This window comes from Devosia litorisediminis, assembly GCF_018334155.1.
Taxonomy (GTDB): domain Bacteria; phylum Pseudomonadota; class Alphaproteobacteria; order Rhizobiales; family Devosiaceae; genus Devosia; species Devosia litorisediminis.
The window spans coordinates 803,784-1,028,463 of record NZ_JAGXTP010000001.1; the positions used below are offsets into that span (position 1 = coordinate 803,784).

Here is a 224,680-nt window from a genome sequence, read left to right on the forward strand (position 1 = left end):
TGGCCGCACCGGGGGAACGCGAGGCGCTGCTGGCAATCATGCTGGAGGGACATGCGCCCATGCCCGGCTGTCGCAGCTATGTCATCGCCCGCGATCCCAAGAGCGAGGATGGCATCTGGATTACCGAGGTGTGGGACAGCAAGCAGGCGCACACCGACTCGCTGCAATTGCCTCATGTGCAGGCGACCATTGCCAAGGCAAAGCCGATCATTGCCGGCTTCGCCGAATTTATCGAGACCGAGCCATTGGGTGGCAGCGGGCTCTAGAGCTGCACGGCGGTGCCCGAGACCGACACCATCAGCATCGAGCCACCCTGGCCGACCACTTCATAGTCGATATCAACGGCCACCACGGCATCAGCGCCCAGGCGAAGCGCTTCAGCTTCGAGTTCGGCAAAGGCCTGCCGCCGCGCATCGCGCAGGGTGGATTCATAGGCGCCAGCGCGGCCACCGACGATGTCGCGGATATTGGCGAACAGGTCCTTGAAGATATTGGCGCCGACAATGACCTCGCCGGTGACAATGCCAAGATAGTCGCGGATCGGGCGGCCTTCGAGAGTGGGTGTAGTGGAGATGATCATGGCGGGGCTCCTTAGGGCTCGTACAACGTCCAATGCATATAGTGTGAACCCAAGGCGGGCGGCTCACCCCTTGGTAACAAAACTCTCCAAGACCTTCTTGCGGCCGGCTTTTTCGAAGTCGATGGTCAGCTTGTTGCCTTCGATGCCGGCGATGGCGCCGTAGCCGAATTTGAGGTGGAAGACACGCTCGCCAAAGGCGAAGGCGGATTTGTCGTTGCCGATATCGACCGAGCGGGCGACCAGATCGCCGTCAATGGTCATGGGCCCGGCGCTCTTGCGACTGGACTGCTGGGCGCGGGCGCGCTGCCAGCCGGGCGTTTCATAGACGCTCTCGAACGGGTCGGTCTTGTTGAAGCGGCTGGCGGCACCGCCTCCACCGCCATAGCCATAGCCGCCATAGGAGGAACCGGTATCGGTGACCTCCACGGCGTCGGCGGGCAGTTCATCAAGAAAGCGGGACGGAATGGCGGACTGCCAGAGGCCATGGATGCGACGGTTCTGGGCGGCGGAAATGCGCACGCGCTTGCGACCGCGGGTAATGCCGACATAAGCCAGACGGCGTTCTTCTTCGAGCCCGGCACGGCCGGATTCATCCATGGTGCGCTGGCTGGGGAATGTGCCTTCTTCCCAGCCGGGCAGGAAAACCGTGTTGAACTCCAATCCCTTGGCGCCATGCAGAGTCATGATGGTGACGGCATCGGCCGCGTCAGCACTGTCGCGGTCCATGACCAACGAGATGTGTTCGAGGAAGCCGCCCAAGGTTTCAAACTCCTCCATGGCGCGGCTGAGTTCCTTGAGGTTTTCCTTGCGACCTTCGGACTCCACCGATTTGTCGGCGCTGAGCATGTCGGTATAGCCGCTTTCCTCAAGGATCTGCTCGATCATCTCGAAGGGCTTCAGTGTCTGGGCGCGGAAGGCCCAATCGTCGAATTGGCCAATCAGGCTGCGTAGGGTGGTGCGCTGCTTGGGCTTGAGCTCTTCGGTTTCGAGCAGCGACCGCGTGGCGGACAGCAGCGGCAGATCCTGCAGTCTGGCCGTCTCCATGAGCATTTTGAGGGTGGCATCGCCAATGCCGCGCTTGGGCACATTGATGATGCGCTCAAAGGCAAGATCGTCGGCGGGCTGGGCCACAAGGCGCAGATAGGCCAGGGCGTCGCGGATTTCCTTGCGCTCGTAAAAGCGCGGTCCGCCAATCACGCGATAATTGAGGCCGAGGGTGATGAAGCGCTCTTCGAACTCGCGCATCTGGAAGCTGGCGCGCACCAGGATTGCCACAGAGTTGAGCGGCTCACCGGCGCGCTGATATTGCTCGATCTCTTCACCGATCGCGCGGGCTTCCTCTTCGGAATCCCAGACCTGGGTGATGGCGACCGGTTCGCCTTTTTCGGCCACATCGGTCTGCAGCGTCTTGCCCAGACGGCCTTCGTTGAAGGCGATGATGCTGGAGGCGGCCTTGAGGATGTTGGCGGTGGAGCGGTAATTGCGCTCGAGCTTGATCACCTTGGCGCCCGGAAAGTCCTTCTCGAAGCGCAATATGTTGTCGACCTCGGCGCCGCGCCAGCCATAGATGGACTGATCATCGTCACCGACCACGCAGATATTAGCTTCGGGGGCGGGCTTGCCCTGGGCCAGCAGTCGCAGCCAGAGATATTGAGCGACATTGCTGTCCTGGTATTCGTCCACCAGCATGTATTTGAATTTGCGGTGATATTCGGCCAGCACGTCCGGGTTTTCCCGGAACAGGCGAATGCATTCGAGCAGCAGGTCGCCGAAATCGGCGGCGTTGAGGGATTTCAGTCGGGCCTGATAGTCGTAATAGAGCTTGCCGCCCATACCATTGGCATAAGAGCCGCTATCGGCCGAGGATACGTCCTTGGGCAGCAGACCCTTGTTCTTCCAGCCATCCATCATCGAGGCGAAGAGCTTGGCAGGCCAACGCTTCTCGTCGATGCCCTCAACAGCCAGCAATTGCTTGATCAGCCGGATCTGGTCATCGGTATCAAGGATGGTGAAGGAACTGGTCAGGCCCACCAGACCGGCATGGCCTCGCAGGATACGAGCACCGATGGAGTGGAACGTGCCCATCCAGGGCATGGCGTCGAGACGCGGGACCAGCTTTTCGATGCGCTCCTTCATCTCCCGGGCGGCCTTGTTGGTAAAGGTCACCGACAGGATCTGGGAGGGCCAGGCGCGGTTGGTATTGATGATGTGGGCAATGCGGGTGGTCAGTACGCGGGTCTTGCCCGTACCGGCACCGGCCAGCACCAGAAGCGGGCCGTCAATGCTCTCGACGGCGTCACGCTGTTCCTCGTTGAGGCCCTGCAGGTAGTCGACCGGCTGCTGGCTCTTGAACTGGCTGGTAATAGCACCGGCAGCGGGGCGGGCGAGGGGGTGGTCTGCACCAGACATTAATAGCCTTTCCAACACTGCGCGCCGTTGTGGGCGCAGCAGCGCGGCGTTGACGAATCTTGATTTGTTCTCCTGCGAATATAGGGATGGGGGACCACAATGTATAGAACGCGGCGGCGTCACTGATCCGTCATGCGAGCGTCATGGGACTGTAGCGTGTCCTGCTTAAGGCACCCGTTGAACTCAACGGGGGATTATCGATGTCTAGATCCAAAATACTGGTCGGTCTGACGGCCATGCTGCTTGCCACGACGGCCAATGCCGGTGCTGCCGAAACCTTTAACCGCATTGCCAGCTTTGCCGTGGCGCAGAACGCGCCGGATGCTGCGGTAACCTCCTCGGAAATCATCGCGGCCACCGATGACGGCATGATGCTGATCTATTCGGACAGCCCCGCTGGCGGCATTGGCTTTGTCGATATCACCGACGCCAAGGCGCCCAAGCCTGCTGGCTTCATGGCGCTGGATGGCGAGCCCACTTCAGTGACCATTGTCGGCGACAAGGCCTATGTCGGCGTCAATACGTCGGAAAGCTACACCATGCCTTCGGGCAAGCTCGTGGTGGTTGATATCGCCAGCCAGTCGGTCGAGGCCGAATATGATCTGGGCGGACAACCGGATTCCGTGGCGCACAACGCCGCCGGCACGCTGATCGCCGTGGCCATTGAGAATGAGCGTGACGAGGATCTCGGCGATGGCGGTCTGCCGCAGATGCCCGCCGGTTTTGTCGTGATGTTCGATATCGCCGCCAAAACCGTGACCAAGGTAGAGGTTACGGGGTTGGCCGAGATTGGCGGGGAAGACCCCGAGCCAGAATTTGTCGACTTCAACGACAATGACGAAATCGTTCTGACGATGCAGGAAAACAACGCCATCGTCATCATCGACGGCCAGACGGGCGCGGTCACAGCGCATTTCTCCGCTGGCACGGTGAGCCTGGATCGCATCGATACCAAGGCTGACGGCGCATACGCTTTCACTGGCTCGGCGACTGACCTGCCGCGCGAGCCCGACGCGGTGCAGTGGCTTGATAACGACCGGTTCGTGATTGCCAATGAAGGCGACTGGAATGGCGGCAGCCGCGGCTTCTCCATCCTCAATCGTGCCGGCGAGGTACTGTTCGATAGCGGCGCTGACCTTGAACACTATGCGGCGCGCGTCGGCCACTACCCTGACAAGCGCGCCGGTAAGAAGGGCGTTGAGCCAGAAGGACTGGAGGTCGGCCGCTTTGGCGAGAACACCTATATCTTCGTTACCGAAGAACGCTCTTCGCTGATCGCTGTTTATAGGGATACGGGCGCCGCGCCTGAATTCGTGCAGGTGCTGCCATCGGGGATTTCACCCGAGGGGCTGGTGGCCATTCCGCAGCGCAATCTGCTGGCGACCGCCAATGAGGTTGATCTGCGCGAAGAGGGCGGCGTAGGCTCTCATGTGATGGTGTATGAACTGGCCGAAGGCGTAGCCCAGTATCCGCAGTTGATCGCCGATCTGGACGCCGAGGGACTGCCCATTGGCTGGTCGGCTATTTCTGGCGCCGTCGCCGACGCCGAAAAACCGGGCATGCTCTATGCCGTCAGCGACAGCTTTGTCAGTGCTGCGCCGGCGATCTACGCCATCGATGCGACCGCCATGCCGGCCCGCATTACCGGCAAGACCCTTGTGACGCGTGGTGGCGAGACCGCCCAGAAGCTGGATCTTGAAGGTATTGCCTTGGACGGCGAGGGCGGATTTTGGCTGGCTTCGGAAGGGCGCACGGACCGTTTGATCCCACACGCGCTTTATCATGTCGACGCCGATGGCGAGATCAAAGAGGAGGTCGCCTTTCCCGCTGAACTGCTGGCCCAGGAGATCCGCTTTGGCGCCGAAGGCATCACCAGCACTGGTCGCGGCGATGACATGACCCTGTGGATCGCCATGCAGCGCGAATGGCAGGATGATGCCCCAGGCATGGTCAAGCTGGTCAGTTACAAGCCGGCTTCGGGCGAATGGGGTGCCGTTCACTATCCGCTGGAGACCCCGGCTGATGGCAGCTGGAACGGGCTGTCGGAAATCGTGGCGCACGGCGAGTTCGTCTATATCGTCGAGCGCGACAACCAGATCGGCGCCAAGGCCCAGCACAAGGCATTGTATCGCGTATCACTGGCCGAAATGGTCGCGGCGCCACTGGGCGGCGAATTGCCGGTGGTCAGCAAGGAGTTGGTGCGTGACTTCGTGCCGGATCTGAAGGCAGGCAACGGCTACGTGCTGGACAAGGTCGAGAGCTTTGCCATCGACGCGGCCGGCAATGGCTTTGTGATCACCGATAATGACGGCGTGGACGACAGCTCCGGCGAGACTATGTTCTGGTCCATCGGCGCGCTCTAGCACGCATCGCGGATATGTTGCGGTCGGCCAGTCCTGCGGGGCTGGCCGATCGTCGTTTCGGCGCATGCAGGCCATAATTGTTGGCCTGGCATTCAAGAGTGGGGATTCTGGCGTGTATTCAACGCAGTGTCGGGGTTGCGCGGGCGCTTGTCTTGCCTACACTCTGGCGCATTAATTCGGATGACCCACGCGCTGTGCTGAACCGCATCTACATCGTTGTTGGCATGCTGGCGATCATCGTGCTCGGTGGCGCGTTCATCGCGCCATATCTGATCCAGTGGGGAGATTATCGCACCCGCATGGAAGAGCTGGCGACCGGGGTGCTGGGTACGCCCGTGACCATCCGCGGTGATATCGCCTTTGCCCTGCTGCCGCAGCCCCGGCTGAGCTTTACCGATGTGCTGGTGGGTTCGCCCGAGGAGCCTGCAGCCACAGTCGACAGCGTCGAAGCCGAATTCTCGCTGATGGATTTTCTGCGCGACAATTACGATCTGACGCGATTGGTGCTGCGCGGCCCGGTCATTGATTTCAGCATTGATGAAAACGGGCTGTTCGGCAGCGGCGTCAACGTCAATACGGCCGGTGGCGGTGTTGCCCTTGGCCAAGCCAGCATTGTCGATGGCACGATCCGGCTGATGGACCGCCGGGCCGATCAGAACTTTGTCGCCGATGACGTTGACGGGGATCTGCGCCTGTCGAGCTTTTCGGGGCCGTTCCAGTTCCAGGGTAGTGGGGTGTTTCGCAGCGAACGCTACACCTTCCGGCTCAATTCATCGCAGCTCGACGCAGCGGGACACTCGCGGCTTTCGGCCTTCGTGCAGCCCGATAGCGGGCGCTTTTCCTTTGCCAGCGAAGGGTTGCTGACGCCGGGCATCGCACCGCGGTTTGACGGGGCGATGACCTATCGCGAAACCCCGGTGCTGGCCGACCGCGCCGACGATATTCGCGGCGATCTGGTGCTCGAAAGCAAGATGACGGCGTCCACGGACCGGGTCGTGCTGACCGGCTATACGCTGCAGCCCGATGAAAACCGTGCCGGAACGCGCCTGACTGGTGCGGCCAGTATTCAACTGGGCGCGCGGCAGAGTTTTGATGCGGTGGTCTCAGGCGGGGTGTTTTCGTTGCCGCCGCGCGATGCCAAGGAAGACCCCGATACCAAGCCCTATGAAGCTGTGCGGCTGCTTGCCGAACTGCCAGCGCCGCTCATTCCGCCGATGCCCGGACGCATTGGCCTTGACCTGGCGGAGGTCGGATTGCGCGGCTTCGCGCTGCGCAATGTGCGTCTGGATGCGAGCACGGATGGCGAATTGTGGACGGTCGAGCAGTTTGTGGCGCAACTTCCCGGCGATACGGCCGTGCGGGCCAGTGGCGCGTTGCGGCGTGAAACCAGCTATCCCGCGTTTCGCGGGCAGTTCAGCATAAGCAGTGCGCGGCTTGATGGGCTGGCCCATCTCTGGCGCAAGCCGCGCGAAGATAATGCGCTGTTCAATCAGGCGGGCGTGCTGACAGGCAATGTGATGCTGACGGGCGATGCCTTGCGGGTCAGCGAAGGCCAGTTGACGCTCAATGCAGTGTCGCACGCGGTCGAGCTGCGGGTTGGCTTTGGCGAAGAAAAGCGGCTCGATGTGGTGGGGCATTTTGCCGGATTGGGCGTTCAGGGCAGCACGGTTCTGGGGGCTTTGTTGCCGGACGGAATGGCCGAGCCGGGCTTCGGCATCAGCTTTCCCGAGGGCAGTTTTTCACTGACGGCGCAGAAGGCGCGGGTGCTTGGTTATGACGGCAGGGCAATGGTCGCCGAGGGCCAGTGGGACGCGCGCTCGATCAGTTTTGCGCGGCTATCGGCGGACGATTGGGGCGGGCTGGGGCTGGATGTGACCGCCACTGCGGCGGGTAGTCTTGCCCAGCCGACGGTTTCCGGCTCGGGGCGGCTGAGCATTGCGCGTGCCGATGCGCCGGGTCTGGCTGGACTTTATGATCTTTTCTCGGTGCCTGCGGACTGGCGCGCCGCTCTGGCGGCGTCCGCGCCCTTGGAGGTGCTGATTGATCTTGAGGAAGGGGATCGCGACGGCGCCCAGATTCTGACGCTGGGGGGAACGTTGGGGGCTGCCGATCTTGACCTGCGCGCGGAACTGGAGGGTGGCCTTGTCGGGCTGCGCACTGCACCACTGCGGCTGACGGCGACGTTGGAAACCGACGATTCTGTCGCTCTGAGCGCTCAATTGGGGCTGGGTGATGCGCCTCTATTTGAAAATGACGACATGCTGGTCAGCCTTGGGCTGGAAGGGTCGCCGAGCAATAGTCTCGACAGCCGCATCAATCTCAGTTCAGGCGATGAAGCCCTCGGTTTTGCGGGCTATCTTGTGGCGACCGATAGTGGCGAAGTGCAGGGCACCGGCACGCTTGACGTCACGCTGGCTGATGCGGGCGGTCTGGCGCGCATCATTGGCGCGCCGGGCCTGAGCTTGCCGCATGCACAGGCCAGCGCAGCGTTCCATTTTGAGGGTGGTCGATTGGTGCGGCTGGCCGAGATCGAAGGCCGCTCGGGCGATGTGGCTTTTTCCGGCGTGCTGTCGTTCGACCGGGCGCGAGACGCTGCCAATGTCACAGGCGCGGTGGCGATCGATACTGTTTCGGTTGAAGGGCTGGCAGCGACACTTTTTGGTCGGACCGGCATGATCGGTGCCAATGGTGGCTGGCCACAGGGTCCGATCGGTATTGGCGATCAGGCCCGGGCGACGCGCGGCACCATTGCGGTGACGGCCAATGGCCTGGCGGCAGGTGGTGTCGAGCGGTTGGGTGCCACGGGTTTTGATCTGGTGTGGGACGAAACCCGGGTGCGGCTGGCCCGGTTCGAAGCGGCAATTGGGGCGGGCACCGCCAAGCTGGATATTTCGGTATGCTGCGCCGGACCGCTGGCCGAAAAGACCGTGAGTGGGCGCCTTAGCCTGACCGACGCCGCGATCGAAGCGCTGGCGCCGCCCGCCGTGGCGCGGGCGCTGGCGGGGCGTGTTGCTGGTGGTGTGCAGTTCAACGGCACCGGCGCGAGCATTGCCGAGGTGATCGGCACCCTGGCGGGTGAAGGCAATTTCACGCTGGCCGATTTTGCTGTGACGCAATTGTCGCCCGCCGTCTTCGAGACCCTGGCCGGGCTCGATGACGTGCTCAACATGGATGGCGATGCGCTGCGTGCCATTATGGGCCTCGCGCTGGGGCAGGGGCGCTTTGTGGCTCCCAAGGCAGCAGGGGCTTTCAGCATTGCCGGCGGCGTGATGCGGCTGAACAATTTCATCGTTGATGGCGATGGCGCGCGTCTGGCGGGCGACCTCAATCTGGACACCGGCACGTTGGGGCTGGGCGGCGACTTTTCCCTGACCCCGGTAGGCTTTGACGCCGCTGACAGCCTGATTGTGCCCGATACGGCGCGGATTTTCACCCGCCTGGGCGGCACGCTGCTGGCACCAGAGACCCTGCTGGATCTCGATGAGATGGTGGCGGCCATTCAGGTGCGCGCCAATGAGCTGGAAGTGGACCGGCTCGAGGCCCTGCGTGCAGCGGATGCTGCGCGCCAGCGCGAAGCAGCCGAAGCGCGCAATGCGTTGATCGAAGCCCAGCGCCAGCGGGCTGCTGAGGAAGCGGCGCGTGTGGCAGCCGAAGAAGCAGCACGTCAGGCCGAGGAGGAAGCGGCGCAGCAGGCGATAGAGGCCGAAGCGTTGCGGCAGCAGCAGCAGGTGCAGCCGGTGCAACCGGCGCCGAGCGAGACCCAGATATTTGAGGGGCCGCTCAGCCTGGAGCTGCCGCCGGCCGTCAATCAGCGTAATAACTTCAGGGTCAATGAGCCGCTGTTCTAAGACTCAGGACGTGGCATTGCCGACTTTTGCCTGATACCAGCGCAGCACGGCCAGCCGCGCCGCCGAGGACAGATTGTCCGACTGCCGGTCGGCGTCGATGCTGCAAATCAGCGCGGTCATGGTCTGCCCGGATTCCGCCGCCATCTGCTCCAGCGCGGCCCAGAACTGGGGTTCCAGCGCTATCGAGGTGCGGTGGCCGGAGATGGACAGACTACGCTTGTCCATCGCTGGTAATCAGGGCTTTTTGCGGAATGCGTCGAGGCTGACGACTTTTTCGCCGGACTTCTCGCCATCGGCGTCTGTGGTCTCTTCGCCGTCGCCGGCTGCGGTCTCGACGGCCTTGTCATCGTCACCTTCGACTTCATCAGCGCCCGGTGCGGTCTGCGGATCGAACTGCAGGCCGAACTGCACGGATGGGTCAAAGAAGCCTTTGACCGCCGAGAACGGGATTACCAGGGTCTCTGGGATGCCATCAAAGGACAGGCCGACCTCAAAACCGGTCTCGGTGACCTTGAGGTCCCAATACTGGTTCTGGATAACGATGGTCATCTCCTTTTCGTACTGACCGAGCAGCTTTTCGCTCAGGCGCACACCCGGTGCGCGGGTCATGAAGGAGATGAAAAAATGATGCTCGCCTGGCAAGCCGGTCTTGGCGACTTCAGCCAGTACCTTGCGCACGACGCCGCGCAGGGCTTCCTGAGCGAGAATATCGTAGCGCATGTGGTCTTCGGCCATGGTCACCCTTCCGGTGCTGAGAGATAGAATCCCGAACGGCCCATATCAGCCCTACGTTCCATGAGATTTCAAGGATTAAAGGTACTGGGTGCCCAGCAATCGAAAAATGAAAGTGCAGGCTTCTGTTGCCAGGTGCCTGCGAACCCCGCCTGTCACCCGGCTAGGGGTGGAGGACTTAATTTCCCAATGCTAGCACTGCTTACGCAGCGAGAGCGACTGGAGCCTTATTGTTGTCATTTGCAACTATAAGTTTTAGACCGATAACGGCGGTACCCAACCGAGCAAAAGCACACCCTTTACACCCTCGTCGATCCTGTTTCGCCCCCATTGGCTGCCCGCCTGAACGGGTAGATGGTGGAGGCGCCGGGTACTGCCCCCGGGTCCGAATGGTTTATTACGATGACAATTTATCGCCATAGCTCTTGCGAGCAGTTCCTATATAGGCCTGCTGCCGACCGGATGCAAATGGCGCTGGGTCACTTTTCTGTCGGATAGGCGTGTTCCAGACGCAAGCCGCGCGTTGTATTGGGCGCAAAGCCCGGCCAGTCCTGTTCGCCGAATGGCTCGGCGCTCTGGGTGACATCAAGATAGCGACGCTGGGACGGGTCGTCCCTGAGGTGAGTGTCGAGAAACGCCGTGGCGAAATGCTGGGCGATATTGTTCATGCGCTGCGTCGACCAAACGGCATCGGCGTAGTGGCCGAAGGGGCTATCGGGGACGGCGCCAGTCTGGCTCTCGATCGGTGCGGGCATTGGCGCGGCCGCATTGTGTCCGGCATTGTCAAAGGTGAGCAGATAACGCTCGGCGTTGACGGCAGACTGATAAAGAGTGCGCACGCCCGGATCATAACCCGACACCTGATCCAGACTGCCGGCCATGAACAGGGTCGGGATGGTGATGCCGCTCAGCCCCCGTGCGTCCCAGAAGCCGGCATTGAAGCCCCATGGGCCAATGGCAATTATGGCCTTGAGGCGCGGATCGCGTTGCGCATCATAGGCAGGTGTGCCCGCCTGCAGCGCCGCCAGATTGCCGCCAGCCGGGGCGAAGCCCAATTGGGTGCTGGTATCGCTGACACCTGCGCCGGCGCTGATCAGGGCGCCGTAGCCCCCCATGGAATAGCCAATGATCGCCGTGCGGTCGGGATCGACGATGGCGTTTAGAAAGCTGGCAGGATCGGCCGCCTCGTCGGCGATGGCATCGAGCACAAACAGCTGATCCGGTGAGCGGTGCATCAGCGTACTGGCAAAACCCAACTGGTTGTCATAGGTGCTCTCGAAGTGATCGATGGCCGCGACAACATAGCCTTTTGAGGCCAGATGCTCGCCGAAATGGCTGAGCAGGAAACGGTTACCGGGATAGCCGTGCGAGACAATGACCAATGGTGCGGCAGGCCGGCCCTGCAGCGGGGCCGCATCGCGCACCGCCTGTCCTTCCAGCGCTATGCGGGTAACACCGTCCACCAGTGGCACATCGGTATAGGTGGTGCCCGGTTGCTCGCCCTGCAGGTCTGCGGGGTACCAGATTTCAAGCACGAGGGGACGGTCGTAGAGCGGCGCGTCGCTGCCAGCGCCATTGAGCACATCCAGGCGATCCAGGCTGGTCACGGTCAAGGTACGCACGCCGACACTGTGGGGGCCGCGGACGGCCAGTTCGGGGGCATCGGGAAGTACCGTATCGATGCGGTTGGCCTGTGCCATGACAACTCCACCCAGGGCACACCAAACCAGTGCCACGATCAAAACTCTCATCCTGTCCTCCCTAGACCGGCCATGCCGTTCGCGCCAGCCCAGCGGACTTATCGTACTGGCATGACTGATTGTTGACGCGGTTGCAGCGCAGTCTGATGCGCGGGCCAAACTCGGTATAGAGTGCTCCGGCGCAATTCTTGGTGAGGCGGACATGGCGAATATGGGTACGGACCGGCTGGCCCGGGCAGCGGAGCGGTTTCTGGGCAAGGGTGAGACGGCGCTGGATGAGCGGGAGCGGCGCGTCCTGCAAACGGCTATCGGCCGCCGTGCGCTGTCGGAGGATACCAGCGAGGTATTCGACGAAGGCTCCAGTTTTGGCGAAAGACTGGCCGACGGGGTTGCCGCCTTTGGCGGATCCTGGACATTTCTGATCGGCTTCGGACTGGCCATTCTTGGCTGGGTACTGGGCAATCTGCTGCTGCGGGGCGTAGCCCCGGACCCATACCCGTTTATCTTTCTCAACCTGCTGCTGTCCATGCTGGCCGCGGTGCAGGCGCCGGTGATCATGATGAGCCAGAACCGACAGGCCTCCAAGGACCGGTTGGTGACCAGCCATGATTATGAGTGCAACCTCAAAGCGGAAATCGAGATCATGGGACTGCATGAAAAGGTCGACCGCATGCGCGACGACGATCTCAAGCAATTGCTGATCAAGCAGCAGGAACAGATCGATCTGTTGATGCGACTGGTTCAGGCGCGCGCGGGGGACGCGCAGGTGCCCGAATCGCCGTAATAGAAGAGCCATGCAGCCCTATCTCAAGCTACTCGCCCACATTCTCGAAAACGGGGCCGACAAGTCTGATCGGACCGGTACCGGTACGCGCAGCGTGTTCGGCTATCAGATGCGGTTTGATCTGGGGCAGGGGTTTCCGCTGCTCACCACCAAGAAACTGCACCTGAAGTCGATCATCTATGAGCTGCTGTGGTTCATTCGTGGCGAGACCAATGTGCGCTGGCTGCAGGAGCGTGGCGTCAAGATCTGGGACGAATGGGCTGACGAAAATGGCGATCTCGGGCCAGTCTATGGCTCGCAATGGCGCAGCTGGCCAGCACCGGACGGCCGTAAGATCGACCAGCTCGCCCAGGTCGTTGAATCGATCCGGAGCAATCCGAATTCGCGTCGGCATATCGTATCCGCCTGGAACCCGGCAGAGGTCGACAACATGGCGCTGCCGCCATGCCATTGCCTGTTCCAGTTTTATGTCGCCAACGGCAAATTGAGCTGCCAGCTCTATCAGCGTTCGGCCGATACGTTTCTGGGGGTCCCGTTCAATATCGCCTCCTATGCGCTGCTGACCCATATGGTTGCGCAGGTGGCCGGGCTAGAGGTGGGCGATTTTGTGCATACCCTTGGCGATGCGCATCTGTATTCCAACCATTTCGAACAGGCGCAATTGCAGCTGACGCGCGAACCACGGCCGCTGCCGACGCTGGTGATCAATCCCAATGTGACGCGGCTGGAAGACTTCGCGTTCGAGGATTTCGCCTTTGAAGGCTATGATCCGCACCCGAGCATCAAGGCGCCGATCTCCGTCTAGACGCCTCGTGACCAAGGTCATGGCCTAGAGTCCGGTTCTTGGTGCAAGTGTCTGATACATATCGATGTTTGGGAGGACGGTTATGCGATCATTGCGCGTTGTGGGGCTGCTGCTGGCGACGGTGCTTCCGGCATTGGGCAATGATACGTCGGCGGTGCTGACGACCGGCGGTCTGGAATTCGTGACCAACCCTGACATCGTGATGGCCAGTGAAGAGCTGTTCATTTCGGCTGACGAAATTCGGGTGGTCTATCAGTTCCGCAATGATGGGGCCAAAGACCAGAGCGTGCTGGTCGCGTTCCCGATGCCCGATATTGTGCCGTCGGTCTATTCGCCCGTTGCGTTCCCAACCGGGCCCGATGACAATCTGTTTGAATTCTCCACCACGCTGGACGGGCAGCCAGTCGAGGCCACACTGCACGAATATGCCTATGCGCATGGTGTGGACCGTACCAAGCTATTGCGTCAGCTCGGCTTGCCACTGGTGCCGATCAGTGAAGCGGCCAGCGCGACGACCGATGCACTGGGTGAAGAAACACGGGCCACGCTGCTGCATTTCGGACTGTTGATGCCCGATGAATATGACGTCGGTGAGGGCATGAAAATGCACTACTGGCCAGCCTGGACCTACAAAGCAACCTATACGTGGGAGGCCGTGTTTCCGGCAGGAGAGACCGTGGAAGTCGTCCACACCTATACGCCCAGCGTTGGCGGCACTGTGGGCGTGAGCTTTCTGGGTGAAGCCTATGATGATTATGACCCGGCGCGGGAGTATGCCGAGCGCTATTGCACGGATGAGAGTTTTCTCAGCGGGGTGCGCAAGACGCTGCGCGATCCCAATGATCCCTGGTCGGCGCCATTCACCGAAAGCTGGATTTCCTATATTCTGACCACCGGCAGCAATTGGGCCGGCAACGGCATTGAGCGGTTCCGGCTGGTCATCGATAAGGGTGATCCGAACAACCTTGTTTCCTTTTGCGGAGAGGGTGTCACCAAGATCGGGCCGACCACCTTCGAGATGGTCAAGGAGAATTTCTGGCCAGAGCAGGAACTTAACGTGCTCATTCTCAATCGCATGCCGGACAGCCAATGACCCTGACGATACGAACGGCCAAAGCCGATGACGCCGCTCAGATCGTGTCGTTCATCGATGCACTGGCGGCCTATGAAAAACTCAGCCACGAGGCCAAGGCGAGCGAGGTCGATATCGTCCGCGACCTGTTTGGTGCGGATCCCAAGGTGTTCTGCGAGATCGCCGAATGGGGTGGCAAGCCGGTAGGCTTTGCGCTGTGGTTCTATACCTATTCGACATTCCAGGGGCGACACGGCATCTGGCTGGAGGACCTCTATGTCGATCCCGAAATGCGCGGTAACGGCGTCGGCAAGGCATTGCTGCAGCATCTGGCACAGCGTTGCGTCGCTGAGAGTCTCGGACGGTTTGAGTGGTGGGTACTGAACTGGAACACGCCTTCAATCGAGTTCTACAAAGCGCAGGGTGGTGTGATGCAGGATGAGTGGACCAAGGTGCGGGTCGAAGGTGCCGAACTAGCAAAGCTGGGTGCAAGATGAGCGTGCGTATCGCGATGATTGCAGCGGTTGCGGAGAATGGTGTGATCGGCAGCGACCAGACCATTCCCTGGCGCATTCCCTCCGATTTTGCCTGGTTCAAGCGCACCACGCTGGGCAAGCCGATGATCATGGGCCGCAAGCAATATGAAACGGTGGGCAAGCCGCTGCCGGGGCGGACCAATATCGTGGTCACGCGGCAGCAGGGGTACCAGCCTGATGGCGTGGAAGTGGTCGCAAACCTGGATGAAGCGCTCGATCTGGCGCGGCAAATCGTCAAGCGCGACGATGTTGACGAGATTATGATCATTGGGGGCGGCGAGATATATCGGCAGATGATGGAGCGGGCTGACCGGCTCTATATTTCCCATATTGCGCTCGAACCAGCCGGAAACGTGGTGTTTCCGGAGATAGATCCGGCAGTGTGGGTTGTGGTGGACGAGCCCGAAGTAATGCCCAATCCCAAGGATGAAGCCAGCTACCGCGTCAAAGTGTACGAGCGGCGTTTACCCGCTGCGCATTGATCGCGCCGAGGCCTTACCTATATAAGGCTGCAATGAAACGACACAATATCCGAAAGGGACGCGATGCCGTGGGAGAATAACGGAGGCGGGGGTGGCCGCAATACTGGCGGCCCCTGGGGGCAGGCACCTGGTGGTGGCGGTGGCGGTGGTCCACGTCGGCCAGGCGGCGGTAATACGCCCAATCTCGAGGACATTCTCAATCGTGGCCGCGACCAGTTCAAGGGCGGTGTGCCGGGTGGTCGCTGGGCGTTGGTCGGTGGCGTGCTGGCGCTGGTGGCCTTTTGGGGCCTGAATTCGATCTATACGGTCGAAGAAGCCGAGGTCGGCGTGGAATTCCGGTTCGGTGCACCCAAGCAGGAGCTGTCGACCGCTGGGTTGCATTTCCACCTTTGGCCAGTCGAGACGGTTGAGAAGGTCAATACCTCTCAGAACCAGACATCGATCGGATCAGCCACTGGTGCGGGTGCCCGCGCCAATGCCGATGACGGGCTGATGCTTTCTGGTGACCAGAACATCGTGGACGTCCGCTTTGCCGTGCTGTGGTCTGTCGGTAATCCAATCGACTATCTGATCAATGTCCGTGATCCCGAAGAGATGGTGCGCAATGCCGCCGAAAGCGCGATGCGCGAGGTCGTTGGTCGCCGTCCGGCTCAGGACATTTTCCGTGACGACCGCGCCGGTGTTGCGATCGAGGTGCAAGACATCACTCAGGCTATTCTGGACTCATACAGCATGGGTGTCAGCGTCAGTCAGATTTCGATCGAAAACGCCGCGCCGCCTGCTGAAGTGGCCGACGCCTTCAATGAAGTGCAGCGTGCCGAGCAGGATGAAGACCGTCTGCAGGAAGAAGCCCGTTCCTACGCCAACACCCTGCTGGGTGATGCACGTGGTCGTGCTGCCGCTCTTCGCGAAGATGCTGCCGCTTACACCAACCGCGTGGTGCAGGAAGCAACCGGTGAAGCCCAGCGCTTCAATGCCGTCTATGCTGAATACGTCAACGCGCCGGACGTGACGCGCAAGCGTCTGTTCCTTGAGACCATGGAACAGGTTCTGGGCGGTTCGGAAAAGGTGCTGATCGAGAACGGGGCCAATGGTTCGGGCGTCGTGCCCTACCTGCCGCTTCCCGAACTGCGCTCGGGCGCTACCAACACCAGCGCGACGGGGAACTAAGCCATGAGCAATCGTCTAATCATTATTGGCGCGGTTCTTGTTGCTGCGCTCTACGTCCTGTTCTCGTCGGTCTATGTGGTCAACGAGCGTGAGCAGGCCATCGTCATGCGCTTTGGCCAGATCACCGATGTGCGCAGTGAGCCGGGTCTGTACTTCAAGATTCCGACTGACATCGTGGATAGTGTTCAGGTCATCGAAGATCGCCTGCTCCGCCAGGATATCGCCGACATGACCGTGCAGGTTTCCGGTGGTGCGTTCTACGAAGTGGACGCGTTCCTGACCTATCGGATCACTGATCCGGTTCTGTTCCGTCAGCGCGCCCTTGGCCAGCTTTCGGTGGCTCAGGATCGTATCGCAACGCGGTTCGACGCTGCCCTTCGCCAGGTCTACGGTCTGCGCGAATTCAACGCGGCGCTATCTGAACAGCGGTCGCAGATGATGGCTGAGGCCCGTGACCTGATCCGACCAGAAATGGCCGGGCTCGGTATCGAGATCGTTGATGTGCGTATTCTGCGTACCGATCTTGCCGAGGAAGTCAGCGAGCGTACCTATGAGCGCATGCGTGCTGAACGTCTTGCCGAAGCGGCTCTGCTGCGGGCGCGTGGTCAGGAGCAGGCACAGAGCCTGCGGGCTATTGCGGATCGTCAGGCCGTGGAAATCGTGGCAGCTGCCACGCGTGATGCGGAAATCATTCGTGGTACGGGTGACGCCGAGCGCAACCGCATCTTTGCGGCGGCGTATGGTCAGGACGCGGAATTCTTCGAGTTCTACCGTTCGATGGAATCCTATCGGACTGCCCTGACCGGCACTGGCACCACAATGGTGCTGTCGCCTGACAGTGCGTTCTTCCGCTACTTTGGTTCGGACGGCGAAATTCCGGCTGCATCAACCAATCCGGCACGGCCAATCCAGCCGCTGGCGGCGCCGATCACCGCGCCAAATCCGGATGAGCCAGCCCTTGATGGTCTGGGCATTGAAGAGACCGTGGCCCCATCGATCACGCTCGATGATGGCTCGGAACTCTCGCCAACCGTTGGCACCGAGGTGCCGGCAGCGATTGAAGAAGCCCCCGCTCAGTAAGCGCGGATTGCAACCAGACATAGAAAAACCCGGCGCAGGTGACTGTGCCGGGTTTTTGTTTGGGCTTCCCTAGCCTTTGCTAGCGGACGATGTCCTCGTCGGTATAGCCCTGCAAATAGAGCAGGGCGGTCAGATCGCCGTGATCAATGCGGATGCCTGCCTCAGCGGCAACCGCGGGCTTGGCATGCAGGGCCACGCCAAAGCCGGCGATCCTGATCATGTCCAGATCGTTGGCGCCATCACCGACAGCGATAGTGCGGTCGAGCGGCACATTGCGCTCCTGGGACAGGGCGATCAGACGTTCGCGCTTGGTGGATTTATCGACAATGGGTTTGGTGACGGTGCCGGTCAGCCGGTCGCCGTCAAATTCGAGCACGTTGGCCACGGCCTCATCAAAGCCGATACGCTTGGCGAAGAAGTCGGCAAAGAAAGTGAAGCCTCCGGACACTAGAGCGGTATAGGCACCATAGGCCTTCATGGTCTGGATCAGGGCACGGCCGCCAGGGGCCAGAGTGATCTGTTCGCGGCGCACTTCCTCGATCACCTTGCGCTCGAGCCCCTTGAGCAGAGCCACGCGGGTGTCCAGGGCGGCGGCGAAATCGAGTTCGCCGCGCATGGCGCGATCGGTGATTTCGGCGACCTGTTCCTTGAGCCCGAGTGCGGCGGCCAGCTCATCGATGCATTCCTCGTTGATCATGGTGGAGTCCATGTCAGCGATGAGCAACGGCTTGCGGCGCCCCTGGCTGGGCACCAGATTGGCGTCCACCTTGGCGTCACCAATGACCTGACGGGCCAGGGTCAGGGCGTCAGGCGACTTGGGGTCGATGATTTCGCAGGCAATGGCGTGGTCGAGCCAGTTGAGTTCACCGCCGATTTCCTGCACCACTGCGGCGGCCAGAGCCGGGTCTAGTTCTGAATCGGTTGGATTGGCGATGAGGCATAATACTGGCATGAAATTTACTCTGGGAGGAAATGCGTGACGGGCCGCAGACGCGCCGTTCTGATAGCGGGTCCGACTGCCAGCGGCAAGTCGGCGCTGGCGCTTGCCATGGCGCAGGCGCAGGGCGGGGTGATCGTCAATGCGGATTCCATGCAGGTTTATGACACGCTGCGCGTGGTGACGGCGCGGCCGAGCGTCGATGATGAGGCGCAGGCCGACCATCGGCTCTATGGCGTGGTACCTGCGGCAACGCGGTTCTCGACCGGCCAGTGGCTGACAGCGGTGGGTGCGGTGATCGCCGACAGTGGCGAGGCCCCGCTGATTTTTGTCGGTGGCACGGGGCTGTATTTCGATGCCTTGCTCAATGGTTTTGCGGACATTCCCGAGGTTGCGCCGGAGATTACCGCGCAGGTGCAGGACGAGGTGACTGCGCTGGACGGTACACAGCGGCTCGCCTTGTTGCGGCAGGAAGATCCCGAGGCGGCCGCACGGCTCAAGGTGGCTGATCCGCAGCGACTGATCCGTGCGCTGGCCGTCAAACGGGCCACTGGCCGGACATTGTCGAGTTTTCAGGACGACAAGCAGATGGGGGTGCTGGAGGGGTTCGATATCGAGCGCATGGTGCTTGATCCCGACCGCGATGTGCTGCGTCAGCGGATTGCCAGGCGCTTTGCTGCCATGTTCAACGGCGGTGCCGTAGAAGAGGTCAAGGCCTTGCGGGCGCTTGATCTGGACCCCGGTCTGCCGGTGATGAAGGCCATTGGCGTGCGCGAGATCGGCGATTGGCTCGACGGCGCCAGCGAACCCGATGACGCCATTACGCTGGCGACGATTGCAACGCACCAATATGCCAAGCGTCAGCGGACCTGGTTCCGTAACCGGTTCGGCGACTGGCCCCGCCGGGCGCTGGTCTAGCCCAGCCCGGCCATCAGACCGAGCCGCTTACGCATGGCGAAGCGGGCGACCAGCACCACGGCAACAATGCCCAGTCCTGCAGCCAGTCCCAGCCAGATGCCGACGCCACGCCAATCAAGCACAAGCCCGAGCACATAGGCGATGGGCAGGCCAATGAACCAGTAGCCGATAATGGCCATGATCATGGGCACCTTGGTATCGCTGAGCCCGCGCAGGGCATGGGCGGCAACAACCTGGGCGCCATCGACGATCTGGAAGAAGCCGGCAACCACTAGAAAGGTGGCGGCAAGCCCCAGCGCATTGGCGTTGGCGGGCGAGCGTGGATCAAGGAACCACGACACGATCAGCGGCCCTGCCGTCAAAAACAGGATGCAGGTCAGAGTCATGAAACCTGTCCCCAACGCAAAGGCGGTCCAGCCGGCCTTGCGTACGCCTTCGGCGTCCTTGCGGCCATAGGCGACGCCGACCCGCACTGTAGCCGCAGTGCCAAGCCCCAGTGGTACCATGAAGGCCATGGAAGCGCATTGCAGCGCAACGGCGTGCGCGGCAATCTCATCGGTTCCCAGCAGGCCCATCAGCAATGCGGCGGCGGTGAACAGGCCCACTTCGGACAATACGGTCAGACCAATCGGGGTGCCGATGCGGAAGATTTCGCGGAAGCGCGGCCAGTCTGGCTTCCAGAAACGGATCATGATGTTGAAGCGCTTGAAACGGCGATGGCGCAGCACATAGGTCAGCATCAGGCCAAACATCAGCAGATTGGTCAGAACCGTCGCCACTGCAGAGCCCCGCAATTCGAGGCGCGGGAAGCCGAAATTGCCAAAGATCAGGGCATAATTGACGAGGGCATTGAACAGCACGCCACCGATGGTGATCAACAGGATGATGCGTGTGGAATCAAAGGCCGAAAGCAGCGAGCGCAGTGCAATAATTGCCAGCGCCGGGAACAGCATCCACACGCCGATCTGGATGTATTGTTCGGCCATCAGGGTGGTGTCAGGGTTCTGGCCCAATGCTGCAAAGATGGGTTTGATCTGCCAGAGAATGGGCACGAGCAGGGCGGCGATCACGATGGACGCCCACATGCCCTGCCGCACGACACGGCGAACTGCCTTGATGTCGCGCGCGCCACGCGCCTGAGCGACCAGCGGCGCAACGGCGCCGACAATGCCCATCCCCCCCACAAGGAAGGGCATCAGGAAGGTGCTGGCTAGCGTGCCGGCGGCGAGGAATTCAGGGCCAAGCCAGCCGGTCATGATGACATCGGTTGTGGTCAAGGCGTTCTGGGCCAGTTGGGCAATGACCAGTGGCCAGGCAAGTGTGAAGGTTGCGCGCAGTTCCGCCGCCCAGGTCGAGGCCCGTGGCACGGCTGGGGGTGGTGCAATCGGCGTAACCGTAACTTGCTCAATCATAAAGAAATGTCCTACTCGCAATGCCTGCTCTAGCTCAAAGCCGGGGTGGGCGGAAGAGGCGGGCCCACCGCCAGACGGGAGCCGAACGATGGATGCGAAGAACGAGACTGGTGTGCGTGTGTTGCTGATTGCGGCAGGACTGATCGGGATAAGTGGCGTGATGGCGGCCGCTGCTGCCTCCCATGCCGGGGAGTCGCGCAATCTGGCGGCTATCGCCGCGATCTGCCTGTCGCATGGTCCGGCGCTTTTGGCTCTAGGTCTGCTGGGGCAGGGTCGTGTTCTGCAGAGTGCCGGCTGGTTGCTGGCGGGCGGTACACTGGTGTTTGCCGCGGATCTGGGCGTGCGCGAATGGATTGGGCATGGCGTGTTCCCCGGCGCAGCGCCCTTGGGCGGTATGGCAATGATCCTGGGCTGGATATGCATCAGCCTTGCCGGTGCACAGCGCATCCGGTTGGCATCTAAATAAAATCGGACTGGAACCATCCGCTGACCGGCGCATTATGGACTTCGAGATCTTCTGGAGGGTTCCATGCATAAAATTCTGATCCTAGCCGCTACCGTTCTTTCTCTCGCAGCTTGCACGACGACGCAGCAGGGTGCCGCTGTCGGCGCCGGTGCTGGTGCCGTTGTGGGTGCTGTTACGACAGGCAATGTTGTTGGTACGGCCGTTGGTGCCGGTATCGGTGGCGTGGTCGGCGCTGCAGCAGGCAATCTGCTCGGCAAGCGTCAGGGCTACGACAACCAGTGCGTGTACGAACGCGCCAATGGTACACGCTACTATGACGTCTGCCCCAAGGGCTAAATCTAACGGCAGCATCGCCCCATGCTGCTGAGCGCCACACTGGCGCTTTGCACCCGGTCTTGGAGTAAATCCGGGGCCGGGTGTTTTTTGATCAGAGTGAAACGCCTTGAATTTATTGCAGATAGCCGCCATATTTTGGGTCTACGACACTGTCTCGCGCTATCTGATCGACCGGTTTCGGCCGGGAACTTGGCTATCTCCTGATCTGTGAATCGTTAGGCCGGGCCTGACTTTGGGTCCGTTTTCAACCCTTAGCCGCCCCACAGCGGCGACCACTTGTAAGGACTAAGTTCCATGGCTGCCATCACCGGTACCGTAAAATTCTTCAACACAACCAAGGGCTTCGGCTTCATTTCGCCTGAAAATGGCGAAAAAGACGCATTTGTCCACATTTCGGCTGTCCAGCGTTCGGGCCTGCAGGGCCTGTATGAAGGTGACAAGGTCACCTATGAGCTTGAGACCGGCCGTGACGGCAAAGAGTCGGCAACTAACCTGACCCTGCTCAGCTAATTTCGGCTGCAGTGATTTATGGAAGGGCCCTTCACGGGGCCCTTTTTTGTGGGCGCCTGGTGGCAGAAAGCTTGGCCTGCGATAGCGATGTGTTATGTGACAGGAAAAGGCTGCTCAGCCAAAAGGACGTCGATGTTCAAGAATTTCCTGCGCAATTGGAGCCCCAAGGTTGAAACGCCGGCCGAGTACCGTCAGGCGGGCGCCTTGCCCTATGCCCTGATCGATGGACGGCTGAGCGTTTTGCTGATCACCTCGCGCCGTAATGGGCGCTGGATATTTCCAAAGGGGGCGATCGAACCCAATATGTCGCCCAGCGAAAGTGCGGCCATGGAAGCACTCGAAGAAGCTGGGGTTGTCGGCAAGATCGAGGATACCCCGATCGGTAGCTATCGCACCGGATCGGATATCGACGGATCGGCTCTGGTGGATGTCGAGATCTATCCCATGCTGGTCGAGACCCAGCTTGATACCTGGAAAGAACAGGATCAGCGGCTTCGGCACTGGGCCGTGATGTCCGAGGCTCAGCGCCTGCTGGTTGATCCGGCCCTGCGCCGCATCGCCAAGTCGCTCGCCAAACGGGTGGGCTGAGCCTAGCCGATCACCAGATTAAGGCCGAGAAATACCAGCGCGGCCAGCACGGCTGACGCCGGAACCGTAATCACCCAGGCTGCCGCGATGCTCAGCACATGCTGGCGTCGAACCAGACGCCGCCGGGCCTGCTGACGCTCCTTGGCCAGCGCATCTTCGGGCGTGGCATTGAGCATGGCTGGGTCGACGAAACGAGCCTGAGCGGGGACGGCATTGCCCTTCATTTCGCGCTGGGCGATGTATTCGCGCAGGAAGCCGACGCCGAAGATGGCGCCCACGGCGATATGGGTGGACGACACCGGTAGACCCAGGGCCGACGCAGCCAGCACGGTGCAGGCGGCTGACAGTGCCACGCAATAAGCGCGGATCTCGTTGAGCTTGGTGATCTGTTCGCCAACCTTGCGGATAAGGCGTGGTCCGAACAGGGCCAACCCCAGCGCAATGCCCACCGCGCCGATAAACAGCACCCATAGCGGCAGGGCCAGACCGGCGGACTCCATGTGCCCGGTCTGGATCGTGGTGACGATGGCAGCGAAGGGCCCCACTGCGTTGGCGACGTCATTGGCGCCGTGAGCAAAGGAGAGCAGTGCAGCCGCCACGATCAAAGGTACGCGGAACAGCTTGGCGATGTGCTTCTTGCGGTTCTCGATGGTCAGCGACTGGCGGCGCACCATCGGCATGGCGATGATCCAGCCCAAAGCCGCAAAGGACAGACCCAACAACATGACCAGTGGCAGGTCGGGCTTCCAGATGCGCTTGAGACCCTTGGTGGCCAGATACATGGCAAAGATACCCGTCATCAGGGCCACAAGAATAGGCACCCAGACGCGCGCCGCCGAAATCATGTCGATGCGATTGGTGATGGTGACGCGGATAATGGTCAGCAGGATGGCCGCGAAGATGCCGCCCAGCATGGGGGAGATCACCCAGCTGGCCGCGATGGTACCAATGATGGGCCAGGCGATGAAACCGAAGCCTGCCGATGCCACGCCGGCGCCGACCACACCGCCGACTACCGCATGAGTGGTGGAAACGGGCGCGCCGATAATAGTGGCCAGATTGACCCAGAGAGCGGAGGCGAGCAGGGCCGCCATCATCACCAGAACGAAGGTGTCGCCGTCGAGCTGTTCGCCGATCAGCAGGTCGCGGGCCACGGTGTTGACCACGTCGCCACCAGCAAGCAGGGCGCCGGCGGCTTCGAAAGTGCCGGCGATAATCAGGGCGCCCAGCATGGTCAGCGCCTTGGAGCCAACGGCGGGGCCCATATTGTTGGCGACGTCATTGGCACCGACATTGAGCGCCATGTAGCCGGCGATCACCGCGGCGATGACCACCAGATAGCTGGTGGGACCGTCGGCAACCACAAAGCTGGCCCAGACGGCAGCCGCCAGCAGAAATACCAGAGCGATGCCCGGACCGGCCAAAGAGCGGGCAAGGTCGTGGGTGGCGACTTCGAGGCCGGAGACCCGCTTGAGGTCCTTGTCCAGCGCGGGCTTTGCCATTGTCACATATCCGTCACATGAAGCGTTTGGTGGGCAATACCATTGTCAGCGCAAATGGCTACCCCTCTTGTTGCACGCTACCCCAGTTGATTGCGCCGGTGGTCGCGATATCTGCCGCGGTCACAGAAAATCGCACTGCTGGACGCTCTGAACCCTCGAGGTCTTGACAGCTTTGCGGCAATGCTCCTATCAATGCGACCATAATTTTATATGGAGAGGTCCCGTGCGGGCACTCATTCTCGTAGTACGCAGGCGCATCGGCAACGTGGGATAAGATCCCGCGCGATAGCTGGTGCGCCGAAAACAGGTCCCGAACGGGGCCTTTTTTATTGCCCGGTTTTCGCCAACTACGAGACTGGGTCAGGACAATGGACTGAAGGAAGGAACAAGAATTATGGCCGAAAGAATGACCGGCGCGGAAATGGTAATCCAGGCGCTGTGCGATCAGGGGGTCGAACATATCTTCGGTTATCCGGGCGGCGCTGCTTTGCCGATCTATGATGCCATGTTCCAGCAGGACACTATCCAGCACATCCTGGTGCGCCATGAGCAGGGTGCTACCCACATGGCTGAAGGCTATGCGCGTTCCACCGGCAAGCCCGGCGTCGTGCTGGTGACCTCGGGTCCCGGCGCAACCAATGCGGTGACCGGGCTGACCGATGCGCTGATGGATTCCATTCCCATGGTCTGCATCACGGCGCAGGTGCCCACCACGCTGATCGGCACCGACGCCTTTCAGGAGTGCGACACGGTCGGCATCACCCGCAGCTGCACCAAGTATAATTATCTGGTCAAACGCATCGAAGACCTGCCGCGCATCATGCACGAGGCTTTCCTGATCGCCTCGACCGGCCGGCCTGGCCCGGTGGTGATCGACATCCCCAAGGATGTGCAGTTTGCCATGGGCGACTACTACAAGCCCGATCTCGAGACACTGCGCCATCAGAGCTACCGCCCGCAGGTGGATGGCGACGCGGCCGCAATCGAAGCCGCTGTGGACCTGATGCTCAAGGCCGAACGCCCGATCTTTTATACTGGCGGTGGCGTGATCAATGCTGGTCCAGAGGCCTCCGCGCATCTGCGCGAGCTGGCCGAGTTGACCGGCTTCCCGGTGACCTCGACGTTGATGGGTCTGGGCGCCTTTCCTGCCTCCAATCCGCAATGGATGGGCATGCTGGGCATGCACGGCAGCTACGAGGCCAATCTGGCGATGCATGATTGCGACGTCATGATCAATATCGGCGCGCGGTTTGACGACCGCATCACCGGCCGCATTGACGCGTTCTCGCCCAATAGCGCCAAGATCCATGTCGATATCGACCCCTCATCAATCAACAAGGTGGTGCGCGTCGATGTGCCGATCATCGGCGATTGCGAACGCGTTCTGTCCGAGATGGTGCGGGTGTGGCGCAGCAAGACCAATCAGCCGCGTACCGAGGCGATTGCCCCATGGTGGAAGCAGATCGAAGCGTGGCGTGCGGTCAATTCGCTGGGCTACAAGAACTCCGACACGGTGATCAAGCCGCAATACGCCATTGAGCGCCTTTATGAGGCCAGCAAGAAGCAGGGCAAGGAGGTGTTCATCACCACCGAGGTGGGGCAGCACCAGATGTGGGCAGCGCAGCACTTCCACTTCGACAAGCCGAACCACTGGATGACCTCAGGTGGTCTGGGCACGATGGGCTATGGCCTGCCAGCCGCGGTCGGCGTGCAGGTGGCGCATCCTGATGCACTGGTAATCGACATTGCCGGCGAAGCCAGCGTGCAGATGACCATGCAGGAGATTTCGACGGCGGTGCAGTATCGCCTGCCGATCAAGATCTTCATCCTCAACAATGAGCGCATGGGCATGGTTCGCCAGTGGCAGGACCTGCTGCATGGTTCGCGCTATGCGCACTCCTATTCGGAATCGCTGCCCGATTTCGTCAAGCTTGCCGAGGCCTATGGCGGCAAGGGCATTCGCTGCGAGAACCCTGCCGAGCTCGACGCCGCGATTGCCGAAATGTTCGACTATGACGGCCCGGTGCTGTTTGACGTGATCGTGGAGAAGGACGAGAACTGCCTGCCCATGATCCCTTCGGGCAAGCCGCATAATGAGATCATCCTGCCCGATACGGCCAACATTGGGTCCATCATCGACGAGAAGGGACGGCAGCTCGTCTAGGGCGCTGCAGAGGAGAACAATCATGAACGCACATTTGCAGCCCACCGGCTCCGCCTATTTCCTGACCAGCGAAACCCAGGAAATCGAACGCCACACGCTCTCCGTGCTGGTCGACAATGAGCCGGGTATTCTCGCCCGGGTCGTCGGTCTGTTTTCGGCGCGTGGCTACAATATCGAAAGCCTGACCGTCAGTGAGACCGAACACGGCCGGCGACTTAGTCGCATCACCGTTGTTGTCATCGCCACGCCCAAGACGCTGATCCAGATCAAGCTGCAGCTTGAGCGGTTGGTGCCGGTCCACAAGGTGCACGATCTGACGGCTGAAGGCGCATCGCTGGAGCGTGAGCTGGCGCTGATCAAGGTTGCCGGTTCGGGCGATCACCGCGCCGAGACGTTGCGGCTGGCCGATGCCTTCCGCGCGCAGATCGTTGATGCCTCGGTGGAGAGCTTTGTGTTCGAAGTGACGGGCAAGCCGGCCAAGATCGACAGCTTCATCGCACTGATGCAGCCTCTGGGGCTGGTCGAAGTCGTCCGCACCGGCCTGGCTGCAATCTCGCGCGGGCCGCAGAGCATGTAAGACTGCGCCGGATTCAAACTCAGCGCGAGGCGGCGAAATCTGCCTGCGCTGTTGCTGTGCCGAGCGGTGGTGCGGTGCTTGTCGCGACGCCCTGACATCTTCGGTAGGGCAGGGTGGCGCCATATGAATGCCTGATGGGTCTCATCACAAATGCCGGTTGGGCGCGTCGGCGCCAATGGTGTAGTGATTCACCGACTTCAGTTCTGGTGCGCTCATGACCCTGCTTTCCGTCAATCTCAACGCTGTCGCGCAATTGCGCAATCGTCGCGATCTGCCCTGGCCCAGTGTGGTCGGGATTGCGCGCGTGGTGCTTGATGCGGGTGCCAGCGGCATCACCATTCATCCACGCCCTGATGAGCGCCATATCCGGCGCACCGATGTGTTCGAACTGGCCGACATGTTGCGCGCGGAATACCCCGAGGCCGAGTTCAACATCGAGGGCTATCCCAGCCCCGATTTCATCGCACTGATCCAGCAGGTCAACCCGCAGCAGGTCACGCTGGTGCCCGACAGTCCAGAGCAGGCGACCTCGGATCATGGCTGGGACTTTCATGGCAAGGGCAATTACCTGACCTCGATGGTGCAGCAGATCAAGGCGCCGGGGCGGCGGGTTTCGCTGTTTTGTGATCCCGAAGCGGGGATTGACGGGGTGACAGCGGCCAAGGCCACGGGTGCTGATCGGATCGAGCTCTACACCGGCCCGTATGGCGGCTGTTACGCTGACCCTGACAAGGCCGAGTACGAACTGGCCGCACTCTCGGAGACGGCGCGGGCCGCCCATGCAGCAGGAATGGGCGTCAATGCAGGCCACGATCTGACACTGGACAACCTCCCGGCATTTCAGGCCGCGGTGCATGGTGTGGACGAAGTTTCGATCGGGCATGGGCTGACGGCCGATGCCTTGCTGATGGGCTTTGGTCCTGCGGTCAAAGCCTATTGTGCCGTACTGGACGACTGAGTCGGCGGTTTTGCTGGCTGATGCGCACAGGATTGTAGGGTCTTTGGCGAACAGTGCGTCGCCAGAGTCTCGCTATTGCCACGCTGACCGGTCGTTCCAGCGGCTCACTGGGCAATAAACCCATGTTTTCTTATACTTACATGTGTGTGCCCTGGGCAGTTCGCTGTCCCTGAGCGACAGTGCCGTACCTCCTTGTGAGTCATCGTAATAGGCACATATATCGCCTCAGTTACGATTTGTTACCAAGGAGGACGCCATGTCCGATCTCAAGATTGCCGTTATCATTTCCTCCACCCGCGATAGCCGGTTTGGCGAAAAGCCAGCGCAGTGGATCCTCGACAAGGCCAACGCATTTGACGGCATCACTGCCGAACTGGTCGACCTGAAGTCCTTTGACCTGCCGTTCTTCAACGAAATGGCTTCCAATTTGTGGATGCCTTCGAGCGACCCGAAGGCCGTTGCCTGGCAGAACAAGATTGGTGAATTTGACGGCTATATCTTCGTCGTCGCTGAATATAACCGCTCGATCACCGGCGCTCTGAAGAATGCGCTCGATCAGGCTTATGTCGAGTGGAACAACAAGCCATTTGGCATGGTTGCCTATGGTTCGGTCGGTGGCACTCGTGCTGCTGAACACCTGCGCGGTATTGGCGTGGAGTTGCAGATGGTGTCGACCCGTTCGGCCGTTCATATCGGTGGTTCGGACTTCTTTGCGGTGCACCCATTGGGCCAGCAGAACAAGGAAATCTCCGAGATCGAGGGCTCGATCGGTGGCGCTGCCGCCGACATGCTCAAGCAGATCGTTTGGTGGGGCAATGCGACCAAGTCGGCTCGCGAAGCCGACGCCGCTGCCGCGCAGGCCGCCGAATAAAGCTTACCTGGACCTCCAAGTCTGGTTTACCTGCAAGGGCTGCTCCATACGGAGCGGCCCTTGTTGGTTTGAACCATTGTTGTGACAGGGTGTTGTGTGTGACTGTGGCCGGGTGTATAGCCGCCCCGCCTTTGATCAAGAGAGCACAGGGTTCATGACGCAGACGAATTCGGCCGACGACAATGTCGGCGTCGATGCGAGCGACCACAATAGCCACTCACATTCCGACAAAGACCTACCCTTGCTCGTGCTGGGCGCGATCGGTGTCGTGTATGGCGATATTGGTACAAGCCCGATCTATGCATTCCGCCAGGCGATGACAGTGCGGCCGGGTGCGGCCGAGACCAGCACGGAAATTCTGGGGCTGCTGTCTCTGATCGTGTGGGCTCTGACCCTGACGGTCGCGGTCAAGTACGTGTTCTTCGTGACGCGCGCTGACAATAACGGCGAAGGCGGCACGCTTTCGCTAATGGCGCTGGCGCGCAAGACCTTCACCAATCCGCCAATCTGGATCACGGTGCTGGGTGTACTGGGCGCAGCCATGTTTTTTGGCGACGCCATCATTACGCCCGCCATCTCTGTGCTCTCGGCTGTCGAGGGCGTGCAACTGGTGCAGCCGGGCATGGCGCGCTGGGTGGTGCCGATCACGCTGGTGATCATTCTGGGGGTGTTCTTCGTGCAAAGATTTGGCACGGCCAAGGTATCGATCATCTTTGGCCCCATCACGGCGGTCTGGTTCCTCGTGCTGGGCTTTTCGGGCCTGGTGCATATCATCGATTATCCGGCTGTGCTGTGGGCAATCAATCCGCTGCTGGGCCTGGAGTTTATCTACACCCACTATGCGATTGCCTTTGTGGTGTTCGGCGCCATTTTCCTGGCGGTGACCGGCGCTGAAGCGCTCTATGTTGATCTGGGCCATTTTGGTCGCAAGCCGATTGTCATGGCCTGGTTCGGTCTGGTCTTCCCATGCCTGTTGCTGAACTATTTCGGGCAGGGGGCATTCGTGCTCGAAGTGGGCGTCCACAATGTGGAGAGTCCATTCTTTGAAATGCAGCCGGACTGGGCATTGCTGCCCTTCGTTGGTCTGGCGACGATGGCTACCATCATTGCCAGCCAGGCGGTGATTTCAGGCACGTTCAGCCTGGCGCAGCAGGCTATTGCGCTGAACATGTTGCCCCGCATGCAGGTGCTGCACACATCCGAGACCCAGAGTGGTCAGGTCTATATGCCCCAGATCAACACCATGCTGCTGATTGGCGTGCTGATCCTGGTGGTCGCCTTTGGTAGCTCCGAAGCACTGTCGAACGCCTATGGCATCGCCGTGTCGGGGGTGATGATGGTCACCCTGGCGCTGCTAGTGGTGGTGATGTGGCGCAACTGGAAGTGGCACCCCGCGGCTGTCATCGCCTTTGGTCTGGTGTTTGCCGTCGTGGATGGTGCGTTCTTTACTGCCAATGCGGCCAAGCTGTTCCAGGGGGGCTGGGTTCCGGCCGCTGTGGCAGCCGTGGTTGCACTGGTGATGTGGAGCTGGATGGTGGGTCGCCATCGTCTGGCTGAAAAGACCCGTCGCGATGAGGTGCCGCTAGAGTTCCTGGTGGAAAACCTCGCCAAGAAACAGCCAACTCTGGTGCCCGGTACCGCTGTGTTCCTGACCAGCGATATCGAAGGGGCACCAACGGCGCTGCTGCATAGCCTCAAGCACTACAAGGTGCTGCATGAGCAGAACGTGATCCTGACCGTACGCACCTCCGCTTCGCCGCGCGTTGCCGATGACGAGAAGGTCACCATCGACGCCTATAACGAGCTGTTCAGCCGCGTGGTGGTGACGTTTGGCTATATGGAAACGCCGAATATTCCGACGGCACTGGCGCTTGGCCGCAAGCTGGGCTGGAAGTTCGACATCATGTCGACATCGTTCTTCCTGTCACGGCGTTCGCTCAAGCCCGGTCCGAAGCCCGGCAACCCGTTGCGCTTCTGGCAGGATCGACTGTTCACCCGACTGGCGCGCAATGCCAGTGACGCAACGGAGTATTTCCATATTCCGACGGGGCGAGTGGTGGAGATCGGTACCCAGGTGGTGCTGTAGCCCCTGCGGGCTACTTCTCCATATCGGGGCAGACATAGGGCACGTCTGCAGTGATGAAGCGCTGCTCCGTCACGTCGTTACCCAGCTTGAGGCTCAGCACCAGTTCGGACTCGGTCAGGCTGGCGATGTCGGCATTGATGGTCATGCCGTCTTCGTTCCAGCTGATGGCGCTTTCCGAGACCTGTTGCCAGGTCGACAGCCGATAGGTTTCCCAGCAGCTATCGCTGACCAAGGTGCCATCAGCGAGAAATATCTGCATCGGGCCGGGCAGGGAAGGATCGGCGTCCGAGCGTACCCATACCTTGTTGAGCAGAGGATTGCCCCGGTCGCCGTCGTCGTCGGCGGCATCCTCGGTATCTTGCGCGTCCTGCGCGATCGCGGGGACGGTTACGCAGGTGCCAACGCCCCATACGCTGAGCAGAGCTATGATTGCGGCCTTGGTATCCATTGCGCATTCTCCCTTTATGCCTCAACCAGTTGGTGACTGGTTGGGTGCCCGACAAGGGTGGCGATGCAAAACGGCAAGATTGCGTTGCCGATTTGACGCTTTGGCGGTTTTGCCGGGGCGGTTAGGAAAAATGCCCCGCCGATTGGTCGATGGGGCATGGGTAGGACTGATCAGATCAGGCTTTGGCGAAGCTGCGCAGGCCTAGCGAGCGGTCGCGGTCGCGCACCCGATTGGCTTGCTTGGGCCACAGATCATAGTCATCAGCACCCAGATGATGGTTGGCATGCAATGGCCAGTTGGGGTCATCCAGGGCGCCCCGGGCCAGTGCGATATAGTCAGCCTCGCCGTTGGCAATGATGGCTTCGGCCTCGTCGAAGTCGCCGAGCAGGCCCACAGCCATGGTTGGAATGTCGGCGCCATCTCGGACAGCCTGGGCGAAGGGAACCTGATATTTCGGGCCGAGCTGGATCTTGGCTCCGTCAAAGCCTCCACTGGAGCAGTCGATGGCATCGACGCCGCGTGCCTTGAGTTCGCGGGACAGCACAATACTGTCCTCGACCTGCCAGCCATCAGGATGCCAGTCGCTGACTGACAGGCGGACCAGCAAGGGTTTTTCAGCGGGCCAGATGGCGCGCACGGCCTCGGTGACCTCCAGCAGCAGGCGCATGCGGTTCTCGCGGCTGCCGCCATAGTTGTCGGTACGCTTATTGGCGAGCGGGGAGAGGAACTGATCCAGCAGATAGCCATGGGCGGCATGGATTTCGACGGTGTCGAAACCAGCCGCGTCGGCGCGCCTGGCAGCAGCGACGAAGGCGGCGATCAACTCCTTGATGCCATCGGCATCGAGCGCCGTCGGTGTCTGGAACTCAGGATTGTCGGGGGCGTGGGAGAGGGCGCTGGGTGCAACAGGGGTCCAGTGCTCAAAGCCGAACTCGGCCTTTTCCGCCTCGGTTTCATCAAAGCCGCGTCGCCAGGCGATCGGGGTGGAGGCCTTGCGCCCTGCATGGGCCAGCTGAATGCCGGCGGCAGCGCCCTGGCTGTGCAGGAAGTCGACAATGCGGGCCAGGGGCGCGATCTGTTCGTCTTTCCAAATGCCCAGATCGCCATAGGAAATACGTCCCTGTGCGGTGACGCCCGAAGCTTCGAGAATCACCAGTCCGAAGCCGCCCATGGCAAATCGGCCCAAATGGGCAAAATGCCAGTCATTGGCCATGCCGTCCTTGGCCGAATACTGGCACATGGGGGCGACGACGGTACGATTGCGCAGCGTGAGGCCGCGCAGTGTGGCTGGGGAGAAAAGTGCTGACATGAAAGGCTCTATTGCTTGAGGCCGGGAGGATGGCTCCCACAAGATGGACATTCGCGCCTCCATCGGCAAGTGCCGATGATAGAACGGATCGTCAATACAACTGTAAAAATCAGAAGGTATTGCTCCCGCGGGGGACAGGAGCTGCCGCCGCCAGTACTGGCGACGGCAGGAGGCGGCATACGGCTGGTTCAATCCATCAGCGCGACGGCGTCGGCGCCAGCAGCGAGGCGCATCGGGCAGTCGGGATCAGTAGCCGCACGCCATACCGCCTGGGCAACGTCGGCTGATTGCGTCCTGGGCGCGTCCGATTGCTGCATCTGGGCAATGATTGCTTGCGCAAAGCCGGCATAGGCTTGCGGGAAGCCGCCCTGCTCCTGCATGCGCGCCATCGCGGTCTTGCCGAAATTGGTGCCCGGGGCTGCACCGGGCAGCACGATCCGGACCTTGATGTTGAACCGTTCGAGTTCCAGCGCCAAGCATTCGGTGAAGGCGTTCACCGCGGCCTTGCTGGCGGTGTAGGCGGCGAGCAAGGGTAAGGGCTTGAGGGTGACGCTGGAGGTGACGTTGATGATCATTCCGGCCTGACGCGCCCTGAACTGCGGTAATACGGCCTGGGTCACGCGCATGGTCCCCAGCGTGTTGGTTTCGAACATGTCGCGCGCGGTGTCGATCGGGGTGCCCTCAAGCGCATTGAGAAAGCCGATGCCCGCATTGTTGACGAGCAGGTCGATGGGGCCGGCATCGCTCAGTGCCTTGAGCACGCTTTGATCACTGGTGACATCAAGCGGTAAAATGCGCAGGTGATCCGATGCCGGCAGCAGATCTGACTGAGGCGTGCGCATGGTGGCGATGACGTTCCAGTTGCGTTCCAGAAAATATCTGGCGATGTCGAGCCCGAAGCCTGACGAGCAACCGGTAATGAGTACGGTCTGCATGGGAAGTACCTTTCACTGTCTGATGACAGAGATGTGGACGACCGCCGCTGGACTTTCTATCATGTTCAGTCCGCGTTCTGTTAGAGATAGTCCGAAATGACCGATCCGTTTGCCGAAGTGGTGGCGCTGCTGCAGCCCAGCCTGCCGTTTTCCAAAGCGACCAGTGGCGCGGGCGTCTGGCGGGTGGATGGTAGTGGGGGTGGGCAGCCGCTGTTTTGCGTCATCCTCGAAGGCGGCGCCCGGTTGTCCCTGCCGGGACAAGATGACCGCGATCTGGGCGAGAGTGATTTCTTCCTGATCCCGGCCACCCATCAGTTTACCCTGGCCAGCCTTGAGAAGGATGGAGACAATGATGCGTTTGCGGTCACGCAACTGGCAGGCGAAACGCGGCACGGCGATCCCGATGGGGCGCCCAACATGCGGGCGCTGGTGGGACGTCTGGCGTTCGGATCGCCCGATGCGGCGTTGCTGATGGCGCTCCTGCCGGAGTTGGTCCATGTCCGCGGGCAAAAGCGACTGGCCACCATTGTCCAGTTGATCCGGGGCGAAGCGCTGGATGATCGACCAGCGCGCGAGATGATCCTGGAGCGGTTGCTGCAGGTGCTATTGATCGAGGCCTTGCGCTCGGCATCTGACACCGCGGCCTCGCCGGGCCTGCTGCGCGGGATGGCCGATGCGCGGCTGGCCGTCGCGCTGCGCCGCATGCATGAACGCACCGAACGGGACTGGACGGTGGAGCAGCTGGCAAACGAGGCGGCGTTGTCGCGCTCGGTGTTCTTCGCGCGGTTCCGCAAAGCGGTGGGTCTGTCGCCGATGGCGTATCTGATTGCCTGGCGCATGGCGCTGGCGAAAAGCCTGTTACGGCGCCATGAAGGGGGAATCAAGGAGATTGCCGAGAGAGTGGGCTATGCGTCGGCCAGCGCATTCAGTGTCGCCTTTACCCGCTTCGTGGGCATGCCTCCGACGCATTATGCCCGCGCCAACGGGGCATCGATTGATGTGCCCACCGGAACCTGAGGGCCTTGGCACTGCCCTGGGGATGAATGCACGGACGTCGGAACATTTCACTTGCATAGAACCGTACCGTACGGTACGCATCGAACGAAATTGGCCGAAACCGTTCGGCTGTGATGCGAGGAACTGGCTGTGCCCGTGACCATCAAGGTCAACGAAGAGATTTTCACCCCCCGACAGCAGGCTGTGCTGACGGCGGCGCTGGATCTGCTCGTGGAGAACGGGGACGGGCTGACCATGACCGCAGTAGCGCGGCGCGCCTCATGCTCCAAGGAAACGCTCTACAAGTGGTTTGGGGACCGTGATGGGCTGCTCACGGCAACCGTGCAATGGCAGGCCGCCAAAGTGCGCATGCCGCAGGTGGACCGCACGGGTCTGAATGCCAAGGTGCTGCGCGCCAGCATTGAGCAATTTGCCCGTGACCTGTTGACGGTGATCACCGGTGAGGTGTCCATTACGCTCAACCGCACGGCTGTGACCCATGCGGCACAAGAAAAAGATCGTCTGGGCAATATCGTGCTGGAGAATGGGCCCATGGCTATTCGCCGCCGGCTCAAACCCATTCTCGAGGCTGGTCGCGATGCGCGCCTGTTGCGCTTCACCAGCAGCGAAGACGCCTATCGTACATTTTTCGGCCTCGTTGTCCGCGATGTGCAGATCCGCCTGTTGCTTGGCGATAACTCGCTGACCCAGGCCAATGTCGAAGCCAATATCGACGTGGATGTAAAATCCGCGACCGACCAGTTCTTTGCCCTGTACGGGGCAAAAGCCAATAACGCATAACACCGCTTTTCAAGGGAGCAACCCATGCGCGTCTATTACGATCGTGATGCCGATCTCAACATCATCAAATCCCGCAAAGTCGCGATTGTCGGCTATGGCAGCCAGGGCCATGCCCATGTGCTGAACCTGCGTGACTCGGGCATCACCGATGTGGTCGTCGCCCTGCGTCCCGGTTCCCCCTCGGCCAAGAAGGCCGAAGGCGAGGGCCTCAAGGTGATGAGCGTTGCCGACGCTTCCAAGTGGGCTGACGTGATCATGATGCTGGTGCCGGACGAGCTGCAGGCCGACATCTACAAAGAGCACATCGAGCCAAACATCCGCGACGGCGCTGCGCTGGCATTCGCCCACGGTCTGAACGTGCACTTCAACCTGATCGAGCCAAAAGCCACTGTTGACGTGATCATGATCGCGCCAAAGGGTCCAGGGCACACCGTGCGCGGCGAATACCAGAAGGGTGGCGGCGTGCCATGCCTGATCGCTGTGCATCAGGACGCTTCGGGCAACGCCCATGACATCGCACTGGCCTATGCCTCGGGTGTTGGCGGCGGCCGTTCGGGCGTCATCGAAACCAATTTCCGCGAAGAGTGCGAAACCGATCTGTTCGGTGAACAGGCTGTGCTGTGCGGCGGCGTGGTTGAACTGATCCGTGCTGGCTTCGAAACGCTGGTGGAAGCCGGCTATGCGCCAGAAATGGCCTATTTCGAGTGCCTGCATGAAGTGAAGCTGATCGTCGACCTGATCTATCAGGGCGGCATCGCCAACATGAACTACTCGATCTCCAACACCGCTGAGTGGGGCGAGTATGTGACCGGCCCGCGCATCATCACTGCCGAGACCAAGGCCGAGATGAAGCGCGTGCTGCACGACATTCAGTCGGGCAAGTTCACCTCCGAGTGGATGCAGGAAATCAAGGCTGGTGGTTCGCGCTTCAAGGCGACCCGTCGCCTGCACGACGAGCACCAGATTGAGGAAGTCGGCAGCAAGCTGCGCGACATGATGCCCTGGATCAAGGCCGGCGCCCTGGTCGACAAGGAAAAGAACTAAGTCGTTATCAACTGGCTGTTTTTGCAGGGGTCCTTCGGGGCCCCTGTTTTTTTGACAGATTGGGCAGTGTGCGGCAGCCCAGACTTCTGATGGTGGCCAAACTGGGCTAAAAGCCCCCGGGACCTAGAAATAGTCGAGTCGAGGAGGGTGCGATGAGCTTGCCGGAATTTCCAGTTGAGGGTGGCTGCCAGTGTGGGTCGGTGCGCTATCGGCTCAAGGCCAGCCCGATGTCGGTCTATAACTGCCACTGCAAGGACTGCCAGCGCTTTTCGGGTGCGGCATGGTCGATGTCGGTGACCACCAGTCGCGACAATGTCGAGCAGCTCAGCGGCACGCTTGCGACTTACGAAAAGCCATCGCAAAGCGGTCGGATCATTTCAATGCAGTTCTGCGCCCATTGCCACGGCTGGTTGTGGAATTTGCCGCAATCCGCGCCGGGCATGATGGTGTTACGTGCCGGCTCTCTGGACGATCTCGACTGGGCCCAGCCGGTGGGCAATATCTGGACAGACAGCAAGGCGGCATGGGTCAAGCTTGACCCGGACCTGGTCAATATGCCGGGGCAGCCCAGCGACCGCGAACCGCTCAACAAAGCCTGGACCGAACTGACTGGCAAGGATCACTGAACATGACTGTCCAAGACGATATTGCGCTGGTCAAACAGCAGGAACGGGAACTGGTTCTGCCCCAGTTTGATGAGGACGTGGCCTTTGCGCTGGGGTCCGCCCTGCGCGAGCGGGCGCTGGCGGACAGCCTTGGCATCGTGATCGATGTGCGCAGCTGGGACCGGCAGATGTTCTTTGCAGCGACGGCCGGCACCAGTGCTGACAATGCCGAATGGGTACGGCGCAAGATCAATACCGTGCGGCGGTTCCACAAGGCCAGCTATCGCATGGTGCTTGAAAGGGGCGAGGTGCCGTTCTCGCCTCAGTCGGGTGCCGATCCGGCAGACTTCGTCATCGCCGGCGGCGGTTTTCCCATTCGGGCGCTCAATGCCGGCATCATCGGTTGCGTGACAGTTTCGGGGCTGCCTGGACGGCAGGATCATGGCGTGGTCGTGGACATGCTGTGTGACCATCTGGGCAAGAGCCGCGACACCTACCGATTGGCTGCTGAATAGGACGACAGTGATGAAGCTGGATTATCTGCTGCTGGATGTCTTTACCGACAGCCCACTCAAGGGCAATCAGCTGGCCGTGGTCACCAAGGGTGACGGCCTGCTGGATGGCGAGATGCAGGCGATCGCCCGCGAGTTCAACCTTAGCGAGACTGTGTTCGTGCTCAAGCCCAAGGGCGAGCGCAACACAGCCGCGATCCGCATTTTCACCCCTCATGAGGAACTGCCGTTTGCCGGTCACCCCACCATTGGTAGCGCGGTAGTGCTGGGTCTGCACAAGAAGGTCACCGCCGTGCGGATCGAGGAGAAGATCGGTCTTGTGACGGCGCTGTTTGAAAAGAAGGACAAGCGTTCGGGCGAGGCGCGTTTCGGGCTGCCAATGCTGCCCGGTCGGGTCGCCGAGCTCAACAATACGCTGGGCATTGCGCAGGCGCTCGGGCTTGAGGTGGAGGATATCGGCTGTGACGAGTATCGTCCCGCCGTGTTTTCTGCAGGTGTGCCTTACCATCTGGTGCCGGTGCGCAATGCCGATGCGCTCAAGCGCATCACCGTCAACAACGCCATCTGGAACACCGTGTTCAAGCACGAGCACCACTCGGCCTATGTGTTCACGCTGACGCCAAATGAACCCGATAATGATCTGGCGGCGCGCATGTTCGGCATGGGTGTTGGCGAAGATCCGGGCACCGGCTCAGCGGCCGCTTCGCTGATCGGCCTGCTCTCCGAGCACGCCAATCTGGCAACGGGACAGTCGGATTTTGTGCTGCGCCAGGGGCATGAAATGGGGCGGCCATGCCGCATCAGCATCCAGTTGCGCAAGGAGCAGGGCGAGCTGGTGCATGGCGGCATTGGAGGCCATGCGGTGATTGTCGGGGAAGGGGTGCTGGACCTGGGCGACTGACCCGGTTCAGCAAAAAGACACCTTGTCTGTGCCGTTGGGCTTGCACCGGGGCCAGCTTTCGCGCATTGTTACTATAAATCAGGAATTGATCCATGCCGCGCAACCGCGCTCAAGCCATTGCAATCAGCCAGAGCGACGCCCTTCGGGCGCGCCTGATCGTTGCTGCCAGCTTGCTGCTGCTGCCCGCCGCACTGCTACTCCTTCTTATCAGCCCCTGATCACCGGCAGCTCGGATTTTCCGAGCGGGTCGTCAGGGGATTACGCCACATGCCGCACAGCAAATGTCCGGCCCTGTGAGAGCTTTGCTCTGGGCCACCTGATGGGAACTAGACCATGACGACCTCCACCGACACCAACAAAGACCGCGTCTTCATCTTCGACACCACACTGCGTGACGGCGAGCAGTCGCCCGGCGCGACGATGACTCTCGAAGAGAAGCTGCAGGTCGCCGAAGCGCTCGACGATATGGGCGTGGACATCATCGAAGCGGGCTTCCCGATAGCATCCACCGGCGATTTTGAAGCCGTGGTTGCAGTGGCCAAGCAGGTCAAGCGCGCCACGGTTGCCGGCCTCGCCCGCGCCATCACGGCCGATATTGACCGGGCCGGCGAAGCCGTGCGGCACGCCCAGAAGGGGCGCATCCATACCTTCGTATCGACCTCGCCGATCCATCTGGCTCACCAGATGAAAAAGACCGAGGACGAGGTGATCGACATCATCTCGCGTACCGTGGCGCAGGCGCGCAATCTGATCGACGATGTCGAATGGTCGGCCATGGATGCAACCCGCACGCCGATGGAGTTTCTCAAGCGCTGTGTCGATGCAGCCATCAAGGCTGGCGCGACGACCATCAACCTGCCTGACACGGTGGGCTATGCCGTGCCCGACGAGCATTTTGCGATGTTCAAGCAGATCATCGAGAGCGTGCCTGGTGCCGACAAGGCAATCTTCTCGGTGCATTGCCACAATGATCTGGGGCTGGCTGTTGCCAACTCGCTGGCGGGTGTTGCCGGTGGTGCACGCCAGATCGAATGCACGATCAATGGTCTGGGCGAGCGCGCCGGCAATGCGGCACTCGAAGAAGTGGTGATGGCCCTGCGCACGCGCGGCGACGCCATGCCCTATCATACCGAAATCGAGACCACTCATCTGGCACGCGCCAGCCGGATCGTTTCGGCGGCTGCCAATTTCCCGGTGCAGTACAACAAGGCCATCGTGGGCAAGAATGCGTTTGCCCATGAGAGCGGCATCCATCAGGACGGGATGCTCAAGAACGCCGAGACCTATGAAATCATGACCCCCGCCAGCGTTGGCATCAAGGAAACCACCTTGGTCATGGGCAAGCATTCGGGTCGCGCTGCATTCAAGGACAAGCTGCGCGAGATGGGATACGAGTTGGGCGACAACGCGTTCCAGGAGGCCTTTCAGCGCTTCAAGGATCTGGCGGACCGCAAGAAGCATGTCTACGACGCCGATATCGTGGCGCTGGTGGATGACGAAGTCGGCTCGGTCGGTGATCGTATCCGTCTGGTCGATATGCAGGTGGTATCCAAGACCGGTGGTGTGCACAGCTGCGATCTGACGCTGAGCATTGACGGAACCGAAACGTCCGTGACCTTTGAGGGTACCGGGTCGGTCGATGCGATCTTCAACGCCATCAAGGCGGCGGTGGGGCAGGAGCCGCATCTGGTGCTCTACGCCGTGGACGGCGTGACCGGCGGCACCGACGCACAGGCCAGTGCGCATGTCCGTCTGGAACTGAACGGCCGGATCGTTTCGGGCAATGCGGCCGAGCCTGATACGCTGGTGGCGTCAGCGCGGGCCTATCTCAATGCCTATAATCACCTGCTGATTGAACGCGGCGCTTCGGCACAGGGTGCGCTGGCGGGTTAAGCGGTCAGTTGTTTGGTTGGGGTGCAAAGGTGCCCCGCCAAGCGACCTCTTGCACTGACGGTCCGCTTGCGGCACCAGTCTGTCTGGACCGATCCCGGAGCATTTCATGAAATTGCAGGCCGAGTTGCGTGGAATGGCGACCGCTGGGCTCATGGCGTACGCCGCGGTCCTGTTGATGATCAGCTTTCCAGTCGTCGTGCCGGGTATCGAGCTGCTGCAGACACTGCGGTTTCATCTGGTTGCACTGGGCCTGCCGCTCGCTGGCGTCCTGCTGTTTGCGGGGGCGCGCTGGCGGGCCTTGCTGGTGATCCCCATGATGGCGGTCAGTCTCTGGCAGGGCAGTCTGCCGATCATTGAAGGCTATCAGCGTCGCGCAGAAATTGCCGGCGACACCCTGACCACCATCAACGTGCTCAGCTACAACGTGCTGGCGAGCCGCGATGGCAAGGCGGCAGCCGATTATATCATTTCGGCTGCGCCAGACATTGCGGTGATCATGGAAACGCCGGGCATCGCGGGCTATCTCGATCAGATCGCCGAAGTCTTGCCCTATCGCTTTGGCTGTGATGATCGCAAAAGCTGCGATCTGTCGATTTTCTCTCGGACGCCAATCACCGATGCGCGCATGTTCCTGATGCCACCCATCCCCCGGGAGCGGCTGGCGGTGGTCAAGACCGTCATCAATGATGTGCCAGTGACCGTGGCGGGTATGCACCTGTCCAAGCCCTATTTCGACGAGGCCTCATGGTCTGAACTGCAGCGTGCCACCCGGGTGATCAATGCGGTTGAGGGACGGGTGATTGTGGCAGGTGACTACAATGCTGCGGCCTGGTCGGATCAGGTGGCCGATTTCAGCGCGCGAACAGGGTTGGTGCCGCCGCCGTGGCATCCGGCGACCTGGCCGGTGCGCCTGGGACCGCTGGGCGTGCCGATCGACAACATGTTCACACGGGGCGATGTGGTAATCGATGAGATTTCAGCCGTGGCCGACAGCTATGGCTCAAACCACCGGGCCCTGTGGGCCCGGGTCAATCTGCTGGCACCGCCGCAATAGCATTGGGCATGACCTGGGTCAGCAGGTCCAGCTCGAGATCGCTGCCCACGCTGATGCGAATGCAGTGATCGAGCCCAGGCGCCATGGGTTTTCGAATAAAGATGCGCTGCCGGGCCAGGGCATCAAGCAGTCCGCTCGCGAAGGCCGCATCACGGCCGCAATCAATGGTCACGAAATTGGTGGCTGAGGGCAGGGGGCGCAATCCGTTTATGGTTGCAATCTGCGCAATGCGGGTGCGCGCAGCACCGGTGCGTGCCAGTACGTCGGCCAGATGGTCGGGCGCAGCCAGAGCGGCCAGCGCGCCAGCCTGCGCAACGGCGTTGACACCAAAATGATTGCGCACGCGGTTGAAGGCGCCAATGGTCTGGCGGTCACCAATGGCGTAGCCGCAGCGCAGGCCCGCCATGCCATAAGCCTTGGAGAAGGTGCGCAGGCGCAGCACATTGGCGCGGCTTGTGTCGAGCGCGGGCAGGGTGCCCTGCGGCGCGAACTCGCCATAGGCCTCATCGAGCAGGATCAGCGTGTTGGTCGGCACAGCGTCGATGAAGGTCTCAACGGCCTCCGCGGAATGCCAACTGCCCATCGGGTTGTCGGGGTTGGCCAGATAAACAATGGCCGCGGCGTGCTGGCGGGCCATGGCGGCCAGCGCGGTGAGGTCTTCGGCATTGTCGCGATAAGGGACGCTGACCACCCGCGCGCCGAAACCGGCGGCATGATAGTTCAGCGTGGGATAGGCGCCCAAGGAGGTGACCAGAATCGCGCCGGGAGCGGCGTATAGGCGGACCGCGAGACCAAGCAGGCCGTCAATGCCTTCACCCACCATGATATGGTCAGGCTCGACGCCATGATGGCCAGCCAGCGCGTGCCGAAGGTCATGATTCTCGGGGTCGCCATATTTCCAGCCCGCCGACAGGGCTGCTGCCATGGCCGCCTGAGCGGCTGGTGCGGCGCCAAACGGGCTTTCATTGGCACCCAGGCGCGCCAGAAATGGCTGCCCCATCCGGCGTTCAAGGGTTTCGGGACCGGTAAAGGGCACGGTATCGGGCAGGGCGGCGGCGATGGGCGCCAGGCGGGGGCGGGGCAATGGATCAACTCTCGGATTGGTCTGCGGCATGTTAGCGGCAGATTACGGTCTGGCCATCTGGAATTATCGGCCAAGCGGAGCCGATCAGGATTCAGTTTAATTGCCGCAGAAGAACAATCATTTAGAAGTCCAAAGACTGTTGTTTGCTTGTTCTGCAGGCAATTTTGGGTCGCGGTGATGAATTTATGGACGTTAGTGTCAATTGGTCTTGCCCATAGTTTTGCACAGGTACTGAGCGAGTTCATGGTGCTCTAAGCGCCACACAAAGGCGGTCTCTGGGAAGTATTTGATTCATGCCAATTTTATTCAATTGCCACTGGGTCCGGCAAGGTCCGCGTAAGCACACGCGCCCACATTCCCAGCCGCGTCGCCAGTGGGCGATGGCCTTACAGCGATTCTTTGAAGGAGCTTAGTGCAATGTCGCCTACCCATGCCGTGGCGCGGGAGCATCTGCAGCGGGCGGCTGCAGTACTGCAGAGCGCCGATAGTCAGTCGCGCCAGTTACTCCATATCGTCAAACGGACAATCAGCCTGATCGATGATCTGCCCGAGCTGCCGGTCAAGAGAACGAGCAATGTGCTGGATTTCGCGACCTATCGTGATCTCCATGCCGTGTCGAAGTAACCCGCATTGATGTGTCGGCGGCCCCGTGCGCTGCCGGCACATTTTTCCGGCGCTGCCTTGTGCGGCCGATGCCGGCAATACCCCCCCTGCGACATTCTGGCTGCCCTGAGTTGAAGGAAAGTGACAAAGGGCGCTAGACAGCGCGAAATCCCTTTGCTAGAGAGCGCCTACTTTGGAAGCTCCAGTAGGGGCGAGTAGCTCAGCTGGTAGAGCAGACGACTCTTAATCGTCGGGTCCACGGTTCGAACCCGTGCTCGCCCACCAAAGTCCTCATCCGAAATCGACGTGTGTTTTCCCCTCCGGGGCAGGTGCGGCCGATTGGCCGGACTGGTCCCAGGCAACCTAAACACGCACAAATCCTCAGACTTTGGTTGATTGGTGCCGTGATACCCTTTCAACTGGGATACGGTGGGGCTATAGCCCTGACCAGTATTCAGCCCTGCAACGAGGCCTTCCGCATGTTCGGTATTGATCCGAGTTTTCTCAGCTCGCTAGTTCAAGTCATTCTGATCGACCTGGTTCTGGCTGGTGACAATGCAGTGGTCATTGGTCTGGCTGCTGCAGGTCTGGCCACGGATGTGCGCCGCAAGGCCATTCTGATCGGTATTCTGGCGGCCACTGTGCTGCGCATCTTCTTTGCGCTGATCACCACGCAGTTGCTCTCGCTTGGCGGCGGGCTGCTGATCGCTGGTGGTGTGCTGCTGCTCTATGTGTGCTGGAAGATGTATCGCGAACTCGCGACCTCCGATGCCGATGAGAACAATGCACAGGAAGCCCTTTCGGACTCCGACACCAATGCTGACGGCACGGTTTCGGGCAAGCCGCGCAAGACACTGCGTCAGGCGATCATCCAGATCATCATTGCCGACGTTTCGATGTCGCTGGACAATGTGCTGGCAGTTGCCGGCGCGGCGCAGCACCATTTCGAGGCGCTGATCATCGGTCTGGCCCTGTCGGTGGTGATGATGGGCGCGGCGGCAACCTTCATTGCGGGCCTGCTGCATCGCTATCGCTGGATCGCCTGGGTCGGTCTGGTGATCATCCTGTTCGTGGCCATCCGCATGGCTCTTGAGGGCCTTGGAGCGTTCGTCACCCTGCCGGAAATTCCGCTGCTGTACACACCGCACGCGGTTGAGGCGGCGGCTGCTGCGCATTAGGCTTTGGTAACCACGGACCAAGTTTTGCGGCATTTACCCTGTCGTCATAGGGATTTGATCATCTTGGGGGCCTAATTTTCCGCGCAAATACATGCGTGGGAACCCAATATGTCCGTGATCGCTGATCGATTGAGTCATTCACAAGCTGACGCGCCCGAGACGGCGCGCGTCGCTTCGGCCGCTCTGGTGCTCGAGACGAAGCTGATCTCGGGGCAAGAGTGGGATCAGGCGATCGCTGATTTCGACGAGGTCTGTCAGGAACAGCTTTATGCATTCGCTGTGGCGCGCTGGCCTTCGGTCGAGCACGAGCCGGTGCTGTTCCTGCTCAATGGCGAGGTTGTTGGCGGCTCGCTGATGATGGTGCAGCCGCTGCCATTGAGGCTGGGCCATATTGCGGTTTCCAAATGGGGCCCCATGCTCAAGGATCTGTCGCGGCCCGATGCCGATGCCATCCATGCGGGCATGATCGAGGCACTGGTCGCCGATTACGCCGACAAGCGCGGTCAGATGATCTCGGTGCTGGCCTGCGCATCCACGACCCCGGTCAATGGAGCCTATCAGCGGCTCGAAGCGCGCGGCTTCAAGAGCGGCTCGCAACTGCTCTACCCGAGCCGCTATATCGTCAATCTGCGGCTTGATGATGCCACTCAGCGCAAAAGCCTGAACCAGAAGTGGCGCTATCATCTGAACAAGTCTGAAAAGGCCGGGCTGACCTTTGAATGGGCCGGGCCGGAGCGGCTGGCTGAGTTTGATGCGCTCTATACCGCGATGACCGATCGCAAGCAGTTTTCTGATCATTCGGCCTATGACAGCGTCGCGTCGCTGATGGAACTCGACGAGGCCCTGCGGCCCGAACTGTTCTTCGTACGCCATGAGGGCGTCGTCGTTGCTGGCGCGCTGATCTTCAAGGCTGGAGATCGGGCGGTCTATCTCTACGGCGCCACCAATGATCAGGCGCTGCCGCTGCGCGCGGGCTACTTCATGCACTGGCACATCATTCGCTGGCTGCGCGATAATACGCGGGCCCGCTGGTACGATCTGGGCGGCACAGACGGCTTTCAGGGGCTGCATCAGTTCAAAAAAGGCATGGTGGGTGACGCCGGGGTCATTGAGCCGGTTCCACCGGTGGCCAATTACGCCAGCAACCCGCTGGCCTATCTGCTGGGTACGGGCGCTTTTGCAGCACGCGATGCCATCTATCAGATACGCCGCGTTGTCGATGGCTGGCGCAATCCCAAGACCAAGCCCACCCAGGTTCGCGCCGACCGCAATGAGGCGGCGCAATGAGCATTCACCGGCGGCTCGCGTCGCAGTCGACGATCATCTTCGGTGCCCGTCTGGGCGGTGCCGGTCTGATCTTTCTGGTCCAGGCGCTGATTGCCCGCATGTGGGGGCCGGAGCTGCTGGGCGAATATCTGATCGTTATCGCAACGGTCAATCTGATCGCCGTGGTGATGCCGCTGGGTTTCCACACCGTGGGTACCTATTTTGCCGCCGAATACCGGGCGCGGGGCGAGCGCCAGCAGTTCGTGGTGTTCCTTAAACGCTCCTATGCCCATGTCGTGGTGGCGCTGATCCTGCTGCTGATTGCGGGCCGCCCGGTGCTTGATCTGCTGGGGCAGGGTGACTCCGTTCTGGCTACCCATTTCATTCCTGTGGTCCTGCTCGCTTTCGGCACGGCCATGGTCTACGTCAACGGCGCCCTGCTGGTGGGATTGAAGCGCCCGCTGGCCGGATTTTTTGCCGATACCATGTTCCGCCCGATGATCGTGATGGCAGCATTTCTGGCCACCATGGGCTTTGCCTCGGCGCCCGAAGGCTTTGCGACCATGCTGTGGGCCATTGCCATTGGCTATGTCGGGATCGCGCTGGTGCATTTCGGTTTCGTGGTCACCTCGGTGCCCCGGCTGGACGACACCACACCTGTGCGCATGCTGGAGTCACGGCGCTGGTGGCGGTTCGCCTTGCCATGGGTGCTGATCTCGTTGGCTACGGACTTCTTCTTCGATATCGACCTGCTGCTGCTCAGCCATAGCTTGAGCCGTGAAGAACTGGCCATTTTCGGTGTGTGCACGCGTATCTTCTCGCTGATGTCATTTGGGGTGGCCGCCGTTTACGCGGTGACGCTGCCAGACATGTTCGAGAGCGAAGCCAATTCCGATCGCGAAGCGTTCAACCGCAAGGTCGGTGATGCCAACTTTGTCGCCAGTGGTCTGGCAATCGTACTGTTTGTCCTGGTGGCGATTGGTGGCCCGTTCGCGCTGATGCTGTTCGGCCCCAGCTTTGCCGTCGGTGCCATGCCGCTGGCGGTGCTGTCGCTGGCGCTGGTTGTCCGCTCGGTGATGGGGCCAGCCTCCATCGTGCTGTCAATTCATGACCGGCCCTATGCCAGTCTGCCTTCGGTGGCCATGGGCATCGGATCGCTGGTGCTGTTCAACTGGTTGCTGGTCCCCATCTGGGGGCTGATGGGCGCGGCAATCAGCGCCATTATCGCCATTACAGTCTGGTCGGTTGGGCTGTGGTTCATCGCGCTGCGTACAGCCAAGCTCGACGTGTCGATAATGCAATGGTTCCGCAATCGTCGCAACGCCACGGTGCCGGCCGAATAACGACGGGGCTTTGCGCCCTAGCGCTGCATTGTCAGCTTGATGAGACGTCGCAGCTTGTTGCGCAAGCCACCGGCTGTGCCGTGGTCATAGCCGGGCTCGGTCTTGTTGAGCGGGCGTTCATAGAGCAGATAATCTTCGCCGAAAATGTGGTTCTTGAGCGTGGCGATGTGCTCAAAGCCCATCCGCCCCATAATGGCGGCGGCGGCTTCGTTGCCATTCTTGGTATAGGTCGCGATCTTGTGGAAACGCCCGTCATCCCAATGCTTGATGAACGCGCGCATCGCCGAGATGCCCAGCGATGAGCGGCGGTTTTCCGGGAACACATAGGACCAGTAGAGCCACAGCGTGCCCAGTTCCGGCCCCGAGATCATGAAGCCGCCGGGCTTGCCCTCACGCAGCATGACCAGCATGTGGAAGGGGTCGGCATCGATCAGGCTCGCCAGATGTTCTCTGGTCAGCCGGGCCATCTCGTAGGCCTTGAATTCGTCGCTGTAGAAGGGTGAAGTCTCGATGGCTTCGTGCAACTTGGCATGGATCAGCGGGATGTCGGCATAGGTGCCGGCGCGATAGACCGGGGCGCGTGGCGCTGGGGCTGATTCCTGTTCCTGGCTGACAGCGGGTTCGCTCATCGTCGACCTCCCATGTGGCGGTTCTTGATTGTGTCACCGGCAATTGATGACCACGCCAGTTTAGCGACAGGGGGTTAATGGCCGGTGCTGGCAAGCTATTGGTCCTGTTACACACTAAGTCGCACCGTCTAGCCCTTGCCCCTGACGGGGTGGGTCAGTAGAACGGAGGTGGGAGAGATAAGGGAGGATACTATGAGCGAGCAGCTCGTATTCCAGCCAAGTGCGGCTGCGATCGCACGCACCCATACGACCGAGCAGCAGTACAATGAAATGTACCAGCGCTCGATCACCGATCCGGATGGATTTTGGGGCGAACAGGCCAAGCGTCTGGATTGGGTGACGTTTCCCAAAAAGATCAAGAACACCACGTTCGAATATCCGGATGTGTCGATCAAATGGTTTGAAGACGGCGTTCTCAACGTTGCCGCCAATTGCATTGACCGTCATCTGGCCGAACGCGGCGATGATATCGCGATCATCTGGGAACCCGATGATCCAAACGCGCCGTCAGAGCACATAAGCTATCGCACGCTGCACGAAAAGGTCTGCCGTTGCGCCAATGTGTTGAAGTCGCTGGGCGTCCGCAAGGGCGATCGCGTCACCATTTATCTGCCGATGATTCCCCAGGCCGCATACGCCATGTTGGCCTGTGCGCGGATCGGGGCTGTCCATTCGGTGGTGTTTGGCGGGTTTTCGCCTGACGCGCTGGCGGGCCGCATCAATGACTGTGATTCTGCGGTTGTGATCACGGCCGATGAAGGCCGTCGTGGTGGCAAAACCGTGCCGCTCAAGGCCAATGTCGACAAGGCGCTCGAAGACTGCCCCGGCGTGTCAAAGGTGCTTGTCGTGCACAATACCGGTGCCGACGTTGCCATGAAGGGCAGCCGCGACGTGTGGTGGCATGAGGCCGCTGCGGGCGTGGAGCCATTCAACGATCCAGAGCCGATGAACGCCGAAGATCCGCTGTTCATCCTCTATACCTCGGGGTCCACCGGCAAGCCAAAGGGCGTGCTGCACACCACCGGCGGCTATCTGCTCTACACCTCGCTCACTCATGAGCTGAGCTTTGACTACAAGCGCGGCGAGATTTTCTGGTGCACGGCCGATGTGGGCTGGGTCACCGGGCACAGCTACATCGTCTATGGTCCGCTCGCCAATGGCGCGACCACGGTGATGTTTGAGGGTATTCCGACCTATCCCGATGCCAGCCGCATGTGGCAGGTGGTCGAAAAGCACAAGGTCAATATCTTCCACACCGCGCCCACGGCCATTCGCGCCTTGATGGGGGCGGGGTCGCAATATGTCGAAAAGCACGACATGCCGACCTTGCGCCTGCTGGGCACAGTGGGTGAGCCGATCAATCCCGAAGCCTGGCTGTGGTATTACAACCAGGTCGGCAAGGGTCGCTGCGAAGTGGTTGATGCCTGGTGGCAGACCGAGACGGGCGGTCACATGATCGCACCATTCCCCGGCGCAACCGCAAAGAAGCCGGGTTCGGCGACAGTGCCGTTTTTCGGCATTCAGCCTATCGTGCTGTCTCCAGAAGGCAAGCTGCAGGAGCAGACCAAGGCCGAAGGCGTGTTGGCCATCGCAGACAGCTGGCCCAGTCAGGCCCGCACCATCTGGGGTGACCATGGCCGTTTTGTCTCGACCTATTTCGAGACCTACAAAGGCTACTACTTCTCCGGCGATGGCTGCCGGCGTGACGAAGATGGCTATTACTGGATCACCGGGCGCGTCGATGACGTGCTGAACGTATCCGGCCATCGTCTGGGCACTGCCGAAGTTGAAAGTGCGCTAGTGGCGCATCCCAAGGTCTCCGAGGCTGCCGTTGTCGGCTATCCCCATGACGTCAAGGGGCAGGGTATCTACTGCTACGTCACCCTGATGGCTGGTGAAACCGCCAGTGACGAGCTGCGGGCCGAGCTGCGCAACTGGGTCCGCAAGGAAATCGGACCGATTGCGACGCCGGATCTGCTGCAGTGGGCACCAGGTCTGCCCAAGACGCGTTCGGGCAAGATCATGCGTCGCATTCTGCGCAAGGTTGCCGAGAACGACTTCGCTGCATTGGGCGATACCTCGACGCTGGCCGATCCGGGCGTTGTGGATGATCTGATCGAAAACCGGCAGAACCGCTAGCCGGAAAACGTCACGGGCGGAGATCCCAAGATCTCCGCCCGATCAAAGGCAACGGCATCACAGGCCGGAAGGTTGAAAAACGGCCCGCACTCCAAGTTGCCTTTGGTAGAATTGCACCTTTTTCGCGCAATATCAGCCCCCTAAGTGTCTCCAGCTACGATGTTTTTAGTCAGGGCATTGTTTTGACTGGATTTCATGGGCATCGTCGGTTGATGATTCCAGTCAGGATTGCCTTGTGATTGCTGTGGTTTTTCGCGCTTTTTACGTATTCGTCCTGATGGCAATGTCGACCAGCCTTGCGGCCGCCGCGACGCTGGAAGAGATGGCTGGCCAGATGATTGTCGTCGGCTTTCAGGGTGACGATGTGGACGACGCAGCGGTGGTCGCCCTGCGCGATGATCTAGCGGCGAGTCGTCTTGGCGGCGTCATGTTGCTCAAGACCAACATCAAAAGTCTCGACGCTGTGGCGCGCATGAACGCGGCCTTCCGCGCTGCTGCGCCGACGCTGGCGCCCTTCATTACGCTCGATCAGGAGGGTGGGGCGGTCGAACGGCTGACCAAGGATGTCGGCTTCCGTGAAATCCCCAGCGCCCGCGACGTTGCCGCCCGCAATAGCCCCGCCCAGGCCGAAACTATCTACGCGCGCATGGCCGCGTCGATTGCCGAGCTGGGTTTCACTGTCAATTTTGGCCCGGTGGCCGATCTCAATACCAATCCGAAGAACCAGGTGATTGCCCGGTTTGGTCGCGCCTTCAGCGCTGATCCTGCAATTGTCGCCGCCTATGATGCCGCGTTCATTGCCGGGCACCATTCGGCTGGCGTGCTGACTGCGCTCAAGCATTTCCCTGGTCATGGGTCGTCGACCGCGGACAGCCATGAGGGGTTTGTCGACATTACCCAAAGCTGGCAGCCTGCCGAACTTGATCCCTATCGCGCCCTGATTGGCGCAGGTGATGTGGACATGATCATGGCAGGCCATCTCTATCACGCCAAATATGCCGATGCGGGCGCGCAGACGCCGTCATCGCTATCCCCGCAATGGATCACAGGCGTACTGCGCGATGAGCTGGGCTTTGATGGCGTGGTGATCAGCGATGATCTGGAAATGGGCGCCATTCGCGATCATTTCACCACGGCCCAAACCGTGACACAGGCCGTGCGCGCCGGGCTCGATGTGCTGCTGTTTTCCAATACCGCAAAGTACCATGCGGGGCTGGGACCGGAGATTCTGGACATCCTGCTGGCCGAGGCTGCTGCCGATCCGGCGTTTGCCGCCCGGATCGAACAGAGCTATGAGCGCATCGTGGCCCTGAAGGCCCGGATTCGGTGAGCGGGCGCCCGCTGCTGGTTTCCCCACCTTCTGCACTGCAAAGGTTCCCACGCGATCAAACCGCGGATAAAGTCCGCTCCCACGAAGCAGGAGTTGTTGCTTGATGGCGGATGACCGCGAAGTCCGGAAAGTTCGGGCCATGTTCATATCGGACGTGCACCTGGGCATGAAGCCGATCCGGGTTGGGCAGCTCATCGAGTTTTTGCGCGCCCATGATGCCGAGACCATCTATCTGGTCGGCGATATTCTTGACGGCTGGCGGCTGGCCAAGGCCTGGCACTGGCCTGCCGAGTACAATGTGCTGGTGCAGCTGCTGCTCGACAAGGCCAATGCCGGCGCGCGGGTGATCTACCTGCCGGGCAATCACGACGAGTTCCTGCGTGAATATCTGGGCACGTTTTTCGGCGAGATCGAGTTCGTCGATCGCACCGTACACACCACGGCCACCGGCAAGACCTATCTGGTCATTCATGGTGACCAGTTCGACGTGGTGGTGATGAATGCCAAATGGCTCGCCCATGTCGGGGATTGGGCCTACAACGCCGCGCTGCGCATCAATATCGCCATCAACTGGGTACGGCGCCGTCTGGGGCTGCAGTACTGGTCGTTGAGCGCCTGGGCCAAGCAGAAGGTCAAGAACGCCGTTTCGATCATTGGCCGCTTCGAGGAAGCGCTGGTGCACGAGGCCAAGGAATCGGGCGTGGACGGGGTGATCTGCGGTCACATCCATTTTGCCGACATGCATGAACGGTTGGGCATCCACTACATCAATACCGGTGACTGGGTGGAAAGCTGCACGGCGATCGTGGAAACGCCCGAAGGCGCGTTCGAGCTGATCAAGTGGACCGAAATGGCCGCCGACGAACCCCGCAAATTCCGGCTGCGGCGCTCCGCCACCTAAGCTCCGATCGACCACTCGTAGTTGCCTGTGCCAGCTTCTGCTGGCGCCGGGGGCAATCCGCCGCCTTGGGTATCCTGCTGCGCTTTTGGCGCGGCTGGATGGTCGCAACGTTGCAATCGAGGGCTTGCGTTGTCTGGCCAGTCGATGCACCAAGGGTTCCGGGCACTGATTTGCCCGGAGTTTTCATTGCATGTCCCTGATCCTTTCGCGCTTTGCGAGCCCCGAAGCACGCGCCTCGCTTTATCAGTTCACCGTTTATCTGCCGGGTGCGGTCAGTTCGGTGTTTCTGGGCATCTGGCTGAGCGAGCATGGGCTGCCCGCCGATCAGATCGGCATCATCAATTCCATTCCCATGCTGTGCCTGCTGGCGGTCAATATGTTGATTGGGCGCCTGGCGGACCGTGCCAAGGATTGGCGCAGCGTAATCGTCATGCTGTCCGTTGTTGCGGCGGCGGCGGCCTTTGGCCTGTTCTTCGTCAACGAGTTCTGGGGCGTCATGCTGGTCTGGTCGCTGGTGACAATGTTCACCGGCTCCATCCCGCCTATCATTGATGCGGCGTCGGTGCGCATGACCCGGCGCAATGGCACCGATTTTGGTGTGGTGCGCGCCTGGGCGACGGTGGGTTACGTGGTCGGGGCCGGTGGCATCGGCGTGCTGCTCGCAGTGTTTGGGGCCAATGCCTTCGCGCCGCTTTTTGTGGCGACCTCGCTATTGCGCGCCGGGCTGAGCCTGCTCCTGCCGCGCTTTCGTGCGCCAGAACAGGCCGAAACGTTGGCGACCATGGTGCCCACCAAACTGCGCGACTCGCTTAAGCCGTGGTTCGTGCTGCCGCTGATTGCCTTCGCGATGATCAATGCCAGCCACGCCCTGATCGGCGGTTTTGGTGGGCTGCTATGGATCCAGAACGGTGTCCCCAATTATTTCGTTGGCCCCTTGCTCGCCATTGCGGCTGCGGCAGAAGCCGTCATCATGTTCGCATGGCGGCGCTTTGGCGGGCGGATCACTGCCCGCAACATGATCCTGGCCGCCTGCATTGCCTCCCTGCTTCGCTTCACCGTCATGGCGTTCAATCCGCCCGTAGAATTGCTTTTTGTCGTGCAAATGCTGCATGCGGTCAGCTTTGGCGTGGGCTATTTCGGCGTTGTGCACTTCATCGCCAACTGGACCGACGAATCCAATGCTGCCGAGGCGCAGGGCTTTGCCAATATGCTCAATCAGGGCATGGCTGTGCTTGCATTGGCCGGCTTTGGCTGGCTGGTGGTGCGGTTGGGCAGCTATGCCTTCTTTGCCTCATCAGTGGTGGCAGTGCTGGCCACGGCGTGCGTGCTGATCTCCCTGCGCATACGACCGCCCAAGGATGCCCAATAGGGGCAGCAGCCAGCGGACACGCCTAGTCAGGGTAATGCCGTACGAGCGTCTTGCGATGCGTGGCCTGTATAACCCTGGGCTTGGTGGATAAGTCGGCCGGGCTCAGGCCTAGGCAGCACGCCAAGGCCCCAAATGCCTCAAGAAAAAAGGCCCCGGTTTTCCCGGGGCCTTTTTTGCATTTCAATCTGGCTGGTCTCAGGCGAGGCGGCCGCTGGCATGAGCCAGCGTGGTGTAAACCTTGCCGCGATCTGAGAGCAGTTGATCGCGTGTTTCGGCAGCTGGATTGGCGCCCGCAGCGGCGCGTTTCAGCAACTGTTCAAACTCGCTCATATAGGCGTTGGCCGTGCGGGCAAAGTCAGGCTCGCGCTGCATCTTCTTGCGCACGTCATCATATGTGCCCTGGCCGGCCAGGGTGTAGATGCGGCGGGAAAACACATTGGATTCGCCGGCCTGATAGCGGGCCCAGGCATCGGCCAGGGCTGCATCATCAATGGCGTGGGCGATCTCTTCGGTCAAACCGGACAGGCCAGGCTGGCCCTGCTGCGTGCTCTGCTGCTTGGCGGTGGCATTGCGCAATACGTCGCGCAGCCAGCCACCTTCGCCTTGGGACGCGGCTTCTGGCTCGGCCACGGTTGCTGCGGCCTGAGCGGGCTCTGGCTGACGCAGCGGTGCGGGTGCAAGTTCTGGCTGACGCACAGGCTCAGGGGCGCGTTCCAGCGTGCGGATCGGGTCAACCAGTGCCTGGCGTGCCGGTTCGGCGCGATAGGTTTCGCGGGCTGGCTCGGGCTGGCGTGGTGCCTGATAAGCCGGTGCCTCGTTGCGGGGTTCAGGACGGGCAGGGCGCTGCGTCTGACGACGATCATTGATGTCGTGGGTTGCGGGCTGGCTGCGCACGATGGCGTTGAGCTCGCTGAGCGCTTCGATCTGCTCGGCCACCACGCGACGCATGGCAGCGGCGCTGGCGCGGGTTTCCTCAGGCAGCTCGTTGACACCGCGCGCCAGCTCGGCGCGGGTCGCCTCGAGCTCGCCGCCCACTTCGCGGGCAGTTTCGCGCATGGCGTGTGCTGTCTCGTTGAAGCGCTGGGTAGCTTCCTCGATAGCGCGCTGCATTTCAACAACCATCTGCTGCTGGGCTTCCTGCAGCGCCGCATTGGCGCGGCGGCCTTCGGCGTCGGCGACACCGCGGAAGCTACCCAGACGATCATTGACCTGGCTGGCAGTCTCATCCATCGCCTGACGGAACTGGCCCGTATTGGCCGCAATGGCGTTGCGCACCGAGGCGGAGCTGTCATTGATGGTGTCAGCCAGCGTGCCGGTGGTCGAGTTGAGCACATCGGTGACATTGCCGGCCGTCGAGGCCAGCACGTCGCTGATGCGATGGGCATTTTCCTCAAGTGCAGCGTGCACCTGATTGGTCTGCTGGTTGAGCGAGGAGGTAAAGCGCTCATTGGTGGCGTAAAGCGCATCGTTGACATTGTTGGTCGAGGACTGGATTGCCTGCGTGATGGTACCGGTGGTCTGTTCGAGAGTTTCGACGACGGTGCCGGTGGTGGCGCTGAGCGCCTCATCCATGGCGCGGCGGGCGCCGATCAGGCGGCGTTCAGTGTCATTGACCGTGTCGGCAATCGACTGGGCGAACATGCGCATGCGGCCATCGATATCGTCGGCGCGCGAAGCGAAGCTTTCGGCCAACGAGTCCATGGCGCTGCGGCGCTCTTCGAGATTGCCAAGTGCATTGTCGCTGGTGGTGGCCAGAGCCGTGGTGGCCTCGGACATGTTGGCAGTCTCGGCGTCGAGCCGGCCCAGGATCGAGGAGAACTCGTCGACCATGCCACGAATGGTGGCCTGCAGGGCACCCACGTGCTGGCTGACCATGGAACCGGCCTGTTCGGTCTGGCCGATGGCGTCGCGTACGGTGGCCGAATAGGACTGGGTTTGCTGGGCAACACTGGTTTCGAGGTTGGCCAGATTGGCGGTCGAGGCGTCCAAGACCCGCTGCAGCAGCAGGTTGGAGTCGTTGAGTTTGCCCAGTGCCGAGGTGACGTCGGTGAGAATGCGCGAGGTGGAAACCGCCATGATGGCTTCGGCTTCCTTGGCATTCTCGCCCAGGGCGTCACGCAGCAGATTGCCGTGGCTGTTGAGCGAATTCTGCAGCTCTGCCGACTTCTCGGTGACCAGGGCGGCAAAGGTATTGGTGTGCTCTTCGACCGACTGGTTGATGCTGGTGAGGCGAGTTTCGATCTGGTCCACAGCGCCAACAGCCTTGACCGACAACAACTGGTCGACCTCGGTTGCAGCAATGCGGATCTGCTCGAGAGCCGTCCGCACCGCGCCATCCATGTGGTTGGCGGTGTTGCTGATATCGGTGGCGATGTTCTGCGTCGCCGCGGTGATGCGGGTGGCAATGGTTTCCTCGATCCGGTCTGCACCGGCTTCGAGATCGGCCATGGACTGGGTGATCGAGGTATTGATCGAGGAGTTGAGCGCAGCCAGGCGATCGGCCGTGATATCGGCGCGAGCGGTAATGGCCTCGGGCAGGGTGCCCAGACGCGAGTCCACCATATCGGTGATCGCCTTGCGGGCGGAATCGACACCGGCTTCGATGAGGTCGGCAGCCTTGCTGGCGCTTTCGCCAACGGTCAGGGATGCCGATTCAATGCGGGCGCTGACACCATGCTCGGCGTCGGTGATACGGGCTATCGCGCTGTCCAGGCCATCGCCCAGATGCGTGTTCACTTCAGACACCTTGGAGACGATCATCGAGGACATCGAGTTGACGTGCTCGCTCATGGTCTCGGTGGCGCTGCGCAGGGTGTTGTCGATCTTCTGGCTGGCTTCATCGCCCTGCTGGGTGATGGTGTCGGCCAGTTCGGTGGTGCGCATGCCAATGGTTTCGCTGAGCGAGGCGGTGTGCGTTGCCAGCGTGTCGCCCAGCGCCTCGGTGCGCTGGTTGAGCGCTTCGGACAGCTGCTGGGTACGGGTTGTAAGGGCCTGCGCCAGCTGCTGGGTTCCGCCATCAAGGGCTGCACGCAGCTCGGTGCCACGGCTGTCCAGCTCGGTGGTCAGCGTTGCGGTGCCGGTGCCAATTTGCTCGACAATGGTCGCTGTGCGGCTGTCGAGTTCTTCGGCCAGGGTTGTCGTGCTGGTGCCCAGCTTGTCGACCAAGGTGTTGGTGCGCTCATCGAGCTGCTGCGCCAGATCGGTGGTGCGCGTGTCGATCTCAAGCGTCATTGCCGTGGTCTTTTCCGACAGCGTGTCGGCCAGGCGCTGCGTGCGGCCTGCAATGGCCTGATCAAAGGCGCTGGTGCTGCTGGTCAGGGTTTCCCCAAGTTCCTGGCTGCGGACGCGAATGGCTTCGCTCATGTCGCGACCACGGGCGTCGAGCTTTTCGTCGAGCTCCTGCACATGGGTCTCGAATGTGGTGCCCAATGCCGTGGACCGGTTGGCCAGAACATCATCCAGCGCCTTGGTGCGGTCATCAAGGGCCTCGGCAATGACGCCAGCATGGCCTTCGAGCGATTCCGTCAGCTCGCGGCTGCGATTGCTCAGGGTTTCGGTAATTGCCTTGGTGCGGGCGCCGAGCACTTCGCTCATTTCGCGGGTGCGTTCGCTGACCACGTCATTGAATCGGCCGGATTCTTCGTTGAGCGCCATTTCGAGCACGTTGGCACGAGCGGCAAAGCTGGTGCCCTGTTCTTCGAGGCGGGCGATCAGATTGTCGCCCTTGTCGCCGACCACGCCATCAAGGGCATGCAGGCGTGCGTCGAGGATGCTGGTGATTTCGCTCAGGCGGGTATCGAACTGGCTCAGCGTGTCCTGACCCGCGCTCGACAGGGTAATGCGGGCGCGTTCGGAGGTATCGTCGAGCGCGCCATTGATCTCGATGACCGCCGACTGCATGCGGCTGTCCATGGCGTTGAGCTGAATGGAAACCGATTCATCGAGCTGGCGGGTAAGGGCGCTGAGCAGGACTTCGGCTTCACGCGAGCGGGACGAAATGTCCTCGGCAATGCGCTGGCCGATCATGTCGAGACCGCCAGTCACTTCGTGACCACGATCCTGCAACTGGTTGAGCAGGGAGGCGCCGCCATCGGTAAGCAGGCTCGAGAGCGCCGCGGTGCGCTCGTCAAAGGCCGATGAGAAGCGGTCGGTACCCGATTCAATCAAGCCGGCAATGGTCTGGCTGCGATCTTCGAAAGCGGCGCTGAATGTGTTGGTGCGTTCTTCGATGGCGCGGGTGCGCTGATCGATGGCGTCGCCGATCTGGCCGGCGCGGCCGTCCAGTGCTTCGGTCAGTGCATTGATGCGGCTGTCGACGCCGGTCGTCAGATGGTCGGCGCGCTCGTCGAGCGTGCTGGCCATCTTGGCGGTCTGATCTTCAAACGTCAGCGACAGGCGACCAGCGCTTTCGTCAAGCGAAGAGATAAAGTCAGTGGTGCGGTTGTCGACCAGCGACACGAAGCTCTCGGTACGCTCGCCAAACGAATTGGTCAGCGTGTTGCCCGCGGTTTCAAGTGCGCGGGTCAGATTGCCGCCGCTTTCAACAATGGTGCCGGAAATGCGCTGGCTGATCATGTCGAGATCGAACACCAGGCCGGTATGGCTTTCAGTGATCGCTTCGCGGACGCGGTCGGTATTGGTCAGCACGCTTTCGCGCTGGCTCGCCAGTTCGGCGATAAGGGCGCGCATCCGGGATTCATTGTCGGAATAGGTGCGTTCGAGCGCGGTGACTTCATTGTGGATCATCACCTCGAGCTCGCCGGCACGCGACAGGGCGCGTTCAAGGCCATCGCCGAGCGCGTTGACTTCGCGCCGCACGGCCTGACCGACCGAGGCCACCTTGTCGGCGGCGGTCACTTCAGGCTCAGCCAGACGCATGGCGGCCTGGGTGATCGAGGACGCAGCGTTGCGCAGGTCCTGGGCGCGGCGGAACAGCGTGGCAATGCCGAAGAAGGCAAGGACAGGCACGAACATGATGGCGACCAGACCGATGAAGTCGATGGTGCCGACAAAATTGCCGAAATTGTTGATCTGGTTGCCAAAGCGCATCCAGCCGCCGGCGGCGGTTACGGCCAGCCACACCACCGAGAGCGCCAGCGCCACCCAGGTTGGTGTCGAGGAGGAACGGTTCTGCAGGCTATAGAGGATCTTGGAAGGGTAGCGGTCGTCATTGGCGACGGCGCCAGCCTGCTGGGCGATCTTGTCTGCGGCACGCAGACGGTCGCTGCGGCCGGGATCTGCCGGCTTGCGCTCAGGTGCCTGTTGAGGGGCGTTGTCCATATTGAACACCGATTCCTTGAGGGCATCTTCGACGGCTGAGAATGCCAGCGCGGCGGGATCGTTCGTGGGGGTCGGGTTCTTCGCCATACTCTTTACAACTCTCGCGTCGACTTTACAGCGACAAGGCGGACTCTAGGAGTATTCATGCCCAAAGACCCGTTTCCGGGCCCATGGTCAAAAGGAAACAATTCGATGCAAATGCCCCGCATCGTCCCCAACCCTCGCCGCCGCGCGCTGGCTTAAACCCCATTAATACATTCAATTTGATGCAAACCGAACGGAATCTTACCCATAGGTTAATTTTCTGGGGAAGCTCGGGGCTATCAGGAACGGCAAAGAAAGGCAAAGGTGTGGCTTAATCACATGTTCACCTGCGCCACCTAGGCTTGTCCCCACGGCATTGTCCTTGTTGGACGCGTAGCCGTGTAGAATGGAGCGACCAGAATGGTTCAGCGCGCGGCCACTGCCGAACATCTCAGTTTTGTCCCCGTTGATCGGGCAGGACGCCCAATCGATCTGGTCCATCTTGCCAAGCAGTGTCTGGGTGATGCGCATCTCGAATGCGAAATCCTGCGCATGTATGACGCCACGGTCAAAACCTATTTCTCGCGCCTGAAACTGGCGTCCAGCTTTGACGAGCTGGCGATGAACCTGCATTCGATCAAGGGTGCTTCGGGCGGCGTCGGCGCGTTTTCGGTGGCCGATCTGGCCAAGGCGGCCGAGGTCGAACTCCAGGCCGGGCGGCCGCTATCGACCGAGCGGGTCGACGATCTGGGCATGGCAATTGAAGAAGTCAGCGGTTTTATTGCCCGCATGCTGGATAATGAGCCGGCCTGACACGGTCTCGGCATTTGACGAAAAGCACTGGATTGCCCTATAGAGCGGCCAATATTTGACGCGCTCCGCGGCCTGGTTGTGGGTGCGCCCACAGGCCAAAGTTTCCATGAGCATGACCAATCTGGCGCCGGTGCAAGACCGGGCTACTCTTGAACCGTTTCGTACCCGCCGCACGTTTGCGATCATTTCGCACCCCGACGCCGGCAAGACCACGCTGACCGAGCGCCTGCTGGCGGCGGCTGGCGCGATCCAGTCCGCTGGTGCAGTCCGCGGTAAGGCCGGTGCCCGTTCGACCCGTTCGGACTGGATGGAAATGGAGCAAAAGCGCGGCATTTCCATCACCTCCTCGGTGATGACGTTCGACTATGACGGGCTGACGCTGAACCTGCTCGATACCCCGGGTCACTCCGACTTCTCTGAAGACACCTATCGCACGCTGACCGCGGTTGACGCGGCCATCATGGTGATCGACGCGGCCAAGGGCATCGAGGCGCAGACGCTCAAGCTGTTCGAAGTCTGCCGCCTGCGCGATATCCCGATCATTACCTTTATCAACAAGGTGGATCGCGAGGGTCTGTCACCACTCGATCTGATCGATGAGATCCAGGGCAAGCTGGCGCTCGACCTGACACCGGTGCTGTGGCCCATCGGGCAGGGCGTTGATTTCCGGGGTTATCTCGATCTGCTCGAAAAGCGGGTGCTGAACCCGCAGGGTAAGCCGATTGCCGAATATGAGGCCATTGAAGACCTGCTGGACAATGAGACGCTGGTGGAAGATCCGATCTTCATGACGGCGCTGGAAAATCTGGAAATGGCTACGGCCATGCTGCCGGCCTTCGATCTGGAAACCTTCCATGCCGGTCATCTCAGCCCCGTGCTGTTCGGCTCCGCGCTCAAGGGCATTGGTGTGGCGGAGCTGTTGCGTACGCTGGGCGAGTGGGGCCCCGAGCCGCGCCCGCAGCCCGCCATTCCCGAGCCGATTTCGCCCGATGAAAAGAAGGTCACCGGCTTTGTGTTCAAGGTGCAGGCGAACATGGACGCCAATCACCGCGACCGGATCGCCTTCGTCCGCCTCTGCTCGGGCACCTTCACGCGCGGCATGCGCCTGAAGAATGTGCGCTCGGGCAAGGACATGGCCGTCTCCAATCCGATGTTCTTTTTCGGCAATGATCGCGAGCTGGCCGAACAGGCCGTAGCGGGCGACATTGTGGGCATTCCCAATCACGGGACGCTCTCGGTTGGCGATACGCTGACCGAAGGCGCCAGCATCAATGTGACGGGCATTCCCAACTTCGCCCCGGAAATCATCCGCCGCGTGCGCCTGACCGACCACATGAAGACCAAGCAGATGGCCAAGGCGCTTTCGGATCTGTCCGAAGAGGGCGTGACCCAGGTGTTCCGCCGCATGGTGGGTGCAGACTGGATCGTAGGCGTTGTCGGCCAGCTGCAGCTTGAAGTGCTCAGCTCGCGCGTCGACAAGGAATATGGTGTTCCCATCACCTTTGAGAGCCTCAATTACGAGGTGGCCCGCTGGATCGAGAGCGATGAGCCCGAAGAGCTCAAGCGCTTCATTGCGGCCAACAAGATGAACATTGCCGAGGACCGTAACGGGGCGCCGGTATTTCTGGCGCAGAATGCCTGGTGGGCCGATCGTGCCAAGCAGGACTTCCCCAAGCTGCGCTTCCTGAGCACCAAGGAACGGCATTGAGCACTCCTGATCGTATCGAAGAGCTGCTGAGCGCGACGAAGTCCGCCTTCATGAGCGGGGCGCTGGTACGCCTGAAACTGGGCGGCTATCACGGTAGCGAGCCGGACCTGAAGTCCATCGAGGTCAAGAAAATTACGGTCAAGGACGGGGACAAGTTCTCCTTCACCTACCGATACAAGACGCGCGACATCATCAAGAACTTCATTCAGCCAGAAGCCCTGGCGTTGTTGCGCAGCGGGCTCAAGGATGAGTTCCGCAGCGCGCAATTGGCCACGACCGAGTTCGACATGGGTTTTGAGCGCAATGGGGCCAAGATGCGGCTCAAGCGGACCGAGGTGTCCGGTCGCGAAGCGCCATCAACCGATCACAACCGGGCCAAGAACCGTCCGCTGACCGTCACCGACAAGCCCTGGCTCAAAGCCCTGGGTATTGCCGGCAAAGATGGCGTGGTGCGCAATGATGCGCAGGATAAGTTCCGCCAGATCAACAAGATGGTCGAGATTTTTGCTCCGTTGATCCACGCCATCAAGACCGAGCGGCCGCTGATCGTCGACATGGGCGCGGGCAAGGGTTACCTGGATTTTGCGCTCTATGACTACCTCGCCAATGTTGCGAACCGCCCCGCCGGGATCGTCGGCGTTGAGATGCGCGAGCAACTGGTCAGCGATGGTAATTCGACGGCGCAGCAATCGGGCTTTGACGGGCTGAGCTTCCAGGCCGGCACAATCATGGATTTTGATGCCAGTGGTGCTGATGCGGTGATCGCGCTGCATGCCTGCGATACGGCGACTGATGATGCGATCTTCAAGGGTATCAATGCTGGTGCAGCGCTGATTGCGGTGGCGCCGTGCTGCCACAAGCAGATCCGCCGCCAGATGGAAGCGGGCCAGCCGGATGGCCGGCTCGAGGTCATGCTGCGGCACGGCATCTTCCTGGAGCGGCAGGCCGAGATGGTCACCGATACACTGCGCGCCCTGCTGCTCGAACTCAATGGCTACAAGACCAAGGTGTTCGAGTTCGTGTCTGACGCCCATACCCCCAAGAACAATCTGATCGTCGCCGAAAAGGACGGCCGGCTTGGCCGTGATCGTGACGCTGTGCTCAAGCAGATCGCCGAGATCAAAACCATGTTCGGCATTGAGCAGCACTATCTTGAAGGCCTGCTTGGCCTGTGACGATGGGCGCAGTTCATTAACACGCCGCCACACACTATATCGGCAGATAACAGCAAGACCCCGTGAGACCCATGACCAAGATCACTTTTGTCCAGCAGGACGGCGTACGCATCGATACCGAAGCCGAAAATGGCTCCACCGTGATGGAAACGGCCATCATGAATGGCGTGCCCGGCATTGTCGCCGAATGCGGCGGCGCTTGCACCTGCGCGACATGCCACGTTTATGTCGATAATGACTGGACCGAAAAGGTCGGCGGCCCATCGATGATGGAAGAGGACATGCTTGATTTCGCATTTGACGTGAAAGAGGCCAGCCGCCTGAGCTGCCAGATCAAGGTCAAGGACGAGTTCGACGGCCTTGTTGTGCATGTGCCGGGACGTCAGGGCTAGTGTAACGCCCATTTCTGGGCAGGGTCCGGCGAAGCAAAATTTGCTTGTGCTGGCCCTCGCACAGATTCTTTTAGCGGGGGGACAGCTTTCCCACATGCGCTGTTCCAAGCCATGCCCGCTAAGGGAAATATAAAAGCGATTGAATTTCAAAGCCTTGCTGCAAAGCCCCGGATTCGCGTAATTTCACGCACCGTAGCAGCAGGGTTTTCAATGGCACTTCTCAACACCTTCCCGTTGAGCTTCAAGGTTCGCGACAAGCGTATCGCCATTATTGGCGGTGGCGAAGAGGCGCTCAACAAGGTGCGCCTGGTCGCCAAGACCAGTGCGCAGATTGTGATCATCTCCCGTCAGATCGAAGCCGACTTCAGCGGCTTTGCGGTGCAGTGCATCGAGCGCGGCTTCGCGGTCTCGGACCTCGATGGCGTGGCGCTGGTGTTTGTCGCCGAAGAGAGCGCCGATGCTGCCTTGGCCAAGGATGAAGCGCGGGCCCGCAATATCCCGCTCAACGTGGTCGATGTGCCGGCTGAATGTGATTTCTATACCCCTTCGATTGTTGATCGCGCGCCGTTGACGGTCGCGATCTCGACCGAAGGCGATGCGCCAGTGCTGGCGCGACTGGTGCGGGCCCGTATCGAGGCCATGCTGCCGCCGGGCTTTGGCAAAATCGCCAGCCTGGCCGGCGGGTTACGCCAGCGCGTTGAATCTCTGATTCACACGGGCCCTGCGCGCCGCCGCTATTATGAAGCACTGGTCACCTCGCCCCAGGTCGAAGCTGCCGTCGCCCAGAGCCCGATTGCCGGTCGTTTCCGGGCCGAAGTCTTGCTTGAGCAGCATCAGAGCAATAGCGAAGCAACCGGCATTGTTTGGTTGATCGGGGCAGGGCCGGGATCGGAAGATCTGCTCACCCTGCGCGCCCAGCGCCTGCTGCAGGAAGCCGACGTTATCGTTCATGACCAGTTGGTGCCCGATGCCGTGGTGCAGATGGGACGGCGCGATGCCGAACAGATTTCAGTCGGTAAGGCCAAGGGGCATCATTCGTTCAGCCAGGCTCAGATCAATACGCTGATCGTCCGGCTGGCCCGTCAGGGCAAGAAGGTCGCACGGCTCAAGTCGGGCGATCCGATGGTATTCGGCCGTGCCGGCGAAGAGATCGCTGCGCTGCGCAAGGCCGGGCTGACGTACAAGATCGTTCCCGGCGTCAGTGCTGCTTTGGCAGCAGCCGCCGACACGGCGACGCCAGTCACGCTGCGCAAGGTATCGAGCGGCTTTGTCATGGCAACGGCGCATGGCGCCGAGGATAGCGATCTCACGCATTGGGCCGGCCTGGCGCAGTCCGGCCTGACGCTGGCGCTCTACATGGGCAAGTCCATTGCCGCCGAGGTCGCCGGCCGGCTTGTCGCACATGGCGCCAATCCGGAATTGCCGGTGGGCATAGTGGTCAATGCCGGGCGACCCCAGATGACAACATATGCGGCCACCCTGCGGTCCCTCATCGACAGTGATGTGGTGCTGGCAGACGGGCCTGCAATCATTTTCGTTGGTGAAGCCGTGGCGGCAGGTGACTGGTCCAATGCCGCGCAGATCGCCGCGCAGAACTTCAAGGTAGCGTGACAAAATGCAAATTCTGACGGGCAATGAGCTGACTTCGGGCGGGACGGTCTATCTCGACGCCACAGGCCGGTGGGTCGAAGACCTGCAGGCGGCGCATGTATTCGGGGCAGAAGAACTCGCCGAACGTGACGCTGCGATCGCCGCGACCAAGGGCACTGGCCGCATTGTCAGTGTCGAAATTGAAGACGTAACACTTGATGGCGTGGTGCTTGTTCCCAAGCGTCTGCGCGAACGCATCCGGGCAGCGGGTCCCACCGCGCCTTTGACTTTGAACGGCGAGATCTACGACCGCCAGCATCTGGGTGAGGACGGTCATGTATCGATATGACGAATTTGACGCCGCGTTTGTCGCGGGTCGTACGGCGCAGTTCTCCGATCAGGTCCACCGTCGCCTTTCGGGCGAGTTGAGCGAAGACCAGTTCCGCCCGCTGCGGCTGATGAATGGCCTCTATCTTCAACTGCACGCCTATATGCTGCGCGTTGCGGTGCCTTACGGCACGCTGTCGAGCAAGCAGATGCGCAGGCTGGCCCATATTGCGCGCACCTATGATCGTGGCTACGGCCATTTCACCACGCGCCAGAACATCCAGTATAACTGGCCCAAGCTCAAGGATGTGCCGGTTATCCTTGAGGAGTTGGCGAGCGTGGAAATGCACGCCATCCAGACGTCCGGCAATTGCATTCGCAATGTGACGACGGACCAGTTTGCTGGCGCCGCCGCCGACGAGATCATTGATCCGCGTCCGGTTGCCGAGATCATTCGTCAGTGGTCGAGCCTGCACCCCGAGTTCAGCTATCTGCCGCGCAAGTTCAAGATTGCCATGACCGGCTCACCCAATGACCGGGCCGCGATCCGTTTCCACGATATCGGCCTGCAGGCTGCGGTGAACGCTGCAGGCGATATCGGCTGGGAAGTATGGGTTGGCGGTGGTCTGGGCCGGACGCCAATGATCGGCAAGCTGCTCAACAGCTTCGTGCCAAATGAGCATCTGCTCGCCTATCTTGAGAGCATTATGCGCGTCTACAACCGCTATGGTCGGCGCGACAACAAGTACAAGGCGCGCATCAAGATCCTGGTGCACGAAGAGGGCCTTGAGACGATCAAGGGGCAGGTCGAGACCGAATTTGCCGAGGTGCGTGGTGGTGTCCTGACCCTGCCGCAGGCCGAGCTTGATCGCATCACCACCTATTTCGCGCCGCCTGCGTTCTCCGACCAGTCGGGCAATACCGTGAACGTGGCCTATCAGTCGATCATTGATCCCGCCTATGGCCGCTGGCTCGACAACAATTTGAACGCCCATAGCCAGCCCGGCTATGCCTCGGTCACCATTTCGCTCAAGCCCGTTGGTGGCGCCCCGGGCGATGCGACCGATGCACAGATGGACGTCGTGGCCGATCTGGCCGAGCGCTATTCGTTCGATGAGTTGCGCGTGACCCACGAACAGAACCTGGTGCTGCCCCATGTGGCCGTCGCCGACTTGCGCGCTGTCTATGATGCGCTGGTGCAAGCCAAGCTTGCTGACGGCAATACCGGTCTGATCACGGACATGATCTGCTGCCCGGGTCTGGATTTTTGCGCCTTGGCCAATGCCCGTTCGATCCCCATCGCGCAGGAAATCTCGCACAAGTTTGCCGCGCCGGAGCGTCAGGCGGAAATCGGTGATCTCAAGATCAAGATTTCAGGCTGCATCAATGCCTGCGGTCATCACCATGTTGGCCATATCGGCATTCTGGGCGTGGAGAAGAAAGGCGGCGAACTCTATCAGATCACGCTTGGCGGCGACGCAACTGAACAGGCTTCCGTCGGCAAGATCATCGGGCCCGGCTTTGAAGCTGATGCGGTTCCCGGCGCGATCGAGAAGCTGGTCGATACCTATATTGCTCAACGTCAAAGCACTGAAGAGAGCTTTATCGAGGCGTATCGTCGCCTGGGTGAGGCCCCCTTCAAGGAGGCTCTGTATGGCGCAGCCTAAAGCCGCCCACGTGCCTGCTGTCCACGACAAGCTGCGGGCACTGGGCATTCTGGCGCTCAATGGGATGTTCGACGAAATGGATGCGGTTGGCGTTTTGCGCCAGGCCGCAACCGATGTGCTGCCCGGTGATCTGGCGATTGTTTCGTCGTTTGGCGCGGATTCGGCCGTGCTGCTGCATCTGGTGGCCCAGGTCGATCCGAGCCTGCCGGTCTATTTCCTGGAAACCGGCAAGCATTTCGTTGAAACGCTGGACTATGTCGAGACGCTGAAAAAGCATCTGGGACTGATCAATGTCCACGCGATCCATCCCAATTCCGAGGATGTTAAGCGCTTTGATCCGGCGGGCACGCTGTGGGAAACCGATCCAGACAGCTGCTGCCATATTCGCAAGACCGAGCCGCTGGAGCCCATCACCGAGCAATATGCCGGCTGGGTGACAGGTCGGAAGCGCTTTCAGACCAAGGAACGCGGTGTGCTGCCGCATTTCGAGCTGACAAGCGATGACCGCATCAAGGTCAACCCGCTGGCCTATTTCAGCGATGCTGACGTCAATCAATACAAGATCGAGCATGCCTTGCCCGAGCACCCGCTGTTCGCTAAGGGCTACAAATCAATCGGTTGCGCGCCCTGCACCTCGGTGGTTGCCGAGGGTGAGGATCCGCGTGCCGGACGCTGGCGCGGCCTCAACAAGCAAGAGTGCGGTATCCATTTCGATTTCAACGGAGCGATTGCCTCTCCCATGACAGCTTCCAAGCGACATACCCTCTGGAAGGACGGCGCCTTCATGGCTGACCCGTTCCGTGCCTGGAGCGAAGAGAGCGATGCAGCAACGGCCAGCTATACCCATGTGCCGCTGCCCGTGTTTGTTGCCAATCGTGATGCGTTCCTGGCCAACCCGCACCCTCTTGGGCTGCAGGTGTCACCTGGCGATCGGATCGAGGATGTCGAAGCTGATCTGGGGCGCTTTGCCTCGATTGCCATCACGTTCCCTGCCTTCACAGACGGTCGCGGCTATTCAACAGCACGTCTGCTAACTGAACGCTACCAGTACGCTAACGAGATCCGGGCTGTTGGTGACGTGTTGCAGGACCAGATTCCGCTGATGCGCCGCTGCGGGGTCAATGCGCTGGTGGTGACACACGAACCCACACGCGACGCCCTGGTGGAAAACCGGCTTCCCGAAGTTGGCATTTTCTACCAACCTGTTGGCACTGCAGAGGTGCCAGTCGGTACGCGCCCCTTCCTTCGCCGCGTCTCCTGATATAAGCGGAGCTTGGTGGTCAGGGTTTACCACCAGGCATGACGAATTCCCTGTAATTTGAGGGCGGTGGCCCTCCAGATGGACTTGAGATCAATGAGCACTGAAATCACCACTGATGTCGTCGTGATCGGCGCGGGCCCCTGCGGGCTGTTTGCTGCGTTCGAACTCGGACTGCTTGACCTCAAATGCCACTTTATCGACATTCTGGACCGCCCCGGTGGGCAGTGCGCGGAGCTGTATCCGGAAAAACCGATCTACGATATTCCGGGCTTTCCCGTGGTGACCGGCCAGGCACTGACCGACAATCTGATGGCGCAGATCGCGCCGTTCGCGCCGGAATTCCACTTCAATCGGATGGTCAACTCCATCGAGAAGCAGGAAGACGGCTCGTTCAAGCTGGCAACCGATGCTGACGAGATCTTCAATACCAAGGTTGTGGTGATCGCTGCTGGCGGTGGCTCGTTCCAGCCCAAGCGCCCACCTGTCGAAGGCATTGAAGCTTTTGAAAACAAGTCCGTATTCTATTCCGTCCGCAAGATGGATGACTTCCGCGGCCAAGACGTTGTGATCGTTGGCGGCGGTGACTCGGCGCTCGACTGGACGCTGAACCTGCAGCCCATCGTGCGGTCGCTGACGCTTGTGCACCGCCGCGATGCCTTCAAGGCAGCACCCGCCTCGGTCAACAAGATGAAGGATCTGGTTGCCGAAGGTAAGGTGAACTTCCAGCTCGGCCAGATCGCCAAGCTCGATGGCGAGGACGGGCAGATCAACCATGTGCATCTGACCACTGCAGCCGGCGATCTTTCGGTGCCGGCCACGCGCCTGCTGCCCTTCTTCGGCTTGACCATGAAGCTTGGTCCCGTTGCCGATTGGGGCCTTGAACTCAACGACAACACCATCGTGGTGGACACCGAGAAGTTCGAAACCTCGGTTCCCGGTGTCTTTGCGATTGGCGACATCAATTCCTATCCGGGCAAGCTCAAGCTGATCCTGTCGGGTTTCCATGAAGCGGCGCTGATGGCGCAGGCTGCCAAGGCAATCGTCGCACCGGGCGAGCGGGTGGTGTTCCAGTACACGACCAGCTCGACCAAGCTGCAGAAGAAGCTGGGCGTTGCCTGATGAAAATCCACGTCACTGACCAGGCTGGTGAGCAGCACGAGCTCGAAGGGCTCGAGGGCTGGCGGGTGATGGAAGTCATTCGTGACTGGGGCCTAAACATCAAGGCCGAGTGCGGTGGCGCGCTGAGTTGTGCCACCTGTCATGTCTTTGTCGACAAGGACTGGACCGAGATTGTCGGTTCGCCCAGCGACGAGGAAGAGGATATGCTCGACAGTGTCGGTGACGTCCGCGAGAATTCCCGCCTGAGCTGTCAGATCCTGATGAGTGACGCACTTGATGGTCTCAAGCTCACGCTCGCACCGAGCGCGGCCAAGGACTGAGCTAGCGTTCAATTTCTGTTCGTCGGGTTCGAGAAGTTTAACCTCTATCGGCTAGTGTGATCATAGCGTCGCCCTGGTTTTTTAGAGCGTAATTATATGACCGCGAATAGTTGTGCCGGGTGTCGCAATGCCGACGCCAACTCGTTTGAAATTCCCTTCACCATGGCTTTTCAGCCCATAGTGGACGTCTCGGCCAATCGGGTCTGGGGCTATGAGGCGCTCGTGCGCGGCCTTGCGGGCGAGAGCGCTTTCGACGTGCTTGGTCAGGTAACCGAGAAGAACCGCTACGCATTTGATCAGGCCTGCCGGGTCAAGGCGATCGAGCTGGCCGGCACACGCATCGGCGATGTTGACGCCAAGCTGAGCATCAATTTCATGCCCAATGCGGTTTACGAGCCCAAGGCCTGTATTCGCGCAACGCTGGAAGCTGCATCGCGCATGCAGTTTGATACGCGGCGCCTGATGTTCGAATTCACAGAGAATGAACGCATGGATGATGTTGGCCATATCGGGCACATCGTTTCCGAGTATCGCCGCATGGGTTTCACGACCGCGCTGGACGATTTTGGAGCCGGCTATGCCGGGCTGTCACTGCTGGCCAAGTTCCAAACCGATCTGATCAAGATCGATATGGAGCTGCTGCGTGGCGTCGATACCTCCCCGGTCAAGCAAACCATTATTCGCGGACTTGTCGGCATGGCTGGTGAGCTTGGCATCACCCTGCTGGCCGAAGGCGTCGAGACAGAGGCGGAACTGACCATCCTCAGGGCCGCCGGCATCAAGCTGTTTCAGGGATACTATTTTGCCCGGCCACAGGTGGAGGCCTTCCAGACCATGACCGATATGGCGCTGGCAGCTTAGGGCGCCTTGGCGTTGTCGCTGGCAAGCTTGGTCAGTTCGGGGATAAAGTCGCGCACCATGGGTTGCGGCTGGGTCTCAAAGGGCAGGGGGCGGACAACGCGCATGGCGGCAATGCCAACGCGTACCGTCATCAAACCATTGACCACCCCTTCGCCGAGGCGGGCTGACAGCTTTGCCGCCAGACCCTGCCCAACCAATTGCTCGACCAGCCCATCTGTGAGCACCAGCCCGCCTGTGACGGCCAGATGGGTCAGAATGGTGCCCGTTAGCCTCCAGAAGCCAAAGAAGCCGGGACGGGCGCCGTAGAGCGCCGCAATAGCCCCTGCGAGCCGGACGCTCTCATAGATCACGAATGCAATGTCGACCAAGGCTCGTGGTGAGACCGCGGTGACCAGCGCTACTCGTCGTGCCGACGCCGCAGTCAGCGTCTTGGCGCGCGCGTCCAGTGGTGCCATCAGATTGCGCTCGGCCAGCGCCACAATTTCTTGCCCATCGAACAGGTGCGGCAGATGGTCGGCAACATCCTGACGCGCTCTGGCCTGATCAGGGCGAGCGGCGTAAATGCCAAGCAGCTTGTCCACCACAAGCTTGGCGCGGCGCTGGTCGTTATCGGCGGTCGCCCGCGCCGCATCGCGCTTGAGCGCGTCCAGCATATGCAGTCGCCGAAGGGCAAAGACTTCACGGGTAGCCAAGGCGATCACTGCGACAACAAAGGCGGCGAGCACGCTCAGGCCGACCCAGCCCAGCCATGGGTTGGCGGCAAACAGATCCCGGATCAGACGGTCTGCCGCCAGACCCAGACCCGCCGAGACCAGGATGCCACTGCTGGCCCAGGCGAGGCGGCCCCACCAGCTCATGCGTTTGGGTGGTGGCGCGACAAGCGTTTCCTCGGGCTCACTATCAAAAGGCGTATCGGTCCGGTCCACGGCTGTGGGGGCAAAGGCACGCGGCGCGCGGACGATTGGGGTTTCATCGGCCTTGTCTGGCGTTACGGTCGGGCGTGCGATAGGGCGTTTCATGCGAGCCAGTCTCCCACCAGATAGTCGAGGGCGCGGTCAAACCGGATATGGGGCAGAACCACATCGCCACTAGCATTGCGATCCAGTTCTTGCGGCGGGGTAAAGCGCAGGAAATTCAGTGCGACCGGGTTGCCGTCCTCGAACAATGAGTCAGGCCGTTCTGGTAAGTCGCCGGGAAACAGGGCGATTTCGGTTTTTCCGTCATAGGTCATGCCGTCCAGTTTCTCGCCCTCAATGGGCGTGCCAACGATAGCGTTGAGCGTCTGGCCGCCCTCTGAGATCGATCCTTCATGGGTGGCCCGGATACCTGCGAGCGCCATGGACCGGGTGTCCGTACCAGCAAAGCGCGCGCGTTTAGTCGCGTTGGACACAAGGCGATTGAGAATGGCCTGCAGCCGGTCATGGCTGGTGTGGTGCACATGGTCGGCTTTGGTCGCGGCAAACAGGATGCGGTCGATGCGTCGGGCAAAGGGGCGTAGCAGGGGATTGGTTTCGCCTTGCCGGAAGCAGGACAATACGGAGGTCAATGCCGTTTCGAGATCTGCCACGGCGGCTGGGCCGGCGTTGAGCGCGCGCAGGGTGTCTACCAGCACGATCTGGCGATCAAGGCGCGCGAAGTGGTCGCGGAAGAACGGGCGCACCACTTGCGCCTTATAGGCCTCGAAACGATGCTCAAGCATAGCGTAGAGGCTTGTGCTGCGCGGGGTGTGGCTGGGAGCGGGCAGGGGCGCAAAGGTCAGCGCGGGTGATCCCTCAAGATCGCCGGGGAGCAGAAAGCGTCCGGGGGGCAAGGTGGAGAGGGCACCATGTTCGCGACTGCGGCGCAGATAGTCTGTGAAGGCGGTGGCCAGTCGCTCTGCGTCGGGGTCATTGGCTTCTGCCAGCGGGTCAATAGCGGCAAGTTGATCGAGGAACGGGGTGGCCTCTTTGCCCGAACCGGGGCGACGGGCCCGTTCAAGCGCCTCGGCGCTCCACTCAGCGAAGCTGAGCCCGAGCAATGGCAGGTCGAGCAGCCATTCGCCGGGGTAATCGACAATGTCGAGATTGAGCGTGGAGGGACCACGCAGGCTTGAGTACCAGTTTCTGGACTGAAATTTGAGCACGATGCGCAGCTGGGATATTCGCCGGGTCCCTTCGGGCCAGGCCGGGTGCTTGCCGGTCAGGGCGTCCAGATGCTGCTCGTAGGTAAAGCGCGGAATTGTAGCGTCAGGGTATTCGGCCAGTCGCGCTCCGATGAAACGGCCTTCAGCCAACGGCGTGAAGCCAGGCATACGGCCGCCGGTCAGCAGATTATGCACAAGGGCCGTGATGAAAATGGTTTTGCCAGCGCGGCTCAGCCCTGTAACGCCAAGCCGCAATGTGGGGGTAAATGCCCCGGTCGCGGCATCGGCCATATTGGACAGGGCAATGCCCAGTTCGTCGACGATGGTCGTTGGAGTTTGGGGCACGCGCTACTCTTTCAATGCACTGGAAAGATAGGGATTCGTAGCGCACGTTCAAGCGCTGATGGATAGGCACAGAGTGCGTGCGCATCTTGTGAGATTGTTAAATTCCCCTGCGGTATTCTGCGGGCTTGTTTTTGTATCCAGAGCGTAGCAGTGGCGGCGCCAAAGTGTTGTTGTCATGCGTAATTCTGCTCTTGCCCAGATAGATCCCCAAAGTTCGCGTTCCAATGACTCCTCATCGGCTCTGCAACTGGCTGTTGCTGAGCATCTTGTGCAGTTGGGGTGTTTGTCAGTTTTGGATCTGGCAGAAGCGACAAGACAGAGCGCTGAATGGGGGCACGGGCTATCCCACGTACTGATAGCTGGCGGCCATGTCCGTCGCATACAGTACTATCAGGCGCTGGCAGACGTGTCCGGTGTACCGTTCGTCAACCTGCTCGAACTGCCAAGCGATCCGAGCGTGGTCGAGGCCGCAGACAGGTTCGATTACACCGAGCGCAATGTCACGCCCTGGCGCATGAATGGGGGACGGATGCTGGTGGCGACCACTAGCATTACTGATGAAGTACGCGCCTGGGCCTGGTCGCGATACGGCGACGCCTATGACTTTGTGATCACCTCGCCCTACGACATTCTGTGGCAGACACAGACACTGTTTCGTGATCATGACAGCCACAAGGCGCGTGAAGGTCTCTATGAGTGGAAGCCGCAGCATTCGGCCAAATTCACCGTTACCAAGGCACAGAAAGTAACAGTGCTCATCTGCCTGGTCGGGTTGGTTCTGGCGCTTGTCATTGCGCTGCTGCCAACCGCGATCGCGCTGATGTCAGCGGCGACGGCCCTTTACACGCTGACCTTCGTTTTCAAGTTCATTTTGACTTGGGTGGGCGCGAGCCGACGGGCGGATATCGCGATCTCCGACGAGGCAGTGGCCAGTCTGGTGGACCGCGATTTGCCGGTCTACACCGTGCTGGTGCCGATGTATCGCGAAGCGCGGGTCTTGCCGCTGCTCGCTCAGGCGCTCAAGGGGTTAGACTATCCTGCCTCCAAGCTCGAGGTGAAGCTGGTCCTGGAAGAGGACGATGATGAAACCATCAGCGCGGCCAAAGAGCTGGATCTGCCCGGCAATTTCGAAATCATTCGCGTGCCGCCAAGCCAGCCCAAGACCAAGCCGAAGGCCTGCAATTACGCGCTGCAGTTTTGCCGTGGTGAATATCTGACGATCTATGATGCCGAGGATCAGCCGGAGCCGGATCAGCTGAAAAAGGCCGTGCTTGCGTTTCAGACGGCCGAGGACAGTCTGGTCTGCGTGCAGGCGCGCTTGAACTATTTCAACCGCGGTGAGAACTGGCTGACCAAAATGTTCACGCTGGAATATTCCCAGTGGTTCGACTTCCTGCTGCCCGGGCTGGACGCTCTCAACGTTCCGATTCCATTGGGCGGGACATCCAACCACTTCAAGCTGGCAGCACTGCGTCAGGTCAATGGCTGGGACCCCTATAATGTAACCGAGGATGCCGATCTGGGTATTCGTCTGGCTCAGGAAGGGTTCACCGTAGGCGTGATCAACTCCACGACCTATGAAGAGGCCAATGGGGTGATGTCGAGCTGGGTCAAGCAGCGCAGCCGCTGGATCAAGGGCTATATGCAGACCTGGCTGGTGCATATGCGCGATCCGGTTCACCTCTATCGCTCGATCGGCCCGGTGGGGTTTTTCAGCTTCCACTTTTTCATCGGCGCACCGGCATTTACTGTGCTGCTCAATCCGATCCTATGGGCCATTACACTGTTGATGTATGGCGCCAAGCTTGAGCCGTTTGGCTGGCTGTTTGTCGAGCCGTTCGGCACGCTGGCGCTGTTCAATCTCGTCGTCGGTAATCTGTTTCTGGTCTATTTCGGCGTCGTGGCGGCGCTCAAGCGTCGCTATTACGATCTGGTCGTGGTGGGCCTGACGCTACCCTTTTACTGGGTGCTGCACTCAGTCGCCGGCTACAAGGCGCTCAAGCAACTGATCACCAATCCCCATTACTGGGAGAAAACCGAGCACGGTACATCCTCGTTCACGCAGGCCAAGCTGGACGACGCACAGAAGAAGCGTGCCACATGAGTGCGATGTCAGCATCATTGCCGCGTATCGTGCCTAAGAAGACATGGGTCCGTCCCGCTGCGATCGGTCTGCTGACCGCTATGGTCCTGTTGCTGCTGGGTGGCAATCTGGCAGGTAATGGGGCACTCGAGCGTTCGGTTGCCGCCCAGGACATGCTGTTGCGATGGGAGCAGGGGAGCCTGCTGCAGGGACTGATTGACTGGCTGGCAGGCTGGTTTATCGGCGTTGTTGACCAACGGACCGCGCTGGCGCTGATCTACATCACCGTGGCCGCGGTCGGCGCAGCCGCGCTGTTCCGCCAACTGCGTACCAGTGACTGGCCTCTGGTGCCCGCCGTGCTGGCACTCCTGCTGGTGGTGTCGCATCCCATGCTCCTGCAAACCGTCACGACGGCGGGGCCTGAATTTCTGATAGTCATCGCGACGGCGCTGCTTATTCCCGGACGACGGGGACTTGAGGCCGTCGGCGACGCGCAGTCGGTCATCAATTACGGGCTTATCCTGCCGCTTTTGCTGATGGCGGGGCCGTCGCTGGCAGCGCTCATTCCATTTTTACTGCTGGCTGTACCGCTGAGCGATCCAGAAGCGCGTCGCCGGCCCAGAGCCTTTCTGGCCATGTTGCTGGTGGGGATTGTCCCGGTGCTGATCATCGTGTTGGGGGTGATCGTTATTGCAGCGCGGAGCGGTATCGGACCCGGAGCCCTGATCGCGCCATTCATGCGGGCCTTTGAGGCGCAACAGTCGCCGCTCATGGGCCCAGTTGCGCTAATGGCGCTCAGCGCGCCTGTGGGGTTCGCTGTCTTGTTGCATGCGGTTATTCCGGATCGTCGCCGCAAGGTTTTCACAAGCGCCATGGTGGCGGTGGTGCCGCTCTATCTGGCGGTTGGCAACAGCCTTTTTGCCTTCAATCTGTCGCCGTGGCTGCCAGCAGTCGCTCTTATGGCGGCCGCTTTGGGCTGGCTGGCTGCAACGCGTATCCGGTCCTGGATGCACTGGCTCGTGTTGCTGCTGCTGCTGGCGGGGTCGGCGGCAAGCTGGTGGCTTGCACCACACTGGTCGCAGCCGGGCTGGCTGGACGGGCTGATGCCCATCCAGCTGTTCGGGTGGCAGGTCGGCTAAGCGCCAGTCTTGCTGGTTTCGTAGCCGATCTCGGCCATGTCGTACGGCGTGGTCTGGTAGATCTCATTGATCCAGTTCTGGAACAAGAGATGCGCGTGGCTGCGCCAGCGGTTTTCCGGCGTGGCTGTAGTGTCGCCATTGGGAAACAGATTGGCCGGTGGCGGGGTTGTCAGACCTGCCGAAATGTCCCGATCATACTCGTCGGCAAGGGATCGATTGTCATATTCGAGATGGTTCAGGAAATGCACGGCCCGGTGTTTTTCATCGCCCAGCATCGAGATGCCGATATCGGGATTATCGATGAGCACTTCGAGGTCCGGCCCCAGCGTGGTGCGGTCAATGTCGTTGTAGCGCGAGACCGGGATCATCGGGCTGTCGGAAAAACCGCGCAGATAGGGCGAGCGGGTGTTAACGACCTCGTGCCGGAACACGCCAAATGCCTTCTCAGCCATGCGGTAACGCTTGGTGCCGTGGAAGTGGTGCAGTGCTGCCTGAGCGCCCCAGCAGATGAACATGGTATGGTGCACATTGGTCTGTGTCCAATCCATGATATCGAGCATTTCGGGCCAGTAACGCACCTCCTCAAAAGGGATGTTGGCAATGGGTGCACCGGTTACGATGAAGCCGTCGAACTTGCGGTTCCGGACCTCTTCCCAGGTGCTGTAGAAAGAGTTGAGATAGTCCTCGGGCGTGTTCTTGGACTGGTGTTCGGTGACCCGCACCAGAGTTAAATCTACCTGGAGTGGGGTGGAGCCGATTAACCGGGTGAACTGGGTCTCGGTGCGCTCCTTATTGGGCATCAAATTGAGCAGGCCGATTTCGAGCGGGCGAATATCCTGCCGCGCGGCGCGGCTGGAATCCATGACATTGACGCCCTCGTCTTCGAGGGTTTTGCGGGCGGGCAGGTCGTCGGGAATTCGGATAGGCATGGCAGCCTCTTAGCTGGCGATCATCACAATACGATTCAAGCGGGGCGCGCCTCCAAAAATGGAGAACGCGCTAGCGCATTCGCTTGTCGATGGCCGCTGCCATCAGGTCGATGAATTCGTCGCCGTCACGCACCAGAGCGAGATCGGAGGCTTCCACCACATAGCCGAAATTGTCGGCCAGCATCTGGTAGCGAGGCAGGCGGTCATGCAACAGCGCCTCAAATCCCCAGGCGCCGAAGCCAGTGGGGTCGACGTCACTGTCTTCCAGGATGCCGTGGATCAATTTGTACTCGGCCCATTTCTCAACGAGAAACTGCGGCGGGTAGTACATTGGCTTGGGGCTCTTCTTGAACCGACGGATCAACTCGGCGGCGTCCGAGCCAGTGCCGCGGATGTAGAGCAGGGTGGTCGCGCCGGCCAACGTCTTGATCACGGGGTCTTCGGGATCGGCCGGATCGACAACCTCGATCAGCGAGCCGCCCGTGTCGGCGATGAAATTGTCATAGCCATAGAGCGCCTTGGCACGCTCGACGAAGTGGGGCACATCGTGCAGCGCGGCAATCTCGGCAACGCGGTGCTGCTCCTGGCGGCGCTGATATTCGGCCAGCGGCAGGCCATGCTTGTCTGGGTCGCCGGGCGTCCCCAGGTAGCTTGAAAGCGGGTCAAGGTTCTCGAACGTCAGGTTCGAGGAGATGTAAATCGAATCCGACCGCAGCAGGTCCGCGAGAAACGGGACCTTCATTGCTTCGCGCTTGAAATTGTCGACGATGGCTTCGCCCATATAGCGCGTACCGATGCGGTAATCGGCCGAGTAGTGAAACCAGTTCGACGCGCGCAGCATAGCCGAAAGCCGCGTCTTGCCGACGCCGGCCATACCAAACACCGTCACGGCGCGGTTTGGTGACTTGATGAATTCATCGGCAGACTTGAACAGCATAAAACGCCCCGGACTTCAGGCCTTTCCCAATAATGCAAGCGCCCCCGCTTCACAAGCGGGCGGCAATTTCTGCCGGATGCTCGGACTCAATTGCCGGTTATGGCAGGCGCCGTCGCGAGGTTTGCCAAAATTACCCAATGGATTCAACGGACAAAGGAGTTGGCATCGCGCTTGCATTGATAGTGGGGAACGCGTCGCAGGGCGCAAACGAGGTTTACGGAGTATCTCATGGGCATTTATGGCGCTCTTTCCAGTGCGGTGACGGGTCTGCGGGCCCAGGCGCACGCGTTGGAAAACATTTCGGGCAACATCGCGAACTCGCAGACGACGGGTTACAAGCGCATTGAGACCGATTTCCTCGATCTGATCCCTGATGCGCCGCTCAAGCGCCAGGTTCCGGGTGCAGTGCTGGCGCAATCGCGCGGCACCAATGAAGTGCAGGGTGACATCAAGACCGTGTCGAACGAGACCTTCGTGGCGCTCAATTCGAACGGCTTCTTTGTGGTTGAGCCCAAGATCGGGCAGTCAGACGGCAATTCGGTGTTTGCGGGTACCAATTTTTACACCCGTCGCGGCGACTTTGAGATCGACAAGGACGGTATGCTCGTCAATGGCGCCGGCTACTACCTCAAGGGCCTGCCTATCGATACCACTACCGGCAATATTTCGGGTTCCGTGCCTGAAGTCATCAAGCTGTCCAACGCCTTCCTGCCTGCGCAGGAGACCAACCGGATCAATTATCAGTCCAACCTGCCGCAGTTGCCCAAGACGACGGCCTACAACGCGACCGTCTATAACAGTGAACTGCTGGAGCCGAACAAGTATGCCGGCTATGCCGGGGCATCGACTGCCGCAAATATGGCTGGTGGTGCGCTGACCGGCACTGACGGTGCCGCTACAGTCTTCAACGTTGGCGAAACAGTCAGTCTGAACGTGAATGGCACGGCGGTGACGTTTGAGTTTACCAATGGCGGTGCCGCTGCCACCGGCAATCAGGCCATCGACATCACGACTGCTCCGGCGCAGGTCGCGACTGTTCTGGCAACTATGCAGGCCTCGTTGCGCTCCGCAGGTGGTCCCGCAGCTTCCAGTGCCATTGTCGATATCAATGGTGGTAATCTACGGATCAACCTTGGTACCGATTACCACGCCAAGTTCTCGGTAACCGGCGGCACGGCCGCACAGTTGACTGCCCTGGGCCTGACAAATCCGAGTGCATCCACTGTGCCTACACGTCCTGCCGTGACCACGATTGCAGCGAGCGATGACACGCTGTTCAAGTCGAACTCCGTCGCTGGTGGCGCCATCACGGTCTATGCATCGAACGGTGCGCCAGCCAACGTGCAGATGCGCTGGGCCAAGATCGACAGTGCTGCTTCTGGCGGTTCCGATACGTGGAACCTGTTCTACATGTCGGATAGTGCTGCCACCGGCAGTTCGCCGATGTGGACCAATACCGGTCAGACCTACACCTTTGGTGCAGATGGCTCGCTGGTGGCGCCTGGCGTCTCCACGACCACGCTGAACAATCTGACAATCAATGGTGTCGCCATTGGCAATGTCGAACTCAAGCACGACACCAACGGCGTCTCCCAGTTTGCTGACGTGAACGGCACGGTGAATGTGTCGACACTGAACCAGAACGGTTACGGCGCCGGTGAATTCGTCTCGGTGGCCATCAATGATAGCGGTCGTGTGGTCGCTACCTATTCGAATGGTGAGCGTATCGACATGGCGCAGGTGGTGACGGCCGAATTCAACGCCATCAACCAGCTCAAGCGTCTGGACGGCGGCGTGTTCGCTACCACATCTGAATCGGGTGAAGCGATCCTCGATCTGTCCGGTTCGGGCATCATCGGCGGCTCGCTCGAAGCATCCAATACCGACATTTCGGACGAGTTCACCAAGCTGATCGTGACGCAGCAGGCCTATGCCGCTGGCACCCGCATCGTCACCGCAGCGGACAAGATGCTGCAAGAAGCACTCAACATGATCCGCTAGGCGGATCGACCAAAAGTAGGGTCCGGGGCGTGCGCTCCGGGCTTAGTCCCTTCGTGAGGAGCCCGGTCTATGGGTCTGACGACATCACTTACCAACGCTGTGTCTGGTCTGCGGGTCAATCAGGATTCGCTTGGGCTCGTCAGCCGTAACATCGCCAACTCCGGAACGCCTGGCTATCACAAGCAGTCGCTCAACGTTGTCGACTACAACACGCAGACCAGCTCTTATGCGCGCAGTGTTGGCGCCAACCGCGCGTTCAATGCCAGCCTGCAGACCTATTACAACCGGCAGGTGTCGGACACCGCCAACTCATCGATCCAGGCATCCTATCTGGATCGCCTGCAGGGTTTTCTGGGCAAGCCGGGTACGGCTGGTTCGCTCGATACGCTGTTCAGCGATCTGCAAAACTCTCTGCAGAGTGTGGCGACGAGCCCTGACGATTATACAACACGTTCAAATGCGGTTGCATCCGCCCAGAACATGGCCGAGACGCTCAACCGGTTGTCCAACACCATCCAGGGGATGCGGCAGGAGACCGAGGGGCAGATTGCCTCGAACGTTCACAACATGAACGGCATGCTGAACTCGCTCGCCGAGGTCAATAACCGCATGCTGGATCTTGGCATGACCGACAGCGCGCGCTCAGCGCTGCTTGATCAGCGGGACCGCCTGGTCGGCTCTGTTGCCGAACTGATTGACGTACGCGCCGACTATCGCGGTGACGGTACAGTTGCGCTGATGACGCGCTCGGGTGTTGGTCTGCTGGATAATGGTGTTTCCACCTTCTCGTTCGAGAGCGCCGGCAGCCTGTCGGCAAATTCGGTGTTTGACCCCAATTCCAGCGAGAACAAGGTCGGCAAGCTGTCGCTGACAACCCCGTCCGGTCTGACGATCGATCTGGTGACCCAGGGCGTGCTGCAGGGCGGCGAACTGGGCGGTCTGGTGACGCTGCGCGACAAGACACTGGTTGAGGCGCAGGAGCAGCTGGACGAGATCGCCTCTGGGCTGGCGCAGGCCTTCTCAACGGTCAAGAACCCCGGCGTAGCGGCCACTGATGGCGTTGCTAATGGTTTTGACATTGACCTGACAACGCTCAAGCCAGGCAATGACGTGCTGTTCACCTACTCGGAAAATGGGGTGAATAAGCAGGTCCGGGTGGTCAATTCGACCGATCCCGTGGACTATATGGATGCCTCGGGCCAGCGAGTCATCGGTATTGACCTGTCGGGCAATTCCACCGCTGCTGCCGCTGCGCTGAATGCGAAGTTCTCAGGGCTGGCGATCTCCAGCACGGGTGCCGGCAATCTGCGGATCCTGGATGACGGCGCGATTGGCGCTACGGACGTCAAGACCGCAGTGGCACGCTCTACATCGACTGGTCTGCAGGGCGCCGGATTGGCCTTCAACCTGTTCGTCGATCAGGGCAATACCGCTTTTACCAACAATCTGGACAGCGATCCGCCACAGAAGCAGGGCTTTGCGGCCCGCATCTCGGTCAATACAGCGATTGTGGCCAACAACAAGTTGATGGTGCAGCACGAGGTCGGCGGGACGCTGGGTGACGCTGACCGTGCCAATTACATCATCGATCAACTGGCCTCGATGAGCTTTACCTCGGGCGGCAATCCGGCGGCCAATGCCGACAAGTTCCAGCTGACGGGCAATCTGGGCAATCTGATTGGCCAGGTGCTGGGTTTTCAGGGCGGCAATATCAATGCCGCGCTGACCAAATATGATGATCGGCAACTGACGCTGGACACGATTTCGGACCAGATGCAGACCGAATACGGCGTCAATCTGGATGAGGAAATGGCGCGCCTGATGGAATTGCAGAACGCCTATGCGGCCAACGCCCGTGTGGTGTCGGTGGTCAAGGAACTGCTCGATGCCCTGTTGGGCGCGGTGTAACGGAGTAGCGTGAGATGATCGTCAACAAATCCATGTTTCCGCTTCAGACCGGTTTTGGTGTGATCACCAAGATGCAGGAACGCTTCTCCGACCTGCAGATGCAGCTTGGTACGGGCATGAAGGCCTCCACGCTGGCTGATATGGGGCGCGACCTGCCATTGTCGCTCTCTGTTCGCTCGCGCCTTGGCAAGATCGAAGGCTATTCCGCCAATATCGCTACAGTCGACCTTCGCCTGAGCTTTCTCGACAAAACCATGTCGCGCTTTGACTCGATTGAAGGTGAAGCACGCAATTCTGCGGTGCAGGGTCAGTACGGCACCAACAATATCAACATGGCCACCTTGCCCAGCCTATCCAAGGCACGGCTCGATGAGACGGTCACGCTGCTTAATTCAGACGTCAATGGCCGCTACCTGTTTGGTGGTTCCAACACCGATACCGCGCCTTTGCCAACCACCGATGTGCTGCTGGATGGACAATCCGGCAAGGCCGGCTTCAAGACCGTTGTGAGTGAACGCAAGGCTGCGGACGCAGGCATGGATGGTCGTGGCCGTCTGGGCTCGGCGCACACGGTGGGCACCACGGCGGTGACGCTGGCGGAAGACGGCGTGCACCCGTTCGGAATGAAGGTGTCGACTGTGTCGACCACCAGCAGCGCCGTTACTGTTACACAGCCGACGCCGGGCACCTTGCCATTGGGCGATGAGGTATCAATTACCTTTGCCGCGACGCCGGCGCCCCAGATTGATTCCGGTCACACTATTACGATGGGCTTTGAGTTGCCGGACGGCACCAATACCCAGATCACGCTGCGCGCTGTTACAGCTGCAGAGGCATCGGGCGCCATTGACGAGTTCGTCATTGGGGCAGACGCCGAAGCGACTGCAGTGAACTTCAAGGCCACGCTTGATGCCAAGCTGGTCGATGTCGGTTCCAAGGAACTCGCCGGCGCCTCCAATTTCGTCGCGGCGAAGAACTTCTTCAACGGCCCAGGCGAGCCCGTGCTGCGGGTGCAGGGAAATCCTGCCACGGCGACAGCGCTGCGGGTCGCCGACTCTTCGGACACGGTGATGTGGTATCAGGGCCAGTCGCCAGCGGTTGCGGCCGAGGGCCTGGGCCGCATGGACATCAGCTCGGCAACAGACACCGTGACCCTTTCAGAGCGTGCGCCCAGCTCCGCGAGCTATGGTTTCCAGATTACGGGCGTCTCGGCCGACACAGCCAATATCGACACAACATACACGGCGGCCGACCCCAGTTCGGTCAATGTACAGTTCACCGGGGTTCCGGCTGCTGGTGAGGCTGTCAATGTGACGCTGACCGAGCCGGGCGGCAATACGCGCACGCTTACGCTGACGGCCGTGACCGGCAAGGCGGGGCCGGGACAGTTCACCATTGGCGCCGATGCCAATGCCACGGCGACGAATTTTTCCAAGGCGCTCAATATCGTTGCTACCGAAGCTGCCATTGCCGCGGAAGGCAATCCGCGCCAGACCGTCACCTCGCAGATCGATGACTCGACGCGGGTAGCCTATGGCGTTGAGGCCAACGAATCCGGCCTGCTGCGGCTCGTGCGCTCGCTGGCCTCGCTTTCGGTCGAGACCTATCCGGACAGCGATGCCAGCTCCAAGGAACGCTACGACGCCATGGCCCGCCGGCAGCAGCTGGAACTGTCGGAATCGCACAATTCCGAACGCGGTTCGGTCGAAATCATGACCATGGAACTGGCGATCGCGCGCAAATCGCTGCAAAACTCCACGTCGCGTCACACCGATTACAAGGCGCAGCTGGACAACCTGCTCAGCGACGTGGAGACGGTCAGCAAGGAAGACGTGGCCATGGAGATCCTGGCGCTGCAGACCCGGCTGCAGGCGAGCTATCAGGTGACCTCGATGGTGAGCCAGCTCAGCCTCGCCAACTTCATCTAATCGACAGCCAACGGCTAAACAAAAAGCCCCGCAGTGATGCGGGGCTTTTTGTTTAGGCATGTGATGGGCTCAGGAGCCGCGCAGGCCGGTCGCAATCTGGCGGTTGAGGCGCACCAGCACGTCGAGGCGCTGCGCCGCAGGGGCTGGCTCAAGCAGAATTTCGCGGGTTTCGTTCAGAATGAAGAGGCCCAGATTGGCAATATTCTGACGAATTTCGTGGGGCAGGGGGCTGTCTTCCTTGGTCACCGAAGACATGAAGATGGTCCACAGCTTGCGATTGAAGGTCAGTGCCACCTTCAGTTCTTCGCGCGTCCCGGTTTCCCACTCGTCCTTGACACGCTGGATACCTGCAGCGGCCTTCATCAGCAGGGCTGACTCACGCTCGCGGGGGTTCTCAACTGCCTTGGTCGTCTGCTGGTAAGCCTGGGCGCCTTGCTGATACATGGTTCAAGAGATCCTGTTCATATTCGATCAGCCTATGGGCGGCCTTCAGAGCTTTGTAGAGAGCCCCGGTTAATATCTCGTTATTGATTTCGTTGACTATTTCAGCGGCAGAAGGAACTGCGGCGAGAAAGTCGTTGATCAGCGAAAAGTAGGTTTCGCGGCCATTGCTGATGTCGCCCTCGATATACATCAGCTGCACCGAGAGGTAGATGCGCTTGGCCGGGGTATCTGCGGTCTTGGTGGTCAGGATGTCCTTTTCCCGCAGGATCGGAGACTTGCCATCAATGAAGAGCCGGGTGCGTTGATCTGAATTGGTGATGATGCAATTGCCCACCAGCAGTTTCTCGCCGGGCTTGAGTTCCACCTTGAGCGCCATGTGACCAGTCTCCCAGACTCTGTATCTGCGTGACCTCTACCCTGCCATGGCGTCGAAAACAATGAAGGCGGGCCGAGGCCCGCCTTTGTCTGTTGTAAGCCTTGCCTGCGGATTAACGCAGCAGCTGCAGGATCGACTGGTCAGCCTGGCTGGCCAGGGAAAGCGAGTTGGACGACAGCTGCTGGCGGGTCTGCAGTGCCAGCAGGTTGGCCGCTTCTTCGTTCATGTCGGCCAGGGTCAGGTTGCCGGCGCCGGTTTCCAGCGTGTCAATCATGGCCTTGGTAAAGTCCTGACGGTTCTGCACGATCGAGAGGTTCGAACCAAAGGTCGATGCCTGCGAGCGAACGCTATCCAGAGCAGCCTTCATGTCGGTGAGCAGCGAGTCGATGGTGGTATCGCTGTCGAGCTGTTCTTCCTCGAGTGAGGTTGGCACGCCCAGATTTGCGGAGTTAATGGTGCCGCCGTTCTTGGTCTGGATGTCGATCGAGGAGGTGCCCGTCTCGTTAAAGGTGATGGTCAGCTTGTCGCCGCGCATCAGGTTGATACCGTTGAACGAGGCGTCATCGGCGAGCTTGTCGAGCTGATCGCGCAGTTCGTTGAACTGGGACGCAAGGCCAGCGCGGACGGAGTTGCCAGAAATTTGGCTTGTGGAAGTTGAGCCGTCGATCTTGCCGTTGGATGCACCCTCGATATCGAGCTTCTGGGTCGACTGGTTTTCGATGCGTAGCTTGCCGTTGTCGTTCGAAGCGCGAATCTTGCCGGTCAGGTTGGTGTCGGCGTTGATGCTCGCGACCAGTTGATCAACGGTTTTTGCGGCAAACGTGTCGGTGATGGTGGTCACGGTACCAGAGGCGATTGCACCATTGGTCGAGCGTGCGGTGGTGTTGGCACCTATGCCTACCGCAGTACCAAGGGTCGTGTCGCTGGCAGTGACGTCGAAATTGCTGCCGTCGACACGCGAGAATGTGAGGCCTGCAGCGTTTTCGGCGATCGTGAAGCCACTGGCGCCGCCCAAAGCGCTCTTGAGCGCAGCGAGCTGACCGGTAGTGGTAGCATCGAACGTGTAGCTCACAGTCGTGCTGCCGGACGACAGTGTCAGTGTCTTGCCGCTGAGTGCAGAGAGATCCGGGTCGTTGGTGTTGGCTGTGAAGTCCGTTCCACCAGTGGGTGCGAGAGACGCGGTTACAGCGGTGGTAGCAGCGCCAGCAGTCAGGCCCGCATGTTGGGCGGCAGTGCCACCAACTGTAACGGTTTCACCCTTGGTGCTTTCAAGGCTCAACTGACCGTTGACGACAGAGGCTGTCAGCCCTCCAGTGCCACCAGAGGCCGCGCCCAGCGCGGTGTTGATCTTTTCAGCCGCCGTGCTTGCGGTGTCGGTATCGGTCAGAGCGACCGTGATGGCGCTTCCGCCATTGAGCGAAGTTGCCTGCAGCGTCACGTTGCCATTTCGGCCAAGCGTTGCGCCTGGGCCCACAAAACCATTGTTGGCAGGCTTCAGTGTATTCGTAAGAGAAGTCGTTTGGTCAGCTGCGAAAGCGCCGCCGCTGAAGGTCAGTTCCTTTGCAGCCGAAGTGCCGATAGCTGTTGCATCGACGGAAAGTGAAGCCGTCTGGAATGATTTGTCCTGGCGTGCCTGGCGCAGCGTCGACTGCATCGATTCCAAAGTCTTGGTCATTGCCGAGAGGCCGTTATCCGCAGCCTTGAGGGTCTGGATGCCGTTGGCCATGGAGTCCATGAGCGCATTCAGATCGCTGGACCGGTTGGTGAGGCCCTTGGCGGTAAACCAGTTGCTCGGGTTGTCCAGGGCAGAGTTGACCTTATTGCCGGTGGACAGACGAGTCTGCGCCACTGCCATCATGTCGGCCGTGCCCTGAAGTGCGAGTAGATTCGACCGGACGGCCTTTGAGAGTGAAATGTCTGACATTGATGCGATCCTTGCCCTGGGCCCGTCGCGGCCCCGTTGGCAATATGGTTAACAGCAACTTTATTAATGGGGTGTTAATCGTGCTTGTTAAGGTCGCATAAACTTCAATTAACGGGCGCAAAGCAGCCGGTTTTGCTGGGTTTTCGCTGTGTTTGCGCAAAAGGGAAGGGGCGGGCCTTGCGGCCCGCCCCTTCGAATCGGATTCGATAGGTTCGTGTAGAACTTAACGGATCAGCTGGAGAACCGACTGGTCCTGCTGGCTGGCCAGCGAGAGCGAGTTGGAAGCCAGCGACTGACGGGTCTGCAGTGCCAGAAGGTTGGCAGCTTCAGAGTTCATGTCAGCCAGGGTCAGGTTGCCAGCGCCATCCTGCAGTGTGCTGATCATGGACTTGGTGAAGTCCTGACGGCCCTGCACGATCGAGAGGTTCGAGCCAAAGGTCGAAGCCTGCGAACGCACTTCATTGAGAGCCGATTTCAGCTTGCCCAGTTCGGTGTCGATGTTCGTGTCGCTGTCGAGGTCAGCAGCTTCGATGGTGGTTGCAACACCCAGGTTTGCCGAGTTGACCGTTTCACCATTCTCGGTCTGGATGTCGATCGAAGACGTACCAGTTTCGTTGAAGGTGATGGCCAGGTTGTCGCCACGCAGCAGGTTGATACCGTTGAAGGAGGCATCATCTGCCAGCTTGTCGAGCTGATCGCGCAGTTCGTTGAACTGGTCGGCCAGACCGGCGCGGACGGTGTTACCGGCAATGGTGGCGGAGTCGGCTGTCGAGCCGTCGATGGCACCCGAAGAGGTGACGCCGTCAACATTCAGGACCTGAGTGGACTGGTTCTCGATGCGCAGCTTGCCATTGTCGTTCGATGCACGAACATTGCCCTTAAGATCAGTGTTGCCATTGATCTCGGCGACGAGTGCGTCAAGGGTCTTGGCAGCGTAGATTGCAGTAGGAACAGCCTGATCCGCGAGACCAGCCAGTGCAACGTCTCCGCCGACGGCAATTTCGACATCGGCGTTGTCTGCTGTCAGCGTGAACGCACCGGTGTCTGCATCAAGAGACGCGGTAACATCAAGATCAGTTTCGCCGTTAATGCCTGCAATCAGGTCAGCCAAGGTGTCAGAGGTTGCTGTGCCGACAGTAAAGGTATGGGTCTCAGTGCCGTCACTTACGGTGAATTCGTCGCCATCAGCGAAGCCCAAGGTGTCGAGGGTCTCGGTGCCATCGTACCCGACAGCCGTCGTCGCAGTGGAAACAGGAGTCGCGGTGTTGGTCTGCGAAGTCAGGTTGATTTCGACAGCAGTGTCACCGACGGCGCCAGCGTCAAACGAGAGGACGGAAGTGTTGTCCAGGCCTGTAGCTGGCAGGGTGTAGGATGCGGTCTGGAACGACTTGTCCTGACGGGCCTGGCGCAGGGTCGACTGCATCGATTCGAGGGTCTTGGTCATGGCCGAGAGACCATTATCCGCAGCCTTCAGGGTCTGGATACCATTGGCCATGCCGTCGAGCAGGGCGTTCAGATCGCCAGCACGGTTGTTGAGGCCCTTGGCAGTGAACCAGTTGCTTGGGTTGTCGAGAGCCGAGTTCACCTTGTTGCCGGTCGACAGGCGGTTCTGCGTTTCGGCCATCATGTTGGCAGTGGACGAAAGCGAGTTGAGGTTAGCGCGAACGGCTTTCGACAGGGAAATATCAGACATTTGTACTGGTCCTTTTCTAGGAGTACTCAAACAACGATGCCTCTTCCTGAGGCGTGATCACATTCGTCCGGCAGCCTCTAAAGAAGCGTTAAGCGGGGGGTGAAAATTTGGGCAAATTCCAACGGAGAATTTATATCGCCGGAATCCAAAAAGCCCCGGAAATCGGGGCTTTGAAGAGAATGTGATGTGGCGGATTGGTAAGATTCTATTAAGGATCTGGGGCGGCTTGGCGACTAATCAATGGGCTGCGCAGCCGCGTGGCCCGAGCTAGGCGATCAGATCCTTGAGCCTTGCCTGGGACTCCTCAGGGATAGTGCTGGCACCAATCCGGATGATCAACTGTTCCATGGTCTGCGGCGTCGGCGACAGGGCGCCTGCGATCACGGCCGCAGCAAAGGTCGATGTACGATCCTTGCTGGGGGGCGGTTCGGGATTTGGCTGGGCCTGCGCGTCGCGATTGGGGAACTGACCATTATTGCTGGCGCTGGGTGTTTCGGGCGTGGCGGGCGTACTATTGGGCAGCATGGGGCGTTCAGCGGAAATGGGGCGCTGGCGAATGTCTGCTACATTAATGGTACCCGATAAGGCCGCACTGGGCATTACTGGAGTGATCATGACGCTGTCCTTGCATCAACAAAATGCCATTGGACAGCTTTGGGGCCAACCTTCTTGCTTTCGATTACTTTAGTTGATTGAAATTGATTCAAATAAAGTCGAAATTAAAGGGCGCGGTTGACTGCTATGCCGCGTGCTGAACTTGCCGGGTCTGCTGTGATGGTGCCGGCGCGACCATAAGCCTTGGCCTTGTTCTGCTGGCCCACCACTTTGGCGACATCAGTCAGGATATCTTCGGTGACGTTGCGGGCTGTTGCGAGCACGCGCAGGTTCTCGGCCATCTGGGTCGCCAGCGCCTCGTGGCCATGGCGCAAGCGGTCAACTGAATCGGGTGCTTCCTGCTGGAGGCGGGCGGTCTGGCGCTGCACGGAACGAGCGAAGCTGACATAGTCCTGTGCCATCCGGGCCTTTTCGGGCGTGAGTTTGCTGGCGTCGCGCAAATGTCCGGCCCGCAGCAGGGTGGTTTCCTGGTTCATGACATTGACCAAGGCTGCAAGAGCTGACTCGGCCAGTTGGCACAGTTCTCTGGCCGGCATGTTATCGAGGGCGGCGAGACGGGCTGCAGCGGTCATTTGTAGACTCCAGTGGTCGGCATGATCTTGTTCTGATTGTTGGATGCTTCCTGCATGGCGAGCAGGTCGGGCAGGAGTTGTTCGGCAATGCCCAGGCCGCCATTCTGCGACAGGGTGTCGGCCATCTGTTCGGCCTGCATGGACCGCCAGGTCTCTTCGCCGAAGCCGCCGCCCATGGCGCTCTCGTCAGTTTTGAGGCTGGTGAAGAGTTGTTTGGTCAGCGTGTTGAGGAAAACGCCTTCAAATTCCTGGGCCTGCTGCTGCACGCGGGCAATCTGGGCTGGTGTCAGGGTCGAGTGGTCGGATGTGCCGATTGAGTTGATTGTTGGCATCACAGCACCTCAATTTCGGCCTGCAGGGCGCCGGTGGCCTTGATGGCCTGCAGGATGGCGATGAGATCGCGCGGCGAGATGCCCAGCGCATTGAGGCCGTCGACCAATTGCTGCAGCGTCACCGATTCATTGACCACAGCGAGCGCGGTGTCGGAGATGTTGGCGTTCAGCGTTGTGTTGGGTTCCACGGCGGTCTGGCCATTGGCGAAAGGCAGGGGCTGCACCACGTTGGGGTTTTCGGCGATGGTGACTGTCAGGTTGGATTGAGCAACGGCCACGCTGGAGACACGCACATCCTTGCCCATAACGATGATGCCTGAGTTCTCGTCGATGACGATCTTGGCGGTCTGGTCGGTTTCGACCATGAGCTGCTCGATATCGGTCAGCAGGTCGACAATGTTGCCGTTAAAGCCCGGGGGCAGAGTGACGCGCACCGTAGCGGGATCTTCGGGGGTGGCGGTTGGTGCACCAATGAAGTCGTTGACCGCCAGGGCGATGCGGCGTGCGGTGGTCAGGTCTGGATTGCGCAACGCCAGGCGCAGCGAGGTCTGCGAACCAAGATGAAAGTCGATTTCGCGCTCGATCAGGCCGCCATTGGCGATGCGACCTGTGGTCGGGACGCCCGAGACGATGCTGGCCGCGTCACCGCCCGCGCTAAAGCCGTTGATCAGGACCGGACCCTGGGCGATGGCATAGACGTCTCCGTCAGCCGCCAGCAGTGGGGTAACCAGAAGTGTGCCGCCCTGCAGGCTGTTGCTGTCGCCAAGTGCCGCGACCGAAACATCCATGCGTGACCCCTGCGTACCAAAGGCGGGCAGGTTTGCGGTGACCATGACGGCGGCCACATTGGCGGTGCGGACGTTCTCGCCAGCGGTGTTGACGCCGAGGCGCTCGAGCATGGACTGCAGGGACTGCTTGGTGAAGGGGGAGTTGTTGAGGCTGTCGCCAGTGCCATTCAGGCCAACCACGAGGCCGTACCCGACAAGCTGGTTGTCGCGAACGCCCTCGAAATTGACGATGTCCTTGATGCGGGCGGCTGCGGCATAGGCGTCGGCCATCGGCGAGAGGGTCAAGACGGTACATAGTGCCGTGGCAATCAGCTTTTGCAGCAGTGTTCTGGTCATTCTCGTCCCCGTTCCGAGCCGCTCCATCCCCATGGCGCGACATTCGGGAAACTCATTGCGAAAACTGTGCCAGTTTATGTCTGGTTCGGTAAGCTTATGAAATAAAAGGTGTTTTTGTGGCGGTTCGGTGCGGCGTGTGGCGTTGGAAGGGTGCGGTGAGTAATTCTTGCCGGGTTCGTTAAGGACCTGTTAACGGCTGGCGGCAGATTTTGCCGGTACGTGATCGAAATGATTTGAGTCCATCCGTTGCGCATAGACACAGGTAATCGCACCTCCGGCGTCGGTAAAAGTGGTTCAGCGGGCCGCTCGGGATCGCGCACGGACTTTGCTCCGACAGGCGCTGACGGTCCCGCACGCGCTGCCGGCTCAGCACCGGTGGCAGGCATGACCGGCATTGATGCCATTCTGGCGCTGCAGGCGGTAGGTGGACCGCTAGAGGGCAAGAAGAAGGCGCTGCGCCGCGGTCGGTCACTGCTTGATGCGTTGGACGACATCAAGGCTGACTTGCTGATCGGGCAGGTGAGCGCTGAGCGTCTGGACAATCTGGCGACCATGCTGAGCGAAATTCGCGAACGTTCTGATCCGGCGCTTGATGGCGTTCTCGATGAGATCGATCTGCGGGTTCAGGTCGAACTGGCAAAGTTCGGGCGATACCCTTCTGCGTGAGCCGAATTCATCAAAATGTTGTCGATAATGGGCTATTCGGCTGACATGCACGCGCATTCACGTGTTAAGCACCACGTGATTTGAGCGCTTGCGGGGGTGCGCCTGCGCGCATATACAGGCCGCCTATAGGGGGCGCATTGGAGTTGAGTCTGCTGATGTCTTCGATTGCTGAAGTAATTGAATACCGGCCCAGTGACGACGAGCCGTTCATGAACCCGCGCCAGCGGGACTACTTTCGGGCCAAGCTGAACGCGTGGAAGGATGATATCCTTCGCGAAAGCCGTGAAACGCTTGATAACCTTCAGGAAGAGAGCCAGAACCACCCCGACATGGCCGATCGTGCCAGTTCGGAAAGTGACCGGTCTCTCGAATTGCGGACGCGTGATCGTCAGCGCAAGCTGATTTCCAAGATTGATGCTGCGATCAAGCGTATCGACGATGGTAGCTATGGCTATTGCGAGGAGACCGGTGATCCCATCGGCCTGGCTCGCCTTGATGCCCGGCCTATCGCCACGCTGAGCCTTGAAGCCCAGGAAATGCATGAGCGTCGCGAAAAAGTCTATCGCGACGAATAGCATTTAACGAGATTGAAACAGGCCCGCAGCGATGCGGGCCTGTTTCGTTGTGGGAAGGCGACTACACCGCGGCGGCGTCGACCTGCTCACGCTGCTTGATAATGGCCTGCTTGCGTTCGCTATAGCGCGAGGTCAGATAGTTGGCGTTGCCACGATTGAGGATGGTGAATTTGACCAGTTCCTCCATCACATCCACGACCCGATCGTAGAACGAAGACGGCTTCATGCGGTCATCGGCTTCGAATTCCTGCCAGGCCTTGGCGACGGAGGACTGGTTGGGGATGGTGAGCATGCGCATCCAACGACCCAGCAGCCGCATCTGATTGACCGCGTTGAACGATTGCGAGCCGCCGGACACCTGCATCAGTGCTAGGGTTCGTCCCTGAGTGGGCCGAATGGCGCCGCCGGGCAGGGGGATCCAGTCGATCTGGGCCTTCATCACCGCGCTCATGGCGCCATGGCGCTCCGGGCTGGTCCAGACCTGACCTTCGGACCACAACATGAGTTCGCGCAGTTCCTGGACCTTGGGATGGGTGTCAGGGGCGTCATTGGGCAGCGGCAGGCCATTGGCGTGGAACACTTTGACTTCAGCACCAAATGCCTCAAGCAGGCGTTGCGCTTCGAAGGTAAGTAGCCGGCTATAGGAACGTTCGCGCAACGATCCGTAGAGCATGAGGATGCGCGGCTTGTGGCTGGTGATCAGCGTGGCAAGGTTGGCAGGATCGGGGACTTCGAGGGCGTCGTCGATGATGTTGGGGAGATCAGACAAGGCGCTTGCCCTCGGCATCAATAATCACTTCACCATCCTCCTTGGTGAAGGGCCCGATGTCGGGGTTCTCCAGAATATCAAACACGATTTCTGAGGGCCGGCACAGGCGTGTGCCCCTGGGAGTCTCGACGAAGGGGCGATTGATCAGGATTGGCTCTGCCAGCATAGCGTCGATTAACGCGTCGTCCGAGAGGGTGGGTTCTTCCAGGCCCAGTTCGACATAGGGCGTGCCCTTTTGCCGAATGGCCTGACGCACGGTGAGGCCGGCGTCCGCTATCAATTGTTGCAGGCGGTCGCGCGAGGGCGGATTGGTGCGGTAGTCGATCACGACCGGCTCCACGCCAGATTGCCGGATCATGGCCAACGTGTTGCGCGAGGTGCCGCATTCGGGGTTGTGATAGATGGTGACGGTCATCGTGCTGGCCTTTCTTTCTCACCTTCGCCGGCATTGGCATCAAAGGCGGTGCGTGTTCTGTTGGCGAGGGCCACCAGCGAGAGCATGACCGGCACTTCAACAAGCACTCCGACTACGGTGGCCAGAGCGGCCGTCGAGGAAAGTCCGTAAAGGCTGATAGCCACGGCCACAGCCAGTTCAAAAAAGTTGGACGTGCCGATCATGGCGCAAGGGGCAGCGATGCGGTGCGGGATGCGCAGCGCCCAGGCCGCGCCATAAGCGATGGCAAAAATGCCGTACGACTGGATCAGCAAGGGTACGGCGATCAGCGCGATCACCAGCGGCTGCGCCAGAATGACATTGCCCTGGAAGCCAAACAACAGCACGACGGTGGCGAGCAGCCCGACCATCGAGGCGGGCTTGAGCCTGGCGATAAAACCATTGAGACGGGTGGATGAGCCGTCTGCGGCAAGCAGGTAACGACGGGTCAATATGCCTGCTGCCAACGGCACGACGACATAGAGCAGGACTGACAGAATTAGGGTGCCCCAAGGAACCGGAATATCGGTGACACCCAGCAACAGCGCGACAATCGGTGCATAGGCAAACACCATGATGAGATCGTTCACGCTAACCTGGGCGAGGGTGTAGTTGGCATCGCCGCGGGTGAGCTGGGACCAGACAAAGACCATGGCCGTACAGGGAGCCGCCCCCAGCAGGATCAGCCCGGCGATATAGCCTTCGGCGTCGGCAGTTGGAATCCAAGCGGCAAACACGCCCTTGAAGAAGAATACGCCCAGAACGGCCATGCTGAAGGGTTTGATCAGCCAGTTGACGACCAGCGTGACCACCAAGCCCCTGGGTTGTTCGGCAATGCGGTGCAGGCTGCCGACATCGACGGCGATCATCATGGGGTAGACCATGGCCCAGATCAGGATAGCGACGGGTAGATTGACCTGAGCGATTTCGAGGGCTGCGAGGCTGGAAAAAACGCCCGGCATAAACTGCCCCAGTGCAATACCGGCAATGATGGCCAAGCCAACCCAGAGAGAGAGGTAACGTTCAAAAACTGACATGGTTTAGGCAACTTCCTCGTTATCGGTTGTGCCTTCCATGGCGCCGATGCCGGCGAGCCTGGATTTGAGCGTCATGCGATCAATTGAGGACAGCGGGAGGCTGGCAAAGGCGTTGATGCGGTTGCGCAGAAATCGAAGGGTGTCTTCAAAGGCGGCGCGTTGTTTAAAGTCCGGGCCAGAAACTGCCGCGGGATCGCTGATCCCCCAGTGGGCGGTCATGGGCTTGCCGGGCCAAAGCGGGCAGGCTTCGCCCGCGGCGTTATCACAAACGGTGAAGATGAAGTCCAACTCGGGCGCGTCTGGGGTCGTAAACTCGTCCCAGGATTTCGAGCGCAGACCATCGGTGGCAATGCCCGCCCTAGACAGGGTTTCCAATGTCATGGGGTGCACTTCACCCTTGGGCGTGGATCCCGCAGAGTAAGCGCGGAATCGGCCGTCGGGGAGGTTGTTCATCAAGGCTTCGCCGATGATGGAGCGGGCCGAATTCCCGGTGCACAGGAACAGGACATTGTAGACGCGATCAGACATGGTGCGCTTCCTTGGGGCTGCAGCAGGGTGTGATATCGGCGATGAGAGGTTCGCAAAGCTCGGGGCGACCGCCGCAGCAGTCCTGCACGAGGAAATTGGCGATCTCGCGCACGCGTTCGAGCACGGCGCGATAGACGATGGAGCGCCCCTGGCGCTCGGCTTCGATCAGTCCGGCGCGGGTCAGGATCGCCAAATGGGTCGACATGGTGTTTTGCGGCACGTCGAGCTGGCGGGCAATTTCACCGGCGGGCATGCCTGAGGGTTCGTGTGTGATGATGAGTTTGAAGGCCTCGAGGCGGGTGGCCTGCGAGAGCGCCGTGAAGACATCGATTGCCTGAATTGATTCCATATATCTGGATTTATCGATATATGTTGTTGCTGTAAACCCGGCAAATGGAAAACGGGGCCACTGGCCCCGTTGGTTTCGTGTTGCAGCTCAAGCTAGAAGCCAAAGACTGTGGTGATACCCGTCTGATTGTTGCCAAACTGGGCACAGCGACCACGGGTGTTTTCGCCAAACTGCAGCAGGGCGCAGTTATTGTTGTTACCGCGCTGCTCGATGGTGCCGTGATGGCCATTGCCGTCCTGCACGATCAGGCCGTTGTTGTTGCGGCCGCGCTGATCGACACCAGCAGTGTTGTGATTGCCGTTCTGGCGGACATTTGCGCCGCCCTCGGAGGCGCCGTTGACCAGTGAGAGCATGAGCAGACCCAGACCTAGTACCTGTTGGTGCTCGGAATTCTGAGGGGCAAAGCTCAGACTGAACTGGCCACCAGCCATAGCCGGGGTCGACAGGCTCGCTGCACTGATGATGAGGGCTGTAGTGGCGATGGCGAGGGTCTTGAAGAGCTTGGTGGTCATGGCGTTTCTCCCGTTTGACGCTGGACTATGTGGCCGATGATCTAAGAGTAGTGGGGGCTGGCTGAACCGGTTCGGAGCGGGGTGTTCATTTACGGTTCAGCCAAAGCTGACAGCTATGCCTCAGGTGAAGCGCGCGCCGTTCTGGGTACAGGCGACAGTCTGCCCGCCCACGATGATTGAGAAGTCGACGCTGTAGCGCGCGTCGGCATTGATCATCATCTGGCCGACGGAGACGGCCTCATTGGCGAGGGCTGAGAACGCGCCTCCCTGGCTGATGTTGGACGAATTGCCGTTGCTGGCGCTCCTGATGGCAAAGCGATACTCGCCGCTGACGTCCTGTGGACTGAAGACAGAGCCCGTGATTGTCCGCATGCCATTCTGGTTCTGCTCGGCGATGTCGCAACGCAGGGAATTGGTATCGGAACTGGCCATGCCCACAGATGCGGCGATGGCGACGATGCCGACGCCAAAAAACAGGGGCAGGGTGCGGGTAAGCTGAGTCATTGTCGGATCCTCCTTGCGGTTCGGGATGACCGGAAGGGTAAAGCCCTTCCGGCGACGGGGACTACTCGCAGACCTGCACGAAAGCGGTGACATTGCCCGAACCGCCCTGAACCACATTGGCGTTGCAGCCATTGCCCGTCTGCACGCCTGCCGTGATGTTGCCATTGCCGTCCTGGCTGATGATCGCGTTGTGGTTGGTGCCGAACTGGCCGATGCCGGCGGCGTTGCGGTTGCCGCGCTGGATGGTTTCGGCGCGGTTGTTGCGGCCCTCCTGACCGATCGCGCTGATATTGCGGTTGCCGTTCTGACGGCTCAAACCGGTGTTCCAGCTGCCGCGCTGCTGCAGACCAAAGCGGTTGTACCAGCCGGTCTGGCTGCCGCCTGAACTGTTGCTATAGCCGTACTGGCTGATGAAGACGTCGTTGGCCATGGTTGGGGCCGCGCTCACGGCGATCATGGCGGCAATTGCGGTGGTGATGATGGTGCGCTTCATGGTTGTCTCCTGCCTTGGCCTGCACTCCCTGTGGAGCGCTTCTTGCCGATGACCCAAGCATTAAGGGAGGCAGGCAGAACCGGGACTGAACCCTGAGTTCAGATTGGGTTCATTCTCATGGCGGCGGTTCGGCAGCGGGCAGTTCGATTTGGCGTTCGATTCTGATCGAATTGAGAAAATCGGTATCATGGCTGACCACCAGCAAGGCCCCGTCATAGCTGCGCAGGCCAGCCTCGAGCTCCTCAACGGCGCCGATATCGAGATGGTTGGTGGGTTCATCCAGGATAAGCAGTTGGGGCGGGTGATCGCCGCCAATGGTGCAGGCCAGGCCAGCGCGCAGCATTTCACCGCCACTGAGCGTGCCGGCCAGCTGCAGTGCGGCATCAGCGCGGAACATGAAGCGGGCGAGCGCGGCACGGCAGGTGCGCTCATCGCTGTCCGGGTTGAGGGCGCGAAAATTGTCGCGAATGGTCTGGGCCGGATCGAGCAGGCTGACGGTCTGATCGAGCATGGCGTAGGGCACATGAATATGCGCTGTGCCGTGTTGGGCCGGAAGATCGCCCGTCAACAAACGCAGCATGGTGGTCTTGCCTGAACCATTGGGGCCTGAGATGGCGACGCGCTGCGGCCCGGTGATGGAGAAGGACAAGTTGCTGATCAGCAGGGTGACGGTGTCAGGCCCTCCCGAGAGCGCAGTGGCCTGCAGCACGGTGCGGCCAGCGGGCAATCGGGTGGGCGCGAGCGAAACCGTCAGGGGAGTGAGTACTTCGACCCTGGCGCGGGCGGCGCTGGCCAGTTCGGCGGCCTCGCTGCGCTGGCGGCTGGCAATGCGGGCATTCTCGCCGCTGGAATTTTCGGCATTCTCCTTCATACCGCCGAGCAGGATTTTGGGCATGCCGCCCTTCGCCGCCTTGCGCTTGCCAGCGCCGTCCTTGCGGGCCTTCTTTTCGGCCACATTCTGGATCTTGCGGTCGATGTCGGCGACCTTGCGTTCGGCGGTTGATAGCTCGTGTTGAGCCGCATCGTGTTCGAGGGCCTTGCGCTCGGCATAGTGTTCCCAATTGCCGCCATAGCTGTGGACTCCCAGCGTGGTTAGCTCGACGATGGCGTCCATTTCCCGCAGCAGGGTGCGGTCATGGCTGACGACGATGGCGGCGCCGCGCCAGTGGCGCAGCAGGTTCGCGACCGCGTCACGACCTCCGGTGTCCAGGTTGTTGGTGGGCTCATCGAGCAGGATGATGTCGGGTTCAGCCAGGATCAGACGAGCTAGTGCCAGTCTGGTGCGCTGGCCGCCACTGAGCTTGCCCAGCGTCCGGTCGGTGGGGTAATCGGGCAGGCCCACATCGTCGAGCGCGCTGGAGATACGCGCAGGCAGGGTCCAGTCGGCGTTTTCGGCATCCTCAAGACTACCCTGACCCCGTTCAAGCCGGGCGAGGCGCTCAAGGGCAGTGGAAATACCGAGATGATCGGCAATGGTATCGGACGGCAAAACCTGCACGGACTGCTCCAGCATGGCGAGCGACCCGGCAATGGTAACCGATCCGGCAGCAGGGGGGATTAGTCCGGCAATGATGGCCAGCAGGGTGGATTTGCCCGTGCCATTGCGACCGATCAAGCCGGTTCGGTGGTTGCCGAATGCGAGGTCGAGACCGGTAAAGAGCGGCTGGTTATCGGGTGTGGCGTAGGTGAGCTGGTGCAGGGTGACGGAGGCGGGCATGGACGGATTCCAGATGAGCGATGCGGGTGAAGCAGTCGTTCAAAGTGAAATCCATGGGGTACCGTCCGGTCACTGCTGCGTGTGGGCGCAAGATAGGCGAGGGCGGGGAGATGTCAAGATTGGCGGCCGGTGGCCAGCCTGTCACCCCACCCTCGGTCCCTCCCCATCGAGGGGAGGGAGGCGCCAGCACAATGGCCCGTGTTCATTGTGGTCTTCCCTGCAAGGGAGAGTGCCGGCTGCGGGAGCTGCTATGCAAGATAGCGCTGCCTGAGGTGGGCCTTGAAGATGTCGGCGTTGAGCGGTTCACCGGTGGCGCGGGTGATCAGTTCGGGCGTGGACCAGCGCGAGCCCTGGCTCCAAATATTGTCGGCGCGCCATTGATTGACGCCGTTGAAGTCACCCGTGGCGATATCGCTGCGCAGGTTGGGCTGGGCCTTTTCGAGCGTGGCCCATTGCTGGGCGGCGATCATGGCGCCCAGTGTGTAGCTGGGGAAATAGCCAAAGGCGCCGCCGGGCCAATGCACGTCCTGCATCGGGCCGTCCTTGGGGTCGTTGATGGTGGAAATGCCGAGATATTCGGTCATCTTGGCGTCCCAGGCTTCGGGGATCTGGCTGGCGTCGAGCTTGCCGCTGACCAGATCCTGTTCCAGCTCATAGCGCAGGATGACGTGGAGCGGGTAGGTGACCTCATCGGCATCGACACGGATATAGCCGCGTTCGACGAAATTGACCTCGTTGAGGACGTCGGCGGTTTCCCAGCCGGGGATGGCGTCGGGGCCGAGATGCTGGTGCACCAGCGGCAGGGCGAAGTCCCAGAATTCGGGGCTGCGGGCCAGCTGCATTTCAACGAACAGGCTCTGGCTTTCGTGAATGCCCATGCCGCGCGCCTTGCCGAGTGGCCAGTGTGACCATTCCTTGGGCAGGCCCTGTTCGTATAGGGCGTGGCCGGTTTCGTGCAGCACGCCCATGAGCGAGGAGAGGAATTCGTCGGTGCGGTAGCGCGTGGTCATGCGCACGTCGGAGGGTACGCCGCCGCAGAAGGGGTGGTGCGACACGGCGAGCGAGCCGTGGGTGAAATCGAATCCCACGGCGCGCATGGCGGCCAGGCCAAGTTCGCGCTGTTTTTCAATGGGGTAGGGGGCGTTGAGGCTCTTGCGCGGGCGCTTGGCCAGGCGGGCTTCCTGAGCCGCCAGGGCCTCGGGCACGAAGCCCTTGAGGAAGCTCTTGAGATCGGCAAAGACCGGATCGAGATCGGCAGTGCGGTTGCCGGGATCGTATTGATCCATCAAGGCGTCGTACGGAGCTAGTCCTGTTGCGTTGGCGCGCAGTTGGGCCTCTTCGCGCACAAGAGCGATGACGCCTTCGAGGGCGGGCAGGAAGCTGTCCCAATCGCCCTTGGCCCGCAGGTCGCGCCAGAGCTGCTCGGAGCGCATGGTGGCGGCGGTGCGGCGCTCGACGAAATCGGTGGGCAGGCAGGTGGCGTTGATGTACTGGCGCTTGAACTCGGCCAGCGCCAGGGTCTGGTCCTCGGTCTCAGGCCTTGCGGCCTCGATCCAGTCGGCGATTTGCGGTGCGGTGGCCTGCGCGTGGTACATGCCAGCCAGATTGGCCATGGCCTCGGCGCGCTTTTCACCGCCACCGACGGCCATGTGCGTGGCCTCGTCAGCGCCCAGGATGGAGAGCGCGTGCTCCAGGGATTCAAGCTTGCGACCGAGATCATCGAGTTTTTGGAAAGACACTGGCAGACTCCGAGAATTGCTGCGCTGAGATGTTCCACAGGCTGAGGCATTGGGCAAGCATGGGTGAGCACTGCGCGGGGCACCGGTTTTTTTGCCCAGACCTTATGGCCAATTTCATCGCTCGCAGGCTGGCGGCCCAGTCCTAGACCCGTATGACTGGCAATGCCGCACGCCCGTGCTCTCCCGCTACTGTCGCCTACAGGCCGCCCGTGTGGGACATACGGGGTGAGTATGAAATGGGGTTTTGGGGGCGGGGATAAGGGGGGAGGTGTATGTCCATGGTGGCCATGTTCGACGGAGTTTCAGCCCCCTCCGGTTCCACCCGAGCGAACTGCATTTGACCTGCGTTGTGACAGTACAGAGCCGTCGGGGCATGCCCGAGCGTGGCGCGCGGTGGGTTGGTGGCGTGATGGATGGGAGCTGTGAGGGCGAAGGTCGTGGTCAATCGCCTGGGCAATTCGATGCCGGCGTGACCGGTTATTCAGTCTTGCCGGTGTCCGATTTGGAGGCGGCGGCCTTTCCGAAGGCCACAGCAAACACCATGCCCATCGCAACACCCAAGGCGATGTTGTTGGTGGCAAGGCCCATCGCCACGCCCAATGCGATGCCTGCGCCGACTGCCATACCCGTGCCGCGCTGCAATTTTTTCTGATTTTTCATAGTGGGATAATAGGCTCTGGGCCTGAAAAGGGGAAGAGGCGCAGCCGGGGGACTGCGCCTCTGGGGAGGGCCGGTTCTGTTCTGGAATTGGCCGGGCGGTGCCTTCTGCTCACCGCCGGGGAGACTGGTTGCACCATGGGGGATCGTGCAGCCAGGAAAGGGTGTGTCCTAGAAGGGCAGGATCGCGTCCATCACCTGCTGGCCATATCGCGGCTGCTGCACATCGGTGATCTGACCGCGGCCACCGTAGGCGATACGCGCTTCGGCAATCTTGGACGATGGAATGGTGTTGTTGGCCTGAATGTCGGAGGGGCGGACAATGCCAGCCACGACCAGGTCGCGGACCTCAAAGTTCACGCGAACTTCCTGATGGCCTTCAATGACCAGGTTCCCGTTGGGCAGGACCTGGGTGACCACGGCTGCGACCGAAGTCTGCAGGCTTTCGGAGCGGTTCACCGAGCCCTTGCCGGTATTGGCAATGCCGGAGTTGAAATCCACCGCGTCATTAGTGTCGATGGTGCCGCCCGAAGCGGTGTCGACCATGGAGCCCAGAATGCCGCCCATACCAGCCGAGTTGGTCGAGTTGCGGCTGGACTGGGTGTTGTTGGCGATCTTGGCGCTGTCGTTGACGGTCACGATGACGGTCAGGATATCGCCGATGCGGTGCGCGCGCTCATCCTTGAAGAAGCCCTTGGCTGAGGTGCGGTAGAGCGAATTTGCCTGATAAGTATCGGCGATGGCCTGGGGCATCGGCATGTTGACGGGCTGGTAGCCGGCGGTGGTGGTGGGGTCCACGATGGGGCTCAGGGCCGGTGCACGACCGACGTCTGCCAGGCGGTCCATGGAGTTGCAGCCAGCCAGTGTCAGGGTCAGCGTCAGGAGTGTTGCGAGTTTAAGGATGTTCATTTTGTGTTTTCCTGAAAGCGTTTAGAGGCCAGCCAGAGCGAGCGGTTCAGAGCTCACTTCGACGGCGCCGGCGGCAATGGCGGTGGCGCTGATGACGCGGCGAGACATCAGGTTGAGAACCTGGAGCGGGGCGCCGATGGTGGCACCGGTGACAGCCTGACCCTTGACGGTCAGGGTCATCGGTCCATGCCGGAAATAGATGGTGACGAGATCGTTCTTGGCGACGGTCATTGGCAGGCTGACATCAGCTGGCTTGACCATCATGCCTTCGCGGCTCTGACGGGTGAGGGCCTTGCCCACGATGTCCTGCAGCCGGGCGACGCCGGTGCTTTCGACGTAGCGCAGTGGGACCGGACGCATGACAATATCGCTGGCATCGAGAATGGTGCCGCCAGGGTAGTTGCTGGCCAGATGCGGCGCGTCGATCATCAGTTCGATCGAGCCGGACAGATCGAGCGGCTGGTCAATACCGGCGATTGCGAAGCGGGCCTGAAAGCCGCCATTGGCGGGCAGGTAGCGCAGGCTGGTGATGCTGGCCGGGGTGTCGACGGCCTCGGCATTGAGCATGGGCACCATGTCGGTGAAAATGGTGTTGGCGCTCATGCCCTCGGTGAGGATGCCACGGTTTTTCAGATCGTCTGCAATCAACCGGGTCAGGGCCGACTGGTCGATCACCGTTGCGGCGCGGCTGACGCGGATGCGGTCCAGACCGCGGGTTTCGAAGGTTTCGATACCGATGCGCGCGGCCGCGGCCTTGATGTCGAGCAGGTCGACTGTGCCGGTGGTGCCGGGTTTTGGCGCCCGGAACAGGGCATCTTCAGCGGCAAGACCTGCTTCGTCGAACATGTCGCCGACGGTGACAACAGCGGCGGTGACCGTGATGTCGCCTTTGAGAGCAGGAGCGGCAAGGGCACTGGCTGTGAGCAGCAGGGTAGTGATGGCGGCGATTGCGGTACGAGCGATCATCTGAAACGTCTCCCTTAACGCAGCTGCGTGGTGGACTGCATCATCTCGTCAGCGCCGGAGATGACACGGGCGTTCATCTCGTAGGCACGCTGGGCGGCGATGAGGTCGGCAATCTCGGTGACCGAGTTGACGTTGGACATTTCCAGATAACCCTGGAGCAGATTGCCCGTGCCTTCGGCATTGGGAACGCCAACCTGGGCGGGGCCACTGGCCGGGGTGTCGATGAACAAATTGTCGCCCAGCGATTCCAGACCCGATTTGTTGACGAAGCGAGCGAGCTGGAGCTGGCCGAGCTGGGTTGGGGTGGAGTCGGTGCCGACATATGCCGAAACCATGCCATCTTGTGAGATGGCAACCGAGGTAGCGTCGCCGGGAATGGTGATGCCGGGATCAATGGTGTAGCCATTGGAGGTCACCATTTCGCCGTCAGGCGAGCGCTCGAACGAGCCGTCGCGGGTGTAGGCGGTGCGGCCATCAGGCATTTGCACCATGAAGAAGCCATCGCCACGAATGGCCAGATCCAGTTCGCCTTCGGTCATGTTGACCGTACCCTGGCTCATAATACGCGGGGTGGAGACGGTGCGGACACCCGAACCGATCTCAAGCCCGGCTGGCACGACACTGCCCTGAGCCGAGCTTTGCGAGCCAGCGCGTGTCACCTGCTGATAGAGCAGATCTTCGAACTCGGCGCGGGCCCGCTTGTAGCCGGTGGTGCGCATGTTGGCGATGTTGTTGGAGATGACTTCGACATTGCGTTCCTGGGCGCTCATGCCGGTCGATGCGATATAGAGAGCTTTCATGGCCGGTCCTCAGGGTTAAGCGTTTGCATCGCCGAGACGCTGGATCGCCGAACGACGCAAGTCGTCCTGACGCTGGGCCAGCGAGGTGGCGGATTCGTAAGCGCGTTGCACGCGGATCATTTCGGCCATTTCTGTGACGCCCGAGACATTGGATTTTTCGATGAAGCCCTGCATGACCCCGGTGTTGGTCGCAGCAATCGGGGTGCCACCGGCAAACAGGTTGTTTCCCTCGCGGGTCAGAGACTGTGGATCGGCAAATTCGACCAAGCGGAGGCTGCCCTTGGCGCCAGCGCTTGAACTGATCGAGCCGTCCTTGCCAATCATGATGCCGGTTTCTTCGGGGCCGAACTTGATGGGTCCGCCCTGACCGAGAACCGGGTTGCCGTTGAGGTCAACCAGGGTGCCGCCTGCATCGAGCTGGAAGGCGCCCGATTTGCTCCAGCGTTCGCCCGCTGCAGTCTGAATGGCAAAGAAGCCGTCACCGTTGAGTGCAACGTCAAACTGATTGCCGGTCTGTACCATGGGGCCGCCGGACAGATCATGAATGGTGGCCCAATCCTGCACATAGGCGAGGGGCTGGTCGCTGGTCTTGAAATCCTTGTCGCGGGCGACAGGCATTTCGTATTCTTCGAACAGCAGGTTTTCGGCCTTGAAGCCGGTGGTGTTGATGTTGGCCATGTTGTTGGCGACAACATCCATCTGACGCTGCAGCGCGATTTGCCGGCTCAGGCCTATCAGTTGCGCATTCTCGATCATTGCTGATCCCCGGTGTTAACTTCCCCGAGACCGCCTGCTTCCCCAAGCCGACGGTCTCGCCGTTTACACTGCAGAAACCATGCCAAGCCGGAAATTTTAATAAAATCAGACAGATAGCTGTATCGATGGATAGGCGTTGTCAGCGCATGCTTGCCGAGAGCGGCAAAACTTACCCGGCAATATCTGCCGCTTTGGGTGTTTTTGTAACCTTTCGTTAACCATCGGGCGCTTAGCTGGTGAATAACCGGAATCGCCCGGGAAACCTTGAGTTTGGCAGGTGCGCAATGGCCGCTGAAGCGGAAATCGAAGACGGCGCGGCCCCCAAGAAGGGGATCCCGAAGCTCTTTATCATCATAGGTGCTGCTGCCATCGTCGTCCTGTTGGGCGGCACCGGGGCATTCTTCTTCCTGTCCCAGGGGACAGCGGAGGCCGAGCATGCCGGTGAGGCCGACGACGGTCATGGCGGCACGATCGAAGCCGCCCATACCTTTATCTTCAACCTGCCGCCCATGATCATCAACCTCAACAATGAGGCTGATGGCGAAGCATTTATGAAGCTGACCGTGGCGCTCGAAGTGGCCAATGAAGAGATGATGCTGGAAATCCAGCCGCGCATGGCCAAGGTGGTCGATGCGTTTCAGGTTTACCTGCGCGAGCTGCGCAAGTCCGATCTGGAGGGATCTGCCGGTGTGTATCGCCTCAAGGAAGAGCTCTTGCGTCGCGTGAACGTGGCAATCTACCCATCTCGGGTGGAGTCGGTGCTGTTCAAGGAAATCCTGGTACAGTAATGGCAGAGCCCAGCGATCAGGACAAACTCAGCGACGACTGGAACGTGGACGATACCATTGTCCCGGTGGATGGCGCTGAGCAGACCGAAGAAGAGAAGGCCGCCGAGGCCGCTGCTGAATGGGCGGCAATGCTCGAAGGCGATACCGGCGACGGGGAGGGTGGTCCTGACCGCGTCCTCAATCAGGATGAAATTGACAGTCTGCTGGGCTTTGACGCCAGCGTGGGCAGTAATGTTGAGCTGACGGGCGTTCAGGCGCTGATCAACTCGGCGCTGGTCAGCTATGAACGCCTGCCCATGCTCGAAATCGTCTTTGACCGCCTTGTGCGGTTGACGACGACAAGCCTGCGCAATTTCACTTCCGACAATGTGGAAGTGACGCTGGATTCCATTTCTTCGGTTCGCTTCGGCGATTATCTGAACTCCATTCCGCTGCCCGCCATCCTCTCGGTGATCAAGGCAGAGGAATGGGAGAATTACGGGCTGCTGACCGTCGATTCCAGTCTGATCTATTCGATGATCGACGTGCTGCTGGGCGGCCGCCGTATTGGCGGCAATATCCGGGTTGAGGGTCGTCCTTATACGACAATCGAGCTGGCGCTGGCGCGGCGGATGATCGAAGTGATCCTGGACGACACCCATCGGGCGTTCGAGCCCGTGACCAATGTGAATTTCAAGCTTGAACGCATGGAAACCAATCCGCGGTTTGCAGCGATTTCGCGCCCGGGCAATGCCGCGATACTGATCGAGCTGCGCATCGAAATGGACGATCGCGGCGGCAAGATTGAAATCCTGCTGCCCTACGCCACCATCGAGCCGATCCGTGAACAGCTGTTGCAGATGTTCATGGGTGAAAAATTTGGCCGTGACCCGATCTGGGAAGGCCATCTGGCAACTGAAATCTATTCCGCGGAAGTCGACGTCGAGGCCGTACTGCACGAGCAGAATGTGCCCCTTTCCAAGATGATGACTATGCAGCCGGGTGACACGCTGATGTTCGAGCGCTCGCCCAGCGATCCGGTTCGGCTGCGCTGCGGCGACGTCGAGCTGACTGAAGCCATCATGGGCCATATCGGCAACCACGTATCGGTGCGGGTTACGCGCCCCTTGAATCCGCCAAAGGTGACTATGGAAGCCTTTGAGGCGATTGATGAAAAACTGGAAGGACGATGATGTTCGGCTTGCCCCTAGGACTGTTCGTGGAAAGTGCAGTCGCCGTTTTGCTGGCACTGACAATCGGATATTGCGTCGTTCTCAACCAGCGGCTGAAGCGGCTTCACGCCGATAAGGACGAGATGCGCCAGATGGTGGCGGACCTTGTCGGGGCCACCAACCTGGCCAATCAGGCTATCAAGGAACTCAAACAGACCGCGGTGGAAGCGGATCTGTCGCTGAACTCACGACTGGAAGAAGCCGAGCGCTTTGGTGTCGAGCTGGCCAATCACGTCAATGCCGGTACGGTATTGATGGAGCGGATCGTCAAGATCACCAGCGTGGCGCGGCACAGCCAGACCATCGAGCCTGTCGAGCAGCCCAACAAGGTGCAGTCGGCGCTTGAGCAGTTGCAATCTCGCGTCCGCACCCGAGGAGCCGCTGCGTGACAAATATCCGCCTGTTACCCGTTGTCGTCTTCGCCATTGCGGCGCTTCTGGTGCTCAAGACCGTCGGTCTTGTCACCAATGGCGGCTACGTGCTGACAGGTGTGCGCACGGTACAGGCTGCGGGCGGCGGCGGCGGTGGCGGCGGGGAAGGGGGCAATGTTACCGAATCCGACGCCACTCTGACACTGCCGCAGGAGCCCACACTGCAAGATACCAGCCCGACAATGGCGGATCCTTCGCCGACCATGGGTCAGCAGAGCGAAGCGGGCGGTCACGGTGCGGCAGCTGCTCCAGCGGGCGGCCATGGTGAAGAGCCAGCCGCCGAAGGCGATCACGGCGACGCGGCTGCTGACGATCACGAAGCAACCAGCGAGACACTGGCTGCCGATCACGATCTGAGCAATGACGCGAGCCATGGTGTCGACGGCAGCAAAGATACGTATTGCGTGGATTCCGATGCTGCCATCGATGCTGAAGGCAATGTGATCATCAACCCAGCTTCGGACGCTGCGGCGGCTGCGGGCGATGGGCATGGCGGAAGCGCAGAACCTGAAATAGCCCCGCGCAGTGGCGATCCAATGCCGGTGTTTGCTGAATCCATGGCTGACTGCCTGCCATCAGGTGATGCAGTGCCGCTGCTGATTGACGGCAAGGGTGGCGTGGTGCCGCTGATGTCGACTGATGCGGCATCCGAAACCGAGCAATTGCTGCTGCAGCGGCTGGCTGCGCGGCGCGATGAGCTGCAGAAATACGAAGACGATCTTTCCCTGCGCTCCTCAATCGTCGACGCCGCTGAAAAACGCATCGAAGAGCGTGCGGCCACGCTGTCTGCACTTGAAGCGCAAATCTCTAGCCTGGTCGATCAGCGCGAAGAGATGGAGGCTGGGCAGTTTGCCGGCATCGTGGCCATGTATGAAACGATGAAGCCCAAGGACGCGGCCAACATCTTCAACAATCTGGACATGAACGTGCTGCTGCGGGTCGCCAAGACCATGAGCCCGCGCAAGATGGCACCCATTCTGGCTGTGATGGATACGGCCCGGGCGCAGGAACTGACGGTGGAGATGGCGGCGCTTGCGGACCGGCCTGCGTCGGAGATGACACCGGATGCTTTGGCCGCCCTGCCGCAGATTGTCGGTCAATAAGGCTTTGCCTGACAGAGTAAGGGGCCGTTAAGCCCATCCCGCTAGGGTGTACGATACGAGTATTGTGTAACCCGCGCGTATTGCCGGCCTAGAAATTGGCCTTTGAGTACGCGCTTTGCGTCGGGCGGGCAGAAGCCGGTGAAGACCGCTATCCAAGCAGGCTTGCTCAAGGTCAAAAAGACCTTGGCACTTTTGGCTGCGCTGTCAGTGCTGGGCCTTGTTGCGCCTGTATTCGCTGTCGAGCAGGGCCAGTTGCTGGGTACGCAGGAAGACGGCTATGGCCGCATTATCCTGAGCTTTCCGAGCCGCAATACACTGCCTGACTATTCCATGCGCATCGAAAACGGCGTGCTCTCGCTTGAGTTCGTCGAGCCTATTTCCGTCATTCTGCCCGATGTCAGCACCACCATGCCTGACTATCTGTCGGTGGCGCGCGTAGACCCGGACGGGCGTGGCCTGCGCATGGGGCTGCGGTCCGGCTTCAGTTTCAATCGTATTGAAGCGGGCGAGAAGCTCTATATCGATCTGCTGCCACCCAACTGGCAGGGGCAACCGCCCGCCTTGCCGCAAAACGTTATTGATGAGCTGGCCGAGCGGGCGCGTCTGGCCGCCATTCGTGCAGAGCAGGACCGCAAGGCCGCCGGTGTGGTTGAATTCAATCCACAGGCCAGTGTGCGCATTGGGCGTAATCCGACATTCCTGCGGGTGCAGTTCGACTGGTCGGTTCCCACGACGGGTGCCTATGTCCAGGAAGGGGATATGGGGATGATCGGCTTCGAATGGCCGGTCGGGATCGATCTGCGCGATTTGGCCATCGACTTACCGCCTGAACTGCTTGCCGTCGAAAGTGCCGTTAACCCCGATGGCTCGACGGTCACGCTGCAGTTGGCAGAAGGCATCAAGCCGCGCTTTTATGAGAACTCGCCGCGACAATACATTCTGGACATCGATATTGCCGGGGTTGGTCTGCCCAGCTTTGACGCGGCCACACTGGCGGACGGCATTGCAAAGCAGGATCATGGCGCTGAGCACGGCGATTCCAGCGACCCTCTGGTTGGCATGTTGTACCCGCAATCGGCTGCCAAAACGGTAACGCCCTTCGTCAATGTGCTGGGCTCGACTGTGCGGGTTGTTTTTCCGTTCGAGCAGGACACGCCGGCTGCCGTGTTCCGGCGGGGTGATACGGTCTGGATGATGTTCGACACCGTCTCGGGCATTGCCCCACCGGCGCAGTCGGATGAGCTCGATACGCTGGCCCGTGAATTTGCTGTTGTCGCTTCCGGCGATACGCAGGTGGTGCGAGTGGAATTGTCGGATGACCGTCTGGCAACGTTGGGCTCGGAAGGCATGGCCTGGGTGCTGTCTTTGGGCGATATCATGCTGACGCCGACCGAGCCGATCGAGTTGAACCGTCGCCGCGATGTCGAGGGCGATTTCGAGATGGTCGCCAATGTGGCCCGGCCTGCTCGCGTGCACGACTTCCGTGACCCCAATGTCGGCGATGTGCTCAAGGTCGTGACAGCGTTCCCGCCCGCGCGGGGACTGACACGCACGCTGGACTATGTTGAATTTTCTGCCTTGCGCAGTGTGCACGGCCTGGTGGTCAGGCCAGAGATCGACGATCTGAACGTCACGATCGAGAATGATCTTGCGGTCCTTGCCGTTCAGGGTGGATTGACGGTCTCGGCGATTGATGGTCCGCGTTCGATCGGCAATGGCATTACCGAAGCGATGCGCAGCGGTTTTGTTGATCTCGAGCGCATGGAACAGCCCGATTTCGGTCTGTTCGCCGAGGAGCGGCAGAACCTGCTGTCTGCGGCCGCCAATGCCGAAGGCCCCGAACGCGATCAGGCCCGTCTTGATCTGGCGCAGTACTTCATCGCCAACCGCTTTGCGCTGGAGGCGGTCGGTGTGCTTGAGGTTCTCGAAAAGGATCTCAAATCAACCGATCTGACGCGCAAGGTGCGCCTCTCACTGGCGATTGCAGACACGATTGCAAACCGTCCACGCGATGCCTTGCGGATATTGAACACGCCCACAATGGGGCAGGAGGTCGACGCACTGGTGTGGCGCACCATTGCGCGGGCCGAGAATTATGACTTCAAGGGTGCCAAGAGCGATGCGCTGGAAGCGCAGTCTGTGGTCGACGGCTACCCGACCTGGGTGCGCAACCGCTTCTATTTCTCCGCCATTCGCTCGGCCATCGAAGTCGGCGACGCCAACATGGCCGAACGCCTGATGGCCAAGATTGATTTCTCGGGGCTGGATTCCGAGGATAGCAGCCTGTTTCACCTGCTGTCGGGTCGCATTGACGAGGCCGAAGGCCGTATCAATGAGGCGATCGATACCTACGGTCAGGTGATTGCTGCCGACATTCGGCCGACACGCGCAGAAGCCATCTACCGTACGCTGCGCCTGCTCGATGATGCGGGCAAGCTGAACCTGGCCAAGGCCACCGAGACTCTGTCAGCTGAATCGCTGCTGTGGCGCGGTAATCCGCTCGAAGCGGACATGCAAAAGCTGCTGGCAGAGCTGTATTTCCGCAATGGCGACTATCGCCTGGGTTTTGAAACGGTCAAACAGGCCGTGGCGAACTATCCGGAAAGCCCGCCGATCAACGGCCTGCGCGATGAAGCCCAGAGCATGTTCAGCGAGCTGTTCCTCAATGGCGTCGCAGATTCGCTAGGCCCCGTGGATGCGCTGGGGCTCTATTACGACTTCCGCCAGTTGACCCCGCCGGGCGCGCGCGGTGATGAGATGATCCGCAATCTGGCGCGTCGCCTGGTGCGTGTTGATCTGCTGTCTCAGGCCGCTGAGCTGCTCGAATATCAGCTGGACAATCGTCTGCGTGGCATCGCCAAGACGCAGATTGCTGCAGATCTCGCCGTTATCTATCTGGCTGATCGCAAGCCACAGGATGCCCTGCGCGTGCTTAACGCCACTCGGGTGCCCAATATTCCCGATTCTCTGGCGCGTCAGCGTCGGATACTGGAAGCGCGGGCGATGATTGATGGCGGCCGTGACCAGCTTGGCCTGGATCTGGTGCGCGATCTGGATGGCCGCGATGTGACATTGCTGCGCATTGATGCGCACTGGAAGGCACGCCGCTATACCGAAGCCAGCGAAATGATCGAGGCGCTATATTCTGACCCAGAAACCAAGGCGGCCCTAAGCCAGCCGGCCCGGATGGGCGTGATCCGCGCGGCGGTTGGTTTCGTGCTCGCCAATGACAGGCTGGGGCTATCGCGTCTGCGGTCCAAATTCGGTGACGCCATGGTGACGTCGCCAGAATGGCCGATGTTTGATCTGGTGACCGGCAATATCGAGGTCACGAGCCTGGAGTTCAAAACCGTGGCCAATCAGGTATCGGGCGTGGACGGCATAAACTCATTCCTGGCGTCCTATCGCGACACCTATGGCGCGGATGGCGCATTGGCGCCCATGGTGGCGTCGGAAACCAGTACTGGCCTGGGCAGCGCCGGCTAGCCGCTGGAAAAGCTGCGCACCAGCGAGCCAGCGACCAGATACCAGCCATCGACCAGCACGAAAAAGATCAGCTTGAAGGGCAGTGAGATCACCACTGGCGGCAGCATCATCATGCCCATGCTCATCAGCACAGAGGCAACGACCATATCGATCACGACAAAGGGCAGGAACAGCAGAAAGCCGATCTCGAATGCTCGTCGCAGTTCTGAGATCATAAAGGCCGGGATCAATAATTGCAGAGGAATGGCTTCGGGCTCGGGCGGGATTTCGGCTTCAGTGAGGTCAAAGAACAGGGTCAGATCCTGCTCGCGAACATTGGCCCGCATAAAGGCATGCAAAGGCTCGCTGCCCTGTTCGAAGGCCTGGGCGATTTCAATGTCGCCCGACAATAAGGGGGCGATGCCTTGATCATAGGTAGCCTGCAGAGTGGGCTGCATGACGAACAAGGTGAGGAACAAGGCCAGCGAGACCATCACTGAGTTGGGCGGGGCGGTCTGCAAGCCGATGGCGGTGCGCAAAAGGGAGAGCACCACCACGATGCGGGTGAAGCTGGTCACCATCACCAGGATGGATGGTGCCAGAGAAAGCAGGGTGATCAGCCCGATGATCTGGACGGCGCGTTCGGTGATGGTGGTTTGATCACCGAAATCGATCGAAATGTCCTGACCAAACGCCAAGGATGGCGTCAGGGACAGTGCGACCAGTGTGGCCCATCCGACATAGCGCAGCAAAGGTCGGCGACGGATGGTCGCGCGATCAGTTCCGGTCGTTATGTCGGGTGCCGTCGTCAAGGTCAGTGCCTTCGATCTCTGCTTGTGCGCTGTCCTGTGTAGCTGAGTCGAGGGCTGGCTCAGCGGGCCCGTTGGAGTTTTCGGGGGAAACCGGCAATTCCATGTCGCTAACGGGGCGCAGCAGGCCGGTATGGCGCAGCGAAAGGTGCGCCTTCTTGTTGGTGGCGCGACCCTGTTTCTGCAGTTCGGCCAGTACAGTTCCGGGGGCGCCGGAGGGCTCGGTGGCTACCGGCGTTGGGGCGGTGGTCACTGCGGCGGTGGTTGCTGAGGCCGCTGCTGCCGGGACGGCGTTAGGCGCGGGCTTGCGTGCGGCGACCATGGGGATGGGACGGCGGCTGGTTTGGCTCGCGGCCTGTTCATCGACAGGGATGCCGGTTTCGACCACCACGTCCTGAGGTCCGCCCGTCAGGATCAGGTGCTCGACATTGTCGCGCCGGATGATCAGCAACTGACGTTTCTGATCAAGAGCAAGCGTGTCGATGATGGCCAGACGGCGGTTTCGGCCGCGACCAGCAGTGCTGGTGGCATTGAACAGCAATTTAAGCAGCCACACACCTAGCACGATCAGGATGATGACGATGCCAAGGGCGAACAGGCCGGTCAGCAAGTAATTACCTGAACCGCCAAACAGGCTGGTGATGAACTGCATATCTGCTCCAAAGTCTATTCTGATCCGAATCCGGACGGCATATCTTGCCTAGTAAGCCGCGTAAATGTGCAGATTGCGAGACCTGCTCCCGGCAAAACCTGCGCTGGTTAACACTTGATTAACTATAACCCGGCAAGAATTGCCCATCGCAGGATTGGACTCGCGGGGACACGGCCAATGGGCCTTATGAACATGCCGGTGTTTACGGCACTTGCTGACAAGATGCGCTGGCACCAGACCCGTCAAGGTTTACTGGCAGAAAACGTCGCAAATGCGGAGACGCCCGGATATCGCGGTCGCGATCTCAAACAGTTCAATTATGCCGAGATCAATGGCGCCTTTTCGTCTGCGTCAGTGACCACTTCCGCCACGCAGCCAATGCACTTTTCAGTGGGTGGGCAGGGCGACAGCGCGTTTGGCGCCCAGCAGATGGCCAATTTTGAAATTACGCCGGAAGGCAATGGTGTCTCACTCGAAGACGAGATGATGAAGGTGACCACCAATATGATGGATTATCAGGCCGCTACCGGGCTGTACCAGAAGTCGATCAAGGTGCTGCGCACCGCTCTCGGCCGTTCCTAGGAAAGTAAGCGAATATGGATTTCAATTCTTCGCTTCGCATCGCGGCCACCGGGCTGCACGCCCAGACGGCTCGTATGCGTATCATCGCGGAAAACCTGGCCAATGCCGACTCGGCTGGCAAAGCGCCGGGCAATGAACCCTATCGCCGGCGGATTCCAACCTTCGAAACGAGCTTTGATCCCGACGTCGGTGGCAAAATCGTGGAAGTGGGCAAGATGGCCTACGACATGAGTGATTTCACCAGCCGCTACGAGCCGGGCCACCCGGCAGCCGATGCGACGGGCTATGTGCAGTATCCCAACGTCAATACGTTGATCGAGACCATGGATATGCGCGAGGCCCAGCGCACGTATGAGGCCAACCTCAATGTTGTCACTGTCACGCGACAGATGCTCGGGCGTACGCTCGACATCCTGCGCGGTTGATCGGGTAGGAATTCGTCATGGCTATCAATACCCCTTTCAACGCTGCCGCGGCCGCCTATGGCAATGCCAGCAAGCTGATCAACCAGTCGGCCAAGCCGGCTACCGACCTTACAGCGTTGGCGCCAAGCAATGGCGGTCAGAACTTTGCCGACATGCTCGCCAGCCAGGTGCAGGGCGTGGTCGATAGCGGCAAGACCAGCGACAAGATGGCCATGGATATGGTCAACGGAAAAGCCAATGTGGTCGATATGGTCACAGCGCTCAGCGAGACCGAAATTGCCATTGAAAGCATGGTCACCGTCAGAGACCGGGTGATATCTGCCTATGAAGAGATCATGCGGATGCCGATCTAGGCGTAGACTGGGCGCAGGGCGACGATTCGGTCGTCCAGCACAGGAACCAACATGACCGGCGCCGAAGTCCTCGACATTTCAAGCGATGGTATCTGGGTTTTGCTGATGGTGGCATCACCCATGATGGTCGTGGGGCTGGTGGTCGGCGTGATCATCGCGCTGTTCCAGGCGCTGACGCAAATCCAGGAACAGACCCTGGTTTTCGTGCCCAAGATCATCGCGATCTTTCTGACGATGCTGCTGACGCTGCCGTTTTTGGGCGCCACCATGGGCGGCTACATGAACCGTGTCGTCGACATGATCATTGTAGGTGGCTGAGGGTGACGATCGGCCTCGACTGGCTGCCCAATACGGCCTTTGTCTATATTCTGCTGTTTACGCGGATTGGCGCTATCCTGATGCTGATGCCGGCATTGGGTGAAGACATGATCCCAATGCGCATGCGGCTGAGCTTCGCGCTGGCCTTTACGCTGGTGGTCTATCCGCTGCTGGCACCGAACCTGCCGGCCATGCCGGACGATGTGATGAACATTATCGGGCTGATCTTTCACGAACTGGCGATCGGCATCATGCTGGGGGCCATTGCGCGGATCACCGTGATGGCTACACAGGTTGCCGGGGCGATCATCGCTTTTCAGGCAGGGCTTTCAAGCGCCATGGCGGCCGACCCGACGCAAACAGGTGTGCAAGGGGCGGTCTTTGGCAGTTTTTTGAGTTTCCTGGGGATGGTGCTGATCTTCGCTACCGATCTGCACCACATGGCGCTCGCGGCGACGTTTGACAGCTATATGGTGTTTCCGCTCGATACGCCGCTGATGTTTGATGATGCTGCGCAATTGGCGCTGAGAACCGTTGGCAGTGCGTTTACGATCGGCATCCAGATGTCGGCGCCGTTCATCGTGTTTGGTCTGGTGTTCAACCTGGGTGCCGGCATTTTGGCGCGCCTGATGCCGGCCATGCAGGTCTTCTTCGTGCTGATGCCTGCCAATATCTTCATGGGCATCTTTCTGTTCGGATTGCTCCTGACAATGATGATGGGCTGGTATCTGGCAGGGTTCGAGCGCCATCTGGCAATGTGGAGGGGCTAAGCAGTGTCAGACGAAGCCCCCGAACAATCCTCCAAAACAGAAGACCCCTCCCAGAAAAAGCTCGAGGACGCCCACAAGAAGGGCGATGTTGCCAAGAGCCAGGAGGTCGTCACCTGGTTCATGCTGGCCGGATCGGCTGCGATCTTTGCCACCATGGCACCGGGTGCGGCGACCGGGTTGATGGGGTCGCTCGAGCTAATCATGATGAATGCCGACCGGATCTCGCTGGATGGCGATGGTCTGGGCGGCTTCTTCAACAATCTGGCGATGGCCCTGCTGGGCACCGTCCTTATCCCGCTGGTGGTGCTGTCGTTTTCTGCGATCATCGCCAATCTCATCCAGCACCGGCCGCTGATGTCGGCAGAGTCGCTCAAGCCCAAGCTTTCCAAAATTTCGCCGCTGGCGGGGGCCAAGCGACTGTTCTCCAGCGAGTCGATCGTCAACTTCCTCAAGGGGCTGTTCAAGATCGGCATTGTCGGTGCTGTGGTGATTGCCGCCGTCTGGCCTGAGCGCGACCGGCTCGACACCATGATGACCGCGGACCCGCTAATCATTCTGTCGGACTTCTGGGAGCTCGGGATCAAGATCTTCCTGGCCACGCTGGCTGTGGTGACGCTGATCGCCTTCGCTGACTATCTCTATGTCCGCCAGAAATGGTGGAAGAAGCAGATGATGACGATGCAGGAGACCAAGGACGAGTACAAACAGATGGAAGGCGATCCCCATGTGAAGGGTCGGCTGCGTCAGTTGCGTCACGAAAAGTCGCGTCAGCGCATGATGGCCTCGGTCCCTGACGCCACCGTGGTGATCACCAACCCAACCCACTTTGCCGTGGCGTTGAAGTACGACAAGGCGATGGGCGCGCCGCAATGCGTTGCCAAAGGTGCCGATGCGGTGGCGTTCCGCATCCGCGAGTTGGCCAAGAAGAGCGATGTCCCAATCGTGGAAAACCCACCATTGGCGCGCGCCCTGTTTGCCAGTGTCGAAATCGGCGAGAGCATTCCCAACGAACATTTCAAGGCTGTCGCCGAGGTAATCGGCTTCGTGATGCGGCTCAAGCAGGGTGCCGGCTGGAAGTCACGCTAATGCGCCGGTGCGGCTGAGGCTGAGGCTGCGCTAACTCGCTGTTTTGGATTGCAGCGGAAAGACGCGGTCATAGGCAAGATTGAAGGCGAAGGCGTAGCCCATGTAGAACAGGGCGAACGACACATCCATCACCAGCGCCTGCCAGAGGCTGACGTCCAGATACCAGGCGATCAGCGGCATCAGGGCGATCAGCAGCCCCAGCTCGAACAGCACGGCATGCAGAACACGCATCGGCATCGATTTTTGCGTGTCACCGCGCAGGCGCAGCAGCAGGCGATCAAAGCCATAATTATAGATGTAGTTCCAGACCATGGCGAGCGTGGCGCTGCCCACACCGATGACCCCTATGTCGTGCATGGGCATGGCGAAGGCGAAAGCCCCCAGCGGGGTTATCAGGGCAAGCCCGATAATTTCAAAACTGATGGCATGACGGATACGATCGCGTGGTGTGCGCATGGGAGACCTCAATGCAAATCGGGTCGTCCCGCAATCTAGGTGCCCGGATAGGGGGAGGTCGTCCTCACTTGCCGCAGGCATATCGTGGCGAATGACCAAAAATCAAGTCGCGTCGTCCATCAGCCATCGTGGCCATGCAGGCGCAATGGTGCGTTGAAGTGCTGCCATAGCGCTGGTGCGGGTGCTGTTTGGACCGTAATGTCGGTTTGCTCGCCTGCACGGTGTTGAAAACGCCGTTCAGTCTCCCGAAGCAGGGGGGCATTTGCTAGACGTTAATACAGCGCCTGATTCGGCTCGACTCACTGGCTACGGAGCAGATTGACCCATGGCATCGACGCCGCTTGGCGAAGACACGTATCCCGACCCGCTGATTGCCAATGGGCGCAGCGGTGCAGGCCTGTGGCGGGTTTTGCTGCTGGGCATGTTCCTGGTGGGGATTGCGGTTGGTTTTGCACTGTTCAGCGAGCAGATTTCCCCCGACCTGATCATGACCTTTGTCGGCGTGCTGGCGGTGGTTGGGGTGTTCTGCCTGTTCGGTCTGGCGGCCGGGCTGTTCCGTTTCGCCAATGGCGAAGAGCGCCGGACAATCTCCAATGCCGTAGTCGACAGCCTCCCTTTTGGCGCGGTGGTGGCCGATCGCGACGGCAAGATTTCCTATGTGAACGCGCACTATGGCAGCTTCAGCGGGGCGCTGACCAATGGTCTACCCGTGGGCGTGCCGCGGCTGTTTGCCGGCCAGTCTGACGCGAGTGAGGCTATCTACCGGCTGTCGCGCGCTGCCAAGGATGGGCGTGCCGCAGTGGAGGATATCCGCATTGTTGGTGGCCTGGGCGGTTCGCAAGCCGACAGCAGCAAGGCGTTCTGGTATCGCGTGGGCGTTCGTCCGCTGCCCGAGTCTGACGAGGCCAAGAAGCCATTGGTGATCTGGTCAGTTGAAGACATTACCCGGGATCGCGACAGCAATGAGAGCGCGTTCCGTGATCTGCAGCGGGCCATCGACTATCTCGATCATTCACCAGCAGGCTTCTTCTCCGCGGATGCGCATGGCCGCATTCAGTATCTGAACTCCACGCTGACCGACTGGCTTGGCTATGATCTTGCCGAGTTCAATTCTGGACAGCTGGGCATGTCCGATATCGTGCGCGGCGATGGTGCTACCCTGCTGATGCGCGGGCGCGGTGACGGCGAGATCCGCACCGAAATCATCGACATCGATCTCGTCCGCCGCAACGGCACCAGCCTGCCGGTACGCCTGTTGCATCGCGCTGCGCGCCTAGCGGATGGCGAACTGGGCGAGACGCGCACGCTGGTTCTGGACAAGTCCAACGCACCTGAGAACGAAGAAGAATTGCGCGCCGCTGAAGTGCGGTTCTCGCGCTTCTTCAACGACACGCCATTCGCCATTGCGACGCTGGACGCAGACGGGCGGATTATTCGCACCAATGCGCCATTCGGGCGAATTTTCCATTGGGCGGGCGAAGAAAAAAGCATCGAAATGGAGCCTTTGAGCGGGCTGATCGGCGAAGCCAGCCGGGAGCGTTTCGGCAAGGCTGTGGGCGAAGCGCTGGCGCATCGTTCCGAGATCGAGCCAGTGGATGCGCTGCTGAGCATTGAGGGCGATCACGCAGTGCGGCTGTACCTTTCAGCATCGGAGATGAGCGCGGGTTCGCCTGAGCAGATCAATGTCTATGCGCTGGACATGACCGACCAGCGCAAGCTGGAAGCGCAGTTTGCCCAGAGCCAAAAGATGCAGGCCGTGGGCCAGCTGGCGGGTGGTGTGGCGCACGATTTCAACAATCTGCTGACCGCCATTATCGGCTTTTCCGATTTGCTGCTGCTCAAGCACAAGCCAGGCGATCCGTCGTTCAGCGAGCTGATGCAGATCAAGCAGAACGCCAATCGTGCCGCGGGCCTGACTCGCCAGTTGCTGGCCTTCTCGCGCCGCCAGACCTTGCGCCCTCAGGTGCTTGAACTGCCGCTGATCGTTGACGATCTGACGGTGCTGCTCAAGCGCATGATCGGCGAGAAAAACACACTGACTGTCGAGCATGGCCGCAACATTTGGCCGGTGCGCGCCGATGTTGTGCAGCTTGAGCAGGTGATCATCAATCTGGTGGTCAATGCGCGTGATGCCATGCCCAAGGGGGGCGCGATTACGCTGCGGACCTCCAATGTTGATCGCGGCGAAGCCGAGAAGTTTACTTTTGAAGGCATGGTGCCGGCGGACTATGTGCTGATTGACGTGCAGGATACCGGCACCGGCATGAGCGCCGAAGTGATCGAAAAAATCTTCGAGCCCTTCTTTACCACCAAGGAATTGGGCAAGGGCACTGGTCTGGGTCTGTCGACAGTCTATGGGATCGTCAAGCAGACCGAGGGCTATATCTATCCCGTGTCGACCGTGGGCGTTGGCACCACATTCAAGATCTTCCTACCGCGCCATGTGGCCAGCGAAAGCGAAGTGGCGGCCAAGGTTGCAGCAGCGGCAGCGCCAGTGCGCGACCTGACGGGACACGAACGCATTTTGTTGGTTGAAGACGAGGAGAGCGTGCGCGCCTTTTCGGCCCAGGCATTGCGTGCGACGGGCTATGAAGTGTTCGAGGCTGATGGCGGCGAAGAGGCCATGGAAGTGCTCGAGGATATCGACTTCAAGATCGATCTGATGATCTCGGACGTGGTTATGCCTGAAATGGACGGCCCCAGCCTGCTCAAGGAAGTGCGCAAGTCCATGCCGAACCTGAAGGTGATCTTTGTGTCCGGCTATGCTGAGGAAAGCGTGCGCCGCGACATCGAAGATGATCAGAGCGTGGAGTTCCTGCCCAAGCCCTATTCGCTCGACCAGATCAACTCCAAGGTCAAGGAAGTGCTGCAGAAGCTGGGCAAGGATGAGGTGCATTGAACGAGCAGGGGCGGTTTCCTGGTCCCAGTGAACTCAATGTTCTCGGCGAGGCATTGCAGCCCTGTTCACACGATCCACTAACTGGCTTCTTCCGCACGGGATTTTGTGCTGCTGGACCTGATCATGCCGCCGTGCATCTGGTGTGCATCGCCGTCAGCGACGTGTTTCTGGCTTATTCGAGATCGGTCGGCAACGATCTGACGACACCCATGCCGCAATTCGCCTTTCCCGGACTGGTGGAGGGCAATCGCTGGTGCCTGGTGGCAGGGCGATGGATGCAGGCACATGTCGCCGGTATGGCACCGCGTGTCTATTTGCGCGCTACAAATCAGGCCGTGCTGGGGCTGGTACCCCTCAACCTGCTCAAGAGTTACGCGCTGGACCTGAATTGAAAACGGGCGCCTTGGCGCCCGTATCGTCGCGGCCCTAGGCGGTGCCACCGGGAGTGGGTGTTCCGGATGCCAGCAGACCTTTTTCTGCCAGCGTGGTCCACAGTTCAGCGGGTATGGCGACATCCCACCAATCGAGGATGCCGTCGAGTTCCGCCGGCGAACGCGGGCCGGGCAAGACGTTGCACACCACGGGATGGGTCAGGGGAAATTGCAGCGCAGCTGCGGGCAGGGGCACATTGAACTGGGTGCACACCGTCTCGATGGCCTTGACGCGGGCGACGATGGCTTCAGGGGCCTTGGCGTAGTTGAACGTCGTGCCGCCTACCAGAATGCCGGAATTGAATGGGCCGCCGACCACGACAGATGAGCCGCGTTGGGCGGCCGTAGTCATGAAGGGGGCCAGCGCGGTCTGTTCGAGCAGGGTGTAGCGGCCTGCCAACAGGAACACATCCCAATCGCCTAGCGTCATGGCATCCATGAGCACTTCCCACTCGTTGACGCCCAGGCCGATGGCACTGACCACGCCAGTGTCTCGCAGCTCGCGCAGAGCGCGATAGCCGCCGCTGGCCAGTTGCTGCCAGAGCGGTTTGTTGGCTTCCACGCCGTGGGTTGCGACCCCGATGTCGTGGACATAGAGAATGTCGACATTATTGACGCCCAGCCGCTGCAGGCTGTCCTCAAACGAGCGCATGATGCCGTCGTAGGAGTAATCGTAGACCTGATCGAAGGGCAGGGGATCGACCCAGGCGCCCTTGTCCTGAACGTCGGGGCTCACCGGCTTGAGCAGACGGCCCACTTTGGTGGACAGTATTGTCTCTGCACGGCGGGTGCGCACGACATCGCCGACCAGATGTTCGGAGCGGCCCAGACCATATTGCGGCGCAGTATCGACGTGGTTCAATCCGGCATCGAGCGCATGATGAATAGTGGCGCGAGCCTGATCTGCGGGGACAGCCGAGAAGATACCAGCCAAGCTGGCGCAGCCCAGCCCCAGCGTGGTGATCTCGAGACTGGACTGGCCAATGCGGCGTTTTTCAAGTGTGCGAGCCATGCTGTTTCCCCGGCAATTCAAAACGCGGGGAAACTGACATGTTAGTTGCTATGCAGCAAGTTAATAGATGCTGCCCACGATCAAGGGGTGTTCTGTCTCCATGCGCACTGGATTGCGGAGGGCTGCGCCGAACTGCGCTTCTTCGAGTTCGAAAATGTCGTCCGGCTGGGTCGAAATACCGTCAGCAAAGCTCAGGGTTGCAGTGCCGAAGCAATGCACGTGGACATCGCCTGGGTTGCGGAACAGGTTGTATTTGAAGTGGTGATATTCCAGATTGGCGATGGTGTGGCTCATATTGTCTTCGCCCGACAGGAAGGGCTTTTCCCACAGCACCTTGCCGTCGCGGTAGATGCGCGACATGCCCTCGATATGGGCAGGCAAATCACCGACCCGCAGTTCGGGACCAAAGGAGCAGGCGCGCAGCTTGGAGTGAGCCAGATAGAGATAGTTGACGCGTTCGGTGACGTGATCGGAGAATTCATTTGCCAAGGCAAAACCAAGGCGTCGTGGCTGACCATTGTGATCGATCACGTAAATTCCAGCGATCTCGGGCTCCTCGCCGGCGTCGAGCGCAAATCCTGGGGAAGGGATGGGGTGGCCTGGGCGAACCACTGAATAGCCATTACCCTTGTAGAACCATTCGGGCTGGACACCCTTCTCGCCATCAGCGGGCTTGCCGTTTTCCAGGCCCATCTGGAACATCTTCATGGAATCGGTGAGGTCATTTTCCGTCTTGGTGCCATTGGCCTTGTGCATGGCATCGCGAGTTGCGGCGGAACCGAGATGGGTCAATCCGGTACCGGTCACGTATAGATGAGCGGGATCGGGATGATCGATAGGCGAGAGCATGCGGCCTTCGGCGAGAATCGCACCGCGGTCAACAGTGGCCCCCAGCCCTTTGGCCTCGATCAGGGCTGCCAGCCCACCCAGACCGGCCAGCGCCTCAATGGTCAGATCATAAACACTGGTGGCACCGATAACAGTTCGGGCGACGTCGTTCTGGATGGCGGCCACGGCACGACTGCCGTCGAGATCGAAGAACTGGATGAGATTCATGGCGCGGCTCCTGCGCGAAAAACGCCCCAAAGGGCAAGGTTGCAGGCATAAAACGCAACATGGGTGCCAGTGGCAAGTCCAAAAATCATACTTATTAGGCGCTAGCTGTCGACGGCCTTGATTCTATACACCTCAAAATTGGATCCGGCACGATGTTCTCATTTTGTCCCTTGACTTAAACGGAACAAGATGAGAACAAATAAAGCACATTGTATGCACCCCCAAACGAGGTGGCCGCGCGTTGCGCAGTCTCCCAGAGCGTGGAATAAGGAGAGAATTGATGGCTAACGCGTCGCTTCGTGTTGTTGAAGGTGGATCGATGGATAAGGACAAGGCACTCGCCGCAGCGCTCGGTCAGATTGAGCGCAATTTCGGCAAGGGCTCGATCATGCGTCTGGGCGAGGCCAGCTCGATCGAGGTGGAGTCGATCTCGACTGGCTCGCTCGGTCTGGATATCGCGCTGGGCATTGGCGGCCTGCCAAAAGGCCGTATCGTTGAGATTTTTGGACCAGAAAGCTCGGGTAAGACCACGCTGGCACTGCATGTGATTGCCGAGGCCCAGAAAGCCGGCGGTATCTGCGCCTTCGTTGATGCCGAACACGCGCTGGACCCAATCTATGCTCGCAAGCTGGGTGTCAATGTTGACGATCTGCTGATCTCGCAGCCGGATGCCGGCGAACAGGCGCTGGAAATTACCGATACGCTGGTGCGGTCGGGTGCGATCGACGTCCTTGTTGTCGATTCTGTCGCTGCACTGACGCCACGCGCCGAGTTGGAAGGCGAGATGGGCGACTCGCTGCCGGGCCTGCAGGCCCGTTTGATGAGTCAGGCCATGCGCAAGCTGACTTCCTCGATCTCGAAGTCGAAATGTCTGGTGATCTTCATCAACCAAATCCGCATGAAGATTGGCGTGATGTACGGTTCGCCCGAGACCACGACCGGCGGCAATGCGCTGAAGTTCTATGCTTCGGTTCGTCTTGATATCCGTCGTATCGGCGCACTCAAGGATCGCGAAGAGATCGTGGGCAACCAGACCCGGGTCAAGGTCGTCAAGAACAAGCTGGCGCCGCCATTCCGTCAGGTTGAATTCGATATCATGTATGGCGAGGGCATTTCCAAGACCGGCGAACTGCTCGATCTGGGCGTCAAAGCCGGGATTGTTGAGAAGGCGGGTGCCTGGTTCTCATGGGATAGCCAGCGTCTGGGGCAGGGCCGTGAAAACGCGCGGCAATATCTCAAGGATAATCCTGAAGCTGCCCGCACCATCGAACAGGGTGTGCGCGAAAGCTCGGGCCTGTTGGGCGAAGTACTGCTGGTCGAAGGATCGGGCACGACCGAAGACGAATAGGTTTTTCCTCCCATGCGGGGATGACTGGGCACCGCGATAGCGGTGCCCTTTTTGTTTTGGCGCGTCCTGCTGGAAGGTCGCAGAGCAAGAATTTGCAGCGGTTGGCTGGGCGCAAAGATGCAGCGGCAGGCCCGCTGGAGGTGTTCTAAAGAATGGTGATTGACGCCAGATCGGCTCCGGAGGGTCTGGCGGGCGCAGCAATGCTGGACATTTCGCCAAGCTGCGCGATAGAAAGCCAGCCTAACTTTGCTGTGGTGCGCGGGCACCAGTCTCCGAATGAAAGTCCTCTCATGACCAGCGTAAACGACCTGCGTTCGAGCTTTACAAACTACTTTACCCGCAATGGTCATGAGGCGGTGGCGTCCAGCCCATTGGTCCCGCGCAATGATCCGACACTGATGTTCACCAATGCGGGCATGGTGCAGTTCAAGAATACCTTTACCGGTATCGAGAAGCGGCCATATTCGCGGGCGACTTCGGCGCAGAAATGCGTGCGGGCTGGCGGCAAGCATAATGATCTGGACAATGTCGGCTTCACGGCCCGCCACCACACCTTCTTTGAAATGTTGGGTAATTTCTCGTTCGGCGATTACTTCAAGGAAGAAGCGATCGAGCTGGCCTGGACGCTGCTTACCAAAGAGTGGGATTTGCCCAAGGAAAAGCTGATGGTCACCGTCTATCAGGACGATGACGAGGCCATGGCGCTGTGGAAGAAGATTGCTGGCTTGGGCGAAGACCGGATCGTGCGGCTCGGCGCCAAGTCGAACTTCTGGCAGATGGGCGATACCGGTCCGTGTGGTCCGTGCTCAGAGATTTTTTACGATCATGGCGAGCATGTCTGGGGTGGCCCTCCGGGTTCACCAGAGGAAGATGGCGATCGCTGGATCGAGATCTGGAACTTGGTGTTCATGCAGTATGAACAGCAGGGTGACGGTAGCCGTGACAGCCTGCCTCGCCCCTCGATCGATACCGGCATGGGCATCGAGCGTATCGCTGCGGTGATGCAGGGCGTGCACGACAATTACGATATTGACCTGTTCAAGTCGCTGATCGGGGCAGCCGCTTCGGCGACCGGGGTTGATCCAAAGGGCGAGGGCAATCGCAGCCTGCGCGTGATCGCCGACCACTTGCGCTCGATGAGCTTCCTGATTGCCGAGGGCGTGCTGCCTTCCAACGAGGGTCGTGGCTATGTGCTGCGCCGGATCATGCGTCGTGCAATGCGGCACGCTACGTTGTTGGGTGCCAGTGAGCCGGTAATCCACAAGCTGGTGTCGACGCTGGTGCGGGAAATGGGGCAGGCCTATCCCGAACTGCGCAGCGGTGAAGCCATGATCGCTGAAACGGTGCGGCTTGAAGAGGGACGTTTCCTTAAGACGTTGGGCCGCGGCTTGCAGATACTGGCCGATGAAACCAAGGATATGAACGAAGGGGCAGTGCTTGATGGCGGTTCGGCCTTCAAGCTCTATGACACCTATGGATTTCCGCTCGATCTGACGCAGGACGCGCTTCGTCTGCGTGGCATTACTGTGGATCAGCCCGGCTTTGACGCAGCTATGGCAGCACAGAAGGCAGAGGCCCGCGCCAGTTGGTCCGGTGCCGGTGGTGCTGCCACCGATACTGTCTGGTTCGGGCTGGCTGACAAGCTGGGCCCGACTGAATTTCTCGGCTACGAGACCGAGACGGCCGAGGCTGAGATCAAGGCACTGCTCAAGGACGGCGTTGAAGTTGCTGCATTGGCCGCCGACGAAGAGGGCATCGTGGTGGTCAACCAGACGCCGTTCTACGGCGAGAGTGGCGGCCAGGTTGGTGATAGCGGCGCATTGCATGGCGATGGTCTTGCCGCTGATGTGCAGGACACGCAGAAGTTTCATGGCGTCTTTGCCCATATGGTGAAGGTGAGTGAAGGCACGCTCAAGGTTGGTCAGCCGATCACGCTGGTGGTTGATCACACGCGCCGGTCCTCGATCCGCTCCAACCATTCGGCGACCCATTTGCTGCATGAAGCGCTTCGCATCGTGCTGGGCGACCACGTCGCGCAAAAGGGTTCGATGGTGTCGCCTGACCGTCTGCGCTTTGACTTTGTGCACACCAAGCCGGTGACCGAGCAGGAGATGGCCGAGGTCGAAGACATCGCCAACGCCATCGTGCTGCAGAATACCCCGGTTGAAACGCGCTTGATGGGCGTTGATGAGGCCAAGGAATCCGGCGCGCGGGCCCTGTTTGGCGAGAAGTATGGCGACGAAGTGCGCGTGGTGGCCATGGGTGAGCCGACAGGCAATGGCCTGGGCTGGTCGGTGGAGCTGTGTGGCGGCACGCATGTGCGTCGGACTGGCGACATCGGTTTGGTGTCGATCGTGGCGGAAAGTGCCGTGGGGGCTGGCGTGCGCCGCATTGAAGCGCTGACCGGTACGGCTGCGCGCCATCGCGGCAATACCAATGTGGCTATCGTGAACTCGGCGGCTGGTCTGCTGCGCTCTGGCGGTCATGAAGTGCTCGAGCGTATCGCGGCGTTGCAGGAGCAACTCAAACGCAGTGAAAAGGCCCTGAGTGACGCCAAGCAGAAGCTAGCCATGGGTGGCGGGTCGGAAAAGACCGAAGGTCCCGAGATCATCAATGGGATCGCGTTTGTTGGTCGGGTTGTCGAAGGGCTTCAACCTAAGGATCTGCGCGGCTTGATGGATCAGACCAAGAAGCAGGTCGGCTCTGCCGTGATCGCCATTGTCGGCGTTACGGATGATGGCAAGGCTGGGCTGGCTGTAGGGGTAACCGAGGACCTGATCGGCAAGGCCTCAGCGGTCGACCTGGTGCGGGCGGGCTCGGCGGCACTGGGCGGTCAGGGTGGCGGCGGTCGACCTGATATGGCGCAGGCCGGCGGCCCCAATGGAAGCAAGGCCGAAGAAGCTCTGGCTGCCATTCGCGCGTTGCTCTAGGGCGCTGCCGCGAACGAAATTCAAAGGCTCCCGCTCTGGCGGGGGCCTTTTTTTGTCGCGTTGGAGAGCGAACCAGATGCCTAAGGTCGCTCGCATTTTGCTCAAGAAGGACGACGATAAGCGGGCACGCGGGCAGCAGCGTCTAAAGGACTTCTGACGTCACCAAGGGGCCGATGAGCTCAATGCGGTTGGTCCAGATATAGCCGTCGAAAGTGTCAGGGATCGTCTTGAGTAGTTCGGGGGTGTCGATGCCCGAGGTGCCGGTTTCGCCTGCCTCGACAGGGCCGATCAGGATGATATCGCTGCCGGCCGCTGCCATTCGTTGGTGGAACAGGTCTGGCCAGCCCCACATTGCCCAGGTGTAGTTGATCGGCACCATGACGTGCGTATTGCGACATTCCACGGGGATATGCCCGCTCCAGCCAAGCAGAACGTAGCCGATCAGGCAGTATCTGGTGCCTGTAGAGGTGAAACCACGGAGGCCAGGTATCAATTCGTTAGCGCGTTCTGTCGGTTCGGTGCCGCCATAGGCAGACCACAAGGCGCGGCGGACATCGGGGTTCGCCTCGATGAGCGCAGCGAGTAGGATGCCCTCATAGGCGTCGCGGCTCTTGTAGTTGATCAGGAAACGCCCTTGGGGGAAGGCCGCGAACACCTCTGAGAGGGTGGGCATCAATCCAATCCCTTTGCCGCGCAGCGGGAAGGTGCTGCCTCTATCGGCCGTGTAGCCATAGCCAAGGTCGAGCGCGCGCAACTCCTCCATACTGTGATCGCGAATGGGGCCCTTGCCGTCTGTGCGGCACCCCAGTGACCAGTCATGGAACACGGCCATCTGGCCATCAGTGGTTGCTGCAATGTCGATTTCAACCACATCGGCGCCTGCATCGAAAGCTGCCTTGATTGAGGGCAGGGTGTTTTCCATCAGGTCGTGAGTGGGTGGGAAGATGCGCTCAGCGGTGCAGGTGTCGTTGGCGATGTTGGTGCGGTCGAAGGTTTGGTGAACACCGCGGTGGGAAAGCAACCGGCGCTGCGGATCGGCAGGCGCGGGCGCGTGCCATGATCCGTTCAGGACAACAACGCTAATCGCGAACAGGACGAGCCCGGCCATAGCAATTCTGATCCACTGCCACATGACACGTCCGCAGCTTTAGGTGTGAGGGTTCTATTCTATTGAGGGAGAAGGAAAAAGTGAATGGTTGGCACCGAGGTGTCGGCAGCCCTCACACCTCGGGACCCTGAACTTCCGTGATGTTGGTCACCGGGCCGGTGCGCAGAGCGCGATATTCGGCGAAGCGGCCGGCGATGCGGGTGCGGGCACCATCAATGAAGACATTGACCAGGCCAGAAAGTACCACAACTGCCAAGCCTATATAGGCCAGCAGGTCGGGGTATTCGAAATAGAAGATCGCCCCAAGGGCGATTGCCCACACGATCTGCACATACTGGATCGGCGCGACCTGGCTGGCGGGGGCGTTGCGGGTGGCAGCGATAATGAGCAGATGCCCCATGCCGATAAAGCTCCCGCTAACAGCAAGCAGCAAGAACTGGGTTGGCGTCGGCATGATGAAGCTTGGCATCATCAGGATCGCGTTGAGTACCACCACGTAAAGCGCAGGCACGGCAATCAGGCTGACGCGCTTTTCCTTGCTGGCAATAATCCGCAAGATGGTTGTGGTTGCGCCGCCAAAGAACGCACAGCCAAGAGCCGCGAAATGGCCCGGTTCAAGTACTCGGAAGCCGGGGCGAACCACCAGCATGACGCCGATAAATCCCAACGCCAGCATTGCCCAGCGCGTAAGATCGACGCGCTCCTTGAGGATCAACACGCTCATGATGGTAATGAACAGAGGCATCATGAAGACGAGGGAATAAGTCTCAGCGAAGGGTATGTTGACGAAAGCGTAGGTAACCAGAGCGGCGGATGCGACGCCGGTGAAGGCACGCAAGTGCACAAGGCGTGGATGAACCAGCTGAAAGCTCTGGCGCCAGTGCTCGCCCTTCGGTTTGACGAAGAGGGCCGGCAATAGGGAGAAAACGGCGATGAAGAAGCCGATCTCAAATACTGACAGGCTTTGCCCGAAGCCCTTGATGATGGCGTCGCCACACGCATAAACCGAATAGGCGACGACCGCATAAATCACGCCGACCTGCATGAAACACCCAAAACAGACTCTGTAGGAAATGCTGGCAAGCTATCGAGCGCCAGCGGGGCTGTCGATGGCCATAATGCTGCATCAACCTAGTACCGGTCGGCTAAACAGCAAAAGGCCACCCGGTGTTGTCCCGGGTGGCCCTGAATGGTCGTTATGTTCAAGCTAAGCGGTTAGAACGAGCCTTTGAGGCCCCCATTGACTGCAAACACATAGCCGGTGTCCCAGTTTTCACCTCGGGCATTGGAGCCCGCGGCCAGCGTGCTCACGGAGACGCCGCCGGTCAGTTGTACACTCTGGGAAACATTGTAGATGCCGCCCAGTGCAACGCCGTAGCGATCTGTCTGGGTGCCGGCGGTCAGTACACCGCCAGTGCCGGGTGTGGACGTGCCGCGGTCCCAGCTTGCCGTGCCCACAAGGCTCAACTGCTCACTGAGCGCGTGACCAACGCCTGCGGTGACGGTCCAGCCGTCGCGATAATCGAAGGTTGATACCAGAGGTGCACCGATCGTGTTGACCGTGAGCTTCTGCAGCGCTGCCCAATTCATCCATTTGACCGAACCCAGCGCCAGCCATCCGGGCGCGATGCCGGTCTGGCCGCGTACTTCAAAGGACTGTGGTGCGGTCACATCGGCAGATGCTGCGCCGCCGTAGGCGGTACCTGTCAAGGTGTAGGTGACGGGCGCATTGTAGATGGCGCTGATCCGCAGGGCGTATTCGGGAATCTCATAGGCCAGACCTGCGCGCCAGCCGGTAGACCAGCCATTGATGGACAATGGCGTGTTGGTGGTCAAGCTGGTGGGAATGTCGGCCTGGTAGTCCAGGTTCTGCGCCGATACACCACCGATCAGGCTGACGACGCCCAGACCAACCTGTGCACTGACTGCGCAGGTGAGACCGATATCGGTTGAGCGTATGGATTCGGTCATCGCCTGGGAGGTCGATGCGGCATAGGCATTGGTGCGTGAGGTGTCAGATCCGAACGGGTTCTGGACCGATACGAGGCAACTCGCCATATCGAGAATGTCGGCCTTGATGCCAGCATTGTAGTGCACGCGAGAGGGGGTCGTGGATACCGTGCCTGCCATGACGCCCGCATTGGTCACATCCTTATTGATGTAGACATAGGTGGCGCTGCCTTTGGCAGTGTAGGTCGCTGGATCAAACAGCAGATCCCAGTCATAGCCATTGGCCTCGAGCCCGCCAGCATAGGCCACGCCAGCCAGCGGCAGGCTTACGGCCAATCCGGCCAGTACACTCATCAATCGTTGATTTAGTCGCATGTGATCCTCCTAACCACCCATTGCGCCACAAGGCAGTTGCGCCGTTTCGCATGCTGCCGCCTTCCTCGCGGAATATCTGACCAAATAGTCAGTCATTCCTCCTAAGCGAGATGAAGTTGACCATTACGTCAACTAGTAGTGGATTTGGGGTCGTCGTCAATGCGCTGACTGCTTCTGTGGGGGATAGCAGGGTCGACTGTTGCACCCAGGCCACGTTCTCGGGTCCGTGCACAGATCGCCTGTGGGTGCGCTCAACAAAAAAAGGCGCCTCCGAAGAGGCGCCTTTGCAGTCAGATGCGGTTGCTGGCTTACGAAGCCGACATTGCCTTCTGCAGATTGGTGTCAATGGCATCGAGGAAGCCCATGGTAGACAGCCATGGCTGATCGGGGCCGACGAGCAGGGAGAGATCCTTGGTCATCTTGCCTTCTTCAATGGTGTCGACGACGACCTTTTCGAGGGTGGCCGCGAACTTTGCCAAGTCTGCATTGTCGTCGAGCTTGGCACGGTGGGCCAGACCGCGGGTCCAGGCGAAGACCGACGCGGTCGAGTTGGTCGAGGTTTCCTTGCCCTGCTGATGCTGGCGGTAGTGACGGGTCACGGTGCCGTGGGCGGCTTCAGCTTCGACGGTCTTGCCATCGGGGGTCGCCAGCACCGATGTCATCAGGCCGAGAGAGCCGAAGCCCTGCGCCACGATATCGGACTGTACGTCACCATCGTAGTTCTTGCAGGCCCAGACATAGCCACCGGACCATTTAAGGGCCGAAGCCACCATGTCGTCGATCAGGCGGTGCTCATACCAAATCTTCTTGGCTTCGAACTTTTCCTTGAACTCGGCTTCGTAGATCTCCTGGAAGATGTCCTTGAAGCGGCCGTCATACGCCTTGAGAATGGTGTTCTTGGTCGACATGTAGCAAGGCACGCCACGGTCATATGCGTAGTTGAGCGAGGCATAGGCAAAGTCGCGGATCGAATCGTCCAGGTTGTACATGGCCATGGCCACGCCAGCGCCGGGCGACTGGAACACTTCGTGCTCGATGACCTTGCCGTCTTCGCCAGTGAACTTGATTGTCAGCGTGCCCTTGCCAGGGAAGCGGAAGTCGGTGGCGCGGTACTGATCGCCGAAGGCGTGACGGCCAACGATGATGGGCTGGGTCCAACCGGGAACGAGACGTGGCACGTTCTTGCAGATGATCGGCTCGCGGAAGATGACACCGCCAAGAATGTTGCGGATGGTGCCGTTTGGCGAACGCCACATCTTCTTGAGCTTGAACTCTTCAACGCGGTCTTCATCAGGGGTAATGGTGGCGCACTTGATGCCGACGCCAAACTTCTTGATGGCATTGGCAGCATCGACCGTGATCTGGTCATCGGTAGCGTCGCGGCTCTCGACCGAAAGGTCATAATATTCAATCGGCAGATCGAGATAAGGATGGATGAGTTTGTCCTTGATCGCCTGCCAGATGATCCGGGTCATCTCATCGCCGTCGAGATCGACGACGGGGTTGGCGACTTTGATTTTGCTCATCGGAAATATCTCCCTGAAATCCGCATTTTTGGCCTATGGGCCGGTTCCGCAGCCCCTATAGCATTGGCTTTGGAAACGCGCAAAGGTGCCATAGGGCAAGGGGGCATGCCAGTTGACACCGTGCATATACACGAATACCTCTCGGGTCATGAGTAGTGAGTTCGATCTGTGTCTGGTCCTAAACGCCCGCATGGCGTCGCGCGCCGTGACGCGACTTGCTGATAGACGGTTACGGCAGCACGGCATCACGGCTGCGCAGTTCAGCATTCTGACCTCGCTGTGGGACCATCCCGGGCGCTCTGTGACGCAGATGGCCAGCGCCATCGCCATGGATCGTAGCACGCTGTCGCGCAATCTCGCCCTGCTAGAACGCAATGGACTTGTGACCACCAGTGCTGCAGAACGCGGCAATGGTCGAGTCAGTGCGCTGAGCGAAACGGGGCGCCAGGTGATTGGCGACGCAATTCCAGCATGGCGTGCGCAGCAATCGCAATTGCGCGCCGCGCTGGACGACCCAGAATTTTCCACAGTCATCGCCGCGCTGCGGCAGTTGGCGCGCCTTTGATTGCATCCCTGACGATCGGGACGCGTTGAGACTTAGAACAGGAGAAAGTGCATGCTGAAGCCAGATCCGTCGGATCCAATTGTTGTCACAGGCATGGGTGTGGTCAGTCCGCTGGGTGTTGGTGTTCCGACCATGTGGAGCCGGCTAACAGCAGGCAAAAGCGGCGTGGTCACCAATGATCGCTTTGATACCGAAGGGTTTGGTTCAACCATTGCCGGACTGGTGCCGCGCAAGGACACTGATGAGCATGGCTTTGATGCTGCCGATTTTATCGACAGCAAAGAGATCAAGAAGATGGATCTGTTCATCCAGTATTCGCTGGGGGCAGCGCAGGAAGCACTCGATCAGGCCAACTGGCATCCTACTGAACTCAAGGACCAGCAGGCGACTGCCACCATCATCGGTTCGGGCGTTGGCGGTTCACCGGTCATGGGACGGGCCTTTGAAATCATCCAGACCAAGGGCCCACGTCGCCTGTCGCCGTTCACTATCCCTTCGTTCCTCGCCAATCTGTCGGCGGGCTGGCTGTCGATTCTGCACAGCTTCCGCGGCCCCATCGGCACGCCAGTGACAGCTTGCGCTGCGTCGGCACAGGCCATTGGCGACGGTATGCGTTTGATCATGACGGGCGAGGCAGAAGTGGCTGTTGTTGGCGGTACCGAGGGATCGGTCGATCCGATCTCTGTGGGTGGTTTTGCTGCCTCGCGGGCGCTGGCGACGACGTTCAATGATCGTCCATCGGAGGCGTCGCGGCCATTCGACAAGGGCCATGATGGCTTTGTGCTGTCCGAAGGCTCGGCAGTTCTGGTGATCGAAAAGCTCAGCCACGCCAAGGCGCGCGGCGCGATCCCATTGGCCATTCTCGCCGGCTACGGCACCTCGGCTGACGCGTATCACCTGACGGCAGGGTCGCCCGATGGCGCTGGTGCCCAGGTCGCGATGCGCAATGCGCTGGAAATGGCTGGCGTCGATCAGAGCCAGATTGGCTATGTCAACGCACACGCTACGTCGACTGCGGTTGGCGACGCGGCCGAGATCGCCGGTCTAACTGCTGTGTTTCCAGGGCGTGGCAAGGATCTGGCCGTGTCGGCCACCAAGTCGGCCACCGGTCACATGCTGGGTGCCGCTGGCGCTTTTGAAGCGGTGGTCTCTGTGATGGCGCTGCGCGAAGGGCTGCTGCCGCCAACGATCAATCTGGAAGATCCTGAAGAAGCGGCTGACAAGTTTGATCTGGTTCCGAACACGGCCAAGGCCAAGAATGTGGATTATGTATTGTCCAACTCGTTCGGCTTTGGTGGCGTCAATGCCGCACTGGTGTTCGGCAAGATCTAGGGCGATGCCGCCTATTTGGGCGGCAGGGTTCTGACAAAGTCGCGGGCGATATTGATCCATTCGGCCAGACGTTCATCGTCTTCAATGGCGTCGCCCGCGACCTCGACAAAACCGCTCATGGTGCGGCCGGTGAAATTCATCGGGCCAGCGCCGGGGCGTTCAAGCGTTGCCGCATAGGCCTGCTTGCCGCAGCGCACCAGCAAGCCGCCATCCTTGATCGGGCCGACCAACATGTTGCCGTGCGACATGAAGGCGATACCACCGAACATGCGCTGCTCACGGATATTGGGATCACCGGCCAGTTGCAGGCGGATGCGGTCGGCAAGTTCCTCGGTGGCCATGCTCATGAACCCGATCCTACTCGATAGGTGACATGGCGCGGGAGATGGTCCGCGACGAGGTCCCAGACTTGTTGGCTCCGAGAAAAGATCAGCTGGTTGGGCGCATACCAGTCGTTCTGACCTGCAAAAAAGCCAACGGGGATCATGCGAATATCAGGGGCACGTGAGGACTGACCATAGAGCGGCGTGCCACAATCAGGGCAGAAGTGCCGCGTGAACGTCGCGCCCGAGTCGCTTGGTCTATCGAATGCTTTTGCTTTCCCGGCCAGACCAAGCGCGCCGGCTGGGACAAGCGCAATAGTGGAGTGACCCGTGCCGGTTGCGCGCTGGCAATCAAGGCACGAGCACATGAACATCGAGACACAGGGGCCGTTGATGCTCATCTCGGTGGCACCACAGGCGCAGGCAGCATTGACGTGTATGATTGGTTTTTCGGGTTTGCTCATGGCATGAGGCTGACACGCAGTGCCAGAGCGGGCAAGCGCGAGGTTCTTGCCTTTCAGACTGACCTTGGCAAAACTTGTCTGTCCGAGAGGGGACCTGATGACGCTCACCCCGAACTTTCCCATATCAACCGAGCGGCTGCGGCTACGCCCGTTCACGCGTGGCGATGTCGACGGGGTTTTTGCCTATCGGCGCCGTGAAGATGTGGCACGCTATCTGTTCGATGTTCCGCTGAGCCGGGAAGAATGTGCCCTGGCGATCCAGCAGCGCATTGGCCAGGTTGCGCTGGAGGCGGAGGGCGACAGGATCGTGCTGGCCGTCGAACTTGCCAGCAATGCTGCATTGGTCGGCGAAGTGTCGCTCATCTGGCGTAGCGTCGACGCGCGGCAAGGGGAGGTTGGCTGGATATTTGACCCGGCGTACCAGGGACGTGGCTACGCTACCGAGGCGGCCAATGCCATGCTTGATCTTGGGTTCGGGCGCGGTGACCTGCACCGTATTTCGGCGCGCTGTGATGTTCGTAACGAGGCGTCATGGCGGCTGATGGCGCGGCTGGGTATGCGACGGGAGGCACATTTCCGCGAGCACGCCATTTTCAAGAGCGCCTGGGATGAAGAATTTATCTACGCCATCCTCTGGCAGGAGTGGAAGGCGCGGCGTTCGGGTATAAGCAACTGAATTTTAAAGATTTTTTTTGTACGGCAGATTGGAACGTTATTCCGCACTGGTCGCGGAACTGGTGAGACGAGCTGACGTTGTCCTTAAGCATCCAGACATCAGGGTGGAGGAGATCGTCGCCATGTCGTCACTGTGCCTGCCCGTTGAAACAGATCGCTTGTTGCTGCGCAGTTTTGCACGCGGCGACTTAGAAGGTTTGAGCGCCTATCACACCTTGCCATCCATGCAGCGCTATACCTTTAGCCACACGCGCGATCGCGAGCAGGTGGCCGGTGCGCTCAAGACGATGTGTGGACATGTCAGCCTGCAGCGTCCTGGCGACACTCTGACATTGGCGATGGAAGACAAGCAAACCGCTCAGTTGATCGGGCATATCTCGCTGCACTGGTCCGATGCCACGGCAGGGCAGGGCGAAGTCCGCTTTTTGATCAATCCGCGACATTCCGGACAGGGCTTTGCAGGCGAGGCGCTGACAGCATTGTTCGACATGGCGTTCGACCACTTTCATATTCATCGGCTGTTTGCCCGCTGTGATGGTCGTAATCACCACTCCATAAAGCTGCTGCAGCGACTCGGTATGCGGCTCGAAGCGCATTATCGGGAACATGCGCTGTTTCAAGGCGAATGGGATGAAGAACTGCATTTCGCAATTCTGGATCGCGAGTGGCAGCGTTCGAGCAAGGTCAAGGAATTGCCGCGCCATCGTGTCGCCTGATTTGCGTCCGGGATCGAAAACACGGTATGTGCGCCTGATCTAGAGATTGGGCACCATGGCCGGAACAGACTCCTCCATCGAAATCAAACTGCTGCCGACCCCGGTGGTGATCCTGTGCGAACCGCAACTGGGTGAGAATATTGGTACGGCAGCGCGCGCCATGGCCAATTTTGGGTTGTGGGATCTGCGCCTGGTGCGGCCTCGTGATGGCTGGCCCAACGAAAAGGCCATCGCCACTGCCTCTCGTGCCGATCACGTTATCAGCCGGGTTCGCGTCTTCGAGACGCTCGAAGCGGCGGTTGAGGATCTGACGCTGGTCTACGCGACCACGGCGCGCCTGCGTGGCATGCAGAAGGATGTGATCGGCCCTGACGAAGCGGCCAAGAGGATGGTTAGTCACATTGGCGGGGGGCAGAAGGCCGGTCTGCTGTTCGGGCGCGAAAAGTGGGGCCTGCTCAATGAGGAAGTTGCGTTGGCCGACATGATCGTGACTCTGCCGGTCGAACCCGCCTTTGCCTCTCTCAATATCGCGCAAGCCGTACTCATCCTGGCTTATGAGTGGCGGCGTCAGTCCGGGCAGGCAGACAATCTACCATTCGGCAGCCTGCTGCATGATGTGGCGCCCCGAAGCGAACTGGTTGGCATGTTCGAGCACCTCGAAGGCGTGCTAGACGAGAGCGGCTTTTTTACCTCGCCCGAGAAACGACCGACGGTGATCGACAATTTGCGTACGGCGCTGACTCGAGGCAACTTCTCCTCGCAGGAGATACGCACGCTGCGCGGAGTGATCTCCTCGATTGACCGGCGACATCAGCGGCCCAATCCCAACCGACAAAAGCCGCTGCCCAAGAAGGACGCTGACAGCACCGACTGAGAATTCGGTGGGGCGAACGCTTTAAGCGTTTTTCGGCTTTGACAGTTCGCGGGCGCGGTGCACATTCGCCGCCATGAGTAGCTCCACGCCCACTGACCCCTCGCGCGTTGCCTTTAGCTATAAGGGTTTCCGCTTTTTCTGGCTGACCACGCTGCTGGTCAGCTTTGCCGTGCAAATCATGTCTGTGTCGATCGCCTGGCAGATCTATGATGTGACAGGCAATGTTTTCCTGCTCGGTCTTGTCGGCTTGTCGCTTTTCCTGCCAGCGCTGCTGCTGATCCTTGTCACAGGACTGACCGCTGACCGTTTTAATCGTCGTGGTATCATGGCGTTTTGTCTGGGCGTGGAACTGTTGTGCGCATTGGGCTTTCTGGCGCTGGTCAATGCCGAGGCGCATGAAGTCTGGCCGATTTTCGGCATTCTGATCGTGCTGGGCACGGCGCGGGCTTTCTGGGGCCCCGCTGCGCAGTCGCTGGCGCCCAATCTGGTGCCGCCCGAAGCGCTATCGAACGCGATTACGGTCAATGCGTCGGCCTGGCAGTTCGCCTCGATCATGGGCCCGGCAGCGGGTGGATTGCTGTATGGTCTATCCCCGACAATTGCGTTTGGCACCGGCGCGGTGCTGCTGCTGGTGGCGATGGTGTGCGTGCTGCTGATTCCCCGCCCGGCGCGGCGCGAGTCGCAGCAGGCGACCAGTCTTGAAGTCATCTTCGGCGGTTTCCGCTACATTTTCTCCAACAAGGTGGTGCTGGGCGCCATCTCGCTGGACATGTTTGCTGTGCTGATGGGTGGGGCAGTGGCACTGCTGCCGGTCTATGTGAAGGACATCCTGCACGCAGGGCCAGAGGAGCTGGGTCTGCTGCGCGCGGCGCCAGGTATCGGCGCCATCGTGATGGCATTGTACCTGACGCGGTTTCCGATCCGCGATCATGCCGGCAAGGTGCTGTTCCTGTTCGTCGGCCTGTTTGGCGCTTTTACGGTGGTGTTTGGCCTGTCTACGACCGTGTGGATCTCCATTCCCGCACTGGCCCTGGTGGGCGCTGCAGACATGGTCAGCGTGACAATTCGCGAGACCATCATGCAGCTTTGGACCCCGGAAGAGGTTCGCGGCCGGGTCAACGCCGTCAATTCGGTGTTTATCGGAGCCTCAAATGAGCTTGGTGAGTTCCGGGCGGGCACGGTGGCTCATTTTATTGGCCCGGTGGCAGCCGTTGCCATGGGTGGCTTTGGGGCAATTGCCATTGCTGTGATATGGAGCCGGGTGTTTCCGGGGCTGCGCGAGCAGCGGACACTCGACAAGAAGATGGCCTGAAACCCCGTCTGGCTTGACTCCGGGCCATACCGGCGATATCACCCGCGCACCTATCGAGACCTATGGTCCGTAGGCGCACCCGGGATCTCCTAAAATAATTGGGGTCTGTCGGTCACTCGCAAGGGTGGCAGAGGAGGGCGCGATCCATTCAATCAAGAAAAGGATACGCGATGTCGAAGCGTCATTCAGCCAAATACAAAATTGACCGCCGTCTTGGCGAAAACATCTGGGGTCGTCCGAAGTCCCCACTGAACGCCCGTGCCTATGGCCCCGGCCAGCACGGTCAGCGCCGCAAGGGCAAGCTTTCGGACTACGGTCTGCAGCTGCGCGCCAAGCAGAAGCTGAAGGGCTATTACGGTTCGGTCACGGAAAAGGCGTTCAAGCGCCTCTACACCGAAGCTGCCCGCGTCAAGGGTGATACCGGCGAAAACCTGATCGGCCTGCTCGAGAGCCGTCTGGACGCGATCGTGTATCGTGCGAAGTTCGTTGCCACTGTGTTTGCTGCACGCCAGTTTGTCAGCCACGGCCACATCATGGTCAACGGCCAGCGCGTCAACATTCCGTCCTACCAGGTCAAGGTCGGCGACAAGATCGAAGTGCGTGATCGCTCCAAGCAGCTGACCGTGCTGCTCGAAGCCACTCAGTTGGCCGAGCGCGACGTTCCTGATTATGTTGACGTCGACCACAACAAGATGACCGCAACCTATGTGCGTGTTCCCGCGCTGTCGGATGTGCCTTATCCGGTTCAGATGGAACCAAACCTGGTCGTCGAATTCTACTCGCGCTAAGCGAAACCGAATTGCCAAATTAGAAAGGGCCGCTCCTCAGGGAGCGGCCCTTTTGCTTTGATGGACCGGCTGGCCCTAGAACTGGGCTGGTTGACGAGGGACGTCGTCGCTGGTCGGCGCTTCGGCCAGCCCTTGCAGGAAGATCGGGTCGTCATAATCGTTGGCAGCAATCGCGTTGGACGGGATGTTGCTCTCGAAGGCACGCAGACGCTTGAACACCGAAATCAGCGAGATGATGGTGGTCCAGGAACTGGCGAGGAATTTGAACGAATCCTCGACCTGGCCGAAGGCGTTGCTGACCTGCTGAAACAGGCCCAGCGTTAGCGTGCCGGCGACAATGGACGGCCCCATGGCGATCAGCGGGACAAAATTGGAGCCCTGTAGATAGGCGTAGCGGGCAATGTTGAAATAGAGGTAGTGCCGGTACAGCCGGAAGTAGTTGTGCTGCATGTTGATAAACAACTGCCGCACGGTCACCGGCTCTGCGCGCTCCCCACTGTCTTCGCCATAGACCAGCTCCTTGCGGAAGGCGGCCTCGACCTTCTGGTTTTCAAATTCCAGTCCGGGCAGTTTCCAGCCAACAGCGGCCAACAGGACGGTGCCGAAGGCCGACGACACCAGTGCGACCCAGACCAGGCTGCCATTGACTGCGCCGAAGAAGGGCAGCTCGGTAATGTTGTTGGACAATTCCCAAAGCAACGGGAGGAAGACAATCAGGGTCATCACCGAGGCTACCAGGGACACTGCCAGGCCTTCGACAATGTTGGCGAAGCGCTGGGTATCTTCCTGCACGCGCTGGGAGGCGCCTTCGATATGACGCAGGTGCTGCCAGTGGCTGAGATAGAAAAAACTCATAGCCCGGCGCCAGCGGAACAGGAAGTGGGCGATGAAGAAGGCGTTGAGCACCAGCACAGTGATGTTGGGGATCAACACATAGGCGACGGTCCAGATTTCGCCGAGGAACTGGTCGAGCGTCACGGTGCCCGGCGTGGTCAGGGCAGATTGAATGAGATTGTAGAACGATCCGTACCAGTCGTTGAGCCAGGCGCTGATCTGGACGTTGAAATACACCACCTCGATGATAGTGACGCTGCCTACCACGGACCACCAGTACCAGCGGCGATTGCCGCCGACCCAGTACCAAGGCACGCAGAACAGGTAGCCGGTGAACAGGACATATTGGTAGAGCCATACCTTGTCGGGCGAAAAGAACGGTGCCGGATCGGCTTCGCTGGGCGTGATACCGAGCCAGGGACCAAGGCTGAAAACGGATTCCAGTTGGCCTCCGATCGTGTACCAGGCGACCATGACGACGGCGATCCAGCACAGGGCCGCCGAGAAAAACAGACGAGGATTGGGAAAAAAAGAGCGAAACACCGCGAAACTCCTGGGTGTCGGAAAGACAGCTTCATCTAGCCGTCACATTTCGACTAAGGCAAGCCGAGGAAGTTAATGTTTGGTAAGGTTTGCCGCTGTTGCTGCCCCTTTCCCTCTCTGCTCAGGAGGGTTATCAGCAGGGAACTGACAGAAAGAGAGTTTGGCATGAGTGAAGGCGTGATGAGCGCGGTCATGGACCCGGCGCCGGCTGACACTGATGATGCTGCGGCTGGTGCGCATCCAATCTATGCCAACGCACCGCGGTCTGTGGGATTCAACAAGCTGCGCAAGCGGCTGATCCGCCATACGCGTGAAGCATTGGAGAAGTTCTCCATGGTGCGTGCTGGCGAGAAGTGGCTGGTAGCGCTGAGCGGCGGCAAGGATAGCTATGGCATGCTGGCGCTGCTACTGGACCTGAAATGGCGTGGGTTGCTGCCGGTAGAATTGCTGGTCTGCAACCTCGATCAGGGGCAGCCCAACTTCCCCAAGCATATCCTGCCCCAATACCTCAGCGGTATCGGTGTGCCGCATCGCATCGAATACAGGGACACCTATTCGATCGTCACCTCCAAACTGCCGGTGGGGGCGACCTATTGCTCACTCTGCTCACGGCTGCGTCGCGGCAATCTCTATCGCATTGCGCGTGAAGAGGGCTGTACCGCGCTGGTGCTGGGCCATCATCGCGACGATAGCCTCGAGACCTTCTTCATGAACCTGTTCCATGGCGGCAAGGTTGCGGCCATGCCGCCGCGCCTGCTCAACGACGAGGGCGACATCGAAGTGTTGCGGCCACTGATCTTTTGTGGCGAGGACGACCTGCAGCGGTTCTCCGATGCGATGGCGTTTCCGATCATCCCCTGCGATTTGTGCGGCAGTCAGGATGGCCTTGAGCGCAATGCAATGAAGGCCATGCTGGCCGATATCGAAAAGCGCATGCCGGGCCGCAAGGATGTGATGATCCGGGCGATGGGCAATATCAATGCCAGCCATATGCTCGATACGAAACTGTTTGATTTCAACGCCCTGTTTGACAAGAGGACTGAGACTTGACCTTTGACGTGATGGAACTCGCCAATATCCTGCGTGACGCTGCGCGCGCCGAAGCGCTGCCGCGCTTCCGGCGGCTGGACGCGTCAATGGTGACCACCAAGACATCGGCTATCGATCTGGTCACCGAGGCTGACGTGGCGACTGAAGAGGCCATTAAGGCTGCCATCACGCAATGGATGCCCGAAGCGCTCTTCGTCGGAGAGGAATCGGTGGCTGCTGATCCGGCGCTACTCGGACGATTGGCCGACGCAGATCTGGCGGTGGTGGTTGACCCGATTGATGGCACCGCCAACTACGCGGCTGGTCTGCCACTGTTTGCGACCATGGCGGCGGTTGTGTCCAAGGGCGAGACAATTGCCGGCATCATCTATGACCCGATGGGCGATGACTGGGTGATGGCAGAAAAGGGCAGTGGCGCCTGGCTGCGCCGACCCAATGGCGAAGCAGTGCGGATCAATGTGGCGCAAAAACTGCCAATGGCCGAAATGGTAGGCACGGCCTCGGTCGGGTTCATGCCGCCTGAGTCACGGGCGGAAGTGCTCAGCAATGCGATCAAGGTGCGCATGATCGTCAATTACCGGGTGGCGGGGCACGAATATCGCACCTTCGCCTCGGGCCACACGCAGTTCGTTTGCTTCAACAAGCTGATGCCATGGGATCATCTGGCTGGTGTGTTGATCAGTCAGGAGGCCGGGGCCTTTGCGGCGCGGCTGGATGGTCAACCCTATCTACCTCACCATGTCGATGGTGGACTATTGGTGGCAGTTGATCTTGATAGCTGGGACGAATTGCGCCGCGAGGTCTTCACCTACTAGGTGGCCCAAACGATCAGGATCGAAGGGTCTTGCGGATTACATAAGTCTGTGCTTATGTAATGACATGAGCGAAACAGACATTTTCAAAGTTCTGGCCGATCCGACTCGCCGCGCCGTGCTGGAGCGTCTGGCCAGTGATGAACTGACGGCTACGCAGTTGCGAGAAGGCTTTGCCATTTCGCAGCCGGCGATGAGCCAGCATCTGGCCGTGCTGCGCGGGGCTGGACTGATTAGCGAGCGCCGCGAAGGCCGCTTTGCCCACTATCGCGTGGCGCCCGAAGGGCTGGCGCCGCTGCATGCGTGGATTGCGCGCTATCGTGCCTTCTGGCCCACCCGGATCGACAATCTCAAAGACCTGCTCAAGGAGATGGATCAATGACGTCGGAGACAGACGCGTTGGTGTTTGAATGCAGTCTGGACGCGCCGCCGGAGAAGGTGTGGCGGGCCTTGACCATTCCTGAGTATTTGTCGCGCTGGCTCAAGCCGGCTGACGATATCGAACTGGCGGTGGTGACAGCAGAAGAGAACAAGAGCCTGACCTATCGCTGGCGCGAGGCCGGGCAGGGCGCAGTGACCGATGCCGAGGACAGTCTGGTGACGTTCGAACTGACGCCGAACGACGATGGCGGCACATGGTTCAAGCTGACCCATGCCCCGATGACCGTACCGGTTGCTGCCAATAGCAATTGCGTCAATGCGCTGCTGATGGCCGCCTAAACCTGAATCAAATCAATGCTGAACGGAGGTTCGCCAATGCGCGACATGATGCAACTCGTCCCTATGGTGGTGGAGCAATCGAGCCGCGGGGAGCGGAGCTTTGATATCTATTCGCGTCTACTGCGCGAGCGGATCATTTTCGTCAATGGCCAGATTGAGGACAATATGGCAGCGCTGGTCTGCGCGCAGTTGCTGTTTCTGGAAGCCGACAATCCCAAAAAGGAGATCTATCTCTATATCAACTCGCCCGGCGGCGTGATGACGTCGGCCTTTGCCATGTACGACACCATGCAGTTTATAACCGCGCCGGTTGGCACGCTGTGCATGGGAATGGCCATGTCGGCGGGTTCGTTCCTGTTGATGGCGGGTGCGCCCGGTGCGCGAGCCTGCCTGCCCAATGCCTCGGTGATGCTGCATCAGCCCAGCGGCGGGTTTCAGGGGCAGGTGACTGACATCATGCTTCATGCACGAGAGAGTGAACGGGTGAAGCGCCGTTCCAATGAGCTCTATGCCAAGCATTGTGGGCATAGCTATGAGGAGGTTGTTGCCGCGTTGGAGCGCGACAATTTCATGACCCCCGAACAAGCCAGGGACTGGGGTATCATCGACCACGTCTATCGCGACCGCAGCGAGATCGAGGTGCTGACGCCCCCCGATGCCGAGTAGTACTGCTCCGATTAGTGAGCCATATCGGGGGCTGCTTCGGCATTGGCATACTGCTCGCCAACGCCGAACAGTCTGCCATTCTCGGCTATCAGAATGCAAATCAGCGACAGGATACCCATGCCGGCATAACCGATGGCCACTGGTATCGTTGTGTTGTTGAACATCTGGCCGACATAGCCCCCGATTACAGCGCCGCCGACGGTCTGGATGAAGCCAAAGACTGCTGAAGCAGAGCCCGCAACGGCGCCCAAAGGCTCCATGGATAGCGAGTTCATGTTGGGGGCGGCCCAGCCAAAGCTGAACATGATCACTGCCAGCAGCGGGAAGAACAGCCAGAGCGGCATGAAGCCAGTCAGAGCAAAGCCCAGCCAGATAATGCTGAAGCCCGTGAACGACAGCATGGCGCCGTGTGACAGGCGTCGCATACCAAACCGGCGCACGATGCGTGAATTGGTGAAGGAGGACACGGCCATCAGTCCGGCCATGGCTGCGAACGCCACGGGGAAGTACTCACCCAGCCCAAAGATATCGACATAGATTTGCTGGGACGAGCTGATGAAGCCGAACAGGGCGCCGAAAAGGAAGGTGCCCGCCAGGCCATAGGAGATGGCCATCCGGTTTGTAAAGACGATGCGAAAGCCACCGACAATGCCCTTGAAGGTGAGCGGACGACGTTTGTCGAGCGGCAGGGTCTCGGGCAGGCGGAAAAAGGTCCAAAGCCAGGAACCCGACGCCAGAACCGCCATAAAGATGAAGATTGTCTGCCAAGGCCCGGTCATCAACAGCACCTGCCCAATGCCGGGCGCGATGATGGGGATAGCCATGAACACCATGAAGGTGAGCGACATGACCTCGGCCATTTCGCGGCCTGAATAGCGGTCACGCACAGCAGAAGTGACGATAACGCGCACGCTGGCAGCCCCCAGACCCTGGATAAAGCGCAGGACCAGCAGGGTGGTGAAGTTCGGTGCGAACACCGCGATGAAGGCAGCGATGACATAGATGCCCATGCCGACTAGCAGCGGTGCACGGCGGCCAAAACGGTCGCTGAGCGGTCCAAAGACCAGCTGGGCCATGCCCATGCCGATCATGAACGCGGAAATGACGAACTGTCTTTCGTTCTCGCTCGCGACGCCGAGCGCCTCACCCATATAGGGCAAGGCTGGCAGCATCACGTCGATGGCCAAAGCATTGAGGGCCATCAAGGCCGCCATCAGGGCAATGAATTCGGGGCGCGAGAGGACTCGCGTGAAATGATTGGACATGAATTGATCTCGGGAAAGCTGCCGCAGAGCCGCAGGCGCTGTGAGTGTGGTCGGAACATGAACCCGCAAAAGGTCTTTGGCAAGGCTTGATCGTCAGGAAACGATGGTTGCCTGGCGATCTGGTTTTCAGGCGGGCTTCAATGCAAAGCTGGGTGCAGCGCGCTCGTTAATGGGCAGGTGCATGGCCGCCGAAGCCAAGCCCAGCATGATGCCCAGATACCAAACCAGACTATAGGAGCCAGTCATGTCAAACACATAACCACCGAGCCAGACACCAACAAAGGAGCCGATCTGGTGGCTGAGAAAGGCAATACCATAGAGCATGCCGAGATAGCGGGCGCCGAAGAACATAGCCACAAGTCCTGCTGTTAGCGGCACGGTGGAGAGCCAGAGTACGCCCATAGCAGCCGCGAAGGTGTAAGCCGTCAGTTCGCTAACTGGGAAGAGAAGAAACAGACCGATAGCCAACGCACGCAGAAAGTAGATAGTGGCCAGCAGGATCTGCTTGGGGAGGCGACCGCCCAGATAGCCGGCCAGCAGCGAGCCGACAATATTGAACAGACCAATAATTGCGATTGTCCAACTGCCCGTCGCTGGCGACAAGCCGCACTGCACCAGATAGGCGGGCATGTGGACGTTGATGAATGCCAGGTGGAAGCCGCAAACGAAAAAGCCGATGACCAGCAGACGATAGGAGCCGTGCCCCCAGGCCTTGGCCAGGGTTTCCATGAATGGCAGATCGGCTTGGCCAATCGGGTTTTCGGTGCGACCGCGCAAGGCGTAGCTGAGTGGTATAATCAGCAGCAATGCCATACCGAGATAGAGCAGGGCAGACTGCCAGCCAAAGGCGTTGATGAAGCCCTGACTAATGGGTGCAAAGGCAAATTGTCCGAAAGACGACGCCGCGGTGGCGACACCAAAGATCAGTGAGCGCTTTTCGGGTGGAACAGCACGGCCAAAAGCGGCCATGACCACGCTGAAAGAGGAAATGGCAATGCCCACGCCGGTAATGATGCCGGCGGTCACAGCCATGATGCTGGCATTGGGCGAGATGGTCATCAGGACTACGCCCAACGCGTAGATCGCCGCGCCGATGGCGATTGTGCGGCCCGTGCCCACGCGATCGGCATAGGCGCCAGCAAATGGCTGGGCTATGCCCCAGGCCAGGTTCTGGATGGCCATTGCCATGCCCCAACCTTCGCGAGACAGACCCAGATCGGCTGTCATGGGCAGTGTGAACAGGCCAAAGCTGGTGCGGACGCCGTTACCGATCGCGGCGACGGCGCAACCGGCGATGATCAGCACGAGCAGCGGCACGGCTGGGCGAAGGGCTGAGGTGTTCATGACGCACGATCCAATTGCTCGGGCGAATCTTGTACGCCCGCCAATTCATCACGCAAAACAATAATGCGGAATGGGATGGATCAGCATCATTGATAGCTTGGGAGATACAAGAACGCCGGACACGAGGCCCGGCGTTGCTGAACAAGTCCGAAGTTCATCGATCAGGCGGTCTGTTTGACCGCTATGCCTGCCGATTCCATGTGGGTCTGCAGTTCTCCTGCCTGGAACATTTCGCGGATGATGTCGGCACCACCAACGAATTCACCCTTTACATAGAGCTGGGGAATGGTTGGCCAATTGGTATAGGTCTTGATGCCGTCGCGCAGTTCATCGCTCTCGAGAACATTGGCGCTGTCATACGGGACGCCGAGATAGTTCAGAATCTGGACGACCTGACCGGAAAAGCCGCACTGAGGAAAATCGGGCGAGCCTTTCATGAAAAGGAACACGTCGTTGTTCTTCACCTTTTCGTCGATGAAAGCATTGATGTCGGTCATAGCAGAAGCCTTTCTGGAGCCAGGGGGCGGACCCTAAATTGTTGGCCCATAAATAGGAGCTTGGTGTGGCGCTGTCGAGGGGTGCATCGGCAATCGCCGATCAAGCTTGATTGTGTGCTTCAATCCAACCTCGCGGCAATCCAGGGATGGCGGGTGAGGTCTTGAACGGTATCGAACTGGATTGCCTCCCAGCCCGCACGGCGGGCACCGTCGATGACCTTGGGGGTGTCATCAAAAAGGAGGGGTGGTTCGGTTTGTGGACCGATGCGTTTTTCTATGAAGTCGAAATAGTCCTGATGTGGCTTCAGCGCGCCTATGCGGGCCGAATAGAATATGTCCTCGAACAACGCTGCAAAGCCCAGATGACTCCAGAGCCAGTTGGCGCGCAAATGCTCCTGATTGGTGGCGATATAGAGCCGCAGATCAGACCGTGCGCCGAGCTGTCTTACAACATCGAGAACAGGCTGATTGATCGCGCTGTCATGGCTCAGCCAATAGTTCAGCATAGTCATGGGTGAGCCGTTATAGCCCAGGGCGGGAAGGCGTCGCTCCAGCGCCTCGACCAACGAGGTCTGGCCGATGATCACCTTCTTCATGAAGATGTCGTAGATGAACTCTTGATGAAAGCGCTCCGGATCTATGCCCAGAACTGCCTGTAGGTTGGCGTTCCAGCGATGCTGCTGTGCCTCTGGTCGGGCGTGGTATCCGTGAACCAGCACCCCATCGACATCAAAAAATACCGCCCGCGTCACTGGCGCTTCTCGATTGCGCCAAGTCCGGCAATGACTTCGGGTGGTATGTTGAGGCTTTGAATCACCTCGGTGTGTTGACGGAAGCCAATAAGCTCGCGATGTACAAAATAGGCCCAAACCACGCTACGGCCGTGGGCCAATGCTGTGGTGTTGTCGGTGCCTGCTGTCGCCAACGCGGACATCGCGGCGATGACTTTAGCTTCTGCGGCGCCCAGCGACGAGGCGCGCTCCGCCATGATCTCATTGTCGAGGGCGGCGGTGCCGGCCTCGGGTTTGACCATGGCTATCAGATCAAGCGAGTCCCGGAGCGACACTGGGCTGGCCCGGCTCTAGTCGGGCACGCTGGTTTGGAGCGCGAGCGCATGCAGCGCCCCGCCCATATCGGGCTGCAACGCGGCATAGACCAACTGGTGTTGCTGCACGCGTGACTTGCCGCGGAACTGTTCAGAGATAACCGTGGCGGCCCAATGATCGCCATCGCCGGCCAGATCGCGGATCTCGATATTGGCGTCCGGAATGGCGGCCTTGATGCGACGTTCGATTTCGGTGGCTTCCATCGCCATGGCGCAACTCCTTGAGTGGGTGGCCGTCCGGCCGATTCAGTGAAAGATAGGCCACGCCAGAGGCGGCTTCAATACGGCGCGTTGCTGCCGGCTATTGGGTCGCAGCCGGGGTGAGTTCGGTGGTCACTCCCACGCAGCATTCAGCGTCCGCTTCAGTTGAGAAATTGGCAATGATAAAATCAACGATCGGGCGGGCCTGCTCAGCCATTGTTGTGTCGAACAGACAGTCGAGCGTGTAGCCGAGGCCATTGGCAACGGTTTCGGTGTGCACAATGGTGAGGGGAATGCCCATTGGCGAGTCGGTGCTGGTGCCCTCATAGATAAGGGCGGCATCACTCTGATATGCGGTGGTGCCCTTGGCCCCCATGACGAAGCCCGGGAATGTCTCACTCCAGCCCGCCTCGAGATCGGCATCTACCAGCGAGGCGAGGGCGCCTTCGGGTGTCCAGCCGCTGTCATCAACCGGCACAAAGCTCATATTGCACTGCAGCGGGGCATTGGTGTGGTTGATGGTCAGCGGTTTGTCGACGCCGCCCGAGGCTTCCATGGTGTCGGGATAGCTCAGCGTATAGGGCTGATCGGGCAGCACGGATCGCGTGATGTTGATGTTCTGCGCGAAGGCGGCGCTCGGCGCCAGGACCATCGAGAGGACTGCCAGGCAGCCCATTGCGGGTCGAATGATCATTGTAGTCTCCAAAAATAGCAGCGCCGCTCCCGAGGTGCCAAAACACCCCAAAGAGCGGCGATCATAAGGCAGATACACCGATTAGGCTGCAGCGCCGTCCATGAAATCGGGGAACCAGCCTTCATAGGCTGATTTGAGATCGACAACCGGGAGCGGTTTTGCTGCACCAAGCACCAGATCTGTGCCGCCTGTGCTGCCGATCCACGGGCAGAATACACCCAGTTTCTCGCCTTCGTTCCAAAGCGCCAGCATCTCATCGCTTTGCGGATCGATATTGACGGTCACCAGATAGCGACCCTGATCCTCGCTGAAATATTGCAGGATGGGATCGTGGCCTTCGAGATCAACAATCTGTGCGCCGATACCTGAGGCGACGGCCATTTCCGCCAGACCCACGCCCAGGCCACCATCGGAGAGATCGTGACAGGCGGTGACCACGCCGGAACGGATCAGCTTACGCACGAAATCGCCAGTGCGACGTTCATGGGCCAGATCGACAGGCGGGGCGGCGCCATCGCGGCGGTTGAACAGATCGCGCAGATAAATCGACTGACCCAGATGGGTGCCGCGCTTGTCGGGGGAGCCGATCAGCAAGATAGGCTGGTTTTCTGCAGCAAAAGCGATGCGCGCCATACCGGTCCAGTCCGGAAGAAGGCCAACGCCACCAATGGTTGGAGTAGGCAGAATGCCCTGTCCGTTGGTTTCGTTGTAGAGCGAGACATTGCCCGACACGATCGGGAAGTCGAGCGCGGTGCAGGCTTCGCCAATGCCCTTGATAGCATGGACCAACTGGCTCATGATTTCGGGGCGTTCGGGATTGCCGAAATTGAGATTGTCGGTTGCGGCTAGAGGTTCAGCACCCGTCGCGGTCAGATTGCGCCAAGCTTCGGCCACCGCCTGCTTCCCACCCTCATAGGGATCAGCTTCGCAATAACGCGGATTGACGTCAGAGGTAAAGGCCAGCCCCTTGGTAGGGTGTCCCTCAACCCGGATCACGCCGGCGTCACCGCCGGGCAATTGCATGGAATTGCCCTGGATCAGGGTGTCGTACTGCTCATAGACCCAGCGACGTGAGGCGATCTGGTGACCGCCCACCAGCTTGAGCAGTGCCTCAGCCACGTCCATCTGTGGCACATCATCAGATGCCAGCGCGGCTGCAGGCGCGGCCGGGGTCCAGGCACGGTCGTATTCCGGGGCTTCGTCGCCGAGTTCCTTGATCGGCAGATTGGCGACTTCATCACCCTGCCAGAGCACGCGGAAGCGCAGATCGTCTGTAGTCTTCCCCACGGTGGCGAAATCGAGTTCCCATTTCACGAACACGGCCCGGGCTACCGCTTCCTTTTCGGGATGCAGGACCATGAGCATGCGCTCCTGGGATTCCGACAGCATCATCTCATAGGCGGTCATGTTGGTTTCGCGTACGGGTACCTTGTCGAGATCCAGCTCGACGCCCAGATCGCCCTTGGCGCCCATTTCGACTGCCGAACAGGTCAACCCTGCCGCGCCCATGTCCTGAATGGCAATGACGGCGCCGGTCGCCATCAGTTCGAGGCACGCTTCAAGCAGACGCTTTTCAGTAAAGGGGTCGCCAACCTGCACGGTAGGGCGTTTCTCTTCGATGTCATCGCCAAATTCGGCAGAGGCCATGGTCGCGCCACCGACGCCATCGCGGCCGGTCTTGGCGCCGAGATAGACGACGGGCAGGCCAACGCCCTTGGCTTCGGAGAGGAAGATCTTGTCGGTATCTGCGAGGCCCGCGGCGAAGGCATTGACCAAGATGTTGCCATTATAGCGCGCGTCGAACTCGACCTCGCCGCCAACGGTGGGGACCCCAAAGGCGTTGGCATAGCCGCCAATACCAGCCACGACGCCCGATACCAGATGGCGGGTCTTTTCGTGGTCGACAGCGCCAAAACGCAGGGCATTCATTGCGGCGACCGGGCGTGCGCCCATGGTGAAGACGTCTCGCAGAATACCGCCCATGCCGGTACCGGCACCCTGATAGGGTTCGATGAAAGATGGATGGTTGTGAGACTCCATCTTGAAGACCACAGCCTGACCATCGCCGATATCGACCACACCAGCGTTTTCGCCAGGGCCCTGAAGTACGCGCGGACCCGTGGTGGGCAGGGTCTTGAGCCACTTCTTGGACGATTTGTAGGAGCAGTGCTCATTCCACATCGCCGAGAAGATGCCCAGCTCGGTATAGGTCGGCGTCCGCCCGATCAGATCGAGGATCTTCTGATACTCGTCGGGCTTGAGGCCGTGGTCGGCGACGAGTTCAGGGGTAATGACGATATCGTTGGGAATGCTCATCAGGCTGGGGTTCCGTAGGGCGGCTCTGGAAAATATTCCATGTGGTTCTGGGTGGAGTGGGCGGTGTCTTCGCCGAACAGATGTCCGACCAGCCACAAGGCCATGTCGATGCCGGCCGAAACGCCCGCGCTGGTCACAACATTGCCGTCGTGCACATAGCGCTGGTCGAGAATGTAGGTGTGCGGTGCATGGGCACGCAGGAAGTCGAGCGCGCCGCGATTGGTGGTTGCCCGCCGGCCTTCTAGGAAACCTGCACGTGCCAGCAGGGCAGCCCCCGTGCATACCGAAGTCTGCCATTTGGCCTGAGCCAGATAGGCGCGCAGTTCGGTGTTGAAACTATCGTCTTCAGCCAGTTGGCGCGTGCCCTTGCCCCCAGGGACAAGAACGACGTCAGCGCGTGGTTTACCGGCAAAGTCATAGTCAGCAATGATCTTGAGACCCTTGGCGCAGTTGATTGACGTGCCGGGCCAGCCGACCGTGAAGACCTCAAGCGGTGCGCCCAGTTGTTTGGCGACAGAGAACACTTCCCAGGGACCAACGAAATCCAGCTCTTCAACACCATCAAAGACCACTACGGCTATGCTGGCGCGGGGGGCGGCATCAGACATGGCGAACCCTCCAGAGGTGGGACAGGTTGAAGGTGTGGCGCTGCAGACCCGAAATGATGGGCGTGCGGCGCTGGATCATCTCAGGCTGCCTGCCCAAGCAGGCCCGCAAACAGCGCCCTGCCATCATCGCCGCCATGTGCGGCTTCAATAAGGTTCTCCGGGTGTGGCATCAGACCGAGAACGTTCTTCTGGTCGTTCAGGATACCCGCGATGTCGTTGAGCGAACCATTTGGATTAGTGCCCTCAGCATAGCGGAAGGCGACCTGGTTTTCGCCTTCAAGCCGGTTGAGCGTTTCGGTATCGGCGAAGTAATTGCCGTCGTGATGGGCCACCGGACAGCGAATGATCTGGCCCTGGCTATAGCCACGGGTAAAATCGGTGTCAGCATTGGTGACTTCGAGCTTGACCTCACGGCAGACGAATTTGAGCGACTGGTTGCGCATCAGGGCGCCGGGCAGCAGGCCCGCTTCGATCAGGATCTGAAAGCCGTTGCAGACGCCGAGCACCTTCGTGCCCTTGGCGGCGCGTTCGCGAACGCGATCCATGATGGGAGAGCGCGCAGCGATGGCGCCGCAGCGGAGATAGTCCCCATAGGAGAAGCCGCCCGGAATGACGACCAGATCGACATCGGGCAGATCGGTGTCCTGGTGCCAGACTATGGCCGGGGCAGTACCCGAAATTTTGGTCAAGGCCGCAATCATGTCGCGATCACGATTGAGACCAGGGAAGACGATGACGGCGGATTTCATCGGCTAGTCCTCGCTATGTCAGGAGTTGCGAGGCTCTTTTGGTGAGTCTTGGCGCAAAACGCAAGGGCCGAGACATGCATATCCCGGCCCTATCGATTCCACTGCGTTTCGCTCGCTACTCGGCAGGGTTGGCCTGCAGCTGGTCGCGGGGCTTGGCCGTGCCAGGCAGGTGGGCCCAGCGGGGCCGCTCAAACAGGAACTTGCCCAAGCCCGTGCGCTGCACCAGCCAGTACAGAACCAGCGGTGAAGTGATGGCGACAGCCATGGTGATGAAGGTCAGTAAGGTGGGTTCAAGGACGCCGAACTTGATCAGCAGCGTACGCGCAATGCCCATCGGGAGGACGAAGGCAACGTAGATGATCAGCGACTTGCTGCCCATCCAGCGCAGCCAGTCCATGACGGGCAGCCGTGTCAGAAGAGCGGCTATGACGCACAGCGCCGCTGTGCCAGCAAGCGCCAGCACCAGGTGAACACCGGGCAGGCCAGCCAGACCCATCACGGGGTGAATGGGGTCCATTGCGAAGCCGGGCGAGAAGACCAGCGCTGTGTTCAATATGGCCCAGATCAACAACCCCACAAGAGCCAGGGCATTATTGGAGGTTGCCCAGGCTGTCAGACGGAACAAATGGGGTGCGAGTACAAAGCCAGCATAGAAGAACACGAAATAGGCGGCGAGCTGATCGATGGCATAAGCGCCAGTGTGAATGGCGGCCATTTGCAGAATGGCACCGACGGCGAAGACACCCCAGACCGGCGCTCGCAGCATATGCAAAACCTTGGTCACCGCGCTAACAACGGCCAGCATATAGATGAACCAGAGCACGCCATATGGCTGCACCACCGCCCAGCCGAGCTGTTCGAGTGCGCCGAGGGGGTTGGTGGCCAACAGCCCGACTTTGAAGACGATATGGATGATTGCCCAGAGGGCATAGAAATACAGGTAGTGGACCACCCGACGGTCGGCAAAGCCACGCCAGGGGCGATCGATGACCTGAGAGAGAAACAGGCCTGAAATCAGAAAGAATTCGGGCATGCGGAATGGGGTGGCAAAGGCAATGGCCCAGTGGAAAAGGCTGATGCCACCAGTGTCTTCACCCACGCTGGCGGCCGCATACATCATGACCACCAGAAAGATGGACAGGCCCTTGGCCATATCCACCCAATCGAGACGCTTTTGTAGGATTGCCATTGTCCACACTCCGAGAATTGTGTGGCGCAGCCTAATCGTGTGTCCTCTCAGCGAGGTTACCAGCCGCAGATGGGTTTGAGATAGATGCGCGATTGGTAAGCATTTGACTAAGCCCGGTCAGTCCACTCGGTAGGCTATCTGCATGCCGTCGTCGAAGTTTTTGGAGCGGGCCAGTTCCGTCGTGGCGCGACCCGCCTCAGCAATGGCGGCCAAGGCGGGCGCGCATTCATTGCAAATCAGCCAATAGGGTGTGGGGATCGTGCCGAACACCGGATCCACCGCACCTTCGCTTCGATAACGCCAGTCAACGGGCCCAAGCAGTGCGCCGTTATTGCCGCTGATATAGCAGATATCGTAGGCAGCAGCGATCGGGGAGAGATTGTAGTCCTGCCAACCGATTAACTGTCTCGATGGATCAAAGCTGGCGCCGGCATCGGACTGGATTACGGCGTAGAGGTCCGGGCGGTCCCAGACCGGATTTTCCAAGCGATTTTTGACCATGGCAATACCGGCGACTGCCTGTGGTGTCAGCAGGACGATCAGGACCCAGCGCTTTGCGCCGGGGGGACCGGCGAGGACGAAGGCCATGACAGTCATCACCATCATAAAGGCCGAGTGCCAGGGGGATTCGCCGTAGACGGCGGCGGCCCCCACGGCAAAGAGGATTGTCAGGGCCAGCAGGGTGAGCAGGATGGCGCGCTGGTGCCACAAACCATAGCAGAGCAGCGCAAGGCTGAGAATCGCAGTCGGCCAGATACGCAGGACTGGCCAGGTCAGCGGCCAGGCAAGGTTGAAAGCGATCATGTCCGCCAAGTGCGCGCTGGATGGCGCACTTTCGGGATTACCCAGACCAGAGACCAGCGCGCAGGCGCCAAAGAACAGGCCCAGTGCTGCGGGCGCCAGCAGGGTGGGCAACCGGGCGCCGCGCTGCAACTGTACAAGCAGCCACAAGGCGAACGGGAAGCCTGCGTAGAAATGGAAACCACAAGCCAGTGCCATGACCCAGCTCGCGGCAGTGGAGCGCCCGTTTCGCTCCAGCAACAGGGCGCCCAGTACCGCGGTCAAGACGAGGCTGTAGGGGCGAAAATGATAGCCCCAGTACTGCATTACAACATGCGAACAGAGCAGCAGCGCCAGGATCAGCACATCGCCACGCAGCAGGCGCGCCAACAAAACAGCGTTCACGATGGCGACGACTAGCGTGAAATAGCGGGCCTGCGAAAAATCAAGGAACAGCGAGAGACCGCGCAGGATCCAATACCACAGCGGCGGGTGCCCCTCGCCAGGTATGATGAGGAAATCGCGCAGGCCCGACAGGTTTTGCGCCCATAGCCAGGCTTGGGCTTCGTCGCGCCAAGGCTGATGGCCAACGGCCAGAACACACTGCAACGCAATGTAGAGCAGGACGATAATGATCGTCGCGATGCGGTCGCCCCGGCTGATTGGCTGGCTGGTTGAGCCAGCGGTCAGGTCAGGCGATGCGGCGTGGGACAAGGCGTTCCTCGATCTTATCGTCGCCGGCAGAGCCGCCCTCATGATACTCGGCATCCTCGTTGACGCCCCAGACGTCGTGAACACTGCTACCAGCGATGATGTTCTTGGCGGTCAGGATGCCGGTCATCATGGCATGGTCCTGATTGTTGTACTTGTGCATGCCGTTGCGCCCGGCCAGGTGCAGATTAGTGAACTGCTCCTCGAGCCCTTCGGTGATGGTGTCGACATTGATCTTGTAGGTATCGTCATAGACTGGATAGGCCTTGGGCTGGCGAACAACCGAGCCATCGATGATGTCCTGAGGCTCTGCCAGGCCGAGTTGACCGATTTCCTGCTTGGCGCGGGCGATAAGGTCGGCGTCGCTCATGTCCCAGGTGTCGTCGCCGGCATTGCAGAAGTATTCCATGCCGTAGCAGGCCGTATTGGGGTCCGGCACCATATCCGGCGACCAGGATTTGAAGTTCTGAATGCGGCCGACCTTGACGCTGGGATCGTGGATATAGATCCAGTTATCATCAAAGCTTTCTTTGCCGCGCGTGATCAGCCCGATGATCAGGAAGTCGCGATAGCGCAGGCCCTTGGCGGCTGCGGCCACAGCGGGGTCTGCATCTGCGCCCAGCATGCGCACCAGTTCATTGACCGCAGCGGTCGAGACCAGATGATCGGCTGTGATCTTGGTTTCCTTGCCCTGGGCATCGGTAACAATGGCGATCCACTTGCCGGTTTCGGCGTGCTGGCTGATCGCCGTGATGGTTGAGCCCATCATCATGGTGCCGCCTTGATCGACAATCTTGTCGCGGGCGCGTTCCCACATCTGACCGGGGCCGAGGCGGGGGTAGCGGAAACTGTTGATCAGGGTTTTGATTACCCCGTCACTGCCGGATGGTTTCTTGCCGAGACCGAAGCTCTGGATGATGGCCTGATAGAGATTGAGGCCCTTGATACGCTGGGCGGCCCAGTCGGCCGAAATGTCCCCGCAATCCATGCCCCAGACCTTTTCGGTATAGGTCTTGAAAAATATCTCAAACAGACGGCGGCCAAAATTGTTGACCACCCATTGTTCAAAACTGACCACATTGCGGTGGGGGCGGATCTGCGCCCAACCATAGGATATTACGCAGCGCAGTGCTTCGACCGGCCCAAGCTTGGCCAGTGCGTCGCCGGCTCGCAGCGGGTAATCAAAGAGCTTGCCGTTGTAGTAAATGCGGCTTGAGCGGGGACGCTGCAGCATCTCGTTGCCCATGATTTCGGTCCACCAGGCTTCGACTTCAGCGCTTTTGGAAAAGAAGCGGTGCCCGCCGATGTCGAAGCGATAGCCCTTGTAGTTCACCGTGCGGGAAATGCCCCCGACATAGACGGGATCGCGCTCGACGATGGCGACGCTGTGACCGGCCTTGGTCAGCTCGTAAGCTGTGGTCAGACCGGCAGGGCCGGCACCAATGATCAGGGTTTCGACATTCATGGGCGCACCGCCGCCTTGTTTGCGAGAAAAGCCAGAACGCCACCGGCAAACGAAACATGCTTGTGGGCGAGGAATGAGTACAGGACGACCAGTCCCACAGCGCCAAGATGGGCGATGCGTTCCTGTGGTGCGGCCACAGGGAGCTGGTTGAGCCAGTCAAAGATCGACAGGGTGAACAGGGTTACCAACGCAAAGGCAACGAGCAGTCGCAGCAGCAGTGTGGTCAGCGAAATGACAAGGAAGCTGGTGAATTGCTCATGCGCGGCGCGATCGTCCGGGGCAAAGACAAAGCGCCGGGAAATGACAAAGTTCACGCCCATGCCGCATAGCGCACCCAATGCGATGGCCGCGGCATACAGCGTGGGCGCGCGAGCGAACCCTGCCGTCAGCAAAAATTGCACAAGCGCAATGTCGACACACGTCGCTGCGCCTGCAGAGACCAAGTAACGTGGAAAAGCGCCCAATAGAACCGCCGACAACAGCTGATAAGTGTTGTCGGAAGGCTAGCCAGTGTGGGTTAACAAACGGTCAGCGCAATCGAAATAGACAGATGTGTCAGATGATTGCGCTCGCAGTTTTGCTAGACGGGGACGGAAGCATAGGCCGCGAAGAGAAGGCCCAGAGTGGCGAAGAACATGACCGAGAGGGAGATGGTTTTGAGCATAGCAAAGGGTCCGGCGTCACTGCTTGACGCGCTCTATCTATCGCCGTGAGGCGTTAATTTGAGATTTCGATCGCGTAGTTTTCGATCACGGTGTTGGCCAGCAGTTTTTCACACATGCTGGTGATCTGAGAACGCGCGGCGGCCTCATCAGTTCCTTCCACGACAAGATCAAAAACCTTTCCTTGCCGGACAGAGCCAACATCGGGGAAACCTAGACCCCTTAGCGAGCCTTCAATCGCCTGGCCCTGTGGGTCCAGAACGCCAGCCTTGAGGGTGACCGTGACGCGCGCTTTCATCCGTATCTGCTCCGGCTACTGAACGAGACGCGGACCAGTGGTCAGCGCATTTTCGGTTTCAACAAGAATGCCAAGTCGCTGAGCGACGTCGCGATAGCTTTCGATCAGTCCGCCAAGGTTTTCACGGAAACGATCCTTGTCCATTTTGGCGCGGGTCTTGACGTCCCACAGGCGGCAACTGTCGGGGCTGATCTCGTCAGCCAGCACGATGCGCATCAGATCGCCTTCATAAAGGCGACCGCATTCGATCTTGAAGTCGACCAGCTGAATGCCGACGCCCATGAACAGGCCAGTCAGGAAGTCGTTGACGCGAATGGCCAGGCTCATGATGTCGTCAAGTTCGGCCGGGGTGGCCCAGCCAAAGGCCGTGATGTGCTCTTCGCTGACCATGGGGTCATGCAGCGCATCGTCCTTGTAGCAAAACTCGATGATGGAGCGGGGCAGTTGGGTGCCGGGCTCAAGACCCAGGCGCTTGACCAGCGAGCCAGCTGCAAAGTTGCGCACAATGATCTCGAGCGGAATGATTTCCACTTCCTTGATCAGCTGCTCGCGCATGTTGATACGGCGGATGAAGTGAGTCGGGATGCCCAGGCCGTTGAGCTTGGTGAACACGAACTCAGAGATTCGGTTGTTCAGAACACCCTTGCCGTCGATGACTTCATGACGGGCGCCATCACCTGCGGTGGTGTCGTCCTTGAAATACTGAACCAGAGTGCCGGGCTCAGGACCTTCGAACAAGATCTTGGCCTTGCCCTCGTAGATTTTGCGTCGACGGTTCATTGGGAATCCGGACCGTTTGGAGGAGGGGAATTTGGCCGCTTCATGCGCCAGAACGGTGCAAAAAAGCAAGCTCTTTCGCATTCATTGACTGGATGGCGGCGCTGCATCGCATGTTGTCGAGCATAAGGTCGCAACGTTGGAGGGGCCGTTGATTTGGTCGTCTGAACCGCCTATGTCCAATGGCGAGCGCCTGTAGGGCGGCAATGTCAAAGGCAAGCGGGAGAGTCGCATGAGCCAGTTTGAAGATCGGGCGAAGGGGCAGGAAGCCAAGTATGCCTTTGACGCCGAGACCAAGTTCAAGGCGGAAGCCCGCCGCAACAAGCTGCTGGGTATCTGGGCCGCAGAACTGCTGGGCCTGACCGGCGATGCTGCCACCGGCTATGCCGCTGAAGTTGTCGCAGCTGATTTTGAAGAAGCCGGCGATGAAGACGTGTTCCGCAAAGTGTCGGGCGACCTCAAGGCCAAGAACATTGCCGTTGGTGACGACGTGATTCGTGCCAAGATGCTGCAGTTGGCCCAGCTCGCCAACGAGCAGGTCGCTGCCGAGGGCTGATCGGTTCAATTGCCGGCAAGCACTGTTTAGGGAGCTGATCGCAAGATTGGCTCCCTTTTTGATTCCACTTCTACGTACGGCGCTCCGTAGTGTTCCGAGTTACAAAGTGCAGCGAGGATGGCCTTAAATCCCTCTAGAGAGCAGCCGAACGTTGAGTCCGGCGGACTTGAGGGGGATGGTCATGCAGCACGGTGTAAAAAATTTCGAAGTCGTCGCACCGCGATCGCGGTTTTATCAGGGCGGGTTTGGGCGGATGTTCCCCGATCTCAAGCCGTGGAAGCCAGAACTTGCGGCCGAGACAGCGACTGCTCTTGAGCAACACATGCTCGATTTCGCAAATGCGAAAATGACAGCCGCAGATAATGAAGACACGGACTCCACCCTGCCGGCCGGTTACACCTATTTCGGCCAGTTTGTTGATCACGACATCACGCTGGACGTCACGCCCCTCAGTGATGCGGAGGTCGACCCAAACAGGTTGCACAACTTCAGGACGCCGCGGCTCGATCTGGACAATGTTTATGGATTGGGGCCGGATGCTCAGCCTTATCTGTATGAAAACGTGGCAGGGCGGATCAAACTTCGCGTCGGCAGTATCGGCAACAGATTCAGGGATCTAGCGCGCCTTTCACGTGCAGAGGGCGAAAGTCAGACAGCGCTAATCGGGGATCACCGGAATGACGAGAATGCTGTGGTCGCGCAGGTGCAGTTGGCGTTCATCATGGCGCATAATAGTCTGGCCGACGCGGCTTTCGATCTGGGTCTGCAGGGAATGGCCGGGTTTCAGGCTGCACGCAACACGTTGAAATGGCTCTACCAGTGGGTGGTGTGGAACGACTATATCGCCCGCATCTGTCAGGCGGAGGTGCATGAAACCGCTCTAAGGCATCATCCAGACGCGGTTGGCGAGGCTGCGTGGGAAGCAGGCTATAAGCACGTCTTTGACTGGCGTAATACGCCATATATGCCGCTGGAATTTTCCGTCGCGGCCTATCGCTTCGGACACTCGCTGGTGAGAGACCGTTATCAGACCAACGTGCTGCATGGATTTGGCAGTTTCATACCGATCTTCGCGCCGAACGGCGCGACCTTGATGGGTTTCCGGGCACTGGAAGCAGATCGGGTGGTGCAATGGGACTGGTTCCTGCCGATGACCAGCTCCAGCAATCCATTTCCTCAAATGACGCGGAAATTTGACCCGCGGCTGGCTCAGGCCCTGACCCATCTGCCGGAGGACCCCGAGCGGCCAGGCGACAGTGCCAAGATACTCAACGTACTGGCAGCCCGCAATCTGGTGCGCGGCGTGCGTATGGAACTGCCGGCGGGCACAGCAGTTGCCAAGGCGCTTAATGTGGCGCCGATTTCCCTGTCGGACACCGAACCGGACGCTCTGTGGTACTATGTGCTGCGCGAGGCCGAACTCGATGGTGGGAATTGCCTGGGAAAAGTGGGTTCGATAATCGTCGCGGCGACATTTGCCGGGCTGCTCAAGGGTGATCCGCTATCGTATTTCAATATAGAGCCCGGGTGGACACCCGCCAAGGACACCCTGCTGAAATCGCTGCAGAAAAAGCTGAGCGCGGCCAATAAATCCGCATTGAATGCGGATGCGCACATTGTGCCGCGACCGGTGGGACAACCCGACTGGACATTCGCTGCGATCATTCGCCTGGCTGGGTTGCCGGTTCAGGCCGACGATTTCGCTCAGCAGTGACTGACTCTGCCGTCACAGCCGCTGCATCAGACGGGTAAACATCAGCAAACCCTCAGGCCAGGGACCATGACCGGAGTCCAGATTGATGTGTCCTGCGTCGCCTGCCTGATGAAAATCGGAGCCCCAGCAGGTGGCAAATTCAACGGCGCGATCGACTGTGCAGAGGGGGTCGTTGTTGGATGTCACCAACATTGAGGGAAAGGGCAGCGGGTCGCGCTGGATGGGGCGGAAGGCATGCATGGCCTCGGGTGCGGCAGAACTAAGTTCAATATCGGGTGGCGCCACCAGAAACGCCCCATGCACGTTGTCGGGCAGGCGGGTGCCAGCCTGAGCCACAGCAATAACCGCCAGAGAGTGTGCCACCAGCACGACAGGTCGCGCCGTCAGGCGGCATGCCTGATCAATAGTAGCGACCCAGTCATCCAGGTCCGGCTCATCCCAGTCGGCCTGTTCCACGATGGCGGCAGTGCCCATGCGTTCGGCCCAGCGCAACTGCCAGTGGCCGTCTGCCACATTGCCCAAACCGGGCAGGATGAGGATATCGCAATCCGCGAGCTTCATGGACTGATCAGTCCTTGCCGGTGCCGAACACCCGGGCGAAGATCGTGTCGACGTGCTTGAGGTGATAGGCGTCATCGAACATGGCATCGATTTGCGCATCACTCAGAGTCACTTGCGGGTCTTCCTTGAGGTTCTGGGCAAACTGACCAGCGCGATCGCCGCGCATTTCCCAAACCTTCATGGCATTGCGCTGGACGGCGGCATAGCTGTCTTCGCGTGAGTAGCCGGCCTGTGTCAGGGCCAGCAGCATGCGCTGGGAATTGTGCAGGCCGCCAAGCAGGTCGAGGTTCTTGCGCATGTTTTCCGGATAGACCACCAGTTTGTCGATAACACCGGTGAGGCGACCCAAGGCAAAGTCCAGCGTCACCGTGGCATCGGGACCAATCATGCGCTCAACCGAGGAGTGCGAGATATCACGCTCATGCCAGAGAGCGACGTTTTCCAGCGCGGGGGTGACCATGCCGCGCACCAGGCGGGCGAGACCGGTCAGGTTTTCGGTCAGTACCGGGTTGCGTTTGTGCGGCATGGCCGAAGAACCCTTTTGGCCGGGGGAGAAAAACTCCTCGGCTTCGAGCACTTCGGTGCGCTGGAGGTGGCGGATTTCAACGGCAACGCGCTCGACCGAGCTGGCGACAACGCCCAGCGTGGCGAAAAACATGGCGTGGCGGTCGCGCGGGATCACTTGCGTGGAGACCGGCTCAATGCTCAGGCCCAGCTTTTCGGCAACATATTCTTCGACCTGCGGGTCGATATTGGCAAAGCTGCCAATGGCACCGGAAATGGCGCAGGTGGCGATTTCGGCGCGGGCAGCGACCAGACGGGCGCGGTTGCGCGAGAATTCGGCGTAGGCTTCGGCCAGCTTGACGCCAAACGTAGTTGGCTCAGCATGGATGCCGTGGCTGCGGCCAATGGTGATGGTGTCCTTGTGCTCATAGGCACGACGCTTAAGCGCGGCGAGCAGTGCATCGATATCAGCGATCAGCAGATCGGCAGCGCGGGCCATCTGCACAGACAGCGTGGTGTCCAGAATGTCCGAAGAGGTCATGCCCTGGTGCACAAAGCGAGCGTCTGGGCCGACCAGTTCGCTAAGATGGGTCAGAAAGGCGATGACGTCGTGCTTTGTGGTGCGCTCGATCTCGTCGATGCGGGCGACATCAAAGCCGTAATCGCCGTGCTCGGCCTTGCGGGCGTTCATCACCTTCCAGATGTTTTCCGCCGACTCCTTGGGCACCACACCCAGTTCTGCCAGCTTGGAAGTGGCGTGCGCTTCGATCTCGAACCAGATGGCGAAGCGGGTCTCAGCGGACCAGATGGACACCATTTCGGGGCGAGAATAGCGCGGGATCATGGCTTTTGGCTTTCAGGTTCGAAGAATAAGATCAGGCGAGGCGGGTAGAGGCCGCCGCGCGAATGGCGGAAATGCGGGGAGCGTAGGTGGCAGCATCATTGCCGCCATAGACGGAGGAGCCTGCGACAAAGACGTTGGCGCCTGCTTCGGCTGCGGCGCGGGCATTGTCGGCGGTGATGCCGCCATCGACTTCAAGATCAATGGGGCGCGCACCGATCAAGGCGCGGGCCTGGCGCAGCTTGTTGAGCGTCTCGGGAATAAAGCTCTGCCCACCAAAGCCAGGATTGACCGACATCACCAGCAGCAGATCGATGTCTTCGAGCACATGATCAAGCGCTGAAACAGGCGTTGCCGGGTTGATCGCCACACCGGCCTTCTTGCCCTCGGCCTTGATGGCCTGGAGCGTGCGATGCAGATGCGGGCCGGCTTCGGCATGGACGGTGATGATGTCGGCGCCAGCTTTGGCGAAGGCCGGGATATATAGGTCCACCGGCGCGATCATCAGGTGTACGTCAAAAGGTTTGGTCGTCACCTTGCGCACCGCGGCCATGACCAGTGGGCCAAAGCTGATATTGGGGACAAAGTGACCATCCATCACATCGACATGGATGTAGTCAGCTCCCGCCGCATCAATGGCCGCCACTTCCTCACCCAGGCGGCTGAAATCAGCTGACAGGATTGAGGGGGCGATACGGATCGGGCGCGTGGTCATGGAGATTATACCTCAGCCGAGCAGGGATGGGGCTGGAATATAGCGGGCGGGGGGCGAGGGCAAGGGCGCGGTGTCGCCCTGAGCGGTACCATCGCGGAATTTGAAGAAGGAAGAGGGCACCCTCCGCTGCGGAGGCAGCGGCTTGGATCGATACCGATCCAGCCGAACTAGGCAGTGTCGAGCGCAGGGGACAAATGTTCGGCGGCGCTGCGAACCATGTCGAGATCGGTTTCGAACTTGAGACGCTCGGTCTCGCGAGCCGCCTGGTCGGCAATGCGCAGCAGATAGGATGGGTGGTTGGTCACAAAAAGGATGGTTCCGTCTGTCATGGGGATAGGCGCGCCGCGCAATGCCGAGATCGTCACCGGCTTGCCAAGCAAACTCTGTGCGGCCGTTGCGCCCAGGGCGACGATGATTCTGGGTCTGACTTGTGCGATCTCCAGATCGAGCCAGAACTTGCACGCCTGAACTTCCCCGCCGTCGGGACGCTGATGGATACGCCGCTTGCCGCGTGGGATAAACTTGAAGTGTTTGACGGCATTGGTGAGGTAGACGCGGTCACGGTCAATACCGACCTTGATGAGCGCAGCGTCGAGCACCTTGCCCGCTGGTCCCACAAACGGTTGGCCGGCCAGATCCTCGTGGTCGCCTGGCTGTTCGCCTACAAACATCAACTGGCCCCGTTCGGGGCCATGGCCAAACACGGCTTGTGTCGCGTGCTCGTGGAGCGGGCAGCGCTGGCAGTTCTGCACCGCGGCCCGGGCGTCGGCGAGGGTGGTGAGCGGCGCAAACGGGGCGCCTGGCTCAGGTAACCTTTCCAGTTTCCGGAGATGGCGAGACGGTGGCTGGCTGGCGTTTCGTTCGATCATCTGCTGCACCGACTCTCTGGCGCCCCGTATCAGTGGGGCAATGAGTTCGGCTTCGGGCAGATTGCGCCAGTATTTGACGGGCATCTCCGATTTCATCATGGCAACCTTGAGCCGGGCGGGGTTGAAGATCGAACTGAAATAGGTCTTCCAGTCATCCTCTACGGCGTCCTCGCTAGGCACGTCCGCCTTGCTGCCACCCTCGCCGAAAGTCAGCTGATTACCGTCCCAGGCGGCAGACCGATAAGGCGTGACGATCGCCCAGTTCATGCCGTCAAATCGGCGAGCGAAGAAGGGGGCCGTTATCTCAAGGCTGAAATGGTCGGGTTCGAACCAAGCCGCGAACCGCGCAATGCCGCTATCGTCCGCAACGGTTTTGAAGCGAACAAAGGCCTTCATCTTGTGACTGTCGCGGCGCACTGCGCTCGCCATTTTGTTCAGCCGTGCCACATCGACATCGGTGGCCAGATCGAGAACATGACGATCGCGCTGCAGCCGCCATAGAACGCTGTAGAGCAGGGCAAAGCGCTGCGGGTCTGAGTGGCTGACAACAGTCTGCGCCAACGCGAGGAAAGCCGGCGGGACTGCATTGACTGGCCGATTGCCATCAGGAAGCGGATCCGCTGTCTCGAAGAGTTCCGGTTCGGCATAAGGATCGCGCCATACCACTTCATCTGGCTCTAGTCCGGCGCGCAATAGGCACCGCGCCGCCAAACGCCACTCGTCGAAGTCGTTGAGCGCATGCAGGTGAACCAACTGCATCAGAACAGGCTCAATTGCTGTGGCGGTGGCACCAGTCGCGCGCGCAGTTTGCTGTCATCGGTCAAGTGGCCGGGGGACCAATCAGCCGCCTCGATAAACGGGCGCACCTTATCGATTGAACCTGCGATGCGCGCCACGTCGTCCAGCCGCAGGCGGTGGTGACGGCGGGTCACAAGGATACGATCGACGCTGCGCGTACCCAGTCCGGGTACGCGCAATAGCATCTCGCAGTCGGCGCGGTTCACGTCAACGGGAAACAGGGCGCGGTTGCGCAGAGCCCAGGCAAGCTTGGGATCGATATCAAGATCGAGCAGGCCATCGTGGCCGCCAGAAATGATCTCCGGGACATCAAACCCATAAAAGCGGATCAACCAGTCCGCCTGATACAGGCGATGCTCTCGCATCACGGGCGGCGCCTTGAGCGGCAGGCGAGCGCTGGCGTCGGGGATTGGTGAAAATGCCGAATAGTAGACGCGACGCAATTTGTAGCCGGAATAGAGACCTGCAGCGCGATGCAGGATCGCCCCGTCATCGGCGGCGTCGGCGCCTACAATCATCTGTGTTGATTGTCCGGCCGGGGCGAATTTGCGTGGTTTCGCCTTGGCCTTGCTGTCGGGCGCAGCCTCATCCAGCTTGCCACGCACACGTGCCATAGCCGTACGGATTTCGGCGGGCCGTTTCTCAGGTGCCAAAGCTTCGAGCCCCAGATCGGTTGGCATTTCAATGTTGGTCGAGAGCCGATCCGCCCATAGTCCTGCCTCCGCCAGTAATTCGGGCGTAGCGTTGGGGATGACCTTGAGGTGGATGTAGCCGGCGAAGTGGTGATCCTGCCGCAGGCTCCGCGCCACGCGTACCAGTTCTTCCATTGTATAATCCGGCGAGCGGATTATGCCCGAGGACAGGAACAGGCCTTCGATGTAGTTTCGCTTGTAAAAGTCCAACGTCAGTCGGACAACTTCTTCAACAGTGAAGCGTGCACGCGGGACGTTGGACGAGGAACGATTCACGCAATAGATGCAGTCATAAACACAAAAATTGGTCAGCAATATCTTGAGCAGGCTGATGCAGCGACCATCTGGTGCATAGGAATGGCAAATACCGCTGCCTTCAGTTGAGCCAATGCCGCCCGTGCCCGCGCTACTGCGCTTCTCGGTACCGCTTGATGCACAGGATGCGTCATATTTCGCGGCGTCAGAGAGTATTGCCAACTTTCGGCGCATGGTGAGCGCAGCCATAGACGTTCCCTTTATGTTCACATGCAGGGATAGCTGATCCATTGCGATAGCGCGTTAAAAAAAGACATGTGACGATCTGCAGCCCAAACACTTTTTGGCGAGCGTCACGTGCCCCCGCCTTGCAGTCGTCTCGTAGGTCGATTTTAGGGGTAAGATGCCTTTTGGCGCAGAATTTTGTCCATTGCCTTCCCCTTGGCCAGCTCGTCTATCAGTTTGTCGAGATAGCGGATCTCGCGCATGGTGGGCTCGGCGACTTCTTCGACGCGTACCCCGCAGACCACGCCGGTAATCAGGGTGCGGGCGGGGTTCATCCGCGGCGCTTGGGCGAAAAAATCCTCAAAGCTGGTTGCGCGCGCCAACTCTTCGTCGAGCGATGTCTGGCTGTGGCCGGTCAGCCAGCAGATGATCTGATCGACTTCCGCCTTGCTGCGACCCTTCTTTTCCGCCTTGGCGCGGTAGAGCGGATAGACGCTGGCGACGCTGACGGCATAGATGCGGTGGCTGCTCATGACTTTTCTCAGCGCTCCAGAATTCTTTAACCTCAGAGTAGCCGAGTTCAGCGAGTCCGCAAGGTGGCGTTGGCAGGCTCGCGGGATCATCACATCGCGGCGAGGCGACAATGGTGCGCATTGCTTTGTCGGGCTGGCGCGGTAGAACTGCGGCGCAATCGGGAGCGTGAGCGTTGGAATTTTCTTTGCCTCTGGTGTTTGGCGCGGGCGTGCTGAGCTTTCTGTCGCCGTGCGTGCTGCCGCTGGTGCCGCCCTATCTGACCTATATGAGCGGCGCGAGCTTTGATCAGTTGCGCGATGAAGGCACCAGTGCTGGGGCATTGCAGCGCCGCGTGGCGTTCACATCGCTGTTCTTCATTCTGGGTTTCACCGTGGTGTTTGTCGCGTTGGGTGCCACAGCGACGGCGTTTGGTCAGGCATTTCGTCAGTTACTCCCCATCCTGACACCGATTGCGGGTGTGCTGATCATTGCAATGGGGCTGCATTTCCTAGGTGTTTATCGCATTGGACTGCTTGATCGGCAGATGCGCCATCAAGGCCCTGGCGTGGCGAGCGGGCCGCTGGGCGGGTTTCTGCTTGGTCTTGCCTTTGCCATTGGCTGGACGCCCTGCATCGGGCCCGTGCTGGCGGCGGTGCTGAGCGTTGCTGCGAGCAAGTCAACTGCTTGGGAGGGCGCGGGACTGCTGGGCATTTATTCGCTGGGACTGGGTGTGCCATTCTTTCTGGCGGGCATAGCGGTGGGGCCGTTCCTCGCTTTCTTCCAGGGTTTCAAACGACATCTGCACATTGTTGAACGGGTGATGGGCGGTCTGCTGGTGCTGACAGGCGTGCTGTTCCTGACGGGCAATTTCACTCGGCTATCCTACTGGTTCCTCGATACATTCCCGGTGCTGGCCAATTTTGGTTAAGCCGTAAGACCTGCTTAACCGTGGTCACAGAAGCGTGAATTGTTCTGGTCAAGTTCAGTACTGGTTTACCGGTCCACGGCACACTGCGGCTCATGAGTGGAACCCTGACGCCAGCGCTGGCAAATACGACACCGGTAGCACCAGATATGGCGCCGCAACCGGTGCCTGTCGCCGACGCGCATGGCGCGATCAGTGTGGTGGTGAGCCACGATCTGGCTGAAGTCGAAGCGGTCTGGCGCGAATTGACCGACAAGGCCATCGAGTCGCCCGGTCAAAGTTTTGATTTCATTCGCGCCTGGGTGGCGCATCGCAAGATAGCATCGGCCGACCAGCGCTACGTCGTGGGCCGTGTCGATGGGGCGGCGGTAGCGCTGTTGCCCCTGCATCGCAAGCGGGTGCATGGCCTGCCAATCATGACCTGGTTTCCCGGCGCCAATGCGGGGTGCTACGCTCCGGTGGCTGATTACGACAGGCTTGCGGCCTTAGGATCGGCGGGTCGCTGCGCGCTGTGGACCGAGATGACGAGCGCCCTGGATGGTGCCGATGTGGTCTATCTGCGGTCGATCCCCACCGAGGTGGGAGGGCACCAGGGCCTGTTTGATGAATTGGGTGCCACCCTGGCGGTGGAAACGCTTTACCGTAGCCAATATGGCAGCTGGGAAGAGTGCGACAAGCTGCAGCGCAACAAGTCGCGGCGCAAGCATGACCGGCAGCAGGGCGACCGTCTCACGGCGATGGGGGCGGTCAGCTTCGCCGAGATCAACAATGGCGACGATACCCAAGACGCGATTGAGACCATGTTCCGGCAGCGCTCGGCGCGTTTCAAGGCACAGGGAATTCGCGATACTTTCGTGCAGGATGGTCTGATCAGCTTTTACCACGATCTGGCAGCGGCCGGATCGGGCGTCGATGTGCGGTTGCATGTGCTCCGGTTGGACGACCAGATCGTCGCTGTGCGTTACAATGTGGTGCACAATGAGCGTATGTTCTGCCTGATTTCCTCGATGAGTGACGACGTGGCAATCCAGAATGGCTCCCCGGGCAAGCAGTGCCTGTTGCGGGTGATGCAATCGGTGTTCGACAATGGTACCGCTGTATTTGATATGGGCAGCGGCTTTACCGACGAGAAGCGCCATTGGTGCAATGTGCAGATCCCATTGCAGCAGCACTATATCGGCTTAACCCGACAAGGTGCCCTGATCGTCAAGGCGCATCAGATTTTCCAGAAGACGCGTGCTCGCATTAAGGCAAGCAAACGCCTCAAGTCGGCTTTCCGAAGCGGTCGGCAGCTTTTTGAGCGGCTCAGCGGCGCAGTCCGACCGACCGGTTCGGCAGGTAGCTCAGATTAATTTGAGCCCACGTAGCGACGCGTGCCCGGTTTTGCCAATAATGATGTGATCATGCAGCGTAATGCCTAGTGGCTTGGCGATGTCGTGGATTTCCTTGGTCATCCGCACATCGGCAGATGATGGCGCGGGGTCGCCCGATGGGTGGTTATGTACCAGAATCAATGCCGTGGCTGACAACTCCAGCGACCGCCTGATCACCTCGCGGGGGTAAACTGGTGTGTGGTCAACCGTGCCGGTCTGCTGCACTTCGTCGGCAATCAGCCGGTTTTTCTTGTCCAGAAACAGAATTCGGAACTGCTCGATGGATTCGTAAGCCATCTGGCTTGAGCAGTATTCAATCAGTTGCGACCAGGACGACAGGATAGGCTGCTCGGCATCAATCCTGTCACGGCCAAAGCGTGCCGCGACTGCCTGGATAACCTTGATATGGGCAATGGTGGTATCGCCCAGCCCCTTGATCTTGGCCAAGCGCGCGTGGCTGGCGTTGAACACGCCTGAAAAGGAGCCAAACTCCCGCAATAACGTCTTGGCCAGCGCCTTGGTGTCACGCCGGGGGATCGCCAATTGCAGGGCAAGCTCGAGCAGTTCGTAATCTTCGAGCGCGTCGCCGCCGATTTTCAGAAAGCGCTCACGAACGCGTTGGCGATGGCCAGCATGATCATCGGGAGCAGCGTTGAGCGCTGGGAAACCGGCCTCGGCGAATTCGTCGGGCCGGTCGCTCATCATGCGGCCCGTACGGCCAGCGGGTTGAACAGACCACCGGGGGAGAGGGTGAATACCTCATTGCCGGTTTCAGTGATGCCGATGGAGTGCTCGCACTGGGCTGACAGGGTTCGGTCACGGGTGACCGCCGTCCAGCCATCGGAAAGAATTTTGACGTCGGGTCGACCCAGATTGATCATTGGCTCGATGGTGAAAATCATCCCGGGCTTCAGCGGCACGCCGGTGCCGGGCTTGCCGAAGTGCAGGATATTGGGCTCGTCATGGAACAGCTTGCCCAGACCGTGACCGACAAAGTCACGCACCACGCTCATGCGTTCGCCCTCAGCCAAGGTCTGGATCGCGTGGCCAATGTCGCCGGTGGTGTTGCCCGGCTTGGCCGCTTCGATGCCAGCAGCGAGGCTGGCATAGGTGACCTCAATCAGGCGTTCCGCCTTGCGGGATATTTCGCCGACCGGATACATGCGGCTGGAATCGCCATGCCAGCCATCGACCACAAGGGTCAGATCAACATTGACGATATCGCCTTCGCGCAGTGCCCGGTCATCAGGGATACCGTGGCAGACCACATGGTTGATCGAGGTACACAGCGAGTGGCGGAAGCCCTTGTAGAATATGGTCGCGGGGACCGCGCCATTATCGCGCGCAAACTCATAGGCCACCTTGTCGATAGTGGCGGTGGGGACGCCGGGCTCAACATACTCACTGAGGATATCGAGTGCCCTGGCAGCGAGTGCGCCAGCCTTGCGCATGCCCTCAAACCCTTCCGCGCCATGCAGCGGAATGACGCCGGGTGTGCGGCGAGCTTTGGCAGGGGCGTCGACAAAGGTAATCATCAAGAACTCCGGTTGGTGCCAACGAAAATAGTCGCACCGGCGCGCGATTGGAAGGCCAACAGCGTCGCTTGACGTGCTAATCGCTGCGGGGCATTGCTGATCCCCCACCACAGTCAGGGAAATTCCATGTCCAGCGCAGACAGCGTAACCGCCGGCCTTCTGGTAATCGGTGATGAAATTCTTTCCGGTCGTACCAAGGACGTCAATATCGGCGCCACAGCCGACTTTTGCACCGATCTGGGTATCGACCTGATGGAAGTGCGGATTGTCAGCGACGTAACCGACGACATTGTCGACGCGGTCAACGCCCTGCGAGCACGCTATACCTATGTGTTCACCACCGGTGGCATCGGCCCCACTCATGACGACATCACAGCCGATGCTGTCGCCAAGGCGTTCGGTGTAGCGCTGCCAATCAATGCGCAGGCGCGTGAGATGCTGGAATCGCGCTGGAAGCAGACCGGAACCGAGGTCAATGAAGCACGTCTGCGCATGGCCCGCATTCCCGAAGGCGCTGACCTGATCGTCAATTCTGTTAGTGCCGCGCCGGGCTTCCGTATCGGTAATGTGCATGTGATGGCCGGTGTGCCGGTTATCATGCGCGCCATGCTTGAGGCATTGGTGCCGACGCTTCGAGGCGGCAAGAAGGTACTCTCTGTCACCATCAAGGCTGCGGTCGGGGAGGGAACAGTAGGTGGCCCGCTGGGGGCATTGCAGGAACAGTATCCCGACGTAAAGATGGGCAGCTACCCGCAAATGGGGCATGATCGGGTGATGACCGAGCTGGTCTTGCGTTGCTCGGATGCCGCTCAGCTCGAAGAGGCCGCCAACAAGGTTCGGGCCATGGTAGCTGAGGCACATGCCAAGGCTGGTATTGCCGCACCCGCAGAAGACTGATTGGCGTGGGGCGTCAGCTTTGCTAAACAACGCCCTTCCAAATTCAACCGGGCGCACGGCGTCGGTGCAGGAGAGATGATTTGAGCGATCCCAACCAGAAGTCGTTCCCGGTGACATGGGACCAGTTCCATCGCGACAGCCGCGCCCTGGCGTGGCGCCTTGCGGCGCTGGGCCCCTTCGATGCCGTTGTGGCGATTGCACGTGGTGGTCTGGTGCCCGCGGCCATCGTGGCCCGCGAGTTGAATATCCGCACCGTCGAGACTGTCGCCGTCAAAAGCTATGACCACCAGAATCAGGGTGGCATCAAGGTGCTCAAGGAAATCAGCCAGTCGGTTCTGGATTTGGCCAAGACCGGCGCCAAGGTGCTGATCGTGGATGATCTGGTCGACACCGGCTCAACCGCTCGTGTGGTCCGCGAAATGCTGCCCGGCGCGCATTTCGCGACGGTCTATGCCAAGCCAAAGGGCAATGAGATGGTTGACACCTTCATCACCGAAGTCAGCCAGGATACCTGGATTTTCTTCCCATGGGATCTCGACGTTGCCTACGTCGCCCCGATCAGCGGTGGGACCGACTAGCCGACCCTGGACCCGAGGCGGGCGTGGTGGAATGGTAGACACACCGGACTTAAAATCCGGAGGGGGTATCCCCGTGCGGGTTCAAGTCCCGCCGCCCGCACCAAGGATTAAGAAGCGCTATTGGGCGTGGGCCTGCAATGGCCGGTCGAACGGAAGAATCTCGGCACACTCAAAATCGGCGTCTGCGTCATCTGGAATGTCCAGAATGGGCGCAAGCCCGGCGATTGCGGCGCGCAGGATGGCCTCGTCCGACTGGCCCAGATTGCCAAAATCGAGAAGATACAGCATCGCTGCGGCGACATCGTCCAGCGAACGGGCTGGCGGTGGGGTCTGCAGGGCTTCGAGCAGCGGACCGTATGAGCTGCGAACGGCTTCAGCACCATTGGTGCCCTCGCGCATCAGAATGGCATAGCTTGCGACCTCGTCACGGAAGTCGGAGATCAGTTCCGAGAGGTCTTCGCTGATTGGTGCAGTCATGTCGTATCCACCTTTCCTGGTGCGATATTGGCTGTCTCGATGGTCTCGCCAGTAGCCCTTGGAAACAAGTCAGGAAAATCCCCCGCTTCCGGCATGGGCATAGAGGCAGCAAAGGGCTAAAATCAGCCCGAGAATTGTATCGAATTGTTATGCAGCAACAGGATAGCGATCAGATGATTGAGCGGATTGAAACGGGAATTGCGCCATCGTCGGCGCCGGTCAACGACGCCATCAAGGCTGGAAAACAGGTCTGGCTGGTGGCCATTGCCGAGGACCCTGCTAGCGGTGAGATCGTTAGCGGCGGCATTGCAGAACAGACGCGACGCACCATCCAGAACCTGCAGATTGCCGTTGAGGCGGCGGGTGGCTCGCTGGCCAATATTGTTCAGGTGCAGGTTTTTCTAACCGACAGTGCCGATGCCAAGGGCATGAACGCAGTCTATGCCGATTTCTTCAAGCAGCCATTCCCCGTGCGTGCCACGGTCGTGGTCAAGGAATTGCTGGCGGAAGGGCTCAAGGTCGAGATGCTGGCAACTGCGGTGCTGGACTGATGCTACTCAAGGCTGCGCTTCTCGAGGATATCAAGGCCGGTAGGGTCGATCTGATCTTTCGACGCTGGAGCCGTCCAACGGTGAAGGCCGGTGGGACGCTCAAGACAAAGGTGGGGCTGTTGGCGATCAAGGCGATTGACGACATGTCGCCCGAAGATGTCACCGAGGCAGAAGCCAGACGCGCCGGGTTTCAGGATGTTGCCGATTTCCGCAGATGGCTCGACACGATGAAGCCGGGACATTTGTTCCAGCGCATTGAGGTGGGTTATCTTGGCGAAGCCTAAAAGGGCGTGGGCGCCACGAAGGTCAAGAATTCGCCTGATGTGGGATGTGTCAGGCCCAGTTCGGCTGCGTGTAGTTGCAGTCGATCTGCGGCGGCCAGGGTTTCCGCATCCGCATAAAATGCATCGCCCAGAATCACATGGCCGATCGCCTTCATGTGAACCCTGAGCTGGTGGGTTCGCCCCGTGAGTGGGTGGAGGCGAACGCGGGTAGCGTTTGCCTCGCGCTCAAGAACAACCCATTCGGTCTGGGACGACTTGCCGTTCTCATGGTCGACGCGCTGACGCGGCTTGTTGTCCCAATCGGTCGCTAGTGGCAGGTCAACCACCCCGCTATCGCTCTCAATGATGCCGGCAACCCGGGCAATATAGGATTTGGTGGTCTTGCGGTGTTCGAACTGGCTGCCGATGCGGCCATGGGCGCGCTTGTTGAGCGCCATCACCAAAACGCCCGACGTGTCCTTGTCCAGCCGGTGACACATGCCCGCGGTAGGCCAGGTCTTTCTCGCCCGGTATTCCAGGCAATCCCATAGCGAGGGATCCTTGCCCGGCACACTGAGCAAGCCGCTCTGCTTGTCGAGCACCAGTATGTCGTCATCCTGATGCAGGACGTTGAGATAGGGCTCCATGGGCGGGGTATAGTTCAGCAGGGGGGGCATGGGTCCGGACATGGCGGCCCTGTAGCAGACCGTCCGGGTTTTGACCAATAGGCTGGTTGGTTTGCGTGACCACAAATTGGAACGTCTTGGGTGCTGGCCCGTTGTGAAAGCAACAACAGACACAGGAGACTCCCATGCACAAAGATGAAGTTGAAGGCGCTGGCAAGCAGGTCAAGGGTTCGGTCAAGGACGCCGTTGGCGGTGCGACCGACAACGAGAAACTCCAGGCCGAAGGCAAGCTCGACAAGGCTGAAGGCAAGCTGCAGCAGAAGGCCGGCGAGCTCAAAGACGACGCGCGCGATGCGCTGAAGAAGTAAGTATCTGCAGATGCGCATATGAGCCGCCCCATGTGGGCGGCTTTTTTGTGCCTGGTGGTTGCAAGGCGCTGGTGTGGCCCTGGCCGGGCACGATAGGATCGCCCGATGGAAACTACGATCTTTCAAACGGCTTTGGGCGCGTTTGGCATTGGCTGGACCGACACCGGAATTGCCCGGCTGCAATTGCCGGGGCTTGGGCCTGATGAACTGACGGTGCAGATCAACCGCGATGGCGGCGTTCCAGGTGTACCGAGCCGGGCTGTACAATTGCTCATCAACCAGATTGAAGACTATGCCGACGGCGCTGCAGTGTCCTTTGAGCAGACACGGTTGGATCTGACGGCTGTGCCGTCGTTTCACCGCGCGGCCTATCAGGCGCTGCTGGCCTGCGGATGGGGTCAGACCACCACATATGGCGCTCTCGCCAAGACGCTGGGCGGTGCGGCGCTGTCACGCGCCGTGGGACAGGCAATGGGTGCCAATCCCATCCCACTGATCATCCCGTGTCATCGTGTGCTCGCCAGCAATGGCAAGGCCGGTGGCTACTCAGCGCCGGGTGGTGCTTTGTCCAAGCTACGGATGCTGGCGCTTGAAGGCGTATCGGTAGGCGCGCCAGTGGGGCAGATGGGGTTTGGATTCTAGCGATGGGCATCGAGATTGAACGAAAGTTTCTGGTGCGCTCGGATGGCTGGCGCGACGGCGTGACCAGTAGTGCAGCACTGCAGCAAGGCTATCTGTCCTCGAACGCCAAGGCGACCGTGCGGGTACGCACCAAGGATGATGCGCATGGCATTCTGACGCTGAAAGGAGTGGCAGAAGGGCTCTCCAGATCAGAATTTGAATATGTCATTCCGATCGAAGAGGCTCGTGAGCTTCTGGAGATGGCGCGACCCCATGTGATCCAGAAGCGTCGGTTTCTGGTGCCGTATGCTGGCTTTGTTTGGGAAGTCGACGTGTTCGAGGGTGCCCATAGCGGCCTGGTAATGGCCGAGGTCGAACTGGAAGCGCCCGATCAGCCTGTTCCCCTACCGGACTGGGTCGGCGCTGAAGTCAGCCACGATGACCGCTATGCCAATGCCAGCCTGTCACGTACGCCCGGCGTTCCAGCATGTGAAGAGGACGTTTTGGCGCCTTCTGACCTGAGCTGAGCGGTACTCTGCGCGCGCAGGAAACGTTAAATCAGCGCTGTTGCATCAGTTTTATGTTGCATGGCAATGCGTTGGCGTCGATAGAGCCCAGATGCCCGCATCCAATTCCCGCCTTGCCCTGTTGCTCGCCACATGTGGCCTGTTCTGCCTGATCGCAATGTCGACGATCATCCATGCGGCGGCTTCGTCGGCCACGCTGGGACAGTTGATCTTCTGGCGCAGTGCTGTCGCTCTGCCGCCCATCGTCATCTATCTGGCACTGCGGGGCCAATTGGGGGTGGCGTTGCGGACCAAGCGGCCTGGCAAGCATCTGTTGCGCGGCGTATTGGGTTGCATCGTGATGGGCCTCAACTTTACGGCACTGGCCTATCTCTCGGTCAGCGTTGCGACCGCTCTAAGCTATTTGACGCCCATCCTGTCGATGCTGGCTGCAATTGTGATCCTGCGCGAGCGCCCCAGTCTGATCGTTGTCGCGGGTGTTGCGATGGGGCTTGCCGGGGTGCTGTTGATGCTTTTTCCAGAGCTGACGGGTGCCGAGATGCGCGACGGCACACTGATCGGCATAGCCGCCGGCGTAGGCATGGCCGCAACGAGTGCCTTGTCGCGTGTGCAGGTCAAAGACCTGACGCGCACCGACCCGCCAGCCAGTATTGCATTGTCTTTTGGGGTGCTCAGCACGCTGTTTGGTCTGGCGACGCTACCATTCGGCTGGCCTGAGCTGCATGGCCAAATCCAGTTGCTGCTGGTCGGCGCTGGTATCCTGGGAGGGCTTGGACATGTGTTCATGACGGAGGCCGTCGCGCGGGCGCCGGTCACGTTGCTGGCCGGCTATGAATATACCGGCATCCTGTGGGCTTTCATGTTCGATGCGGTGCTGCTCAGCGTGCATCTGGATATCTGGACGATCGCAGGTGCTGTCGTGATCGTGTCAGCCGCCCTGACCGTGGCCTATGGCCAGGGCGCCTTCCGGCGCCCCTCTACTGCCAGCGTTTGAAGCTCTTCAGGTGCGTCAGGGACTTGGTCACCGTCTGGGTGATCTTCTCGACGCTGTCGGTGACCGGCACGATGAGCACGTTCTCAGTAGTCGGATCAGGTACCTCAAGTGTGGCGAATTGGCTGTCGAGCAGGCTGGTGGGCATGTACTCATGGCTGCGTCTGGCCATGCGCTCACCGATCACGTCGCGGCTGCCGTCCAGATAGACGAACAGAATTGGTTCGCCCGCTTTCTGGGTCAGAAAATCGCGATAGCTGCGTTTGAGGGCTGAGCACGCGCCGACAGCAGCATCCTTCCGGTCGGCCGCTTCATGCAGTGCGAGGGCAAGCCGTTCGAGCCACGGCCACCGATCCTCATCGGTTAGCGGCGTGCCCGCCCGCATTTTTTCGACATTGGCTTCGGGGTGGTAGCCGTCACCATCCAGAAACGGCACATGCAGGCGGCGGGCGATGGACTGGCCAACGGTCGATTTGCCCGAGGAGCTGACGCCCATGGCAATGATGATGCGGGCAGGGGGCTGGCTCATGGATCAGGCCGTAGCCGAGAAGGCGCCATCCACATACAGGATGTGGCCGTTGATGAAGCTGGCGGCTCCCGATGCAAGGAACACAACCGCGCCGCCCAGTTCCTCGGGCCTGCCCCAGCGTCCCATCGGCGTGCGGGCTTCTAGCCAGCTGTTGAATTTGGGGTTCTTGGACAGACTCTCATTGAGCTCGGTCGCGAAATAACCGGGGGCAATGCCGTTGACGTTCAGACCGTGCGGCGCCCAGTCAACTGCCATGCCGCGGGTTATATTGGCCACTGCCGCCTTGCTGGCCGCATATGGGGCGATGGCGGCACGGGCCATGCCGGACATCAGGGAGCAGGTATTGATGATCTTGCCCTGGCCGCGCGAGATCATGTGGCGTGATACTGGCTGGCTGACATTGAACACGGAAGTCAAATTGGTAGCGATGAGCTGATCGAACTTTTCGGGCGGGAACGACTCAAGGCTTGAGCGGAACTGCATGCCCGCATTGTTGACCAGAATGTCGATGGGCCCGATTTCATCCTCAATGTGTTTGATCGCTTCATTAATGCTTTCGCGATTGGTCACATCAAAGGCGACGGCGTGCACAGTGGCACCGGTTGCTGCCAGATCCTGCGCAGCGGCGCCCAAGGCAACGGCGTCGCGCGCGTTGAGCACCACGGTAGCGCCGGCCTCGGCCAGAGCCTTGGCCATGGCAAGGCCAAGGCCACGACTGGAGCCGGTAACAAGGGCGCGTTTGCCGGTCAGGTCAAAGGGAGAGGGCATCAAAAATGTCTCCGAACAGAGGACGAGGCGAGAGGGCTTGCTTCAACTAACAAGAAAAACTACCATACAAGAAGGTGAATTTGCCCAAAAATTGCTTGAAAACGGCTTTCTTCGAACGCCGGATTGTGGTCAGGTTCGCCGCCGCGCGGCAGGCGTTGCGCGCATCTTATGCGAAAAATCTTCGGAAGGACTGCTAGTATGTCGACAGCGGATATCGGCCTGATCGGCCTTGCTGTGATGGGCTCAAACCTGGCCCTCAACATCGCCGAAAAAGGCTACACCATTGCTGTCCACAACCGGTCGTCCGGGCGCATTGACGAGTTCGTGGAAGAAGCCAAGGCGCAGGGACTGGATGGCAAGACTGTCCCCAAATACGATCTTGCGGAGTTCGTCCAGGCCGTGAAGAGCCCACGCTCGATCATCATCATGGTCAAGGCCGGCAAGCCAGTCGACGACATGATCGAGCAGTTGCTGCCGCATCTGGACAAGGGCGATGCGATCATCGAGTGCGGCAATTCACTCTTCACCGATACGCAGCGCCGCTTCGACTATCTCAAGCCCAAGGGCATTGGCTATCTCGGCGCAGGTGTGTCGGGTGGTGAAGAGGGTGCCCGTCACGGCCCATCCATCATGGTGGGTGGCTCCAAGGAACAGTGGCACAATGCCGAGGCGGTGTTGACGGCAATTGCCGCCAAATTCAATGGCGAGAGCTGTTGCGCCTATCTGGGCGAAGGCGGCGCGGGCCACTTCGTCAAGACCATCCATAACGGCATTGAATATGGCGATATGCAGATGATCGCTGAAGTCTATGGCGTGATGCGTGACGGTCTGGGCATGAGCCCGAGCGAATGCGCCGACGTGTTCAAGGAATGGAACAAGGGTCCGCTCAATTCCTACCTGATTGAAATCACTGGTCATGTGCTGGCGGCGGTCGATGGCGACACGGGCAAGCCACTGGTTGAGTTGATTCTCGACAAGGCTGGTCAGAAGGGTACTGGCGTGTGGTCGGCAATTGCCGCGCAGCAGATGGGCGTGCCGGCAACAGCCATCGAAGGCGCCGTCGCTGCCCGTTCGATATCCTCGCGCAAGGAAGAACGCGTCGCGGCTGAAGCCATTTATGGCAAACCGAACCGTGCCAAGACCGAAGTGACGCTGGCCGATCTCGAACAGGCTCTGCTGGCTGGCAAGATCGTTTCCTACGCACAGGGCTTCGCCGTTATCGCCAAGGCATCGGAAGAAAACGGCTGGGCCTTGCCACTGGCAACCATTGCCAAGATCTGGCGCGCCGGCTGCATCATCCGCTCGCGCTTCCTTGACCAGATGTCTGCTGCCTATGCCAAGGGTGGTAATGTCAATCTGCTGGTGGTGCCTGACTTCGTGTCGCTGATGAAGGATGCCCACCCATCGCTGCGCAAGGTTGTTGCAGCTGCTGCTGTTGGCGAATTTCCGATGATCTGCCTGTCGGCCGCGCTGAGCTATTTCGACAGCTATCGTCAGGCCCAGGGTACGGCGAACCTGATTCAGGGGCAGCGCGACTTCTTTGGCGCACATGGCTTTGAAATCGTTGGACGTGGTTCCGATCTGCACGGAACCTGGCCATCAACGCTGGGCAAGTAAGCCTCAGGGTGATTAAACGAAAGGCGCTGATCTCCGGGTCGGCGCCTTTTGCATTTTGACTGGAACGACCATGGCGACCCGCAGCTTCAAACAGGCGCTCAATCTCCGTTGGCGTCGAATCTGGCTGCCGCGCTTGCGTCGTCGAGCGCTGTTTGTGGTGGGTGGCGTGTTCGTCGGGCTGGCGGCAGTCGCCATGGCCTTCATGGCTGACGGGGCGCAACACCTGTTCCGCATGGCGCAGCACCAGTGGCCCTATTTGCCGTTGCTGATAACGCCCGCCGGTTTCGCCCTTCTCGCATGGGTGACACAGCGCTATTTCAATGGTGCGCAGGGCAGCGGAATTCCGCAGGTAATAGCCGCGCGCCAGATGACGGATCTGAAGGCCAAGCAAAAGCTGGTTTCGCCCAAGCTGGCGGTCGCCAAGATGTTCCTGCTCAGCGCCGGGCTGCTGCTGGGGGCTTCGGCTGGCCGCGAGGGACCCACCGTGCAGGTTGGGGCATCCGTGATGTTCTGGTTGGGCCGGTTCGCGCCGCACCGGCAACCGGGCCTGCTTCTGGCGGGTGCTGCTGGCGGTGTGGCGGCAGCGTTCAATGCGCCATTGGCCGGGATTGTGTTCGGCATCGAAGAGATGAGCCGCTCGTTTGAGCTGCGGACCAGTGGACTGGTTCTGGGCACGGTGATCGTGGCCGGGCTGACGTCACTGGCTATACTGGGCGATTATACCTATTTTGGCCGGTCGGCCGTGACGCTGGAAATCGGGGCCCAGTGGATTGCTGTGCCCGTGGTCGGGCTGGTGTGCGGGCTGGCTGGCGGCGGTTTCAGCCGTGTGGTCATCGCGTTTGCAGTAGGCCTGCCCGGACGCGCCGGCCGTGTGATCAAGAAGCATCCGGTACTGTTTGCCGCCATTTGCGGCATGATCGTCGCTGTTGCGGGTGTGCTGACAGGCGGGGCTGCTTTCGGCACCAGTGCGGAAGAAGCCAAGGCTATTCTGGCAGGTGAAGACATCACGGGTCTGTTTGGACCGCTCAAGTTGATTGCTACCATTGCTACCGCCATCAGCGGTATTCCGGGCGGTATCTTTTCGCCATCGCTGTCGATTGGCGCGGGGTTTGCCACCCTCTTGCAGGGTATGTTGCACATTCCGATCGGCGCCCTGGCAATCATGTGCATGGCGGCCTATCTGGCAGCGGTGTTGCAGGCACCGATCACCGCTTTCGTGATTGTGACAGAAATGACCGGCAATCACGCGTTGATCTTTCCGGTCATGATGTGCGCGGTGATCGCGTCATTTGTGTCCAAGAGCGTGTGCAAGGAGGGCATTTATCATGCCCTGGCGCATCAGATCCTGCGCAAGTCTCAGAGTGAACGGAACATCACGTAGCTGTCGACATAGCCATGCTCTGGGTGACGGAACGCATCGGGCAGGGTGCCGACGATCTCAAAGCCCAGCTTGCGCCAGAGCGCGATGGCGCCGGTATTGGTTGAGACCACGTGGTTGAACTGCATGGAGCGGAAGCCACGCTCGCGTGCGCGTTCCAGAGAGTGTTCGCACATGGCCCGGGCGATGCCTTTGCCGCGCGCATTGTGAGCGGTCATGTAGCCGCAATTGGCAACGTGGTCACCGCCGCCCTGCTGATTGGCCATCAGATAATAGGTGCCCAGGATATTGCCGTCGCATTCGGCCACGAAAACCTCGTGGGTCGGGCCCAGCCAATAGGCGAGAACGGCGGCGTCATCGAGATCGGAGCGGACAGCGTAGGTATCGCCAGCGGCCAGGGTCGGCGCGACGATATCGAGGATGGGATAGGTGTCGTCCTCAGTTGCGGGGCGAATCTGGATTGTTGTCATCATCTTCGTCTTCATCGATTGGCGGTACCCGGATCTGACCAGGCGGTGCCATATCCGGAACAAGCGGTTTGTTGGCGATCGAGGGGCGGTGGCCCAGCTCGAAACGCCATGCGGCAAATGCGAAGATCGCCAGAGCCACAACGACGCAGATCGCTGCCGCAAGGAAAGGCGCGCCGGGATAGTAGTTGGCGGCGGTCGGGCTACTGGTGAAATAGGAGAAAATCTGAGTAGCGGCGAGCGGGCCAATAATGGTGGCCAGCGAATTGGCGGCGTTGACCGCGCCCTGCAGTTCCCCCTGCGCATTGTCGGGGACCTGACGCGATAGAATGCCGTTGATGGCAGGCGGAGCCAGACCGCTGATCGCGCCGATCATGATGAAGACGTAGAGGTAGAAGACCTCGTCCGTGAAGGCGACGCCTGCAAAGGCTACGGCGGCAGCCAGCAGGCCCAGCATGGCCACGGGTGGTTCGCCCATGCGTTTGACCATGGGCCCGACCAGAACAGCCTGGCTGATGGCAAAGCCGATACCGAAGGCACCCAGCGCGCGGCCAATATTGGATGAGGTGAACTGGAACACCTCAACTGTGAAATAGCTGAACACGGTCGGCAGCGCCTGCGCGGCCAGCGAAAAGGCGAACAGCACGCCCAGCAGCCAGACGACCAGCGGATACTGGCGCAGGGCGATGATGGCACCGAATGGGTTGGCGCGCCGGATATCGAACTTGCGGCGCGAATGCTTGGGCAGGCTTTCGGGCAGGACCAGCAGGCCAAACAGGAAGTTGGCGAAGGCAAGGCCGGCGGCGGCCATGAACGGCACGCGTGGGCCGATTTCGCCCAGCTCGCCACCAATCACGGGGCCGATGATAAACCCCAGGCCGAAAGCGGCGCCGATCAGTCCAAACCGATGGGTCCGCTTATGGGGTGGGGTGATGTCGGCCATATAGGCTGTGGCCGTGGCGACGGCGGCGCCGGCGATACCCGCGATAATCCGACCCACAAATAGATACCAGACGACCGGTGCGATCGACATCATGGCATAGTCAAAGGTCAGGCCGAGCAGGGATGCCAAGAGGACCGGGCGGCGCCCGAAGCGATCAGACAGATTGCCCAAGACTGGCGAAAAGACGAACTGCATGAAGGCATAGGCGAAGATGAGATAGCCGCCGATGACCGCGGCATTGGCGACGCTGCCGCCGGTCAGTTCTTCCAGTAGTTCAGGCAGTACCGGCACAATGATGCCAACACCGATCATATCAAGCAGGATCGTCACCAGGATGCAGGCGAGAGTCAGGCGTGAGCGGGTCGCAGCTTGCATACTTGGGCGCTTACTTGTGAAATCCGGGAGGGCCAGTGGGTGTGTCGCGCAGTTGACACAGCCGGTGCGACCAAAGCAAGGCCGAAGGGCGCAGGGTATCGATTGTGAGGGCGCGCGGCGCTCACTTATTGAGTCGTTTCAGGCCCTTGCGGTGCGGCGTTGACAAGGTGATTCACTTCGATTTTTGGATCGGCATCATGACCATACAGCCAAGCCAGTCGGCGCAGATGGCCGTGGCTGCCCTGCGCAGCAATCACCAGATCGCGTGCCATGCTCAATGGCCAAGGCATGTGGAAAATCCGGCCATTGGTCGTGCTGGCGGCCGAGACACGAGATACGCGCGGCTGGCGAATGGCTTGATAGCGCGCGAAGGCTTCTTCGGCGCTGGGTTGGCTGATCAGTAGGGGAGCCAGAACTGCGGCGTCTTCAATGCCCATTGCTGCGCCCTGTGCCTGAAAAGGCACCATGGCATGGGCGGCGTCGCCGATCAGGCCGATATTGCCTTCATACCAGTGGGGAGCGTCGACAGTGTAGAGCGGCCAAGGTGTCCAAGTCTCGCCAGCGGCTTTGACGATGGTGGCTATATGGCGGCTGTCGACATTTGTCAGCGGCAGTGGTGTCGCCTTGGTTGGTATGCGTGGCACTCTGGCAAAAAGGGCGACATTGACCTGTCTGCGGTGCGGCAACGGGTAGCAGACCATGTGGTAACCCGGGCCGAACAGAACCGAGACGCGATCGAGCGCCAGTTCATCGGCAACCGAATCGAAAGGCAACAGGGTCCGCCAGGCGACTCGCTTGCGGTCCTGCGCGTGAGGCCCGCCGAGCAGATCAAGGCGGGTTTGTGAGCGGACACCATCGGCGCCGATGAAAGCGTTGCCGCGACTGGTGCGGGTCTGCCCATCCGCTTCGTCGATGGAAACCGTCACGCCGCGCGCGTGGGAAACCACGTCCCAGTTGCGCACGCCGAACAGGATATCGATATTGGCGAAGCGTCGGGTTGCCTTGTAGAGCGCATCCGCCAGATCAGCGCGATGCATGATCACATAGGGAGCGCCAAAACGCTCCTGCATGGTCTGACCGAGCGCCAGCGTGACCAAGGGCCGGTTTTTTCGATATGGGTAGATGTCGATGCCCGCAGGCTCGAGGCTGCGTTTGGCTATGGCCGCTTCCAAGCCGAGTTGGTCGAGAACCCTGCGGGCGTTTGGGCTGACCTGCAGCCCCGCGCCAAACTCGGAGATAACGGCATTGCGCTCGAGTACCACAACAGTGGCGCCAAATTTGGCCAAGGCCAAGGCCAGCGTCAGACCGCTAATGCCGGCGCCAGCAATGTAATAGGTCCTGCCTGTGCCCGGCATTTGCGCGCCGACTTAGGCGGCGTCGGCCTGATAGACAGCCGAAAGCGGGTTCGAGGTACCTTCGTCCAGACGCGAATTGAACACGTAGTGGGTCGAGCAATATGGGCAGACGATCTCGCTGTCCTTGCCCATATCGAGATAGATATGAGGATGGTCAAACGGGGGCAGGGCGCCAATGCACTGGAATTCCTTGGACCCGACCTCGATCTGACGAAGACCTTCGGTATTGTGGAAGTGAGGCGTTGTGCCGTGTGCCATCGAAAAGAACCCGGTGCGATGATTTGATTTGGCCGGACCTTAGTCCAAGCCTTGGGGCAAGGGAAGGCTCGGACAAACCAATCAGCTATTGATTTAGTGCTTCATTCCCGCGAACAGACCCTAACGGTTCGCACGCGCAGCATCTGGTGAGAAACATGCCCACTTTCCAATCCGACGGCCTGACCCTGAATTACGAGATTGTCGGCGAGGGCCCGCCCGTGCTGTGCATTCACGGATTTGCCTCGAGCGGGCAGGTTAACTGGGTCGATGTCGGCTGGGTCGAGACGCTCGTTGGCGCGGGATATTCGGCCATCACGCTGGACAATCGTGGCCACGGCAAGTCTGACAAGCCGCATGATCCCGAGCGCTATCATCCGCAGGATATGGCCCGCGATGCGGTGGCGCTGCTGGATCATCTCGACCTCAAGCAGGCCGCAGTGCTCGGCTACTCAATGGGCGCCCGCATCGCGGCATTCATGGCCTTTGAGCACGAGGAGCGCGTCGCGTGTGTCATCTTCGGTGGCATGGGGATGAACCTGATCAATGGTCTCAGCGACGGAAATGACATCATTGCCGGTCTGCGGGCGCCGTCACTGGAGGCGCTGACACACCCGACCGCGCGGCAGTTCAGGATCTTCGCCGATCATACCAAATCGGACCGTGAAGCCCTTGCTGCATGCATGGAAACCTCCCGCGCACCGATGGCGCGTGCCGATGTCCGGCGCATCAATGTGCCGGCCCTGGTGGCTGTGGGCGAAACGGACGCCATGGCCGGGCCGCCAGAGCCACTGGCAAAGTTGATGCCTCAGGGCGAGGCCTTTGTGATTCCCAAGCGCGATCACATGCGCGCCACCGGGGACAAGGCGTTCAAGGCAGCGGGACTGGCATTTTTGAGCAGAACGTTCCCCTCGAACAGCCATTCGTGAACCAAATGGTGTGCCCGGGCTTTGTCTTGCAGGACGAATTGGCCTATATCGGTGCCAGACGATAAAGCGGAGCCCCGCCATGACAACCAGCGCCAAGACAGCAGCCAAAGCTCGAGCAGCGATCAAATCGGTCGATCCGGTGTGGGAGGCTGTGCGGGCAGGGGCGCGGCAGATTGTTGAAGCCGAGCCGTCACTGGCTAGTCTGGCGGTTTCGGCTGTGCTCAACCACGAGACTTTTGAGCAGGCGCTGGCGCACCGTCTGGCGGCGCGCCTTGATCATGAAGACGTTTCCTCGGATCTGATCCGACAGGCCTTTGCCGAGATCCTGCAGGATTTCCCTGAGATCGCCGCCAATGCGCGCGCAGACCTGGCGGCAACGCTGGAGCGTGATCCGGCCTGCCATCGTGCGATCGAGCCCTTGTTGTTCTTCAAGGGTTATCAGGCCATTCAGACACATCGCTTTGCCCATGCGATGTACAAGGCCGGACGACGCGATTTCGCGCTCTACCTACAAAGCCGTTCAAGCCAGGTCTTCCAGGTCGACATCAACCCGGCCGTGGTGATCGGCAAGGGGATCATGCTCGATCATGGTACCGGTCTGGTGATTGGCGAAACCGCAGTGGTTGGCGACAATGTATCGATCCTTCAGGGCGTTACCCTGGGCGGTACGGGCAAGTCCGATCAGGATCGTCACCCCAAGATCGGCAATGGTGTGCTGATTGGCGCGGGCGCCAAGGTGCTGGGTAATATCAAGATCGGGGACTGCTCGCGGGTAGGCGCTGGTTCGGTAGTGCTCAAGGAAGTGCCGCCACGGGTGACTGTCGCCGGTGTGCCTGCCAAGGTTATCGGCACCGCCGGATGCGCCCAGCCAGCGCTGGTGATGGACCAGATGGTGCTCGTGCACGACGCTGGCAGCTAGCGCTGCAAGGCGGCGCTGGCAGTTGTCACCGCTAAAATGCCATTTATGAGGGGTTGTATGCAGGGCGTTGGTGACTAGATTGCCGGCTCAACCCAAACCAGCAGGACATCGACAGTGAACCAACCCGAGATCATCAAGCTGCAGAAGTTCCTGCAGGTGAAGTTCAACAATCCCAATATTGATGTGCGGCCCCGCCCCAAGCTCAACGACTCGGTTGAGGTCTATATCGGCGAGGAATCGGTGGGATTGATTCACCTGGACGACGAAGACGGGGACAAGTCCTACATCTTCAACATGTCGATCCTGGATATTGATCTGGACGATATCGAATAGCGATCAATATGCGCCGATGGTTGTGAGCCAGCGCTCGATCTCGGCATCAAACTGGCGCCACGATTGCAAAACCGTGGCGTCAAACGCGTAAATGGCGGCCATGCCGCTGGGCAGATAGACGGTGCGCACACATTGCTGCGTGCCCTCTGCCGCCACAGCCTCAAGACATTTTGCCACGAACGGGTTGGGTGAGATGGCGTCATACCAGACGCTCTCGCCGGAAAAGCCATTGCTGTCTTGCATGGGCTTGCCCACCAGTCCGGGCACGCCAGTCAGCGTCTCATCGGTAAATTGATGCAAATACACGCCGTCGAGCAGGCTGGCGCTGGTGCGCGCCCGGCTGCGTGGCAGCAGGGTCACGTCCACGGGCATGGCCGCGCCATCGTTGCCGGTGAGCATGACGCGCAAATCAATCTGATTGGTGAAGCCGCTGCGGATCTGCTCCCCGAAGCGGAACCACGCTGTGGGAATAGCCAGTTCGCGACCGGATATGGTCTGGGTGATGGTGTTGCCGTCGCTAAGGCTTGGAACGTGGGGGCGTGTTGATCGGCTCAATTCATCGATCAGATAGGCCATGCCCACGGCGATCAGCAGCACCAGAACGGCGATGCCAGCCATGTTGTAGGCCAAGCCGTGTGGGGCGTGAGCTTGAGGCGCTGGGGCGTGTGGAGAACTCATTACCAGCGTTAACCAGATTCGGTGTGGAGAGGTGACAGACGATTGGGCGGTCAATATGCTTAATTAAGGGTTAAGATTTGCGGGTTGCGTCTAGCGCCGCACATTAAGGGGTCGAACGTCATGACCAAGGAACTGATACTGGCCGCGTTCTTGATTTGTGTGGGGCTTTGCCTGGCGGGAGCGGGGACCCATGCCTATCAGTGGTTGTCGAAACAGCAGGCTGCGCTGCGCTATGACGGCAACAGCTTTGTTGGCGCCATGGGCAATCTGGCCATGAGCTTTGTCTGCGGCCCCTACATCATGCTGCAGCTGGGCTGGCGCCATGAAGATGATGGCACGATGTCGATGACATCGATGCTCGTCTCGGCGGTTGTGGCCTTTGGCTGGGCGTTCGTTACGGGCTTGATGTTCATGGGCGCCTACGTCGCCATTCGGTATTAGGCGCGCTTGCTGCCGGACGTCACCCGGCAGCGCTTATGCGCCGACGCAATGAGGCCAGCTTCACGAAACGAAGCTGGCCTCATTCATCAGACCCCTATCAGGGATAGGCTTGGGGCGGGGTCCGGAAACTGGTTGTTGCGCTAGTTGATCCCGGCGGTGGCAAACACCACTTCGCGGTTGTCGATCATGTCGACCCACTGGCCGGCATTGGCCTGAGACTGACGCTTGATGAATTTGTAGGGGGTGGCGTTCCACAGATCGACGGAGCCGATCTGGTTGTCGAGTACCAGATCGCCGCGATCCGTGCGGGCGATCAGCACAGCGTGGCCTTCGCCATTGGCCTGCTTGACCACAGCAATCAGCAAGGTGCTGGCGGGCCAGCCGGCATTGATCAGCTCGCGGCGTTTGGCCAGTGCGTAGTCTTCACAATCGCCATAGCCGTTGGGATAGGTCCAGAATTCGTTGACCCGATAGAGGTCCTGATCGGTCACAGGCACCACTGTGCCGTTCACATGAGCGTTTACTGTCAGCAATTGCTGCCAGAGGGCTTCATTGAGTGCGACAGCTGGCACGAGCTGCGCATTGGCGCGGCATTCGCTGGGCCGCTGCTGGCAGAACTGGGCGTGGCCAACCGGAATGCTGGTGGTGCCGGACAGCGTCTGCACAAATGCAGCGTTGTTGGTGTCCAGTGCCTGGGCGGGGATGGCGAGAAGAGCCAGCGCGATCAAAGCGCCGAACAGTGCCGTTCCCAGTCCCTTTTTGTTGGTGTTCATCGAGTGATCTCCCTGATGGAGACCACGTTAGAGAGGCCGACTTGCCCCGATAGAAAAACTGCCGTGTAGTTTTTATGCGTGTTTTATCGATTGAATTTCGGATCGATTAACCATGCATTCCAGCAGCTTAGCCTGCGCTGTTCAGGAGGTGAGTCTGGCGAGTACAGACTGATAGACATCGTCGTCCTGGCCGCGGCCTTCGCGGCACTGTTTGGAGCCCAGATGAATGGTCGTGGCACTCGCCAAACGCTCAGAATGGTAGGTGAAGTCTTCCTGCATGGTGGCGTTGCGTCGCGCGAGCCAGTTCTGATGATGCGCAATCAGGTTCTGCCCGGCCGCATCGACCACGATCACGGTGACGCAGACATGGTCGTAATCATGCTCGTCATTATTGGTCAGACGCTGGCTGAGACCCAGCTTGCCGCTGGCAGGGTTCAGCGTAATGGCGATGTCGACCCATTGATCGCGCTTCCAGTCCCATTTTTCGTGAAATGGCGGGCAGGCGAGCGCAGAGCCCCCCGGATTGCATGAGCTGATATCGATGCTCTGCCATGCATAGTTGCGCCAGTCTGCGCGGCCGTCGGCGCTGGCTGATTGAACCAGTGTCAGCGATAGGCATACGGCCAGGGCAATAGCGATGGGGCGCAGGATAGCTGTCATGGCGGTGTGATAACCGGCGATGACCGATCCTGCCAATGGCATCGCTGCGAATCTCAGGATCGCAAGGCGATCAATTCATGCGGAGGTTCTGCTGCACGACGGTGAGCATTTCCTGGGCCGAAATGAATTCGACGCCGACACCGTTCTGGAAGTGACGCGCCACGCGGGCCCGCATGCGACCCAGGGTGACAGCTGTGCCGATGGCTGGGCGTACATCGAGTTCAACGGCGGCGCCGGAGAGCGAAATATCGATGATCTTGCAATTATAGCGCCGGCCATCGTCCAGGGCGACGGTAGAGTGGCGAATATCAGGCACCACGCGTTCGTGCCGGCGATCTTCGGGCAGATTGAGCGCGTCCTTGTTGGCCAGCCAGGTCAGTTGGGCGGCCATCTTGTCACGCTTGCGCGGCGAGGCGGCCAGATCCATGACGAAGCCGCCCTCGATCTGGCTGAGAATGGTGCCTTCGATACGGCCGATCAGGTCAAGATAGGCGATGACCTTTTCGCCCACGCCACCAGCGGCAGGCGCGATGACGATCGCATCACCCGGTGACATTTCGAGAACCTGACAGGGAAATTCCCGGCGATCGGCCAGCATGTAGCGGCCAAGTACAGAGACCTGGACGCGCTGAAATTTTCCGGCCGTCGCAGCGGTGCGGACTGGGGCAACAAACTGCGGTGAGGGGAGATCGTCGCTAAGCATTCTCTGACCGCTAAACCCATTGTGTTTCTACCTTAAGCTAGCGGCTCTTGGTTAACGCATGGTTTTGCATGTCAGCAGTTTGCGCGGCAAATGCCGCGCAAATTGAATTGGTGTTGTTGGCGGCTTGCTTACTGACGTCCGCCGTCGATAACGGCGAGATGGGCGTAGCGCCGTGCGGTGCGGCCAAAGACTGTCGCTGGCATGGCGCTAGGCGCCGTGTGACTGGCATAGGTGACATCGCTGCCGACATTGGTGGCGACTTCGCGCACCTTGTCTTCGAGCGCAATATCATCAGGCCAGATCAGGCGCAGGCCAGTGATGCGCTGTTCCATGATGGGCTGAACGCCAAGCCAGTAAGGCTCATCGAGCGCAGTCATGGCGCCGAGCAGGCGCGTATGAGTGGAGCCATTGTGCCGCAGGGGCATCAGGATGGTCTCGAAGTTCACCTTGGTGTGCAGGGCAGTGGTGCCCTGGAAGGTAACCAGCGCGACAGCATGATCTTCGGTTACTGCACGGATCAGGGTGTCCATGGCGTCGCCGTCGCGTTCGTGCCAGAGCGCTGAGAAAGAGCGTCCCTTGAGTTCACGGCAATAGCTGGTGCACAAGTGCGAGCCGGCCAGACGGAACGAAAACTTGTCGCTTTCGTCGAGCTCAAGAATGAATGTATTGGCCAGTGCAGAACGGATCTGCGTGGGATCAATGTCCTTCCGTTCCGGCGCGCTACGCGAGCCGCGGATGGAGTTCCAATAATCATAGAGCGTCTTGGTGCTCGTTTTCTGCATGTTCTGTGACCCGCCATTCGAGCATCCACGTTCCCCCCTGATGGAACGCTTCTGCGATGAGGAGACTTTCGCAAAACCTGACGGCAAAAGCGCTCTTAAAGAAAGGTTAAGGTTAACGTGGGTGTGCCAATGTGGAAAAGAGAGCTGGAAGCCGCAGGGCGCCAGCGAGTCGGAGTGAATTGATGTCTGAACAAGGTTCCACACCAGAGAACACCCCGCCTGCCGGGCGTGAGCCGGTGTTCCTGTTGCCCGGCGCGGTGACAGCTATGATCGGTGTTCTGGTGGCGATTCACCTCGCGTCAACCTTCGTGCTTAACCCGGACGGCATGGCGCAAATGGTGTTCTGGTTTGCGTTCCAGCCCCTGCGAATCCTGGCTGGTGCCAGCGATATTGCCTTGGCTGTACCGCTGATCTGGACGCCTTTCACCCATGCCTTGATGCATGGCGGGTGGGAGCATCTGCTATTCAACGTAGCGTGGTTCGCCATCTTTGCGACACCCGTGACCCGCCGCTATGGGGCAGGGCCGATGCTGGCCATCTTTTTTGTGTCGGCAGCGGCGGGCGCTGCTTTCTTTGCAGCAACGACCTTGACCTCCGGTGCCTACCTGATTGGAGCGTCCGGCGGGGTTTCAGGTCTGACCGGTGCGGCCGTGCGCTTTATTTTCCAGCCGGTGATCGTGGCGCAACATCCAGAAACCGGTCAGCGGGTGATTGTCGGGCGCAAGCTGGCGAGCTTTGCTGACATGTGGCGCGATACGCGCACGCGCAGTTTCGTGTTAATCTGGGTTGTGCTCAACGCGGCAGTGCCGCTGCTGCCCCTGTTTACCGGCGCCTCAGTTGCTGTCGCTTGGCAGGCGCATTTGGGCGGCTTTATTGCAGGTATCGCAATGGTTGGACTGTTTGAGCGGCGTAGCTAGGCCTTGCTGGCGTAGACCTGCTTGGGATCAAACAACCGGGGCAAGCCCGTATCTTCAAGCGTAGCCACGCCGTCATGGACCGCCGCGCGCCGATAAAAGCAGGTTTTTCGCCCCGTGTGGCAGGCTGCGCCGCGCCCGGTCTGATTGACCACGAGAACAATGGCGTCCTGATCGCAATCGGTGCGCAGTTCGACGACCTGCTGGGTTTCGCCTGAGGTTTCGCCCTTCTTCCACATTTTGGCGCGCGAGCGTGACCAATAGTGGGCGATGCCGGTTTCCAGCGTCAGCGCCAGAGCCTCGGCGTTCATGTGGGCGAGCATGAGCACATCTTTGCTGCCCGCTTCCACGGTCACGACAGTCACCAGGCCCGCCGCATCAAAGCGCGGGGCAAAGCTTGTGCCTTCTTCAAGCTGGTCATGGTTCAGGGTGGCGGGGTCGGCGAAGGAAATACTCATGGCATTCTTCTAGCGATACCCGGCAGTTTGATCCAGCTGCTTAGCGCTTGCCGATCATGGCCAGGAAACGGTCCTGTTCGACCCGGTCTTCGGCGAACACGCCGGTGAAGCGATGGGTGATGGTGGATGCGCCGTGTGCCCGAACCCCGCGCATGGACATGCACATATGCTCTGCCTCAAGCATAACGGCGGCACCGCGGGGATTAAGGTGCTCATTGATGGCGTCGACGATCTGGGCCGTAAGATTTTCTTGAGTCTGGAGGCGGCGCGCATAGACCTCGACCAGCCGTGCCAACTTGGAGAGGCCGACCACGCCATCATGGGGCAGGTAGGCGATATGGGCTTTGCCCACGAACGGCACCATGTGGTGTTCACAGTGGGAATTGAACGGAATGTCGCGCACCAGCACGATGTCGTCATAGCCGCCGACATCCTTGAAGGTCTTGGACAGCACGGTGCCCGCATCCTGATCATAGCCGGCAAAAAATTCGCCATAGGCACGCGTCACGCGACCGGGGGTCTCCAGCAAACCTTCACGACCGGGATCGTCGCCGGCCCAGGCGAGCAGCGTGCGCACAGCGGCTTCTGCTTCTTCACGGCTGGGGCGGCGAATTTCTGTGGTGCTAGCGAGAACGGCGCCGACTGGCTTGGTGTGGGCATCCATGGTGGCGGCTCCTTTGCGCGACGACCCTTGTTACGCAGTCGACGCGATTTTGGACCAGTTGGCCCGACGACCTGACAGTCCGCATTTCAGCCCCTATATAAGGGGCGCCTCCAGAGGCGACAAGAAACAGAATTGTTTGGTTGATGGAACTCAGCGCTCTCTATTCTCAGAAGATCCTCGATCTTGCGGGAAATGCCCAACAGCCGCCGCGGCTGGCGGCGCCGCATGCCAGTGCGCGCAAGGTGAGCCGCGTCTGCGGCTCAGTGATTGAGGTTGATCTCAACATCGAAGACGGTGTGATCGTCTCCTATGGTCACGATGTCTCCGCCTGTGCGCTCGGCCAGACTTCTGCAGCAGTGGTGGCGCGAGAGATTGTCGGTACTCCGGTGGACCAATTCCGGGCGTTGCGCGATCAGATGCATGCCATGCTCAAGGACAATGGCGCGCCGCCAGCCGGCAAATGGAGCGATCTGGGCTATCTTGAGCCGGTGCGGGAGTATCGCGCACGACACATGTCGACCCTGCTGGTGTTTGATGCGGTAGTTGCGGCAATCGAAAAAGCTCAATCCGCAGAATCGGTTGAGATGGTTCGCTGATGAATGGATTCATTGCAGCGGTGTGGTGCTTGATTGATCTGCCGTTCAAGTTCGCGGCGGTCCTGCTGATCACCATATATCGCTACACGCTGTCGGCCTTTGTTGGTCGAACCTGTCGGCATTTGCCCAGCTGCTCAGAATACACCGGCAACGCGATCTGGAAATTCGGGTTCTGGCCCGGCGGCTGGATGGGGCTGGCGCGCTTTGTGCGGTGTCGTCCTGGCGGGACGGATGGCTATGATCCGGTGCCAGAGGCGATGCCGGAACGCGCATGTTGGTATCGACCATGGACGTATGGGCGCTGGAAATAATTGTCAGGCATGCTAGACAGGCGCCCGTGCTGCAATAATTGCGGCATTATTCCTATTTCTGGAGATCAAAAATGACGATCAAGGTGACGTTTCCCGACGGTGCAACTCGCGACTATCCGCGCGGCACCACTGGGACCACCATCGTCGAGGGTGTCTCCAAGAGCCTGGCCAAGAAAACCGTCGCGATGCGGTGGAATGGCACGCTCAGCGATTTGAGCGACGCACTCGAGGCCGACGGCAAGATCGAGTTCGTGACCCGTGACAGCGGCTCCAAGGATGTGCTGGAGCTGATCCGGCACGATGCCGCTCACGTGCTGGCTGAAGCCGTTCAGGAATTGTGGCCCGATACGCAGGTGACGATTGGCCCGGTGATCGAGAACGGTTTCTACTACGACTTCAAGCGTGACGAGCCGTTTTCGGAAGAAGATTTCCCCGCCATCGAAAAGAAGATGGCTGAGATCATTGCGCGCGGCGCTGCCTTTACCAAGGAAGTGTGGACGCGCGATCAGGCCAAGGACTTCTTTTCGGCGCGGGGCGAGAACTTCAAGGTCGAACTGGTCGATGCCATTCCGGCTGACCAGTCGCTGAAAATGTACAAGCAGGGGCAGTGGATCGACCTTTGCCGTGGCCCGCACATGCGTTCGGTCAAGGACGTTGGTGTTGCTTTCAAGCTGACCAAGGTAGCCGGCGCCTATTGGCGTGGCGATAGCAACAACCCGGTATTGAGCCGCATTTACGGTACCGCCTTCGCCACCAAGGATGAGCTGGACGGCTATCTGCACATGGTCGAAGAGGCTGAAAAGCGCGACCACCGCAAGATCGGGCAGGAAATGGATCTCTACCATTTCCAGTCCGAGGCGATGGGCAGCGTCTTCTGGCACCCGAGGGGTTTTGTACTGTTTAACCAGATGGAAGCCTATATCCGGCGTCGTCTGGATACGGCTGGCTATCAGGAAGTGAAGACGCCGCAGCTGATGAGCTCCAAGTTTTGGGAGCAGTCGGGCCATTGGGGCAAGTATCGCGAAAACATGTTCGTGGTGCCCGATGAAGTGCCCGGCACGGAGGATGAAGGTCCCGTGCTTAGCGGCAAGGGCGATCTGATGGCGCTCAAGCCGATGAACTGCCCGGCGCACGTGCAGATCTTCAATCAGGGCATCAAGAGCTATCGCGACCTGCCGCTGCGCATGGCGGAGTTTGGCTGCTGTCACCGCAACGAGGCGCATGGCGCCTTGCACGGCCTGATGCGTGTGCGTCAGATGACCCAGGACGACGCGCACATTTTCTGTCGCGAAGACCAGATTCAGTCTGAGACCGAGCACTTCGTGCACCTGCTCTACTCGGTCTACGGCCATATGGGCTTTGACAATGTGATCATCAAGCTGGCGACGCGCCCCGAGAAGTTCGGTGGCACGATTGAACGCTGGGATGCGGCCGAAAAGGCGCTGGGCGATGCTCTGCGCGCGACGGGTTATGATTTCGAGATCGCAGAAGGCGAGGGCGCGTTCTACGCGCCCAAGCTGGAATTCCACCTCAAGGACGCCATTGGCCGGTCCTGGCAGGTGGGCACGCTGCAGCTCGATTATGTCCTGCCCGAACGGCTCGATGCGACCTATGTCGCCGAGGATGGCTCACGCCAGTATGCCGTGATGCTGCACCGCGCGATCCTGGGCTCGCTTGAGCGCTTTATCGGCATGCTGATTGAGAACTATGCCGGCAGGATGCCGATGTGGCTGGCCCCAACGCAGGTTGTGGTGGCGACCATTGTTTCGGAAGCCGACGATTATGCCGAAAAGCTGGTGCGCCAGCTCAAGGCCGCCGGTATTCGTGCCGAGCTCGACGTGCGCAATCAGAAGATCAACTACAAGGTGCGTGAGCACTCGGTAGGCAAGGTTCCGCTGATGTTTGTCGTGGGCAAGCGCGAGGCTGAGGAGGGGACTGTTTCGGTCCGTCGCCTGGGCACTGAAGGGCAAAAGGTCGAGCCGTTCATGGACGCTTTGGTAGCCCTGATGGCGGAGGCCACCCCGCCGGACCTCAAGGAAAAGGCAGCCTGAGCCATGCCGCAACGGCCGTCCAACCGTGAAATCAAGGTCATCACCCATATGGGTGAGGACAATCTGCTCGGCCCCGATGACTTCAAGGATGTGGGCGAAAAGGTCTTTGCCCGCATGCTCGCAAAAGGCTGGATTGAGACCACCGCCATTGAGGGCAAGTACAAGGCGACCCTGAAGGGTCTGATCATCCACGAAGGCGAAATCATCTACGCCGGACGTTTGCGCAGCTAACCAGAGGAGCGGGACATGGCTGATCCCATCGTCATTACCCGCTCCGTCTCCATCGATCCCGGTGAGATCGAAGAGACATTCGTCCGCTCCGCCGGACCGGGCGGGCAGAACGTCAATAAGGTGTCGAGCGCTGTCCAACTGCGCTTTGATCTCAAGAACTCGCCATCAATTCCCGAAGCGATGAAGCGCCGCGCAGCGACGCTGGCTGGCAAGCGGCTGACCAAGTCGGGTGTCATTGTGATTACCGCCAATTCGCACCGCGACCAGCCGATGAACCGCGCCGATGCGCAGGAAAAGCTGGTCGCCTTGCTGGTTGAAGCATCGCATGTGCCCAAATACCGGGTGGCAACGCGCCCGACCCTGGCGTCAAAACGTCGACGCCTTGAAGGCAAGTCCATCCGCTCCGGCATCAAGCGGTTGCGCGGCACGCCCTCGGACGGTCACTAGGCTGCGACTTCACGGTCTAAGTGAGCATCGCGACTTTGTCTCGCGCGCTCGCTAGTGTGGGCCGAGGCGGGGGATGCACGACCATGAAAGTCGCAATTGTCGGTTCTGGCTATGTTGGGCTTGTCACAGGCGTATGTCTGGCTGACTTCGGTCATGAGGTCGTCTGCGTTGATAATGACCAGACAAAGGTCGATAGGCTGTCGCGCGGCGAGATCTCCATTCACGAGCCCGGGCTGGGCGAACTGATCAAATCCAATCTGGCAGCAGGACGCCTGTCGTTCACCTCGGCGCTGAGCGAGGCGGTGCCCACTGCCGAGATGGTGTTTATTTCAGTGGGGACGCCCTCGCGGCGTGGTGACGGCCATGCGGATCTGAGCTATGTTTACGCTGCTGCAGAGGCTGTGGCGGGCCATCTGTCCGGCTTCACGGTGGTTGTTACCAAGTCCACAGTGCCAGTAGGAACCGGTGACGAAGTCGCGCGCATTGTGGATAGCGCCAATCCAGATGCGGATGTGGAGGTTGTGTCCAACCCCGAATTCCTGCGCGAGGGCTCTGCCATTGACGACTTCAAACGCCCAGACCGCATAGTCATTGGCATCGCGAACGAGCGCGCCAGGACGCCGATGGCGGAACTGTATCGTCCGCTCTATCTCAATCAGGCGCCGCTGATGTTCACAGATCGTCGCACTGCCGAGCTGACCAAATATGCTGCCAATGCATTTCTCGCAATGAAGATCACCTTCATCAACGAGATGGCTGATCTTTGCGAAGCGGCAGGTGGCGATGTTCAGCAGGTCGCCCGGGGGATGGGGCTGGACAATCGGATCGGTCCGAAATTTCTACACGCAGGACCCGGCTTTGGCGGGTCGTGCTTTCCGAAAGACACATTGGCGTTGGTCAAGATCGCTCAGGATTTTGGCAGTCCAATGCGGCTGGTCGAGACCACGATCTCGATAAACGATCAGCGCAAAGCTGCGATGTCGCGCAAGATCGTTGCTGCTTGCGGTGGTGAGGTGCGGCGCAAAACCATAGGTGTGCTGGGTCTTACCTTCAAACCCAATACCGACGACATGCGCGAGGCCCCCTCAATCGACATCATCGGTGATCTCCTCGACAAGGGCGCGCGGGTTGTTGCCTACGACCCGCAAGGCATGCGGGCTGCGGCCGAACTGATGGACAATGTTGAATATGCGGCGAGCGCCTATGCGGTTGCTGAGAATGCCGACGCGCTGGTGATTGTCACCGAATGGAACGAGTTTCGCTCGCTTGATCTGGCGCGGTTGCGGCGGGCAATGGCGTCGCCAGTGCTGGTAGACCTCCGCAATGTCTACAGCTACGAAGAGGTGGCCAAGCATGGCTTCACCTATTTCAGTGTGGGCCGACCCGATGGGCAGGACGCTGATCCGACCGTGGAGACGGCCGCCGAATAACGACGGCGATGCCGACCACGAACGCCAGAAAGAGGACGTATTGCAGGTCTTTGTCACGGGAACCGCTGGGTTTATCGGGTATCATCTGGCCAGGCGGTTGCTCGAAGATGGTCATGTGGTCACCGGCTTTGACGGTGTCACCGACTATTACGATGTGTCTTTAAAGCGGTCGCGACTGGCGGCTTTGCAGCAATATCCGCAATTCAGCGCAATCGAGGGCCGACTGGAAGACGCTGGTCTACTCAGCGAAACGCTGGAGCGGGCTCAAGCCGAAATCGTGGTTCATCTGGCTGCCCAGGCCGGCGTTCGCTACAGCATTGAGCAACCTCAGAGCTATATCAGCGCCAATCTGGTGGGGACGGCGAACCTGCTGGAAGCCGTTCGCGCCCACAAACCGCGCCACCTGCTGATGGCGTCGACCAGTTCGGTCTATGGCGGTAATACCAAGCTGCCATTTAGTGAACGGGACGCAGCAGACGCGCCTATCTCGCTCTATGCCGCGACCAAGAAGAGCAATGAGGTAATGGCCCATTCCTATGCCCATTTGTTCGATATCCCCACCACCATGCTGCGGTTCTTTACGGTCTATGGTCCGTGGGGCAGGCCCGACATGGCGTTGTTCAAATTTGTGTCCGCAATTTTGGCAGGGCAGCCCATCGAGATATTTGGCGAGGGGAAGATGCGACGTGATTTTACATTCGTCGACGATCTGATCGAGGCCATGATCCGGATCATGCCGTTAAGGCCGGAGCTGGGGCAACCGCTGCAGGGGGATTCGTTGTCGGCCGTTGCGCCCTACCGGGTTGTCAATCTGGCCGGTGGGCACCCGGAGTTGCTGATGGATTTTGTTGCTGCCATCGAGACGGCGTTGGGCCACAAGGCTGCGTACACGATCAAGCCCATGCAGGCCGGAGATCCGCGCGAAACAGCAGCCGATACCGCGTTGCTGCGGGAATTGGTGGGTGACCTGCCGCGGACGCCGATCAAGGCTGGGGTGGCCAGTTTTGTGGCATGGTACCGGCAGTATTATCGCGTGTGAGTGCAAACGTTGGTTCGGGGAGCTTCCTTGTGGCGCAGAACAGCCTGAAATTTGGAACCAGTGGTCTAAGAGGACTGGCTGTCGAGCTGGAAGGGCAGGCCGCGCGCCGCTATACCAGCGCCTTCCTGCAGCACCTTGTAAACATTGGGCAATCTGGGGCGGGGCAGGTCTATCTCGGACGCGACTTCCGGGCATCCAGTCCGACAATTCTGACCGATTGTGCCGTTGCCATTGCCCGGTCTGGACTCGAGCCTGTCGATTGCGGCGCCATTCCCACACCTGCGCTGGCGCTGCATGCGATGGCGGCGGGGTGCCCGGCGATCATGGTGACGGGTAGCCACATCCCGGCCGACCGAAATGGTCTGAAATTCTACGCTCCACGTGGCGAGATCAGCAAGGCTGATGAGGCGGGCATCTTGGGGGCCCTGCGCGCTACCGACATTGCCGACGCCGCGCCGGTACTTGTCGATGAGAGCCATGAGGCGACGGAACGCTATTTCGCGCGATGTGCAGCTATTGTAGCTGCTGGCGCCCTGACCGGGTTGCGCATCGGGGTATTCGAGCATTCCAGTGTTGCCCGAGACCTGTTGGGCCGCGTTTTGAGGCACGCGGGAGCGGAAGTGGTTAGTCTGGGGCGCAGCGATGCGTTTGTCGCGGTGGACACAGAGGCGTTCAGTGACGCTGTCCTAGCACCGCTGAAAGACTGGGTGCGTGACAAGAAGCTTGATCTGTTGGTTTCGGCGGATGGGGACGGGGACCGTCCCCTGATGATGGATGCTCGGAGTGCCTTCGTGCGCGGTGACGTGCTGGGTTTGCTCACGGCGCAATATCTGGGCGCGCAGACCGTGGTGACACCGGTTACGTCAAATTCAGCCATTGAACGCACCGGCTATTTCAAGAAGGTCATTCGCACCCGTGTCGGATCGCCATTTGTCGTTGCAGCCATGGAGCAGGCGCCAGACGGCGTTGTCGGCTTTGAGGCCAATGGCGGCACGTTTGTTGGTGCTGCCATATCAGTGGAGGGACAGCCCCTGAAGGCATTGCCCACCCGCGATGCAGTGCTGCCGCTTTTGTGCACGACGGCACTGGCGGTGCTGCGCGGTGTTACGGTGGACCAGTTGGTAGCAGAACTGCCGCTGCAGATTGCCATGGCCGACCGGCTACAGGACGTTGCTGCAAGTAAAAGTGCGGACTTCCTGACGCGCCTCGTTGAGGAGGACGGCTTTGCTGCTGGTGTATTCGAACCCCATGGCATTGCCAGCGTGTCCGTTACCGATGGCGTGCAATTCCACACGGCGTCAGGCGATATGGTCCATTTCCGGGCATCGGGAAACGCCCCGGAATTGCGCTGTTATGTAGAAGGGCGGACATCGGAAATCGCCCGGTCCCTGCTTGATTGGGCTATGGGGGTCGCGGCAGAAAACGTGCGCTAAAACAAGCGGGGCCGCCCGAAGGCGACCCCATCAGGTTAGTTAGACGCGTCGATATTGACCTTGCCGAGCAGCACAACCGGGTCATCCTGGGCGGCCATGAAATCCATCATGCCCAGGCCTGGCGCCTGTTTGGCCACAACATCAATGGTGAGCCGTTTTGCCTTGCCACTGACGAAGGCACTGACTGCACCAGCCACTTTCTGTGCTTCGGCAGCACCAGCGAGCATGCCAACGACGGTGCCCTCCGCGAGACCAGCAAAGATCGGCCGCATGGTGGCTGCATCGGAGCCCTGGTCGGCGGCGACCATGGTCATGATGATGTCGGACAGCCCGGTATCGTCGACGTCGAGTTTGAGATCGCCAACTGCCAGACCCATTGCTGCGGCCATCATCATGTTCTCATTGCTGCTGAACAGCGCGTCGGTGGCGTTGTTAATCGTGCCGGCCAGCGTGACGGTCGCGAGATCAACACCGGTGACGGAGACTTCGTTGATGGCGATGGCGTTTTCGGCCTCGTTCCAGTTGGCGTCGAGGGTGAAGCCGGCGTCGATGCTGGAGATGCCCAGCGCCATCAGAAGCTGCAACTGCTCGTCGGATGTGTCGGCGGGCAGGTCAAGCTTGAGGTTGCTCGCCGTGGTGAGCAGGTTTGTCGGAATACCGTTCAGGTAGTCGCCCAGCGACAGATCGAAGGCGCCGATGCTGGCCACCAGCCGGCCGCCGGGTGTTTCTGGGTCGGGAATGTCGATAGCGACGTCGCCGATGGAAAAGCCTGCAAACGCAGGTATCAGCGCACGGAGATTGGCCTCAAACCAATCATCGTCCAGCGCGTCCGGCGCATTCTGAATGGCAGCGATTGGTGCTGAAAGGTCGATTTCCTTGAAGCTCAGACTGCCAATGGTGATCGAGCCGTCGCCAGTGACCTCAACGGCCATGTCGGTCAGATCAATGGAGGGATAAATGCCAGGGCTCATACCGCCCATGGTCATGCCAGCGACCGAGACATTGACCGGATTGCCCTTATCGTCGGTGCCGTCGCAATCAAAGCCGTCAAACTTGACTGGGGAGGATTCGATGGCGGTCAGCATATCGGCATAGGTGCGCATCAGCTTACCCAATATCTCGGGCGAAGGAGCTTCGTCCTGTTGCTCAAGGGCGGTGCTAAGCGCCATGATTTCAGCAAATGACATACTGATCGGGCGCGCCTTGAACTCCGTCGCCGTGGCGGCGCCAATGGTGCAGGTGACATCGGGAGCGGTAAAGCTGCCACCGGCAAAGACAAAGTCGGAATAAATCGTCTTCATCTCTGTCTGACCGCCGCCGTCGACTACACCATAAAAGCGCAACAAGCCGCCGATATCGAAGGTTTTGGCAGACATCTCGCCGAAATGACCATCGGTGCCCGTGCTGCTACCCACCGTCATGCCGCCAACCGATGCGGTGGTCGCGACGCCATCTGTCACATCCTCAAGGACGATGTTCTCAAGCACAATTGTGCTGTCTGCAAGACTGTCCGTTATCGAGATACGGATTGTCGGGATGGTGATGCTGGTCGCGGTCAGCGATGCCAGGGCATCGGCGTTGGCTATCAGATTACCCGAGAGAATGTCGCGCAACGTCGCTTCATCGACATTGGCGCTGAGGGCGTTGATGGTGGGAACATCGACGCTGACAGAAGGTGCAGGCTGGGACGTGCTTGCTTCCGCGACGGTCCCAGGCTTGGTCTTGGTTTTCTGGGCCCATGCAGGCGCTGTCGGCAGCGCGACACTCAACAGGCAGGCCGTGGCAATGGCGCCAAGGCGGCGCTTGGTTGATGTCTTGGTCGGCATGGTCGTCTCTCCCCTTATCCAAACCCTAATCTGGGGCATTGGCGGTCGCGCTTCAATGGTCAAACAGGCCACATTGCGTGCGAAGCAACCGGAGGGGGCGGCCAGCGGCTAGTAAATGGAGGTCAGAACTTCGATTTCGCGGGCGGAGCCGGGGCTGACCTGGAACTCGCGATTGAACACCTGATCGCCCTGTTTGGCGAAGACCAGATAATCGCCCTCGGCCAGCACGGTTGAGGGAAACGCCCCCAGATCGGTGAAGATTGTGGCGCCGTCGGCGGTCTTTACCGTCCACTCGACGTCAGCGATTGCCTCACCGCGCTCTTCGGACACCAGCTTGAAGGAAATCTGACCGGCATGATGGTAGAGCGTTGCGTCGGTCAACTGTCCTGGTTCGACCCGCAGGTCGGCCCGGACCACGGCGTTGATGGTGCCGAAATGCGAGATGATGTGGTAGGTGCCGGCATTAAGCGTGATGATATCGTTGGGCAGTAGCCCCTCTGCCAGCATGACACGGCTGGCGTCATCGCCGGTAAAAATATCGAATTTGAGCATGTTTGGCGGGATGGGAATGTCCCCGGTTACCGCTGAATTGAGCCGCAAGGCGCCAGCCTCAAGCACGAAGTCAGCGGTGTTGTTGCCGGGCACAACAGATATGGGCTCGCTGATCTGGGCCCGTCCATAGGCTACGTGCACCACGTATTCACCTGGCGGCAATTCGACCTGGGCAGTGCCTTCATCGGATTTCGCCACCAGTGCCATTTCGCCATTGGTGTCAGTGCTGCTCTCAAATATTCGCCAGACCAGACCATCCGGGATGGGGGCGCCTTCGGCGGTGATGCGCGCGGTCAGGCTTACCGGCTGCGGCACGGAGGTGACCTGCGTGATGGCCGCTGCGGCTTCGCTGGCAGCGGGCTGTGCGGCTGGCTCGGCAGGCACGCCAATGGGGCGAGGGCGCGGCATTGGCGGCATTTCGGCCGTGCTGGCCTGCGCCAGAACCGATGTCGTCTGCAGCGGAACAGCAAATCCCACAAAGGCCAAAGCGAGCAGCAGGGCTAGTCTCTGTCGCAAACGCATCTGGTCTCCTGTACCGGCTGTGTGGTGAATCACTACGCGGGAATAACCGACAATTGGGGAAAAGCTGTGTCACAGAGCCGCCCCGATGAAAACAGGACAATGCCGTGAGCGCCCAGTTTTGCGCCTCCCCAACCCCGGGTTCTGGTGCTGTGCCGTCAAACTGGGTATTGCTGCGCCGACAATAGGAGTTTGCCCATGCCTGCCAATCCCGCCCTGCGCGACTATCTGCTGACCCGCCGTTCAGTCGGCATGGCCTTTTTGCAGGCGCCCGGTCCCGATGCGGCCGAGCTTGAGCAGATGCTGACCATTGCCACGCGGGTGCCCGATCACGGCAAGATCGCGCCCTGGCGGCTGGTGGTGATTGAGGGTGAAAACCGGGCCAAGGCCGGCGCTGCGCTGGCCGAGATTGCCGCACGCAACAAGCCGGAGCTGGACGAGGCAGGGCTTGAGATTGAGCGCCAGCAATTTCTGCCAGCACCGCTGACAATCGGGGTGATTTCCTCGCCCAAGGCGCATCCCAAGGTGCCCGAGTTCGAGCAATTGCTGTCGGCGGGCAATGTGGCGTTCAATCTGGTTCACGCCGCCTATGCCCTGGGTTTTGCGGCGTCATGGATTACGCGCTGGTATGCCTTTGATGCCGAAGCGGCACGCATGCTGGGCGCGCGGGATGGTGAGCGGTTTGTGGGGTTCATTCACATCGGCACGCCCAGCACGGTGATCGAGGACCGGCCACGCCCTGCGCTCGATGACATTGTTAGCCAGTGGCACCCGCAAGACGCCTAGCGGCTGCGTATGGTTAACGGAAGGTTAACCTTGAGGTGTGCTAGTAGGCACCAACTAGTCGATTCCTGCAGGGGTGAGCCCGCACATGGGCGTACAGCCGATATCAGTCCCGCAAAGTCTGGCCTATGTTCTGACCGCCGCCGGCGACCGGAACGGGGTTGATTTCGACTATCTGCTGCAAACGGCCATGCGCGAGAGCAGTCTTAATCCGCAGGCCAAGGCACAGACATCGTCAGCCGTGGGGTTGTTCCAGTTTCTCGAAAGCACCTGGCTGCAGGTGCTCAAGGAGGACGGGCCGCGGCTGGGTTATGGCGACATCGCCCAGAATATCGAACGTAGTGGGGGCGGGGATTACGTTGTCCGCGACCCGGCGATGAAGGCCAAGATTCTCAAGATGCGCGAGGATCCGCAAATGGCAGCCGATCTGGCTGCAGCCTTCACCAAGAGCAATGGCGATTACCTGCATTCGCGGTTTGGGCGCATGCCCAGCGCGGGTGAGCTCTATATCGCGCACTTTCTGGGTGCGCAGGGGGCAGAGCGCATGTTTACGGCGGGGTTGAAGGATCCTGACCAGATTGCGGCCAATCTGTTTCCGAAACAGGCCTCGGCCAATCGCTCGATCTTTTATTCCAATGGCCAGCCCCGCACGATCCGGGATGTCTATCGGGTGCTGGTATCCAAGCATGAAGCCGGCGATACCAATGCCAGCTTTGCGGCCCAGCAGATGGTGGGCGGCAGCCCTGCCGAGCCGACGCCGGTAGTGCCTTCGCGGTTTTCGCCGGCCAATATGTCGTTTACCGGCCTGTTCAAGAACGAGCCCGACTCGCCTGCGTCAACGGTGACCGATGCAGGCGATGGTGGGGCGTTCTTCACCCAGCTTTACGCCCGATAGAGCGGTTCTGCTGATCCGGGGTTTACCAATTGGTGGCCATTCGGGGCTTTGCGCGACCGGCAAATGATTGGCAGGGCGATTGCAACGGCATTTGTTTACACTCGTTTAACACTCTGGACGCGTAATCAACATATCTGAAGTTGGTTCGGCTCGTCCCGAGGAGACCGCTATGCGTACGACAGCGATGACACCACGGACTTCCACTGTTGCGGGCCTGCCGCGCGGCTGGACCATTGTCGGCCTCGCGCTGGCAAGCTGGCTGGTTCTGGCGGGTGCCTGGGTTGGCATTTCTCAGCTTTTCGGCTTTGTCGCCTCCGCGCTCTAGCAGTCCAACAGCGACCCCTTCCACATTTCACTGACGTTCTCTTGCGCCTGCCGGGGCTGGACGCTCATGCGTCTGTCGTGTGAGGTGGAGAGATGAGCATTTCGAACCTGAACGCGCTTGTAGCCGACATTGCTGCGGCTCAAGTGCCGCCGCCAATGACAACCCGGATTATCGGAATTGATGGCTGTGGCGGTGCCGGCAAGTCCACACTGGCCGAGCGATTGGCCACCCCGCTTGATGCCCGGATCATTCATACGGACGATTTTGCCAGCTGGGATAATCCGCTGAACTGGCATGATAGGCTGCTCGCGCAGGTGCTCATACCGTTATCGCGCAACATAGCGGGGCGTTATCAGCGCTATGACTGGCACACGCGCCGTCTGGCCGAATGGTACGATCTGCCGGTCGGGGGCACTGTGATTGTTGAAGGGGTGAGCGCGACGCGCGCCGTTTTCCGCCCCATGCTGAGCTACACGATATTTGTTGAGACACCGCAGCCGACGCGGCTGGCGCGTGGACTGGAGCGGGACGGAGCGCAGGCGCTTGAGCTGTGGCGGGCGTGGCAGAAGGCCGAGGATGACTACCTGGCCACCGAACGCCCGGCCGATTTTGCCAATATTGTGCTGGACGGTACGCGAACCCTGCCATGAAAATGGCGTGCCGGTTTATGGTGAACCGTTCCTTAAACCTTGGCACTTAGTGTGATCTCTGCCGGTGTGCGGAGAAGAGTATGGTTGCGTATCAGGAGTTTGTATCACTGTCCCGATCGATGGACAGCGAGGAGCGCGGCAGCGCGGCTCATCTGTCAGCGCTGGCCTATCTGAACCATACCGGCCCGGCCGATGAACATGCCGCGCTGTATGCCGCGCTGATCGGGTTTCTCGACGATCCGTCGGTCAAGGTGCGGGCTGCACTGGCCTATGGCCTGTTACATTCTTCCATGGCGCCGCGTCCCATCATGCTGGCGCTGCTGCACGACAGTGCGGTGATCTCGCGCGCCGTGCTGCAATATTCGCCGGTGCTGATCGACGCCGATCTGATCGGGTTGATCAAGACACTGGACGTGTCGATGCTGACCTCGATCAGCCAGCGCAAGCAGATCAGTCCTCGGCTGGCGGCCGCGCTGATCGCCCGGCAAGATGGTCCACTTACCCTGCGGCTGCTGCGGCGTCATGACGTCGCCCTGAGCGCCGATCTGCTAACGCATCTGGCTCAAACCCATGGTGACGATGCCGCGATGCGCGGGGCCCTGCTGGCGCGCCGTGATCTGACGGCATCGGCGCGCCTGCTGCTGGTCCAAAAGGTCACCGAGGCCTTGCGGGGTACCCGGATCGTCAAGGGCGCGCTGGCCAGCGACAGGCTGGGACGGGTGCTGCGCGATAGCGGCGATACCGCGCTGTCGGCAATTGGCGAGCGCGAAGCGGGCAAGGCCAATCCCGACTATGTTGCCGATCTGATCGTCAGTGACCGGCTCAACACCCGCGTGTTGATGCACGCAGTGGTGACCGGGCATGTGATGTTTTTTGCCGACTGTCTGGCTGAACTGGCGCAGGCACCGCGCTCCAAGGTCTTTGCGCTGCTCGAACGAGGCAGCCGCTCAGCGCTCAATGCGCTGCTGGTGCGATGTGGGCTGGGCCATGGTGTGCGCAATCTGCTGACCCGGCTGGTGATGCACGCACGAGCCAGCGATCTGGCAGATGATGCTGGTGCGCGCCATTATGTGGTGACGGCACTGACCGAAGAACTCATCGCCGAGCATCAAGGTGATATTCCCCAGGAGCTGGAGGAGGCGTTCGCCTATCTCAGCGAGCAGAACATCGTGCTGGCGCGCAAGGCGGCGCGTGGGGTGATGGCGGCTTTTGCCGTAGAGGCGCGTGCGCCCATGGCGGTGGCGCTTGATGCGCCCGAGCCAAGGCTGGCCTTGCCTGCGGCCTAGAAGCGGAACTGCTCGCTCAGGACGCGCTCTTCCAGGCTCGTGCCTGGATCAAACAGCAGCGTGACGCCATGGGAGCGGTCCTCAAACACCGTGACTTCAAGAACGTTCTGGAATTCCACATTGTCGGCCACAGCGCTGACCGGGCGCTTGTCGGATTCACGCGTGATGAACTTGACCACGGCCCGGTTGGACAGAATTGCCCCGCGCCAGCGCCGCGGCCGGAAGGGCGAAATCGGGGTCAGGGCGAGCAGCGGCGCTTCGATCGGCAGGATCGGGCCATGCGCTGAGAGATTATAGGCCGTGGAGCCGGCGGGCGTGGATAGCAGGGCGCCGTCGCAGATCAGCTCTTCGAGGCGGGTTTCTCCATCCACGACGATCTGCAGCTTGGCGGCCTGATAGGTTGAGCGGAACAGCGAGACTTCATTGAGCGCCAGCGCTGTCTGGGTCTGGCCGGTGGTGCTGAGGACCTGCATGGAGAGCGGATAGATCCGCGTGCGCTGCACCGCCTGCAGGCGTTCCTGCAGATTGTCCTCGGAGAAGGTGTTCATCATGAAGCCGACCGAGCCGAAATTCATGCCATAGACGGGCACGCCCAGTCCCATGACCCGGTGCAGGGTCTGCAGCATCAGGCCATCGCCGCCCAAAGCAACCACGACATCGGCTGTTTCGATGGGGAAGTCGCCATAACGCGCCCTTAGGCGCGCCGCAGCGGCGTCGGCCTCGGGCGTGTCATTGGTCACAAAGCAAATGCGGTCAGCAGGTTGGCTGGACACGGGCGTCTCCGGAAACAATCGCGTTTGCCTAGCATGGGTGGGGGGCAGGGGCCAGCCGCATGGCGCGGCGCTGTGGATCGACGGCATTTGAGGCAAATTTGCTGCGCGCTTGAGTCAAAATGCACAGCCCGCAGCAACGGGGCGGTGCTCCAATAGGGGTATCAGCCGCTCATAGCCGCGGCAGAAATCTCGGCAATTGAATAAAATTGTATCGAATTTTCGAATTCGACAGCAATCGGCTGCGTGCATCCTGATGACAACAACTCATCAGGGGATACGTCCATGAACACCAAATTTGCAGCAGTCGTGACTGGCCTGACATTGGCCGCTACTCTCTTCTCGGTTGGCAATGCAGCCGCATTTGCCAGCTCCCGGTCGGTCGTCAGCTCGGAGCTGGTTACCCGCACCGCAGCGGTAACGCCACTGGCGATGCAGTTCTTCTGCGCCAAGAACAAGAGCGAATGCGCCAGCAGCGGCCGTAGCCAGGTGACGATGTCGCCCAATCTGATGGCTGTGCTCAAGACCATCAATATCCATGTGAACCGCAGCATTCGTCCAAAGCGCGACACTGCCGATGTCTGGGAGTTGAACCCAACGGCCGGCGATTGCGAAGACTATGTGCTGTCCAAGCGCAGCGCGCTGATCAGCAAGGGTGTTTCTTCGGGGGCCCTGCGCATCGCCTATACCCATACCCGCCGCGGCGAGCCGCATGCCGTACTGGTGGTCAAGACCAGCCAGGGCGATTACGTGCTGGATAATCTGAGCAACACGGTCAAGAGCCTGCGCGCATCTGGCTACAAGATCCGCTCGATGTCTTCGTCGAACCCAAATCGCTGGATCGCTGGCTAAGTCACGGTTTCAGCGTACAAAAAACAAGAACCCCCAGGGCCACGGCCGTGGGGGTTCTTTATTGCATTCGGGCCATGCAGCGAATGCATGCCGATCGAGCGTTTACTTGGGGCGTCAAGATAACAGCAAATTGTCGAATGAATTTGGTGACTTGGCGATGATGGACTGGATTGTCACATTTACCAATTGATTGGGATGGCTGTTGCTAGAAAGGTAAATGAAGTCTAAACGTTCGCTTGACCGCACGACTAGGCAGGACTAGTAATTCGAGTGCGGGATCAATGTGAGGATTTGAGATGCGTAAGCTGATCACGACTATTGCAACGGCTGGTGTGCTTGGTATGGCAGCCATCTCCGCTTCGAATGCAGCTCCGGTATCCGGCTATGAAGGCCTCTACTCGGCAGTGTTTACATCGTGCACCATTCCAACGGGAACCGTGCCGACCTGTGAAACAGCGATCAATGCCTATGCGGGCGCTCTGGCGTCGGCTGTTGATCTGGAAGTGGCCAACGCGTCATTTACCGCCCTTCGCTCCGAAGTCTTTGCCGCAAACGCTGCGGATGAAGGATTCCAGGCTGAAATCGACGCGCTGTTTGAACTCTTGCTGCCAGGCTCTGGCGCTCTGGGCAATCCAGCCAGCCCACTCTAGTCCAACGCGACCAAGCGAGCGCCTCAGAGTTTTCTGAGGCGTAGTTTGCTTGGTGTTGAAAGACCGGTTGGTGGTATGGCGCATCGTTGATGCGTGATGCCGATTAGCGTGGCCACGCCCAGTAGGTGGGACAGTACGTGCTTTCTTGCTGGTTCCGGGACTGGATGCGCGGCGAGCTCAGTTAGTGCTGGCGCCAAATATTGCTGGCGCTTTTGCTGGGTGCGAATCCCATTTTGCGAGTAAAGCTCGCGTCTCGAAAATTCGTTAGTTCATTTTGATGCGTTGCCTGCACTAGAGTGCGGCGGCGTATTTTTTTGATGTGAACGGACAGCTTTTCAATCTGCGTTATATTTCGGCCTTGTGACTAGTTGTTCGGCATTTCTACAATTAACCGCAATGCCAGCTATGCAATTTTTGTGATTGGTCTTTCGGCCTGTTTTGTTATGATGGCGGGGCGGCACTAGTAGAGCGACTACCATACTGTAATGTATAGGTGAGTATCCCGATGGACAGATACGAGCGTGCGGATTACCGGGTCGTTAGTGGTCGTGACCGATTTGGTTACAGTGGTGCCGGTGCATCAGCGCCCGCCATCGAGCTGGACACCACCGAAAAGCCCGCGCGCCGTCAGGTGACCTTGCAGTCCGGCTTGCCGCTGACAATGATGGGCAATGATCCTGCCCCTCAACCCGAGCAGCCGCGCCGTCAGGTCGCGCTGGCAATCAAGAGAATTTTCGATGTTGTGGCCTCGGCTCTTGCGCTGGTGTTGCTGGCGCCGCTCGTGCTCATGGTGGCCATTGCCATCCGCATTGAGAGCCGGGGGCCGGCGCTGTTTCGTCAGAAGCGCGAAGGGCTTCACGGTCATGCCTTTATGGCCTTCAAGTTTCGTTCCATGCGTCTGGAAGTGTGTGATGCCTCAGGGGTTGCCCATACCGTCAAGGGCGATCCACGCATTACGCGGGTGGGGGCATTTCTGCGCAAGACCAGCATTGATGAACTGCCGCAATTGCTCAATGTGCTGATCGGGCAGATGTCGATTGTGGGACCGCGGCCGCACGTGCCGGGCATGCTGGCGGGGCCGCAACCCTATCGAAGCCTTGTGCCCTATTATGATCATCGGCTGAGCATGCTGCCCGGGATTACCGGCTGGGCCCAGGCCAATGGGCTGCGCGGTGATGCGTCCGATCCGGTACAGGCCCGGGCCCGTATCGACCACGACCTGGCCTATATTGAGAACTTCTCGCTCATGCTGGATCTGCGCATTCTGGTGAAGACCATTCAGCAGGAGTTTTTCGGGGGAACAGGCAGCTAATCGTTAATGTCAGCTGCGTGGGGCCGTTGCCCCAAAGACCAGATTGCATCATGCCCTGTTTACGCAAACCCATCATGATGGCGCGGCACCTGCTGGCGGCGCGGTTTTGTGGTGCGCCCGGGTGCTGGTGGACAGAATTGACGATGTGAAGATGGCAGGGGATCGGGCGGCTTTGCGGTGGCCCGGCCTGGCCAGAGGGCCGACAGTCTTGGAGTTGAGTATGGTTGACGTTGTGAAGTTGCTGGATGCGGCCATTGCCGCCGGGGCGGAAATTCTGCGGATTTACGAGACGGATTTTGCGGTCTCGCACAAAAGCGACCAGTCGCCGGTGACCGAGGCCGATATTGCGGCCGAGAAGATCATTGTCGCGCAACTGCAATTGATTGCGCCGGATGTGCCGATCGTGGCCGAAGAAGCGGCCGCGGCCGGGCAGGTGCCGGCGACTGCCGAGCGGTTCTTTCTGGTGGACCCGCTTGATGGCAGCAAGGAATTCATTACCAAGAATGGCGAGTTCACCGTCAATATCGGGCTGATCGAGCACGGCGTGCCGGTGCTGGGCGTGGTGTATGCGCCAGCGCTGGGTCGTATCTGGTGGGGCCAGCGCCAGGAGGGTGCCCATTGCGCCCAGGTGGTGGATGGAGCGTTGCAGGGGCAGCGCAAGATCAGCGTGCGCGAAGCGGCCGAGGCCGGCATTGACGTGGTGGGCAGCCGTTCACATGGCGCCAGTGACACCGATGCGTGGCTGCAGCGCTTTCAGGTTGCCAATTTCGTGCCGGCTGGCTCCTCGCTCAAATTCTGCCTTGTCGCTTCGGGGGAGGCCGATCTGTACCCTCGTCTTGGGCGCACCATGGAGTGGGATACGGCCGCCGGGGACGCGATCCTGCGGGCTGCCGGTGGTCGGGTGCAGACGGTGTCCGGCGATGTGCTGTGCTACGGCAAGCGCAATCAGGGGCATGACACGGACTTTGCCAATCCGCATTTCGTCGCGTTTGGCGATCCCAATCTGGCTTAGGCCACACTGATCTCCGGAGCTTTATCATGGCGCATGAGCGGATGACCCATTTGCAGTCTCTCGAGGCTGAGAGCATTGAGATTTTGCGGGAGGTTGCCGCCAGCTTTGAGCGGCCGGTGATGATGTATTCGATCGGCAAGGATTCCAGCGTCCTGCTGCATCTGGCGCGCAAGGCGTTTTATCCCTCCAAGATCCCGTTTCCGCTGCTGCATGTGAACACCACCTGGAAGTTCGCCGAGATGATCGCGTTTCGCGATGCGATGGCGGACAAGCATGGCTTCGAGCTGATCAGCCATACCAATCCCGAGGGTCTGGCGGCCAATATCAATCCGTTCGAGCATGGCTCCTCGCGCTATACCGACATCATGAAGACCCAGGCGCTGCGTCAGGCGCTCAACGCCGGGCAGTATGATGCCGCGATTGGCGGGGCGCGGCGCGACGAGGAGAAGAGCCGGGCCAAGGAGCGCATCTTCTCGCACCGCAATGCCAGCCATGCCTGGGACCCCAAGAACCAGCGGCCCGAGCTGTGGCGGGTGTTCAACACGCGGCTGAACCCCGGCGAGAGCATGCGGGTGTTCCCGATCAGCAACTGGACCGAGCTGGACGTGTGGACCTACATCTATGCCGAGGGGATCGAACTGCCCTCGCTTTATTTTGCCAAGCCCCGCCCTGTGGTGGAACGCTCGGGCACGCTGATTATGGTCGATGACGCGCGCATGCCGCTGGAGCCGGGCGAGACTGCGCGCATGGAAATGGTGCGGTTCCGCACGCTGGGCTGCTATCCGCTGACCGGGGCGATCCGCTCCGATGCGGCCGATCTGGCCTCGATCATCATGGAGATGCAGGCCAGCCGGACCTCGGAGCGCGAAGGGCGGCTGATCGACAGCGACAGCGTGGGTTCGATGGAAAAGAAGAAGCAGGAAGGGTATTTCTGATGGATATCTCAGTGAACCCCGATACCGATATCGCCCTGTGGCTGCGCCAGCAGACCGACAAGTCGATGCTGCGCTTTCTGACCTGCGGCAGCGTTGACGATGGCAAGTCCACGCTGATCGGGCGGCTGCTCTATGACAGCCAGCTGATCCTGGATGACCAGTTGGCGAGCCTGAAAAAGGAAAGCCATAACCGCCATGTGGGCGATGAGGGGATCGACTTCTCGCTGCTGGTGGACGGGCTGACCGCCGAGCGCGAGCAGGGCATCACCATTGACGTGGCCTATCGGTTCTTTTCCACCGACAAGCGCAAGTTCATCGTCGCCGATACGCCGGGCCATGAGCAATATACCCGCAATATGGCGACCGGGGCGTCCAATGCCGATCTGGCGCTGGTGCTGATCGATGCGCGCAAGGGCGTGCTGACCCAGACCCGCCGACACAGCTTCATCCTGTCGCTGATCGGGGTCAAGCATGTGGTGCTGGTGGTCAACAAGATCGATCTGGTCGATTACGATCAGGGCGTGTTTGACCGTATTGTTGCTGAATATCGCGCCTTTGCCGCGCCGCTGGGGTTCAAGACGCTGGAGGCCATTCCGGTCTCGGCGCTGCGCGGCGACAACATGCTGAGCCAAAGCCCGCGCACGCCCTGGTATGATGGCGCAGCGCTGGTGCCCTATCTTGAAGCCATTGATGTCAGCGAAGACCGCAGCGCCCAGCAGTTCCGCTTTCCGGTGCAATGGGTCAACCGGCCCAATCTGGATTTCCGGGGCTTTTCGGGAACGGTGGCGTCAGGGGCCATTGCCGTGGGCGATGAGGTGCTGATTGCCTCCTCGCGCAAACCGGCCGTGGTCAGTCGCATCGTTACCATGGATGGTGATCTGGACCATGCCCAGGCGGGGCAGGCGGTGACGCTGGTGCTTGATCGCGAGGTCGATATCTCGCGCGGCGATGTGCTGTCGCGTCCCGGCGAGACGCCGGAATATTCCAACCAGTTCCAGGCCCGCGTGGTGTGGATGGCCGAGGAATCGGCGTTTGTGGGGCGCTCCTATCTGCTCAAGGTGGGCGCGCAGATGGTGCCGGCCACCATTACCGATCTCAAATTCCGCACCAATGTGAACACGCTCGAGCAGACCGCAGCGACCAAGGTCGACCTCAATGAAGTGGCCACGCTGACCATTGCCACGGACAAGCCCATCGCCTTTGACAGCTATGCCAGCAATGGGTTGACCGGCGGGTTCATTCTGGTGGACCGGCTGACCAATGCAACGCTGGGGGCCGGGACCATCGATTTTGGTCTGCGCCGGGCGCAGAACCTGACCTATCAGTCGTTCGATGTGAACCGCGATGTGCGCGCTGCCATGAAGGGGCAGACCGCCCGCATCGTCTGGTTTACCGGACTGTCGGGTTCGGGCAAGTCCTCGATCGCCAATCTGCTGGAAAAGCGGCTGACCGCCGAAGGCCGCCACGCCTATATTCTGGATGGCGACAATGTGCGGCACGGGCTGAACCGGGATCTGGGCTTTACCGAAGCGGCGCGCGTGGAAAACATCCGCCGCGTGGCCGAAGTGGCCCGGCTGATGGCCGATGCCGGCCTGATCGTGCTGGTCTCGTTCATCTCGCCGTTCCGCAATGAACGGCGGCTGGCGCGCGAGATCGCCGGCGATATCGACTTTGTCGAGGTCTATGTCGACACGCCCATCGAGGTGTGCGAAGCGCGCGATCCCAAGGGACTGTACAAGCGCGCCCGGGCCGGGGAGATCGCCAACTTCACCGGCATTGACAGCCCGTTCGAAGAACCCAGCCAGCCCGAACTGATCCTGCACGGCGCCGAACACGAACCCACAATCCTGGCCGACCAGCTCCACGACTGGCTCGCGGGGAAGGTCTAGGCCAGGCCGGCAAAGTCGCTCTGGTCGATATCGTTGAGGGTCTTCATCATCAGGCCCTGAAAGATGGGTTCCTTTTCGTCGCGATGCGCGACGATTTCGGGCATGCCGTTGACGCGGCAGATCAGGGCACTGCTCAGTGCGGCGCTGATCTCGGCCTGCATCAGCGGGAAGGCGCGCGCGCCGGGTCCGACAATCAAGATGTGGGCGGGGTCGAAGACGGCCATCATGCGGCTCAGGCCAAAGCCGATAGCGCGTCCGGCCTGATTAAATGCGTGGGTAGCACTACGATCACCGCTCTGGGCGCGGGCGATCAGGCCTTCATATTCATGGGCCGGGACAGCGGGGGCCGGGGTGGCGGTTTCGGGGACCGAATAGGCGGCACGCAGCACGCCATAATCGGCGGCATAGGCCTCAACGCAACCCCGCATGCCGCAGCGGCACAAGGCGCCATTGGGAATGTGGTTCATGTGGCCGAATTCGGTTGCACCCTCATCGCTGCGGCCCAGGATCTGGCCGCGGAAGGTCATGCCCATGGCGACCGTGGAGCCAACAAAGACGGTGGCAACGCTGGCATCGTGCAGGGCAGGGTCGAGCCAGCGCGCGCCTTCCGCCAGCAACCGTCCGCGCTTGTAAAGCGTAACGGGCAGGGCGAGGCGGTCGGCCAGTTCGGCGCCGAAGGGTTTGCCCGCAAGGTGAGCGATGGGTGACCACTTCAGACCATGGGCCGAGCGGTCGAGAATCCCCTGCACGGAAATGGCGATCCGGCGAATTTCGGGGCCTTCTTCGGCATTGCGGCTTCTCAGGTGCTCCAGGCGTTCGGCGAGATAGTCCGTTGGCGAGGTCTCCAGGAAGGTGGTGGGGGTGATCGGGTTTTCGATCCGGTCGATCAGCACCCCGCCGTAATCGACCAGCGACAGACGAACGCGATTGACGTCGAGTTCGAGCAGCGCGGCCGCGCCGATAGTGCGATTGAAGCCCACCAGGGTAGCTGGACGACCACGTGCGCGCGCATCCGTCCGTTCGACCGCCGTCAGTTCGGTGATGACGGACTGGGCAATCAGGTCGTGGGTGATCGCGGTAATGCTGGCGTGACTGAGCCCGGTTGCCGCCGCCAAAGCGGTGCGCGAGAGCGGGCCCTGCACGCGCAGGGCGCCCAGCACCAAGCCCCGGTTCTGTCGCCGGACGCTGTCGCTATCGCTGACGTTTCGCGCCAAGCAATCGTCTCCTCACCTCAGGTCGCAACACACCATTCCTTGTCCGATATCGCAAACTGTATTTATTTCAGGTTGCGAAATTGATGTTGACTCAAATGCCGTGCCTATGCGACTTCTTTTTTCGAGCAGTGAAATTAATGCTCAGGGCGCCGGTGGAGGGGGCCCGCTGGGGTCAAACCACCGGCACGAATGTGGGCAGGAGGACTGGCCCACGAGGGAGGACTGACATGAATAAGTTTCTAACGGTAATGCTGTGCACGACCGTCATCTCCGGCTTTGCCGGCATGGCTCACGCAGCCGACGTTGTCGTCGGTGTGTCGTGGAATAATTTTCAGGAAGAACGCTGGAAAACTGATGAGGGTGCCATCAAGGCTGTGCTCGACGCTGCTGGCGCCAAGTACATTTCGTCTGATGCCCAGTCGTCCGCTTCCAAGCAGCTGACTGACATCGAAAGCCTGATCAGTCAGGGTGCCAATGCCATCATCGTGCTGGCGCAGGACAGTGAGGCCGTTGGCCCCGCCGTGGCTGCTGCTGTCGCCGAAGGTATTGCCGTGGTTGGTTATGACCGGCTGATCGAAAATCCAGATGCGTTCTACCTGACCTTTGACAATAAGGAAGTGGGCCGTCTGCAGGCTGCCGGCGTCGCCGCTGTCCAGCCTGAAGGCAATTACGTCTTCATCAAGGGCAATTCGGCAGATCCCAATGCGGACTTCCTGTTTGCCGGTCAGACGGAAGTGCTGCAGGCCGGTATCGATTCCGGCGCGATCAAGAATGTCGGCGAAGCCTATACCGACAACTGGAACCCAGAAGTCGCTCAGGCGAACATGGAACAGTTCCTGACCGCCAATAACAACGAAGTCGATGCTGTCGTGGCGTCCAATGACGGTACTGCTGGCGGCGCCATTGCTGCGCTGGCCGCGCAGGGTCTTGCCGGATCGGTGCCGGTTTCGGGTCAGGATGGCGATCACGCCGCTCTGAACCGCATTGCATTGGGCACCCAGACGGTTTCGGTCTGGAAAGACGCTCGCGAACTGGGCAAGAAGGCCGCTGAAGTGGCACTCGAGCTGGCCGGCGGTACTGCGCTTGATGGCGTGACTGGTGTCGTGCCGTTCGCTGGTGGGCCCAAGGGCGTGGCGATGAATGCGTTCTTCATCGCGCCTGTTGCCGTCACCAAGGATAACCTCAACGTCGTTATCGACGCTGGTTGGGTGTCCAAGGATGTCGTGTGTCAGGGTGTAGCAGCCGGTTCGGTTGCTGCCTGCGACTAAGCCCGAGGCGCAATAGTCTCAAATAAGGTAGTGCCGCGGCGTTCGCGCTGCGGCACTGTCATACAGGGTCGGTGCCGCCCGTAACGGGGCCGGGCGCCTTGCCTTTGGGGAGAATTCTCTTGGCTGATCAGTCTGCCATTCAAAATACCGTTCATCCCAGCTCCAATGTGCGCAATCCGCTGCAGCGGTTTCTGCTCGCGACCGAGCTGGATACGCGCCTGCTGGGCATGGTCGGCGCGCTGGCCATCATCTGGATCGGCTTTCATGTGTTTTCCGGCGGGTTGTTTCTAACACCCCGCAATCTCTGGAATTTGTCGGTACAAACGGCCTCGGTGGCCGTGATGGTCACCGGCATGGTGCTGGTGATCGTCACTCGCAATATCGACCTGTCGGTTGGCTCCATTCTTGGCCTGGTGGCCATGGTGATGGGCGTGATGCAGACCGATATTCTGCCCAATCAATTGGGGCTAGGGCTGGGGCATCCGCTGATCTGGGTGCTCTCGCTGGGCATGGGCCTGCTCACCGGCGTGGCCATTGGCGCCTTGCAGGGCAGCATTATTGCCTATCTGCGCGTGCCGGCCTTCATCGTGACACTGGGTGGCTATCTGGTGTGGCGCGGCGCGGCCTGGTGGGTGACCATGGGGCGGACCGTGGCACCTATGGATCCGATCTTCCAGTTGATGGGCGGCGGTCCGACCGGTTCGGTGGGCGAGCTGTGGAGCTGGGTCGTTGGTGTGCTGGCCTGTGCTGCCATTCTGGTCATGCTGTATTTTGGTCGTCGGCAGCGCCTGCGGTTCAATTTTCCGCTGCGTCCGGTCTGGGCCGAAGCGTCACTGGCCGTTATGGGCTGTAGCCTCGCCATCGGCGCGGTGTGGGTGGCCAATTCCTATCCCTGGCCGATCCGGATTGCCGAGAACTATGCTGAAGCCAATGGCATGGCCGTGCCCGAGGGCGGGCTGTTCATTGCGCATGGCATCGCCATCCCGGTGCTGATCGCGCTGGGCGTGGGTGTGGTGATGACCTTCATTTCGACCCGGACGCGCTTTGGCCGTTATGTGTTCGCCATGGGTGGCAATCCCGAGGCGGCCGAACTGGCCGGCATCAATACGCGCTGGGTGACGGTCAAGATCTTCATGCTGATGGGGGCGCTGTGCGCCATCGCAGCGGCGATCTCGTCGGCCCGCCTGAACGCGGCGACCAATGCCATGGGCACGCTTGATGAGCTCTATGTCATCGCTGCGGCAGTGATCGGTGGCACCTCACTGGCAGGCGGCGTGGGCACGATTGCCGGCGCCCTGCTGGGTGCGCTGGTCATGCAGTCGCTGCAGTCCGGCATGGTGCTGATGGGGCTCGACAGTCCGTTGCAGTCGATCGTGGTCGGCATGGTTCTCGTCTTTGCGGTGTGGCTCGATACGCTCTACCGCCGTAACAAACACTAGGAGTCCTTGAGATGCTGGACACCAGAACGCCGCTTGTGGAAATGAACGACATTTCCATCTCCTTCGGTGGCATCCGCGCCGTGGACCACGCCTCCATCGACCTGTTTCCGGGCGAAGTAGTGGGGCTGCTGGGCCATAATGGCGCCGGCAAGTCGACACTGATCAAGATCCTGTCGGGCGCCTATAAGCGCGATGCCGGCTCGATCCGGATCAATGGCGAAGACGCCACGATCAACAATCCGCGCGATGCCAAAGGCTATGGGATCGAAACGATCTATCAGCAGCTGGCCGTGGCCGACAATGTCGATGCCGCTGCCAATCTGTTCCTGGGTCGCGAGATCACCACAGCCATCGGCACGCTTGACGATGCGGCCATGGAATCCAAGGCGCGCGAAGTCATGGGGCGGCTCAACCCCAATTTCCGCCGCTTCAAGGAGCCGGTAAAGGCGCTGTCGGGCGGTCAACGCCAGTCGGTGGCGATTGCCCGGGCCATCCTGTTCAATGCGCGCATCCTGATCATGGATGAGCCCACGGCGGCGCTGGGCCCGCAGGAAACCACCCAGGTGGGTGATCTGATCAAGCAGCTGAAATCGGACGGCATCGGCATCTTCCTGATCAGCCACGACATTCATGACGTGTTCGATCTGGCCGACCGCGTGGTGGTGATGAAGAACGGGCAGGTCGTAGGCAGCGCCAAGACCAGCGACGTGACCAAGGATGAAGTGCTCGGCATGATCATTCTGGGCAAGGTGCCCGCAGGCGCGACGCCGGGGCCGGGGGCCTTGCAGGACTAGGGCAGGGCTGGACAAAGGCCTGAGACTGGCGCTGAAGTCAGTCCAGGTCCTTGTCCGGAGTGTCGCATGTTCCACCACCGCCACCGCGTCTTCTACATCGCCATGCTGGTGGGTGTTGTGGTGGCGACATTGACGGGCTGGCTGTTTCCAAACTGGGCCGTCACCGCATCGGCTGTGGCGTTTTTCGGCAGCTATCTGGCACAGGCTGCGGTGCGCCTGCCGGGGTTGAGCGCCGGTTATCTCAAGGCTCACGCCGACGAGGCCGATGTGCCGATGGGCGCGATCTTCCTGATTACCGTATTGATCGTGGGGGTCTGCGTGGTGTCACTGTTTCTGGTGATCAATTCACCGCAGGAGCACGACACGGCGCAGCTGGTGCTCAGCATGATCGCCGTGGTGCTGGGCTGGTTCGTGGTGCACACCATGGCGACCTATCACTATGCGTTTGAGTACTACGAGGGCGGGCAGGACGGTGCTGTCGCGGGCGGGCTGGATTTCCCCGGTGGTGGTGAGCCCGATGGTGTGGCGTTCCTCTATTTCGCCTATGTCATCGGCATGACGGCGCAGGTGGCCGACGTTGCGATCACTGCAAACCGCATGCGGCGGCTTGTACTGATCCACAGCGTGTTCTCTTTCTTTTTCAATACGGTGATCGTGGCGGCGACGGTCAATGTCGTGGTTTCCATCGGCGCGAATTGAACACTGGCCGGTTGCCGCCAAGGCCGCGGGCGTGCCAAACCTTGGGTCAATTGATCCAGGGAGAATCTCATCATGAAGACCCGCGCCGCCGTCGCCTTTGAAGCTGGCAAGCCGCTCGAAATCGTCGAAGTCGATCTTGAAGGCCCCAAGGCTGGCGAGGTTCTGATCGAGATCAAGGCGACCGGTATTTGCCACACCGATGACTTCACCCTGTCAGGCGCCGACCCCGAGGGACTGTTTCCCGCCATTCTGGGCCATGAAGGCGCAGGCGTGGTGGTCGATGTCGGGCCGGGGGTGACCAGCCTGAAAAAGGGTGACCATGTCATTCCTCTCTACACGCCGGAATGCCGTGAGTGCTATTCGTGCCTGTCGGGCAAGACCAATCTGTGCACCGCCATCCGCGCGACCCAGGGGCAGGGATTGATGCCCGACGGTACCTCGCGCTTTTCGCTCAATGGCAAGCCGATCTTTCACTATATGGGCTGCTCGACCTTTTCGAATTTCACGGTGCTGCCCGAAATTGCGGTTGCCAAGATCGACGCGTCGGCGGCGTTCGACAAGGTCTGTTATGTCGGCTGCGGTGTGACCACAGGCGTGGGGGCGGTGATCAACACGGCCAAGGTCGAGATCGGGTCGACCGCCGTGGTGTTCGGATTGGGCGGCATTGGTCTGAACGTGATCCAGGGTCTGCGTCTGGCGGGCGCGGACATGATCATTGGTGTCGACATCAACAATGACAAAAAGAGCTGGGGCGAGCGCTTCGGCATGACCCACTTCGTCAATCCCAAGGAAATCGAGGGCGATGTGGTGCCTCATCTGGTCAACATGACCAAGCGGCGCGGCGATCTGATCGGCGGGGCCGATTACACTTTCGATTGCACCGGCAATACCACGGTGATGCGCCAGGCGCTCGAATGCAGCCATCGCGGCTGGGGCAAGTCGGTGGTGATCGGCGTGGCCGGCGCGGGCAAGGAGATCGCCACACGACCGTTCCAGCTGGTCACCGGCCGCACCTGGATGGGTACGGCCTTTGGCGGCGCCAAGGGTCGCACCGATGTGCCAAAAATCGTCGACTGGTATCTCGACGGCAAGATCGAGATCGATCCGATGATCACCCATACGCTGCGTCTGGAAGACATCAACAAGGGCTTTGAGATGATGCATTCGGGCGAAAGCATCCGTAGCGTCGTGGTGTACTAGGCTCGGCGCCGATCCGTCACGTTGCTGTCCAGTGCAGCGTGACGGGTGTTGTTTTGGAAGAGCCGGACAACCCAGCCAGCCGCTCAGACCAGATTGGAAACGCCTTGCCTGACCCCACCATTTTTGTTGATGCTGATGCCTGCCCGGTCAAGGGGGAGGCCATGAAGGTGGCCGAGCGGCTGGGGCTGGTCGTCACGCTGGTCAGCAATGGCGGGATCCGGCCATCGCGGGACCCCATGATCAAGGTCGTGGTGGTGCCTGCGGGGGCTGACGCCGCTGATGACTGGATCGTGGACCAGGCGGCGCCCAATGATATCGTGCTCACGGCCGATATTCCGCTGGCCAGTCGGTCAATCGACAAGGGGTGTCACGTTCTGGGATTTAGCGGCAAACCTTTCACGCCAGCCTCGATCGGCATGGCGCTGGCGATGCGCGATCTGAACCAGCATCTGCGCGAAACGGGGGAGTCCAAGGGCTATAATGCCGGCTTCACGCCCGCTGATCGCTCAGCGTTTCTGAGCGCTCTGGACACGCTGGGGCGACGGGCTAAGTCGTTGACAGGTAAGTAATCCTTAAGATTTCGCGAGGGGAATGTTAACCATAATGGGCAAGAACTAAGTGTAATTTCAATTACACCGAGTTCAGTTCGTGTCCCTTTCCCGTTTTGCTATGTCGCTGGTGGTGTTGGGCGTGATGCTGGGCGGGTGTGCCAAGCCACCGGCGGACAAGAGCCTGATGGCCTATTCGGCCAGGGCGGTTTCCAACGAGGTGACCGGCTCGATTATCCAGGCCTCACAGCCGATCACCGCGCAGCCCATGCCCGAGCGGATTTTCGCCTCGAGCCGGCTGGGTGGGCGGACACTGGCCGTTGGGTCCACGGCCGATATCATCCTGCGCCCGGGCGAGGTTGTGCTGACCTTTGACGATGGCCCGCGCGCCGGCAAGACCAATGAAATCCTGGCAACGCTGGACGATTTCGGGGTCAAGGCGACATTCCTGATGCTGGGCTCGGCCGCCCAGTCCAATCCTAAGCTGGCGCAGCAGGTTGCGCTTAATGGGCATACGGTGGGCAGCCACACCTTCAACCATGTTGATCTGGGCAGTCTGGACCGGCAGGAAGCGCTCGACGAGATCGCCAAGGGGGAGCGCGCAGTGTCGCGGGCCCTGGCAGGTGCAGGGCAACGCCTGTCGCCCTTCTTCCGGTTTCCCTATCTTTCCCAGACCGGTTTCCTGCGCACCAATCTGATGCAGGGCAGTACCATCGTTCTGGATGTGGATATCGACAGCAAGGACTACTATAAGGATAGCGCCGCCACGGTGGCCCAGCGCACGCTGGAGCGGCTCGAGAAGCGCGGTAGCGGCATTGTGCTGTTCCACGACATTCATGCGCGCACCGTGGCCATGCTGCCCGACTTTCTGTCGGCGCTGGAGCAGGGCGGCTATTCGGTGGTGCGGCTGGTGCCCAAGGATACCGGTGTGTTCGGGCGTGACGTGATCACGGCTGATGCGCCCGAACTGCGCGGCGCGCTCTAGTCTTCCTCGGCGTCCTCAACATCGGTTAGATAGACCGAGATTTCGATATCAATGCCATGCGCGGCAATTGCCGCTGCCGCATGGGCGGGCAGGCGGGCCGACATGGCCTCGCCGTGCTCGGGATAGTCAAAGGCGATATCAAGAACTGCCTTGCCGATGCGGCGGTCTTGGAGCATGGCGGCGATGGTCGGCCCCGAGCGTTCGGCCAGTTCGAGCAGGCCGCGCACCGGGTTGCTCACCGGCACATCCACCTGCGCGTAATGGCTGGCCTCGGCGTCTTCGGGCTCAAAGCGGCTGGTGAGCTGTTTGAGCGCGGTGTCGAGCTCGGCCTGGGCCAGTGTAACGCCCGACAGGCGCAGGGCGATGGCAAAGGGCTCAAATGTGCTCATCAGGACCGTCCGGCAGTGGCCGCAAACAGAGCAATGGCAGCGGCGTTGGAAACGTTGAGCGACTTGATCGGGCCGGGCATGTCGAGCTTGACCATCTCGTCGCAGAGTTCGCGGGTGCGCTGACGCAGGCCCTTGCCCTCGGCACCCATGACAATTGCCATGGGCTGATTGTCGGTGCGCGGCTTGAGCTGAAGTTCTGATTCAGAATCAAAGCCGAGCACTAACATGCCGCGTGCCTTGAGCTTTTCGAGCGCGTCGCCCAGATTGCGCACTTCAATCATCGGCACCAGATCCAGTGCGCCCGAGGCCGATTTGGCCATCACGCCGGTTTCGCGCGGCGAGTGCCGGGCCGTGGTGATCACGGCATCGGCGCCAAAGGCACAAGCGGTGCGCAGAATGGCACCGACATTGTGGGGATCGGTGATCTGATCGAGCACCACCACCAGTTGCAGCGGATTGACGTCCTCAAGCTTGAAGCGGCTGACAGGGTCAACTTCAAGGGCGGCACCCTGATGCACCGCATCTTCGCCCAGCAGACGGTCCAGTTCCTTGGGCGTGGTTTCCTTGACGGTCACCTTGCCGATTTCGCCGGTTTCCTTGAGACGGTTCAGCGCATTGGGCGTTGCCAGCAGCACCTTCTTGATGCGGTCAGCATTGTCCAGCGCGGCGCGCACGGTGTGCAGGCCATACAGATAGACCGGACCGTCATCGGGATTGTAGCGCGGCTTGGGCGGAAATTTATTGAAGCTCATGAGCTTTGCGTAGCGCCTTTGCGCGATGCCAGCAAGCGGCTCGCCTGCGCAGATGCGCCAGGAAGCTGATTTTGGCCATTCTGGAGGGAAGGGCGATGGTGGAGGGGACTGGATTCGAACCAGTGTACGCTAAGCGGTCAGATTTACAGTCTGATGGATTTAACCACTCTCCCACCCCTCCACAACAACGTCGCTTGGGTAGGATGACGCTGCGCCGAGGCGCGTCGTCGGGGCGGTTTATGGTGGTCTGGCGAGACAGTGTCAACTCCCCACACGCAATGGGCTGTAAAAAACCGCTTCGTTGCCAGATCGCTGCGCATTCTGGCGCGGCAATACCAAGAAGGTGTGACAGCCGTCAGGGGGCGGCCTCGCGCCAGTTTTGCTGGATGAAGGCCAGCGACTCGGTGCTCAGCGTGTCGAAATCGGGGAAAAGCGGGCGCCAGACCCGCGTGGCGGCAGCCAGTTCGGGCAGGCCGGCGCCAAAGGCCTCCAGCGTTACCCAGCCATCGTAGCCATTGGCCCGCACGGCGCTAAAAATTGCGGCAAAATCGATCTGGCCACGGCCGGGAATGCCACGGTCATTTTCGGACACGTGCAGTACCCCCATATGCTGGCCCAGCGTGGCGATGGCCCGGGGCTGGTCCTGCTCCTCGATATTGGCATGGAAGGTGTCGTACATGATGCGGCAGGCGGGGTGGTCCACCAGTTCCACATAGGCGCGCGCCTGCGCCATGGTGTTGAGGAAATAGGTCTCGAAGCGATTGAGCGGCTCAAGGCTGAGATAGACCCCGTTGCTGGCGGCCCGCTCGGCGAGGGCGTGGTGGATTTCAGCGCCCCGCTTCAATTCGTCCAGCGTTGCCCCCTGACCGGTAAAATGGCCGATGGGGGCGTGAATCGGGCCGCCCACGCTTTCCGACCCCATGGCGATGGCGCAATCGAGGGCCCAGTCGAGATGATCCTTGCCCGCGGCGCGTTCGGCAGAATCAGCGCTCAGCGGATTGGCATGGACGGAGGGCACCACGGACGTCGAGGTGCGGCGCAGGCCGATGCGGTCGAGTTCCTGCCCCAGCCAGGCATAGTGTTCGGGCGCGCCGCGCAGCACGGGGATTTCCGCGCCGTCATAGCCCATATCCTTGAGCTGGCGCAGCCGGCCAAGATGTTCAGCCTCGATAAAGCCGCTCAGGCACAGCAGATTGATACCCAATTGCATGCGCGTCCTCCTTGTCGACACCGCCATCCTTGCGCCAGCAGACCGCTTGCTGCAATGCGGGGGTTGCAGGCGCGCCGCTGTCGGGCTAATGGCTTGGCATCGGTCATTGACCGGGCGGGTATAGCTCAGTGGTAGAGCAGCAGCCTTCCAAGCTGAATATGCGGGTTCGATTCCCGCTACCCGCTCCAATATCTCATGTGCCGAATTTCCTAAAAGTCTGAAAATGCTCTCGTTTCCGTGTGATAGTCGCGTGAATGGGTATTTGACGGCGAAAATCGTGCTGCAAAACGGTCAGAAGATCTGCCACGTCGTCTGTCAGGAGACATTTGCGAGATGGACGGGCGAAGCCGCCGAGTAAGCCACGTTCGCTCACCAGACTCACATTTTGGAGTACGGTGAGCCTCGGTGAAATCAGCGATTTTGCGAGAAGCGTAGGGCGACCCAGACCGGCGAAATTCTTCGAGAGGGGACAATCTGGGGAGCTACCGCCCAATGGGAGCGGTGGCTGTCCCGGGAACAGAGGCTGAAGGGCAGGATAGGCGTCGCACGATCCGAATGGACGCCAATCAATGCACTTGCTGTGATGTCTTCGCGCCTTCAGGACGTGCCTGTAGACCCCTTCGGGGTTAGTCCGATTTCATATGCCGCGGTTTACCAGACGACGGGGTGGGTTTGTCCTGTGGCGACATTTACCAGGCCATCAGGCGCCAGTGGTGACGGGGCAACCAGTACCCAGCGCCACGGCGCACAGGTGAGGGTTGCAAATGCCAGCCGCTCGGGGAATCCCGGCCACCAGCGTGGCGAGAAGGTGGGCTCATACATCCAGTCGATTGTTTCTCCCTGGCGATAGAGTTCCTGCATCTCGGCATCCAGCTCGGCTGGCGGGCGTTGCGTCATCAGGCCACCAACCTCATAGCGTACCGTGGCCAGCACCACACCATTGCGTACCAGCGCCCAGCCGCCCTGGGTCTGACGCAAGGCGTTCACTGCCTGCGCCATGGCGCTGTCCGACGAGCCAACCACCCAGATATTGTGCTTGTCGTGGCCCATCGAACAGGCCAGCGCCACATCGGCTGTACTCGGCCCGGTGCCCAGCCAGAACATCTTTGACGTTTTCCCTGCGCCAGAGAAGCGGTCGACAATGGCGAATTTGGTGACGTTGCGGTCACTGTCGCGTTGCACCGCACCATCGCGCACCGGCAGGTCCATGGTGATGAAGTCATCATCCCAGTGGAATGGGCGCAAAACCGCCGCATGCATGGTGTCGCGTCCGGGGACGGCAGGAATGGCGAAGTCGTCGGCGGTCATCTCCCGCTCGATATTGATCGTGTGGGTTGCCCATTCTGGCCAGGCAATTGACGGCACCGGCCTGAGGAATTTCGTGCCGGCCGAGACCTGCTCGCCATCG

At 60.2% G+C, this 224,680-nt stretch carries 227 protein-coding genes, 4 tRNA genes and 1 other RNA gene (2 of these 232 only partly in view); 130 read left to right on the plus strand and 102 right to left on the minus strand.

The features are described from left to right. Nucleotides 1–266, plus strand: partial view of a putative quinol monooxygenase gene (locus KD146_RS03805; RefSeq protein WP_212657408.1) — the 3' portion only. The gene continues 25 nt to the left of window position 1, outside the view; the window shows 266 of its 291 coding nt (coding positions 26–291); its start codon lies beyond the left edge, outside the window; it ends in the stop codon at nt 264–266. Here the strand turns inward: KD146_RS03805 and KD146_RS03810 are convergent. Both KD146_RS03810 and KD146_RS03815 read right to left on the minus strand, forming a co-directional pair. Then, the gene (locus KD146_RS03810) at nt 263–580 is read right to left on the minus strand and encodes a heavy metal-binding domain-containing protein (protein WP_212657409.1); all 318 of its coding nucleotides are present in this window, start codon (nt 578–580) and stop codon (nt 263–265) included. The genes KD146_RS03805 and KD146_RS03810 overlap by 4 nt on opposite strands. A 63-nt stretch (nt 581–643) precedes the next feature. Next, nucleotides 644–2,989, minus strand: a complete 2,346-nt coding sequence (locus KD146_RS03815; protein ID WP_212657410.1) for an ATP-dependent helicase — start codon at nt 2,987–2,989, stop codon at nt 644–646. 200 nt (nt 2,990–3,189) lie between these two features. Between KD146_RS03815 and KD146_RS03820 the strand changes: the two genes are divergently transcribed. Both KD146_RS03820 and KD146_RS03825 read left to right on the plus strand, forming a co-directional pair. Further along, nucleotides 3,190–5,352 (plus strand): esterase-like activity of phytase family protein, encoded by a 2,163-nt coding sequence (locus KD146_RS03820; RefSeq protein WP_212657411.1) that lies wholly within the window; start codon nt 3,190–3,192, stop codon nt 5,350–5,352. Between the two features lie 152 nt (nt 5,353–5,504). Further along, entirely contained in the window at nt 5,505–9,200 is a 3,696-nt protein-coding gene (locus KD146_RS03825; RefSeq protein ID WP_212657412.1) for an AsmA family protein, read from the plus strand. Between the two features lie 3 nt (nt 9,201–9,203). Here the strand turns inward: KD146_RS03825 and KD146_RS03830 are convergent, their stop codons facing one another. From KD146_RS03830 to KD146_RS03845, 4 genes are all read right to left on the minus strand, one after another. Further along, nucleotides 9,204–9,425 (minus strand): ribbon-helix-helix domain-containing protein, encoded by a 222-nt coding sequence (locus KD146_RS03830; protein ID WP_212657413.1) that lies wholly within the window; start codon nt 9,423–9,425, stop codon nt 9,204–9,206. A 9-nt stretch (nt 9,426–9,434) separates the two neighbouring features. After that, the gene (locus tag KD146_RS03835; protein ID WP_212657414.1) at nt 9,435–9,935 is read right to left on the minus strand and encodes an SspB family protein; all 501 of its coding nucleotides are present in this window, start codon (nt 9,933–9,935) and stop codon (nt 9,435–9,437) included. A gap of 111 nt (nt 9,936–10,046) precedes the next feature. After that, nucleotides 10,047–10,404, minus strand: a transfer-messenger RNA (tmRNA) gene (gene ssrA / locus KD146_RS03840). A gap of 7 nt (nt 10,405–10,411) precedes the next feature. Beyond that, the gene (locus tag KD146_RS03845) at nt 10,412–11,632 is read right to left on the minus strand and encodes an alpha/beta hydrolase family protein (RefSeq protein WP_212657415.1); all 1,221 of its coding nucleotides are present in this window, start codon (nt 11,630–11,632) and stop codon (nt 10,412–10,414) included. 202 nt (nt 11,633–11,834) lie between these two features. Between KD146_RS03845 and KD146_RS03850 the strand changes: the two genes are divergently transcribed. The 7 genes from KD146_RS03850 to hflC all read left to right on the plus strand — a co-directional run bounded on the left by KD146_RS03850 (nt 11,835) and on the right by hflC (nt 17,561). Further along, complete coding sequence (locus KD146_RS03850; RefSeq protein WP_212657416.1) at nt 11,835–12,416, plus strand: DUF1003 domain-containing protein; 582 nt, start codon at nt 11,835–11,837, stop codon at nt 12,414–12,416. A 10-nt stretch (nt 12,417–12,426) separates the two neighbouring features. Next, nucleotides 12,427–13,221, plus strand: a complete 795-nt coding sequence (locus KD146_RS03855) for a thymidylate synthase (protein WP_212657417.1) — start codon at nt 12,427–12,429, stop codon at nt 13,219–13,221. Between the two features lie 82 nt (nt 13,222–13,303). Beyond that, the gene (locus KD146_RS03860; RefSeq protein WP_212657418.1) at nt 13,304–14,314 is read left to right on the plus strand and encodes a DUF4424 domain-containing protein; all 1,011 of its coding nucleotides are present in this window, start codon (nt 13,304–13,306) and stop codon (nt 14,312–14,314) included. Then, nucleotides 14,311–14,790: a GNAT family N-acetyltransferase gene (locus tag KD146_RS03865; RefSeq protein ID WP_212657419.1), complete on the plus strand. Its 480-nt coding sequence runs from the start codon at nt 14,311–14,313 to the stop codon at nt 14,788–14,790. Before KD146_RS03860 ends, KD146_RS03865 begins: the two co-directional genes overlap by 4 nt. Further along, complete coding sequence (locus tag KD146_RS03870) at nt 14,787–15,311, plus strand: dihydrofolate reductase (protein ID WP_212657420.1); 525 nt, start codon at nt 14,787–14,789, stop codon at nt 15,309–15,311. Before KD146_RS03865 ends, KD146_RS03870 begins: the two co-directional genes overlap by 4 nt. A gap of 63 nt (nt 15,312–15,374) precedes the next feature. After that, the gene (hflK, locus tag KD146_RS03875) at nt 15,375–16,481 is read left to right on the plus strand and encodes an FtsH protease activity modulator HflK (protein ID WP_212657421.1); all 1,107 of its coding nucleotides are present in this window, start codon (nt 15,375–15,377) and stop codon (nt 16,479–16,481) included. A 3-nt stretch (nt 16,482–16,484) separates the two neighbouring features. Further along, a complete protein-coding gene (gene hflC / locus KD146_RS03880) occupies nt 16,485–17,561 on the plus strand; it encodes a protease modulator HflC (RefSeq protein ID WP_212657422.1) in 1,077 nt (358 codons plus the stop codon). A 79-nt stretch (nt 17,562–17,640) separates the two neighbouring features. Here the strand turns inward: hflC and serB are convergent, their stop codons facing one another. Next, on the minus strand, nt 17,641–18,513 hold the full coding sequence (gene serB / locus KD146_RS03885) for a phosphoserine phosphatase SerB (RefSeq protein WP_212657423.1): 873 nt from the start codon (nt 18,511–18,513) through the stop codon (nt 17,641–17,643). Between the two features lie 24 nt (nt 18,514–18,537). Between serB and miaA the strand changes: the two genes are divergently transcribed. Further along, nucleotides 18,538–19,416, plus strand: a complete 879-nt coding sequence (gene miaA / locus KD146_RS03890; RefSeq protein WP_212657424.1) for a tRNA (adenosine(37)-N6)-dimethylallyltransferase MiaA — start codon at nt 18,538–18,540, stop codon at nt 19,414–19,416. Here the strand turns inward: miaA and KD146_RS03895 are convergent. Continuing rightward, entirely contained in the window at nt 19,413–20,828 is a 1,416-nt protein-coding gene (locus KD146_RS03895) for an MATE family efflux transporter (protein ID WP_212657425.1), read from the minus strand. The two genes, miaA and KD146_RS03895, sit on opposite strands and share 4 nt — an antisense overlap. Nucleotides 20,829–20,916: 88 nt before the next feature. On the opposite strand from KD146_RS03895, the gene KD146_RS03900 reads away from it, so the two are divergent. The 4 genes from KD146_RS03900 to KD146_RS03915 all read left to right on the plus strand — a co-directional run bounded on the left by KD146_RS03900 (nt 20,917) and on the right by KD146_RS03915 (nt 22,728). Continuing rightward, nucleotides 20,917–21,294, plus strand: coding sequence for a DUF423 domain-containing protein (locus KD146_RS03900; RefSeq protein WP_212657426.1), 378 nt, complete (start codon nt 20,917–20,919; stop codon nt 21,292–21,294). A gap of 63 nt (nt 21,295–21,357) precedes the next feature. Continuing rightward, nucleotides 21,358–21,630 (plus strand): YMGG-like glycine zipper-containing protein, encoded by a 273-nt coding sequence (locus KD146_RS03905; protein ID WP_212657427.1) that lies wholly within the window; start codon nt 21,358–21,360, stop codon nt 21,628–21,630. Nucleotides 21,631–21,924: 294 nt separating this feature from the next. Next, nucleotides 21,925–22,140, plus strand: a complete 216-nt coding sequence (locus tag KD146_RS03910) for a cold-shock protein (protein ID WP_212657428.1) — start codon at nt 21,925–21,927, stop codon at nt 22,138–22,140. A 132-nt stretch (nt 22,141–22,272) separates the two neighbouring features. After that, nucleotides 22,273–22,728 (plus strand): NUDIX hydrolase, encoded by a 456-nt coding sequence (locus KD146_RS03915; protein WP_212657429.1) that lies wholly within the window; start codon nt 22,273–22,275, stop codon nt 22,726–22,728. Between the two features lie 2 nt (nt 22,729–22,730). Here KD146_RS03915 and KD146_RS03920 read toward each other — a convergent pair whose 3' ends face one another. Further along, complete coding sequence (locus KD146_RS03920) at nt 22,731–24,230, minus strand: inorganic phosphate transporter (RefSeq protein WP_212657430.1); 1,500 nt, start codon at nt 24,228–24,230, stop codon at nt 22,731–22,733. A gap of 394 nt (nt 24,231–24,624) precedes the next feature. On the opposite strand from KD146_RS03920, the gene KD146_RS03925 reads away from it, so the two are divergent. From KD146_RS03925 to KD146_RS03945, 5 genes are all read left to right on the plus strand, one after another. After that, complete coding sequence (locus tag KD146_RS03925; RefSeq protein WP_212657431.1) at nt 24,625–26,394, plus strand: acetolactate synthase 3 large subunit; 1,770 nt, start codon at nt 24,625–24,627, stop codon at nt 26,392–26,394. A gap of 22 nt (nt 26,395–26,416) precedes the next feature. After that, entirely contained in the window at nt 26,417–26,971 is a 555-nt protein-coding gene (ilvN, locus tag KD146_RS03930) for an acetolactate synthase small subunit (protein ID WP_212657432.1), read from the plus strand. 214 nt (nt 26,972–27,185) lie between these two features. Further along, nucleotides 27,186–27,929, plus strand: a complete 744-nt coding sequence (locus KD146_RS03935) for a pyridoxine 5'-phosphate synthase (RefSeq protein WP_212657433.1) — start codon at nt 27,186–27,188, stop codon at nt 27,927–27,929. Between the two features lie 256 nt (nt 27,930–28,185). Beyond that, the gene (locus tag KD146_RS03940; RefSeq protein ID WP_212657434.1) at nt 28,186–28,800 is read left to right on the plus strand and encodes an NADPH-dependent FMN reductase; all 615 of its coding nucleotides are present in this window, start codon (nt 28,186–28,188) and stop codon (nt 28,798–28,800) included. Between the two features lie 154 nt (nt 28,801–28,954). Next, nucleotides 28,955–30,886, plus strand: a complete 1,932-nt coding sequence (locus KD146_RS03945; protein WP_212657435.1) for a potassium transporter Kup — start codon at nt 28,955–28,957, stop codon at nt 30,884–30,886. A gap of 10 nt (nt 30,887–30,896) precedes the next feature. Here KD146_RS03945 and KD146_RS03950 read toward each other — a convergent pair whose 3' ends face one another. From KD146_RS03950 to KD146_RS03960, 3 genes are all read right to left on the minus strand, one after another. Then, the gene (locus tag KD146_RS03950; protein ID WP_212657436.1) at nt 30,897–31,334 is read right to left on the minus strand and encodes a hypothetical protein; all 438 of its coding nucleotides are present in this window, start codon (nt 31,332–31,334) and stop codon (nt 30,897–30,899) included. A 175-nt stretch (nt 31,335–31,509) separates the two neighbouring features. Beyond that, nucleotides 31,510–32,643 (minus strand): NADH:flavin oxidoreductase/NADH oxidase, encoded by a 1,134-nt coding sequence (locus tag KD146_RS03955; protein WP_212657437.1) that lies wholly within the window; start codon nt 32,641–32,643, stop codon nt 31,510–31,512. Between the two features lie 188 nt (nt 32,644–32,831). Continuing rightward, entirely contained in the window at nt 32,832–33,578 is a 747-nt protein-coding gene (locus KD146_RS03960) for an SDR family oxidoreductase (protein ID WP_212657438.1), read from the minus strand. 96 nt (nt 33,579–33,674) lie between these two features. On the opposite strand from KD146_RS03960, the gene KD146_RS03965 reads away from it, so the two are divergent. The 9 genes from KD146_RS03965 (at nt 33,675) to KD146_RS04000 (ending at nt 41,384) form a co-directional block, all read left to right on the plus strand. Further along, the gene (locus KD146_RS03965) at nt 33,675–34,595 is read left to right on the plus strand and encodes an AraC family transcriptional regulator (RefSeq protein WP_212657439.1); all 921 of its coding nucleotides are present in this window, start codon (nt 33,675–33,677) and stop codon (nt 34,593–34,595) included. A gap of 129 nt (nt 34,596–34,724) precedes the next feature. Further along, nucleotides 34,725–35,375: a TetR/AcrR family transcriptional regulator gene (locus tag KD146_RS03970; protein WP_212657440.1), complete on the plus strand. Its 651-nt coding sequence runs from the start codon at nt 34,725–34,727 to the stop codon at nt 35,373–35,375. A gap of 24 nt (nt 35,376–35,399) precedes the next feature. Next, nucleotides 35,400–36,419, plus strand: a complete 1,020-nt coding sequence (gene ilvC, locus KD146_RS03975; RefSeq protein ID WP_212657441.1) for a ketol-acid reductoisomerase — start codon at nt 35,400–35,402, stop codon at nt 36,417–36,419. A gap of 152 nt (nt 36,420–36,571) precedes the next feature. Then, nucleotides 36,572–37,045, plus strand: coding sequence for a GFA family protein (locus tag KD146_RS03980; RefSeq protein ID WP_212657442.1), 474 nt, complete (start codon nt 36,572–36,574; stop codon nt 37,043–37,045). A gap of 2 nt (nt 37,046–37,047) precedes the next feature. Further along, nucleotides 37,048–37,539, plus strand: a complete 492-nt coding sequence (locus KD146_RS03985) for a heme-degrading domain-containing protein (RefSeq protein ID WP_212657443.1) — start codon at nt 37,048–37,050, stop codon at nt 37,537–37,539. 10 nt (nt 37,540–37,549) lie between these two features. Beyond that, nucleotides 37,550–38,437, plus strand: a complete 888-nt coding sequence (locus KD146_RS03990) for a PhzF family phenazine biosynthesis protein (protein ID WP_212657444.1) — start codon at nt 37,550–37,552, stop codon at nt 38,435–38,437. 92 nt (nt 38,438–38,529) lie between these two features. Next, nucleotides 38,530–38,655: a hypothetical protein gene (locus KD146_RS18325; RefSeq protein WP_269369223.1), complete on the plus strand. Its 126-nt coding sequence runs from the start codon at nt 38,530–38,532 to the stop codon at nt 38,653–38,655. Between the two features lie 115 nt (nt 38,656–38,770). Then, nucleotides 38,771–40,330, plus strand: coding sequence for a 2-isopropylmalate synthase (locus KD146_RS03995; protein ID WP_212657445.1), 1,560 nt, complete (start codon nt 38,771–38,773; stop codon nt 40,328–40,330). A 106-nt stretch (nt 40,331–40,436) separates the two neighbouring features. After that, entirely contained in the window at nt 40,437–41,384 is a 948-nt protein-coding gene (locus KD146_RS04000) for an endonuclease/exonuclease/phosphatase family protein (RefSeq protein WP_212657446.1), read from the plus strand. On the opposite strand, the gene KD146_RS04005 is transcribed toward KD146_RS04000, so the two are convergent. Next, a complete protein-coding gene (locus KD146_RS04005) occupies nt 41,359–42,468 on the minus strand; it encodes a pyridoxal phosphate-dependent aminotransferase (RefSeq protein WP_249327574.1) in 1,110 nt (369 codons plus the stop codon). The genes KD146_RS04000 and KD146_RS04005 overlap by 26 nt on opposite strands. A gap of 417 nt (nt 42,469–42,885) precedes the next feature. On the opposite strand from KD146_RS04005, the gene KD146_RS04010 reads away from it, so the two are divergent. The 5 genes from KD146_RS04010 (at nt 42,886) to KD146_RS04030 (ending at nt 46,858) form a co-directional block, all read left to right on the plus strand. Further along, the gene (locus tag KD146_RS04010; protein WP_212657448.1) at nt 42,886–43,092 is read left to right on the plus strand and encodes a hypothetical protein; all 207 of its coding nucleotides are present in this window, start codon (nt 42,886–42,888) and stop codon (nt 43,090–43,092) included. Nucleotides 43,093–43,280: 188 nt separating this feature from the next. Then, nucleotides 43,281–43,356 (plus strand) — tRNA-Lys (locus tag KD146_RS04015). A 119-nt stretch (nt 43,357–43,475) separates the two neighbouring features. After that, nucleotides 43,476–44,249, plus strand: a complete 774-nt coding sequence (locus KD146_RS04020) for a YjbE family putative metal transport protein (RefSeq protein WP_212657449.1) — start codon at nt 43,476–43,478, stop codon at nt 44,247–44,249. 108 nt (nt 44,250–44,357) lie between these two features. Beyond that, complete coding sequence (locus tag KD146_RS04025) at nt 44,358–45,536, plus strand: lipid II:glycine glycyltransferase FemX (protein WP_212657450.1); 1,179 nt, start codon at nt 44,358–44,360, stop codon at nt 45,534–45,536. Continuing rightward, complete coding sequence (locus KD146_RS04030; protein ID WP_212657451.1) at nt 45,533–46,858, plus strand: lipopolysaccharide biosynthesis protein; 1,326 nt, start codon at nt 45,533–45,535, stop codon at nt 46,856–46,858. Before KD146_RS04025 ends, KD146_RS04030 begins: the two co-directional genes overlap by 4 nt. A 17-nt stretch (nt 46,859–46,875) precedes the next feature. On the opposite strand, the gene KD146_RS04035 is transcribed toward KD146_RS04030, so the two are convergent. Next, nucleotides 46,876–47,487, minus strand: coding sequence for a GNAT family N-acetyltransferase (locus KD146_RS04035; RefSeq protein ID WP_212657452.1), 612 nt, complete (start codon nt 47,485–47,487; stop codon nt 46,876–46,878). Nucleotides 47,488–47,679: 192 nt separating this feature from the next. Here KD146_RS04035 and acs point away from each other — a divergent pair, with 192 nt between their 5' ends. From acs to KD146_RS04055, 4 genes are all read left to right on the plus strand, one after another. Then, complete coding sequence (gene acs, locus KD146_RS04040) at nt 47,680–49,626, plus strand: acetate--CoA ligase (RefSeq protein ID WP_212657453.1); 1,947 nt, start codon at nt 47,680–47,682, stop codon at nt 49,624–49,626. Between the two features lie 235 nt (nt 49,627–49,861). Further along, complete coding sequence (locus tag KD146_RS04045; RefSeq protein WP_212657454.1) at nt 49,862–50,956, plus strand: glycoside hydrolase family 3 N-terminal domain-containing protein; 1,095 nt, start codon at nt 49,862–49,864, stop codon at nt 50,954–50,956. Between the two features lie 103 nt (nt 50,957–51,059). After that, nucleotides 51,060–51,857, plus strand: a complete 798-nt coding sequence (locus KD146_RS04050) for a UDP-2,3-diacylglucosamine diphosphatase (RefSeq protein WP_212657455.1) — start codon at nt 51,060–51,062, stop codon at nt 51,855–51,857. 190 nt (nt 51,858–52,047) lie between these two features. Further along, on the plus strand, nt 52,048–53,226 hold the full coding sequence (locus tag KD146_RS04055; RefSeq protein ID WP_212657456.1) for an MFS transporter: 1,179 nt from the start codon (nt 52,048–52,050) through the stop codon (nt 53,224–53,226). Nucleotides 53,227–53,421: 195 nt separating this feature from the next. Here the strand turns inward: KD146_RS04055 and KD146_RS04060 are convergent, their stop codons facing one another. Beyond that, entirely contained in the window at nt 53,422–58,593 is a 5,172-nt protein-coding gene (locus KD146_RS04060) for an apolipoprotein A-IV repeat region-like domain-containing protein (protein WP_212657457.1), read from the minus strand. 357 nt (nt 58,594–58,950) lie between these two features. Between KD146_RS04060 and KD146_RS04065 the strand changes: the two genes are divergently transcribed. The 11 genes from KD146_RS04065 (at nt 58,951) to KD146_RS04115 (ending at nt 69,763) form a co-directional block, all read left to right on the plus strand. Then, nucleotides 58,951–59,343: an Hpt domain-containing protein gene (locus KD146_RS04065; RefSeq protein WP_212657458.1), complete on the plus strand. Its 393-nt coding sequence runs from the start codon at nt 58,951–58,953 to the stop codon at nt 59,341–59,343. A gap of 112 nt (nt 59,344–59,455) precedes the next feature. Then, on the plus strand, nt 59,456–61,051 hold the full coding sequence (locus KD146_RS04070) for a peptide chain release factor 3 (protein WP_212659102.1): 1,596 nt from the start codon (nt 59,456–59,458) through the stop codon (nt 61,049–61,051). After that, nucleotides 61,048–62,226, plus strand: a complete 1,179-nt coding sequence (locus KD146_RS04075) for a class I SAM-dependent methyltransferase (protein ID WP_212657459.1) — start codon at nt 61,048–61,050, stop codon at nt 62,224–62,226. Before KD146_RS04070 ends, KD146_RS04075 begins: the two co-directional genes overlap by 4 nt. 71 nt (nt 62,227–62,297) lie before the next feature. After that, the gene (locus KD146_RS04080; RefSeq protein ID WP_212657460.1) at nt 62,298–62,618 is read left to right on the plus strand and encodes a 2Fe-2S iron-sulfur cluster-binding protein; all 321 of its coding nucleotides are present in this window, start codon (nt 62,298–62,300) and stop codon (nt 62,616–62,618) included. Between the two features lie 210 nt (nt 62,619–62,828). Beyond that, nucleotides 62,829–64,229 (plus strand): siroheme synthase CysG, encoded by a 1,401-nt coding sequence (gene cysG, locus KD146_RS04085; protein ID WP_212657461.1) that lies wholly within the window; start codon nt 62,829–62,831, stop codon nt 64,227–64,229. Nucleotides 64,230–64,233: 4 nt separating this feature from the next. Next, nucleotides 64,234–64,557: a DUF2849 domain-containing protein gene (locus tag KD146_RS04090; RefSeq protein ID WP_212657462.1), complete on the plus strand. Its 324-nt coding sequence runs from the start codon at nt 64,234–64,236 to the stop codon at nt 64,555–64,557. Further along, nucleotides 64,544–66,202, plus strand: coding sequence for a nitrite/sulfite reductase (locus tag KD146_RS04095; protein ID WP_212657463.1), 1,659 nt, complete (start codon nt 64,544–64,546; stop codon nt 66,200–66,202). The genes KD146_RS04090 and KD146_RS04095 overlap by 14 nt, the downstream gene beginning before the upstream one ends. After that, nucleotides 66,189–67,463 (plus strand): phosphoadenylyl-sulfate reductase, encoded by a 1,275-nt coding sequence (locus KD146_RS04100; RefSeq protein ID WP_212657464.1) that lies wholly within the window; start codon nt 66,189–66,191, stop codon nt 67,461–67,463. The genes KD146_RS04095 and KD146_RS04100 overlap by 14 nt, the downstream gene beginning before the upstream one ends. Nucleotides 67,464–67,556: 93 nt before the next feature. Beyond that, nucleotides 67,557–68,582 (plus strand): NAD(P)/FAD-dependent oxidoreductase, encoded by a 1,026-nt coding sequence (locus KD146_RS04105; protein ID WP_212657465.1) that lies wholly within the window; start codon nt 67,557–67,559, stop codon nt 68,580–68,582. Then, entirely contained in the window at nt 68,582–68,902 is a 321-nt protein-coding gene (locus KD146_RS04110; protein ID WP_212657466.1) for a 2Fe-2S iron-sulfur cluster-binding protein, read from the plus strand. Before KD146_RS04105 ends, KD146_RS04110 begins: the two co-directional genes overlap by 1 nt. Nucleotides 68,903–68,998: 96 nt before the next feature. Beyond that, complete coding sequence (locus KD146_RS04115; RefSeq protein ID WP_212657467.1) at nt 68,999–69,763, plus strand: EAL domain-containing protein; 765 nt, start codon at nt 68,999–69,001, stop codon at nt 69,761–69,763. Here the strand turns inward: KD146_RS04115 and KD146_RS04120 are convergent. Together KD146_RS04120 and KD146_RS04125 are read right to left on the minus strand one after the other, a co-directional pair. Further along, entirely contained in the window at nt 69,760–70,782 is a 1,023-nt protein-coding gene (locus KD146_RS04120; protein ID WP_212657468.1) for a YcjF family protein, read from the minus strand. The genes KD146_RS04115 and KD146_RS04120 overlap by 4 nt on opposite strands. Next, nucleotides 70,779–72,176: a YcjX family GTP-binding protein gene (locus KD146_RS04125; protein ID WP_212659103.1), complete on the minus strand. Its 1,398-nt coding sequence runs from the start codon at nt 72,174–72,176 to the stop codon at nt 70,779–70,781. The genes KD146_RS04120 and KD146_RS04125 overlap by 4 nt, the downstream gene beginning before the upstream one ends. 337 nt (nt 72,177–72,513) lie before the next feature. Between KD146_RS04125 and KD146_RS04130 the strand changes: the two genes are divergently transcribed. After that, nucleotides 72,514–74,334 (plus strand): glycosyltransferase family 2 protein, encoded by a 1,821-nt coding sequence (locus KD146_RS04130; RefSeq protein ID WP_212657469.1) that lies wholly within the window; start codon nt 72,514–72,516, stop codon nt 74,332–74,334. After that, nucleotides 74,331–75,452: a hypothetical protein gene (locus tag KD146_RS04135; RefSeq protein WP_212657470.1), complete on the plus strand. Its 1,122-nt coding sequence runs from the start codon at nt 74,331–74,333 to the stop codon at nt 75,450–75,452. Before KD146_RS04130 ends, KD146_RS04135 begins: the two co-directional genes overlap by 4 nt. Here the strand turns inward: KD146_RS04135 and KD146_RS04140 are convergent. Then, nucleotides 75,449–76,381: a homoserine O-succinyltransferase gene (locus KD146_RS04140; protein WP_212657471.1), complete on the minus strand. Its 933-nt coding sequence runs from the start codon at nt 76,379–76,381 to the stop codon at nt 75,449–75,451. The genes KD146_RS04135 and KD146_RS04140 overlap by 4 nt on opposite strands. A gap of 70 nt (nt 76,382–76,451) precedes the next feature. Next, nucleotides 76,452–77,318, minus strand: a complete 867-nt coding sequence (locus KD146_RS04145) for an ATPase (RefSeq protein WP_212657472.1) — start codon at nt 77,316–77,318, stop codon at nt 76,452–76,454. Between the two features lie 228 nt (nt 77,319–77,546). Between KD146_RS04145 and KD146_RS04150 the strand changes: the two genes are divergently transcribed. The 3 genes from KD146_RS04150 (at nt 77,547) to KD146_RS04160 (ending at nt 83,155) form a co-directional block, all read left to right on the plus strand. Further along, nucleotides 77,547–79,319, plus strand: coding sequence for a flagellar hook protein FlgE (locus KD146_RS04150; RefSeq protein ID WP_212657473.1), 1,773 nt, complete (start codon nt 77,547–77,549; stop codon nt 79,317–79,319). Between the two features lie 69 nt (nt 79,320–79,388). Further along, on the plus strand, nt 79,389–81,227 hold the full coding sequence (flgK, locus tag KD146_RS04155; RefSeq protein ID WP_212657474.1) for a flagellar hook-associated protein FlgK: 1,839 nt from the start codon (nt 79,389–79,391) through the stop codon (nt 81,225–81,227). A 14-nt stretch (nt 81,228–81,241) separates the two neighbouring features. Continuing rightward, nucleotides 81,242–83,155: a hypothetical protein gene (locus KD146_RS04160; protein WP_212657475.1), complete on the plus strand. Its 1,914-nt coding sequence runs from the start codon at nt 81,242–81,244 to the stop codon at nt 83,153–83,155. A 69-nt stretch (nt 83,156–83,224) separates the two neighbouring features. On the opposite strand, the gene flaF is transcribed toward KD146_RS04160, so the two are convergent. The 8 genes from flaF to KD146_RS04200 form a co-directional block, all read right to left on the minus strand. Next, complete coding sequence (flaF, locus tag KD146_RS04165) at nt 83,225–83,599, minus strand: flagellar biosynthesis regulator FlaF (protein ID WP_212657476.1); 375 nt, start codon at nt 83,597–83,599, stop codon at nt 83,225–83,227. Beyond that, nucleotides 83,550–83,975: a flagellar biosynthesis repressor FlbT gene (gene flbT, locus KD146_RS04170; RefSeq protein ID WP_212657477.1), complete on the minus strand. Its 426-nt coding sequence runs from the start codon at nt 83,973–83,975 to the stop codon at nt 83,550–83,552. The genes flaF and flbT overlap by 50 nt, the downstream gene beginning before the upstream one ends. A 112-nt stretch (nt 83,976–84,087) precedes the next feature. Continuing rightward, on the minus strand, nt 84,088–85,899 hold the full coding sequence (locus KD146_RS04175; RefSeq protein WP_212657478.1) for a flagellin N-terminal helical domain-containing protein: 1,812 nt from the start codon (nt 85,897–85,899) through the stop codon (nt 84,088–84,090). A gap of 223 nt (nt 85,900–86,122) precedes the next feature. Next, nucleotides 86,123–87,592 carry a flagellin N-terminal helical domain-containing protein gene (locus KD146_RS04180; protein WP_212657479.1) on the minus strand — a complete coding sequence of 490 codons (1,470 nt, stop codon included), beginning with the start codon at nt 87,590–87,592 and terminating at the stop codon, nt 86,123–86,125. Nucleotides 87,593–87,859: 267 nt separating this feature from the next. Further along, nucleotides 87,860–88,207 (minus strand): hypothetical protein, encoded by a 348-nt coding sequence (locus KD146_RS04185; RefSeq protein WP_212657480.1) that lies wholly within the window; start codon nt 88,205–88,207, stop codon nt 87,860–87,862. A 104-nt stretch (nt 88,208–88,311) separates the two neighbouring features. Beyond that, entirely contained in the window at nt 88,312–88,779 is a 468-nt protein-coding gene (locus KD146_RS04190; RefSeq protein WP_212657481.1) for a flagellar protein FlgN, read from the minus strand. Beyond that, nucleotides 88,776–89,111 (minus strand): rod-binding protein, encoded by a 336-nt coding sequence (locus KD146_RS04195; protein ID WP_212657482.1) that lies wholly within the window; start codon nt 89,109–89,111, stop codon nt 88,776–88,778. Before KD146_RS04195 ends, KD146_RS04190 begins: the two co-directional genes overlap by 4 nt. Continuing rightward, complete coding sequence (locus KD146_RS04200; protein ID WP_249327732.1) at nt 89,111–90,169, minus strand: flagellar basal body P-ring protein FlgI; 1,059 nt, start codon at nt 90,167–90,169, stop codon at nt 89,111–89,113. The genes KD146_RS04195 and KD146_RS04200 overlap by 1 nt, the downstream gene beginning before the upstream one ends. A 312-nt stretch (nt 90,170–90,481) precedes the next feature. On the opposite strand from KD146_RS04200, the gene KD146_RS04205 reads away from it, so the two are divergent. Next, complete coding sequence (locus KD146_RS04205; RefSeq protein WP_212657484.1) at nt 90,482–90,901, plus strand: flagellar assembly protein FliX; 420 nt, start codon at nt 90,482–90,484, stop codon at nt 90,899–90,901. Nucleotides 90,902–91,056: 155 nt separating this feature from the next. Beyond that, the gene (gene dksA / locus KD146_RS04210; RefSeq protein WP_212657485.1) at nt 91,057–91,476 is read left to right on the plus strand and encodes an RNA polymerase-binding protein DksA; all 420 of its coding nucleotides are present in this window, start codon (nt 91,057–91,059) and stop codon (nt 91,474–91,476) included. A gap of 61 nt (nt 91,477–91,537) precedes the next feature. Here the strand turns inward: dksA and arsH are convergent, their stop codons facing one another. From arsH to flgF, 15 genes are all read right to left on the minus strand, one after another. Next, nucleotides 91,538–92,263 carry an arsenical resistance protein ArsH gene (gene arsH, locus KD146_RS04215; RefSeq protein ID WP_212657486.1) on the minus strand — a complete coding sequence of 242 codons (726 nt, stop codon included), beginning with the start codon at nt 92,261–92,263 and terminating at the stop codon, nt 91,538–91,540. Continuing rightward, nucleotides 92,238–92,660, minus strand: a complete 423-nt coding sequence (arsC, locus tag KD146_RS04220) for an arsenate reductase (glutaredoxin) (protein ID WP_212657487.1) — start codon at nt 92,658–92,660, stop codon at nt 92,238–92,240. Before arsC ends, arsH begins: the two co-directional genes overlap by 26 nt. After that, nucleotides 92,657–93,715 carry an ACR3 family arsenite efflux transporter gene (gene arsB, locus KD146_RS04225; RefSeq protein ID WP_212657488.1) on the minus strand — a complete coding sequence of 353 codons (1,059 nt, stop codon included), beginning with the start codon at nt 93,713–93,715 and terminating at the stop codon, nt 92,657–92,659. Before arsB ends, arsC begins: the two co-directional genes overlap by 4 nt. A gap of 3 nt (nt 93,716–93,718) precedes the next feature. Continuing rightward, nucleotides 93,719–94,243 carry an arsenate reductase ArsC gene (locus KD146_RS04230; RefSeq protein ID WP_212657489.1) on the minus strand — a complete coding sequence of 175 codons (525 nt, stop codon included), beginning with the start codon at nt 94,241–94,243 and terminating at the stop codon, nt 93,719–93,721. After that, nucleotides 94,236–94,592: an ArsR/SmtB family transcription factor gene (locus tag KD146_RS04235; protein WP_212657490.1), complete on the minus strand. Its 357-nt coding sequence runs from the start codon at nt 94,590–94,592 to the stop codon at nt 94,236–94,238. The genes KD146_RS04230 and KD146_RS04235 overlap by 8 nt, the downstream gene beginning before the upstream one ends. Nucleotides 94,593–94,684: 92 nt before the next feature. Beyond that, the gene (locus tag KD146_RS04240) at nt 94,685–95,104 is read right to left on the minus strand and encodes a curlin (RefSeq protein ID WP_212657491.1); all 420 of its coding nucleotides are present in this window, start codon (nt 95,102–95,104) and stop codon (nt 94,685–94,687) included. Nucleotides 95,105–95,224: 120 nt separating this feature from the next. Next, nucleotides 95,225–95,608 (minus strand): curli-like amyloid fiber formation chaperone CsgH, encoded by a 384-nt coding sequence (gene csgH, locus KD146_RS04245; RefSeq protein WP_212657492.1) that lies wholly within the window; start codon nt 95,606–95,608, stop codon nt 95,225–95,227. Between the two features lie 61 nt (nt 95,609–95,669). Beyond that, nucleotides 95,670–96,101: a curlin gene (locus tag KD146_RS04250; RefSeq protein ID WP_212657493.1), complete on the minus strand. Its 432-nt coding sequence runs from the start codon at nt 96,099–96,101 to the stop codon at nt 95,670–95,672. Nucleotides 96,102–96,216: 115 nt separating this feature from the next. Continuing rightward, nucleotides 96,217–97,818, minus strand: a complete 1,602-nt coding sequence (locus KD146_RS04255) for an ABC-F family ATP-binding cassette domain-containing protein (RefSeq protein ID WP_212657494.1) — start codon at nt 97,816–97,818, stop codon at nt 96,217–96,219. A gap of 248 nt (nt 97,819–98,066) precedes the next feature. Beyond that, complete coding sequence (locus KD146_RS04260; protein WP_212657495.1) at nt 98,067–99,557, minus strand: carboxypeptidase M32; 1,491 nt, start codon at nt 99,555–99,557, stop codon at nt 98,067–98,069. A gap of 477 nt (nt 99,558–100,034) precedes the next feature. Next, nucleotides 100,035–100,217 carry a glycine zipper domain-containing protein gene (locus KD146_RS04265; protein ID WP_212657496.1) on the minus strand — a complete coding sequence of 61 codons (183 nt, stop codon included), beginning with the start codon at nt 100,215–100,217 and terminating at the stop codon, nt 100,035–100,037. A 168-nt stretch (nt 100,218–100,385) separates the two neighbouring features. Further along, on the minus strand, nt 100,386–101,123 hold the full coding sequence (gene flgH / locus KD146_RS04270) for a flagellar basal body L-ring protein FlgH (protein WP_212657497.1): 738 nt from the start codon (nt 101,121–101,123) through the stop codon (nt 100,386–100,388). Nucleotides 101,124–101,144: 21 nt separating this feature from the next. Continuing rightward, nucleotides 101,145–102,089, minus strand: a complete 945-nt coding sequence (flgA, locus tag KD146_RS04275; RefSeq protein ID WP_212657498.1) for a flagellar basal body P-ring formation chaperone FlgA — start codon at nt 102,087–102,089, stop codon at nt 101,145–101,147. A 14-nt stretch (nt 102,090–102,103) separates the two neighbouring features. Beyond that, nucleotides 102,104–102,889: a flagellar basal-body rod protein FlgG gene (gene flgG, locus KD146_RS04280; RefSeq protein WP_212657499.1), complete on the minus strand. Its 786-nt coding sequence runs from the start codon at nt 102,887–102,889 to the stop codon at nt 102,104–102,106. Nucleotides 102,890–102,904: 15 nt separating this feature from the next. Continuing rightward, on the minus strand, nt 102,905–103,645 hold the full coding sequence (gene flgF, locus KD146_RS04285; RefSeq protein WP_249327575.1) for a flagellar basal-body rod protein FlgF: 741 nt from the start codon (nt 103,643–103,645) through the stop codon (nt 102,905–102,907). A gap of 284 nt (nt 103,646–103,929) precedes the next feature. Here flgF and KD146_RS04290 point away from each other — a divergent pair, with 284 nt between their 5' ends. The 5 genes from KD146_RS04290 (at nt 103,930) to KD146_RS04310 (ending at nt 110,664) form a co-directional block, all read left to right on the plus strand. Beyond that, nucleotides 103,930–104,433 carry a flagellar basal body-associated FliL family protein gene (locus KD146_RS04290; protein WP_212657500.1) on the plus strand — a complete coding sequence of 168 codons (504 nt, stop codon included), beginning with the start codon at nt 103,930–103,932 and terminating at the stop codon, nt 104,431–104,433. Continuing rightward, complete coding sequence (gene fliM / locus KD146_RS04295; RefSeq protein WP_212657501.1) at nt 104,433–105,605, plus strand: flagellar motor switch protein FliM; 1,173 nt, start codon at nt 104,433–104,435, stop codon at nt 105,603–105,605. The genes KD146_RS04290 and fliM overlap by 1 nt, the downstream gene beginning before the upstream one ends. Beyond that, the gene (locus KD146_RS04300; RefSeq protein WP_212657502.1) at nt 105,605–106,033 is read left to right on the plus strand and encodes a DUF6468 domain-containing protein; all 429 of its coding nucleotides are present in this window, start codon (nt 105,605–105,607) and stop codon (nt 106,031–106,033) included. The genes fliM and KD146_RS04300 overlap by 1 nt, the downstream gene beginning before the upstream one ends. Beyond that, nucleotides 106,030–107,178, plus strand: coding sequence for a MotE family protein (locus KD146_RS04305; RefSeq protein WP_212657503.1), 1,149 nt, complete (start codon nt 106,030–106,032; stop codon nt 107,176–107,178). Before KD146_RS04300 ends, KD146_RS04305 begins: the two co-directional genes overlap by 4 nt. Before the next feature lie 138 nt (nt 107,179–107,316). Then, complete coding sequence (locus KD146_RS04310) at nt 107,317–110,664, plus strand: tetratricopeptide repeat protein (protein WP_212657504.1); 3,348 nt, start codon at nt 107,317–107,319, stop codon at nt 110,662–110,664. Here the strand turns inward: KD146_RS04310 and fliP are convergent. Together fliP and KD146_RS04320 are read right to left on the minus strand one after the other, a co-directional pair. Further along, nucleotides 110,661–111,395 carry a flagellar type III secretion system pore protein FliP gene (gene fliP, locus KD146_RS04315; protein ID WP_427857079.1) on the minus strand — a complete coding sequence of 245 codons (735 nt, stop codon included), beginning with the start codon at nt 111,393–111,395 and terminating at the stop codon, nt 110,661–110,663. The two genes, KD146_RS04310 and fliP, sit on opposite strands and share 4 nt — an antisense overlap. A gap of 25 nt (nt 111,396–111,420) precedes the next feature. Next, a complete protein-coding gene (locus tag KD146_RS04320) occupies nt 111,421–112,104 on the minus strand; it encodes a flagellar biosynthetic protein FliO (protein ID WP_212657505.1) in 684 nt (227 codons plus the stop codon). Nucleotides 112,105–112,281: 177 nt separating this feature from the next. On the opposite strand from KD146_RS04320, the gene flgB reads away from it, so the two are divergent. The 6 genes from flgB to flhB are packed head-to-tail and all read left to right on the plus strand — an operon-like array spanning nt 112,282 to nt 115,638. Then, complete coding sequence (gene flgB, locus KD146_RS04325) at nt 112,282–112,686, plus strand: flagellar basal body rod protein FlgB (RefSeq protein WP_212657506.1); 405 nt, start codon at nt 112,282–112,284, stop codon at nt 112,684–112,686. Nucleotides 112,687–112,700: 14 nt separating this feature from the next. Beyond that, nucleotides 112,701–113,111 (plus strand): flagellar basal body rod protein FlgC, encoded by a 411-nt coding sequence (gene flgC / locus KD146_RS04330; protein ID WP_212657507.1) that lies wholly within the window; start codon nt 112,701–112,703, stop codon nt 113,109–113,111. Nucleotides 113,112–113,128: 17 nt separating this feature from the next. Then, nucleotides 113,129–113,464 (plus strand): flagellar hook-basal body complex protein FliE, encoded by a 336-nt coding sequence (fliE, locus tag KD146_RS04335; protein WP_212657508.1) that lies wholly within the window; start codon nt 113,129–113,131, stop codon nt 113,462–113,464. Between the two features lie 51 nt (nt 113,465–113,515). Further along, nucleotides 113,516–113,782 (plus strand): flagellar biosynthesis protein FliQ, encoded by a 267-nt coding sequence (gene fliQ / locus KD146_RS04340; RefSeq protein WP_212657509.1) that lies wholly within the window; start codon nt 113,516–113,518, stop codon nt 113,780–113,782. Between the two features lie 2 nt (nt 113,783–113,784). Continuing rightward, nucleotides 113,785–114,552 (plus strand): flagellar biosynthetic protein FliR, encoded by a 768-nt coding sequence (gene fliR, locus KD146_RS04345; RefSeq protein WP_269369313.1) that lies wholly within the window; start codon nt 113,785–113,787, stop codon nt 114,550–114,552. A gap of 3 nt (nt 114,553–114,555) precedes the next feature. Next, nucleotides 114,556–115,638, plus strand: a complete 1,083-nt coding sequence (flhB, locus tag KD146_RS04350; RefSeq protein ID WP_212657510.1) for a flagellar biosynthesis protein FlhB — start codon at nt 114,556–114,558, stop codon at nt 115,636–115,638. 30 nt (nt 115,639–115,668) lie between these two features. Here the strand turns inward: flhB and KD146_RS04355 are convergent, their stop codons facing one another. Continuing rightward, nucleotides 115,669–116,094 (minus strand): PACE efflux transporter, encoded by a 426-nt coding sequence (locus tag KD146_RS04355; protein WP_212657511.1) that lies wholly within the window; start codon nt 116,092–116,094, stop codon nt 115,669–115,671. 325 nt (nt 116,095–116,419) lie between these two features. On the opposite strand from KD146_RS04355, the gene cckA reads away from it, so the two are divergent. Beyond that, nucleotides 116,420–118,993 (plus strand): cell cycle histidine kinase CckA, encoded by a 2,574-nt coding sequence (gene cckA, locus KD146_RS04360; protein ID WP_212657512.1) that lies wholly within the window; start codon nt 116,420–116,422, stop codon nt 118,991–118,993. After that, nucleotides 118,990–119,385, plus strand: coding sequence for a DUF2237 family protein (locus KD146_RS04365; protein ID WP_212657513.1), 396 nt, complete (start codon nt 118,990–118,992; stop codon nt 119,383–119,385). The genes cckA and KD146_RS04365 overlap by 4 nt, the downstream gene beginning before the upstream one ends. 34 nt (nt 119,386–119,419) lie before the next feature. Here KD146_RS04365 and KD146_RS04370 read toward each other — a convergent pair whose 3' ends face one another. Together KD146_RS04370 and araD1 are read right to left on the minus strand one after the other, a co-directional pair. After that, nucleotides 119,420–120,436 carry an aldo/keto reductase gene (locus KD146_RS04370; RefSeq protein WP_212657514.1) on the minus strand — a complete coding sequence of 339 codons (1,017 nt, stop codon included), beginning with the start codon at nt 120,434–120,436 and terminating at the stop codon, nt 119,420–119,422. Between the two features lie 60 nt (nt 120,437–120,496). After that, a complete protein-coding gene (gene araD1 / locus KD146_RS04375; protein ID WP_212657515.1) occupies nt 120,497–121,492 on the minus strand; it encodes an AraD1 family protein in 996 nt (331 codons plus the stop codon). Nucleotides 121,493–121,772: 280 nt separating this feature from the next. Here araD1 and recA point away from each other — a divergent pair, with 280 nt between their 5' ends. After that, nucleotides 121,773–122,840, plus strand: a complete 1,068-nt coding sequence (gene recA / locus KD146_RS04380) for a recombinase RecA (RefSeq protein WP_212657516.1) — start codon at nt 121,773–121,775, stop codon at nt 122,838–122,840. Nucleotides 122,841–123,130: 290 nt separating this feature from the next. Beyond that, nucleotides 123,131–125,770 (plus strand): alanine--tRNA ligase, encoded by a 2,640-nt coding sequence (gene alaS / locus KD146_RS04385; RefSeq protein ID WP_212657517.1) that lies wholly within the window; start codon nt 123,131–123,133, stop codon nt 125,768–125,770. A gap of 142 nt (nt 125,771–125,912) precedes the next feature. Here alaS and KD146_RS04390 read toward each other — a convergent pair whose 3' ends face one another. From KD146_RS04390 to KD146_RS04405, 4 genes are all read right to left on the minus strand, one after another. Further along, nucleotides 125,913–126,878 carry a glycerophosphodiester phosphodiesterase family protein gene (locus KD146_RS04390; RefSeq protein WP_249327576.1) on the minus strand — a complete coding sequence of 322 codons (966 nt, stop codon included), beginning with the start codon at nt 126,876–126,878 and terminating at the stop codon, nt 125,913–125,915. A gap of 112 nt (nt 126,879–126,990) precedes the next feature. After that, entirely contained in the window at nt 126,991–127,923 is a 933-nt protein-coding gene (locus KD146_RS04395; RefSeq protein ID WP_212657519.1) for a DMT family transporter, read from the minus strand. Nucleotides 127,924–128,093: 170 nt separating this feature from the next. Beyond that, a complete protein-coding gene (locus KD146_RS04400; RefSeq protein WP_212657520.1) occupies nt 128,094–129,203 on the minus strand; it encodes an OmpP1/FadL family transporter in 1,110 nt (369 codons plus the stop codon). Nucleotides 129,204–129,511: 308 nt separating this feature from the next. Then, nucleotides 129,512–130,729, minus strand: coding sequence for an NADP-dependent isocitrate dehydrogenase (locus KD146_RS04405; protein ID WP_212657521.1), 1,218 nt, complete (start codon nt 130,727–130,729; stop codon nt 129,512–129,514). Nucleotides 130,730–130,877: 148 nt separating this feature from the next. Between KD146_RS04405 and KD146_RS04410 the strand changes: the two genes are divergently transcribed. Together KD146_RS04410 and fabF are read left to right on the plus strand one after the other, a co-directional pair. After that, nucleotides 130,878–131,294, plus strand: coding sequence for a MarR family winged helix-turn-helix transcriptional regulator (locus tag KD146_RS04410; protein WP_212657522.1), 417 nt, complete (start codon nt 130,878–130,880; stop codon nt 131,292–131,294). Between the two features lie 51 nt (nt 131,295–131,345). Beyond that, nucleotides 131,346–132,626, plus strand: a complete 1,281-nt coding sequence (gene fabF, locus KD146_RS04415; protein ID WP_212657523.1) for a beta-ketoacyl-ACP synthase II — start codon at nt 131,346–131,348, stop codon at nt 132,624–132,626. Nucleotides 132,627–132,637: 11 nt separating this feature from the next. Here the strand turns inward: fabF and KD146_RS04420 are convergent, their stop codons facing one another. Together KD146_RS04420 and KD146_RS04425 are read right to left on the minus strand one after the other, a co-directional pair. Next, the gene (locus tag KD146_RS04420) at nt 132,638–132,973 is read right to left on the minus strand and encodes a TfoX/Sxy family protein (protein WP_212657524.1); all 336 of its coding nucleotides are present in this window, start codon (nt 132,971–132,973) and stop codon (nt 132,638–132,640) included. Then, nucleotides 132,970–133,413 carry a GFA family protein gene (locus KD146_RS04425; protein WP_212657525.1) on the minus strand — a complete coding sequence of 148 codons (444 nt, stop codon included), beginning with the start codon at nt 133,411–133,413 and terminating at the stop codon, nt 132,970–132,972. The genes KD146_RS04420 and KD146_RS04425 overlap by 4 nt, the downstream gene beginning before the upstream one ends. A 97-nt stretch (nt 133,414–133,510) precedes the next feature. Between KD146_RS04425 and KD146_RS04430 the strand changes: the two genes are divergently transcribed. From KD146_RS04430 to rpsD, 5 genes are all read left to right on the plus strand, one after another. Continuing rightward, on the plus strand, nt 133,511–134,089 hold the full coding sequence (locus tag KD146_RS04430; protein WP_212657526.1) for a GNAT family N-acetyltransferase: 579 nt from the start codon (nt 133,511–133,513) through the stop codon (nt 134,087–134,089). A 28-nt stretch (nt 134,090–134,117) separates the two neighbouring features. Further along, nucleotides 134,118–134,804 carry a GNAT family N-acetyltransferase gene (locus KD146_RS04435; RefSeq protein ID WP_212657527.1) on the plus strand — a complete coding sequence of 229 codons (687 nt, stop codon included), beginning with the start codon at nt 134,118–134,120 and terminating at the stop codon, nt 134,802–134,804. Between the two features lie 55 nt (nt 134,805–134,859). Beyond that, nucleotides 134,860–135,678: an RNA methyltransferase gene (locus tag KD146_RS04440; protein WP_212657528.1), complete on the plus strand. Its 819-nt coding sequence runs from the start codon at nt 134,860–134,862 to the stop codon at nt 135,676–135,678. A 73-nt stretch (nt 135,679–135,751) separates the two neighbouring features. Further along, complete coding sequence (locus tag KD146_RS04445) at nt 135,752–136,990, plus strand: MFS transporter (protein WP_212657529.1); 1,239 nt, start codon at nt 135,752–135,754, stop codon at nt 136,988–136,990. A 170-nt stretch (nt 136,991–137,160) separates the two neighbouring features. Continuing rightward, nucleotides 137,161–137,778 carry a 30S ribosomal protein S4 gene (gene rpsD / locus KD146_RS04450; RefSeq protein WP_212657530.1) on the plus strand — a complete coding sequence of 206 codons (618 nt, stop codon included), beginning with the start codon at nt 137,161–137,163 and terminating at the stop codon, nt 137,776–137,778. A gap of 75 nt (nt 137,779–137,853) precedes the next feature. Here the strand turns inward: rpsD and sbmA are convergent, their stop codons facing one another. Next, nucleotides 137,854–139,155: a peptide antibiotic transporter SbmA gene (gene sbmA / locus KD146_RS04455; protein ID WP_212657531.1), complete on the minus strand. Its 1,302-nt coding sequence runs from the start codon at nt 139,153–139,155 to the stop codon at nt 137,854–137,856. A gap of 180 nt (nt 139,156–139,335) precedes the next feature. Here sbmA and ttcA point away from each other — a divergent pair, with 180 nt between their 5' ends. From ttcA to KD146_RS04480, 5 genes are all read left to right on the plus strand, one after another. Beyond that, on the plus strand, nt 139,336–140,205 hold the full coding sequence (ttcA, locus tag KD146_RS04460) for a tRNA 2-thiocytidine(32) synthetase TtcA (RefSeq protein ID WP_427857080.1): 870 nt from the start codon (nt 139,336–139,338) through the stop codon (nt 140,203–140,205). 11 nt (nt 140,206–140,216) lie between these two features. Then, the gene (locus tag KD146_RS04465) at nt 140,217–141,020 is read left to right on the plus strand and encodes an inositol monophosphatase family protein (protein ID WP_212659108.1); all 804 of its coding nucleotides are present in this window, start codon (nt 140,217–140,219) and stop codon (nt 141,018–141,020) included. A 64-nt stretch (nt 141,021–141,084) separates the two neighbouring features. Beyond that, nucleotides 141,085–141,399, plus strand: coding sequence for an ArsR/SmtB family transcription factor (locus KD146_RS04470; protein WP_212657532.1), 315 nt, complete (start codon nt 141,085–141,087; stop codon nt 141,397–141,399). Further along, on the plus strand, nt 141,396–141,737 hold the full coding sequence (locus KD146_RS04475; protein WP_212657533.1) for an SRPBCC family protein: 342 nt from the start codon (nt 141,396–141,398) through the stop codon (nt 141,735–141,737). Before KD146_RS04470 ends, KD146_RS04475 begins: the two co-directional genes overlap by 4 nt. Before the next feature lie 36 nt (nt 141,738–141,773). After that, nucleotides 141,774–142,403: an ATP-dependent Clp protease proteolytic subunit gene (locus KD146_RS04480; protein WP_212657534.1), complete on the plus strand. Its 630-nt coding sequence runs from the start codon at nt 141,774–141,776 to the stop codon at nt 142,401–142,403. A gap of 11 nt (nt 142,404–142,414) precedes the next feature. Here KD146_RS04480 and KD146_RS04485 read toward each other — a convergent pair whose 3' ends face one another. The 16 genes from KD146_RS04485 to purC form a co-directional block, all read right to left on the minus strand. Then, nucleotides 142,415–143,668: a multidrug effflux MFS transporter gene (locus tag KD146_RS04485; protein ID WP_212657535.1), complete on the minus strand. Its 1,254-nt coding sequence runs from the start codon at nt 143,666–143,668 to the stop codon at nt 142,415–142,417. 126 nt (nt 143,669–143,794) lie between these two features. Next, a complete protein-coding gene (locus KD146_RS04490) occupies nt 143,795–145,012 on the minus strand; it encodes an MFS transporter (protein WP_212657536.1) in 1,218 nt (405 codons plus the stop codon). Nucleotides 145,013–145,173: 161 nt separating this feature from the next. Then, a complete protein-coding gene (gene grxD, locus KD146_RS04495; protein WP_212657537.1) occupies nt 145,174–145,509 on the minus strand; it encodes a Grx4 family monothiol glutaredoxin in 336 nt (111 codons plus the stop codon). A gap of 119 nt (nt 145,510–145,628) precedes the next feature. Further along, on the minus strand, nt 145,629–146,261 hold the full coding sequence (locus KD146_RS18440; RefSeq protein ID WP_212657538.1) for an HAD family hydrolase: 633 nt from the start codon (nt 146,259–146,261) through the stop codon (nt 145,629–145,631). Then, nucleotides 146,258–146,575, minus strand: coding sequence for a DUF6665 family protein (locus KD146_RS04505; protein WP_345790745.1), 318 nt, complete (start codon nt 146,573–146,575; stop codon nt 146,258–146,260). The genes KD146_RS18440 and KD146_RS04505 overlap by 4 nt, the downstream gene beginning before the upstream one ends. Nucleotides 146,576–146,590: 15 nt before the next feature. Further along, nucleotides 146,591–146,824, minus strand: a complete 234-nt coding sequence (locus tag KD146_RS04510; protein ID WP_212657540.1) for a BolA family protein — start codon at nt 146,822–146,824, stop codon at nt 146,591–146,593. 91 nt (nt 146,825–146,915) lie between these two features. Then, on the minus strand, nt 146,916–147,509 hold the full coding sequence (locus KD146_RS04515; RefSeq protein ID WP_212657541.1) for a hypothetical protein: 594 nt from the start codon (nt 147,507–147,509) through the stop codon (nt 146,916–146,918). Between the two features lie 81 nt (nt 147,510–147,590). Then, complete coding sequence (purL, locus tag KD146_RS04520) at nt 147,591–149,825, minus strand: phosphoribosylformylglycinamidine synthase subunit PurL (protein ID WP_212657542.1); 2,235 nt, start codon at nt 149,823–149,825, stop codon at nt 147,591–147,593. Next, nucleotides 149,825–150,433 carry a DJ-1/PfpI family protein gene (locus KD146_RS04525; protein WP_212657543.1) on the minus strand — a complete coding sequence of 203 codons (609 nt, stop codon included), beginning with the start codon at nt 150,431–150,433 and terminating at the stop codon, nt 149,825–149,827. The genes purL and KD146_RS04525 overlap by 1 nt, the downstream gene beginning before the upstream one ends. Before the next feature lie 80 nt (nt 150,434–150,513). Next, nucleotides 150,514–151,182: a phosphoribosylformylglycinamidine synthase subunit PurQ gene (gene purQ / locus KD146_RS04530; RefSeq protein WP_212657544.1), complete on the minus strand. Its 669-nt coding sequence runs from the start codon at nt 151,180–151,182 to the stop codon at nt 150,514–150,516. Nucleotides 151,183–151,297: 115 nt separating this feature from the next. Beyond that, entirely contained in the window at nt 151,298–152,371 is a 1,074-nt protein-coding gene (locus tag KD146_RS04535) for an acyltransferase family protein (protein WP_212657545.1), read from the minus strand. Between the two features lie 117 nt (nt 152,372–152,488). Then, complete coding sequence (locus KD146_RS04540; RefSeq protein ID WP_212657546.1) at nt 152,489–153,865, minus strand: hypothetical protein; 1,377 nt, start codon at nt 153,863–153,865, stop codon at nt 152,489–152,491. After that, nucleotides 153,843–155,327, minus strand: coding sequence for an NAD(P)/FAD-dependent oxidoreductase (locus KD146_RS04545; protein WP_212657547.1), 1,485 nt, complete (start codon nt 155,325–155,327; stop codon nt 153,843–153,845). The genes KD146_RS04540 and KD146_RS04545 overlap by 23 nt, the downstream gene beginning before the upstream one ends. Further along, nucleotides 155,324–155,806, minus strand: coding sequence for a GtrA family protein (locus tag KD146_RS04550; protein WP_345790746.1), 483 nt, complete (start codon nt 155,804–155,806; stop codon nt 155,324–155,326). Before KD146_RS04550 ends, KD146_RS04545 begins: the two co-directional genes overlap by 4 nt. Nucleotides 155,807–156,044: 238 nt before the next feature. Further along, nucleotides 156,045–156,287, minus strand: a complete 243-nt coding sequence (purS, locus tag KD146_RS04555) for a phosphoribosylformylglycinamidine synthase subunit PurS (RefSeq protein WP_212657549.1) — start codon at nt 156,285–156,287, stop codon at nt 156,045–156,047. A 15-nt stretch (nt 156,288–156,302) separates the two neighbouring features. Then, a complete protein-coding gene (purC, locus tag KD146_RS04560) occupies nt 156,303–157,067 on the minus strand; it encodes a phosphoribosylaminoimidazolesuccinocarboxamide synthase (protein WP_212657550.1) in 765 nt (254 codons plus the stop codon). Nucleotides 157,068–157,296: 229 nt separating this feature from the next. Here purC and KD146_RS04565 point away from each other — a divergent pair, with 229 nt between their 5' ends. Further along, nucleotides 157,297–157,620, plus strand: coding sequence for a DUF1476 domain-containing protein (locus KD146_RS04565; protein WP_212657551.1), 324 nt, complete (start codon nt 157,297–157,299; stop codon nt 157,618–157,620). A gap of 181 nt (nt 157,621–157,801) precedes the next feature. Continuing rightward, entirely contained in the window at nt 157,802–159,334 is a 1,533-nt protein-coding gene (locus tag KD146_RS04570; protein ID WP_212657552.1) for a peroxidase family protein, read from the plus strand. Nucleotides 159,335–159,346: 12 nt separating this feature from the next. Here the strand turns inward: KD146_RS04570 and KD146_RS04575 are convergent, their stop codons facing one another. The 6 genes from KD146_RS04575 to KD146_RS04600 form a co-directional block, all read right to left on the minus strand. After that, nucleotides 159,347–159,895 carry an RBBP9/YdeN family alpha/beta hydrolase gene (locus KD146_RS04575; RefSeq protein WP_212657553.1) on the minus strand — a complete coding sequence of 183 codons (549 nt, stop codon included), beginning with the start codon at nt 159,893–159,895 and terminating at the stop codon, nt 159,347–159,349. 7 nt (nt 159,896–159,902) lie between these two features. After that, on the minus strand, nt 159,903–161,243 hold the full coding sequence (gene purB / locus KD146_RS04580) for an adenylosuccinate lyase (protein WP_212657554.1): 1,341 nt from the start codon (nt 161,241–161,243) through the stop codon (nt 159,903–159,905). Nucleotides 161,244–161,274: 31 nt separating this feature from the next. Continuing rightward, on the minus strand, nt 161,275–161,955 hold the full coding sequence (gene rpe / locus KD146_RS04585) for a ribulose-phosphate 3-epimerase (RefSeq protein ID WP_212657555.1): 681 nt from the start codon (nt 161,953–161,955) through the stop codon (nt 161,275–161,277). A gap of 167 nt (nt 161,956–162,122) precedes the next feature. Further along, entirely contained in the window at nt 162,123–163,583 is a 1,461-nt protein-coding gene (locus tag KD146_RS04590) for a UdgX family uracil-DNA binding protein (protein ID WP_212657556.1), read from the minus strand. After that, nucleotides 163,583–164,818, minus strand: coding sequence for a putative DNA modification/repair radical SAM protein (locus tag KD146_RS04595; protein WP_212657557.1), 1,236 nt, complete (start codon nt 164,816–164,818; stop codon nt 163,583–163,585). The genes KD146_RS04590 and KD146_RS04595 overlap by 1 nt, the downstream gene beginning before the upstream one ends. Before the next feature lie 143 nt (nt 164,819–164,961). Next, the gene (locus KD146_RS04600) at nt 164,962–165,327 is read right to left on the minus strand and encodes a DUF2200 domain-containing protein (protein WP_212657558.1); all 366 of its coding nucleotides are present in this window, start codon (nt 165,325–165,327) and stop codon (nt 164,962–164,964) included. 173 nt (nt 165,328–165,500) lie between these two features. Here KD146_RS04600 and KD146_RS04605 point away from each other — a divergent pair, with 173 nt between their 5' ends. Both KD146_RS04605 and KD146_RS04610 read left to right on the plus strand, forming a co-directional pair. Beyond that, on the plus strand, nt 165,501–166,235 hold the full coding sequence (locus KD146_RS04605; protein ID WP_212657559.1) for a cytochrome c biogenesis CcdA family protein: 735 nt from the start codon (nt 165,501–165,503) through the stop codon (nt 166,233–166,235). Nucleotides 166,236–166,327: 92 nt separating this feature from the next. Continuing rightward, complete coding sequence (locus tag KD146_RS04610; RefSeq protein WP_212657560.1) at nt 166,328–167,584, plus strand: GNAT family N-acetyltransferase; 1,257 nt, start codon at nt 166,328–166,330, stop codon at nt 167,582–167,584. Here KD146_RS04610 and radC read toward each other — a convergent pair. Both radC and map read right to left on the minus strand, forming a co-directional pair. Continuing rightward, the gene (gene radC, locus KD146_RS04615; RefSeq protein WP_212657561.1) at nt 167,576–168,310 is read right to left on the minus strand and encodes a RadC family protein; all 735 of its coding nucleotides are present in this window, start codon (nt 168,308–168,310) and stop codon (nt 167,576–167,578) included. The genes KD146_RS04610 and radC overlap by 9 nt on opposite strands. Further along, nucleotides 168,307–169,137: a type I methionyl aminopeptidase gene (gene map / locus KD146_RS04620; RefSeq protein ID WP_212659109.1), complete on the minus strand. Its 831-nt coding sequence runs from the start codon at nt 169,135–169,137 to the stop codon at nt 168,307–168,309. Before map ends, radC begins: the two co-directional genes overlap by 4 nt. Before the next feature lie 129 nt (nt 169,138–169,266). Between map and KD146_RS04625 the strand changes: the two genes are divergently transcribed. From KD146_RS04625 to KD146_RS04635, 3 genes are all read left to right on the plus strand, one after another. Then, nucleotides 169,267–170,037: a competence/damage-inducible protein A gene (locus tag KD146_RS04625; RefSeq protein WP_212657562.1), complete on the plus strand. Its 771-nt coding sequence runs from the start codon at nt 169,267–169,269 to the stop codon at nt 170,035–170,037. Nucleotides 170,038–170,117: 80 nt separating this feature from the next. Further along, nucleotides 170,118–170,615, plus strand: a complete 498-nt coding sequence (gene gpt / locus KD146_RS04630) for a xanthine phosphoribosyltransferase (RefSeq protein WP_212657563.1) — start codon at nt 170,118–170,120, stop codon at nt 170,613–170,615. A gap of 17 nt (nt 170,616–170,632) precedes the next feature. Then, nucleotides 170,633–170,718: transfer RNA gene (locus KD146_RS04635), tRNA-Leu, on the plus strand. Nucleotides 170,719–170,732: 14 nt separating this feature from the next. Here the strand turns inward: KD146_RS04635 and KD146_RS04640 are convergent. Next, nucleotides 170,733–171,092 carry a hypothetical protein gene (locus KD146_RS04640; RefSeq protein WP_212657564.1) on the minus strand — a complete coding sequence of 120 codons (360 nt, stop codon included), beginning with the start codon at nt 171,090–171,092 and terminating at the stop codon, nt 170,733–170,735. Between the two features lie 173 nt (nt 171,093–171,265). Between KD146_RS04640 and KD146_RS04645 the strand changes: the two genes are divergently transcribed. Both KD146_RS04645 and KD146_RS04650 read left to right on the plus strand, forming a co-directional pair. Continuing rightward, nucleotides 171,266–171,643, plus strand: coding sequence for a RidA family protein (locus tag KD146_RS04645; RefSeq protein ID WP_212657565.1), 378 nt, complete (start codon nt 171,266–171,268; stop codon nt 171,641–171,643). Beyond that, nucleotides 171,643–171,927 carry an ASCH domain-containing protein gene (locus KD146_RS04650; RefSeq protein ID WP_212657566.1) on the plus strand — a complete coding sequence of 95 codons (285 nt, stop codon included), beginning with the start codon at nt 171,643–171,645 and terminating at the stop codon, nt 171,925–171,927. The genes KD146_RS04645 and KD146_RS04650 overlap by 1 nt, the downstream gene beginning before the upstream one ends. Here KD146_RS04650 and KD146_RS04655 read toward each other — a convergent pair. Then, entirely contained in the window at nt 171,924–172,595 is a 672-nt protein-coding gene (locus tag KD146_RS04655) for an RluA family pseudouridine synthase (protein ID WP_212657567.1), read from the minus strand. The genes KD146_RS04650 and KD146_RS04655 overlap by 4 nt on opposite strands. Before the next feature lie 122 nt (nt 172,596–172,717). Between KD146_RS04655 and KD146_RS04660 the strand changes: the two genes are divergently transcribed. From KD146_RS04660 to KD146_RS04675, 4 genes are all read left to right on the plus strand, one after another. Next, complete coding sequence (locus KD146_RS04660) at nt 172,718–172,900, plus strand: CsbD family protein (protein WP_212657568.1); 183 nt, start codon at nt 172,718–172,720, stop codon at nt 172,898–172,900. A gap of 105 nt (nt 172,901–173,005) precedes the next feature. Then, a complete protein-coding gene (locus KD146_RS04665) occupies nt 173,006–173,542 on the plus strand; it encodes a methylated-DNA--[protein]-cysteine S-methyltransferase (RefSeq protein WP_212657569.1) in 537 nt (178 codons plus the stop codon). A 2-nt stretch (nt 173,543–173,544) separates the two neighbouring features. Next, nucleotides 173,545–174,048: a CYTH domain-containing protein gene (locus tag KD146_RS04670; protein ID WP_212657570.1), complete on the plus strand. Its 504-nt coding sequence runs from the start codon at nt 173,545–173,547 to the stop codon at nt 174,046–174,048. A 91-nt stretch (nt 174,049–174,139) separates the two neighbouring features. Continuing rightward, nucleotides 174,140–175,042 carry a DMT family transporter gene (locus KD146_RS04675; RefSeq protein WP_212657571.1) on the plus strand — a complete coding sequence of 301 codons (903 nt, stop codon included), beginning with the start codon at nt 174,140–174,142 and terminating at the stop codon, nt 175,040–175,042. Here the strand turns inward: KD146_RS04675 and KD146_RS04680 are convergent. Next, a complete protein-coding gene (locus KD146_RS04680) occupies nt 175,026–175,568 on the minus strand; it encodes a gluconokinase (RefSeq protein ID WP_212657572.1) in 543 nt (180 codons plus the stop codon). The genes KD146_RS04675 and KD146_RS04680 overlap by 17 nt on opposite strands. A 3-nt stretch (nt 175,569–175,571) precedes the next feature. Then, nucleotides 175,572–176,336, minus strand: coding sequence for a glucose 1-dehydrogenase (locus KD146_RS04685; RefSeq protein ID WP_212657573.1), 765 nt, complete (start codon nt 176,334–176,336; stop codon nt 175,572–175,574). 198 nt (nt 176,337–176,534) lie between these two features. Here KD146_RS04685 and gndA point away from each other — a divergent pair, with 198 nt between their 5' ends. Together gndA and KD146_RS04695 are read left to right on the plus strand one after the other, a co-directional pair. Next, nucleotides 176,535–177,953, plus strand: coding sequence for an NADP-dependent phosphogluconate dehydrogenase (gndA, locus tag KD146_RS04690; protein WP_212657574.1), 1,419 nt, complete (start codon nt 176,535–176,537; stop codon nt 177,951–177,953). A 70-nt stretch (nt 177,954–178,023) separates the two neighbouring features. Further along, nucleotides 178,024–179,334, plus strand: coding sequence for a chloride channel protein (locus tag KD146_RS04695; RefSeq protein ID WP_212657575.1), 1,311 nt, complete (start codon nt 178,024–178,026; stop codon nt 179,332–179,334). Here the strand turns inward: KD146_RS04695 and KD146_RS04700 are convergent. The 4 genes from KD146_RS04700 to KD146_RS04715 form a co-directional block, all read right to left on the minus strand. Continuing rightward, entirely contained in the window at nt 179,310–179,804 is a 495-nt protein-coding gene (locus KD146_RS04700; protein WP_427857021.1) for a GNAT family N-acetyltransferase, read from the minus strand. The two genes, KD146_RS04695 and KD146_RS04700, sit on opposite strands and share 25 nt — an antisense overlap. Then, the gene (locus tag KD146_RS04705; protein WP_212657576.1) at nt 179,770–181,116 is read right to left on the minus strand and encodes a TCR/Tet family MFS transporter; all 1,347 of its coding nucleotides are present in this window, start codon (nt 181,114–181,116) and stop codon (nt 179,770–179,772) included. The genes KD146_RS04700 and KD146_RS04705 overlap by 35 nt, the downstream gene beginning before the upstream one ends. A 125-nt stretch (nt 181,117–181,241) precedes the next feature. Further along, complete coding sequence (locus tag KD146_RS04710) at nt 181,242–182,471, minus strand: FAD-dependent monooxygenase (protein ID WP_212657577.1); 1,230 nt, start codon at nt 182,469–182,471, stop codon at nt 181,242–181,244. Between the two features lie 12 nt (nt 182,472–182,483). Beyond that, the gene (locus KD146_RS04715) at nt 182,484–182,729 is read right to left on the minus strand and encodes a zinc-finger domain-containing protein (RefSeq protein ID WP_212657578.1); all 246 of its coding nucleotides are present in this window, start codon (nt 182,727–182,729) and stop codon (nt 182,484–182,486) included. 155 nt (nt 182,730–182,884) lie between these two features. Between KD146_RS04715 and KD146_RS04720 the strand changes: the two genes are divergently transcribed. The 3 genes from KD146_RS04720 to KD146_RS04730 all read left to right on the plus strand — a co-directional run bounded on the left by KD146_RS04720 (nt 182,885) and on the right by KD146_RS04730 (nt 184,907). Next, the gene (locus KD146_RS04720) at nt 182,885–183,655 is read left to right on the plus strand and encodes an alpha/beta fold hydrolase (protein ID WP_212657579.1); all 771 of its coding nucleotides are present in this window, start codon (nt 182,885–182,887) and stop codon (nt 183,653–183,655) included. A gap of 79 nt (nt 183,656–183,734) precedes the next feature. After that, on the plus strand, nt 183,735–184,574 hold the full coding sequence (gene cysE, locus KD146_RS04725; RefSeq protein ID WP_212657580.1) for a serine O-acetyltransferase: 840 nt from the start codon (nt 183,735–183,737) through the stop codon (nt 184,572–184,574). A 114-nt stretch (nt 184,575–184,688) separates the two neighbouring features. Next, the gene (locus KD146_RS04730) at nt 184,689–184,907 is read left to right on the plus strand and encodes a DUF3126 family protein (RefSeq protein WP_212657581.1); all 219 of its coding nucleotides are present in this window, start codon (nt 184,689–184,691) and stop codon (nt 184,905–184,907) included. A gap of 3 nt (nt 184,908–184,910) precedes the next feature. Here KD146_RS04730 and KD146_RS04735 read toward each other — a convergent pair whose 3' ends face one another. After that, nucleotides 184,911–185,525 carry a hypothetical protein gene (locus KD146_RS04735; protein WP_212657582.1) on the minus strand — a complete coding sequence of 205 codons (615 nt, stop codon included), beginning with the start codon at nt 185,523–185,525 and terminating at the stop codon, nt 184,911–184,913. Between the two features lie 180 nt (nt 185,526–185,705). Here KD146_RS04735 and KD146_RS04740 point away from each other — a divergent pair, with 180 nt between their 5' ends. Then, the gene (locus tag KD146_RS04740; RefSeq protein ID WP_212657583.1) at nt 185,706–186,026 is read left to right on the plus strand and encodes a DUF6949 family protein; all 321 of its coding nucleotides are present in this window, start codon (nt 185,706–185,708) and stop codon (nt 186,024–186,026) included. 140 nt (nt 186,027–186,166) lie between these two features. Here the strand turns inward: KD146_RS04740 and KD146_RS04745 are convergent, their stop codons facing one another. The 4 genes from KD146_RS04745 to KD146_RS04760 all read right to left on the minus strand — a co-directional run bounded on the left by KD146_RS04745 (nt 186,167) and on the right by KD146_RS04760 (nt 188,944). After that, entirely contained in the window at nt 186,167–186,799 is a 633-nt protein-coding gene (locus KD146_RS04745; protein WP_212657584.1) for a transglutaminase-like cysteine peptidase, read from the minus strand. A gap of 141 nt (nt 186,800–186,940) precedes the next feature. Beyond that, the gene (locus tag KD146_RS04750; protein WP_212657585.1) at nt 186,941–187,501 is read right to left on the minus strand and encodes a hypothetical protein; all 561 of its coding nucleotides are present in this window, start codon (nt 187,499–187,501) and stop codon (nt 186,941–186,943) included. A 28-nt stretch (nt 187,502–187,529) separates the two neighbouring features. Next, complete coding sequence (locus KD146_RS04755; RefSeq protein WP_212657586.1) at nt 187,530–188,162, minus strand: PilZ domain-containing protein; 633 nt, start codon at nt 188,160–188,162, stop codon at nt 187,530–187,532. 128 nt (nt 188,163–188,290) lie between these two features. Then, nucleotides 188,291–188,944 (minus strand): PAS domain-containing protein, encoded by a 654-nt coding sequence (locus KD146_RS04760; RefSeq protein ID WP_212657587.1) that lies wholly within the window; start codon nt 188,942–188,944, stop codon nt 188,291–188,293. 245 nt (nt 188,945–189,189) lie between these two features. Here KD146_RS04760 and KD146_RS04765 point away from each other — a divergent pair, with 245 nt between their 5' ends. Next, on the plus strand, nt 189,190–189,861 hold the full coding sequence (locus KD146_RS04765) for a rhomboid family intramembrane serine protease (RefSeq protein WP_212657588.1): 672 nt from the start codon (nt 189,190–189,192) through the stop codon (nt 189,859–189,861). Here KD146_RS04765 and hisI read toward each other — a convergent pair. After that, nucleotides 189,858–190,316, minus strand: coding sequence for a phosphoribosyl-AMP cyclohydrolase (gene hisI, locus KD146_RS04770; RefSeq protein WP_212657589.1), 459 nt, complete (start codon nt 190,314–190,316; stop codon nt 189,858–189,860). The genes KD146_RS04765 and hisI overlap by 4 nt on opposite strands. 40 nt (nt 190,317–190,356) lie before the next feature. After that, nucleotides 190,357–190,980, minus strand: a complete 624-nt coding sequence (gene folE, locus KD146_RS04775; RefSeq protein WP_212657590.1) for a GTP cyclohydrolase I FolE — start codon at nt 190,978–190,980, stop codon at nt 190,357–190,359. Between the two features lie 143 nt (nt 190,981–191,123). On the opposite strand from folE, the gene KD146_RS04780 reads away from it, so the two are divergent. From KD146_RS04780 to KD146_RS04815, 8 genes are all read left to right on the plus strand, one after another. Continuing rightward, entirely contained in the window at nt 191,124–191,576 is a 453-nt protein-coding gene (locus KD146_RS04780) for an iron-sulfur cluster assembly scaffold protein (protein ID WP_212657591.1), read from the plus strand. Further along, nucleotides 191,576–191,887 (plus strand): membrane protein insertion efficiency factor YidD, encoded by a 312-nt coding sequence (gene yidD, locus KD146_RS04785; RefSeq protein WP_212657592.1) that lies wholly within the window; start codon nt 191,576–191,578, stop codon nt 191,885–191,887. Before KD146_RS04780 ends, yidD begins: the two co-directional genes overlap by 1 nt. Before the next feature lie 71 nt (nt 191,888–191,958). After that, nucleotides 191,959–193,938, plus strand: a complete 1,980-nt coding sequence (gene thrS / locus KD146_RS04790; RefSeq protein WP_212657593.1) for a threonine--tRNA ligase — start codon at nt 191,959–191,961, stop codon at nt 193,936–193,938. 3 nt (nt 193,939–193,941) lie between these two features. After that, nucleotides 193,942–194,169, plus strand: coding sequence for a hypothetical protein (locus KD146_RS04795; protein ID WP_212657594.1), 228 nt, complete (start codon nt 193,942–193,944; stop codon nt 194,167–194,169). Between the two features lie 15 nt (nt 194,170–194,184). Beyond that, nucleotides 194,185–194,616 carry an alternative ribosome rescue aminoacyl-tRNA hydrolase ArfB gene (gene arfB, locus KD146_RS04800; RefSeq protein ID WP_212657595.1) on the plus strand — a complete coding sequence of 144 codons (432 nt, stop codon included), beginning with the start codon at nt 194,185–194,187 and terminating at the stop codon, nt 194,614–194,616. 83 nt (nt 194,617–194,699) lie between these two features. Continuing rightward, entirely contained in the window at nt 194,700–196,046 is a 1,347-nt protein-coding gene (locus tag KD146_RS04805) for a UDP-glucose dehydrogenase family protein (protein ID WP_212657596.1), read from the plus strand. A gap of 40 nt (nt 196,047–196,086) precedes the next feature. Further along, nucleotides 196,087–197,085, plus strand: coding sequence for an NAD-dependent epimerase/dehydratase family protein (locus KD146_RS04810; RefSeq protein WP_212657597.1), 999 nt, complete (start codon nt 196,087–196,089; stop codon nt 197,083–197,085). Between the two features lie 29 nt (nt 197,086–197,114). After that, entirely contained in the window at nt 197,115–198,518 is a 1,404-nt protein-coding gene (locus KD146_RS04815; RefSeq protein ID WP_282221655.1) for a phosphohexomutase domain-containing protein, read from the plus strand. Between the two features lie 35 nt (nt 198,519–198,553). Here KD146_RS04815 and KD146_RS04820 read toward each other — a convergent pair whose 3' ends face one another. Both KD146_RS04820 and KD146_RS04825 read right to left on the minus strand, forming a co-directional pair. Then, on the minus strand, nt 198,554–200,344 hold the full coding sequence (locus KD146_RS04820; RefSeq protein ID WP_212657599.1) for a hypothetical protein: 1,791 nt from the start codon (nt 200,342–200,344) through the stop codon (nt 198,554–198,556). A 108-nt stretch (nt 200,345–200,452) separates the two neighbouring features. Next, the gene (locus KD146_RS04825) at nt 200,453–201,418 is read right to left on the minus strand and encodes a hypothetical protein (RefSeq protein WP_212657600.1); all 966 of its coding nucleotides are present in this window, start codon (nt 201,416–201,418) and stop codon (nt 200,453–200,455) included. Nucleotides 201,419–201,613: 195 nt separating this feature from the next. On the opposite strand from KD146_RS04825, the gene KD146_RS04830 reads away from it, so the two are divergent. The 5 genes from KD146_RS04830 (at nt 201,614) to KD146_RS04850 (ending at nt 205,354) form a co-directional block, all read left to right on the plus strand. Then, entirely contained in the window at nt 201,614–202,201 is a 588-nt protein-coding gene (locus KD146_RS04830; protein ID WP_212657601.1) for a nitroreductase family protein, read from the plus strand. A gap of 85 nt (nt 202,202–202,286) precedes the next feature. Next, nucleotides 202,287–203,093 carry a transglycosylase SLT domain-containing protein gene (locus tag KD146_RS04835; RefSeq protein ID WP_212657602.1) on the plus strand — a complete coding sequence of 269 codons (807 nt, stop codon included), beginning with the start codon at nt 202,287–202,289 and terminating at the stop codon, nt 203,091–203,093. A gap of 169 nt (nt 203,094–203,262) precedes the next feature. Further along, a complete protein-coding gene (locus tag KD146_RS04840) occupies nt 203,263–203,418 on the plus strand; it encodes a hypothetical protein (protein ID WP_212657603.1) in 156 nt (51 codons plus the stop codon). 92 nt (nt 203,419–203,510) lie between these two features. Continuing rightward, the gene (locus tag KD146_RS04845; RefSeq protein ID WP_212657604.1) at nt 203,511–204,068 is read left to right on the plus strand and encodes a uridine kinase family protein; all 558 of its coding nucleotides are present in this window, start codon (nt 203,511–203,513) and stop codon (nt 204,066–204,068) included. A gap of 80 nt (nt 204,069–204,148) precedes the next feature. Next, nucleotides 204,149–205,354 (plus strand): DUF2336 domain-containing protein, encoded by a 1,206-nt coding sequence (locus tag KD146_RS04850; RefSeq protein WP_212657605.1) that lies wholly within the window; start codon nt 204,149–204,151, stop codon nt 205,352–205,354. Here KD146_RS04850 and KD146_RS04855 read toward each other — a convergent pair. Next, on the minus strand, nt 205,351–206,127 hold the full coding sequence (locus KD146_RS04855; RefSeq protein WP_269369442.1) for an NAD kinase: 777 nt from the start codon (nt 206,125–206,127) through the stop codon (nt 205,351–205,353). The two genes, KD146_RS04850 and KD146_RS04855, sit on opposite strands and share 4 nt — an antisense overlap. Before the next feature lie 282 nt (nt 206,128–206,409). Between KD146_RS04855 and KD146_RS04860 the strand changes: the two genes are divergently transcribed. The 6 genes from KD146_RS04860 to cysN all read left to right on the plus strand — a co-directional run bounded on the left by KD146_RS04860 (nt 206,410) and on the right by cysN (nt 212,774). Next, nucleotides 206,410–206,976: a transglutaminase-like cysteine peptidase gene (locus tag KD146_RS04860; protein ID WP_212657607.1), complete on the plus strand. Its 567-nt coding sequence runs from the start codon at nt 206,410–206,412 to the stop codon at nt 206,974–206,976. A 296-nt stretch (nt 206,977–207,272) separates the two neighbouring features. Beyond that, entirely contained in the window at nt 207,273–207,626 is a 354-nt protein-coding gene (locus tag KD146_RS04865; protein WP_212657608.1) for a hypothetical protein, read from the plus strand. A gap of 661 nt (nt 207,627–208,287) precedes the next feature. Further along, nucleotides 208,288–208,938, plus strand: a complete 651-nt coding sequence (locus KD146_RS04870; RefSeq protein ID WP_427857081.1) for a sugar transferase — start codon at nt 208,288–208,290, stop codon at nt 208,936–208,938. 220 nt (nt 208,939–209,158) lie between these two features. Beyond that, a complete protein-coding gene (gene cysQ, locus KD146_RS04875; protein ID WP_212657609.1) occupies nt 209,159–209,950 on the plus strand; it encodes a 3'(2'),5'-bisphosphate nucleotidase CysQ in 792 nt (263 codons plus the stop codon). 26 nt (nt 209,951–209,976) lie between these two features. After that, nucleotides 209,977–210,885, plus strand: a complete 909-nt coding sequence (gene cysD, locus KD146_RS04880) for a sulfate adenylyltransferase subunit CysD (protein WP_212657610.1) — start codon at nt 209,977–209,979, stop codon at nt 210,883–210,885. Then, nucleotides 210,885–212,774 carry a sulfate adenylyltransferase subunit CysN gene (gene cysN, locus KD146_RS04885; RefSeq protein ID WP_212657611.1) on the plus strand — a complete coding sequence of 630 codons (1,890 nt, stop codon included), beginning with the start codon at nt 210,885–210,887 and terminating at the stop codon, nt 212,772–212,774. Before cysD ends, cysN begins: the two co-directional genes overlap by 1 nt. Here the strand turns inward: cysN and KD146_RS04890 are convergent. After that, complete coding sequence (locus KD146_RS04890) at nt 212,771–213,988, minus strand: ROK family protein (protein WP_212657612.1); 1,218 nt, start codon at nt 213,986–213,988, stop codon at nt 212,771–212,773. The genes cysN and KD146_RS04890 overlap by 4 nt on opposite strands. Before the next feature lie 227 nt (nt 213,989–214,215). Here KD146_RS04890 and xylF point away from each other — a divergent pair, with 227 nt between their 5' ends. From xylF to KD146_RS04925, 7 genes are all read left to right on the plus strand, one after another. Beyond that, on the plus strand, nt 214,216–215,256 hold the full coding sequence (xylF, locus tag KD146_RS04895; protein WP_212657613.1) for a D-xylose ABC transporter substrate-binding protein: 1,041 nt from the start codon (nt 214,216–214,218) through the stop codon (nt 215,254–215,256). A 119-nt stretch (nt 215,257–215,375) separates the two neighbouring features. Then, the gene (locus KD146_RS04900; RefSeq protein WP_427857026.1) at nt 215,376–216,695 is read left to right on the plus strand and encodes a sugar ABC transporter permease; all 1,320 of its coding nucleotides are present in this window, start codon (nt 215,376–215,378) and stop codon (nt 216,693–216,695) included. A gap of 11 nt (nt 216,696–216,706) precedes the next feature. Continuing rightward, a complete protein-coding gene (locus KD146_RS04905; RefSeq protein WP_212657614.1) occupies nt 216,707–217,489 on the plus strand; it encodes an ATP-binding cassette domain-containing protein in 783 nt (260 codons plus the stop codon). Between the two features lie 66 nt (nt 217,490–217,555). After that, nucleotides 217,556–218,188: a DUF1345 domain-containing protein gene (locus tag KD146_RS04910; RefSeq protein WP_212657615.1), complete on the plus strand. Its 633-nt coding sequence runs from the start codon at nt 217,556–217,558 to the stop codon at nt 218,186–218,188. A gap of 72 nt (nt 218,189–218,260) precedes the next feature. Beyond that, entirely contained in the window at nt 218,261–219,388 is a 1,128-nt protein-coding gene (locus KD146_RS04915; protein ID WP_212657616.1) for an S-(hydroxymethyl)glutathione dehydrogenase/class III alcohol dehydrogenase, read from the plus strand. Between the two features lie 104 nt (nt 219,389–219,492). After that, a complete protein-coding gene (locus KD146_RS04920) occupies nt 219,493–219,957 on the plus strand; it encodes a YaiI/YqxD family protein (protein WP_212657617.1) in 465 nt (154 codons plus the stop codon). 79 nt (nt 219,958–220,036) lie between these two features. Continuing rightward, the gene (locus KD146_RS04925; protein ID WP_269368804.1) at nt 220,037–220,921 is read left to right on the plus strand and encodes a polysaccharide deacetylase family protein; all 885 of its coding nucleotides are present in this window, start codon (nt 220,037–220,039) and stop codon (nt 220,919–220,921) included. Here the strand turns inward: KD146_RS04925 and KD146_RS04930 are convergent. From KD146_RS04930 to KD146_RS04945, 4 genes are all read right to left on the minus strand, one after another. Then, nucleotides 220,918–221,310, minus strand: a complete 393-nt coding sequence (locus KD146_RS04930; RefSeq protein ID WP_212657618.1) for a hypothetical protein — start codon at nt 221,308–221,310, stop codon at nt 220,918–220,920. The genes KD146_RS04925 and KD146_RS04930 overlap by 4 nt on opposite strands. After that, nucleotides 221,310–222,062: a 23S rRNA (guanosine(2251)-2'-O)-methyltransferase RlmB gene (rlmB, locus tag KD146_RS04935; protein ID WP_212657619.1), complete on the minus strand. Its 753-nt coding sequence runs from the start codon at nt 222,060–222,062 to the stop codon at nt 221,310–221,312. Before rlmB ends, KD146_RS04930 begins: the two co-directional genes overlap by 1 nt. 96 nt (nt 222,063–222,158) lie before the next feature. Next, nucleotides 222,159–222,243 (minus strand) — tRNA-Tyr (locus KD146_RS04940). Nucleotides 222,244–222,417: 174 nt separating this feature from the next. Continuing rightward, nucleotides 222,418–223,272 carry a sugar phosphate isomerase/epimerase family protein gene (locus tag KD146_RS04945; protein ID WP_212657620.1) on the minus strand — a complete coding sequence of 285 codons (855 nt, stop codon included), beginning with the start codon at nt 223,270–223,272 and terminating at the stop codon, nt 222,418–222,420. Between the two features lie 114 nt (nt 223,273–223,386). Between KD146_RS04945 and KD146_RS04950 the strand changes: the two genes are divergently transcribed. Then, nucleotides 223,387–223,460, plus strand: a tRNA-Gly gene (locus KD146_RS04950). A gap of 463 nt (nt 223,461–223,923) precedes the next feature. Here KD146_RS04950 and KD146_RS04955 read toward each other — a convergent pair. Further along, on the minus strand, nt 223,924–224,680 hold the 3' portion of the coding sequence (locus tag KD146_RS04955) for an adenine deaminase (RefSeq protein ID WP_212657621.1). Its footprint extends 1,112 nt past the window's final position; 757 of the gene's 1,869 nt are visible here — the last part of the coding sequence; its start codon lies beyond the right edge, outside the window; it ends in the stop codon at nt 223,924–223,926.

Excerpts from the sequence above, each read along its gene's own strand:
- KD146_RS03810 (WP_212657409.1), bottom strand. The coding sequence starts at position 580 with ATGATCATCTCCACTACACCCACTCTCGAAGGCCGCCCGATCCGCGAC.
- KD146_RS03815 (WP_212657410.1), bottom strand. The coding sequence starts at position 2,989 with ATGTCTGGTGCAGACCACCCCCTCGCCCGCCCCGCTGCCGGTGCTATT.
- KD146_RS03820 (WP_212657411.1), top strand. The coding sequence starts at position 3,190 with ATGTCTAGATCCAAAATACTGGTCGGTCTGACGGCCATGCTGCTTGCC.
- KD146_RS03830 (WP_212657413.1), bottom strand. The coding sequence starts at position 9,425 with ATGGACAAGCGTAGTCTGTCCATCTCCGGCCACCGCACCTCGATAGCG.
- KD146_RS03835 (WP_212657414.1), bottom strand. The coding sequence starts at position 9,935 with ATGGCCGAAGACCACATGCGCTACGATATTCTCGCTCAGGAAGCCCTG.
- KD146_RS03845 (WP_212657415.1), bottom strand. The coding sequence starts at position 11,632 with ATGGCACAGGCCAACCGCATCGATACGGTACTTCCCGATGCCCCCGAA.
- KD146_RS03850 (WP_212657416.1), top strand. The coding sequence starts at position 11,835 with ATGGCGAATATGGGTACGGACCGGCTGGCCCGGGCAGCGGAGCGGTTT.
- KD146_RS03855 (WP_212657417.1), top strand. The coding sequence starts at position 12,427 with ATGCAGCCCTATCTCAAGCTACTCGCCCACATTCTCGAAAACGGGGCC.
- KD146_RS03860 (WP_212657418.1), top strand. The coding sequence starts at position 13,304 with ATGCGATCATTGCGCGTTGTGGGGCTGCTGCTGGCGACGGTGCTTCCG.
- KD146_RS03865 (WP_212657419.1), top strand. The coding sequence starts at position 14,311 with ATGACCCTGACGATACGAACGGCCAAAGCCGATGACGCCGCTCAGATC.
- KD146_RS03870 (WP_212657420.1), top strand. The coding sequence starts at position 14,787 with ATGAGCGTGCGTATCGCGATGATTGCAGCGGTTGCGGAGAATGGTGTG.
- hflK (WP_212657421.1), top strand. The coding sequence starts at position 15,375 with ATGCCGTGGGAGAATAACGGAGGCGGGGGTGGCCGCAATACTGGCGGC.
- hflC (WP_212657422.1), top strand. The coding sequence starts at position 16,485 with ATGAGCAATCGTCTAATCATTATTGGCGCGGTTCTTGTTGCTGCGCTC.
- serB (WP_212657423.1), bottom strand. The coding sequence starts at position 18,513 with ATGCCAGTATTATGCCTCATCGCCAATCCAACCGATTCAGAACTAGAC.
- KD146_RS03895 (WP_212657425.1), bottom strand. The coding sequence starts at position 20,828 with ATGATTGAGCAAGTTACGGTTACGCCGATTGCACCACCCCCAGCCGTG.
- KD146_RS03900 (WP_212657426.1), top strand. The coding sequence starts at position 20,917 with ATGGATGCGAAGAACGAGACTGGTGTGCGTGTGTTGCTGATTGCGGCA.
- KD146_RS03905 (WP_212657427.1), top strand. The coding sequence starts at position 21,358 with ATGCATAAAATTCTGATCCTAGCCGCTACCGTTCTTTCTCTCGCAGCT.
- KD146_RS03910 (WP_212657428.1), top strand. The coding sequence starts at position 21,925 with ATGGCTGCCATCACCGGTACCGTAAAATTCTTCAACACAACCAAGGGC.
- KD146_RS03915 (WP_212657429.1), top strand. The coding sequence starts at position 22,273 with ATGTTCAAGAATTTCCTGCGCAATTGGAGCCCCAAGGTTGAAACGCCG.
- KD146_RS03920 (WP_212657430.1), bottom strand. The coding sequence starts at position 24,230 with ATGGCAAAGCCCGCGCTGGACAAGGACCTCAAGCGGGTCTCCGGCCTC.
- KD146_RS03925 (WP_212657431.1), top strand. The coding sequence starts at position 24,625 with ATGGCCGAAAGAATGACCGGCGCGGAAATGGTAATCCAGGCGCTGTGC.
- ilvN (WP_212657432.1), top strand. The coding sequence starts at position 26,417 with ATGAACGCACATTTGCAGCCCACCGGCTCCGCCTATTTCCTGACCAGC.
- KD146_RS03935 (WP_212657433.1), top strand. The coding sequence starts at position 27,186 with ATGACCCTGCTTTCCGTCAATCTCAACGCTGTCGCGCAATTGCGCAAT.
- KD146_RS03940 (WP_212657434.1), top strand. The coding sequence starts at position 28,186 with ATGTCCGATCTCAAGATTGCCGTTATCATTTCCTCCACCCGCGATAGC.
- KD146_RS03945 (WP_212657435.1), top strand. The coding sequence starts at position 28,955 with ATGACGCAGACGAATTCGGCCGACGACAATGTCGGCGTCGATGCGAGC.
- KD146_RS03950 (WP_212657436.1), bottom strand. The coding sequence starts at position 31,334 with ATGGATACCAAGGCCGCAATCATAGCTCTGCTCAGCGTATGGGGCGTT.
- KD146_RS03955 (WP_212657437.1), bottom strand. The coding sequence starts at position 32,643 with ATGTCAGCACTTTTCTCCCCAGCCACACTGCGCGGCCTCACGCTGCGC.
- KD146_RS03960 (WP_212657438.1), bottom strand. The coding sequence starts at position 33,578 with ATGCAGACCGTACTCATTACCGGTTGCTCGTCAGGCTTCGGGCTCGAC.
- KD146_RS03965 (WP_212657439.1), top strand. The coding sequence starts at position 33,675 with ATGACCGATCCGTTTGCCGAAGTGGTGGCGCTGCTGCAGCCCAGCCTG.
- ilvC (WP_212657441.1), top strand. The coding sequence starts at position 35,400 with ATGCGCGTCTATTACGATCGTGATGCCGATCTCAACATCATCAAATCC.
- KD146_RS03980 (WP_212657442.1), top strand. The coding sequence starts at position 36,572 with ATGAGCTTGCCGGAATTTCCAGTTGAGGGTGGCTGCCAGTGTGGGTCG.
- KD146_RS03985 (WP_212657443.1), top strand. The coding sequence starts at position 37,048 with ATGACTGTCCAAGACGATATTGCGCTGGTCAAACAGCAGGAACGGGAA.
- KD146_RS03990 (WP_212657444.1), top strand. The coding sequence starts at position 37,550 with ATGAAGCTGGATTATCTGCTGCTGGATGTCTTTACCGACAGCCCACTC.
- KD146_RS18325 (WP_269369223.1), top strand. The coding sequence starts at position 38,530 with ATGCCGCGCAACCGCGCTCAAGCCATTGCAATCAGCCAGAGCGACGCC.
- KD146_RS03995 (WP_212657445.1), top strand. The coding sequence starts at position 38,771 with ATGACGACCTCCACCGACACCAACAAAGACCGCGTCTTCATCTTCGAC.
- KD146_RS04000 (WP_212657446.1), top strand. The coding sequence starts at position 40,437 with ATGAAATTGCAGGCCGAGTTGCGTGGAATGGCGACCGCTGGGCTCATG.
- KD146_RS04010 (WP_212657448.1), top strand. The coding sequence starts at position 42,886 with ATGTCGCCTACCCATGCCGTGGCGCGGGAGCATCTGCAGCGGGCGGCT.
- KD146_RS04025 (WP_212657450.1), top strand. The coding sequence starts at position 44,358 with ATGTCCGTGATCGCTGATCGATTGAGTCATTCACAAGCTGACGCGCCC.
- KD146_RS04030 (WP_212657451.1), top strand. The coding sequence starts at position 45,533 with ATGAGCATTCACCGGCGGCTCGCGTCGCAGTCGACGATCATCTTCGGT.
- KD146_RS04035 (WP_212657452.1), bottom strand. The coding sequence starts at position 47,487 with ATGAGCGAACCCGCTGTCAGCCAGGAACAGGAATCAGCCCCAGCGCCA.
- acs (WP_212657453.1), top strand. The coding sequence starts at position 47,680 with ATGAGCGAGCAGCTCGTATTCCAGCCAAGTGCGGCTGCGATCGCACGC.
- KD146_RS04050 (WP_212657455.1), top strand. The coding sequence starts at position 51,060 with ATGGCGGATGACCGCGAAGTCCGGAAAGTTCGGGCCATGTTCATATCG.
- KD146_RS04055 (WP_212657456.1), top strand. The coding sequence starts at position 52,048 with ATGTCCCTGATCCTTTCGCGCTTTGCGAGCCCCGAAGCACGCGCCTCG.
- KD146_RS04060 (WP_212657457.1), bottom strand. The coding sequence starts at position 58,593 with ATGGCGAAGAACCCGACCCCCACGAACGATCCCGCCGCGCTGGCATTC.
- KD146_RS04065 (WP_212657458.1), top strand. The coding sequence starts at position 58,951 with ATGGTTCAGCGCGCGGCCACTGCCGAACATCTCAGTTTTGTCCCCGTT.
- KD146_RS04070 (WP_212659102.1), top strand. The coding sequence starts at position 59,456 with ATGACCAATCTGGCGCCGGTGCAAGACCGGGCTACTCTTGAACCGTTT.
- KD146_RS04080 (WP_212657460.1), top strand. The coding sequence starts at position 62,298 with ATGACCAAGATCACTTTTGTCCAGCAGGACGGCGTACGCATCGATACC.
- cysG (WP_212657461.1), top strand. The coding sequence starts at position 62,829 with ATGGCACTTCTCAACACCTTCCCGTTGAGCTTCAAGGTTCGCGACAAG.
- KD146_RS04090 (WP_212657462.1), top strand. The coding sequence starts at position 64,234 with ATGCAAATTCTGACGGGCAATGAGCTGACTTCGGGCGGGACGGTCTAT.
- KD146_RS04095 (WP_212657463.1), top strand. The coding sequence starts at position 64,544 with ATGTATCGATATGACGAATTTGACGCCGCGTTTGTCGCGGGTCGTACG.
- KD146_RS04100 (WP_212657464.1), top strand. The coding sequence starts at position 66,189 with ATGGCGCAGCCTAAAGCCGCCCACGTGCCTGCTGTCCACGACAAGCTG.
- KD146_RS04105 (WP_212657465.1), top strand. The coding sequence starts at position 67,557 with ATGAGCACTGAAATCACCACTGATGTCGTCGTGATCGGCGCGGGCCCC.
- KD146_RS04110 (WP_212657466.1), top strand. The coding sequence starts at position 68,582 with ATGAAAATCCACGTCACTGACCAGGCTGGTGAGCAGCACGAGCTCGAA.
- KD146_RS04115 (WP_212657467.1), top strand. The coding sequence starts at position 68,999 with ATGACCGCGAATAGTTGTGCCGGGTGTCGCAATGCCGACGCCAACTCG.
- KD146_RS04120 (WP_212657468.1), bottom strand. The coding sequence starts at position 70,782 with ATGAAACGCCCTATCGCACGCCCGACCGTAACGCCAGACAAGGCCGAT.
- KD146_RS04125 (WP_212659103.1), bottom strand. The coding sequence starts at position 72,176 with ATGGCCGATGCCGCGACCGGGGCATTTACCCCCACATTGCGGCTTGGC.
- KD146_RS04135 (WP_212657470.1), top strand. The coding sequence starts at position 74,331 with ATGAGTGCGATGTCAGCATCATTGCCGCGTATCGTGCCTAAGAAGACA.
- KD146_RS04140 (WP_212657471.1), bottom strand. The coding sequence starts at position 76,381 with ATGCCTATCCGAATTCCCGACGACCTGCCCGCCCGCAAAACCCTCGAA.
- KD146_RS04145 (WP_212657472.1), bottom strand. The coding sequence starts at position 77,318 with ATGCTGTTCAAGTCTGCCGATGAATTCATCAAGTCACCAAACCGCGCC.
- KD146_RS04150 (WP_212657473.1), top strand. The coding sequence starts at position 77,547 with ATGGGCATTTATGGCGCTCTTTCCAGTGCGGTGACGGGTCTGCGGGCC.
- flgK (WP_212657474.1), top strand. The coding sequence starts at position 79,389 with ATGGGTCTGACGACATCACTTACCAACGCTGTGTCTGGTCTGCGGGTC.
- KD146_RS04160 (WP_212657475.1), top strand. The coding sequence starts at position 81,242 with ATGATCGTCAACAAATCCATGTTTCCGCTTCAGACCGGTTTTGGTGTG.
- flaF (WP_212657476.1), bottom strand. The coding sequence starts at position 83,599 with ATGTATCAGCAAGGCGCCCAGGCTTACCAGCAGACGACCAAGGCAGTT.
- flbT (WP_212657477.1), bottom strand. The coding sequence starts at position 83,975 with ATGGCGCTCAAGGTGGAACTCAAGCCCGGCGAGAAACTGCTGGTGGGC.
- KD146_RS04175 (WP_212657478.1), bottom strand. The coding sequence starts at position 85,899 with ATGTCAGACATTTCACTCTCAAAGGCCGTCCGGTCGAATCTACTCGCA.
- KD146_RS04180 (WP_212657479.1), bottom strand. The coding sequence starts at position 87,592 with ATGTCTGATATTTCCCTGTCGAAAGCCGTTCGCGCTAACCTCAACTCG.
- KD146_RS04185 (WP_212657480.1), bottom strand. The coding sequence starts at position 88,207 with ATGATCACTCCAGTAATGCCCAGTGCGGCCTTATCGGGTACCATTAAT.
- KD146_RS04190 (WP_212657481.1), bottom strand. The coding sequence starts at position 88,779 with ATGACCGCTGCAGCCCGTCTCGCCGCCCTCGATAACATGCCGGCCAGA.
- KD146_RS04195 (WP_212657482.1), bottom strand. The coding sequence starts at position 89,111 with ATGCCAACAATCAACTCAATCGGCACATCCGACCACTCGACCCTGACA.
- KD146_RS04200 (WP_249327732.1), bottom strand. The coding sequence starts at position 90,169 with ATGGCCGACGCCTATGCCGCAGCCGCCCGCATCAAGGACATCGTCAAT.
- dksA (WP_212657485.1), top strand. The coding sequence starts at position 91,057 with ATGTCTTCGATTGCTGAAGTAATTGAATACCGGCCCAGTGACGACGAG.
- arsH (WP_212657486.1), bottom strand. The coding sequence starts at position 92,263 with ATGCCGAGGGCAAGCGCCTTGTCTGATCTCCCCAACATCATCGACGAC.
- arsC (WP_212657487.1), bottom strand. The coding sequence starts at position 92,660 with ATGACCGTCACCATCTATCACAACCCCGAATGCGGCACCTCGCGCAAC.
- arsB (WP_212657488.1), bottom strand. The coding sequence starts at position 93,715 with ATGTCAGTTTTTGAACGTTACCTCTCTCTCTGGGTTGGCTTGGCCATC.
- KD146_RS04230 (WP_212657489.1), bottom strand. The coding sequence starts at position 94,243 with ATGTCTGATCGCGTCTACAATGTCCTGTTCCTGTGCACCGGGAATTCG.
- KD146_RS04235 (WP_212657490.1), bottom strand. The coding sequence starts at position 94,592 with ATGGAATCAATTCAGGCAATCGATGTCTTCACGGCGCTCTCGCAGGCC.
- KD146_RS04240 (WP_212657491.1), bottom strand. The coding sequence starts at position 95,104 with ATGACCACCAAGCTCTTCAAGACCCTCGCCATCGCCACTACAGCCCTC.
- csgH (WP_212657492.1), bottom strand. The coding sequence starts at position 95,608 with ATGACTCAGCTTACCCGCACCCTGCCCCTGTTTTTTGGCGTCGGCATC.
- KD146_RS04250 (WP_212657493.1), bottom strand. The coding sequence starts at position 96,101 with ATGAAGCGCACCATCATCACCACCGCAATTGCCGCCATGATCGCCGTG.
- KD146_RS04255 (WP_212657494.1), bottom strand. The coding sequence starts at position 97,818 with ATGCCCGCCTCCGTCACCCTGCACCAGCTCACCTACGCCACACCCGAT.
- KD146_RS04265 (WP_212657496.1), bottom strand. The coding sequence starts at position 100,217 with ATGAAAAATCAGAAAAAATTGCAGCGCGGCACGGGTATGGCAGTCGGC.
- flgH (WP_212657497.1), bottom strand. The coding sequence starts at position 101,123 with ATGAACATCCTTAAACTCGCAACACTCCTGACGCTGACCCTGACACTG.
- flgA (WP_212657498.1), bottom strand. The coding sequence starts at position 102,089 with ATGATCGCTCGTACCGCAATCGCCGCCATCACTACCCTGCTGCTCACA.
- flgG (WP_212657499.1), bottom strand. The coding sequence starts at position 102,889 with ATGAAAGCTCTCTATATCGCATCGACCGGCATGAGCGCCCAGGAACGC.
- flgF (WP_249327575.1), bottom strand. The coding sequence starts at position 103,645 with ATGATCGAGAATGCGCAACTGATAGGCCTGAGCCGGCAAATCGCGCTG.
- KD146_RS04290 (WP_212657500.1), top strand. The coding sequence starts at position 103,930 with ATGGCCGCTGAAGCGGAAATCGAAGACGGCGCGGCCCCCAAGAAGGGG.
- fliM (WP_212657501.1), top strand. The coding sequence starts at position 104,433 with ATGGCAGAGCCCAGCGATCAGGACAAACTCAGCGACGACTGGAACGTG.
- KD146_RS04300 (WP_212657502.1), top strand. The coding sequence starts at position 105,605 with ATGTTCGGCTTGCCCCTAGGACTGTTCGTGGAAAGTGCAGTCGCCGTT.
- KD146_RS04320 (WP_212657505.1), bottom strand. The coding sequence starts at position 112,104 with ATGCAGTTCATCACCAGCCTGTTTGGCGGTTCAGGTAATTACTTGCTG.
- flgB (WP_212657506.1), top strand. The coding sequence starts at position 112,282 with ATGGGCCTTATGAACATGCCGGTGTTTACGGCACTTGCTGACAAGATG.
- flgC (WP_212657507.1), top strand. The coding sequence starts at position 112,701 with ATGGATTTCAATTCTTCGCTTCGCATCGCGGCCACCGGGCTGCACGCC.
- fliE (WP_212657508.1), top strand. The coding sequence starts at position 113,129 with ATGGCTATCAATACCCCTTTCAACGCTGCCGCGGCCGCCTATGGCAAT.
- fliQ (WP_212657509.1), top strand. The coding sequence starts at position 113,516 with ATGACCGGCGCCGAAGTCCTCGACATTTCAAGCGATGGTATCTGGGTT.
- KD146_RS04355 (WP_212657511.1), bottom strand. The coding sequence starts at position 116,094 with ATGCGCACACCACGCGATCGTATCCGTCATGCCATCAGTTTTGAAATT.
- cckA (WP_212657512.1), top strand. The coding sequence starts at position 116,420 with ATGGCATCGACGCCGCTTGGCGAAGACACGTATCCCGACCCGCTGATT.
- KD146_RS04370 (WP_212657514.1), bottom strand. The coding sequence starts at position 120,436 with ATGGCTCGCACACTTGAAAAACGCCGCATTGGCCAGTCCAGTCTCGAG.
- araD1 (WP_212657515.1), bottom strand. The coding sequence starts at position 121,492 with ATGAATCTCATCCAGTTCTTCGATCTCGACGGCAGTCGTGCCGTGGCC.
- recA (WP_212657516.1), top strand. The coding sequence starts at position 121,773 with ATGGCTAACGCGTCGCTTCGTGTTGTTGAAGGTGGATCGATGGATAAG.
- alaS (WP_212657517.1), top strand. The coding sequence starts at position 123,131 with ATGACCAGCGTAAACGACCTGCGTTCGAGCTTTACAAACTACTTTACC.
- KD146_RS04390 (WP_249327576.1), bottom strand. The coding sequence starts at position 126,878 with ATGGCCGGGCTCGTCCTGTTCGCGATTAGCGTTGTTGTCCTGAACGGA.
- KD146_RS04395 (WP_212657519.1), bottom strand. The coding sequence starts at position 127,923 with ATGCAGGTCGGCGTGATTTATGCGGTCGTCGCCTATTCGGTTTATGCG.
- KD146_RS04400 (WP_212657520.1), bottom strand. The coding sequence starts at position 129,203 with ATGCGACTAAATCAACGATTGATGAGTGTACTGGCCGGATTGGCCGTA.
- KD146_RS04405 (WP_212657521.1), bottom strand. The coding sequence starts at position 130,729 with ATGAGCAAAATCAAAGTCGCCAACCCCGTCGTCGATCTCGACGGCGAT.
- KD146_RS04410 (WP_212657522.1), top strand. The coding sequence starts at position 130,878 with ATGAGTAGTGAGTTCGATCTGTGTCTGGTCCTAAACGCCCGCATGGCG.
- fabF (WP_212657523.1), top strand. The coding sequence starts at position 131,346 with ATGCTGAAGCCAGATCCGTCGGATCCAATTGTTGTCACAGGCATGGGT.
- KD146_RS04420 (WP_212657524.1), bottom strand. The coding sequence starts at position 132,973 with ATGAGCATGGCCACCGAGGAACTTGCCGACCGCATCCGCCTGCAACTG.
- KD146_RS04425 (WP_212657525.1), bottom strand. The coding sequence starts at position 133,413 with ATGAGCAAACCCGAAAAACCAATCATACACGTCAATGCTGCCTGCGCC.
- KD146_RS04430 (WP_212657526.1), top strand. The coding sequence starts at position 133,511 with ATGACGCTCACCCCGAACTTTCCCATATCAACCGAGCGGCTGCGGCTA.
- KD146_RS04440 (WP_212657528.1), top strand. The coding sequence starts at position 134,860 with ATGGCCGGAACAGACTCCTCCATCGAAATCAAACTGCTGCCGACCCCG.
- KD146_RS04445 (WP_212657529.1), top strand. The coding sequence starts at position 135,752 with ATGAGTAGCTCCACGCCCACTGACCCCTCGCGCGTTGCCTTTAGCTAT.
- rpsD (WP_212657530.1), top strand. The coding sequence starts at position 137,161 with ATGTCGAAGCGTCATTCAGCCAAATACAAAATTGACCGCCGTCTTGGC.
- ttcA (WP_427857080.1), top strand. The coding sequence starts at position 139,336 with ATGAGCGCGGTCATGGACCCGGCGCCGGCTGACACTGATGATGCTGCG.
- KD146_RS04465 (WP_212659108.1), top strand. The coding sequence starts at position 140,217 with ATGGAACTCGCCAATATCCTGCGTGACGCTGCGCGCGCCGAAGCGCTG.
- KD146_RS04470 (WP_212657532.1), top strand. The coding sequence starts at position 141,085 with ATGAGCGAAACAGACATTTTCAAAGTTCTGGCCGATCCGACTCGCCGC.
- KD146_RS04475 (WP_212657533.1), top strand. The coding sequence starts at position 141,396 with ATGACGTCGGAGACAGACGCGTTGGTGTTTGAATGCAGTCTGGACGCG.
- KD146_RS04480 (WP_212657534.1), top strand. The coding sequence starts at position 141,774 with ATGCGCGACATGATGCAACTCGTCCCTATGGTGGTGGAGCAATCGAGC.
- KD146_RS04485 (WP_212657535.1), bottom strand. The coding sequence starts at position 143,668 with ATGTCCAATCATTTCACGCGAGTCCTCTCGCGCCCCGAATTCATTGCC.
- KD146_RS04490 (WP_212657536.1), bottom strand. The coding sequence starts at position 145,012 with ATGAACACCTCAGCCCTTCGCCCAGCCGTGCCGCTGCTCGTGCTGATC.
- grxD (WP_212657537.1), bottom strand. The coding sequence starts at position 145,509 with ATGACCGACATCAATGCTTTCATCGACGAAAAGGTGAAGAACAACGAC.
- KD146_RS04510 (WP_212657540.1), bottom strand. The coding sequence starts at position 146,824 with ATGGCGATGGAAGCCACCGAAATCGAACGTCGCATCAAGGCCGCCATT.
- KD146_RS04515 (WP_212657541.1), bottom strand. The coding sequence starts at position 147,509 with ATGATCATTCGACCCGCAATGGGCTGCCTGGCAGTCCTCTCGATGGTC.
- purL (WP_212657542.1), bottom strand. The coding sequence starts at position 149,825 with ATGAGCATTCCCAACGATATCGTCATTACCCCTGAACTCGTCGCCGAC.
- KD146_RS04525 (WP_212657543.1), bottom strand. The coding sequence starts at position 150,433 with ATGTCTGATGCCGCCCCCCGCGCCAGCATAGCCGTAGTGGTCTTTGAT.
- purQ (WP_212657544.1), bottom strand. The coding sequence starts at position 151,182 with ATGAAATCCGCCGTCATCGTCTTCCCTGGTCTCAATCGTGATCGCGAC.
- KD146_RS04535 (WP_212657545.1), bottom strand. The coding sequence starts at position 152,371 with ATGGCAATCCTACAAAAGCGTCTCGATTGGGTGGATATGGCCAAGGGC.
- KD146_RS04545 (WP_212657547.1), bottom strand. The coding sequence starts at position 155,327 with ATGAATGTCGAAACCCTGATCATTGGTGCCGGCCCTGCCGGTCTGACC.
- purS (WP_212657549.1), bottom strand. The coding sequence starts at position 156,287 with ATGAAAGCGCGCGTCACGGTCACCCTCAAGGCTGGCGTTCTGGACCCA.
- purC (WP_212657550.1), bottom strand. The coding sequence starts at position 157,067 with ATGAACCGTCGACGCAAAATCTACGAGGGCAAGGCCAAGATCTTGTTC.
- KD146_RS04565 (WP_212657551.1), top strand. The coding sequence starts at position 157,297 with ATGAGCCAGTTTGAAGATCGGGCGAAGGGGCAGGAAGCCAAGTATGCC.
- KD146_RS04570 (WP_212657552.1), top strand. The coding sequence starts at position 157,802 with ATGCAGCACGGTGTAAAAAATTTCGAAGTCGTCGCACCGCGATCGCGG.
- KD146_RS04575 (WP_212657553.1), bottom strand. The coding sequence starts at position 159,895 with ATGAAGCTCGCGGATTGCGATATCCTCATCCTGCCCGGTTTGGGCAAT.
- purB (WP_212657554.1), bottom strand. The coding sequence starts at position 161,243 with ATGATCCCGCGCTATTCTCGCCCCGAAATGGTGTCCATCTGGTCCGCT.
- rpe (WP_212657555.1), bottom strand. The coding sequence starts at position 161,955 with ATGACCACGCGCCCGATCCGTATCGCCCCCTCAATCCTGTCAGCTGAT.
- KD146_RS04590 (WP_212657556.1), bottom strand. The coding sequence starts at position 163,583 with ATGCAGTTGGTTCACCTGCATGCGCTCAACGACTTCGACGAGTGGCGT.
- KD146_RS04595 (WP_212657557.1), bottom strand. The coding sequence starts at position 164,818 with ATGGCTGCGCTCACCATGCGCCGAAAGTTGGCAATACTCTCTGACGCC.
- KD146_RS04600 (WP_212657558.1), bottom strand. The coding sequence starts at position 165,327 with ATGAGCAGCCACCGCATCTATGCCGTCAGCGTCGCCAGCGTCTATCCG.
- KD146_RS04610 (WP_212657560.1), top strand. The coding sequence starts at position 166,328 with ATGAGTGGAACCCTGACGCCAGCGCTGGCAAATACGACACCGGTAGCA.
- radC (WP_212657561.1), bottom strand. The coding sequence starts at position 168,310 with ATGATGAGCGACCGGCCCGACGAATTCGCCGAGGCCGGTTTCCCAGCG.
- KD146_RS04625 (WP_212657562.1), top strand. The coding sequence starts at position 169,267 with ATGTCCAGCGCAGACAGCGTAACCGCCGGCCTTCTGGTAATCGGTGAT.
- KD146_RS04640 (WP_212657564.1), bottom strand. The coding sequence starts at position 171,092 with ATGACTGCACCAATCAGCGAAGACCTCTCGGAACTGATCTCCGACTTC.
- KD146_RS04645 (WP_212657565.1), top strand. The coding sequence starts at position 171,266 with ATGATTGAGCGGATTGAAACGGGAATTGCGCCATCGTCGGCGCCGGTC.
- KD146_RS04650 (WP_212657566.1), top strand. The coding sequence starts at position 171,643 with ATGCTACTCAAGGCTGCGCTTCTCGAGGATATCAAGGCCGGTAGGGTC.
- KD146_RS04655 (WP_212657567.1), bottom strand. The coding sequence starts at position 172,595 with ATGTCCGGACCCATGCCCCCCCTGCTGAACTATACCCCGCCCATGGAG.
- KD146_RS04660 (WP_212657568.1), top strand. The coding sequence starts at position 172,718 with ATGCACAAAGATGAAGTTGAAGGCGCTGGCAAGCAGGTCAAGGGTTCG.
- KD146_RS04665 (WP_212657569.1), top strand. The coding sequence starts at position 173,006 with ATGGAAACTACGATCTTTCAAACGGCTTTGGGCGCGTTTGGCATTGGC.
- KD146_RS04670 (WP_212657570.1), top strand. The coding sequence starts at position 173,545 with ATGGGCATCGAGATTGAACGAAAGTTTCTGGTGCGCTCGGATGGCTGG.
- KD146_RS04675 (WP_212657571.1), top strand. The coding sequence starts at position 174,140 with ATGCCCGCATCCAATTCCCGCCTTGCCCTGTTGCTCGCCACATGTGGC.
- KD146_RS04680 (WP_212657572.1), bottom strand. The coding sequence starts at position 175,568 with ATGAGCCAGCCCCCTGCCCGCATCATCATTGCCATGGGCGTCAGCTCC.
- KD146_RS04685 (WP_212657573.1), bottom strand. The coding sequence starts at position 176,336 with ATGCCCTCTCCCTTTGACCTGACCGGCAAACGCGCCCTTGTTACCGGC.
- gndA (WP_212657574.1), top strand. The coding sequence starts at position 176,535 with ATGTCGACAGCGGATATCGGCCTGATCGGCCTTGCTGTGATGGGCTCA.
- KD146_RS04695 (WP_212657575.1), top strand. The coding sequence starts at position 178,024 with ATGGCGACCCGCAGCTTCAAACAGGCGCTCAATCTCCGTTGGCGTCGA.
- KD146_RS04700 (WP_427857021.1), bottom strand. The coding sequence starts at position 179,804 with ATGATGACAACAATCCAGATTCGCCCCGCAACTGAGGACGACACCTAT.
- KD146_RS04705 (WP_212657576.1), bottom strand. The coding sequence starts at position 181,116 with ATGCAAGCTGCGACCCGCTCACGCCTGACTCTCGCCTGCATCCTGGTG.
- KD146_RS04710 (WP_212657577.1), bottom strand. The coding sequence starts at position 182,471 with ATGCCGGGCACAGGCAGGACCTATTACATTGCTGGCGCCGGCATTAGC.
- KD146_RS04715 (WP_212657578.1), bottom strand. The coding sequence starts at position 182,729 with ATGGCACACGGCACAACGCCTCACTTCCACAATACCGAAGGTCTTCGT.
- KD146_RS04720 (WP_212657579.1), top strand. The coding sequence starts at position 182,885 with ATGCCCACTTTCCAATCCGACGGCCTGACCCTGAATTACGAGATTGTC.
- cysE (WP_212657580.1), top strand. The coding sequence starts at position 183,735 with ATGACAACCAGCGCCAAGACAGCAGCCAAAGCTCGAGCAGCGATCAAA.
- KD146_RS04735 (WP_212657582.1), bottom strand. The coding sequence starts at position 185,525 with ATGGCTGGCATCGCCGTTCTGGTGCTGCTGATCGCCGTGGGCATGGCC.
- KD146_RS04740 (WP_212657583.1), top strand. The coding sequence starts at position 185,706 with ATGACCAAGGAACTGATACTGGCCGCGTTCTTGATTTGTGTGGGGCTT.
- KD146_RS04745 (WP_212657584.1), bottom strand. The coding sequence starts at position 186,799 with ATGAACACCAACAAAAAGGGACTGGGAACGGCACTGTTCGGCGCTTTG.
- KD146_RS04750 (WP_212657585.1), bottom strand. The coding sequence starts at position 187,501 with ATGCCATTGGCAGGATCGGTCATCGCCGGTTATCACACCGCCATGACA.
- KD146_RS04755 (WP_212657586.1), bottom strand. The coding sequence starts at position 188,162 with ATGCTTAGCGACGATCTCCCCTCACCGCAGTTTGTTGCCCCAGTCCGC.
- KD146_RS04760 (WP_212657587.1), bottom strand. The coding sequence starts at position 188,944 with ATGCAGAAAACGAGCACCAAGACGCTCTATGATTATTGGAACTCCATC.
- hisI (WP_212657589.1), bottom strand. The coding sequence starts at position 190,316 with ATGAGTATTTCCTTCGCCGACCCCGCCACCCTGAACCATGACCAGCTT.
- folE (WP_212657590.1), bottom strand. The coding sequence starts at position 190,980 with ATGGATGCCCACACCAAGCCAGTCGGCGCCGTTCTCGCTAGCACCACA.
- KD146_RS04780 (WP_212657591.1), top strand. The coding sequence starts at position 191,124 with ATGGAACTCAGCGCTCTCTATTCTCAGAAGATCCTCGATCTTGCGGGA.
- yidD (WP_212657592.1), top strand. The coding sequence starts at position 191,576 with ATGAATGGATTCATTGCAGCGGTGTGGTGCTTGATTGATCTGCCGTTC.
- thrS (WP_212657593.1), top strand. The coding sequence starts at position 191,959 with ATGACGATCAAGGTGACGTTTCCCGACGGTGCAACTCGCGACTATCCG.
- KD146_RS04795 (WP_212657594.1), top strand. The coding sequence starts at position 193,942 with ATGCCGCAACGGCCGTCCAACCGTGAAATCAAGGTCATCACCCATATG.
- arfB (WP_212657595.1), top strand. The coding sequence starts at position 194,185 with ATGGCTGATCCCATCGTCATTACCCGCTCCGTCTCCATCGATCCCGGT.
- KD146_RS04805 (WP_212657596.1), top strand. The coding sequence starts at position 194,700 with ATGAAAGTCGCAATTGTCGGTTCTGGCTATGTTGGGCTTGTCACAGGC.
- KD146_RS04820 (WP_212657599.1), bottom strand. The coding sequence starts at position 200,344 with ATGCCGACCAAGACATCAACCAAGCGCCGCCTTGGCGCCATTGCCACG.
- KD146_RS04825 (WP_212657600.1), bottom strand. The coding sequence starts at position 201,418 with ATGCGTTTGCGACAGAGACTAGCCCTGCTGCTCGCTTTGGCCTTTGTG.
- KD146_RS04830 (WP_212657601.1), top strand. The coding sequence starts at position 201,614 with ATGCCTGCCAATCCCGCCCTGCGCGACTATCTGCTGACCCGCCGTTCA.
- KD146_RS04835 (WP_212657602.1), top strand. The coding sequence starts at position 202,287 with ATGGGCGTACAGCCGATATCAGTCCCGCAAAGTCTGGCCTATGTTCTG.
- KD146_RS04840 (WP_212657603.1), top strand. The coding sequence starts at position 203,263 with ATGCGTACGACAGCGATGACACCACGGACTTCCACTGTTGCGGGCCTG.
- KD146_RS04845 (WP_212657604.1), top strand. The coding sequence starts at position 203,511 with ATGAGCATTTCGAACCTGAACGCGCTTGTAGCCGACATTGCTGCGGCT.
- KD146_RS04850 (WP_212657605.1), top strand. The coding sequence starts at position 204,149 with ATGGTTGCGTATCAGGAGTTTGTATCACTGTCCCGATCGATGGACAGC.
- KD146_RS04860 (WP_212657607.1), top strand. The coding sequence starts at position 206,410 with ATGAACACCAAATTTGCAGCAGTCGTGACTGGCCTGACATTGGCCGCT.
- KD146_RS04865 (WP_212657608.1), top strand. The coding sequence starts at position 207,273 with ATGCGTAAGCTGATCACGACTATTGCAACGGCTGGTGTGCTTGGTATG.
- KD146_RS04870 (WP_427857081.1), top strand. The coding sequence starts at position 208,288 with ATGATGGGCAATGATCCTGCCCCTCAACCCGAGCAGCCGCGCCGTCAG.
- cysQ (WP_212657609.1), top strand. The coding sequence starts at position 209,159 with ATGGTTGACGTTGTGAAGTTGCTGGATGCGGCCATTGCCGCCGGGGCG.
- cysD (WP_212657610.1), top strand. The coding sequence starts at position 209,977 with ATGGCGCATGAGCGGATGACCCATTTGCAGTCTCTCGAGGCTGAGAGC.
- cysN (WP_212657611.1), top strand. The coding sequence starts at position 210,885 with ATGGATATCTCAGTGAACCCCGATACCGATATCGCCCTGTGGCTGCGC.
- xylF (WP_212657613.1), top strand. The coding sequence starts at position 214,216 with ATGAATAAGTTTCTAACGGTAATGCTGTGCACGACCGTCATCTCCGGC.
- KD146_RS04905 (WP_212657614.1), top strand. The coding sequence starts at position 216,707 with ATGCTGGACACCAGAACGCCGCTTGTGGAAATGAACGACATTTCCATC.
- KD146_RS04910 (WP_212657615.1), top strand. The coding sequence starts at position 217,556 with ATGTTCCACCACCGCCACCGCGTCTTCTACATCGCCATGCTGGTGGGT.
- KD146_RS04915 (WP_212657616.1), top strand. The coding sequence starts at position 218,261 with ATGAAGACCCGCGCCGCCGTCGCCTTTGAAGCTGGCAAGCCGCTCGAA.
- KD146_RS04930 (WP_212657618.1), bottom strand. The coding sequence starts at position 221,310 with ATGAGCACATTTGAGCCCTTTGCCATCGCCCTGCGCCTGTCGGGCGTT.
- rlmB (WP_212657619.1), bottom strand. The coding sequence starts at position 222,062 with ATGAGCTTCAATAAATTTCCGCCCAAGCCGCGCTACAATCCCGATGAC.
- KD146_RS04945 (WP_212657620.1), bottom strand. The coding sequence starts at position 223,272 with ATGCAATTGGGTATCAATCTGCTGTGCCTGAGCGGCTTTATCGAGGCT.